Annotated in this window: 200 protein-coding genes, 1 tRNA gene, 2 pseudogenes and 2 riboswitches (1 of these 205 cut by a window edge); of the genes and pseudogenes, 85 read left to right on the top strand and 118 right to left on the bottom strand. The window is 68.6% G+C overall.

Going from position 1 to position 230,686, the window contains the following annotated elements; translation table 11 throughout:
* The 16 genes from W7U_RS03210 to argS form a co-directional block, all read right to left on the bottom strand.
* Window positions 1-412 carry the start of a F0F1 ATP synthase subunit B/delta gene (locus tag W7U_RS03210; RefSeq protein ID WP_008254814.1) on the bottom strand. Its footprint begins 929 nt before the window's first position, so the window shows 412 of its 1,341 coding nt (coding positions 1-412); the start codon lies at window positions 410-412; the stop codon falls past the left edge of the window.
* A gap of 7 nt (window positions 413-419) precedes the next feature.
* Window positions 420-953: a F0F1 ATP synthase subunit B gene (locus tag W7U_RS03205; RefSeq protein WP_008254811.1), complete on the bottom strand. Its 534-nt coding sequence runs from the start codon at window positions 951-953 to the stop codon at window positions 420-422.
* A gap of 9 nt (window positions 954-962) precedes the next feature.
* The gene (locus W7U_RS03200) at window positions 963-1,211 is read right to left on the bottom strand and encodes a F0F1 ATP synthase subunit C (protein WP_024636915.1); all 249 of its coding nucleotides are present in this window, start codon (window positions 1,209-1,211) and stop codon (window positions 963-965) included.
* Between the two features lie 84 nt (window positions 1,212-1,295).
* A complete protein-coding gene (gene atpB / locus W7U_RS03195; protein WP_008254800.1) occupies window positions 1,296-2,054 on the bottom strand; it encodes a F0F1 ATP synthase subunit A in 759 nt (252 codons plus the stop codon).
* Entirely contained in the window at window positions 2,047-2,541 is a 495-nt protein-coding gene (locus W7U_RS03190; RefSeq protein WP_008254797.1) for an ATP synthase subunit I, read from the bottom strand. The genes atpB and W7U_RS03190 overlap by 8 nt, the downstream gene beginning before the upstream one ends.
* A 216-nt stretch (window positions 2,542-2,757) precedes the next feature.
* Window positions 2,758-3,936 (bottom strand): UDP-N-acetylglucosamine--decaprenyl-phosphate N-acetylglucosaminephosphotransferase, encoded by a 1,179-nt coding sequence (gene rfe, locus W7U_RS03185; RefSeq protein ID WP_008254794.1) that lies wholly within the window; start codon window positions 3,934-3,936, stop codon window positions 2,758-2,760.
* 61 nt (window positions 3,937-3,997) lie between these two features.
* Complete coding sequence (locus W7U_RS03180; protein WP_008254793.1) at window positions 3,998-4,657, bottom strand: L-threonylcarbamoyladenylate synthase; 660 nt, start codon at window positions 4,655-4,657, stop codon at window positions 3,998-4,000.
* Window positions 4,658-4,705: 48 nt separating this feature from the next.
* Window positions 4,706-5,632 carry a peptide chain release factor N(5)-glutamine methyltransferase gene (gene prmC / locus W7U_RS03175; RefSeq protein WP_008254791.1) on the bottom strand — a complete coding sequence of 309 codons (927 nt, stop codon included), beginning with the start codon at window positions 5,630-5,632 and terminating at the stop codon, window positions 4,706-4,708.
* Between the two features lie 28 nt (window positions 5,633-5,660).
* Window positions 5,661-6,734, bottom strand: a complete 1,074-nt coding sequence (prfA, locus tag W7U_RS03170) for a peptide chain release factor 1 (RefSeq protein ID WP_008254789.1) — start codon at window positions 6,732-6,734, stop codon at window positions 5,661-5,663.
* Window positions 6,735-6,833: 99 nt separating this feature from the next.
* Entirely contained in the window at window positions 6,834-7,064 is a 231-nt protein-coding gene (rpmE, locus tag W7U_RS03165; protein ID WP_008254787.1) for a 50S ribosomal protein L31, read from the bottom strand.
* Between the two features lie 165 nt (window positions 7,065-7,229).
* A complete protein-coding gene (gene rho, locus W7U_RS03160) occupies window positions 7,230-9,098 on the bottom strand; it encodes a transcription termination factor Rho (protein ID WP_008254784.1) in 1,869 nt (622 codons plus the stop codon).
* A gap of 267 nt (window positions 9,099-9,365) precedes the next feature.
* Window positions 9,366-10,313, bottom strand: coding sequence for a homoserine kinase (gene thrB, locus W7U_RS03155; RefSeq protein ID WP_168160313.1), 948 nt, complete (start codon window positions 10,311-10,313; stop codon window positions 9,366-9,368).
* A 76-nt stretch (window positions 10,314-10,389) separates the two neighbouring features.
* Window positions 10,390-11,472, bottom strand: coding sequence for a threonine synthase (gene thrC / locus W7U_RS03150; RefSeq protein WP_008254781.1), 1,083 nt, complete (start codon window positions 11,470-11,472; stop codon window positions 10,390-10,392).
* A complete protein-coding gene (locus tag W7U_RS03145) occupies window positions 11,469-12,794 on the bottom strand; it encodes a homoserine dehydrogenase (RefSeq protein ID WP_008254778.1) in 1,326 nt (441 codons plus the stop codon). The genes thrC and W7U_RS03145 overlap by 4 nt, the downstream gene beginning before the upstream one ends.
* Window positions 12,795-12,798: 4 nt before the next feature.
* Complete coding sequence (lysA, locus tag W7U_RS03140) at window positions 12,799-14,217, bottom strand: diaminopimelate decarboxylase (RefSeq protein WP_008254777.1); 1,419 nt, start codon at window positions 14,215-14,217, stop codon at window positions 12,799-12,801.
* Window positions 14,214-15,866: an arginine--tRNA ligase gene (gene argS, locus W7U_RS03135; RefSeq protein WP_008254775.1), complete on the bottom strand. Its 1,653-nt coding sequence runs from the start codon at window positions 15,864-15,866 to the stop codon at window positions 14,214-14,216. Before argS ends, lysA begins: the two co-directional genes overlap by 4 nt.
* A 115-nt stretch (window positions 15,867-15,981) precedes the next feature.
* On the opposite strand from argS, the gene W7U_RS03130 reads away from it, so the two are divergent.
* Window positions 15,982-16,054: transfer RNA gene (locus W7U_RS03130), tRNA-Arg, on the top strand.
* Window positions 16,055-16,089: 35 nt separating this feature from the next.
* Here W7U_RS03130 and W7U_RS03125 read toward each other — a convergent pair.
* Complete coding sequence (locus W7U_RS03125; protein ID WP_008254773.1) at window positions 16,090-16,413, bottom strand: hypothetical protein; 324 nt, start codon at window positions 16,411-16,413, stop codon at window positions 16,090-16,092.
* Window positions 16,414-16,588: 175 nt separating this feature from the next.
* On the opposite strand from W7U_RS03125, the gene W7U_RS03120 reads away from it, so the two are divergent.
* Complete coding sequence (locus tag W7U_RS03120; protein ID WP_026071516.1) at window positions 16,589-17,272, top strand: hypothetical protein; 684 nt, start codon at window positions 16,589-16,591, stop codon at window positions 17,270-17,272.
* A 15-nt stretch (window positions 17,273-17,287) separates the two neighbouring features.
* Here the strand turns inward: W7U_RS03120 and W7U_RS03115 are convergent, their stop codons facing one another.
* Together W7U_RS03115 and W7U_RS03110 are read right to left on the bottom strand one after the other, a co-directional pair.
* Window positions 17,288-17,758: a hypothetical protein gene (locus W7U_RS03115; protein ID WP_008254770.1), complete on the bottom strand. Its 471-nt coding sequence runs from the start codon at window positions 17,756-17,758 to the stop codon at window positions 17,288-17,290.
* Between the two features lie 99 nt (window positions 17,759-17,857).
* Entirely contained in the window at window positions 17,858-18,337 is a 480-nt protein-coding gene (locus W7U_RS03110) for an NUDIX hydrolase (protein ID WP_225325500.1), read from the bottom strand.
* A gap of 119 nt (window positions 18,338-18,456) precedes the next feature.
* Between W7U_RS03110 and W7U_RS03105 the strand changes: the two genes are divergently transcribed.
* A complete protein-coding gene (locus W7U_RS03105; protein ID WP_008254766.1) occupies window positions 18,457-18,828 on the top strand; it encodes a nuclear transport factor 2 family protein in 372 nt (123 codons plus the stop codon).
* A 196-nt stretch (window positions 18,829-19,024) separates the two neighbouring features.
* Window positions 19,025-20,743: a potassium channel protein gene (locus W7U_RS03100; RefSeq protein ID WP_008254764.1), complete on the top strand. Its 1,719-nt coding sequence runs from the start codon at window positions 19,025-19,027 to the stop codon at window positions 20,741-20,743.
* Window positions 20,744-20,759: 16 nt separating this feature from the next.
* On the opposite strand, the gene W7U_RS03095 is transcribed toward W7U_RS03100, so the two are convergent.
* Window positions 20,760-21,626 (bottom strand): tetratricopeptide repeat protein, encoded by an 867-nt coding sequence (locus W7U_RS03095; protein ID WP_008254762.1) that lies wholly within the window; start codon window positions 21,624-21,626, stop codon window positions 20,760-20,762.
* Window positions 21,627-21,695: 69 nt separating this feature from the next.
* The gene (locus W7U_RS03090; protein WP_008254760.1) at window positions 21,696-22,574 is read right to left on the bottom strand and encodes an LLM class flavin-dependent oxidoreductase; all 879 of its coding nucleotides are present in this window, start codon (window positions 22,572-22,574) and stop codon (window positions 21,696-21,698) included.
* 66 nt (window positions 22,575-22,640) lie between these two features.
* Here W7U_RS03090 and W7U_RS03085 point away from each other — a divergent pair, with 66 nt between their 5' ends.
* On the top strand, window positions 22,641-23,054 hold the full coding sequence (locus tag W7U_RS03085; protein ID WP_008254757.1) for a VOC family protein: 414 nt from the start codon (window positions 22,641-22,643) through the stop codon (window positions 23,052-23,054).
* Window positions 23,055-23,097: 43 nt separating this feature from the next.
* Window positions 23,098-23,487, top strand: coding sequence for a VOC family protein (locus tag W7U_RS03080; RefSeq protein WP_008254755.1), 390 nt, complete (start codon window positions 23,098-23,100; stop codon window positions 23,485-23,487).
* Window positions 23,488-23,504: 17 nt separating this feature from the next.
* Here W7U_RS03080 and W7U_RS03075 read toward each other — a convergent pair whose 3' ends face one another.
* Genes W7U_RS03075 through cysD form a run of 3 tightly spaced genes read right to left on the bottom strand, consistent with a single transcriptional unit; the run spans window position 23,505 to window position 26,819 of the window.
* A complete protein-coding gene (locus W7U_RS03075) occupies window positions 23,505-23,990 on the bottom strand; it encodes an RrF2 family transcriptional regulator (RefSeq protein ID WP_008254753.1) in 486 nt (161 codons plus the stop codon).
* Between the two features lie 58 nt (window positions 23,991-24,048).
* Window positions 24,049-25,890: an adenylyl-sulfate kinase gene (cysC, locus tag W7U_RS03070; protein ID WP_008254752.1), complete on the bottom strand. Its 1,842-nt coding sequence runs from the start codon at window positions 25,888-25,890 to the stop codon at window positions 24,049-24,051.
* Window positions 25,890-26,819, bottom strand: a complete 930-nt coding sequence (cysD, locus tag W7U_RS03065; protein ID WP_008254750.1) for a sulfate adenylyltransferase subunit CysD — start codon at window positions 26,817-26,819, stop codon at window positions 25,890-25,892. Before cysD ends, cysC (W7U_RS03070) begins: the two co-directional genes overlap by 1 nt.
* 112 nt (window positions 26,820-26,931) lie before the next feature.
* On the opposite strand from cysD, the gene W7U_RS03060 reads away from it, so the two are divergent.
* On the top strand, window positions 26,932-27,372 hold the full coding sequence (locus tag W7U_RS03060; protein WP_008254748.1) for a PaaI family thioesterase: 441 nt from the start codon (window positions 26,932-26,934) through the stop codon (window positions 27,370-27,372).
* Window positions 27,373-27,446: 74 nt separating this feature from the next.
* Here the strand turns inward: W7U_RS03060 and W7U_RS03055 are convergent, their stop codons facing one another.
* On the bottom strand, window positions 27,447-27,938 hold the full coding sequence (locus tag W7U_RS03055; protein ID WP_008254746.1) for a carbonic anhydrase: 492 nt from the start codon (window positions 27,936-27,938) through the stop codon (window positions 27,447-27,449).
* A gap of 212 nt (window positions 27,939-28,150) precedes the next feature.
* Here W7U_RS03055 and W7U_RS03050 point away from each other — a divergent pair, with 212 nt between their 5' ends.
* The 4 genes from W7U_RS03050 (at window position 28,151) to W7U_RS03035 (ending at window position 33,606) form a co-directional block, all read left to right on the top strand.
* On the top strand, window positions 28,151-29,128 hold the full coding sequence (locus W7U_RS03050; protein ID WP_008254743.1) for an ABC transporter permease: 978 nt from the start codon (window positions 28,151-28,153) through the stop codon (window positions 29,126-29,128).
* Window positions 29,129-29,229: 101 nt separating this feature from the next.
* On the top strand, window positions 29,230-30,105 hold the full coding sequence (locus W7U_RS03045; protein WP_008254741.1) for an ABC transporter permease: 876 nt from the start codon (window positions 29,230-29,232) through the stop codon (window positions 30,103-30,105).
* Window positions 30,102-31,937: an ABC transporter ATP-binding protein gene (locus tag W7U_RS03040; protein WP_008254738.1), complete on the top strand. Its 1,836-nt coding sequence runs from the start codon at window positions 30,102-30,104 to the stop codon at window positions 31,935-31,937. The genes W7U_RS03045 and W7U_RS03040 overlap by 4 nt, the downstream gene beginning before the upstream one ends.
* Window positions 31,938-31,971: 34 nt before the next feature.
* Window positions 31,972-33,606 (top strand): ABC transporter family substrate-binding protein, encoded by a 1,635-nt coding sequence (locus W7U_RS03035; RefSeq protein ID WP_050989410.1) that lies wholly within the window; start codon window positions 31,972-31,974, stop codon window positions 33,604-33,606.
* Here the strand turns inward: W7U_RS03035 and W7U_RS03030 are convergent.
* The 3 genes from W7U_RS03030 to W7U_RS03020 form a co-directional block, all read right to left on the bottom strand.
* Window positions 33,593-34,837, bottom strand: coding sequence for an alpha/beta hydrolase (locus W7U_RS03030; protein WP_009955263.1), 1,245 nt, complete (start codon window positions 34,835-34,837; stop codon window positions 33,593-33,595). The genes W7U_RS03035 and W7U_RS03030 overlap by 14 nt on opposite strands.
* A gap of 95 nt (window positions 34,838-34,932) precedes the next feature.
* On the bottom strand, window positions 34,933-37,554 hold the full coding sequence (locus tag W7U_RS03025) for an ATP-binding protein (RefSeq protein WP_008254732.1): 2,622 nt from the start codon (window positions 37,552-37,554) through the stop codon (window positions 34,933-34,935).
* Entirely contained in the window at window positions 37,551-38,702 is a 1,152-nt protein-coding gene (locus W7U_RS03020) for an exonuclease SbcCD subunit D (protein ID WP_008254730.1), read from the bottom strand. The genes W7U_RS03025 and W7U_RS03020 overlap by 4 nt, the downstream gene beginning before the upstream one ends.
* 163 nt (window positions 38,703-38,865) lie before the next feature.
* Between W7U_RS03020 and W7U_RS03015 the strand changes: the two genes are divergently transcribed.
* Window positions 38,866-39,369, top strand: a complete 504-nt coding sequence (locus tag W7U_RS03015) for a histidine phosphatase family protein (protein WP_036428625.1) — start codon at window positions 38,866-38,868, stop codon at window positions 39,367-39,369.
* Between the two features lie 94 nt (window positions 39,370-39,463).
* Here the strand turns inward: W7U_RS03015 and W7U_RS03010 are convergent, their stop codons facing one another.
* Together W7U_RS03010 and W7U_RS03005 are read right to left on the bottom strand one after the other, a co-directional pair.
* Window positions 39,464-39,994 carry a DUF3558 domain-containing protein gene (locus W7U_RS03010; RefSeq protein WP_008254724.1) on the bottom strand — a complete coding sequence of 177 codons (531 nt, stop codon included), beginning with the start codon at window positions 39,992-39,994 and terminating at the stop codon, window positions 39,464-39,466.
* Window positions 39,995-40,002: 8 nt separating this feature from the next.
* A complete protein-coding gene (locus W7U_RS03005) occupies window positions 40,003-40,560 on the bottom strand; it encodes a DUF3558 domain-containing protein (protein ID WP_008254722.1) in 558 nt (185 codons plus the stop codon).
* A 181-nt stretch (window positions 40,561-40,741) separates the two neighbouring features.
* Between W7U_RS03005 and W7U_RS03000 the strand changes: the two genes are divergently transcribed.
* From W7U_RS03000 to W7U_RS02990, 3 genes are all read left to right on the top strand, one after another.
* Entirely contained in the window at window positions 40,742-42,508 is a 1,767-nt protein-coding gene (locus W7U_RS03000; protein ID WP_008254721.1) for an ABC transporter ATP-binding protein, read from the top strand.
* Window positions 42,505-44,421 (top strand): ABC transporter ATP-binding protein, encoded by a 1,917-nt coding sequence (locus W7U_RS02995; RefSeq protein ID WP_008254718.1) that lies wholly within the window; start codon window positions 42,505-42,507, stop codon window positions 44,419-44,421. Before W7U_RS03000 ends, W7U_RS02995 begins: the two co-directional genes overlap by 4 nt.
* 178 nt (window positions 44,422-44,599) lie before the next feature.
* Window positions 44,600-46,366 (top strand): serine/threonine-protein kinase PknH/PknJ, encoded by a 1,767-nt coding sequence (locus W7U_RS02990; RefSeq protein WP_008254716.1) that lies wholly within the window; start codon window positions 44,600-44,602, stop codon window positions 46,364-46,366.
* Window positions 46,367-46,409: 43 nt separating this feature from the next.
* Here the strand turns inward: W7U_RS02990 and W7U_RS02985 are convergent, their stop codons facing one another.
* Complete coding sequence (locus W7U_RS02985; protein ID WP_008254711.1) at window positions 46,410-46,982, bottom strand: hypothetical protein; 573 nt, start codon at window positions 46,980-46,982, stop codon at window positions 46,410-46,412.
* Between the two features lie 279 nt (window positions 46,983-47,261).
* Window positions 47,262-48,428, bottom strand: a complete 1,167-nt coding sequence (locus W7U_RS02980) for an adenylate/guanylate cyclase domain-containing protein (RefSeq protein ID WP_043955642.1) — start codon at window positions 48,426-48,428, stop codon at window positions 47,262-47,264.
* On the opposite strand from W7U_RS02980, the gene W7U_RS02975 reads away from it, so the two are divergent.
* Window positions 48,427-48,951: a DNA-deoxyinosine glycosylase gene (locus W7U_RS02975; protein WP_008254704.1), complete on the top strand. Its 525-nt coding sequence runs from the start codon at window positions 48,427-48,429 to the stop codon at window positions 48,949-48,951. The genes W7U_RS02980 and W7U_RS02975 overlap by 2 nt on opposite strands.
* A 78-nt stretch (window positions 48,952-49,029) precedes the next feature.
* Here W7U_RS02975 and W7U_RS02970 read toward each other — a convergent pair whose 3' ends face one another.
* On the bottom strand, window positions 49,030-50,418 hold the full coding sequence (locus tag W7U_RS02970) for an amidase (protein ID WP_008254701.1): 1,389 nt from the start codon (window positions 50,416-50,418) through the stop codon (window positions 49,030-49,032).
* A gap of 83 nt (window positions 50,419-50,501) precedes the next feature.
* On the opposite strand from W7U_RS02970, the gene W7U_RS02965 reads away from it, so the two are divergent.
* Together W7U_RS02965 and W7U_RS02960 are read left to right on the top strand one after the other, a co-directional pair.
* Entirely contained in the window at window positions 50,502-50,936 is a 435-nt protein-coding gene (locus W7U_RS02965) for an HIT family protein (protein ID WP_008254699.1), read from the top strand.
* Between the two features lie 220 nt (window positions 50,937-51,156).
* Window positions 51,157-55,023: a bifunctional diguanylate cyclase/phosphodiesterase gene (locus W7U_RS02960; RefSeq protein WP_036429165.1), complete on the top strand. Its 3,867-nt coding sequence runs from the start codon at window positions 51,157-51,159 to the stop codon at window positions 55,021-55,023.
* Between the two features lie 7 nt (window positions 55,024-55,030).
* Here W7U_RS02960 and W7U_RS02955 read toward each other — a convergent pair whose 3' ends face one another.
* From W7U_RS02955 to W7U_RS02945, 3 genes are read right to left on the bottom strand one after another with little or no spacing between them, the layout of a single operon-like run.
* Window positions 55,031-56,062, bottom strand: coding sequence for an LLM class flavin-dependent oxidoreductase (locus W7U_RS02955; RefSeq protein WP_008254695.1), 1,032 nt, complete (start codon window positions 56,060-56,062; stop codon window positions 55,031-55,033).
* Between the two features lie 47 nt (window positions 56,063-56,109).
* Window positions 56,110-57,240 (bottom strand): FAD-binding protein, encoded by a 1,131-nt coding sequence (locus tag W7U_RS02950; RefSeq protein ID WP_008254693.1) that lies wholly within the window; start codon window positions 57,238-57,240, stop codon window positions 56,110-56,112.
* Window positions 57,237-58,073, bottom strand: a complete 837-nt coding sequence (locus W7U_RS02945; RefSeq protein ID WP_014379570.1) for a uracil-DNA glycosylase — start codon at window positions 58,071-58,073, stop codon at window positions 57,237-57,239. Before W7U_RS02945 ends, W7U_RS02950 begins: the two co-directional genes overlap by 4 nt.
* A 65-nt stretch (window positions 58,074-58,138) precedes the next feature.
* Here W7U_RS02945 and W7U_RS02940 point away from each other — a divergent pair, with 65 nt between their 5' ends.
* The 3 genes from W7U_RS02940 (at window position 58,139) to W7U_RS02930 (ending at window position 61,443) form a co-directional block, all read left to right on the top strand.
* A complete protein-coding gene (locus tag W7U_RS02940) occupies window positions 58,139-59,506 on the top strand; it encodes an FAD-linked oxidase C-terminal domain-containing protein (protein ID WP_008254690.1) in 1,368 nt (455 codons plus the stop codon).
* Between the two features lie 114 nt (window positions 59,507-59,620).
* Window positions 59,621-60,862, top strand: coding sequence for a cytochrome P450 (locus W7U_RS02935; RefSeq protein ID WP_008254689.1), 1,242 nt, complete (start codon window positions 59,621-59,623; stop codon window positions 60,860-60,862).
* Window positions 60,862-61,443: a TetR/AcrR family transcriptional regulator gene (locus tag W7U_RS02930; protein ID WP_008254688.1), complete on the top strand. Its 582-nt coding sequence runs from the start codon at window positions 60,862-60,864 to the stop codon at window positions 61,441-61,443. Before W7U_RS02935 ends, W7U_RS02930 begins: the two co-directional genes overlap by 1 nt.
* A gap of 117 nt (window positions 61,444-61,560) precedes the next feature.
* Here W7U_RS02930 and W7U_RS02925 read toward each other — a convergent pair whose 3' ends face one another.
* A complete protein-coding gene (locus W7U_RS02925; RefSeq protein ID WP_008254687.1) occupies window positions 61,561-62,700 on the bottom strand; it encodes an acyltransferase in 1,140 nt (379 codons plus the stop codon).
* The gene (locus W7U_RS02920; protein WP_008254685.1) at window positions 62,697-64,400 is read right to left on the bottom strand and encodes a DEAD/DEAH box helicase; all 1,704 of its coding nucleotides are present in this window, start codon (window positions 64,398-64,400) and stop codon (window positions 62,697-62,699) included. The genes W7U_RS02925 and W7U_RS02920 overlap by 4 nt, the downstream gene beginning before the upstream one ends.
* A gap of 99 nt (window positions 64,401-64,499) precedes the next feature.
* Here W7U_RS02920 and W7U_RS02915 point away from each other — a divergent pair, with 99 nt between their 5' ends.
* Both W7U_RS02915 and W7U_RS02910 read left to right on the top strand, forming a co-directional pair.
* Window positions 64,500-65,102 (top strand): LppP/LprE family lipoprotein, encoded by a 603-nt coding sequence (locus W7U_RS02915; RefSeq protein ID WP_036429163.1) that lies wholly within the window; start codon window positions 64,500-64,502, stop codon window positions 65,100-65,102.
* 60 nt (window positions 65,103-65,162) lie between these two features.
* Complete coding sequence (locus W7U_RS02910) at window positions 65,163-68,585, top strand: TM0106 family RecB-like putative nuclease (protein WP_008254681.1); 3,423 nt, start codon at window positions 65,163-65,165, stop codon at window positions 68,583-68,585.
* A gap of 5 nt (window positions 68,586-68,590) precedes the next feature.
* Here the strand turns inward: W7U_RS02910 and W7U_RS02905 are convergent, their stop codons facing one another.
* Window positions 68,591-70,603, bottom strand: coding sequence for an MFS transporter (locus W7U_RS02905; protein ID WP_170320557.1), 2,013 nt, complete (start codon window positions 70,601-70,603; stop codon window positions 68,591-68,593).
* A gap of 273 nt (window positions 70,604-70,876) precedes the next feature.
* On the opposite strand from W7U_RS02905, the gene W7U_RS02900 reads away from it, so the two are divergent.
* From W7U_RS02900 to W7U_RS02885, 4 genes are all read left to right on the top strand, one after another.
* The gene (locus W7U_RS02900; protein ID WP_029385054.1) at window positions 70,877-71,656 is read left to right on the top strand and encodes a hypothetical protein; all 780 of its coding nucleotides are present in this window, start codon (window positions 70,877-70,879) and stop codon (window positions 71,654-71,656) included.
* A 292-nt stretch (window positions 71,657-71,948) separates the two neighbouring features.
* Window positions 71,949-75,671 carry a multifunctional oxoglutarate decarboxylase/oxoglutarate dehydrogenase thiamine pyrophosphate-binding subunit/dihydrolipoyllysine-residue succinyltransferase subunit gene (locus W7U_RS02895; protein ID WP_008254673.1) on the top strand — a complete coding sequence of 1,241 codons (3,723 nt, stop codon included), beginning with the start codon at window positions 71,949-71,951 and terminating at the stop codon, window positions 75,669-75,671.
* An 81-nt stretch (window positions 75,672-75,752) separates the two neighbouring features.
* On the top strand, window positions 75,753-76,580 hold the full coding sequence (locus W7U_RS02890) for an SDR family oxidoreductase (RefSeq protein WP_008254671.1): 828 nt from the start codon (window positions 75,753-75,755) through the stop codon (window positions 76,578-76,580).
* A gap of 111 nt (window positions 76,581-76,691) precedes the next feature.
* Window positions 76,692-77,543 carry an SDR family NAD(P)-dependent oxidoreductase gene (locus tag W7U_RS02885; protein ID WP_008254668.1) on the top strand — a complete coding sequence of 284 codons (852 nt, stop codon included), beginning with the start codon at window positions 76,692-76,694 and terminating at the stop codon, window positions 77,541-77,543.
* A gap of 5 nt (window positions 77,544-77,548) precedes the next feature.
* On the opposite strand, the gene W7U_RS02880 is transcribed toward W7U_RS02885, so the two are convergent.
* The 3 genes from W7U_RS02880 to W7U_RS02870 all read right to left on the bottom strand — a co-directional run bounded on the left by W7U_RS02880 (window position 77,549) and on the right by W7U_RS02870 (window position 80,670).
* A complete protein-coding gene (locus W7U_RS02880; RefSeq protein WP_008254666.1) occupies window positions 77,549-78,421 on the bottom strand; it encodes a glycine betaine ABC transporter substrate-binding protein in 873 nt (290 codons plus the stop codon).
* On the bottom strand, window positions 78,418-79,617 hold the full coding sequence (locus tag W7U_RS02875; protein ID WP_008254665.1) for an NADP-dependent malic enzyme: 1,200 nt from the start codon (window positions 79,615-79,617) through the stop codon (window positions 78,418-78,420). Before W7U_RS02875 ends, W7U_RS02880 begins: the two co-directional genes overlap by 4 nt.
* A 63-nt stretch (window positions 79,618-79,680) precedes the next feature.
* A complete protein-coding gene (locus tag W7U_RS02870; protein WP_008254662.1) occupies window positions 79,681-80,670 on the bottom strand; it encodes a malate dehydrogenase in 990 nt (329 codons plus the stop codon).
* Window positions 80,671-80,850: 180 nt separating this feature from the next.
* Between W7U_RS02870 and corA the strand changes: the two genes are divergently transcribed.
* Both corA and W7U_RS02860 read left to right on the top strand, forming a co-directional pair.
* Entirely contained in the window at window positions 80,851-81,945 is a 1,095-nt protein-coding gene (gene corA / locus W7U_RS02865; RefSeq protein ID WP_008254660.1) for a magnesium/cobalt transporter CorA, read from the top strand.
* A 136-nt stretch (window positions 81,946-82,081) separates the two neighbouring features.
* Window positions 82,082-82,975 carry a type IV toxin-antitoxin system AbiEi family antitoxin domain-containing protein gene (locus W7U_RS02860; protein ID WP_008254658.1) on the top strand — a complete coding sequence of 298 codons (894 nt, stop codon included), beginning with the start codon at window positions 82,082-82,084 and terminating at the stop codon, window positions 82,973-82,975.
* A gap of 82 nt (window positions 82,976-83,057) precedes the next feature.
* Here the strand turns inward: W7U_RS02860 and W7U_RS02855 are convergent, their stop codons facing one another.
* From W7U_RS02855 to W7U_RS02830, 6 genes are read right to left on the bottom strand one after another with little or no spacing between them, the layout of a single operon-like run.
* Window positions 83,058-83,651, bottom strand: coding sequence for a suppressor of fused domain protein (locus W7U_RS02855; protein WP_008254656.1), 594 nt, complete (start codon window positions 83,649-83,651; stop codon window positions 83,058-83,060).
* A complete protein-coding gene (ugpC, locus tag W7U_RS02850; RefSeq protein WP_008254654.1) occupies window positions 83,648-84,826 on the bottom strand; it encodes a sn-glycerol-3-phosphate ABC transporter ATP-binding protein UgpC in 1,179 nt (392 codons plus the stop codon). The genes W7U_RS02855 and ugpC overlap by 4 nt, the downstream gene beginning before the upstream one ends.
* Window positions 84,827-84,830: 4 nt before the next feature.
* On the bottom strand, window positions 84,831-85,670 hold the full coding sequence (locus tag W7U_RS02845) for a carbohydrate ABC transporter permease (protein ID WP_008254652.1): 840 nt from the start codon (window positions 85,668-85,670) through the stop codon (window positions 84,831-84,833).
* Window positions 85,660-86,544: a sugar ABC transporter permease gene (locus W7U_RS02840; RefSeq protein WP_036429161.1), complete on the bottom strand. Its 885-nt coding sequence runs from the start codon at window positions 86,542-86,544 to the stop codon at window positions 85,660-85,662. The genes W7U_RS02845 and W7U_RS02840 overlap by 11 nt, the downstream gene beginning before the upstream one ends.
* Before the next feature lie 50 nt (window positions 86,545-86,594).
* Complete coding sequence (locus W7U_RS02835; protein WP_008254648.1) at window positions 86,595-88,007, bottom strand: extracellular solute-binding protein; 1,413 nt, start codon at window positions 88,005-88,007, stop codon at window positions 86,595-86,597.
* Between the two features lie 23 nt (window positions 88,008-88,030).
* Window positions 88,031-88,558 carry a general stress protein gene (locus W7U_RS02830; protein ID WP_008254647.1) on the bottom strand — a complete coding sequence of 176 codons (528 nt, stop codon included), beginning with the start codon at window positions 88,556-88,558 and terminating at the stop codon, window positions 88,031-88,033.
* Between the two features lie 183 nt (window positions 88,559-88,741).
* Between W7U_RS02830 and W7U_RS02825 the strand changes: the two genes are divergently transcribed.
* The 5 genes from W7U_RS02825 (at window position 88,742) to W7U_RS02805 (ending at window position 93,923) form a co-directional block, all read left to right on the top strand.
* Window positions 88,742-89,320 carry a DUF4190 domain-containing protein gene (locus tag W7U_RS02825; protein WP_008254645.1) on the top strand — a complete coding sequence of 193 codons (579 nt, stop codon included), beginning with the start codon at window positions 88,742-88,744 and terminating at the stop codon, window positions 89,318-89,320.
* 60 nt (window positions 89,321-89,380) lie between these two features.
* Window positions 89,381-90,688, top strand: coding sequence for a CBS domain-containing protein (locus tag W7U_RS02820; RefSeq protein WP_008254643.1), 1,308 nt, complete (start codon window positions 89,381-89,383; stop codon window positions 90,686-90,688).
* Window positions 90,685-91,227 (top strand): DUF1003 domain-containing protein, encoded by a 543-nt coding sequence (locus W7U_RS02815; protein ID WP_008254638.1) that lies wholly within the window; start codon window positions 90,685-90,687, stop codon window positions 91,225-91,227. Before W7U_RS02820 ends, W7U_RS02815 begins: the two co-directional genes overlap by 4 nt.
* 104 nt (window positions 91,228-91,331) lie before the next feature.
* Window positions 91,332-92,657, top strand: a complete 1,326-nt coding sequence (locus W7U_RS02810) for a lytic murein transglycosylase (RefSeq protein ID WP_170320556.1) — start codon at window positions 91,332-91,334, stop codon at window positions 92,655-92,657.
* 111 nt (window positions 92,658-92,768) lie between these two features.
* Window positions 92,769-93,923, top strand: coding sequence for an Mrp/NBP35 family ATP-binding protein (locus W7U_RS02805; protein ID WP_008254633.1), 1,155 nt, complete (start codon window positions 92,769-92,771; stop codon window positions 93,921-93,923).
* Between the two features lie 7 nt (window positions 93,924-93,930).
* Here W7U_RS02805 and tatB read toward each other — a convergent pair whose 3' ends face one another.
* From tatB to sigE, 4 genes are all read right to left on the bottom strand, one after another.
* Window positions 93,931-94,350 (bottom strand): Sec-independent protein translocase protein TatB, encoded by a 420-nt coding sequence (gene tatB, locus W7U_RS02800; protein ID WP_008254630.1) that lies wholly within the window; start codon window positions 94,348-94,350, stop codon window positions 93,931-93,933.
* Complete coding sequence (locus W7U_RS02795; RefSeq protein ID WP_008254629.1) at window positions 94,351-95,865, bottom strand: trypsin-like peptidase domain-containing protein; 1,515 nt, start codon at window positions 95,863-95,865, stop codon at window positions 94,351-94,353. It lies immediately after the preceding gene.
* 154 nt (window positions 95,866-96,019) lie between these two features.
* Window positions 96,020-96,415 carry an anti-sigma E factor RseA gene (gene rseA, locus W7U_RS02790; protein WP_036429159.1) on the bottom strand — a complete coding sequence of 132 codons (396 nt, stop codon included), beginning with the start codon at window positions 96,413-96,415 and terminating at the stop codon, window positions 96,020-96,022.
* A gap of 142 nt (window positions 96,416-96,557) precedes the next feature.
* Window positions 96,558-97,313, bottom strand: a complete 756-nt coding sequence (gene sigE, locus W7U_RS02785) for an RNA polymerase sigma factor SigE (RefSeq protein WP_036428615.1) — start codon at window positions 97,311-97,313, stop codon at window positions 96,558-96,560.
* 201 nt (window positions 97,314-97,514) lie between these two features.
* On the opposite strand from sigE, the gene W7U_RS02780 reads away from it, so the two are divergent.
* The 5 genes from W7U_RS02780 to W7U_RS02760 all read left to right on the top strand — a co-directional run bounded on the left by W7U_RS02780 (window position 97,515) and on the right by W7U_RS02760 (window position 102,171).
* Window positions 97,515-98,183 (top strand): O-methyltransferase, encoded by a 669-nt coding sequence (locus W7U_RS02780; protein ID WP_008254624.1) that lies wholly within the window; start codon window positions 97,515-97,517, stop codon window positions 98,181-98,183.
* Window positions 98,184-98,255: 72 nt separating this feature from the next.
* Window positions 98,256-98,894, top strand: a complete 639-nt coding sequence (locus W7U_RS02775) for a TetR family transcriptional regulator (RefSeq protein WP_008254623.1) — start codon at window positions 98,256-98,258, stop codon at window positions 98,892-98,894.
* A complete protein-coding gene (locus W7U_RS02770; protein ID WP_008254621.1) occupies window positions 98,884-99,849 on the top strand; it encodes an ABC transporter ATP-binding protein in 966 nt (321 codons plus the stop codon). The genes W7U_RS02775 and W7U_RS02770 overlap by 11 nt, the downstream gene beginning before the upstream one ends.
* Window positions 99,846-101,489: an ABC transporter permease gene (locus W7U_RS02765; RefSeq protein ID WP_085976832.1), complete on the top strand. Its 1,644-nt coding sequence runs from the start codon at window positions 99,846-99,848 to the stop codon at window positions 101,487-101,489. The genes W7U_RS02770 and W7U_RS02765 overlap by 4 nt, the downstream gene beginning before the upstream one ends.
* Before the next feature lie 7 nt (window positions 101,490-101,496).
* Window positions 101,497-102,171 (top strand): isoprenylcysteine carboxylmethyltransferase family protein, encoded by a 675-nt coding sequence (locus tag W7U_RS02760; RefSeq protein ID WP_008254618.1) that lies wholly within the window; start codon window positions 101,497-101,499, stop codon window positions 102,169-102,171.
* Window positions 102,172-102,288: 117 nt separating this feature from the next.
* On the opposite strand, the gene glgC is transcribed toward W7U_RS02760, so the two are convergent.
* On the bottom strand, window positions 102,289-103,503 hold the full coding sequence (glgC, locus tag W7U_RS02755; RefSeq protein ID WP_008254617.1) for a glucose-1-phosphate adenylyltransferase: 1,215 nt from the start codon (window positions 103,501-103,503) through the stop codon (window positions 102,289-102,291).
* A gap of 154 nt (window positions 103,504-103,657) precedes the next feature.
* Between glgC and glgA the strand changes: the two genes are divergently transcribed.
* On the top strand, window positions 103,658-104,830 hold the full coding sequence (glgA, locus tag W7U_RS02750; RefSeq protein WP_008254614.1) for a glycogen synthase: 1,173 nt from the start codon (window positions 103,658-103,660) through the stop codon (window positions 104,828-104,830).
* 27 nt (window positions 104,831-104,857) lie between these two features.
* Here glgA and W7U_RS25190 read toward each other — a convergent pair whose 3' ends face one another.
* From W7U_RS25190 to W7U_RS02720, 7 genes are all read right to left on the bottom strand, one after another.
* On the bottom strand, window positions 104,858-105,031 hold the full coding sequence (locus W7U_RS25190; RefSeq protein ID WP_003878471.1) for a DUF3117 domain-containing protein: 174 nt from the start codon (window positions 105,029-105,031) through the stop codon (window positions 104,858-104,860).
* Window positions 105,032-105,197: 166 nt separating this feature from the next.
* Entirely contained in the window at window positions 105,198-105,779 is a 582-nt protein-coding gene (gene tag, locus W7U_RS02745; RefSeq protein ID WP_008254610.1) for a DNA-3-methyladenine glycosylase I, read from the bottom strand.
* A gap of 2 nt (window positions 105,780-105,781) precedes the next feature.
* A complete protein-coding gene (locus W7U_RS02740; RefSeq protein ID WP_008254608.1) occupies window positions 105,782-106,144 on the bottom strand; it encodes a DivIVA domain-containing protein in 363 nt (120 codons plus the stop codon).
* A 59-nt stretch (window positions 106,145-106,203) separates the two neighbouring features.
* Complete coding sequence (locus tag W7U_RS02735; protein ID WP_008254606.1) at window positions 106,204-107,202, bottom strand: glucosyl-3-phosphoglycerate synthase; 999 nt, start codon at window positions 107,200-107,202, stop codon at window positions 106,204-106,206.
* A complete protein-coding gene (gene folP, locus W7U_RS02730) occupies window positions 107,199-108,023 on the bottom strand; it encodes a dihydropteroate synthase (RefSeq protein ID WP_226057909.1) in 825 nt (274 codons plus the stop codon). Before folP ends, W7U_RS02735 begins: the two co-directional genes overlap by 4 nt.
* Before the next feature lie 178 nt (window positions 108,024-108,201).
* Window positions 108,202-109,980, bottom strand: a complete 1,779-nt coding sequence (gene fadD6, locus W7U_RS02725) for a long-chain-acyl-CoA synthetase FadD6 (protein ID WP_008254603.1) — start codon at window positions 109,978-109,980, stop codon at window positions 108,202-108,204.
* 75 nt (window positions 109,981-110,055) lie between these two features.
* Window positions 110,056-110,619: a TIGR00730 family Rossman fold protein gene (locus tag W7U_RS02720; protein WP_008254600.1), complete on the bottom strand. Its 564-nt coding sequence runs from the start codon at window positions 110,617-110,619 to the stop codon at window positions 110,056-110,058.
* A gap of 87 nt (window positions 110,620-110,706) precedes the next feature.
* On the opposite strand from W7U_RS02720, the gene W7U_RS02715 reads away from it, so the two are divergent.
* Window positions 110,707-112,824, top strand: coding sequence for an ATPase AAA (locus W7U_RS02715; protein WP_036428612.1), 2,118 nt, complete (start codon window positions 110,707-110,709; stop codon window positions 112,822-112,824).
* On the opposite strand, the gene dapE is transcribed toward W7U_RS02715, so the two are convergent.
* The 3 genes from dapE to W7U_RS02700 all read right to left on the bottom strand — a co-directional run bounded on the left by dapE (window position 112,821) and on the right by W7U_RS02700 (window position 116,057).
* Window positions 112,821-113,885: a succinyl-diaminopimelate desuccinylase gene (dapE, locus tag W7U_RS02710; RefSeq protein ID WP_008254596.1), complete on the bottom strand. Its 1,065-nt coding sequence runs from the start codon at window positions 113,883-113,885 to the stop codon at window positions 112,821-112,823. The genes W7U_RS02715 and dapE overlap by 4 nt on opposite strands.
* A gap of 161 nt (window positions 113,886-114,046) precedes the next feature.
* Window positions 114,047-115,207, bottom strand: a complete 1,161-nt coding sequence (locus W7U_RS02705; protein WP_008254594.1) for a PPE family protein — start codon at window positions 115,205-115,207, stop codon at window positions 114,047-114,049.
* 37 nt (window positions 115,208-115,244) lie between these two features.
* The gene (locus W7U_RS02700) at window positions 115,245-116,057 is read right to left on the bottom strand and encodes a PE domain-containing protein (RefSeq protein WP_008254590.1); all 813 of its coding nucleotides are present in this window, start codon (window positions 116,055-116,057) and stop codon (window positions 115,245-115,247) included.
* A gap of 307 nt (window positions 116,058-116,364) precedes the next feature.
* Between W7U_RS02700 and dapD the strand changes: the two genes are divergently transcribed.
* Window positions 116,365-117,318 carry a 2,3,4,5-tetrahydropyridine-2,6-dicarboxylate N-succinyltransferase gene (gene dapD, locus W7U_RS02695; RefSeq protein WP_085976842.1) on the top strand — a complete coding sequence of 318 codons (954 nt, stop codon included), beginning with the start codon at window positions 116,365-116,367 and terminating at the stop codon, window positions 117,316-117,318.
* Here the strand turns inward: dapD and W7U_RS02690 are convergent.
* From W7U_RS02690 to W7U_RS02675, 4 genes are all read right to left on the bottom strand, one after another.
* Window positions 117,315-118,580, bottom strand: a complete 1,266-nt coding sequence (locus W7U_RS02690) for an MFS transporter (RefSeq protein ID WP_008254586.1) — start codon at window positions 118,578-118,580, stop codon at window positions 117,315-117,317. The genes dapD and W7U_RS02690 overlap by 4 nt on opposite strands.
* 163 nt (window positions 118,581-118,743) lie before the next feature.
* Window positions 118,744-120,159 (bottom strand): acyl-CoA synthetase, encoded by a 1,416-nt coding sequence (locus tag W7U_RS02685; RefSeq protein WP_008254584.1) that lies wholly within the window; start codon window positions 120,157-120,159, stop codon window positions 118,744-118,746.
* A 29-nt stretch (window positions 120,160-120,188) separates the two neighbouring features.
* Window positions 120,189-121,097, bottom strand: coding sequence for an alpha/beta hydrolase (locus W7U_RS02680; RefSeq protein WP_008254583.1), 909 nt, complete (start codon window positions 121,095-121,097; stop codon window positions 120,189-120,191).
* 132 nt (window positions 121,098-121,229) lie between these two features.
* Window positions 121,230-122,690 carry an aldehyde dehydrogenase family protein gene (locus W7U_RS02675; RefSeq protein ID WP_008254580.1) on the bottom strand — a complete coding sequence of 487 codons (1,461 nt, stop codon included), beginning with the start codon at window positions 122,688-122,690 and terminating at the stop codon, window positions 121,230-121,232.
* A gap of 198 nt (window positions 122,691-122,888) precedes the next feature.
* On the opposite strand from W7U_RS02675, the gene W7U_RS02670 reads away from it, so the two are divergent.
* Genes W7U_RS02670 through W7U_RS02650 form a run of 5 tightly spaced genes read left to right on the top strand, consistent with a single transcriptional unit; the run spans window position 122,889 to window position 126,104 of the window.
* Window positions 122,889-123,434 carry a MaoC family dehydratase N-terminal domain-containing protein gene (locus W7U_RS02670; RefSeq protein WP_008254577.1) on the top strand — a complete coding sequence of 182 codons (546 nt, stop codon included), beginning with the start codon at window positions 122,889-122,891 and terminating at the stop codon, window positions 123,432-123,434.
* A complete protein-coding gene (locus W7U_RS02665) occupies window positions 123,434-123,853 on the top strand; it encodes a Zn-ribbon domain-containing OB-fold protein (RefSeq protein WP_008254575.1) in 420 nt (139 codons plus the stop codon). The genes W7U_RS02670 and W7U_RS02665 overlap by 1 nt, the downstream gene beginning before the upstream one ends.
* Window positions 123,850-124,299, top strand: coding sequence for a MaoC family dehydratase (locus tag W7U_RS02660; RefSeq protein WP_008254573.1), 450 nt, complete (start codon window positions 123,850-123,852; stop codon window positions 124,297-124,299). Before W7U_RS02665 ends, W7U_RS02660 begins: the two co-directional genes overlap by 4 nt.
* Entirely contained in the window at window positions 124,296-125,477 is a 1,182-nt protein-coding gene (locus W7U_RS02655; protein ID WP_008254570.1) for a lipid-transfer protein, read from the top strand. The genes W7U_RS02660 and W7U_RS02655 overlap by 4 nt, the downstream gene beginning before the upstream one ends.
* A 15-nt stretch (window positions 125,478-125,492) precedes the next feature.
* Complete coding sequence (locus W7U_RS02650; RefSeq protein ID WP_008254567.1) at window positions 125,493-126,104, top strand: TetR/AcrR family transcriptional regulator; 612 nt, start codon at window positions 125,493-125,495, stop codon at window positions 126,102-126,104.
* 116 nt (window positions 126,105-126,220) lie between these two features.
* Here W7U_RS02650 and W7U_RS02645 read toward each other — a convergent pair whose 3' ends face one another.
* Together W7U_RS02645 and pruA are read right to left on the bottom strand one after the other, a co-directional pair.
* On the bottom strand, window positions 126,221-127,180 hold the full coding sequence (locus W7U_RS02645) for a proline dehydrogenase family protein (protein WP_008254565.1): 960 nt from the start codon (window positions 127,178-127,180) through the stop codon (window positions 126,221-126,223).
* Window positions 127,180-128,811: an L-glutamate gamma-semialdehyde dehydrogenase gene (gene pruA, locus W7U_RS02640; protein WP_008254563.1), complete on the bottom strand. Its 1,632-nt coding sequence runs from the start codon at window positions 128,809-128,811 to the stop codon at window positions 127,180-127,182. Before pruA ends, W7U_RS02645 begins: the two co-directional genes overlap by 1 nt.
* A gap of 83 nt (window positions 128,812-128,894) precedes the next feature.
* Between pruA and W7U_RS02635 the strand changes: the two genes are divergently transcribed.
* The 4 genes from W7U_RS02635 (at window position 128,895) to W7U_RS02620 (ending at window position 135,074) form a co-directional block, all read left to right on the top strand.
* Window positions 128,895-130,535: a helix-turn-helix domain-containing protein gene (locus W7U_RS02635; RefSeq protein ID WP_008254561.1), complete on the top strand. Its 1,641-nt coding sequence runs from the start codon at window positions 128,895-128,897 to the stop codon at window positions 130,533-130,535.
* Window positions 130,536-130,545: 10 nt separating this feature from the next.
* Window positions 130,546-130,728: riboswitch (cobalamin riboswitch) on the top strand.
* Window positions 130,729-130,862: 134 nt separating this feature from the next.
* Window positions 130,863-132,539: a PPE family protein gene (locus tag W7U_RS02630; RefSeq protein WP_008254559.1), complete on the top strand. Its 1,677-nt coding sequence runs from the start codon at window positions 130,863-130,865 to the stop codon at window positions 132,537-132,539.
* 94 nt (window positions 132,540-132,633) lie between these two features.
* Window positions 132,634-134,370: a fatty-acid--AMP ligase FAAL21/FadD21 gene (gene fadD21, locus W7U_RS02625; protein WP_008254558.1), complete on the top strand. Its 1,737-nt coding sequence runs from the start codon at window positions 132,634-132,636 to the stop codon at window positions 134,368-134,370.
* Window positions 134,371-134,387: 17 nt separating this feature from the next.
* The gene (locus W7U_RS02620; RefSeq protein WP_008254555.1) at window positions 134,388-135,074 is read left to right on the top strand and encodes a GAP family protein; all 687 of its coding nucleotides are present in this window, start codon (window positions 134,388-134,390) and stop codon (window positions 135,072-135,074) included.
* Between the two features lie 25 nt (window positions 135,075-135,099).
* On the opposite strand, the gene W7U_RS02615 is transcribed toward W7U_RS02620, so the two are convergent.
* From W7U_RS02615 to cysC (W7U_RS02605), 3 genes are read right to left on the bottom strand one after another with little or no spacing between them, the layout of a single operon-like run.
* Window positions 135,100-135,417 (bottom strand): hypothetical protein, encoded by a 318-nt coding sequence (locus W7U_RS02615; RefSeq protein ID WP_008254554.1) that lies wholly within the window; start codon window positions 135,415-135,417, stop codon window positions 135,100-135,102.
* Complete coding sequence (gene sat / locus W7U_RS02610; protein WP_008254551.1) at window positions 135,414-136,673, bottom strand: sulfate adenylyltransferase; 1,260 nt, start codon at window positions 136,671-136,673, stop codon at window positions 135,414-135,416. Before sat ends, W7U_RS02615 begins: the two co-directional genes overlap by 4 nt.
* Complete coding sequence (cysC, locus tag W7U_RS02605) at window positions 136,670-137,365, bottom strand: adenylyl-sulfate kinase (RefSeq protein WP_008254549.1); 696 nt, start codon at window positions 137,363-137,365, stop codon at window positions 136,670-136,672. The genes sat and cysC (W7U_RS02605) overlap by 4 nt, the downstream gene beginning before the upstream one ends.
* A gap of 762 nt (window positions 137,366-138,127) precedes the next feature.
* Here cysC (W7U_RS02605) and W7U_RS02600 point away from each other — a divergent pair.
* Together W7U_RS02600 and W7U_RS02595 are read left to right on the top strand one after the other, a co-directional pair.
* Complete coding sequence (locus tag W7U_RS02600) at window positions 138,128-139,315, top strand: PPE family protein (RefSeq protein ID WP_008254546.1); 1,188 nt, start codon at window positions 138,128-138,130, stop codon at window positions 139,313-139,315.
* A gap of 74 nt (window positions 139,316-139,389) precedes the next feature.
* Window positions 139,390-140,547: a PPE family protein gene (locus tag W7U_RS02595; RefSeq protein WP_008254542.1), complete on the top strand. Its 1,158-nt coding sequence runs from the start codon at window positions 139,390-139,392 to the stop codon at window positions 140,545-140,547.
* 12 nt (window positions 140,548-140,559) lie between these two features.
* Here W7U_RS02595 and pks2 read toward each other — a convergent pair whose 3' ends face one another.
* The 4 genes from pks2 to fdxA all read right to left on the bottom strand — a co-directional run bounded on the left by pks2 (window position 140,560) and on the right by fdxA (window position 151,084).
* On the bottom strand, window positions 140,560-146,946 hold the full coding sequence (pks2, locus tag W7U_RS02590; protein ID WP_008254540.1) for a type I polyketide synthase: 6,387 nt from the start codon (window positions 146,944-146,946) through the stop codon (window positions 140,560-140,562).
* Between the two features lie 225 nt (window positions 146,947-147,171).
* On the bottom strand, window positions 147,172-149,535 hold the full coding sequence (locus tag W7U_RS02585) for an amino acid permease (RefSeq protein ID WP_008254538.1): 2,364 nt from the start codon (window positions 149,533-149,535) through the stop codon (window positions 147,172-147,174).
* A gap of 95 nt (window positions 149,536-149,630) precedes the next feature.
* Window positions 149,631-150,716 carry a succinyldiaminopimelate transaminase gene (gene dapC / locus W7U_RS02580; RefSeq protein WP_008254535.1) on the bottom strand — a complete coding sequence of 362 codons (1,086 nt, stop codon included), beginning with the start codon at window positions 150,714-150,716 and terminating at the stop codon, window positions 149,631-149,633.
* Between the two features lie 41 nt (window positions 150,717-150,757).
* Window positions 150,758-151,084 (bottom strand): ferredoxin, encoded by a 327-nt coding sequence (gene fdxA / locus W7U_RS02575; protein WP_007773662.1) that lies wholly within the window; start codon window positions 151,082-151,084, stop codon window positions 150,758-150,760.
* 373 nt (window positions 151,085-151,457) lie between these two features.
* Between fdxA and W7U_RS02570 the strand changes: the two genes are divergently transcribed.
* The gene (locus tag W7U_RS02570; RefSeq protein ID WP_008254522.1) at window positions 151,458-151,790 is read left to right on the top strand and encodes a hemophore-related protein; all 333 of its coding nucleotides are present in this window, start codon (window positions 151,458-151,460) and stop codon (window positions 151,788-151,790) included.
* Window positions 151,791-151,814: 24 nt separating this feature from the next.
* Here the strand turns inward: W7U_RS02570 and W7U_RS02565 are convergent, their stop codons facing one another.
* The 4 genes from W7U_RS02565 to mshB form a co-directional block, all read right to left on the bottom strand.
* The gene (locus tag W7U_RS02565; protein ID WP_014941440.1) at window positions 151,815-152,579 is read right to left on the bottom strand and encodes a maleylpyruvate isomerase N-terminal domain-containing protein; all 765 of its coding nucleotides are present in this window, start codon (window positions 152,577-152,579) and stop codon (window positions 151,815-151,817) included.
* Between the two features lie 38 nt (window positions 152,580-152,617).
* Window positions 152,618-155,209: a bifunctional FO biosynthesis protein CofGH gene (locus W7U_RS02560; RefSeq protein WP_162130208.1), complete on the bottom strand. Its 2,592-nt coding sequence runs from the start codon at window positions 155,207-155,209 to the stop codon at window positions 152,618-152,620.
* Window positions 155,210-155,377: 168 nt separating this feature from the next.
* Window positions 155,378-155,839 carry a hypothetical protein gene (locus tag W7U_RS02555; protein WP_008254516.1) on the bottom strand — a complete coding sequence of 154 codons (462 nt, stop codon included), beginning with the start codon at window positions 155,837-155,839 and terminating at the stop codon, window positions 155,378-155,380.
* Between the two features lie 92 nt (window positions 155,840-155,931).
* Window positions 155,932-156,846 (bottom strand): N-acetyl-1-D-myo-inositol-2-amino-2-deoxy-alpha-D-glucopyranoside deacetylase, encoded by a 915-nt coding sequence (gene mshB, locus W7U_RS02550; protein WP_008254515.1) that lies wholly within the window; start codon window positions 156,844-156,846, stop codon window positions 155,932-155,934.
* A 56-nt stretch (window positions 156,847-156,902) separates the two neighbouring features.
* Here mshB and W7U_RS02545 point away from each other — a divergent pair, with 56 nt between their 5' ends.
* Window positions 156,903-157,517, top strand: a complete 615-nt coding sequence (locus tag W7U_RS02545; protein ID WP_008254512.1) for a TetR/AcrR family transcriptional regulator — start codon at window positions 156,903-156,905, stop codon at window positions 157,515-157,517.
* A 6-nt stretch (window positions 157,518-157,523) separates the two neighbouring features.
* On the opposite strand, the gene W7U_RS02540 is transcribed toward W7U_RS02545, so the two are convergent.
* From W7U_RS02540 to W7U_RS02510, 7 genes are all read right to left on the bottom strand, one after another.
* Window positions 157,524-159,419, bottom strand: coding sequence for an ABC transporter family substrate-binding protein (locus W7U_RS02540; RefSeq protein WP_162143689.1), 1,896 nt, complete (start codon window positions 159,417-159,419; stop codon window positions 157,524-157,526).
* Window positions 159,420-159,464: 45 nt separating this feature from the next.
* On the bottom strand, window positions 159,465-161,354 hold the full coding sequence (gene typA / locus W7U_RS02535; RefSeq protein ID WP_008254509.1) for a translational GTPase TypA: 1,890 nt from the start codon (window positions 161,352-161,354) through the stop codon (window positions 159,465-159,467).
* A gap of 197 nt (window positions 161,355-161,551) precedes the next feature.
* Window positions 161,552-162,286, bottom strand: coding sequence for a respiratory nitrate reductase subunit gamma (narI, locus tag W7U_RS02530; RefSeq protein WP_008254506.1), 735 nt, complete (start codon window positions 162,284-162,286; stop codon window positions 161,552-161,554).
* Window positions 162,279-162,947, bottom strand: a complete 669-nt coding sequence (narJ, locus tag W7U_RS02525; protein WP_008254504.1) for a nitrate reductase molybdenum cofactor assembly chaperone — start codon at window positions 162,945-162,947, stop codon at window positions 162,279-162,281. Before narJ ends, narI begins: the two co-directional genes overlap by 8 nt.
* Window positions 162,944-164,563, bottom strand: a complete 1,620-nt coding sequence (gene narH, locus W7U_RS02520) for a nitrate reductase subunit beta (protein WP_008254502.1) — start codon at window positions 164,561-164,563, stop codon at window positions 162,944-162,946. The genes narJ and narH overlap by 4 nt, the downstream gene beginning before the upstream one ends.
* A gap of 25 nt (window positions 164,564-164,588) precedes the next feature.
* Window positions 164,589-168,287 carry a nitrate reductase subunit alpha gene (locus W7U_RS02515; protein WP_008254500.1) on the bottom strand — a complete coding sequence of 1,233 codons (3,699 nt, stop codon included), beginning with the start codon at window positions 168,285-168,287 and terminating at the stop codon, window positions 164,589-164,591.
* A 456-nt stretch (window positions 168,288-168,743) separates the two neighbouring features.
* Window positions 168,744-169,136 (bottom strand): (deoxy)nucleoside triphosphate pyrophosphohydrolase, encoded by a 393-nt coding sequence (locus W7U_RS02510; RefSeq protein WP_008254498.1) that lies wholly within the window; start codon window positions 169,134-169,136, stop codon window positions 168,744-168,746.
* 157 nt (window positions 169,137-169,293) lie between these two features.
* On the opposite strand from W7U_RS02510, the gene W7U_RS02505 reads away from it, so the two are divergent.
* Window positions 169,294-169,509, top strand: coding sequence for a hypothetical protein (locus W7U_RS02505; protein ID WP_008254496.1), 216 nt, complete (start codon window positions 169,294-169,296; stop codon window positions 169,507-169,509).
* Window positions 169,510-169,579: 70 nt separating this feature from the next.
* Window positions 169,580-169,864 (top strand): 4a-hydroxytetrahydrobiopterin dehydratase, encoded by a 285-nt coding sequence (locus W7U_RS02500; RefSeq protein ID WP_008254493.1) that lies wholly within the window; start codon window positions 169,580-169,582, stop codon window positions 169,862-169,864.
* On the opposite strand, the gene W7U_RS02495 is transcribed toward W7U_RS02500, so the two are convergent.
* Window positions 169,861-171,159 carry a mannosyltransferase gene (locus W7U_RS02495; RefSeq protein WP_036429156.1) on the bottom strand — a complete coding sequence of 433 codons (1,299 nt, stop codon included), beginning with the start codon at window positions 171,157-171,159 and terminating at the stop codon, window positions 169,861-169,863. The two genes, W7U_RS02500 and W7U_RS02495, sit on opposite strands and share 4 nt — an antisense overlap.
* Window positions 171,160-171,318: 159 nt before the next feature.
* Here W7U_RS02495 and W7U_RS02490 point away from each other — a divergent pair, with 159 nt between their 5' ends.
* Both W7U_RS02490 and W7U_RS02485 read left to right on the top strand, forming a co-directional pair.
* A complete protein-coding gene (locus W7U_RS02490) occupies window positions 171,319-172,074 on the top strand; it encodes a hypothetical protein (protein ID WP_008254489.1) in 756 nt (251 codons plus the stop codon).
* Window positions 172,075-172,121: 47 nt separating this feature from the next.
* Window positions 172,122-173,183, top strand: coding sequence for a hypothetical protein (locus W7U_RS02485; RefSeq protein WP_008254486.1), 1,062 nt, complete (start codon window positions 172,122-172,124; stop codon window positions 173,181-173,183).
* A gap of 72 nt (window positions 173,184-173,255) precedes the next feature.
* On the opposite strand, the gene W7U_RS25070 is transcribed toward W7U_RS02485, so the two are convergent.
* Together W7U_RS25070 and W7U_RS02480 are read right to left on the bottom strand one after the other, a co-directional pair.
* On the bottom strand, window positions 173,256-173,402 hold the full coding sequence (locus W7U_RS25070) for a hypothetical protein (protein ID WP_003875447.1): 147 nt from the start codon (window positions 173,400-173,402) through the stop codon (window positions 173,256-173,258).
* A gap of 28 nt (window positions 173,403-173,430) precedes the next feature.
* On the bottom strand, window positions 173,431-174,003 hold the full coding sequence (locus W7U_RS02480) for an HhH-GPD-type base excision DNA repair protein (protein WP_008254480.1): 573 nt from the start codon (window positions 174,001-174,003) through the stop codon (window positions 173,431-173,433).
* A 111-nt stretch (window positions 174,004-174,114) separates the two neighbouring features.
* On the opposite strand from W7U_RS02480, the gene W7U_RS02475 reads away from it, so the two are divergent.
* Window positions 174,115-174,648: a nuclear transport factor 2 family protein gene (locus W7U_RS02475; RefSeq protein ID WP_008254478.1), complete on the top strand. Its 534-nt coding sequence runs from the start codon at window positions 174,115-174,117 to the stop codon at window positions 174,646-174,648.
* Window positions 174,649-174,682: 34 nt separating this feature from the next.
* Here W7U_RS02475 and W7U_RS02470 read toward each other — a convergent pair whose 3' ends face one another.
* Together W7U_RS02470 and W7U_RS02465 are read right to left on the bottom strand one after the other, a co-directional pair.
* Window positions 174,683-174,907: a DUF5302 domain-containing protein gene (locus W7U_RS02470; protein WP_008254477.1), complete on the bottom strand. Its 225-nt coding sequence runs from the start codon at window positions 174,905-174,907 to the stop codon at window positions 174,683-174,685.
* Window positions 174,908-174,955: 48 nt separating this feature from the next.
* A complete protein-coding gene (locus W7U_RS02465; RefSeq protein ID WP_008254475.1) occupies window positions 174,956-175,399 on the bottom strand; it encodes a PPOX class F420-dependent oxidoreductase in 444 nt (147 codons plus the stop codon).
* A gap of 75 nt (window positions 175,400-175,474) precedes the next feature.
* On the opposite strand from W7U_RS02465, the gene W7U_RS02460 reads away from it, so the two are divergent.
* Entirely contained in the window at window positions 175,475-175,996 is a 522-nt protein-coding gene (locus W7U_RS02460) for a DUF1697 domain-containing protein (RefSeq protein WP_008254465.1), read from the top strand.
* A 50-nt stretch (window positions 175,997-176,046) separates the two neighbouring features.
* On the opposite strand, the gene W7U_RS02455 is transcribed toward W7U_RS02460, so the two are convergent.
* On the bottom strand, window positions 176,047-176,412 hold the full coding sequence (locus tag W7U_RS02455; protein ID WP_008254464.1) for a GntR family transcriptional regulator: 366 nt from the start codon (window positions 176,410-176,412) through the stop codon (window positions 176,047-176,049).
* 37 nt (window positions 176,413-176,449) lie between these two features.
* Here W7U_RS02455 and W7U_RS02450 point away from each other — a divergent pair, with 37 nt between their 5' ends.
* The gene (locus tag W7U_RS02450; protein WP_008254463.1) at window positions 176,450-177,163 is read left to right on the top strand and encodes an NAD-dependent deacylase; all 714 of its coding nucleotides are present in this window, start codon (window positions 176,450-176,452) and stop codon (window positions 177,161-177,163) included.
* Here the strand turns inward: W7U_RS02450 and W7U_RS02445 are convergent.
* Both W7U_RS02445 and W7U_RS02440 read right to left on the bottom strand, forming a co-directional pair.
* Window positions 177,160-177,792 carry a class I SAM-dependent methyltransferase gene (locus tag W7U_RS02445; RefSeq protein WP_008254462.1) on the bottom strand — a complete coding sequence of 211 codons (633 nt, stop codon included), beginning with the start codon at window positions 177,790-177,792 and terminating at the stop codon, window positions 177,160-177,162. The genes W7U_RS02450 and W7U_RS02445 overlap by 4 nt on opposite strands.
* 66 nt (window positions 177,793-177,858) lie before the next feature.
* Window positions 177,859-180,174: an MMPL family transporter gene (locus W7U_RS02440; RefSeq protein ID WP_008254461.1), complete on the bottom strand. Its 2,316-nt coding sequence runs from the start codon at window positions 180,172-180,174 to the stop codon at window positions 177,859-177,861.
* A 312-nt stretch (window positions 180,175-180,486) separates the two neighbouring features.
* On the opposite strand from W7U_RS02440, the gene W7U_RS26885 reads away from it, so the two are divergent.
* Window positions 180,487-180,609, top strand: coding sequence for a hypothetical protein (locus tag W7U_RS26885; RefSeq protein ID WP_003878506.1), 123 nt, complete (start codon window positions 180,487-180,489; stop codon window positions 180,607-180,609).
* A gap of 138 nt (window positions 180,610-180,747) precedes the next feature.
* On the opposite strand, the gene W7U_RS02435 is transcribed toward W7U_RS26885, so the two are convergent.
* Both W7U_RS02435 and W7U_RS02430 read right to left on the bottom strand, forming a co-directional pair.
* Entirely contained in the window at window positions 180,748-181,512 is a 765-nt protein-coding gene (locus W7U_RS02435) for a 3-hydroxyacyl-CoA dehydrogenase (protein ID WP_008254459.1), read from the bottom strand.
* A 49-nt stretch (window positions 181,513-181,561) separates the two neighbouring features.
* Window positions 181,562-182,644 (bottom strand): CaiB/BaiF CoA-transferase family protein, encoded by a 1,083-nt coding sequence (locus tag W7U_RS02430; RefSeq protein WP_008254458.1) that lies wholly within the window; start codon window positions 182,642-182,644, stop codon window positions 181,562-181,564.
* A gap of 120 nt (window positions 182,645-182,764) precedes the next feature.
* On the opposite strand from W7U_RS02430, the gene W7U_RS02425 reads away from it, so the two are divergent.
* Window positions 182,765-183,577: an enoyl-CoA hydratase gene (locus W7U_RS02425; RefSeq protein ID WP_008254457.1), complete on the top strand. Its 813-nt coding sequence runs from the start codon at window positions 182,765-182,767 to the stop codon at window positions 183,575-183,577.
* A gap of 93 nt (window positions 183,578-183,670) precedes the next feature.
* Window positions 183,671-185,029: an NAD(P)H-binding protein gene (locus W7U_RS02420; protein ID WP_008254456.1), complete on the top strand. Its 1,359-nt coding sequence runs from the start codon at window positions 183,671-183,673 to the stop codon at window positions 185,027-185,029.
* Window position 185,030: 1 nt separating this feature from the next.
* On the opposite strand, the gene W7U_RS02415 is transcribed toward W7U_RS02420, so the two are convergent.
* Window positions 185,031-185,753 (bottom strand): type II CAAX endopeptidase family protein, encoded by a 723-nt coding sequence (locus tag W7U_RS02415; RefSeq protein WP_008254455.1) that lies wholly within the window; start codon window positions 185,751-185,753, stop codon window positions 185,031-185,033.
* Window positions 185,750-186,898 carry an NAD(P)H-binding protein gene (locus W7U_RS02410; RefSeq protein ID WP_008254454.1) on the bottom strand — a complete coding sequence of 383 codons (1,149 nt, stop codon included), beginning with the start codon at window positions 186,896-186,898 and terminating at the stop codon, window positions 185,750-185,752. Before W7U_RS02410 ends, W7U_RS02415 begins: the two co-directional genes overlap by 4 nt.
* Window positions 186,899-186,989: 91 nt before the next feature.
* Here W7U_RS02410 and W7U_RS02405 point away from each other — a divergent pair, with 91 nt between their 5' ends.
* The 3 genes from W7U_RS02405 to W7U_RS02395 are packed head-to-tail and all read left to right on the top strand — an operon-like array spanning window position 186,990 to window position 189,606.
* Window positions 186,990-188,072: a stilbene synthase gene (locus tag W7U_RS02405; protein ID WP_050989409.1), complete on the top strand. Its 1,083-nt coding sequence runs from the start codon at window positions 186,990-186,992 to the stop codon at window positions 188,070-188,072.
* A 20-nt stretch (window positions 188,073-188,092) separates the two neighbouring features.
* Window positions 188,093-188,593, top strand: coding sequence for an isoprenylcysteine carboxyl methyltransferase family protein (locus W7U_RS02400; protein ID WP_008254452.1), 501 nt, complete (start codon window positions 188,093-188,095; stop codon window positions 188,591-188,593).
* Window positions 188,590-189,606, top strand: a complete 1,017-nt coding sequence (locus W7U_RS02395) for an NAD(P)/FAD-dependent oxidoreductase (protein WP_008254451.1) — start codon at window positions 188,590-188,592, stop codon at window positions 189,604-189,606. The genes W7U_RS02400 and W7U_RS02395 overlap by 4 nt, the downstream gene beginning before the upstream one ends.
* Window positions 189,607-189,715: 109 nt before the next feature.
* Here W7U_RS02395 and W7U_RS02390 read toward each other — a convergent pair whose 3' ends face one another.
* The 9 genes from W7U_RS02390 to W7U_RS02350 all read right to left on the bottom strand — a co-directional run bounded on the left by W7U_RS02390 (window position 189,716) and on the right by W7U_RS02350 (window position 200,640).
* Window positions 189,716-190,507 carry a crotonase/enoyl-CoA hydratase family protein gene (locus tag W7U_RS02390; RefSeq protein WP_008254450.1) on the bottom strand — a complete coding sequence of 264 codons (792 nt, stop codon included), beginning with the start codon at window positions 190,505-190,507 and terminating at the stop codon, window positions 189,716-189,718.
* Complete coding sequence (locus W7U_RS02385; protein WP_008254449.1) at window positions 190,504-191,652, bottom strand: thiolase family protein; 1,149 nt, start codon at window positions 191,650-191,652, stop codon at window positions 190,504-190,506. Before W7U_RS02385 ends, W7U_RS02390 begins: the two co-directional genes overlap by 4 nt.
* Window positions 191,653-191,877: 225 nt before the next feature.
* Window positions 191,878-193,362: an aldehyde dehydrogenase family protein gene (locus W7U_RS02380; RefSeq protein WP_008254448.1), complete on the bottom strand. Its 1,485-nt coding sequence runs from the start codon at window positions 193,360-193,362 to the stop codon at window positions 191,878-191,880.
* Window positions 193,363-193,453: 91 nt separating this feature from the next.
* Entirely contained in the window at window positions 193,454-194,668 is a 1,215-nt protein-coding gene (locus tag W7U_RS02375) for a cytochrome P450 (RefSeq protein WP_008254447.1), read from the bottom strand.
* On the bottom strand, window positions 194,668-195,657 hold the full coding sequence (locus W7U_RS02370) for an SDR family oxidoreductase (protein ID WP_008254445.1): 990 nt from the start codon (window positions 195,655-195,657) through the stop codon (window positions 194,668-194,670). Before W7U_RS02370 ends, W7U_RS02375 begins: the two co-directional genes overlap by 1 nt.
* Window positions 195,650-196,798, bottom strand: a complete 1,149-nt coding sequence (locus W7U_RS02365) for a spirocyclase AveC family protein (RefSeq protein ID WP_008254443.1) — start codon at window positions 196,796-196,798, stop codon at window positions 195,650-195,652. The genes W7U_RS02370 and W7U_RS02365 overlap by 8 nt, the downstream gene beginning before the upstream one ends.
* A gap of 5 nt (window positions 196,799-196,803) precedes the next feature.
* Window positions 196,804-197,922 (bottom strand): ABC transporter substrate-binding protein, encoded by a 1,119-nt coding sequence (locus W7U_RS02360; protein ID WP_008254441.1) that lies wholly within the window; start codon window positions 197,920-197,922, stop codon window positions 196,804-196,806.
* 86 nt (window positions 197,923-198,008) lie between these two features.
* Complete coding sequence (locus tag W7U_RS02355; protein WP_008254440.1) at window positions 198,009-198,869, bottom strand: CbbQ/NirQ/NorQ/GpvN family protein; 861 nt, start codon at window positions 198,867-198,869, stop codon at window positions 198,009-198,011.
* A 55-nt stretch (window positions 198,870-198,924) separates the two neighbouring features.
* Window positions 198,925-200,640 (bottom strand): VWA domain-containing protein, encoded by a 1,716-nt coding sequence (locus tag W7U_RS02350; protein ID WP_231504877.1) that lies wholly within the window; start codon window positions 200,638-200,640, stop codon window positions 198,925-198,927.
* Window positions 200,641-200,792: 152 nt separating this feature from the next.
* Here W7U_RS02350 and W7U_RS02345 point away from each other — a divergent pair, with 152 nt between their 5' ends.
* From W7U_RS02345 to metE, 9 genes and pseudogenes are all read left to right on the top strand, one after another.
* Entirely contained in the window at window positions 200,793-201,782 is a 990-nt protein-coding gene (locus W7U_RS02345; RefSeq protein WP_008254438.1) for an SDR family NAD(P)-dependent oxidoreductase, read from the top strand.
* A gap of 2 nt (window positions 201,783-201,784) precedes the next feature.
* Complete coding sequence (locus W7U_RS02340) at window positions 201,785-202,354, top strand: nuclear transport factor 2 family protein (RefSeq protein WP_008254437.1); 570 nt, start codon at window positions 201,785-201,787, stop codon at window positions 202,352-202,354.
* A 50-nt stretch (window positions 202,355-202,404) separates the two neighbouring features.
* Window positions 202,405-203,562 (top strand): acyl-CoA dehydrogenase family protein, encoded by a 1,158-nt coding sequence (locus W7U_RS02335; RefSeq protein ID WP_008254436.1) that lies wholly within the window; start codon window positions 202,405-202,407, stop codon window positions 203,560-203,562.
* Complete coding sequence (locus W7U_RS02330; RefSeq protein ID WP_008254435.1) at window positions 203,559-204,671, top strand: acyl-CoA dehydrogenase family protein; 1,113 nt, start codon at window positions 203,559-203,561, stop codon at window positions 204,669-204,671. Before W7U_RS02335 ends, W7U_RS02330 begins: the two co-directional genes overlap by 4 nt.
* Entirely contained in the window at window positions 204,671-205,318 is a 648-nt protein-coding gene (locus W7U_RS02325) for a nitroreductase family protein (RefSeq protein ID WP_008254433.1), read from the top strand. Before W7U_RS02330 ends, W7U_RS02325 begins: the two co-directional genes overlap by 1 nt.
* 137 nt (window positions 205,319-205,455) lie before the next feature.
* Entirely contained in the window at window positions 205,456-206,736 is a 1,281-nt protein-coding gene (locus W7U_RS02320; protein WP_008254431.1) for a TetR/AcrR family transcriptional regulator, read from the top strand.
* A gap of 96 nt (window positions 206,737-206,832) precedes the next feature.
* A complete protein-coding gene (locus tag W7U_RS02315) occupies window positions 206,833-207,675 on the top strand; it encodes an SDR family oxidoreductase (protein ID WP_008254428.1) in 843 nt (280 codons plus the stop codon).
* An 86-nt stretch (window positions 207,676-207,761) separates the two neighbouring features.
* Window positions 207,762-208,402: pseudogene (locus W7U_RS02310) on the top strand (SDR family oxidoreductase).
* A 47-nt stretch (window positions 208,403-208,449) separates the two neighbouring features.
* Window positions 208,450-208,696: riboswitch (cobalamin riboswitch) on the top strand.
* A gap of 150 nt (window positions 208,697-208,846) precedes the next feature.
* Window positions 208,847-211,117, top strand: a complete 2,271-nt coding sequence (metE, locus tag W7U_RS02305; RefSeq protein ID WP_008254423.1) for a 5-methyltetrahydropteroyltriglutamate--homocysteine S-methyltransferase — start codon at window positions 208,847-208,849, stop codon at window positions 211,115-211,117.
* Between the two features lie 66 nt (window positions 211,118-211,183).
* On the opposite strand, the gene W7U_RS02300 is transcribed toward metE, so the two are convergent.
* Together W7U_RS02300 and W7U_RS02295 are read right to left on the bottom strand one after the other, a co-directional pair.
* The gene (locus W7U_RS02300) at window positions 211,184-212,908 is read right to left on the bottom strand and encodes a DUF3556 domain-containing protein (RefSeq protein WP_008254420.1); all 1,725 of its coding nucleotides are present in this window, start codon (window positions 212,906-212,908) and stop codon (window positions 211,184-211,186) included.
* 52 nt (window positions 212,909-212,960) lie between these two features.
* The gene (locus W7U_RS02295) at window positions 212,961-213,683 is read right to left on the bottom strand and encodes a TrkA family potassium uptake protein (RefSeq protein ID WP_008254418.1); all 723 of its coding nucleotides are present in this window, start codon (window positions 213,681-213,683) and stop codon (window positions 212,961-212,963) included.
* 121 nt (window positions 213,684-213,804) lie between these two features.
* Here W7U_RS02295 and W7U_RS02290 point away from each other — a divergent pair, with 121 nt between their 5' ends.
* The gene (locus W7U_RS02290) at window positions 213,805-215,301 is read left to right on the top strand and encodes a potassium/proton antiporter (RefSeq protein ID WP_008254417.1); all 1,497 of its coding nucleotides are present in this window, start codon (window positions 213,805-213,807) and stop codon (window positions 215,299-215,301) included.
* Window positions 215,302-216,403: 1,102 nt separating this feature from the next.
* Window positions 216,404-217,783: an FAD-dependent oxidoreductase gene (locus W7U_RS02285; RefSeq protein WP_008254415.1), complete on the top strand. Its 1,380-nt coding sequence runs from the start codon at window positions 216,404-216,406 to the stop codon at window positions 217,781-217,783.
* Between the two features lie 61 nt (window positions 217,784-217,844).
* On the opposite strand, the gene W7U_RS02280 is transcribed toward W7U_RS02285, so the two are convergent.
* Window positions 217,845-218,366, bottom strand: a complete 522-nt coding sequence (locus tag W7U_RS02280; protein WP_008254413.1) for a DoxX family protein — start codon at window positions 218,364-218,366, stop codon at window positions 217,845-217,847.
* Window positions 218,367-218,570: 204 nt separating this feature from the next.
* On the opposite strand from W7U_RS02280, the pseudogene W7U_RS02275 reads away from it, so the two are divergent.
* A pseudogene (locus W7U_RS02275) lies at window positions 218,571-220,157 on the top strand (pyruvate, phosphate dikinase); the annotation flags it as partial.
* Entirely contained in the window at window positions 220,154-220,768 is a 615-nt protein-coding gene (locus W7U_RS02270; RefSeq protein ID WP_008254409.1) for a hypothetical protein, read from the top strand. The pseudogene W7U_RS02275 and the gene W7U_RS02270, both read left to right, overlap by 4 nt.
* Here the strand turns inward: W7U_RS02270 and W7U_RS02265 are convergent, their stop codons facing one another.
* The 3 genes from W7U_RS02265 to W7U_RS02255 form a co-directional block, all read right to left on the bottom strand.
* On the bottom strand, window positions 220,769-222,010 hold the full coding sequence (locus W7U_RS02265; RefSeq protein ID WP_008254407.1) for a WS/DGAT domain-containing protein: 1,242 nt from the start codon (window positions 222,008-222,010) through the stop codon (window positions 220,769-220,771).
* Window positions 222,011-222,014: 4 nt separating this feature from the next.
* Entirely contained in the window at window positions 222,015-222,917 is a 903-nt protein-coding gene (locus W7U_RS02260; RefSeq protein ID WP_008254405.1) for an alpha/beta fold hydrolase, read from the bottom strand.
* Between the two features lie 143 nt (window positions 222,918-223,060).
* Window positions 223,061-223,549 (bottom strand): VOC family protein, encoded by a 489-nt coding sequence (locus W7U_RS02255; protein WP_036429154.1) that lies wholly within the window; start codon window positions 223,547-223,549, stop codon window positions 223,061-223,063.
* Between the two features lie 120 nt (window positions 223,550-223,669).
* Between W7U_RS02255 and W7U_RS02250 the strand changes: the two genes are divergently transcribed.
* Window positions 223,670-224,533, top strand: coding sequence for an alpha/beta hydrolase (locus W7U_RS02250; protein ID WP_008254400.1), 864 nt, complete (start codon window positions 223,670-223,672; stop codon window positions 224,531-224,533).
* 9 nt (window positions 224,534-224,542) lie between these two features.
* Here the strand turns inward: W7U_RS02250 and gnd are convergent, their stop codons facing one another.
* Window positions 224,543-225,640, bottom strand: coding sequence for a phosphogluconate dehydrogenase (NAD(+)-dependent, decarboxylating) (gene gnd, locus W7U_RS02245; RefSeq protein WP_332481264.1), 1,098 nt, complete (start codon window positions 225,638-225,640; stop codon window positions 224,543-224,545).
* Entirely contained in the window at window positions 225,582-226,991 is a 1,410-nt protein-coding gene (locus tag W7U_RS02240) for a glucose-6-phosphate dehydrogenase (RefSeq protein ID WP_008254396.1), read from the bottom strand. Before W7U_RS02240 ends, gnd begins: the two co-directional genes overlap by 59 nt.
* A 122-nt stretch (window positions 226,992-227,113) precedes the next feature.
* Between W7U_RS02240 and W7U_RS02235 the strand changes: the two genes are divergently transcribed.
* Window positions 227,114-227,947, top strand: a complete 834-nt coding sequence (locus tag W7U_RS02235; protein WP_036428593.1) for an adenylate/guanylate cyclase domain-containing protein — start codon at window positions 227,114-227,116, stop codon at window positions 227,945-227,947.
* Here the strand turns inward: W7U_RS02235 and W7U_RS25180 are convergent.
* Window positions 227,899-228,108, bottom strand: coding sequence for a hypothetical protein (locus tag W7U_RS25180; RefSeq protein ID WP_072501223.1), 210 nt, complete (start codon window positions 228,106-228,108; stop codon window positions 227,899-227,901). The two genes, W7U_RS02235 and W7U_RS25180, sit on opposite strands and share 49 nt — an antisense overlap.
* 146 nt (window positions 228,109-228,254) lie before the next feature.
* Here W7U_RS25180 and W7U_RS02230 point away from each other — a divergent pair, with 146 nt between their 5' ends.
* Both W7U_RS02230 and W7U_RS02225 read left to right on the top strand, forming a co-directional pair.
* Window positions 228,255-228,938 carry a hypothetical protein gene (locus W7U_RS02230; protein ID WP_036429152.1) on the top strand — a complete coding sequence of 228 codons (684 nt, stop codon included), beginning with the start codon at window positions 228,255-228,257 and terminating at the stop codon, window positions 228,936-228,938.
* Between the two features lie 34 nt (window positions 228,939-228,972).
* Window positions 228,973-229,806 (top strand): SAM-dependent methyltransferase, encoded by an 834-nt coding sequence (locus tag W7U_RS02225; protein ID WP_008254390.1) that lies wholly within the window; start codon window positions 228,973-228,975, stop codon window positions 229,804-229,806.
* 37 nt (window positions 229,807-229,843) lie between these two features.
* Here W7U_RS02225 and W7U_RS02220 read toward each other — a convergent pair whose 3' ends face one another.
* Window positions 229,844-230,167, bottom strand: a complete 324-nt coding sequence (locus tag W7U_RS02220) for a putative quinol monooxygenase (RefSeq protein WP_008254389.1) — start codon at window positions 230,165-230,167, stop codon at window positions 229,844-229,846.
* Between the last annotated feature and the right edge of the window lie 519 nt (window positions 230,168-230,686).

The raw sequence follows: 230,686 nt of genomic DNA, 5'->3' as shown, positions 1-230,686 counted from the left end.
CGACGAAGTTACGCACCAGCTCGCCGGCCTGGCGCACCGCTTCGTGACCGAGTTCCAGGCGCAGCTGACGACTCAGCTGGGTACGCAGCAGGTCGACCTGGCGGCCGCCCTGCGACTTGATGCGTTCCGCCTCGACACCGGCCTGGGCCGACAACTGCTCGGTGATGCGCTTGGAGTCCGACTCCGCCTCTTCGACAACGCGTTTCGACTCTGCCTTGGCGTCCTCCACGGCCTTGCTGTGGGCGGTGGTCGACTCGGTCAACCGATCGCTCGCCGCGGCCGCGTCCTTCAATTGCTGGCGCACCGTGGCCTGCCGCGCGGCCATCAACCGACGCACCGGCGGCACGACATAACGCACCACCAGGAACACGATGGCCGCAAAGCCCACCAACTGGCCGATGAAAGTCGACATACTTCGATTACCGTCCGGATGTCTTGGTTGCGGATGTGGTCGCTGCAGCGGGGGCGACGTCGACGCCGAGGATGCGACTGGCCAACGTCGCCGCCATGGACGCCACGTTGGCACGCAGATCCAGTTCCACGGCGTCCCTTTCCCGCTTCAGTTGCTGGGCGGCCAGCTGCAACGTCGAGGACACCTCTTGCTCGGCCCGGGCCCGCGCCTCTTCCACGACCTTACGGCCCTCGGCGCGCGCGTTGTCGCGTAACGACGACGCCTGCACTCGGGCTTCGGTCATGGCTTCTTCGTAATCGGCCTGGGCGGCCTCGAACTGCTCGGCCGCCTTCTTGGTGTCGGCGGCCGTCTTGGCAACCATGGCGTCGCGTTCGCGCAACACCTTCATGACCGGCGGCACGACGAACGTGCCGATGACGGCCAGCACGATCAGGAAGATGGCCAGCACGAAGAAGAAGGTGCCGTTGGGAACGAGGAAGTTGTTGCCTCCCTCTGCCACCACCTGGCCGGACGCCAGAACGCTCAGGCTCGCGTCACCCATCACAGCGAACTAGGTGCCGACGGGTGTTGCGAAGACGAACAGCGCCATGAAGGCCAGGTTGATGAAGTAGGCCGCCTCAACCAGACCGACGGTGATGAAGAACGGCGTGAACAGCCGACCTTGCGCCTCGGGCTGCCGGGCGATCCCGGAAACCAGCGCGTTACCGGCGATACCGTCACCGATACCGGCACCGATCGCGCCGCCGCCCATGATGAGTCCACCGCCGATGAGTGCAGCGGCAGCGACTTGGGGGTCCAGAGCCATTCTTATCCTCCTTGATATCTGGTAGGGGTCTACCAGGCCTCTGTAATGGTGCGTGGGACAAAACAATTCATGGTGGCTTTAGTCATGGTGATCCTCGATCTCCATGGCTTGACTGAAGTACAAGATGGTCAGAATCGAGAAGATGAAGGCCTGGATCGCCCCGACGAACAGGTCGAAGGCCTTCCAGATCGCGTTGGGCGCCCACATGATGTACGGCGGGAACAGCGCGATCAGCGCGACCAGGATGCCGCCGGCGAAGATGTTGCCGAAAAGTCGCAGCGACAACGAGATTGGCTTGGCCAGCTCCTCGACGACGTTGATCGGCGCCAGGAACGCCACGTGGCCCTTGAGCACGGCGAGGGGGTGTCCGACGACGCCGCGGCGCCAGATGCCGGCCACGTGGTAGCAGACAAAGACGAAAAGGGCCAGCGCCAGAACGTAATTGATGTCCGCCGCCGCCGACTTCAGCAGCTCGGTGGTGTGCCCGGAGGCGTCGGTGTACTGCAGCGGGAGCACCGACAGCCAGTTGGAGATCAGGATGAACACAAAGATGGTGACGGCCAGCGGCAACACGAACGGCGCGATCCGCATGCCGACCGCGCTCTCGATCTGGTCGCGCATCTGGACCGTGATGGCTTCCCAGAACAACTGAACACCGCTGGGGACACCGGTCGAGGTGATCTTCGCCCGCAGGAAGAAGGCCAGCGCGAGCACGATCAGCGCGGCGATCCCCGTCGACATGATGGTGTCGGTGTTGACGGTCATGCCGAGCCAGGTGGCGTGGTTGTGTTCGCCGACCTCGATCGCACCTTCGGCCAGGAACGTCGTCTCAGGCATCGGTGGTGTTCCTTCCTTCCGTACCTTCCGATCCTGCGTTGACGCCGCCTCCGGCACCGTCCGCGGATTCCACCCAGTCGCCGGCGCGCAGCTTCTTCCACACCGGCAGCGCCGTCGATGCCACCAAGAGGATCTGGAAAAGCGCCAATCCGAACACCACGCCCAGGCCGGCGGGCCGGAAGACGTAGGCGATGATCAGCCCGATGACGGTGATGATGGCCAGCCGAGACGCCGAGTTGACGGCCATCGACCTTTTCAGCGGGTGATCCTTCGCGGTGATCGACTCAACGGAGCGACGCACCAGTACCGCATTGAGCAAACCCAGCAGCAGCCCGATCCCGAAGAAGACGCCAACCATCAGGTGACCGGACAGCCCGGCTGCGAGCACCGCCACCGCCGTGATGGCAATGCTGATCGCGAAGAGCCGAACCGGACGGAAAGCAACAGAGGGAAACACCAACGGCGCGTCCTGCGCTGGTGTCGTCACTGCAGCACCTCAATCCCAGGTTGGTGAAACGGGAACCCCTCGACCGACTGATCGGTGGTCCGCCGAGCGTATCGCACGTCACAGTTGAATCACCCAAGGGGTATCTCCCGAGGCCGGTCTTGAACCAGCCCGATCGGATGAGCCTCCGAGGGGCCGGTCGCCTGTGCGGCTTTTTGGGGTTCTACCTGGACCGTACCACACAACACGCCCCTACTACTACCCCTCGTCGTAGTAGTCGTCACCCCGGCGCAAGAGCGGGATCGCCGTCGCGACGCCGGCGACCACGATGGCGCCCAGCATCACCGCGGCGGTGTCGCGGGGGCGGAAAAAGATCGTGCTCGCCGCGCCGAACGCGACGATGCCGACCCACAGATAAATCAGCAACACCACGCGGCGGTGGGAATGGCCGATCTGCAGCAACCGGTGATGCAGATGCATCTTGTCGGGGCTGAACGCGCTGCGGCCCGCGCGGGTGCGGCGCACGATCGCCAGCAGCAAATCGAGCATCGGCACGAAGATGACGGCCGCGACCAGCAGGAACGGTGACAGCAGGGCGAACACGTCGCGGGCGCCGTAGGCGTTTTGCGAAACGGGGCCGGCCGCCGTCGTGGAGGCGGCGGCCAGCATCAAGCCGATCAGCATCGAGCCGGAGTCGCCCATGAAGATCTTGGCGCGATGAAAGTTGTGCGGCAGAAAGCCCAGACACGCCCCCGCGAGCACCACCGAGATCACCGCCGGCGGATAGAAGAGGACGTCGCCGCCGTGGTCGCGGAGCAGCCCGACCGAGAACATGCAGATCGCCAACGCGGTGATCAGGCCCAGCCCGGCGGCCAGACCGTCGAGCCCGTCGACGAAGTTCATCGCGTTGACCACCGATACGGTGAGCGCCAGCGTCAGCAGGATCGACGACGCCTGGTCGAGCACGATGGTGCCGACCCCGCCCATGGGGATGTACAGGACGCTCCAGGCCACACCCATGGTGACCAGCACGCTGGCCGCGGTGATCTGGCCGGCGAACTTGGTCAGGGCGTCCAGGCCCCACCGGTCGTCGATCAGCCCGATCCCCATGATGACCGCGCCGGCCACCAGGACCGCTGGCATGCCCGTGGAGTAGACGAACCCGCGGGTGAGCGCGGGAAGCTGGGAGGCCAGGAACACCGCGGTGACGACGCCGAGAAACATCGCCAGCCCGCCCATGCGCGGGGTGGGTGTGACATGTACGTCGCGCTCCCGAGGGTAGGCGACGGCGCCCAGCCGGGTCGCCAGCACGCGGACCGGTCCGGTGGCGAAATAGGTGATGATCGCCGCGGTGAGTCCCACCAGCGCCAGCTCGCGTAGCGGAACACCGGCGCCGCGGTCAGAAAGGGCGAGCAAACCACCGGCAAGGTTGGTCATGTCGCTGGACACCAACGAGACCGTAGTGCACAAACCTGGGAGCTCGCGACAACCGCTCCAGTCAGGCCTCGGCGGTCAGGCCCTCAGGATCGACACCGAGGACTTCGGCGATGCGCTCCGCGCTGACCGGGCCCGGCCGCAGGATGCGTGGCGTGGGTCCGGTCAGGTCCACGATCGTGGAGGCGGCGCCCTGCTCGGACGGACCCGCTTCCAGGTAGACGTCGACGAGATCGCCGAGTTGATCTCGCGCCTCACCGGCGTCCACGGCGGCCGTACGGCCGGAGATGTTGGCGCTCGAGACCGCCAGCGGTCCCACTTCACGCAGGAGTTCGATGGCGACCGGGTGCAGCGGCATCCGCAGCATCACGGTGCCGCGGGCATCGCCGAGGTCCCACTGCAACGACGGCGCCTGTGTGACCACCAGGCTGAGCGCGCCCGGCCAGAACGCGCGGATCAGGTCGCGGGCGCCGTCCGGCATGGTGTAGACGAGCCCCTCGATGGTGTGCCAGGAGCCGACCAGCACGCCCACCGGCATGTCGCGCCCACGCCCCTTCGCCGAGAGCAGCGCCGAGACCGCGGCGCTGTTGAACGCGTCGGCACCGATGCCGTACACCGTGTCGGTCGGCATGACCACGAGCCGCCCGCCCTTGAGAGCTCCTGCCGCCGCGGCGATTCCGAGCGCGCGCTGCTCGGGATCGGCGCAGTCAAAGACGTCGGTCATTGACGCCACTCCTCCTCATCGCTGCGCTCTGCATCGTCGCGACGCGCGTCATCGGCGCCACTCCTCCTCATCGCTGCGCTCTGCATCGTCGCGACGCGCGTCATTGGCGCCACTCCTCCTCGCCGTCACGAACCGCGGCCGGCCGGTCAAGTCCTGACGCGCCTGGACGTCCTCGAAAAGCCCGGTGCGAACGAACAATTCCATGGTCTCGCGCGAGGTGGTGTCGTCATGCTCGATGCCGATCAGCCCCCCGGGACGCAGCCAACGGCCGGCGAGGCGCACTATCGGAGCAATCACCGCCAGACCGTCCGGCCCGCCGAACACCGCCTGGTAGGGATCATGTTGGGCGACTTCAGGGTCCAGCACGGCGCCTTCGGGAACATAGGGCGGGTTGGCCACGATCAGGTCGACCCTTCCGTCCAGTTGCGGAAGCAGACCGGGTTCGGTGACGTCGGCCCGCACGATCTCGACCGCCGTGCCCTCAGCGTTACCGCGCGCGTACTCGAGGGCGGCGTCGGAGTTGTCGAGAGCGACGATTCGTGCCTCCTGCCCCAATTCGGCCCGGTGGTGGGCCAGCGCCACCGCCAAAGCGCCGGACCCGGTGCACAGGTCGACGATGACCGGCCGGGGCGCAAGTCGTTGCGCGCGGGCCCATTCCAGCAGGGCCTCGGTTTCGGGGCGGGGTATGAACACGCCGGGGCCGACGCGCAGCTGCACCGGACCGAATGCCGCCGTCCCCAGCAGATGCTGCAGCGGCACGCGTCGCGAACGGACGGCCACCGCGTCGCGGTACCGTCCGAGAAAGTCCTCGCCGGGCGATTCGAGCAACGCCAGGCGACCGCGGTCGATGCCCGCCAGGTGCGCGGCCAGCTGCTCGGCATCCCAACGCGCGGAGTCGATTCCCGCTTCGGCGAGGGTGGCCGTCGCATCGTCGATCGCGCGCCGCAGGCTGAGCTGGCGTGTCCCGCTCCTCATCGCTTCGCTCCGCGTCGCCGCTGGGACGTCATGCTTGTTGCAGCCGGCTTTGCTTGTCGGCCGCGGCCAGGGCATCGAACAACGCATCCAGGTCGCCGTCGAGCACTTGATCGAGATTGTGCGACTTGAAGTTGATGCGGTGGTCGGCGATCCGGTTCTCCGGGAAGTTGTAGGTGCGGATGCGCTCGCTGCGGTCCACCGTGCGGATCTGGCTGGCCCGGTCCGCCGACGCGTCCGCCAGCGCCTGTTCTTCGGCCAAGGACTGCAGGCGCGCCGCCAGAACCTGCAGCGCCCGCGCCTTGTTCTGTAGCTGCGAGCGCTCGTTTTGACAGGTGACCACGATTCCGGTGGGCAAGTGCGTGATCCGCACCGCGGAGTCGGTGGTGTTGACACCCTGGCCGCCCTTGCCCGACGAACGGTAGACGTCGATGCGCAGGTCCGACTCGTCGATCTGCACCTCGCCGATTTCTTCGGGTTCGGGATACACGAGCACACCCGCCGCCGAAGTGTGAACGCGGCCTTGGGATTCCGTCACCGGGACGCGTTGAACCCGGTGCACCCCGCCCTCGAACTTCATCCGCGACCAGACCCCGTCGGCCGAATCGCCCTTGCTGGCGATGGACAGCGTCGCGTCCTTGTAACCGCCGAGGTCCGAGGTGGTTTCGTCCAGCACGGTGACGGTCCAGCCGTGCCGCTCGGCGTAGCGAATGTACATCCGGGCCAGGTCGGCGGCGAACAGCGCCGACTCTTCCCCGCCCTCACCGGATTTGACCTCGAGCACGATGTCGTCGGCGTCGTGCGGGTCGCGCGGGGCCAGCATGTCGGTGAGCTGGGTGTCCAACTCGGCCACCCGGGATTCCAGATCGCTCGCCTCGGCGGCGAAGGAATCGTCGTCGGCGGCCAGTTCGCGCGCGGCCTCGAGGTCGTCACGGGCGGCCATCAGCTTGCGGTAGGTGCCGACGATCGGGGCCAGCCGCGCGAAGCGCCGTCCGGCCTTGCGGGCCTCGTCGGGGTTGCTGTGCAGTTCGGGGTCGGCCAGCCGTCGCTCGAGGTCGGCGTGCTCGGCCAGCAGCACGTCAATGGTCTGTACCGGCTTCGTCATGCCACACCTCCTGCCCCGTTGTCGCCCGTCACTGCCGCAAACGCAAACCGACGCCCGGCCTGTGCGACTGCACGCACAGTTCGGGCGTCGGTAACCGAGCTATTTGTCGGCAGCGGCTCCGGCCTTGCGCTTGCCGTAGCGCTTCTCGAAGCGGGCGACCCGGCCACCGCTGTCCAGGATCTTCTGCTTGCCGGTGTAGAAGGGGTGGCACTGCGAGCAGACCTCGACGGTGATGTGGCCACCCTCTTTGGTGCTGCGCGTCTGGAAGGTGTTGCCGCATCCGCAGAGCACGGTGGTCTCCGCGTAGGCGGGGTGAATGTCAGCTTTCATGGTGTCCTCTTCGATCGTTTCAGCGTCCGATTATGCCGGGTCAACCGTCATGCCCCAAAACAGCGGGATGGGCTTCGCCATTCCCGGGGCGGTCGCCGCGAACTTAAATCACGGCGCTGGCGCCCGGCGTGTCTTGTGCGTGGTTTAGCGGGAGCGACGGTCCCCCTAGTCGTTGTCCATCCCGGGCGTCGTCTTGGACACCTGGACCAGGAACTCGTAGTTGGTCTTCGTCTTGCGCAGCTGCGACATCAGCAGGTCGATGGCCTGGTGGGAATCCAGGCCCGACAGCACGCGGCGCAGCTTGTGCACGATGCCGAACTCGTCCGGCGACAGCAGCAGTTCGTCCTTACGGGTGCCGGAGGGGTTCACGTCGACCGCCGGGAAGACCCGGCGTTCGGAGATCTTGCGGTCCAGCTTGAGCTCGGCGTTACCGGTGCCCTTGAACTCCTCGAAGATGACCGTGTCACCGGTGGACCCCGTCTCGACCATCGCGGTGGCGATGATGGTCAGCGAGCCGCCCTCCTCGATGTTGCGCGCGGCGCCCAGGAAGCGCTTGGGCGGGTACAGCGCGGTGGAGTCGACACCACCGGACAGGATGCGGCCCGACGCCGGCGAGGCGTTGTTGTAGGCGCGCCCGAGGCGTGTGATCGAGTCCAGCAGCACGACGACGTCCTTGCCCTGCTCGACGAGCCGCTTGGCCCGCTCGATGGCCAGCTCGGCGGCCTGGGTGTGATCGGACGGCGGCCGGTCGAAGGTCGAGGAGATGACCTCACCCTTGACCGAACGCTGCATGTCGGTGACCTCCTCGGGCCGCTCGTCGACGAGCACGACCATGAGGTGGCATTCCGGGTTGTTCTTGGTGATCGCGTTGGCGATGTCCTGCAGGATCGTCGTCTTACCCGCCTTGGGCGGCGACACGATCAGCGCACGCTGGCCCTTCCCGATCGGCATGATCAGGTCGATGACCCGCGTGGTCAGCCGGTCGGGCGTGGTTTCCAGGCGAAGACGCTGGTTGGGATACAGCGGCGTCAGCTTGGAGAAATCGGGGCGCTTCTTGGCGTCCTCGACCGAGCCGCCGTTGACGCTGTCCAGGCGTACCAGCGGGTTGAACTTCTGCCGCTGGTTGGGCTGCTCGCCTTCCTTCGGCACGCGCACCGCGCCGGTGACGGCGTCACCGCGGCGCAGGCCGTTCTTGCGCACCATGTTCATCGACACGTAAACGTCATGGGGCCCGGCCAGGTAGCCGGAGGTGCGCACGAACGCGTAATTGTCGAGGACGTCAAGAATGCCGGCTACCGGCTGGACGACGTCGTCCTCGCGCAGTTCGGCGTCGCCGCCCTCTCCGGAGCGCTCGCCCCGGCGCCGGCGGTCGCGGAAGCGGCGTCCCCGCCGGCCGCCGCGTCCTTCGCCGTCGTCGTCCTGCTGGTTCGACCCGCCACGGCCCTGCTGGCCGCCGGAGCCCTGTTGATCCTCGCTCCCGCCACCCTGGCCGCGGTTCTCGTTCTGGTTGTCTTTGTCCTGCTTGCCTTCGCGGCCGTCGGTCTCGCCGGTGGCGCCGCCATCTCGGCCGCCGGCGCGCTCGCGATCGGCATCCTCGTTGGCGCGGTCGGTCGATCCCGCGTCGCGGGAAGCGCCGCGTCGTTCGCGGCGGGGCGCCTCGGTGGGGGCCGCGCCGTTCTGGCCTTCCTTGGCCGCCGGTGCGTCAGCGCCGTTGTCGTCCTTGGTGTCTTTGGTGTCGTCGTCTTTGGTGTCCGGCTTGCCGCTGTCCTCAGTGGACTTCGTGCCGTTGGCGGGCACGCCGTTGGCCTGTCCCCTGACTTCTTTGATCGCGGCGATCAGTTCGTTCTTACGCATTCCCGACGTCCCTTTGACGCCGACCTGGTTAGCCAGCGCGCGTAGCTCGGGCAGCACCATGGTGGACAGGGCGCCGGCCGAAGCGTTCGTCTTCGCGTCGGGAGTGTCGGTGGTCACGGCATTAGACAGTTGATTGGCGTCAGTGTTTTCGCCAGCCGTGAACAGGTCCGTATCAGTCACGGAGTTCCTTTCTTCCCCCAATGATCACGTCATACGGGGGGTTCGTTGCATTCAGCCAAATTGCCGAGTGCGCCCAATCATCGACTCTGCAACGGTGATCGCCTGGATCGGCGGAGTAAACGGCGAACCTCGTCCACAAGAAGAATTGGTGTTGTCCTAGCGGCAAGGCAGTATGGATGCAGATGCAGATGCTGCGATTGCTGGACGGCTCCGAGGATAGCCCCCATCCCTGCTGGAAGCAAGCAAACCCTCCGGCCACGCTGTTGATCAACCCGCGACGGTGACTCCCGGACTCCAGCGAACTCGTTCGCCGGTGGCCATCTTGATGAGGGCAAATCCGCTTGTGGCGGCGTACTCCACCGCCTCCGGGGGCAACCCCGCCGCCGTGGTCATCGCGATCACCGATGGACCGGCCCCGGACAGCGTCGCTGCCACGTTATGACGCCGCAGCAGCCGCAAATATTCCGCCGAGGCGGGCATGGCCGGTGCGCGCTGCGGCTGGTGGAGCACATCTTCGGTGGCCGCCATGAGCAGGTCCGGGCGTTCGGTCAGCGCGACCACCAGCAACGCGGTGCGGCTGACGTTGAAGCGTGCGTCGTCATGGCTGACCTGCGCCGGCAGCAGCACGCGGGTCTCGGCCGTCAGGGAGCGTTCCTCGGGAACGGCGCAGTACAGGTGGATGTCGGGGTGAAGCCGCAGCGGCACCGCCGCGTACCGCGGGTGATCACCGCTGCGGTCGACCCACGACACGACCGCACCGCCCAGCACGGCCGCCGCCGCGTTGTCGGGATGACCCTCGAAGTCCGAGGACAATTGAATCAGCTGGGTGTCGTCGAGCGTCTGCCAATCCGTCTGCGCGACAAGGCCGTTCGCGGCCGCAAGCCCGCCCACCACCGCCGCCGCTGACGAGCCCAGGCCGCGGGAATGGGGGATGGCGTTGCGGCACCGCACCACCAGCCCGGGGGCGCGGACCCCGACAGCTTGCAGGCCGCGCTCGAGGGCGCGCACCACCAGATGGTCGGCGTCCACCGGCAGTTGGCCGGCACCTTCCCCCTCTACCGTGACGACCAAGCCGGAAGAAGTTGTCTCCACGGTGATTTCGTCGCACAGACTCAACGCCAGACCGATGCTGTCGAAGCCCGGCCCGAGGTTTGCGCTGGAGGCCGAAACCACGGCGGTGGCTACCAGCCCGGCGGGCAGCATCGAGGTCACCAACGTGACCGCCGAGTGTGGGCGCTATGTACGTGGCCTGCCTGGAATTCGTCCATAGGCCCCACGCTCGGTGACCGCACTACGCCAGCCCCAGTTTTTCGACGACCAGGACCGGATCAACCGGCAGCGCGGTCACGGTGGGCATATCCCGTAGTGCCGTGTCGGGATCCTTGAGCCCGTTGCCCGTCACCGTGCACACGACCGTCGACCCGCGGGCCACCCAGCCGTCGTCGACGGCCTTGAGCAGACCCGCGATGCTGGCCGCCGAGGCGGGTTCGACGAAGACACCTTCGGACTCGGCCACCAGGTGGTAGGCGGCCAGGATCTCCTCGTCGGTGGCCGCCAGGAAGCGGCCGTTGGATTGGCGCTGCGCGTCGACCGCGGCCGTCCACGACGCGGGCGCGCCGATGCGGATCGCGGTCGCAATCGTTTCCGGGTTCTTGACCGGCGCACCGTTCACCAGGGGGGCCGCGCCGGCCGCCTGGGTGCCCAGCATCCGCGGCAGCTTTTCGATCAGGCCCTCGTGGTGATACTCGGTGTATCCCTTCCAGTACGCGGTGATGTTGCCCGCGTTGCCGACCGGAAGGGCGTGCACGTCCGGCGCTGCGCCGAGCGCGTCGACGATCTCGAACGCGGCCGTCTTCTGGCCCTCGATGCGCACCGGGTTGACCGAATTGACCAAGGAGATCGTCGGGAAGTCGGCGGCCATCTTTCGGGCCAGTTCCAGGCAGTCGTCGAAGTTGCCGTCGATCTGGATGATCTTGGCGCCGTGCATCACCGCCTGCGCCAGCTTGCCCATCGCGATCTTGCCCTGCGGGATCAGCACCGCGCAGGTGATCCCGGCGCGGGCGGCATAGGCCGCCGCCGACGCCGAGGTGTTGCCGGTCGAGGCGCACAACACGGCCTGTTGGCCGCGCGCCACCGCATCGGTGACCGCCATCGTCATCCCCCGGTCTTTGAAGGAGCCGGTGGGATTGAGGCCCTCGACCTTGAGATGGACTGTGCAGCCGGTCTTTTCCGACAGGCGGGTCGCCGCGATCAGCGGGGTGCCGCCCTCGAGCAGGGTGACCGGGGTCCAGTCGTCGCCCACCGGCAACCGGTCCCGGTAGGCCTCGATGAGCCCGGGCCAGGGCTGGTGGACGGCGGTGCGCGGCGCGCTCATAGGGTGGTCCCTTCCAGTCGCAGCACGCTCGTCACGCTCTGCACGGCATCGAGGTCGGCGAGCGCGTCGACGGTTTCGGACAGCGCGGCGTCCGTGGCGCGGTGGGTGACCACGACGATCCGTGCCCCCACCCGTCGTCCGCCCTCGTCCGCGACGCCCTCCTGCCGCACCTCGGCGATGCTGACCTCGCGTTTGGCGAATTCGGCTGCCACCGAGGACAACACGCCGGGCTTGTCCGCCACGTTCATGCTGACGTAGTAGCGCGTGGAGATCAAACCCATTGGGGCTACGGGGAGTTGGGCGTACTTGGATTCCCGCGGCCCGCGGCTGCCCAGCACGCGGTTGCGCGCGGCCATCACCAGGTCCCCGGCCACGGCGGACGCGGTCGGCGCGCCGCCGGCGCCCTGGCCGTAGAACATCAGCCTTCCGGAGGCCTTGGCCTCGACCACGACCGCGTTGAACGCCCCGTTGACCGTGGCCAGAGGATGCGACAGCGGCACCAAAGCCGGATAGACGCGGGCCGAGACCCGCTCCTGGCCATCGCCGTCCGTGATGCGCTCGCAGATGGACAGCAGCTTGATGGTGCAGCCCAGCGCACGGGCGGACTCGAAGTCGGCCGGCGTGACCTTGGTGATGCCCTCGCGATAGACGTCGTCGGCGATCACCCGCGTGTGGAACGCGATGGACGCCAGGATCGCGGCCTTGGCGGCGGCGTCGTATCCCTCGACGTCGGCGGTGGGGTCGGCCTCGGCGTAGCCGAGCGCGCTGGCCTCGGCCAGCGCGGTGTCGTAGTCGGCGCCGGTGCTGTCCATCGCGGACAGGATGTAGTTCGTGGTGCCGTTGACGATGCCCGCGACCCGCAACACCGTGTCGCCCGCAAGCGACTGGGTGAGCGGCCGGATGACGGGAATCGCGCCCGCCACCGCCGCCTCGAAATACAGGTCGACATGCGCGCTTTCGGCCGCCTGCGCCAGCTCGCCGGTGGAGATGGACAGCAGCGCCTTGTTCGCCGTGACGACCGATTTGCCGTGTTCGAGGGCGCACAGGATGGCCTTGCGGGACGGCTCGACCGGTCCCATGAGCTCCACGACGATGTCGACGTCATCGCGCGCGGCGAGCCCTTCGATGTCGTCGGTGAGCAGCTCGGCGGGAACGCCACGGTCGTCGGCGACGCGGCGCACTCCGACGCCGCGCAGCACCAGGGGCGCGCCGACGCGGGCCGCGAGGTCATCGGCGCTTTCCTCGATGATTCGGACGACTTCGCTGCCGACGTTGCCCAACCCGAGTACCGCTACACCGACCGGCTTTTCCTCACGCGGCACCAGTTCACCTCACTTCCAGACTCAGCAGATCGTCGACCGTCTCGCGGCGCAGGAGCAGGCGCGCGCGCCCGTCACGCACCGCGACGACGGCGGGACGGCAGACCATGTTGTACCGACTCGACAACGAATAGCAGTAGGCGCCGGTGGCGGCCACCCCGATCAGGTCGCCGGGATGCAGGTCGCCGGGCACCCACGTGTCGCGCACGACGATATCGCCGCTCTCGCAATGCTTTCCGACAACACGCGCCAGCTCCGCGGGCGCATCGCTGAGCCGGGAGACCAGCCTGGCGTCGTATTGGGCGTCATACAGGGCGGTGCGGATGTTGTCGCTCATGCCGCCGTCGACGCTGACATAGCGCCGGTGTGCCGTGGCACTGACGTCCACGTCCTTGACGGTGCCCACCTCGTAGAGGGTGATGGTGCCCGGTCCGGCGATGGCTCGTCCGGGCTCGACGACCAGCCGCGGTGTCGGCAGCCCGACAGCCTCCGACTCGTTCTTCACGATCGCGCTCAACTTGGCGGCCAGTTCGCCCATCGGCGGCGGGTCGTCCGCGGCCAGATACGAGATACCAAGTCCGCCACCGAGATCCACGGTCGAGATCTGCGCGGTCTTGTCGACGCCGAACTGCTCGACGGCCTCGTGCAGCAGGCCGAGGACACGGCGCGCGGCGAGTTCGAAGCCGGCGACGTCGAAGATCTGCGAACCGATGTGGCTGTGCAGACCGACCACCCGCAGGTGTTCGGCTTCGAATACCCGGCCGACGGCGGCCAACGCCGCGCCGCTGGCCACGGACAGTCCGAACTTCTGGTCCTCGTGTGCGGTCGAGATGAACTCATGGGTGTGTGCTTCGACACCGACCGTGAGACGGACGAAGACGTCCTGGACGATACCCGCCTCGCCCGCAATGGTATTCAGACGCTCGATCTCGGTCATCGAGTCCAAAACGACGTGGCCGACACCGGCTTTGACCGCCGCGGTCAATTCCGCGACTGACTTGTTGTTGCCGTGGAAGGTGATCCGCTCCGGCGGGAAGTTGGCGTGCAGCGCAACGGCCAGCTCGCCGCCGGTGCACACGTCGAGCGACAGGCCTTCCTCGTCGATCCAGCGCGCGATCTCGCTGCACAGAAAGGCTTTCGCGGCATAGTGCACGTTCTTGCCCCCACCGAACGCCGACGCGATCTCGCGGCAGCGGGACCGGAAATCGTCCTCGTCGACGACGAACAGCGGGGTGCCGTACTCCTGGGCGAGGTCGGTCACCGCTACCCCCGCGATGCTGGCGACTCCGCCTTCATCGCGAGTCGTGTTGCGGGGCCACACGTTTGGCGCCAACAGCAGCAGCTCCTCGGCGGATTGCGGCCGCGGCGGGCTGTCGGCGTGGCGGGTCTCTTCGGCGTGCCGAGGACCGGCGGGATGAACGTTCACATTCGCTCCGGGGCAGTGACGCCGAGTATCGCCAAGCCGTTGGCGATCACCTGGCGGGTCGCCTGGCACAGCGCCAGGCGCGCGGTGTGCAGATCGGTGGGCTGCTCGTCGCCCTGCGGCAGCACCCGGCAGGAGTCGTAGAACCGGTGGTAGTCGCCGGCGAGGTCTTCCAGGTAGCGGCAGATCCGGTGCGGTTCGCGCAGCGACGACGCCGTCGTGAGCACCCGCGGGAATTCGCCGAGGGTGCGCAACAGCGTCCCCTCCTTGTCGTGGTCGAGCAGCCCGAGGTTCCCGGTGTCGGGGATGAGACCGAGTTCGGCGGCGTTGCGGGCCAGCGCCGAGAGCCGGGCGTGCGCGTATTGCACGTAATAGACCGGGTTTTCGTTGGACGCCGACGACCACAGCGCGAGGTCGATGTCGATCGGGGTGTCCACCGAGGACCGGATCAGGCTGTAGCGGGCGGCGTCGACGCCGATCGCCTCGACGAGATCGTCGAGGGTGAGCACGGTTCCGGCGCGCTTGCTCATCCGGACCGGCTGGCCGTCGCGGACCAAGTTGACCATCTGGCCGATGAGCACCTCGACGGTGGCCGGGTCCTCGCCGAGGGCGGCGGCGACCGCCTTGAGGCGGGCGATGTACCCGTGGTGGTCGGCGCCGAGCATGTAGATGCACAGGTCGAAGCCGCGTTGCCGCTTGTCCAGGTAGTAGGCGATGTCCCCGGCGATGTAGGCGGGCTTCCCGTCGCTCTTGATCACGACGCGATCCTTGTCATCACCAAAGGCACTGGCGCGCAACCATGTTGCGCCGTCCTTCTCGTAGATGTTGCCGGTCTCGCGCAGCTTGGCGAGGGCCTCGTCGACCCGTCCGCTGGTGTGCATCGCGTCTTCGTGGGTGTAGACGTCGAAGTCGGTGCCGAATTCGTGCAACGACTCCTTGATGTGGGTGAACATCAGGTCGACGCCGATGGCGCGGAAGGTCTCGTGCATCTCGGGGGCGGGCAGGCTCAGCGCGTCGGGGGCCTTCTGCACGATCTGGGCGGCGATGTCGTTGATGTAGGCGCCCGCGTAGCCGTCTTCCGGGGTGGGTTCGCCCTTGGCCGCGGCGATCAGCGAGCTGGCGAAGCGGTCGATCTGGGCGCCGTGGTCGTTGAAATAGTATTCGCGCACCACGTCGGCGCCCTGGGTGGACAGCAGCCGGCCCAGCGCGTCGCCGACCGCGGCCCAGCGGGTTCCGCCGATGTGGATCGGCCCGGTCGGGTTGGCCGAGACGAACTCCAGGTTGATGTGGTGACCGGCCAGCGCGTCGGAATGGCCGTAGCGAGCGCCGCCGTCGATGACGTTGTTGACCACGACCGCCTGCGCCGACGCCTCGAGGCGCAGGTTGATGAAGCCCGGTCCGGCCACCTCCGCGGAAGCGACGCCGTCGGCCTGCGCGAGTGCCTCGGCGAGCCATCCGGCGAGCTCGCGGGGGTTGGCACCGACCTTTTTGCCCAGCTGCATCGCCAGGTTGCTGGCGTAATCGCCGTGCTCGGGATTGCGGGGCCGCTCGACGGTCACCGTCGCCGGCAGCATGGCAGCGTCCAGCCCGCGCTCGGCCAGCACCGCGGCGGCGGTGTTTTTGAGCAGCTCAGCGAGGTCAGCGGGGGTCACGAGCGTCCATCCTATTGGCTCGCATGCCCGCGCCCCGAATCCGTTGCGGTGGCGGGGCGGCCGCCTGGATGCGCTAGTCTGTCGGAGCCCAATGGTGCAACAACAAAGTTGTAGCGCCCCCGTAGCTCAGGGGATAGAGCGTCTGCCTCCGGAGCAGAAGGCCGCAGGTTCGAATCCTGCCGGGGGCACCGGTGTTACCGCAGGTCAGATGGTACTTTTGCGCTTAATCCGACGACTTGTCCGACTCATCGGAGTCCTCTGGCCCGTCGGAGTCCTCTGACTTCTCCGCCTTTTCGGACTCGTCGGACTCGTCGGACTCCTCGGCCTTGGCAGACTCCTCGCCCTCGCCGGACTCCTTGGCCTTATCGGAATACGTCGCCTCGTCGAGCTTGTCCGCATACTTCGTCAGCAGCCCCGCCAGGTCGCGCGCCTCCTCGGCGGCCAACGAATCCTCGAAAAGGCGCTCGTCGCTGTCCGAGATGCGCTCGACGTAGACCGCGGCGGCCTTGATTCCGACGTCCCATCGGCCCCCCTCGTGACGAACCATGTGCTGCCGCCTTTCGACCGGTGACTCGCTCTCGAACTTCTGCGCCGCGCGCTAGTGCGTTGTTTACCCACTTCTGCTGTAGGCCAGACGGTCACATTCGCTCGAACGACGCGTCGCACGCCCGTCTTCTGAAAACACCGCCACACAGGTCACAGGCGACATTAAGCTGCTGGCCGTGGGCGTGAGAGTGTTCGCCAAGGGCGCTGGCCGATGGCTGGCGGTCGCGGCGTCGCTCGTCGTCTCGGCCGCCATGATCCACGCCCAGGGCACCAAGCCGCGGTGTTGCGCCGAGACGCCGGCGGCGGCCCCCACCAGCGCCACCGCGGCGGCGGCCCCGCCACCCAGCCCACCGCACACCGCCAGTCCCGCGGAGGTGGAGGCGCTCACCGCCCTGGCACCACCCGCCCCCTCCGCCGGCCAGCAGTTCCAGCTCGCGTTGCCCCGCGGCGTCGCGTCCGAGGATCGGCTACAGGTCAAGACCATCTGGGCGGCCCGCGCGATCGGAGTGCTCTTTCCGCAGATCAAGACGATCTACGGGTATCGGGAGGACCCGCTGCCGTGGCATCCCAAGGGGTTGGCGATCGACGTGATGATCCCGAACTTCCACACCCCCGAGGGCATCGACCTCGGCAACCAGATCGCCGGGTATGCGCTGGCGAACGCCAAGCGCTGGGGCATCAATCACGTGATCTGGCGCCAGAAGATCTACCCGGGCGTCGGCGGGGGCAACTGGACGGCCGACCTGGGCTCGGAGACCGCCAACCATTACGACCACGTCCACATCGCCACCGACGGTGGCGGCTATCCGACCGGTCACGAGGTGTATTACATCGCCTCCATGACCAGCGCGCCGGATTGATCGGCGTCGCCTTCGTCAGGCCGTCCCGGCGGCAAACGCCGCCACCGGCATTTCGACCGTTCCGCGGCACGGGCCGCCGTTGATGTCGGTGTGCCAGACACCGCGCAACGATCCGTCCGCCTGCGGCGTGTAGAAGGCCCACGACCGCGCGGGCGCCCACACCTTCGGCGCGCCCTCGCCCATATAGCAATCCCACTGAAAGTCGAAGCGCTCCACCCATTTCGCCCCGTCCCAGGTGTAGCGCGACGGCTGGGGCAGGGTCGGATTCTTGGGCGTGGGCCCGTCGGTGGCGGTGGCCACACACCGGCCCGACGAGCATGCGGTGGTGAAGACGTAGTCGGCGCTGAACGTGGCTTCGGCCTGCGTCGCGGCGACGCTGGTGCCGGTTTTGCCGGCCGCATACCGCACCAGTGAGTATTTGCCGTTCCACGACGGCGACACCGCATGGGCGCAGACGGCGGGGGCGCCGGCGACCGAGGCAGTCACGGCTGCGAGGACCGCAACTACCCGAAGCCTCGGTCGCATCGGTCAATGGTGAGCGTCCGATGACGCGGTGTGATCTCGGCGAGGACACGATCACGGTTTTCAGCGCAACAGGAACAGTCCGTAGGCGGCGATCGACTGCGCGTCGGCGATGACGCCCTCGCGGATCATCCGCTCCACCTCGTCGCGGGCGAACCACGCGCTGCGCATGTCCTGTTCCTCGTGTTCGCGGTCGGCTTCGCCCTCGATGATGCCCGTGGCCAGAAACACCCAGCCGCGCTGACTGGTCATCCCCGGGGCCGCGTCGAGCTCGCCGAGCGCCTCGAACGTCGTTGCGCGCAATCCGGTTTCCTCGCGCAGCTCACGCGAGGCCAACTCGGCCGGGTCGGCGTCGGCCAGGTCCGGGGCGGTGCCTTGGGGAAACTCCCAACGCCGCTCCCCGATGGGGTAGCGAAACTGCTCGACCAACCGGAAGCGTCGCCCGTCATAGGGCATCACGAGCGCGTAGCCCGGCTTGTCGACGACGCCGTAGAGGCCGGTGCTGCCGTCCGGGCGGCGGATGTCATCCTCGCGCAGCACCATCCACGGATTCCGGTAGATCTCGCGGCTCGCGAGGCATTCGATGAACGTCACGCCGCCAGTATTGCCGTGCACACCGCACCCGAAGCGGTGGCGATGGCGAGGGAGTAGCGTCCGAATCCATGCCGTCCCCGCAAGCCATCACCGAGACCGTCAATCGCTACCTCGCGCTCGTCGCCACGGGCACCGCCGACGACATCGTGACCCTCTACGCCGCCGATGCCACCATCGAGGATCCGATCGGCGCCGACATTCGCCGCGGGCATGACGCCATCCGCGCGTTCTATGCGGGATTCCAAGACGCCAAGAAGGACACCGAACTCGCCGAATTGCGGGTCTCCGGCAGCGAAGCCGCCTTCTTCTGGCACCTCACGCTCGACGCCGGTGACAGCCGCACCCGAATCTCCCCCATCTCGACGATGTCGTTCGACGCGGACGCCAAAATCACGTCGATGCGCGCCTTCTGGTCACCGGCTGACGTCCAGGTGTTGTAGCCCGGTCGCCAATCCCGTTGGCATATGGCTTAACTCGGATTCGCACCCACGATCGCAGTGCCTTTGGCCGCGGCCCACCGCCCGCCCGCCCGCCCAATCAATTCGCGCTTGAGCACATGTCGCACTGGCGTCAACCGGCACGGTGCCCGATAGTCATAGCAACACGTGAGCGCCAATGTCATCAGAGGTGGGGTTTATGGGTGGCATCATCGTCAGCGGCGACGACGTGCTCGCGACCACGATCGCCACGGAACTGAACCGCGCGGGCGCCACAGTCGTCAAGCTGCCGAGCGAGGACCTCACCGGCGCGGACCTCACCCAAGCAAGCGCCATCGTCTGCGCCGGGCGTGACGACGCCAAGAATCTCGAAAACGCTTTATTGGCAAGGAAAACGAATCCGAATCTGCGCGTGGTCGCCCGGTTGGGCAACGACGTGCTGCGGGGAGCGGTGGCCGCCGACAACGGCCCCGGGGCCATCCTCGATGTCGCCGACCTCGCGGCGCCGTCGGTCGTCGAGGCGTGCCTGGCGAGCAACACCCACCCGGTCGAGGCGGCCGGCATCAACTTCGTCGTGTCGGGCGCCGAGGCGCCACGCGACGCGACCCTTCGAGAGATCTACGGCGACCTGGCACCGGTGGCCGTGATCCACGGCCAGGACGCCGCCACCCCCGGCGAGGTGGTGCCCTGTCCGGGCCGCGACCATCGGGTGCGCGCCGGTGATTGGACCGCCATGATCGGCAGCGCCGACGAACTGGCCGCCCGCGGCATCAAGACGCCCCGGCCGACCGCGACGCGCTCGCGCCGCTCGTGGGTGCGGCGGGCCTCGGACGCCGCACGCGCAATGCGCGACGACGTCAACCCCCTGCTCTTCCCCGCCATGCTGCTCGCGCTCACCCTGCTGCTCGCGTCGACGATCGTCGTGCACTTCTCCTACACGAAGCCGCGCCTGTCCTGGCTTGACGCAATGTATTTCACCGCGGAGACCATCACCACTGTGGGATACGGCGAATTCACCTTCGCCCAACAATCCGCGTGGCTACGCATCTTCGCCGTCGGCCTGATGTTCGCCGGCGTGACCACCACCGCGCTGCTCGTCGCCTTCGTGGCGGACTTGCTGTTGTCGCGCCGCGTCCTGCAATCGGCCGGCGTCCGGCGGGCGCGCCACCTGCGCGACCACATCATCGTGGTGGGGCTGGGGTCCTTCGGCAGCCGCGTCGTCGGCGATCTGACCGCGGCCGGATACGACGTCGCGGTGATCGAACGCGACGAGAACAACCGGTTCCTGTCGACCGCGGCCGAACTCGACGTGCCGGTGATCTTCGGGGACGCCACGCTGCGCCAGACGCTGGAGTCGGCCCGCGTCGACCGCGCCCGCGCCGTGGCCGTGCTGACTCAGGACGACATGGTCAACATCGAGATCGGCATCGTGCTGCGCGAGATGCTGGGTCCCCGGGTGATGCCCGAGGTCAACCGGCCCGACGTGCCGATCGTGCTGCGCATCTACGACCGCACCCTCGGCGACGCGGTGGCCAAGCGGTTCGGGTTCGAGAACGTCCGGTCGACGGTCGACCTGGCCGCCCCGTGGTTCATCGGTGCCGCGATGGGTTTGCAGGTGCTGGGCACGTTCTCGGTCGGGCAGCGATCCTTCATGGTCGGCGCCATGCACGTGGCGGCCGGCAGCGAACTCGACGGGCTGCGGATGTTCGAAATGTCCACCCAGACCCGGGTCATCGCCATCACCCGTCGGGACGCCCCGGTCGAGCTACACCCGCGCCGCGACGCCTGGCTTCGCGGCGGCGACACCGTCTACCTGGTCGGGCCGTACCGGGAGCTGCTGGAGACGCTGCGCAAGGGGCAGCCACCGCAGGAGCCTGCCGTCGACGACGAGCGCCCGGCGGACAAAGCGGCGACCTGACGCCCGCACATCCAGGTCAGGAGGCGGACCAGTCCACCGGGGTGTCGGGTTCGCCCGCGCGGGCGCGGTGCCGGGCACACCAGCCGGCCAATTCCTGGCGGGCCGCGATTGTCACCGGATGCTCGTCGCCGAGGACGCGGGATTCCTCCTCGACCAGCGCCTCCCATGCGGTGACCCCGTCCGTCACGCCGGCCCGGTTCGGGGCCCACAGCGTGAACATGTGCCGCGCCATGAGCAGATGAACGTGGTCGCTGCCCAGCTTGTCGCGCAGCTCGCCGATCAGCCACTCGAGTTCGGTGATCGCCGCGGGGATGTCACCGGCCCGCCCTCGCCAGATCGCCAGCATCAACCGCGTCCCGAGGGTGTCGGCGTGGTCGTCGCCGAGCACCCGCCGCCGCGCGGCGAGCACATGTTGGCCCTCGGTCATAGCTCCGGCGAAATCACCGGTCTCCCAACGCTTCTCGGCGACCCTCTCGCGGGCCATCAGCGTGCTCTCGTGGTCGGGCCCCAGAATCCGCTGTTCGTCGGCGACGAGCTGCGACCATTCGGACAGCGACGACACCGGCGCTTGTTGGCGACCGGCCAGCAGGTGGCGCGCGGTCAAGGTGCTCAGGTGATCGCGACCGAGCACCTCGACGAGATCGGGTATCAACTCCTTTAGGTCGGCGTAGACGGCGGCGTCCTCGCCCGCCCGCAGCTGCACGGTGGCCAGCGCCACCTTGAGCTCGAGGACGTTGGGATCGCGCTCCCCCAGCGTTGCCCGGCACAGGGTCACCAGCTCGTTCGCCTGCAGCGCGGCCCCGGCGAAATCGCCGTTGTTCGCGCACTGCGCCATCAGCCCGGTCATTTCGGCCAGCGGGGCGGGCAACTCCTGCTGCGTCATGTCGCTAATGAAAACCCCGCGGCGCCGATGCGGCAATTCACCCTGTGCCGCCGCTCGGCCCGAGCTGGACTACAGCCGCCCGGCGACCTCCGCGGCGCGGCGCAGCTGATCGACATCCGAGCTCGTCGGGATGAGCTGAACCTCGTCGGTGCCGATCTCCTCGAACCGGCGCAGCACGTCCAGCAGCTCGTCTTCGCTGCCGGCCCACCCGGTCATCGGCGCCATGGCGTCGACGTATTCGGCCGGTATCCAGTTCATGTAGCGACGTAGATGGCGGTGCACCTGGGCGCGGGACTCCTCGGGGGACCCGAAAGCGAACCAAAACGAGGTGATGAGGTGGGGTTTGGGCTTGCCGGCCCGCGCCCAGGCGTCTCGCGTGACGTCGAACAGCTCGTTCTGCTTGGCGACGTCGAGGTCCAGGGTGGTGCCCGCCAGCCCGTCGGCCCACGCCGCGGCGCTGCGGATGGTCTTCGGACCGATACTGCCGACGAACAGCGGTGGACCGCCGGGCTGCACCGGCGCCGGACCGACGGGCCGCACCGAGTCGGTGGTCTTCTCCCCCGCCCAGACGCGCTTCATCACCGCCACCCGTTCGGCCATGCCGCGCATGGTCTGTGTGGCGGGGTCGGCGCCGACGGCGTGGTAATCCTCGTGCCGGCCGCCCACCCCGATGCCGACGGTCAACCGGCCGCCGCTGAGCATGTCGCCGGTCGCCAGACCCTTGGCGAGCATGACCGGGTCGTGCAGTTGCGGCACGATCACCGTCGTCAGCAGCCGCACCCGATCGGTCCAGGCGGCCAGCGCGCCCAGCAGCGTCAGGTTGTCCGGATTGTCGAACGCGATGCGCTCACCCCAGCACAGTGACGAGAACGGCCCCTCGTCAATGGTGCGCGCCCAGGTCTCGAGCACCGTCGCATCCAGATCCGGTTCCATCACCGGCATCGTCATCGCTATCTGCACGACGGCGATTCTGGCATGTTTAACATGCGACCCATCAGTGGAACCATGGACCGAATGGACTTCACCAGCACTTCCATCGCGCATGTCCGACTGACCGTGACCGATATCGAGCGATCCCGGCAGTTCTACGAGAGCGTGTTCGGCTGGCCGGTGTTGCTGGAGGTCCCCGACAACGCCGACGAAGCCACCCGCAATCAGTTGAGCTTTTTGTTCGGCGGTGTCATCTACGACCTCGGCGGCACGCTGCTCGGCCTGCGGCCCGTCGCCGCGGGCCGCTTCGACGAGAATCGCGTCGGGCTGGACCACATCGCGTTCCGGCTCACCACTAGGGACGAATTGGATTCGGCGGCAGCGCATCTCGATGACCTTGGCGTCACTCACGAGCCGATCAAGGACATCGGGCCGTCTTACATACTGGAGTTCCGCGACCCCGACAACATCGCCCTGGAGCTGACCGCGCCGAAGTAGCGCGTTGTCGCGCGGGGCGTGCGGTGGTTGACTGGACAGAACTATGAGCATCAGTTTCAACCACACCATCGTCGCGTCGCGCGACAAACGAGAATCCGCCGAGTTTCTCACCGAGCTGTTCGGGCTGCCCAGCCCAAAGCCGTTCGGCCACTTCATGGTTGTCGAACTAGAGCACGGTGCCACCCTGGACTACGCGGATGCCCCCGACGGCGCGGACATCCCGCGTCAGCACTACGCCTTCTTGGTGTCCGAGCAGGAGTTCGACACGATCTACGACAAGATCCGGGCTCGTGGCATGCAGCACTGGGCCGATCCGGGCGCCACGCGTCCCGGCGAGATCAACCACAATGACGGCGGACGCGGGGTGTATTTCACCGACCCCTCCGGTCATGCCATGGAGATCCTCACCCGCCCCTACGGGTCGGGCGGCTGAGCCGTTGTGCACGTTGCCTAGTCGCCGGTGCGCGCCGAGCCGTGCCGCTGGCTCTCCTGTTTCCGATAGTCGTCGGCCAGTTGCGCCACATGCTTGGGCAGGCCGCCGGTCGCGACGTCGGCCAGGGTGGTTTGTTCCAGCACGGACCGCATGCTGGCGCGCAGCGCCCGCCAGACGTCGGTGAGCGCGGCGGTCGGTCCCGAATACGGCAGGTCCCCGAGTCCGATGTCGCGGACGCTGGCCAGTGGCCCATCGATGCAGCGCAGGACGTCGGCGATGCTGATGTCGCTGCCGGAGCGGGCCAATTCGTAGCCGCCCTCACGGCCACGATGGCTGCGCACGAGCCGGTCGGTGCGCAGGTTGGTCAGGATGTCGACGAGAAATTGCGGCGGGATGCCCTGGGCCTGGGCCAAGTCGTCGGTCTTCACCAGCGTCCCGTCGGACACCGTGGCGAGCTGGATCATCGCCCGCACGGCGTACTCCGCCTTCGCTGACATGCGCACTCTCAGGATTGTGCCATCCGGTGCGGGCATTTCGGCGCAGCCGGGCGGCACCGGCGTGCTACCCGCGCGATTCGAGCAGGTCGAGGACCCGCTGCGCCTGCTCCTCGATGGTGCCGTCCGGGGTGAGCCGCAGATCGGGATTCGCCGGCGGCTGATACGGACTGTCGATCCCGGTGAACTGGGTGATCTCACCGGCGCGCGCCTTCGCGTACAGCCCCTTGGGGTCACGCTTTTCGCATTCGTCGATGGGGGTGTCGCAGAAGACCTCGATGAACTCGAACCCGGCGTCGGCGTGCACCTTGCGGGCCAATTCGCGTTGTTCGGCCAGCGGGCTGATCGCCGGCACCAGCACGACGTTGCCGCAGTCGGCGAGCAGCGCCGCCACATGCGCGAGCCGGCGCAGGTTCTCGGCGCGGTCGGCCATGGAAAAGCCCAGGTCGGCGTTCAAACCGTGCCGCAGGTTGTCCCCATCGAGAACGTAAGCCAGAGACCCCTTTTCGAGCAGCTTTTGCTCGACCAGCATGGCCACCGACGACTTGCCGGAGCCGGACAGACCGGTGAACCACACCGTCTTGCCGCGGGGCCGGGCCTGCGCGATCGCCGAAGGCTTGTGCCGCACCGTGTTTGGGCTCGCCGCCTGCGCCGACGCGTCGCGCAACACCATGCCGGCGGCCACGGTGCCGTTGGTGTGCGGGTCGATGAGGATGAACGACCCGGTGCTCGGGTTCCGGGTGTACTCGTCGAGGAGCAGCGGAACCTGGGTGCGCAGCGAAATGCGGCCAAGCTCGTTGAGCTTCAACGCCGTCGCGGACTTGTCGCGGTGCAGCGTGTTGACGTCGAGGCGGTAGTCGAGCGCGGTCACCTTGGCGTGCGTGGTGCGGGTGGTGTGCTTGATGACGTAATCGCGGCCGGGCTCGAGCGCCGCGCCGTCGGCCATCCAGCACACCGTCGCGTCGAACTCCTGCGCGACCCGGGGCTGGTTGTGGGTGCGGGCGATCAGATCTCCCCGCGAGATGTCGATCTCGTCGGCGAGGGTGACGGACACGGCCATCGGCGGGAACGCTTCTTCCACCGGACCATTCGGGCCCTCGATCGCGGTGATGCGGGTGTGCTTGCCGACGGGCAGCACCACGACCTCGTCCCCGGCGCGCATGACGCCGCTGGCGACGGTGCCGGCGTAGCTGCGGTGGTCCTGATGTTCGCGGGTGTGCGGCCGGATGACGTACTGCACCGGGAACCGCACGTCAACCATATTGCGATCGCCGGCGATGTACACCTCTTCGAGGTGCGACAACAAGGCCGGCCCTTCATACCACGGCGTCTGGTCCGACTTCGTCACCACGTTGTCGCCGTGCAGCGCGGAGATCGGGATGGTGGCCACGTCGTGCACGTCCAACCGAGCGGCGAAGGCGTGGAACTCGTCGCGGATCGCCTCGAATTTCTCTTTGTCCCAACCGATCAGGTCCATCTTGTTGACCGCGAGCACGATGTGCTGGATGCCCAGCAGGGACGCCAGGAAAGCGTGCCGGCGTGACTGCTCCAACAGGCCGTGCCGCGCGTCGACGAGCACGATCACGAGCTGGGCGGTCGAGGCCCCGGTCACCATGTTGCGGGTGTACTGGATGTGGCCGGGGGTGTCGGCGATGATGAATTTCCGCTTGGGAGTGGCGAAGTAGCGGTAGGCGACGTCGATCGTGATGCCCTGCTCGCGTTCGGCCCGCAAGCCGTCGGTCACCAGCGCCAGGTCGGTGTAGTCGTGGCCGCGGTCCTTGGACGTCTGCTCCACCGCGGCCCACTGGTCCTCCATGACGGCCTTGGAGTCATACAGCAGGCGGCCGATCAGGGTGGACTTGCCGTCGTCGACGGAACCCGCGGTTGCGAGCCTCAGCAAGGTGGCCATCAGAAGTATCCCTGTCGTTTGCGGTCTTCCATGCCGGCCTCCGAGATCCGGTCGTCGGCCCTGGTCGCCCCGCGTTCGGTGAGCCGGGACACCGCGGTCTCGGCGATGACCTCGTCGACGGTGGCGGCTTGCGATTCCACGCATCCGGTGCACGTGACGTCCCCGACGGTGCGGAAGCGCACCGTCGCCTCGAACACCGGCTCGTCGGCGTTGGGCTGCATGTTCTTATCGACCGCCAACAACATGCCGTCACGGCGAAAGACCTTGCGCCGGTGCGCGTAATAGATCGACGGAAGGGCGATGTTCTCGGCGCCGATGTAGGACCAGATGTCGAACTCGGTCCAGTTGGACAGCGGGAAGACCCGGATGTGCTCACCCTTGTGATGCCGGCCGTTGTACAGGTTCCACAGCTCGGGCCGCTGCGCCTTCGGATCCCATTGACCGAACTCGTCGCGGAAGCTGAACACACGCTCCTTGGCGCGGGCCTTCTCCTCGTCGCGGCGCGCCCCGCCGAACGCCGCGTCGAACTTGTTCTCCCGGATGGCGCGAAGCAGGGTCACGGTCTGGATGGGGTTGCGCCCCTGACGTGGCTCGACCACCCGCCCGGCGTCGATGTCTTCCTGGACCGAGGCGACGACCAAGCGCACTCCGTGCTCGTTGACCAGCTCGTCGCGGGTCGCGATCACCTCGTCGAAGTTGTGTCCGGTGTCGACGTGCATCACCGGGAACGGCAACCGGCCCGGACGGAACGCCCGCAGCGCCAGATGCAGCATGACGATGGAGTCCTTGCCGCCCGAGAACAGCAGCACCGGCCGCTCGAACTCGGCGGCCACCTCCCGAATGATGTGGATCGCCTCTGCCTCCAGCGAGCGCAGGTGGCTCAATTCGTACTGTCCGACGGCGGGGGCCGCCTTCAGATCACTGGTCATAGCTTCCTTCACTCGCTAAAACCTGGCAGAACTGACCATATTTGGCATCTTAGCGATATATGAGACCAGCTGGCGCTGGACCTGTCAACCTGGGGTGCGAAAACATGGACGAATGACTTCTCACCCCGGACCTTCTCGCCCGCCCGCGCCCAGCGGCCGCGACGTCATCGCGCAGTTCATCCCCCAGTCCCCGTTCGTCGTCAAGCTGGGCATCGTCGCCGACCGGCTCGAGGAGGACGAGGTGCGGCTGCGGCTGCCCTGGGACCCGTCCAACGTGACGCTCGGCGACATGGTTCACGGTGGGGCCATCGCCACCCTCGCCGACCTCACCGTCATGGCGGCGGCGTGGTGCGGCGTCCCAGCCCCGCCGGAACTACGCGGCGTGACGGTGTCGATGGCGCTGGACTACATGGCCCCGGCTCGGGCCACCGACGTGATCGGCATCGGCCGGGTGCTGCGACGCGGCCGATCGCTGGTCAATTGCGAGGCCGAGATCGTCGACTCGGGGGGCACGCTGGTGGCCAAGGCCTTGGCGACCTACAAGGTCGGCTGAAGGGCCACCGAACGTGCACTGATGGCGGGGATCGGGCCGATTTTTCGCCGTGGCTACACGCTCGGCGCGCGCTTCTAGAGCGTGACCTCGTTGAGCTTGCCGGTGGCGACGTCGAAGAAGAAGCCACGCGCGGAGACGTGCTTGGTGACGAACGGACTGCCCTCGATGCGCCGCAGCGACTGCCGGACGTCCTCGGCGACATCCGGGAACGCCTCGGCCGCCCACGGCGGTTTGACCCCGGTCTCCTCCTGGATGGTGCGCTTGAAGTCGTCGTCGGTGAACGTGAGCATCCCGCAATCGGTGTGGTGAATCAGGATGATCTCTCGCGTCCCCAGTAGTCGTTGGCTGATGGCCAGCGAGCGGATGACGTCGTCGGTGACGACCCCTCCGGCGTTGCGGATGACGTGGGCCTCCCCCTCGTTGAGGCCGAGGAGGCGGTACACGTCGAGCCGCGCATCCATGCACGCGACGACCGCCACATGCTTGCCCGGCGGCATCGGCAGCGGCCCGTTGAAGGTCTTCGCATATTCGGCGTTGTTGCCCAGCAAGTCATCGGTAACCGTCACGCAAGCCTCCTCGACAGTGTCGCGGTCTGAGGCGTGCCGCAATCGCCGCACGGCTCGGTACCGCGGTGCATGTTAACAACCGATCACACGCGATTCACGCATGAGAATCAAGCAGATCTGAAGCTCACCGAACGCGCCCGGCGCTGCACGCGCGACGCCGTGCCGCCGGCTCGATAACCTGTCCCAATGCGACGCGTGCTGTGCGGACGGGTATGACCCGGTTTCTCGCCCGCCGCTTGCTCAACTACGTCGTGCTGCTGGCGCTGGCATCGTTTCTGACGTTCTGCCTGACGTCGGTGGCCTTCAAACCGCTGGACAGCCTGTTGCAGCGCAACCCGCGACCACCACAAGCCGTCATCGACGCCAAGGCCCACGCGCTCGGTCTCGACGAGGCGATCCCGATCCGCTACGCGCACTGGGCTTCACACGCCGTCCGCGGTGACTTCGGCAAGACCGTCACCGGGCAGTCCGTCGGGGAGTCACTGTGGCGCCGAGTCGGAGTGACGCTGCGCCTGCTGGTCATCGGGTCGCTGGTGGGCACCGTCGCGGGCATCGCGGCCGGGGCGTGGGGCGCGATTCGGCAGTATCGGCTCAGCGATCGCGTCGTCACCATGATGGCCCTGCTCGTGTTGAGCACCCCGACGTTCGTCATCGCCAACCTGCTGATCCTGGCCGCGCTGCGGGTGAACTGGGCCGTGGGTCTGCAGATTTTCGACTACACCGGGGAGACATCGCCGGGGGTGTCCGGCGGGGCCGGCGCGCACTTCTTCGACCGGTTGCGGCATTTGGTGTTGCCGTCGTTGACCCTGGCGCTGGCGGCCGCGGCGGGATACAGCCGCTATCAGCGCAACGCGATGCTCGACGTCCTGGGCCAGGACTTCATCCGCACCGCGCGGGCCAAGGGGCTGACCCGCCGGCGCGCGTTGGTCAAGCACGGGTTGCGCACCGCGCTGATCCCGTTGGCCACCCTGTTCGCCTACGGGGTGGCCGGGCTGGTCACCGGAGCGGTGTTCGTGGAGAAGATCTTCGGCTGGCACGGCATGGGCGAATGGCTGGTGCAGGGCATCGCGACGCAAGACACCAACATCGTCGCGGCCATCACCGTGTTCTCCGGCGCGGTGGTGTTGCTGGCCGGCCTGCTCTCCGACGTGTTTTACGCGGCTCTCGACCCGAGGGTCAGGGTGTCATGACCCGCGCCGCCGACGATGCAGAGCGAAGCGATGAGGCGGCGGGGCGTTCATGGACCTCCGCGGCGGATATCGATGGCGCCCACGGGTTTTCGAGTCACGACGTGGCGGACTTCACCTCGCGCCGCACGCTGGTGCTACGCAGGTTTGCGCGCAATCGGTTCGCGGTGGCGTCGCTGATCTTGTTGGTGCTGCTGTTCGTGGGCTGTTACACCCTGCCCGCGGTGCTTCCCTATTCCTACGAGGACCTCGATTTCACCGCGCTGCTGCAGCCGCCCAGCGCGCGCCACTGGCTGGGCACCAACGCGCTGGGACAAGATCTGCTGGCGCAGATCCTGCGGGGGATGCAGAAGTCGATGCTGATCGGTGTGTGCGTGGCGGTCATCTCCACCGGCATCGCCGCCACCGTCGGTTCGGTCTCGGGCTATTTCGGCGGTTGGCGCGACCGTGTGCTGATGTGGCTGGTCGACCTGCTGTTGGTGGTGCCCAGCTTCATCCTCATCGCCATCGTGACGCCGCGCACCAAGGACTCGGCGAACATCGTGATGCTCGTTCTGCTGCTGGCGGGATTCGGCTGGATGGTCAGTTCCCGCATGGTGCGGGGCATGACCATGAGTTTGCGCGAGCGCGAATTCATCCGTGCCGCACGGTATATGGGCGTATCCAGCCGCCGCATCATTGTCGGGCATGTGGTGCCCAACGTGGCGTCCATCCTGATCATCGACGCAGCGCTCAACGTCGCCTCGGCCATTCTGGCCGAAACCGGCTTGAGCTTCCTGGGTTTCGGCATCCAGCCACCGGATGTGTCGCTGGGCACCTTGATCGCCAATGGCACCCAGTCGGCGACCACGTTCCCGTGGGTGTTCCTCTTTCCCGCCGGGGTGCTGGTGCTGATCCTGGTGTGCGCCAACCTGACCGGCGACGGCCTGCGGGACGCGCTCGACCCGGGCAGCACCCCGGTGCGGGGCGGTGCGCGATGAGCCCCCTGCTCGAGGTGACCGACCTGGCCGTGACCTTCGCGACCGGCGGCGATCCGGTGACCGCGGTCCGCGGCGTCAGCTACCGCGTCGAACCGGGCGAAGTCGTCGCCATGGTCGGCGAATCCGGTTCGGGCAAGTCCGTTTCGGCGATGGCGGTCGTGGGCCTGTTGCCCGAGTACGCGCGGGTGCGCGGCTCGGTCCGGCTGCACGACACCGAGCTGCTGGGCCTGGACGACGACGCGATGTCGCGGTTCCGCGGCAAGACGGTCGGCATGGTGTTCCAGGATCCGATGTCGGCGCTGACACCGGTGTACACCGTCGGCGACCAGATCGCCGAGGCGATCGAGATCCACCAGCCGCGGGTGGGACGGCGGGCGGCCCGTCATCGCGCGGTCGAACTGCTCGAATTGGTGGGCATCGCCCAGCCGGAGCGACGCGCCCGCGCGTTTCCGCACGAGCTCTCCGGCGGTGAACGGCAACGGGTCGTCATCGCGATCGCGATCGCCAACGACCCCGACTTGTTGATCTGCGACGAGCCCACCACCGCACTCGATGTCACCGTGCAGGCGCAGATCCTCGAGGTCCTCAAAACCGCCCGCGACGTCACCGGGGCCGGGGTGCTGATCATCACGCACGACCTCGGTGTGGTCGCCGAGTTCGCCGACCGGGCGCTGGTGATGTACGCGGGGCGGGTCGTCGAATCCGCCGAGGTGCACGACCTTTACCGGGACCGCCGAATGCCCTACACCGTCGGGCTGTTGGGCTCGGTTCCGCGGCTGGACGCCGCACAGGGCACCCGGTTGGTGCCGATCCCCGGCGCACCGCCGTCGTTGGCCGGTCTGGATCCCGGCTGTCCGTTCGCCCCGCGCTGCCCGCTGGCCATCGACGAATGTCGGCTCGAGGAGCCGGAACTGCTTCCCGTCGGTGCCGACCATCGGGCGGCCTGCATCCGCACCGATCAGGTGGGCGGCCGCAGCGCCGCGGACATCTACGGCGTCAGCACCACGGCACAGTCGGTGAGACCCGATGACTCGTCGGTCGTCGTCCGGGTGCGTGACCTGACCAAGACCTACCGGCTGACCAAGGGCGTGCTGCGCCGCCGCGCCGGCGAGGTGCGCGCGGTCGACGGCGTCAGTTTCGAGCTGCGGCAGGGCCGTACCCTCGGCATCGTCGGCGAGTCCGGTTCGGGGAAATCGACCACGTTGCACGAGATCCTGGAACTCACCGGGCCCCAATCGGGATCGATCGAAGTGCTGGGCACCGATGTCACGACGCTGAGCCCGGCGAGCAGGCGGTCGCTGCGACGCGACATTCAGGTCGTGTTCCAAGACCCGGTCGCCTCGCTGGACCCGCGACTGCCGGTGTTCGAGCTTCTCGCCGAACCGCTGCGCGCCAACGGGGTCGACAAGGGCGGCACCAACGCGCGCGTCGCCGAGCTGCTCGAGATCGTGGGCCTGCGCCGCGCCGACGCGGTCCGCTACCCCGCCGAGTTCTCCGGCGGGCAGAAGCAGCGCATCGGCATCGCCCGTGCGCTGGCTCTGCAACCGAAGATCCTGGCGCTCGACGAACCCGTCTCCGCGCTCGACGTCTCCATCCAGGCCGGGATCATCAACCTGCTGCTCGACCTGCAAGCGCTCTTCGGCTTGTCCTATCTGTTCGTCTCCCACGATCTTTCGGTGATCAAGCACCTCGCCCACGAGGTGGTCGTGATGCGTTCCGGAACGGTCGTCGAGCGGGGCGACAGCCGGCAGGTCTTCGACAACCCGCAACACGAATACACCCGGCAGCTGCTGGACGCGGTGCCGCGACCCGATCCGGGCGCAGGTGGCTAGCGTCGGCATCCGGTTGGCGGCGGCGCTTTTCGCGATGGCGCTGGCGCTGTCGGGCTGCTCGCCGGCCATCAACCTGATTCCGGAAACGGGGCAAAACGCGCGGATCGGGACGTCCAGCGACATCAACCCGCGCGATCCGGCCACCCTGCGAGACGGCGGTGACCTGCGACTCGCGCTCACCGCCTTCCCGCCGAACTTCAACATTTTGCACATCGACGGCAATTCCGCCGAGGTCGCCGCGATGATGAAGGCCACCTTGCCGCGAGCCTTCGTCATCGGGCCGGACGGCTCGACGACGGTCGACACCAACTACTTCACCAGCATCGAACTGACCGGAACCGCACCGCAAGTGGTGACCTACACGATCAACCCCAAGGCGGTGTGGTCGGACGGCACCCCGATCACCTGGGAGGACATCGCCAGCCAGGTCCACGCGCTGAGTGGCGCCGACAAGAATTTCGAGATCGCCGGGCCCAGCGGCGCCGAGCGCGTCGCCTCGGTGACCCGCGGCGTCGACGACCGGCAGGCCGTCATGACCTTCGCCAAGCCGTACGCCGAGTGGCGCGGCATGTTCGCCGGCAACGGGATGCTGCTGCCCAAGAGCATGACGGCTACCCCCGAGGCGTTCAACAAGGGCCAGCTGGACGGGCCGGGCCCGTCGGCCGGCCCATTCATCGCCACCTCGTTGGATCGGACGACCCAGCGGATCGTGTTGAGCCGCAACCCGAAATGGTGGGGCCCGCGACCGCGCCTGGACAACATCACCTACTTGGTGCTCGACGACGCCGCGCGGCTGCCGGCCCTGCAGAACAACACGATCGACGCCACCGGGGTCGGCACCATCGATCAACTGACCATCGCGCAGCGCACCAAGGGAATCACCATCCGGCGCGCCCCCGCCCCGGCCTGGTCGCACATCACCTTCAACGGCGCCCCGGGGTCGATCCTGGCCGACAAGGCGTTGCGGGTCGCGGTGTCCAAGGGCATCGACCGCCAGACCATCGCCAAGGTCGTCCAGTACGGCCTCACCAGCGACCCGGTGGCGCTGGGCAATCACATCTACGTCGCGGGCCAGAAGGGCTACCAGGACAACAGCGCCGTGGTTCCCTACGACCCGGCCGCGGCCAAGCGCGAGCTCGACGCCCTGGGCTGGAAGCAGGTCGGCCAGTTCCGGGAGAAGGACGGTCGCCCGCTGGTCATTCGTGACCTGTTCTACGACGCCCAGGGCAGCCGACAGTTCGCCCAGATCACCCAGCACAGCCTCGCCCAAATCGGCGTCAAGCTCGAGCTTGTCGCCCGCGCGGGCAGCGGCTTTTTCACCAACTACATCAACGTCGGAGACTTCGACCTCGCCCAATTCGGTTGGCTCGGGGACGCTTTCCCGCTCTCATCGTTGACCCAGATCTATAAGTCCGACGGGGAAAGCAACTTCGGCAAGATCGGCAGCCCGCAGATCGACGCCGCCATCGAGCGGACCCTGGAAGAACTCGACCCCGACAGGGCGCGGGCGCTGGCCAACGACCTCGACCGGCTGATCTGGGCGGAGGGGTTCAGCCTGCCGCTCACCCAGTCGCCCGGGGACGTCGCGGTGCACAGCACGCTGGCCAACTTCGGCGCGGCCGGCCTCGGCGACCTGGACTACACCGCAATCGGATTCACGCGCAGCTGAGCCGGCGCAACAGCCGCGTGGGGACCGGCAGCGCGCCTTCGGCGGCGGCCGCCGTTTCGATCAACTTCCACAGCAGCCGCACCTCGGGGCGCGGCGGCAGCGCGTCCAGCGCCGACGCTTGGGCGGCAAGCCCTTTCAGGTCGCCGCGCCCCACCGCCTCGGCGGCGGCGAGCGCGACGGGCTCGCGGAAATCCAGCGCGCTGTGCGCCATGCTCGGCAGGCTCAAGAGCACCGCATCGGGCAGCAGCGACGCGACGCGCTCGGCCACCGCCGGCGGGGTGATGAGGTCACGGCCGCCGGAAATCACCGCGGTGGGCCAGTTGAAGTTCGGCATTTCCGTGGGCAGGTCATAGGGCTCGTCCTCGAAAGTCACTCGCTGCGTGCGCGCTTCGCTTTCGGCCACTGCGGGGTCCAGCGGCAGGCCGTCGGGTTCGGCGGCGTAGTCCAGCTCGCGAAACGCGATGCGGCTCACCAGATCTTCCTCGTAGCGGAACGGCAGATTGCTCAGGGTGGTGAACCGGGATAGCGTCCACCACAAGAGTTTCCGGCGCTGCAGTAACAGATCGAGTTGACGCTCGAGCAGGTCGGCGCCGCCGTAGCCGTAAATGGTCGCGACGACGTGTGTCGCCGCCGGGGTCATGACGCCGGCGTCGACCAGTTTGCGCATTTTCGGTGCCAAGGCGGCGGTTTCGGGGCTGTCGCCCCGAAGCAGCAGCCGGCGAATCGCCCGGCGCACGATGACGATGTCGTGCCGCGACAGCAGCGGCGAATCGAGCACCATCGCGTGCACGCGGTCGGGATGGCGCACACCCACTCCGGCCGCGATATAGGTGCCGTAGGACGCGCCATAGATGTCGGCCGAGTCGGCGTGGGCGTCGTCGAGCACCGCCGCCACGTCGTCGACGACCTGATTCACGGTCATGGACTGCGGCGGCAGGTCGGCACCCGAATCGTCGTGGCGCGACATCCCCACCCCGCGGTGTTCGATCATGATGACGTCGAGACCGGCCGCCGCCGCGCGCCTGCGCAGTCCCTTGTACATCTGCACCGACGCCACGCCCGGCCCGCCGGGGATGATGACCAGCGGGTGGCGGGACTTGCGGCCCGTGCGCACGTAGTACAGATCGAACTCGTCGGCGCTGTGCGGCGAGATCGGCCGGCGCACGGCGCGCACACCGGGCAATTCCGCCAGCTTCTGCTGCACCCGGCTCCGCTTCGCGTTCATCGTCATTCGTGTCGGACCGCCATGGTCCCATTCTGCAGGCAGCGCATCCCGGCACGCGCCGAGTCGTCACACCCGGCGGTATCGGCTGAGGTCAGCGGCCCTCAGGCGGTGAGGTCGATGCGATGCGCGCCCCGGACACCGTCGTAACGGTCGGGACTGCAGGTGAGCACGATCACCTGCCCGTGAGTGCCGACGCTGTCGAACAACTGACCCATTTTGGCCAGCCGGTCGGGGTCGGTGAAACCCAGTGCGTCGTCGACGACCACCGGCACGGCGTCCTCCTTGGCGACCAGGGCGGCACCGGCGAGCCGGGCCAGGATGCCCAGTTGCTCCTTGGCGCCGCCCGACAAGGATTCATAGGGCACCGTGATGCCGTTGAGCGTGCGGCTACGGATGCACAGGTCGCTGTCGATGTCGACCTCGAAACTCGGCCCGAACACGGGACGTCCGAGCCGCTGCAGCTCCGCGCGATAAGGCTCGACGTAGCGTCTGCGCGTGGTGTCGCGGTGACGCGTCATGACCGAGCGCAGCAGTTTCGCGGCCCGGGCCCGCGCGCCGATCTGACTGTGCTCCGTGGCGGCGTGCTCGCGCTCCGTTTCCGCGGCGTCCAGCTTGCCCTGGCGCCCCTCACTGCCGAACACCGAGAGTTCGATGGTGATCTCACGCAACGCGCGGGCGGCTTCTTCGTAGCGCTCCCGCAGCGACTCGGCTTCCTTTGTGGCCTCGGCCAATTCGGCGGCAACGGCATCGGGGGACGCGGCGGCCAAGGCGGCGGCGAGCTCGCCGACTCGTTGGTCCGCGGCCTGCGCGGCCCGCAACGCCGAGTCCGCCGACGCCGCGAGTTCCTCGTCGCTGACCGAGGCGCGCTCGGCGGCCAGCCGGCCCGCGGTCGCCTGCAGCTCGGCCCGCTGGGCTTCCAACGTGTTCTGCAGAACGGTTGCCCGGGTGGATAACTCGGCCAGCGCCGCGGCGGCGGTGGTGGCGGCCTGGCGGTGAGCCTCGCAGTCGGTCGACGCCGCCGCGTGACCCTGCTGGGCCGCGTCGAGTTCGGCGCGGGCGGCGCCGATGTCCGTGGCACCGGGCGCCGGCTCGGCCGGGTGCTGGGCCCGCAGCTGCGCCAGGCGCGAGCGCATCTCGTCGATCTGCTCGTCGCCGCACAGACCGGCCAGCGTGGCGCCGAGCTGATCGCGGGCGCTCACCAGCTCGCGGCGCCGCTGGTCGGCCGAGCGCGCGGCGGCGAGATCGGCCACCTCGGCGGCGGCCAGCGCCGCCGCCATTTCTTGTTGTGCCGCAGCATGTTTCGTGTGGATATCCAGCGTGGTCGCGCCGGGGGTGACCCGGGCGGTCAGGACGTCGGACACCTCGACCACGGTGGACCCGGCGGCGGTGATCGACCAGCTCTGCCCCGCCGACAACGAGATTCGCTCACCGCCGACCACCAGGTGAATGTCCGCGGCGGCGGTGAATTCGATCGCCGCCGACGTCGACGCCAACTGGTCCCCGATGCGATCGACCGCGGCGCAGGCGTCCTCGATTCGTCGCAGCAGTTCCTCGGTGACGGCGATCGTGCTGAGCTCGGCGCAGATTCGCTCACGATCCCGCTCGATGGCGTCGACCTTGGCCAGCCGGGTGCTCAACCGGTCGGCCTCCTCGAGGTCGGCGAGCCGGTCGACGCCGCGGCGCGCGGCGTCGACCCGGCACTGCAGGTCGGCCAGGACCTGCGTGGCCCGCTGGAGCGTGGCGTCGCACGCCTCGGCCTCGGCGCGCGCCGACGCGTGCGCGGACGCGGCTTGGTCCGCCTGGGCTTCCGTTTCGGCGACAGCGGCGGCGCGGGCGTCGATTTCGGCGAGCAGCTGCAAACGGCTGGTGTGGGCGGCGGTCGCCGCGGCGCTGGTGGCGTCCGCGGCCTCGGCGACCAACTGGGCTTCGCGCTGCTGCGCGGTGAGCTCGGCGATCCGGTCGGCGGCTTCCCGGGCGGCCGCCACGCGCGGGCCGGCGGCGATGCGCCGCTGGGAGAAGTCGGCCACCTGCTCGGTCAAAACGGCGTGGCGAGCGACCCGGTCGTCGACCTCGGCGACGGCGGCCGCGCACTCGGCGACCGCGGCCTCGGCGTCGGCGAGCCGGGCGATCGCGGCGGCCCACGGCCCCGTCGGACGCCCGGTCGGGGTGAAGTACCGCGCGTATTCGGTGTCGATCCGCTCGATCAGCAACGGCTCGGTGCCACAGAGCCCGCCGCTGTCGCCGGCGGCCACATCGAGCGCGCGTGACAGCGCGTCGCACCCGGACAAGTCCACCGCGGCGGTCGACGCCGACTGCAGCACACGCTGGGCATGCCAGAGGTCGCTGTCCACCGTCTCGGCCAGCATCGCCCGCACCCGTTCGTGGGCTTCGTCGCCGGTCAGCTGTTCGCGGCACGGCGTGATGATCGTCAGCTCCGTCTCGCACTTCTTGTGAAACCGCTTGCGATAGACGAAACGGTAGGGGCCGCAACTGATTTCGGCGGAGACCTCGGAGCCCACGTCGCTGTGGGTGGGTTTGACCTGCTTGACTTCCTTCTTCGTCGACCGATCCCGGGACTCCAGGAGCAGGTCCAGCGCCTCGATCATCGACGACTTGCCGATCTCGTTGGCGCCGCACACCACCACGACGCCGTGGTCGGGGAATTCGATCTCCCGGTGCGAGATGCCGCGGTAGTTCGTCAGGATCAACCGGTGCAGCTTCACGCCGCGCCCCGATCAGCGAGGCGCAGCAGCAGCGCCAGCGCCGCCTGGGCGTCGCCGGCGGTGGCGGAATCCTCCTCGCGCGCCGTCGCCATCAGCTCCTCGACCGCCGCGGCGGCGAATCCCCCGATCCCGAGATCGCTGAACTCGCCGTCGGCGGGGATCACCGCCAGGTCGGTGCGCCGTTCCCACAGGCCCAGCCAGGCGAACAACCGCGCGTATTTGTCCAGGCAGGCGTCCAGGGCGGCGCGGTCGGTGACCGTCAACGACCCGGTGAGCGCCAGGCGCACCACGGTTCGGTCCTTGTCGGTCATCAGGTCCAGGTTCACGTCGAGGTCGGCGATGTCGCGGCTCGTGTCGACCTGACGGTGCAGCGTGACGAAGCGCCAGCGTCCGACGTCTCGTGCGGTCACCGAGACCGCGCCCCGCGGGTCGGTTTCGTCGACGTCCACGACCAGGACGTGGCCCGGGTCGGATTCCACGTCATCGAAGTTGGTGACTTCCGGCGATCCGGAATACCAGACCCGGCCGCTGTCGCCGACCTGGGTCAGAGAGTGCTTGTCCCCCAGCGCCACATAGTGCACCGCGCCGCGGGACAGCGCGTCGTCGAGGGTGGCGAGCCGGATCAGCGAGGGCTTGTCCTTGTCGGGGTCCAGGACGTCGACCCCGCCGTGCGCGACGAGGATTCGGGTGCCCGCGGCCGCGGGCAGGCCGTCGAGGACGTCGGCGACCAGGTCGGTGGTCGGCACCTTCGACCGCCACGGCGCGGCGACGATCTCCAGGCCGGGGCGCACCTGATGCACGCCGGCACGGTCGAGCACCACGACGTTGTCGGGACGCTCGGCGGCGAACAGCGCGCTGGTGTACACCGATGAGGCGTCCAGGGGGTCGTGGTTGCCCGGAAGCAGATACACCGGAATTCCGATGGCGCGCATGGCTTCCAGGGACTGTCCGATGACCGTCGGCGGGAGCTGGTTGTGCTCGAAGACGTCGCCCGACACGACGACGAACTCGGCGCCCACCTCCGCGGCGAGCGCCCCCAGACCGGCAACCGCGTCGCGGCGGGCCGCCGAGTAGCGTGGCTGGGCGTCGCCGGCGAGGAAGTGCCGGGTCATGCCCAGTTGCCAGTCGGCGGTGTGCAGGAATCGCATGTGGGCGACCCCCTTTCGAACTGCGTGTTTACTCCGGGCATCGCGAGTTTAGGTCTGCGCACCGACAAGACGCGGGACCTCGATCGGCAGGTCTTGGCACTGCGCAAATTCCGGCGCAGCGGGCGTGGCCGGCGGGGCGCCACACTGATTAATCTGATCCTTCGTGACTGCCGAGCGCACCCTGCTGTTGATGCGGCATGCGAAGTCCGACTACCCGGCCGGGGTCGCCGACCACGATCGGCCGTTGGCGCCCCGCGGCGTCAGGCAAGCCGGGCTCGCCGGCGACTGGCTGCGCGCCCACGTGCCCCCCGTCGACGGGGTGCTGTGTTCCACGGCGACCAGGACCCGCGAGACACTGCGGAACACCCGCATCGCTGCGCCGGTGCGATACAGCGAACGTCTCTACGCCAGCACCCCGGGCACGCTGATCGACGAGATCAACACGGTGGACGACGGCATCGGCACGCTGCTCGTCATCGGACACGAGCCGACGATGTCGGCGCTTGCGCTGGGGCTGGGCCGCGCCGGCGGCACCGACGCCGCTGCGGGCGAACGCATTTCGGCCAAGTTCCCGACGTCGGCGATCGCGGTCCTCGCGGTGCCGTGCGCGTGGAAGGAACTGGAACTCGGGGGTGCGTCGCTGATCGACTTCGTCGTTCCGCGCTGAGCCCACAACGCTGCGGCGAACGTCGACTTGTTGGGCTCAAAACGCGAAATCGACGACAACAAGTCGACGTTCGGCGTGGTGGCGCAACCTCCGGCTAGGAGTTGGTGGCCAGCGTCAGTTCCATCAGCTTGATGGCCTGCCCGCACGCATCGATTCCCGGCGCCTGCGGGTTGACCCACCAACCGACCACCCCGGCCGCGTCGCTGGCCACGCCGCACGCGCCGTTGGGGTCGTCGGGACGCATCACGATCGAGTCGATCCCGGCGATGGGCCGCGACTCGATCTTGTACTTCAAGAACTCCGCGACCTTGCGCTCGTTGCTCAGGCTGCCCTGCTCGAACCAGAACCGGGTGATGTCGATCAGGCCGGCCGGGTTGGCCGCCTGCCACCGGCAGATCGCGCCGACGAACGTGCTCTGAATGTCGAGCGGGTCGGCCCCCACGGTCTTGGCCAGGATGTCGCTGGTCAACACCTCACATTCCTTGAGCAGGTTCGGGTACTGCTGCTGGGAGTTGTTGTTGCGGGGCACGTTGCCGCCCGCCTTGACCGCGTTGCCGCCGATCGACCTGGAGCAGCCCGTCAGCACCAGCAGCGCGGCCAGCAAAAGCACTGCGGCGGCGCGCATCGAGGCCCTCATTTCGAGTTCGCAATCGACTGACGAGCCAGCTCTTTCGCGATATCGCACGGCGGCGGGAACGGCTTCTGACTGAAACTGATCGACCACTCGATGAAGTCGTCCTGGAACTGAATGCCTACTTCGCACAGCGAGTCACCCAGGTTGGGCTCGTTGCCGACGGCGATGAAACCGCCGTGGCCGTTGATGTTGATGTCGTCGACGCTGGCACGTGAGAGCTCCTCGGTCTTGCGTTCGCGTCCGATCGGGCTGCCGCGATACCAGGAGAAGGAGAAGTGCGGCCCGAGGATGCCGCCCCCGGCGAGCCATTGACAGCCGACGGAGTTGCGGGCGGTGTTGATCAACCCGGTCACCCGGGTCAGCTCGGCCACCGTCTGGTCGCTGATGCCGCCGCACTGCGGGAACATCGGCCCGTGGTTGCCTTGCCCCTTCTGCGGCGTCGACGACGCCGTCGCCCCGGGTTTGTTGCCGCCGGAATCGGAGCAGGCGGCAACGGCGGGAATCAGGATCGTCAATGCTGACGCCACAAGAGCCAGCGCCCTCGCGCTACGCCGCACCGCTACCCTGCTTCCGTTCCGCCCGCTGCTCGTCCACACGATGCACTGTAGCGGCAGCCCAGCGGGTCAACCACCGACGCGCCTGAGCAGGTATTTCAATGTCGCCGACGAGTGCCCTGCGCGCGTTGACCGTCGCCGGTTGGCGGGGACGCCCGGGCCGCCGGTGTGCGACAGTTACCCCATGCTCCTGGCCCTGCTGCGCCAGTACATCCAGCCGTACCGCCGGCTGGTCGCGGTGCTGATGGTGCTGCAGCTGATCAGCAACCTCGCGTCGCTGTACCTGCCGACCGTCAACGCGGCCATCATCGACGAGGGCGTCGCCAAGGGCGACACCGCCGCGATCGTCCGGCTGGGCATCGTGATGCTCGGGGCCACCGGCTTGCAGGTGTTGTGCTCGGTCGGCGCGGTCTATTTCGGCTCCCGGACCGGCATGGGCTTCGGCCGCGACCTGCGCGCGGCGGTGTTCGAACACGTCCTCACCTTTTCCGAGCGCGAGAGCGCCCGATTCGGCGCGCCGACCTTGCTGACGCGCAGCACCAACGACGTGCGGCAAATCCAGTACCTGGTGCAGATCACGGCCACTGTGCTGGTGACGGCCCCGATCATGTGCCTCGGCGGAATCGTCATGGCCCTGCGCCAGGAGGCGGCGCTGACGTGGCTGTTGCTGGTCAGCGTGCCGGTCATGGCGGTGACCAACTACTGGGTGATGTCGCACATGCTGCCGCTGTTCCGCAGGATGCAGGGCCTGATCGACGGCATCAACCGCGTGATGCGCGACCAGCTGGCCGGCGTGCGGGTGGTCCGCGCGTTCGCCCGGGAAGGTTTCGAGCGCGACCGCTTCGCGCGCGCCAACGCCGCGCTGTCGAACACCGCATTGACCGCGGGCAACTGGCAGGCGTTGATGCTGCCGGTGACCACGCTGACCATCAACGTGTCCAGCGTCGCGCTGATCTGGTTCGGGGGGCTGCGCATCGATCGCGGCCAGATGCAGGTCGGCTCGTTGACCGCCTTCCTGGCGTACTTCACGCAGATCCTGATGGCCGTGCTGATGGCGACGATGACGCTGGTGGTGTTGCCGCGGGCGTCGGTGTGCGCCGAACGGATCACCGAGGTGCTCACCACCCGTCCCGCCGTCACCGACCCGCCCGGCCCGGCGTCTCCCCCGGGCAAAATCACCGGTGTGGTCCGCCTGGACGGCGCAACATTCACCTATCCCGGTGCCGATCGCCCAGTGCTACAAGATATTTCATTCATCGCCCGGCCCGGGACCACCACCGCGATCGTCGGCAGCACGGGATCGGGAAAGTCGACACTGATCTCCTTGATCTGCCGGCTCTACGACGTGACCGGCGGAACCGTCCTGGTCGACGACATCGACGTCCGCGATTACCACACCGAGCGGCTGTGGTCGGCGATCGGTCTGGTCCCCCAGCGCGGCTACCTCTTTTCCGGAACGATCACCGACAACCTGCGTTACGGCGCCGCCCCGGGGCACGACATCACCGGCGACGAGATGTGGGAAGCGTTGCGGGTGGCCGACGCCGACGGGTTCGTGCGCGCGCACCCAGACGGGCTGCAGATGCGGGTGGCCCAGGGCGGCATCAACTTTTCCGGCGGGCAGCGGCAACGACTCGCCATCGCCCGGGCGGTCATCCGCCGCCCCGCCGTCTATCTGTTCGACGACTCCTTCGGCGCCCTCGACGTGCACACCGACGCGCGGGTGCGCGCCGCCCTCAAGCCGATATCGAAGGAAGCCACCGTCATCGTTGTCACCCAACGGGTTTCGACTGCCGCCCAGGCCGACCAGGTGATCGTCGTCGACGGCGGAAGACTGGTCGGCGCCGGCACGCATGAGTCGCTGCTCGCCGACAGCGCCACCTACGCGGAATTCGCCGACTCACAAGCCGTGGGCGCCTTGCCGTCAGGGCACGTCGGGGGCGCGCAATGACCTCGTCGACCAGCACCGCGGCCCGCGCCGTGGCCCCGCCGCCGGCCGGGCGATCCCGCGATTTCTGGGGTTCGGCCGCCCGTTTGGTGAAACGACTTGCGCCGCAACGCGGACTGAGCATCGCGGTGATCACACTGGGCCTCGCGGGCACGGTGATCGGCGTGATCGTCCCGCGGATCCTCGGCCATGCCACCGATTTGCTGTTCAACGGCGTCATCGGGCGGCAGCTTCCCGCCGGCATCAGCAAGGCACAGGCCGTCTCGGCCGCTCGCGGCCGGGGCGAGAACACCTTCGCGGACTTGCTGTCCGGAATGAACGTGGTGCCGGGCCACGGCGTGGACTTCGGGGCGGTCACGCGGACGCTGACGCTGGCGCTGGCCCTCTATCTCGTTTCCTCGGTGCTGATTTGGGCGCAGGCCCGGCTGCTCAACCTCACCGTGCAGCGCACCATGGTGGCGTTGCGTTCCGACGTCGAGGACAAGATCCACCGGTTGCCGTTGTCGTACTTCGACGGGCGCCAGCGCGGCGAGCTGCTCAGCCGGGTGACCAACGACATCGACAACGTCCAGTCGTCCCTGTCGATGACGATCAGCCAGCTGCTGACTTCGGTCCTGACGGTGGTGGCGGTGTTGGCGATGATGCTGTCCATTTCGCCGCTGCTGGTGGGGATCACCGTGCTGACGGTGCCGCTGTCGCTGCTGGCGACACGGGCGATCGCACGGCGTTCCCAGCGGCTGTTCCTCGCCCAATGGGCGAGCATCGGGCGCCTCAACGCCCACATCGAGGAGACCTACAGCGGATTCACGGTGGTCAAGACGTTCGGCCACCAGGCCGCGGCCCGCGAGCAGTTTCGGGCCCTCAACGGCGACGTCTACCGGTCCAGTTTCGGCGCCCAGTTCTTCTCCGGGCTGGTGGCACCCGCGACCACGTTCATCGGCAACGTCGGCTACGTGGCCGTCGCCGTGGTGGGTGGCCTGCGGGTGGCCACCGGGCACATCACCCTGGGCAACATCCAGGCGTTCATTCAGTATGTGCGGCAATTCAATTCGCCCCTGAGCCAACTGGCCGGGATGTACAACACCCTGCAGTCGGGGGTGGCCAGCGCCGAACGCGTCTTCGCCCTGCTCGACGAGCCCGAAGAATCGCCGGATCCCCAGCCCGCGTCGCCCCCGCCCGCCGATGGCGCCCCACGCTCGAGCGGCCGCGTGGAATTCGCGCATGTCAGCTTCGCCTACCGGCCGGGCGTCCCGGTGATCGACGACCTGTCGCTGGTGGCCGAACCGGGTAGCACGGTGGCGATCGTCGGACCGACCGGGGCGGGCAAGACCACGCTGGTGAACCTGTTGATGCGGTTCTATGAGGTCGATTCCGGCCAGATCCTCCTCGACGGGGTGGACATCACCACGCTGGACCGGCATTCGCTGCGGTCGCGGATCGGCATGGTGCTGCAGGACACCTGGCTCTTTGACGGGACGATCGCGGAGAACATCGCCTACGGGCGCCCCGAGGCCGGCGACGACGAGGTGGTGGCGGCCGCCGAGGCAGCGCACGTCGACCCGTTCGTGCGGTCGCTGCCGGCCGGCTACCAAACCCGGGTCAGCGGCGACGGCGCCAACATCAGCGCCGGCGAAAAGCAACTCATCACCATCGCGCGCGCGTTCCTTGCCCGCCCGCAGCTGCTGATCCTGGATGAGGCGACCAGCTCGGTCGATACCCGCACCGAGGCCCTCATCCAGCGCGCCATGTGCGATCTGCGCCGGGATCGGACGAGTTTCATTATCGCGCATCGTCTTTCGACGATCCGCGACGCCGATCGGATCCTGGTGATCGAGGGGGGCCGGATCGTCGAACAAGGCAACCACGCGGAACTGCTGGCCCGGCGCGGCGCCTACTACGCCATGACCCGCGCATGACAACCGCAGCCGGCGCCGCGGCCACGAAAGGCTGGCCCGCCGATTGTCGGCGTTATCATGCGGCGCGACGGGTGGGCGCTTACCGTCATGATTGCTCGGTCACGGGTCGACGATCGGGCGTGCGTCCGCAACGTTGCCACGGGACGGCGGGCCGGGGGTCGGGTTGGAAGGATGAGCAATGAGCGACGAACAGGCCTCACGGGCGGGGTCGATGTTCGGCCCCTACCACCTGAAACGGCTGCTGGGCCGCGGTGGGATGGGTGAGGTCTACGAGGCCGAACACACCGTCAAAGAGTGGACCGTGGCGGTCAAACTTCTCTCCGAAAGCTTCAGCAGAGACCCCGTCTTCCGCGAGCGGATGAAACGCGAGGCCCGCACCGCCGGACGTTTGCAGGAACCCCATGTGGTGCCCGTGCACGACTACGGCGAAATCGACGGCCAGATCTTTTTGGAGATGCGCTTGGTCGAGGGCACCGACCTGGACAGCGTGCTGAAACGCTTCGGGCCGCTGACCCCGCCACGCGCGGTCGCCGTCATCACCCAGATCGCCTCCGCGCTCGATGCCGCCCACGCCGCCGGCGTCATGCACCGCGACGTCAAACCGCAAAACATCCTGGTCACCGCCGACGACTTCGCCTACCTCGTCGACTTCGGCATCGCCAGCGCCACCACCGACGAGAAACTCACCCAACTGGGCACCGCGGTCGGCACCTGGAAATACATGGCGCCCGAACGGTTTTCCGACGCCGAGGTCACCTACCGCGCCGACATCTACGCGTTGGCGTGCGTGTTGTTCGAGTGCCTGACCGGGGCGCCGCCCTACCGGGCCGACAGCGCCGGCATGCTGGTCTCCGCCCATATGATGGACCCCATACCCGCGCCCAGTCAGCGGCGCCCGGACATCCCCAAGGCCTTCGATGCGGTGATCGCCCGCGGCATGGCCAAAAGGCCCGAGGACCGCTACGCGAGCGCGGGCGACCTCGCGCTGGCCGCCAAGCAGGCGCTGAGCCACCCCGACCAAGACCGCGCCGCCACCATCTTGCGCCGCAGCCAGGAAGCCGCACTGCCCACGGCCGTCAACCCAGATCCCCGGCTGAGCACCGCGCCGCCTCCCCGGCCGTACCAGCCCGCGTTCAACACCCCGCCGCCGTCGCCGTCCGCGGCGCCGTATTACCAAGGCGCCAGCGCCAATTGGGGCGGCCCGCCGCCGCAGTTCGCCAATGCGACGCCGTGGGGTCAGCCCCCGCCCAGGCCCCGCCGCAACGTCTGGCTCATCGTCGCGGCCGTCGCCGTGGTGTTCGTTCTCCTCGGGAGCGGGTTGGGCATCTGGCTGGTCACGCGGCCCGATCCCGAACCGCCACCCCCCGCGCCGCTGGAGGCCGACCGTCTCAGCGCCCTGCTGCTCGGCCCGTCCGATATCAACACCGTGATGGGCTCGTCGACGATGCAGCCGGGCAAACCCATTACGTCGACGGACCATTCGGCGGTGACGGTGTCGACGCCCGACTGCCAGGGCGCGCTCTACACGACCCAAGACCCGGTATATGCGGGCACCGGTTACACCTCGGTGAGTGGACTGGTGTCCTCGGAGCCGGGCGACAACTACGACCACTGGGTGAACCAAGCGGTGGTGCTGTTTCCGTCCGCCGACAAGGCCAAGAGCTTCCTGGAGAACTCTGCGGAGAAGTGGAAGGGCTGCGCCGGCAAGACGGTCACGGTCACGAACAAGAGCAAGACCTATCGGTGGACGTTCGCTCAGGTTCAAGGGAGCCCGCCGAAGATCACGCTGATGGACACCCAGGAAGGCGCCGACGGTTGGGAGTGCCAGCGCGCACTGACCGTGGCCAACAACGTGATCGTCGACATCAACGCGTGCGGGTATCACATCAGCGACCAGGGCGCCCAGATCGCGGACAAGATCGCCGCCAGAATCGCCGACGAGTAGCCGGACGGTTACGCGCCAACGCCGTTAGGGCGTCACGGCATTGCTACGACTGCAGATCGGGACCCTGCGCACGCAGGTCGTCGACCGCCGTCATCGCGTCGCGCAATTTGGCCAGCCATTCCTCGGCATGTTCGCCGACCAGCTTCACCGACCACGCCAGGGCGTCGGCGCGCGACCGCGCGACGCCGGCATCCACCAACGTGTCGAGCACCTGGCGTTCGGGCTGCTTCAGCCGGGTCATCACAGGTACTGCGATGTGGGTGAACAGGATTCGCTCCGAGCCGACCTCGACCCCCCAGGAAACCTTGCGTCCGTAGCGATCCTGGGCTTCGTCGGCGATGTGCATTCTCTCGGATCGCGTCTCCTCGCGGAATCGCGACGCCCGTCCCGCCGCGCGGGCCTCACTCTCCCCGCTCTCGGCGCTCGCCGTGTCCGGGAGCCGTCCCATGACGGTGATCTCTTCGCGGTCGACGATCACCGTGGGGTCGCCGTCGAACCACTTCTCGGGAAGGCGTCCGGCGAACCATTCCGCGGCGTCGCCGGCGTCGGGTTGCTGGGCTTGCTGCCAGCCTCCGGGGCGACCGTACCGCCGCCCATGGGTGTGATGCGCTTTCATGATTACATGATTACACCGTTGCACGTATAACGGAACAGCGTTCGCCGGGGGCGAAAGACGGGCCGGTCGCCGAACACATCTCCACGCCTGAAAACCCATTGATCCGGGCTGTTGTGCGGCGTATTTTGGGTAGCGAAGCAGGCCCGGGAAGCGACCAATTCGAAGCGCCGGAACACGGGGTAGGAATCCGGCCGCGTAGGACACGCGTAAGACGGAGTCAGACGCCCCCTGGAGTCGCACCGGGCCTGCCCATATTGATGTCACCGCGGCCGGCGGCCGTCAGTCCTCGGCATCGCCGCGCCGGATGCGGAACAGTTTGACCTCGCCCTTGATGCCCTTGAGGTGGCGGGAGCCCGCGAACGATGCCGAAAACTCACCGCGCTCCCCGATGACCTCCCACACCGAATCCGCCGCCAGGACCGTGCCCGGGCGCGCCACGCTCGTGACACGGCTCGCCACGTTGACCGGACTGCCGAACCAATCGCCGGCACGGCTCACCGCCATGCCGGAGGCCACGCCCGCCCGCAGCCGAGGGAAGTCGTTGTCAGAGTCGACGGCTTCGACCAGTTTCAGGACGACGTCGAGCAACGGTTGCGGCTCGGGGCAGACGAACATCACCGCGTCGCCGATGGTCTTGATGAAACGCACCGGAGGAACGGTCATGTCGCGGGCGAGGATGGCCAGCCGGTTGGCCAGATGCCCCAGCTCTTCGGGCGTGACCGCCTCACCGATCCGGGTGAAGCCGACCAGGTCGGCGAAGGCGACGCTGATTTGGCGCGCGCCCGGCAGCGGCTTGCCAGCGGCGCGCTCGGCGGCGTTGACCGCTTCGGTCTCCATCATGTGGCGCAGCTGCATGAACAGCATGTGCTGGATCATCGGGCCCAGCATGGGCGCGATTTTGGTCACCAAAGCCTTTGAGGCTTGGGCGATTTCGAGCTCGCTGGCGCCCGGGCGCATGATCGCCGAAAGCGCCGAGTACCGCATGACCTCGGCGGTCCGCGACAGACCTTCGGCGAGCACCCGGACCACGAGAATCACGTGCTCGGGGTCCAGGCCCAGCTCGACGAACCGCTGGGTGAAGGCGGCGGCCTCGCCGTCGGCGCGCATGTGAACGGCCGCGTCGGGGTCGTCGACGCGGACCAGACCGATGGCGCGTTGCACACGCTGCAGCAGTCCCAGGTCGATGCCGTGGGTCTCGCTGATCTCCCGCGTCGACACGTACGTGCCGTCGTCGCCGATGATGTGGCGGGTGGCCAGCAACAGAGGCGGGTTGGTCGCCCGGATCTCCTCGGCGGTGATGCCCTGCTCGAAGAGCCACCGCACCAGTTCGGCCCGTTCCGTGCGCGCGGTTCCCTCGAGCCCTTCGAGCAGGTCGTCGATGGTGTGGTCGTCCCCGTCGTGCACGTCGCCAACGTACAACGCGGGCGCGGCATGATGTGAGGTGATGAGCACACCGTTGCTGCGGGGATTCCCGCCGGTCGTCGACGAGCGCGCCAGGACGCTGATTCTGGGGTCGTTTCCCAGTGCGCAATCACTGGTGGCGGACCAGTACTACGCCAATCCACGCAACGCGTTCTGGTCGATCACCGGTGAGCTTTTCGGCTTCGACGCCGCCGCGCCCTACGACAGGCGCCTGGCGGGACTGCAATCCCACGGAATTGCGCTTTGGGATGTTCTTCACACGTGCCGCCGCCGCGGCAGTTCCGACTCGGCCATCGATCCAACCAGCCTGACGGTCAACGATTTTGGCGCGTTCTTCGCCGACTACCCCGCCATCACGGCGGTGTACTTCAACGGCGCCAAGGCCGCCGAGCTCTACCGCCGGCGGGTGGTGTCGCCCGACGAGATCCAGTGCCACCGGCTGCCGTCGACCAGCCCGGCCCACGTGATGCGGCCGGGCGCCAAGCTCGCGGCGTGGGCGCCGATCGCGAGCGCGGCGCCGCCGGGCGAAGCGGGTCGGCGCGCGTAGATCAAGCCGATCGCGAGCGCGGCGCCGCCGGGCGCCAAGCTCGCGGCTTGGGCAGTGGTTGCGGAGGCCCGTCCGCTCTCATGACACCGGCGGCCGGCGAAGGGCCCACGGTCGAGCGGCTTCGATCTGCGCCGACAGCGACAACAACGTCGCTTCGTCATAAGGCCGGCCGACGAGTTGGACCGACATCGGCATCCCGTCTGCGTCGAGGTCCCAGGGAACCACCGCGGCGGGCTGCCCGGTCAGGTTCCAGACCTGTTGGTACGGAACGTATTGCCCCACCCTCAGCAGGGTCGACACGGCGCCGCGCCGTTGGTAGGCGCCGATACGGGATGGGCCCGTTGCCGTTCCGGGCGTGACGACGACGTCGACATCGTCGAAGATCGCCTGGATCCGCGACACCACGGCCCCCTCGGCCGCCCGCAGGGACTCCATCCGGCGGTCCGAGAAGAAAGAACCCAAGCGGGCCATGTTGCGGGTGCGCGGTTCCAGGCGTTCCGGATGGGCCAGGGCGTCGGCGTCGTCGCAGATGCCGCGCAGGTAGCGGGGCAGGTAGTTGGTGAGGATCGCCGAGGCCGGATATTCCGGGTCGGCCGTGATGACGTCATGCCCGAGGTCGCGAAGCAACGCGCCGGCCTGGTCGACCGCGGCCAACTCCCGCTTGCCGACCCGAACCGGCAGCGGGGTTGGGACCTTGGTGCTCAACGCAATTCGTAGCCGGCCGGGGCTGCGGGTCGCCGCGGTCACGAACTCCCCCTCGGGCCCGGGCACCGTCGAGGTCGCGTCCAGGAACACGGCCGCGTCGATCACCGTGCGGGTGATCGGGCCGTTGACGCTCAACCCGTACCAGGCGTCGTCGTGGGGTTCCAGCGATACCCGATCGCGCTGCGGCTTCAGGCCGAACACGCCGCACCAGGTCGCCGGGATGCGGATCGACCCGCCCCCGTCGGAGCCCAACGCCAGCGGGGCCAGCCCGGCCGCGACCGCGGCGGCGCTGCCGCCGCTGCTGCCGCCCGGCGTGCGCCTGGGATCCCAGGGATTGCGGGTAGCTCCGAAGGTCAGCGACTCGGTGTACGGCAGCATCATCAGCTCGGGCACATTGGTCTTGCCGACGATGACGGCGCCCGCGGCGCGCAACCGGCGCACCACCTCCGCGTCGGAGCTCACCGCGGGCCGGTGCCCGCCGCTGCCGAAGGTCGTCACCTCCCCGGCGACATCGACGTCGTCCTTGATCGCGACCGGCACGCCGAGCAGCGACAGCCGTTCGCCCGCGTCCAGGCGGTCCTGCGCCACGGCGGCCTCGTAGCGAGCTTTGTCGGCGAGCACCACGCGGTAGCACCGCAGCTGGCTGTCGAGCTGCGCGATCCGCTCCAGGTAGACCTCGAGCAACTCCGGCGCGGTCAGTTCACCGTCGGCCAGCATGCGCGCTTGCGCCGCCGCGCCGGCGAAGGCGAGATCGTCGTTCACTGCGGCAGCGTAACCCCGTAATTGGGCCGGGCCCTGGCTGGAGTCGGCGGGGCCGCGGGGCGGCAACAAGTACCGTGGGCGACATGTCCTGCGTGTTCTGTGCGGTCGTCGCCGGGGAAGCTCCGGCCATCCGGATCTACGAAGACGACGACTACCTGGCGATCCTCGACATCCGGCCGTTCACTCGTGGCCACACGCTGGTGCTGCCCAAGCGGCACAGCGTCGACCTCACCGACACCACGCCGGAGACGCTGGCCGGAATGGTCACCCTGGGCCAACGCATCGCCCGGGCCGCGCGCACGACGGAATTGGCCGACGCGACCAACATCGCCATCAACGACGGCAGCGCCGCCTTCCAGACGGTGTTCCACATCCACCTGCACGTCTTGCCGCGCCGCAACGGCGACAAGCTGTCGGTGGCCAAAGGAATGCTGCTGCGCCGCGACCCCGACCGCGACGCCACCGGCCAGATTCTGCGCGACGCACTGGCCCGTATCGACGCAAGTCAACCGGATTAGGCCCGTGGCGGCCGTCCTGTGGCGGCACCAGAAACGGCACCAACCTGGCAAAAGCCACACTTAGCGCGCGTCTGCAGCGGTTTAATGCCCTGTAACTCGTGGTGATGCTGTTGTTTCTTCACCACACAACAGGGGAGCTCAAGCGGTGACGAAACGGCGGGCGGTGAATCCGTGGCGGCGGTCGGGGGTGCCCGCGCCCGCCGGGTGGGTCCTCGTCTCCGTGTACGGCGTAGCCGGCGTGCTGATCGTGCTGTCGTCGTTCTGGGGATGGCGCGGCCCGTACGGGACCCACCCCATCAACGGGTTCGTCATCGCGATGTGCCTTGCCATCGCGGCGGCATACGCCGGGCGCGCGGCCCGCTTCAAGCCCCCGCGGCAACGATACGGATGGCTGGCGCTGGTGACGGCCCTGCTCGGCTGGGCGGCCGGCGAGGTCATCTGGGCGTTCTACGACGTCCGCCCGGAATTCGATCACGCCACCCACCCTGCGGCAACCGAGTTCGTCCTCCTGCTGTGGCCGGTCGGCGCGATGACGTCGTTGGTGCTGCTGTCCCAGTTGTCTCGCAAGAGCCCCCGGCGTCTGCTGCTCGACGGTCTCATCGTGGCGACGTCGCTGTTCGTCATCGCCTGGGTGTTCGTGGTCGAAGCGCAGCTGCAGGAGCATTCCGGCGCGCGGCTGGTGACCTCGGCGGAGGTCTTCGCCGACATCGTCCAGGTGACGACGGCGATCCTGATGCTGTCCCGGGCTCGTCCCGGCGACCGGCCGAGCCGCAGCCTGCTCGCCGCCGGCGTCGCGACCATCTGCATCGCCGACATGGCGCTGGTCTTCTATACCGGCATCGCCAGCTATCACACGGGCGGAGTCGGCGACCTGGTCCGAGTGGCGGGCCTGGCGTTACTGGCGCTCGCGGCCCTGGCCGCCGCGCACGAGCGTCCCGCACCCGCGCCGCCGGATGAGACCGAGTTCCGGGCCCGGCTGTGGCTGCCCTACTTGCCGCTGATCCTCGCCGCCGCGGCGGGCTGGGCGCACGCGGCGGGCCATTCGATACACGACCCCATGCTCGCCGCGCTCGGCATCCTGGTGGCCGCCGTCCTGGCCCGGCAATTCGTCGTCCTGGTCGACAACCAGAATCTGTTGTCGGAGGTCGCGCGCGAGGCGTTTCGCGACAATCTGACCGGTCTGGCCAATCGCGCCCTGTTCCTGCAGCGCCTGGAACAGGCCGTCGCGCGCCGGCATCCCAACGGCATGCCCATCGCGGTGCTGTGCCTGGACCTCGACAACTTCAAGTCGGTCAACGACGCCCTGGGCCATCCGGCCGGCGACGAGCTTTTGGTCAGGGTGGCCGGGCGGCTCACCGCGGCGTTGGGGGAAAGCGGGACCATCGCCCGGCTCGGCGGCGACGAATTCGCGGCGGTCATCGAGGCTTCCGTCCAAGAATCGCAGGCGGCCGCGCACCGGATCCTCGACGCGTTCACCGGGGCGATTCTGATCGACGGCATCCCGATCATGGTCCGGCCCAGCATCGGATTCACGGTGTGCACCGGCGCATCGGCCTGCACGGTCGACCAGCTGCTGAGGCACGCCGACCTCGCCATGTACGCCGCCAAACGCGAAGGCGGGCAATGCATCCGCAGCTTCATGCCCGACCTGCCGTTGCCGTACGCGTTCCCGGCGTCTCCCGATTCGGGGGAATCCGCCGTGGCGTCACCGGTCGATGGCGGCGGCGCCGCCGCGACGCCGCAGGCGTCACCGCCCGTTTCCGGCGTCGCGACACCGACCACGAACTCGCCCTCCGGCGATGTCGCCGACGATGCCCCTCGGCCACCGAGGGGTATCCGGGTGGGCTTCGCGGTGCTGGCAATCGGTGTGATCGCCTTCGCCGCGTCCAGCGTCGCGCATCCGGACGCGGGACACGGCGTGTTCTCCGCCACGACGCTGTATTCGGCGCTGACCGTGTTGGCCGCCGGTCTGGTTGTCCTTCGCGCGTACCGCGTCTCGGCGGACCGGTTGGCGTGGTCACTGATCGCCGCCGGGATGGCGTTCTCGGCCGCGGGCGACATCGTCTACGCGTTGTTCGTGCCCAACGGTCGCTCCCCGTCGGTGGCCGACCCGGTGTACCTGGCGTACTACCCGCTGGTGTACGCCGGGCTGCTGCTGCTCATGCGGGCACGGTTCAAGCGGTTGCCGATCCCGATTCAGCTCGACTCGCTGGTGTGCGCCCTGACGCTGGCGGCGGTGGCGGCGGCCGTGACGGAGGGCCCCATGCGGGCGGCGACGTTACGCACGCCCGCGACGGTGTGGATGGGATTGGTCTACCCCTGGATTGACCTGGTGCTCCTGGCCCTGGCCGCTGGCATGCTGCCAATACTCGGCTGGCGCAACGACTTTCGCTGGGTGCTGCTGATGACCGGACTGGTCGTGTTTGCGGTGGCGGACGTGGCGTACCTGTTCCAGACGACCGCGGGCTCCTATCGGGTCGGCACCTTGCTGGATGCCTGCTGGCCGGCGTCGTCGTTGCTCATCGCGATGGCCAGCTGGTCCCCCTCGTCGCCGACGGCGCCAGTGCCCAGACACCGATTCAGCCCGTATGTCACCCCGGTGACGACATCGGTTGTCGCGCTGGGAGTCATCGTCCTGGCGCATCATTCGCGGCCGGCGGCGACCCTGGCGGCGTTGAGCCTGGTCGTGGCGACCGCGCGATTCTCGCTCACCTTCCGGGACGTGAGCCTGTTGCACACGAACGCCAAGCACGCCATGACCGACGAGTTGACCGCGCTGCCCAACCGGCACTCGCTGGCCAGCGCCCTGACCGCGTTGCCCGCTACGGCGCCGGGGCCGACGTCGATTCCGGGCAGAGCGCGCGCGCGGCGGGCGCTGTTGCTGTTGAGCCTGAGCGATTTTCACGAGATCACCGACTCGATCGGTCGCCACTTCGGCGATGAGTTGCTGTGCCACATCGCAAACCGCTTGTCCGGCAGCGTCCGTCGCGACGACATGCTGGCGCGGGTCGGTGATGACCAATTCGCCGTGCTGCTCGCGGACGGGGCCAACCTGACCGCCGCCAGCGCCCAGGCGGGCCGGCTGCTGGAAGCGTTGAGTGAGCCGATCGCGTTGGATCCGATCACCGTTCAGGTCGAAGGCCGCATCGCCATCGCGCTGTGTCCCGACCACTGCGACCACCCGCAAGAGCTGCTGGGCCGCGCCGAAACCGCGATGGCGCACGCCGAATCCGCCCGCAGCAAGATCGCGGTCTACGACTCGTCTTTCGAGGTTTATCGGAACAACGACCCCAACCTCATCGAGGACCTGCGTACCGCACTGTTCGACACCGACGAACTGAAATTGCACTACCAACCCAAGATCGACGGGCGCGACGGCAGCGTTCACAGCGTCGAGGCGGTGCTGCGCTGGCAGCACCCCACCCGCGGAACGCTGCTGCCGGAAGAGGTCTTGCCCGTCGCCGAGCGCGCCGGACTGATGCGCAAGATCTCCAACCGCACCCTGAGCATGGCGCTGAAACAGGTCCGGTGCTGGCGTGAACAGGGCATCACGCTCACCGTCGCGGTGAACCTGTCGACGACCAACCTGCTCGACATCGAGCTCGTCGGCACCGTCGAGCGGCTGCTCGCGAATCATGACCTGCCCGCGGACGCGCTCATCCTCGAGATCACCGAGAGCGCGCTGGTGGATTCCGCGCGATCCCGCAACACCGTCGCGGCCTTGCAACGCTTGGGAATTCGCATATCGCTCGACGACTACGGCACCGGCTGGTCGTCATTGGCCCGGCTGCAAGAGGTTTCGGTCGACGAGCTCAAACTCGACCGGATTTTCGTAACCCGCCTGGATCACGACGCACGATCGGTCGCGATCGTGCGGTCCACGGTGGCGCTCGCCCACAACCTGGGCGCCGACCTCGTCGCCGAGGGTGTCGAGAACGAGGCCACCCTGGACGCGCTGCACCGGTACGGCTGCATGATCACCCAGGGTTACGTGCACACCGCGCCGTTGCCGCCGGACGAGTTGCGGAATTGGATCGCCAACCACACACCCGAACCCCACACCAGCCAGTCCCACCGGCGGGCGTGAGCGGGACTCAGAACAGCTCTTTGGCCAACAACTCCAGCGTCGCGACGCGCGCCGGTGCGGCGGCGGGGTCGGTGCCGCGGCGGGCCGAGGCCACCGGGTTCACCATCACCTCGTCGACGCCGAAGTGTTCGGCGAGCGCGCGGATCTGCTCGGCGGCCTCCGCCGGCGTCCCCAGGACGGCGCGTCGCAGACCACTGTCGACGATCGCCTGCTGCTGTCCGGTCAACGCGGCCACCGCCGCATCCTCCACCAGCGGCACCGGCCCGAGCGGCTGCCCGGTCCGCAGCCTGGCCATCATCTGCAGGTTGGGCAGCATCAACGCCGTTGCCTCCTGCTGGGTTTCGGCCACCGCGGCGTTGACCGTCAGAAACGTCCGCGGCTCAGCGGCAAACGCGCTGGGCGTGAATCGGGCGCGGTACACCTCGAGCGCCTCTTCGGTTCCCTTGCCGGAGAAGTGATGTGCGAACACGTACGGCAGCCCCTTGGCGGCGGCCAAATGCGCCGAATACATCGACGAACCCAGCAGCCACAGCCGCGGTTCGGTCGCGGCGGCCGGGGTGGCTTTGAGCGTGTAGTCGCCCGAGCGCAGCGGAACCCGCACGCCGCGCGCGCTCATCAGCGCCGCCACGTCGTCGAGGTATTCGGGGAAGTTCTCGATGTCCCGGCCGTCCTGCCCGCCCCGCAGCGCGTAGGAGGTCACGGGGTCGGATCCCGGCGCCCGGCCGATGCCGAGGTCGATGCGTCCGGGGGCGGCCGCTTCCAGCAGCGCGAACTGTTCGGCCACCGCGAGCGGCGCGTGGTTGGGCAGCATCACCCCACCCGAGCCGAGCCGTAGCTGCGAGGTCTGTGGTGCCAGATAGGCGAGGACCACCGGCGGGCTGGTGGCACCGACGGAAGGCATGTTGTGGTGCTCGGCGACCCAGTAGCGGGTAAAACCCAACCGATCCGCGGCCTGCGCCAGCTGCACGGTGGCCGCCAGGGCGTCGCCGGTCGTCTGGTCGGTGCGCACCGGGATGAGATCAAGGACGGAAAGACGCACGATGGCGTCAACGTGCGCGGGCCGGCAAACGTTCCCGAACCCCGGCCCTAGTAGTCCTTGAGGGTGATCGAGGAGACGATGCGGTCGAACACCTCCTGCGGTATCGGTGCGCCGCCGGGAATGTTGTCCACGACCAGCCATTGATTGCGCTGCACGTAGTCGGCGAATTCGCGGTGGTAGTTGGCGAATCCGCGCTCGTGGTCGGCGGTCCCGTCCGAGGTGGCGGACTTAAGCTCGCCGGCGAGGATGTAGGCGCCCAGCAGCGCGACGCTGGTGCCCTGTCCTGACAGCGGCGAGCAGCAGTACCCGGCGTCCCCGACCAGTACCACGCGGCCGTGCGACCAGCGGTCCATCTTGATCTGCGACATCTCGTCGAAGTAGAAGTCCGGTGCGGTCCGCATGTACTCCAGCAGTTGGGGGCGAACCCATCCTTCCCCGGCCATCCGCCGCTCCAGCTCGGCGAACTGGGCTTCGGTGTCGCGGTAGTCGATCCGCAGCTCCGGGTCCATGAAACCCAACATGGCCCGGGCCTCGGCGTTGTGACGCGCGCTGTAGATCCCCGCCATGGTGGAGTCGCCGTAGTGCCACATCTGCCAGTGGTCCAGGTCCAAGAAATTGGGCACGGTGAAGATCGCCGCGTGCGTGCCCAGCCGTTCGATGAAATCCTCCTCCGGCCCGAACACCAATCGCCGCACGTTGGAATGCAATCCGTCGGCGCCGACGACGAGGTCGAATTCCCGTGGTGCGGCACGCTCGAAGGTGACGCGAACGGCCGCACCATCGGCCTCCAACGCGGTGATGGTGTCGTCGAATAGGTAATCGGTCGTCCATTGGCTTGCGCCGTAAAGCAATTCGACCAAGTCGTCGCGCAGCAGTTCGATGTCGGGGCTGTCGATGCGCCCGCCGGTGGGTGTCGATTCGGTGTCGCGCGACAGTTCATTGCCGTCACGGTCGACCACGGAGGAGCCGCGGATTTGCGTCTTGCGCTTCTCGGCGGCGGCCAGCAGCCCCATGCGGTCGAGCACGGTCAGCGCCGGGCCGCGAACGTCGATCGCCTGGCCGCCCGGCCGCGGCCCGGTATGGCGCTCCACCACGGTCACCGAATGGCCGTGCCGCCCAAGCCAAAACGCGGCCGCCGTGCCCGCCACGCTGGCGCCGGAAACGAGAATCTCGCTCACTTGATCCCTGCCAGTTCTTTCGCGTCGCGGAAGATGTCGTCGAGCATTGCCGGTGTCAACCTACCGGTGAACATGTTTTGCTGGCTCGGGTGGTAGCAGCCGAGCAACCGCACCCCGGGGGCGAGGTCGGCAACGGCGCCGTGGCCGAACCGGGGCTTGGGTCTCGCGGCTCTACCGGAGGTGCCCGGCAGTCGCAGCGCGATCTGCCAGCCGAATCCGCCGAGGGCCACGACCACGCGGACGTGGTCGGCCACCAGCTGCCATTCGGCCTGCAGCCAGGGCCAGCAGGTGTCCCGCTCGGCGGGGGTCGGGGCGTTGGCCGGAGGCGCACACCGCACCGGCGCGACGATGCGAATCTGGTTGGTCCGCAACCCATCCGCGGCGTCGACGCTGGTCGGTTGGTTCACCAGGCCGGCCCGGTACAGCGCCGCGTACAACTGGTCGCCCGAGCGGTCGCCGGTGAACATCCGGCCGGTGCGGTTGGCGCCGTGGGCGGCGGGCGCCAGCCCGACGATGAGCAGCCGCGGCCGCGCCGCTCCCCAGCTGGGTACGGGCCGGCCCCAATACGGTTGGTCGGCGAAGGCCCGCCGTTTGACCCTCGCCACCTCCTCGCGCCAGTCGACCAGCCGCGGACAGGCCCGGCACACGCTGACCAGGGCGTCGAGCTCGGGGATCGAGGTGGCCTGTTCCGCGAGGGCGACGACCCGAGCGGCATCGGCCGCCACCGGGGTCTGCGGCGTGGCCGGGTCACCCGGCCATCCGGTGCCCGCGCCAACCGGAGAGTCGAACGGCTGGCCGGTACGCGGGTGGTCGAGCACATGAACATCCTGCATTCAGTGGCCACGTCGTGCAGACCCGGGCACCGTCCGGGGCCGCGACACGGGCTTACTATCGGGCCGTGAGCTCTGACGCCCTGGCCAGCCTGATCGCCGACCTGCCCGACGGGATGGTCGTCACCGATCCCACCGTGACCGAGGGCTATCGCCAAGACCGCGCGTTCGACCCGTCGGCCGGCAAACCGCTGGCCGTGGTGCGACCGCGGCGCACCGAAGAGGTGCAGACCGTGCTGCGCTGGGCCACCGCTAATCGGGTGCCCGTCGTGCCCCGGGGCGCCGGGAGCGGCCTGTCCGGCGGGGCGACCGCCCTGGACAACTGCATCGTGCTCTCGACCGAGAAGATGCGAGACATCTCGGTCGACCCGGTGACGCGGACCGCCGTATGCCAGCCCGGGCTGTTCAACGCCGAGGTGAAAAAGGCCGCAGCCGAACACGGCCTGTGGTATCCGCCGGATCCGTCCTCGTTCGAGATCTGCAGCATCGGCGGCAACATCGCCACCAACGCCGGGGGGCTGTGCTGCGTGAAGTACGGCGTCACCACCGACTATGTGCTGGGCATGCAGGTGGTGCTGGCCGACGGGACCGCGGTCCGGCTGGGCGGGCCGCGGCTCAAGGACGTCGCGGGCCTGTCGCTGACCAAACTCTTCGTCGGCAGCGAAGGCACGCTGGGCGTCGTCACGGAGGTGACGCTGCGGCTGGTACCCAAGCAGAACGCGTCCAGCGTCGTCGTCGCCACCTTCGCCTCGGTGCAGGACGCGGTCGACGCGGTGCTCGGGGTCACCGCCCGGCTTCGCCCCTCGATGCTGGAGTTCATGGACTCGGTGGCGATCAACGCCGTCGAGGACACCCTGCGCATGGACCTGGACCGCGGGGCGGCGGCCATGCTGGTGGCCGGGTCCGACGAGCGCGGCCGCGCCGGTAGCGAGGACGCCGAGATCATGGCCAAGGTCTTGGCGGAAAACGCTGCGACGGAAGTATTTTCGACCGACGATCCCGACGAGGGCGAAGCATTCGTCGTCGCGCGGCGGTTTTGCATCCCGGCCGTCGAAGCCAAGGGATCGCTGTTGCTCGAGGACGTCGGCGTGCCGCTTCCGGCGCTGGGCCGGCTGGTCACCGGGATCGCCGGCATCGCCGCCGAACGCGACCTGATGATCTCGGTGATCGCCCACGCCGGCGACGGCAACACCCACCCGTTGATCGTCTACGACCCCGCCGATGCCGACATGACCGAACGCGCCCACCTGGCATTCGGCGAGATCATGGACCTGGCCGTCGGTCTCGGCGGCACGATCACCGGCGAGCACGGGGTGGGCCGGTTGAAGCGGCCCTGGCTGGCTGGCTATCTCGGGCCCGAGGTGATGGACCTCAACCGGCGCATCAAGCAGGCGTTGGATCCGAAGGGCATCCTCAACCCCGGGTCGGGCATTTAGTTCTGGCTGCTGAGCGCCCGGCTGGCCGGGAAATCGATGTCGACTGCCCGGCTGGCCGAGCACTGGCGTCGCCGGGCGGTTGACATATCTCGGCTGCTGTCGTACGAATAAGACATGGCTGCTGTTATGTCTCAGAACGCACCGGTCGCCTTCCAGCTCGCGACCGCCGCCACCTGGTCGAACCCGTGGCCGATGTACCGCGCGCTGCGCGACCACGACCCCGTGCACCACGTCGTTCCGGCGAATTCTCCCGAGCATGACTACTACGTGTTGTCGCGGCACGCCGACGTGTGGGCGGCGGCCCGCGACCACGAAACCTTCTCCTCGGCAAAGGGCCTGACCGTCAACTATGACGATCTGGAACTGATTGGCCTGCAAGACAATCCACCGTTCGTGATGCAGGATCCACCGGTGCACACCCAGTTCCGCAAGCTGGTGTCGCGCGGGTTCACGCCGCGGCAGGTCGAGGCGGTGGAACCCAAGGTGCGGGAATTCGTCGTCGAGCGCATCGAGGGGTTGCGCGCGGCCGGCGGCGGTGACATCGTCACCGAGCTGTTCAAACCGCTGCCGTCGATGGTGGTCGCGCATTATCTCGGTGTGCCCGAAGAGGACTGGGTGCAGTTCGACGGCTGGACCCAGGCGATCGTCGCGGCCAACACCGCCGAGGGCGGCGTCGCGGGGGCACTGGAGACCGTCGGCGACGCGGTCGGGTCGATGATGGCCTACTTCACCGGCCTGATCGAACGTCGTCGCACCGACCCCGAGGACGACACGATCTCCCACCTGGTGACCGCGGGGGTGGGCGCCGACGGTGACGTCGCCGGCACGCTGTCGATCCTGGCGTTCACATTCACGATGGTGACCGGCGGCAACGACACCGTCACCGGCATGCTCGGCGGCTCGATGCCGCTGCTGCACGAGCGTCCCGATCAGCGAAAGTTGTTGGTGGACAACCCCGAATTGATCACCGACGCTGTCGAGGAGCTGCTGCGGATGACCTCACCGGTCCAGGGGTTGGCGCGCACGACCACCCGCGAGGTGACGATCGGCGACACCACCATTCCCGCCGGGCGCAGGGCGCTGCTGCTGTACGGGTCGGCCAACCGCGACGAACGCCAATACGGGCCCGACGCGGCCGAACTCGACGTGACCCGGTGCCCGCGCAACATTTTGACGTTCAGCCACGGCGCGCACCACTGCCTGGGCGCCGCCGCGGCCCGGATGCAGTCCCGGGTGGCGCTCACCGAGCTGCTGGCCCGATGCCCCGACTTCGAGGTCGACGAATCAGGGATCGCCTGGGCCGGGGGCAATTACGTGCGGCGGCCGCTGTCGGTGCCGATTCGAGTGGGGTCCTGATGCCGGGAAACGACTGGCTTTCCGCGCGGCGCAGCGAAGCGGCCGCCGACCGGATACTCGACGCGGCCGAGGAACTCTATACCCAGCGCGACTCGGATTCGATCGGCATGAACGAAATCGCCAGGGCCGCAGGGTGTTCCCGAGCGACGCTGTACCGGTATTTCGAGAATCGCGAGGCATTGCGCACCGCGTACGTGCACCGCGAGACCCACCGGCTCGGCCGCGCCATCCTCGCGCGCACCGGCGGCATCGAGGACCCGCACGAAAGACTGGTCGCGAGCATCCTGGTCACCTTGCAAATGGTGCGCGAGAGTCCCGCGCTGGCGTCGTGGTTCGCCACGACGCGCCCGCCAGTCGGCGGCGAGTTGGCGGGCCAGTCCGACGTGATCGCGGCCCTGGCGGCGGCGTTCCTGAACTCGTTGGGAGCCGATGATCCCGCGGTGGTGGAGCGCCGGGCGCGCTGGGTGGTCCGGGTGATCGTGTCGATGCTGCTGTTCCCGGGCCACGACGAAGCCGACGAGCGGGCGATGATCGAGGAATTCGTCGTGCCGATCGTGGCGCCGGTGTCCGCCCGCGGCTAGGGCCGCCGGATTCGTCGCGCTCCCGGGCCGGAAGCAATGTCCTCAGCGCCCGCCTCCAAGCAACGTCGGCTCGGCGCGCTGAGCAATGCGCTTGTCGCTGGGAGGCGGGCAAAGGCGCTAGTCGCGCACGCGCGTGAATCGGTGCAGCAGCCACGCCAACGGGATCGTCAGCGCCAGCGTCGCGACGAACAGATACAGCATCGGACCGGTGTACACGCGCGCGCCCACCACGTAGTCCATCGCGAATTCCATGGTGATCAGGTGGATCAGGAAGATCTCGTAGGAGATCTCCCCCAGCCATACCATGGGGCGGCTGGCCAACAGCCGCGAATACCATCCGTGATCACCCAGCGCCAATGGCGCCACCGCCAGTGCGGCGATCACCGCGTAAAAACAGGTCTTGAACAACGCCTCGCTCAGCGTCGCCGGGGAGGTGGTGGGCGCGCCGGCGATGGGCGTGGACGCGATGAAATAGCTGATGATCGCCAGCGGGATGGCCACAAACCCGTACGCGCGCACACCCATCTCCTGCAACACCGTGAGCATCATGCCGGCGAGGAACCAGGCCAGGTAGGTGGGCAGCCACAGCCGGGCGCCGTCGGGAAACCAGTGATCGGTGTGCACGAGAACCAACCACGCCGGGCTGATCAACGCCATCCCCGCCAGGGCGCCCAGCACCAGCTTCGGCTGCCATTGCCGCCGGCATATCAACACCAGCAGCAGGTAGGCCAGCAGCGGGAGGATGACGTAGAACGAGGCCTCCACGGCCAGGCTCCACATCTGGGTCAGCCCCTGGTGCAGATACTTGCCCAGGTAGCCGTTGCAGTAGATCTGGGTCAGCGTCAGGTTGCGCGCCAACCCCAGCCACGAGTGCCCGGGGTTGGGCCCCGCCTCGCGGAAGTGGTACAGCACGTAGGCGAACAACACCGTGACGACGTACGCGGGCATGATGCGCCGAACCCGGTGCCACGCATAGCGACTCAGCGACGGCGGCGGGCCGCCGGTTGCGGCGGACTTCACCCACGGACGGAACAGCAGGTAACCGGAGAGCACGAAGAAGATCGGCACCCCGATCTCCATCCGGGAACCGACCAGGCCCCAATAGCCGTGGGTGTATTTGCCGGTGGTGTAGGCCGCGTGGGTGCCGACGACGAGCAGCGCGGCGACGGCGCGGACGCCCGTCAGCGAGGCGACGCGGTCGACGCGCGAGGTCTGCTCGAGCCCGCCCTGGGCGTCCTGTTCTTCGGACAGCGTCATTCGCCGTGTTTCCTGCGCGGTTTCCCGCCGTCCCGGCCGCCGCGGGCCTTGGCTGAGGACCTGTCCGGCTGAAGGTTGATCAACACCCCCGAGATGCGGGTCTGCTCAAGCCTTTTGAACGTCGACTTGGGCAACTTGGCCGGCAGTTCCACCAACGAGAAGTCCGGGCCGATCGCGATGTGGCCGAAGTCGCTGCGATGCAGCCCTCCCTCGTTGGCGATGGCGCCCACGATGGCGCCCGGACCGATCTTGTGGCGCTTGCCCACCGCGATGCGATAGGTGGCGAACGGCCGTGTAGACCTTGGCTTTTCGGGGCGATCGCGGCGTTCGGTGCGCCGCTCGCGACGCTCGGGCGGAGGTTCGGGCGCCATCAGGAATTCCTCGCCGTCGCGGGATTGCAGGGCCAGCGCGGCGGCGATATCGGCCATCGGGGTGTCGTGCTCGCGTTCGTAGTCCTGGACCAGCTTGCGGAACAGGTCGATGCCGGGGGCCCCGAGCGCGGTGGTGATTGAATCGGCGAACTTGGCCACCCGTTGCGCGTTGACGTCCTCGACGGTGGGCAAGGCGGTTTCGGTGAGCGTTTGCCGCGTGGCCTTTTCGATCGCCTTGAGCAGGTGGCGCTCTCGCGGCGACACGAAGAGCAGCGCGGTGCCCGAACGTCCGGCCCTGCCGGTGCGCCCGATCCGGTGCACGTACGACTCGGTGTCGTGCGGGATGTCGTAGTTGAGCACGTGCGAGATCCGCTCCACGTCGAGTCCGCGCGCGGCCACGTCGGTGGCGACCAGGATGTCGATGCTGCCGTCCTTCAAGGCGGCGACGGTCCGCTCGCGCTGGCCCTGCGGGATGTCCCCGTTGATGGCTGCGGCGGAGAAACCTCGCGCCCTTAGCTTTTCGGCGACTTCCTCGGTGGCCTGTTTGGTTCTGACGAAGACGATCATCGCCTCGAACGGCTCGACCTCGAGGACCCGGGTCAGCGCGTCCATCTTGCGGGGACCGGCGACCTGGATGTAGCGCTGCGAAATGTTCTCGGCGGTCGCGGTTTTCGCCTTGGTACTGACCTCGAGCGGGTCGTGCAGGTACTTGGTGGTGAGCTTGCGGATCGCGGGCGGCATCGTCGCGGAGAACAGTGCCACCTGCTTGTATTCCGGGGTCTCCGACAGGATGCGATCGACCTCTTCGGCGAAGCCCATGGTGAGCATCTCGTCGGCCTCGTCGAGCACCAGGTAGTCGACGTGGGACAGGTCCAGCGTCCCCCGTTCGAGGTGGTCGATCACCCGGCCGGGCGTGCCGACCACCACGTGCGCCCCGCGCCGCAGCCCGGCCAACTGCACGCTGTAGGACGAGCCGCCGTAGATCGGCAGCACGTTGATCTTGGGCAGGTGGGCACCGTACCGGCTGAACGCCTCGGCGACCTGCAGGGCCAGTTCCCGGGTCGGGGCGAGCACCAGGGCTTGGGTGGCGGTGCTGGTGACGTCGATCTTGGAAAGGATGGGGATGGCGAACGCGGCGGTCTTGCCGGTGCCGGTCTGCGCCAGCCCGACCACGTCGGAGCCCGCCATCAGCGCCGGGATCGTCGCGGCCTGGATGCCGGTGGGTGATTCGTAGCCGACGTCGGCAACCGCCCGCAGCACCGAGGGGTGGATCTGCAGGTCGGCAAACGTCGTAGAGGCAGCCCCGGTCGAGCTGTCTGAGAGGGTCATCGCCCAAGAAGTCTAGTGGTGACCGGCTGTCCGGCGGTCCGCGTGATCATCAGCACAGCCGAGCGGGCCTCGGCCACGCCTGCCACACCCGCGGCGCCGATGACGGTACGGTGCGTCGATGTGTGGTCGCTACCGTGTCGTACCGAGCCACTGACCTGCTCGGCCGCTGTTGCATTGATCGCCGCCACGTTGACCGGCTGCGGTTCAGGAGATTCCACAGTCGCAAAGACACCGCAGGCAAGGACTTCTGAGACCCCGTCGATCACGGCCCCGGCCACGCCATTGCCGGCCGCCCAGCCCGGCAACGCGCCACCGGCCGATCCATGCGCGGTCAACCTCGCCTCGCCCACCATCGCGAAGGTGGTGTCCGAACTGCCACGCGACCCGCGCAGCCAGCAGCCGTGGAATCCCGAGCCGCTGGCCGGCAACTACAACCAGTGCGCGCAGCTGTCGGCGGTGATCATCAAGGCCAACACCAATGCGGTCAGCCCCACCACCCGCGCGGTGCTGTTCCACCTCGGCCAATTCATCCCGCAGGGCGTCCCCGACACCTACGGCTTCAGCGGCATCGACCCGGCGCAAACCACGGGCGACACGGTGGCGCTGACCTATCCGGGCGGGATCCAGGGCCTCAACACCCACGTGAAGTTTCATTGGAACGGCAACGCCGTCGAACTGATCGGCAATACGCCCGCGCATTGATCCCGGGCACGCCCGCCCGGCGCGACCATCGTGTCGGAGCCCTGTCCTACAGTGGCTCCAGTGTTCGTGACCGGCGACAGCATCGTTTACAGCGCGTCGGACCTTGCCGCCGCCGCCCGCTGCGAATTCGCGCTGCTGCGGGACTTCGACGCCAAACTCGGCCGCGGGCCGGCGACCGCGATCGAGGACGAACTGCTCACGCGGACAGCCACCCTCGGCGACGAGCATGAGCGGCGCGAGCTCGCCCGATTGCGCGAGCGATTCGGCGATGCCGTCGCGGTCATCGGCCGCCCGGCCTACACACCCGCCGGGCTGGCGGCGGCCACCGACGCGACGCTGCGCGCCGTCGCCGACCACGCCCCCGCGGTGTATCAGGCCGCGATGTTCGACGGCCGCTTCCTCGGATTCGCCGACTTTCTGGTCCGCGACGGCGAGCAGTATCGGGTTGTCGACACCAAGCTGGCCCACTCCGAAAAGGTGACCGCGCTGTTGCAACTGGCCGCCTACGCCGACGTGCTGGCGGCCTCGGGTGTGCCCGTCGCGCCCGAGGCCGAACTGCGGCTCGGCGACGGGACGGCCGTGCGGCACCGCGTCAGCGACCTGGTCCCGGTCTACCGATTGCAGCGGGTGCGGCTGCAGCGGCTGCTCGACGACCACCATGCGAGCGGCGCCGCGGTGCGGTGGGACGACGAAAGCGTGGCCGCCTGTTTTCATTGCCCGTCGTGCATCGAGCAGCTGCGCGCCGCCGACGACGTGCTGTTGGTCGCCGGCCTGCGGGTAAGCCAGCGGGACAAGCTGTTCAAGGCCGGCATCACCACCGTCACCGAACTTGCCGCCCACAGCGGGCCGGTTCCCGAGCTGGCCGCGGGTGTCGTCACCGCCTTGACCACCCAGGCGAAACTGCAAGTGCGCCAACGCGATACGGGCGTTCCGCAGGTCCAGGTCATCGACACGCAGCCGCTGGCGCTGCTCCCCGAGCCGGACCCCGGTGATTTGTTCTTCGACTTCGAAGGCGACCCGCTGTGGACCGCCGACGGCCGCGAGTGGGGCCTGGAATATCTGTTCGGCGTCTTGGAGGCCGGGCCTACGGGCCGGTTTCGCCCGCTGTGGGCGCACAACCGGGCAGACGAACGCAAGGCGCTGACCGATTTCTTGACGATGGTGGCCAAGCGCCGCAGGCGCCGCCCCAACATGCACATCTACCACTACGCGCCCTACGAGAAGACCGCGTTGCTGCGGCTCGCCGGGCGCTACGGCGTCGGCGAGGACGAGGTCGACGAACTGCTGCGCAGCGGCACGCTGGTCGACCTTTATCCGTTGGTGCGCAGGAGCATTCGCGTGGGCGCGGAGTCATTCAGCCTCAAGGCGCTCGAACCGCTCTACATGGGGTCCCGACTGCGCGCGGGCGACGTGACCACGGCGACCGGTTCGATCACCTCCTACGCGCGCTATTGCGAACTGCGCGCGGAGGGCCGCGGCGACGAGGCCGCCTCCGTGCTCAAGGAGATCGAGGACTACAACCACTACGACTGCCGGTCGACACAGGAACTGCGTAACTGGCTGATGTTGCGCGCCTATGAATCCGGTGTCGTACCGATCGGCGCCCAGCCCGTCGGCGACGGCAACACCGTCGAGGACCGCGACGAACTGGCGGTGACCCTGGCGGCGTTCACCGGGGCCGCCGGCATCGACGAGCGCACCCCGGAGCAGACGGCGGTGGCGCTGGTGGCCGCCGCGCACGGCTATCACCGTCGCGAGGACAAGCCCTTCTGGTGGGCGCATTTCGACCGGTTGAACTTCCCGGTCGACGAATGGGCGGACAACACCGACGTTTTCGTCGCCCACGAGGCGTCCGTCAGCGTCGACTGGCACACGCCGCCCCGCGCGCGCAAACCTCAGCGACGGCTCGAGCTGCGCGGCGAGTTGGCGCGCGGCGATCTCAAGAGCGACGTCTTTGCGCTGTACAAACCGCCGGCGCCGCCCGGCATGACCGACAGCCCGGACCGGCGGGCGGCCGGACGGGCCACGGTCGTCGAGGCCGACGACCCGGCGGTGCCCACCACGGTGGTCGTCCTCGAACGAGTCGGCGGCGACGGCAAGCCATTTCACCAGCTGCCCTTCGCGCTGACGCCGGGCCCGCCCATTCCGACCACGGCCCTGCGGGAGTCGATCCAGGCGACCGCGGCCGCGGTCGGCGCCGGGTTGCCGCGCCTGCCCGACAGCGCCATCGTCGACGTCCTGCTGCGCCGCGCGCCCCGCACGCGCAGCGGCGCTGCGCTGCCGCGCGGCGGCGGCACCTCGAACATCACAGCCGACATCACCGCCGCGCTGCTCGATCTGGATTCGTCGTACCTGGCGGTGCACGGGCCGCCCGGCACCGGCAAGACGCATACGGCCGCGCGGGTGATCCAGCACCTGGTCACCCAGCACCGCTGGCGCGTCGGTGTCGTCGCGCAATCGCACGCCACGGTGGAAAACCTGTTGGACTGCGTGATCGATGCCGGCCTGGATCCGCACCGCGTCGCGAAGAAGCGTTACGACCACCAGGCTCCGCGCTGGCAGGAGATCGACGGCGGCGCGTACGCGGCCTTCCTCGCCGATACGCCGGGCTGTGTGATCGGCGGCACCGCATGGGATTTCGCCAACGCCAACCGGATACCGCCGGGGAGTTTGGATCTTCTGGTGATCGACGAGGCCGGCCAATTCTGTCTGGCCAATACCATCGCCGTGGCCCCGGCCGCCGCGAACCTGCTGCTGCTCGGAGACCCTCAGCAGTTGCCGCAAGTCAGCCAGGGCACCCATCCCGAGCCGGTGGACACCTCGGCGCTGGACTGGCTGGTCGACGGACGGCGCACCCTGCCCGACGAACGTGGCTACTTCCTGGACCTCTCCTACCGGATGCACCCGGCCGTCTGCGCCGCGGTCTCGGCGCTGTCCTACGAGGGCAGGCTGCGCTCCCACGAATGCACCGCCGCCCGCCGCCTGGACGGGCATCGGCCGGGCGTGCAGCTGCTTTCGGTTGAGCACCAGGGCAATTCGACCGAAAGTCCCGAGGAGGCCGACGCGATCGCCGCCGAGATCGGGCGACTGCTCGGCGCGTCGTGGACCGATGAGCACGGCCGCCGGGCGTTGACGGCCGCCGATGTGCTGGTGCTGGCGCCCTACAACGCCCAGGTGGCACTGCTGCGTCGCCGGTTGAGCTCCGCCGGGCTCGGCGGGGTGCGGGTGGGGACCGTCGACAAGTTCCAGGGCGGACAGGCGCCCATGGTGTTCATCTCGATGACGGTGTCCTCCATGGACGTGGTACCGCGCGGAATCTCCTTCCTGCTCAACAGGAATCGACTCAACGTGGCGGTCAGCCGGGCCCAATATGCAGCGGTGATCGCGCGGTCGCCGTCGTTGACGGAGTACCTGCCCGCCACACCCGCGGGGCTGATCGATCTGGGCGCGTTCTTGGCGCTCACCCAACCCGATCTGCGCTGAGGCGCCTAATTGCCCGACGAGTGCCGGCCGTGACCGGTGGGATCGTCGTCGGGATCGGGGCGGTGGTGCTGGCCCCGCAGCGGGTCGCCGTCGGTGAAGTGGTGGCCCGACGGACCCCGGTGGGGGCGGCGCGGCGGTCGGGTGAGCCGGTCGACCGGCGGGCTGGGCTTGACCGAGCGCCGCACCGGCACCTGACGGAGGCGCTTTCCGCTGTCCAGATGAGACCCGTTGTGGGCAAATCCAATTGGCTGTGCCCGCGCAACCGGCTCGTCGAACACACGGTGCCACGAATCGTCCGGGCCCCGATGCCGCACCGCGGCGGGTGGCGGGGCCGCCGCATGAGCACGCTCCCCTGACGGCCGGTTGCCGCGCCCGACATCGGGTTCGCGCACGAGGACGAACTCGACGTATTCGTCGTCGTCGTAGTCGTCGTCGACGATGTCATCCTCGTCGGGCCCGAAGGGGTCGCCGCCCCGGCCGGTGCGGGACCAGGGCGCGAAGCCCACCAAGAACAGGGCGGCAATGATCCCGAACAACGCGATGAACGCCGGCAGCAGCACCGACTGCGACATCGCGGCGGCGAACGGTTCGCGCAGAAACCGCGGCAGCTGCAACGTGACGGCGTCCTCGTCGATGCCCCCACCGGCGGGCCGCCGCGGCATCTCGGCGGTGATCCGCCAGGTCATGAACGCGGCCATGCCGGCGCTGCCGAGCACCGCGCCGAGCTGGCGCACGGAGTTGTACACCGCAGAGCCCGCACCGGCCAGGTGCGCCGGCAGGTTGCGCGTCGCGGTCGCCGTCAGCGGCGACCACACGAACGCCATGCCGACGCCCATCGCGAAGAACGGCAAGACCAGCCGCCAGATCGGGGTCGTCGGCGACATGTCGAAGGTCAGCCAGGTCAGCGCGATCGCCAGCACCGAAAAGCCGAAGCCGAGCACCGGCCGGGGATGGTAGTTGTCGACGATCTTGCCGACGAACGGCGCGAACACCCCGTTGGCGATCGCCATCGGCGCGATCAGCAAGGCCGAGCGCGTCGGCGACAGCCCGCAGACGGCTTGGGCGTAGAACGTCAGCGGCAGCATCATGGCCGTCGCGGCGAACGAGACGATGGCCACCCCGACGTTGCACAGGCTGAAGTCGCGGTCACCGAAGATCACCAACGGGATCAGCGGCTCGTGGGGGTTCACCGACTGCCAGAACACGAACACCGTCATGAACCCGAAGCCCGCGACGATCAACGCCCAGATCCACGGCTCCCAATGCGCGGCCTGCCCCTGTTGCAGCCCGAACACGATCAAGAACATGCCCACCCCGGACAGCCCGACCCCGATCAGATCGAACCGGTGTGACTGGGTGGGCAGCACCGGGATCAGCCAGTACGCCAACGCCAGCCCGATCACGCCGACCGGGACGTTGACGAAGAAGATCCACTGCCAGCCCAGCCCGTCGACCAGCACACCGCCGGCCAGCGGGCCCACCAGGCTGGCGGCTCCCGCGGTGGCCCCCCACAGGCTCACCGCGATGCCGCGCCGCTGCGGCGGGAAGATCCGGGTGATCGTCGACAGGGTTTGCGGGGTGAGCACGCCGGCTCCGACACCTTGCGCGACGCGGGCCGCGATCAGCATGGCGGCGCTGCCCGACAGCCCGCACCACACCGAGGAGACGGTGAAGACCACCAGGCCGATCAGGTACAGGTTCTTGGGGCCGAACCGGTCGCCGAGGCGGCCCGCCACGAGCAGCACGACGGCGTAACCCAGCAGGTAGGCGCTGGTCACCCAGACCACGGTGTCGTAGCCGATGTGCAGGTTGGCCATGATGGTCGGGTTTGCGATCGCGACGATGGTCGAGTCGACCATGATCATGAAGAAGCCGATCATCATCGCCCAAAGCGGGTTCCAGGGATTCTGCGAGTGCGGCGAGCTGCGGGTGATGAAATCCCAACGATGGGCGGCCCGCGTCGGCCCGGAACCCGCACGCCGCTCACCCCCGGGCATGCGGGGCGCAGCCGTGGTCATCCACCCCACCTCGTTTCGCTCCCGACGATGCCGTTACGCCGCATCGGCCCGTCCGGTCGATCGGCCTGAACTCCCAGGTCATCGACCGCGCGCGCGGCGAACCGTTCACCACGACGACCGGCCGGCGGCACGGCCGTCGCAGACATCCAGCCTGCATTATTCCCGGCGGCGCAAGAGGGCCGGCAGCCACGGATCCGGTGGGCGTCGATAACGGCGTCAGGATTTGCCGCGGGCACGTTAGCCTGAAAGAACCCCATTTGCAGGAGAGACACTATGCGGGCCCGACGGAACAGGTCGCCGAAGCGGTTATTCACCATGGCCAACGCGGGAGAGGCGCCGACCGGCAAGAACGGTCGGCCCAAGATGTCCGCGCGGGCGTTGGCGCAGGTCATCGAGCGCAGCTCGCGGATACAGGGCCCCGCCGCCGAGGCCTATGTGACCCGGCTGCGCAACGCCGATCCCGATGCCAGCCCGGCCGAGATCCTGGCCAAGCTGCAGAAGCGCTACGTGGCCATGGTGACGGCCGGCGGTGTTGCGGTGGGAGCCGCGGCGACCGTCCCCGGAATCGGCACGTTGAGTGCCCTGTCCGCGGCGGCGGCGGAAACGGTGACGTTCCTCGAGGCCACCGCGTTCTTCGTGTTGGCGGTCGCGGTGGTCCACGACATTCCGGCCGATCACCGGGAACGGCGCCGCGCCCTGGTGCTGGCGGTGCTCGTCGGTGACAACAGCGAGCAAGCCGTCACGCAGTTGATCGGTCCGCGGCGCACCAACGGCGGCTGGATCTCCGAGAGCCTGGCCGCGCTTCCGCTGTCGTCGATGTCGGGACTGAACTCGCGGCTGCTCAAGTCGTGGGTCAGGAAGTACACGGTGCGGAGGGGCGCCCTGTTGTTCGGCAAACTGCTGCCGGTCGGGATCGGGGTCGTGGTGGGAGCGGTCGGCAATTACCTCGCCGGCAAGAAGATGGTCCGCAACGCCAACCGGGCGTTCGGCCCCCCACCCGGGCGCTGGCCCCGCGCGCTGCATCTGGTGCCCCCGATCCACGAAGCCGGCTAGCGGCGATCGCAAGCGCGGCCGGGGCGATCGCCAGCGCGGCGTAGCCGGGCGCAGCGGGTCGCCGCATAGTCCCAGCCGGGCGCGGCGGGTCGCCGCCGTCGGGCTAGCCCCCGCCCCGAGGCCCCCGGTCGCCCTGGCGGATTGGTGGCGAGAGGTTAGCCTTTATAGGGCGGCAGCAATGGGTACCGCCATGGATATGAGGTGCTCGGCGCGCCGGGCAGACGAGGGTGCAGGCACCGCGCGATAGCTGCGGTGGCCCTGTAGGACAAAGGGATTGAGGCGAACTGCGGTCGTGAGCAACATAAGTTCACCATTCGGTCAAAACGAATGGCTGGTCGAGGAGATGTACCGCAAGTTCCGCGATGACCCCTCGTCGGTGGATCCGAGCTGGCACGAGTTCCTCGTCGACTACAACCCCGAGCCGACGGGCGAGGCGGCGACGGCCACCCCGACCAGCGGCGATGGCCGGCCGGCCGCGGCCCCCGCCAAGCCGGCCCCGGCGGCCCCCGAAAGCCCCAAGCCCGCGCCCCCCGCCAGCACGGCGCCCCCCGTCAGCACGGCCGCCGGCAACGGGGTCCCGGCGCGCCCCGCGAAGGCCGCCGCCCCCCCGCCGGCCGAAGGCGACGAGTTGCAGACGCTGCGCGGCGCCGCGGCGGCCGTCGTCAAGAACATGTCGGCGTCGCTGGAGGTGCCGACGGCGACCAGCGTGCGCGCCGTTCCCGCCAAGCTGCTGATCGACAACCGGATCGTCATCAACAACCAACTCAAGCGCACGCGCGGCGGCAAGATCTCGTTCACCCACCTGCTCGGGTACGCGCTGGTGCAGGCGATCAAGAAGTTCCCGAACATGAATCGGCACTACGCCGAGGTCGACGGCAAACCCACCGCCGTCACCCCGGCGCACACCAACCTGGGCCTGGCGATCGACCTGCAGGGCAAGGACGGCAAGCGTTCCTTGGTGGTGGCCGGCATCAAGGGCTGCGAGACCATGCGGTTCGCGCAGTTCGTCACCGCCTACGAAGACATCGTGCGGCGGGCCCGCGACGGCAAGCTGACCGCCGAAGACTTTGCCGGCGTGACGATTTCGCTGACCAACCCGGGCACCATCGGCACCGTGCACTCGGTGCCGCGGCTGATGAACGGCCAGGGCGCCATCATCGGCGTCGGCGCCATGGAGTACCCCGCCGAGTTCCAGGGCGCCAGCGAGGAACGCATCGCCGAGCTGGGGATCGGCAAGCTGATCACGCTGACCTCGACCTATGACCACCGCATCATCCAGGGCGCGGAATCCGGCGACTTCTTGCGCACGATCCACGAGATGCTGCTCTCGGATGCGTTCTGGGACGAGATCTTCCGCGAGCTGGGCAACCCGTATCTGCCGGTGCGCTGGAGCACCGACAACCCGGACTCGATCGTCGACAAGACCGCCCGGGTTATGGAATTGATTGCGGCCTACCGCAATCGCGGCCACCTGATGGCCGACATCGACCCACTGCGCTTGGACGGCAGCCGGTTCCGCAGCCACCCCGACCTCGAGATCCTCAACCACGGCCTGACGCTGTGGGATCTCGATCGGGTGTTCAAAGTCAACGGCTTCGCCGGTTCCGAGTACAAGAAGCTGCGCGATGTGCTGGGCCTGCTGCGCGATGCCTACTGCCGGCACATCGGCGTGGAGTACACCCACATCCTCGATCCCGAGCAGCAGGAGTGGCTGCAACAGCGCGTCGAGACCAAGCACGTCAAACCGACGGTGGCCGAGCAGAAGTTCATCCTGAGCAAACTGAACGCGGCCGAGGCCTTCGAGACCTTCCTGCAGACCAAATACGTTGGGCAGAAACGGTTTTCACTCGAGGGGGCGGAAAGCATCATTCCGATGATGGACGCGGCGATCGACCAGTGCGCCGAGCACGGGCTCGACGAGGTGGTCATCGGGATGCCGCACCGTGGCCGGCTCAACGTGCTGGCCAACATCGTCGGCAAGCCGTACTCGCAGATCTTTTCGGAGTTCGAGGGCAACCTCAACCCCGCGCAGGCGCACGGCTCCGGCGACGTCAAATACCACCTGGGCGCCACCGGCGTTTACCTACAGATGTTCGGCGACAACGACATTCAGGTGTCGCTGACCGCCAACCCGTCGCACCTGGAAGCCGTCGACCCGGTGCTGGAGGGCCTGGTGCGCGCCAAGCAGGACCTGCTGGACCGGCGCGCCGAGGACCAGGGGGACGACAAGGCCTTCTCGGTGGTGCCGATGATGCTGCACGGCGACGCGGCGTTCGCCGGTCAGGGCGTGGTCGCCGAGACCCTCAACCTGACCCACCTGCCCGGTTACCGCGTCGGCGGCACCATCCACATCATCGCCAACAACCAGATTGGCTTCACCACCGCGCCGGAGTACTCACGGTCCAGCGAGTACTGCACCGACGTCGCGAAGATGATCGGGGCGCCGATCTTCCACGTCAACGGCGACGACCCGGAGGCGTGCGCGTGGGTGGCCAAGCTGGCAGTCGACTTCCGGCAGGAGTTCAAGAAGGACGTCGTCATCGACATGCTGTGCTACCGCAAGCGCGGGCACAACGAAGGCGATGACCCGTCGATGACCAACCCCGCCATGTACGACGTCGTCGACATCAAGCGCGGGGTCCGGAAGAGCTACACCGAGGCCCTGATCGGCCGCGGCGACATCTCGATGAAGGAAGCCGAGGACGCCCTGCGCGACTACCAGGGCCAGCTCGAGCGGGTGTTCAACGAGGTCCGCGAGCTGGAGAAGCACGGCGCGCTGCCCAGCGAATCGGTGGAGGCCGACCAGATGCTGCCCGCGGGCCTGTCCACCGCGGTGGACAAGGCGTTGCTGGCCCGCATCGGTGACGCGTTCCTGGCGCTACCCGAGGGCTTCACGGCGCACCCGCGGGTGCAGCCGGTCCTGGAGAAGCGCCGGGAGATGGCCTACGAGGGCAAGATCGACTGGGCCTTCGCCGAACTGCTGGCGCTCGGCTCGCTGGTGGCCGAGGGCAAGCTGGTGCGCCTATCGGGGCAAGACACCCGGCGCGGCACCTTCTCGCAGCGCCACTCGGTGATCATCGACCGCAACACCGGCGAGGAGTTCACGCCGCTGCAGCTGCTGGCGACCAACCCCGACGGCACCCCCACCGGCGGCAAGTTCCTGGTCTACGACTCCCCGCTGTCGGAATACGCGGCCGTCGGCTTCGAGTACGGCTACACCGTGGGCAACCCGGACGCGCTCGTCCTGTGGGAAGCCCAATTCGGGGACTTCGTCAACGGCGCGCAGTCGATCATCGACGAGTTCATCAGCTCCGGCGAGGCCAAGTGGGGCCAGCTGTCCAACGTGGTGCTGCTGCTGCCGCACGGCCACGAAGGCCAGGGCCCCGACCACACCTCCGGCCGCATCGAGCGCTTCCTGCAGCTGTGGGCAGAGGGTTCGATGACGATCGCGATGCCCTCCACGCCGTCCAACTATTTCCACTTGTTGCGCCGGCACGCCCTCGACGGGGTGCAGCGCCCGCTGATCGTGTTCACGCCCAAGTCGATGCTGCGCAACAAGGCGGTGGTCAGCGACGTCAAGGACTTCACCGAGATCAAGTTCCGCTCGGTGCTCGAAGAGCCGACCTACGAGGACGGCATCGGCGATCGCGGCAAGGTCAGCAGGGTCCTGCTGACCAGCGGCAAGCTCTACTACGAGTTGGTGGCCCGCAAGGCCAAGGACAACCGGGACGACGTGGCGATCGTGCGGATCGAGCAGCTCGCCCCGCTGCCGAAACGCCGGCTGGGCGAAACGCTGGACCGCTACCCGAGCGTCCAGGAGTACTTCTGGGTTCAGGAAGAGCCGGCCAACCAGGGCGCGTGGCCGCGCTTCGGCCTGGAATTGCCCGAGCTGCTGCCCGACAAGCTGACCGGGCTCAAGCGGATTTCCCGCCGGGCGATGTCGGCCCCGTCGTCGGGCTCGTCGAAGGTGCACGCCGTCGAGCAGCAGGAGATCATCGACACGGCCTTCGGCTGATTCGCCGTTCACACCCGAAGAAAGTGGGACCGCCGGTACCGGCTAGCCTCGACGCAAACGGGCCGACTAGGAAGGGTGCTCATGCAAGGATTCGCCGGCAAGGTCGCGGTGGTGACGGGCGCGGGTTCGGGTATCGGGCAGGCGCTGGCCGTCGAGTTGGGGCGCTCGGGGGCCAAGCTGGCCATCAGCGACGTCGACCTCGAAGGGCTGGCCCAGACCGAGGAGCAGCTGAAGGCGATCGGCGCCCAGGTCAAGGCGGATCGCCTCGACGTGACCGAACGCGAAGCGTTCCTGGCCTACGCCGACGCGGTCAAAGAGCACTTCGGCACGGTCAACCAGATCTACAACAACGCCGGGATCGCCTTCACCGGCGACGTCGAAGTCAGCCAGTTCAAGGACATCGAACGCGTGATGGACGTCGACTTCTGGGGCGTGGTCAACGGCACCAAGGCGTTCCTCCCGCACCTGATCGCGTCCGGCGACGGGCACGTCATCAACGTCTCCAGCGTGTTCGGGCTCTTCTCGGTGCCGGGGCAGGCGGCCTACAACTCGGCGAAGTTCGCCGTCCGCGGCTTCACCGAGGCGCTGCGCCAGGAGATGGTGGCCGCCGGCCACCCGGTCGCGGTGACCACGGTGCACCCGGGCGGCATCAAGACCGCGATCGCCCGCAACGCCACCACCGCCGAGGGCCTCGATCAGGCCGAGCTGGCCAAGTTATTCGACAAGCGGCTGGCCAAGACCACCCCGCAGCGCGCGGCCCAGATCATCCTCGACGCGGTGCGCAAGAAGAAGGCGCGGGTGCTCGTCGGCGCGGACGCCAAGGTGTTGGACATCTTGGTGCGCCTGACGGGTTCGGGGTATCAGCAGCTGTTCGGCCCCGTCATGGGCCGGCTGCTGCCCAAGCAGTGATCGATCTCTCAGTGTGACGGGCGCGCGCGTTCACCGTTTCGCCCTGCGCTAGCCACCATCACTGGTAACGATTAGCCTCAACGCGGTCAAGCCTGGTCGAGGGAGTGTTGCATGGATGGGTTCGCCGGCAAGGTCGCCGTGGTCACGGGCGCGGGCTCGGGCATCGGCCAGGCGCTGGCGGTCGAGCTCGGTCGCGCCGGCGCCAAGGTCGCGATCAGCGACGTGGACACCGCAGGGCTGGCGCAGGCCGCAGAGCAACTGGCGGCGATCGGCGCACCGGTCAAATCCGACCAGCTCGACGTGACCGAGCGCAGCGCCTTCCTCGCTTACGCCGACGCGGTCAACGAGCACTTCGGCGCGGTCAACCAGGTCTACAACAACGCCGGCATCACGTTCATCGGATCCATCGAGGACAGCCGGTTCAAGGACATCGAGCGCGTCATCGACGTCGACTACTGGGGCGTCGTCAACGGCACCAAGGCGTTCCTTCCGCACCTGATCGCCTCCGGGGACGGACACGTCATCAACATCTCGAGCGCGCTCGGCCTGTTTTCCGCGCCCGGCCAGGCGGCGTACGTCTCGGCCAAGTTCGCCGTCCGCGGCTTCACCGAGGCGCTGCACCAGGAGATGGCGCGCGCCGGTCACCCGGTGCGGGTGACGACAGTGCATCCGGGCGGCATCAAAACCGCGTTCGCCCGCAACGCCACCGGCGTCGAGGGGCTCGACCACGCCGAGTTGGCCAACCTGTTCGAGGAACAGCAGGCCAAGACCACCCCGCAGCGTGCGGCTCAGCTCATCCTCGAAGGGGTGCGCAAGAACAAGGCCCGGGTGCTGGTTGGGCCGGACGTCAAGGCGATGGACCTGGTCGTGCGGCTGACGGGTTCGCGGCCGGAGCTGCTGCTGGGCGGGCCGGTGATGAGCCGGCTTCAGCAGGTCGTGCACCGGCTGCTGCCCAAGCGCTGATTTGTTCAGCGGCCCAGCGGGTGCTCGGCTAACCAGCCGGCCGCCACCGCCTGCGGGTCGGCGCCGGCACGCACTTGCCGGCGCATGTCGACCAGGGCCGCGGTGTCGAGCACGCCGGCCACTTCGTTGATCGCCAACACTTGCCGTTCGCTGAGCGCGTTGCGCCGATACAGCGGCACCACGTTTTCGGCCCGGATCAGCGTGGGCTTGGTGTCGGCCAGCGCGACCAGGTCGGCGGGGACACCCGGGTCGGCGGTGGTCGTCCATGCCGCGGTCAGCCGTCCGGACGCGACCGCCGCGAACATCGTTGTGCCATCCGGGAATTCACGCGGATCCGGAAGGCGGCAGGGGCCGATGGCCGACGGCGCCCGGTGGCCGGCGACGGTCCCGAGGACGAGATCGGCGCAGTGCCGCGGCAGCGTGCTCAAGTCCGCGCTGACGTCGCTGCCGCCCCATGACTTGGCGGTGGCCCGGCTCACCAACAGCACGGGTTTGTCCTCGGCGGCCGTCGTGTAGTCGCCCGCCACGATGCCCTCGGGTAGGGCGGCGATCATCGCTCGGTAGACGTCTTTGTCGGACATCGCTGTGGCGCTTGGCTGCAGGCGTTGCAACACCCGGCCGGTGAAGGCGGGAACGACGGTGATTGCGCCCGAATCCAATTCGGCCTTCGGGTCGGTGGTCGGCTGGAACCGCGCGCCGAATCCGTAGGACCGCAAGGCGGCCACGTAGATGCCGGCCAGCAGCGCCGATTCGGCATCAGACCGGGACCCGACCACGACCTCCGCGCGGGCGCGAGGATCGCCGCCGGTGTCGGTCGCGCAACCGGAAACGGCGAGTATGGCGGCGAGCAGCGGTGCCGCCAGCCTGCCGATTTTCACCCCCCGGAGACGGAAATGTCGGCGGCGATCGCCACGGCCGCGGCAACCGCCTCCCCGACGCGCAGGTCCAGCGGGCTGGGGACGATCCGGTCGGGGGCAAGGTCGTCGCTGACGACGGAGAAGATCGCCTCGGCCGCGGCGACCATCATCTTCTCGGTGATCCGGCGGGCACCCGCCTCTAGCGCGCCGCGGAACACCCCTGGGAATGCCAGCACGTTGTTGATCTGGTTCGGGAAGTCGCTGCGGCCGGTGGCCACCACCGAGGCGTACTTGGCCGCGATCTGGGGGTGGATCTCCGGATCGGGGTTGGACAGTGCGAACACGATTCCGTTGGGTGCCATCGTGGCGATCATCTCTTCGGGGACCACGCCGCCCGACAGGCCGAGGAACACGTCCGCGCCGCGGAGGGCTTCCGCCGCGCTGCCGGTCAGGCCGTCGGGATTGGTGCGCCGCGCCAGGGCCGCCTTGACGTCGTTCATGTCGTCCCGAGCGGTGTGCAGGATTCCGCGCGAGTCGAGGACGGTGATGTCCGAAACACCCATCACCATAAGGAGATTGGTGCACGCGACACCGGCGGCCCCGGCCCCGGACACCACCACCTTCAGCGAGTTCATGTCCCGGCCGAGCAGCTTGCTGGCGCCCATGAGCGCGGCCAGCACCACGATGGCCGTGCCGTGCTGGTCGTCGTGCATCACCGGGCAGTCCAGGGCCTCGATGGCCCGGCGTTCGATCTCGAAGCAGCGCGGCGCGGAGATGTCCTCGAGGTTGACGGCGCCGAACGTCGGGCGCAGGCGCACCAGGGTTTCGACGATCTCGTCGGGATCCTTGGTGTCGAGCACGATCGGGATGGCGTTCAGCCCGCCGTACGCCTGAAACAGGGCGCACTTGCCCTCCATGACCGGCAGCGACGCCGCGGGCCCGATGTCGCCCAGGCCGAGCACCGCGCTGCCGTCGCTGACGACGGCCACCAGCCGGTTCGCCCAGGTGTAGCGGGCCGCCTGAGCGTGGTCGGCGGCGATCGCGCGGCTGACCTGCGCCACGCCGGGGGTGTAGGCGATCGACAGCGCGCGCTGGGTGTCCAGCGGGGACGTCAGGCTCACCGAAAGCTTGCCGCCTACGTGTGCCTCGAAGATCTCGGCATCGGTGATCGCACCATGCTCGGCCTGCGTCTGTATCGATTCAAGCAATTCGGACACGGGGTTCAGGGTAAGGCCTACCCATTAGTAGGCCTAATTGGTGATCTGGGTCATACTCCGGCGTTAGATCAGCTTGAGCTCGGTGACCGCGGTGCGCTCCTCCACCAGCTCGGCGGTGGTCTTGTCGATGCGCCCCTGGGAGAACTCGTCGATCTCCAGGCCCTGCACGATCGACCAGTTGCCGTCCTTGGTGGTCACCGGGAACGACGACACGATGCCTTCGGGCACGCCGTAGGAGCCGTCGGAGTAGACGGCCATCGACACCCAGTCGCCCTCCGGGCTGCCGAGCAGCCAGGAGCGGGCGGCGTCGACGGTGGCCGAGGCGGCCGACGCGGCCGAGGACGCGCCGCGGGCGTCGATGATGGCCGCGCCGCGCTTGGCGACGGTCGGGATGAAGTCGTTCTCGATCCAGGCCTGGTCGTTGACCACCTCGGCGGCATTCTTGCCGCCGATCTCGGCGTGGAAGATGTCGGGGTACTGGGTCGCGGAGTGGTTGCCCCAGATCGTCATCTTCTTGATGTCGGTGACCTTGGCGCCGGTCTTTCGGGCCAGCTGCGAGATAGCCCGGTTGTGGTCCAGCCGGGTCAGCGCCGAGAACCGCTCCTTGGGGATGTCGGGGGCGTTGCTCAGCGCGATCAGCGCGTTGGTGTTCGCCGGGTTGCCGGTCACGCCGATGCGGACGTCGTCGGCGGCAACCTCGTTGAGCGCCTTGCCCTGGGCGGTGAAGATCGCGCCGTTGGCCTCCAGCAGGTCGCTGCGCTCCATGCCCGGGCCGCGCGGCCGCGCCCCGACCAGCAGGGCCAGGTTGACGCCGTCGAAGATCTTGTTCGCGTCCGCGCCGATCTCGACGCCGGACAGCAGCGGGAAGGCGCAGTCGTCGAGCTCCATCACGACGCCCTCGAGCGCCTTGAGCGCGGGCTCGATCTCCAGGAGACGCAGCTCGATCGGGCGGTCGGGGCCCAGCAGCGAGCCACTGGCCAGGCGGAACAAGAGGCTGTAGCCGATCTGGCCGGCGGCGCCGGTGACGGCGACCTTGAGAGGACTTGCGCTCACGTCGATGTACTCCTTGTGGAGAAGGTCGTGCGGATTTGAGGTTTCGGCTCGAAACTAGCGCACCCTTTTTCGATCGCATTCTCCGGTCCGCTACCAGGGCTGATCGTCAGGCTTTGAACAGCCGGGACGCGTAGCATGGAGCACCGCCTGGTCGGGACCTGCGCTGCGAGGGAGGTGGATGTGTTCCAAGGATTCGACGCACTGCCCGAAGCGCTTCGGCCCCTCGCGCAGGAACCCGAACCGCAGCCGGGCGCGCGACCGGCCAAGGAGACGCTCGTCGACTGCGCCGTCTACGCCGACGGCCACCGGCTGCCCGGCAAGATCGGTTACGCCGCCTCCCTGGACAAGGTGCGCGAGATCGAAGCGCAGGGGCACGAAGGGTTCGTCTGGGTGGGCCTGCGCGAACCCAGCCAGGCCCAGATGCAGGAGGTGGCCGACGTCTTCGGCCTGCACCCGCTGGCCGTGGAAGACGCGGTGTGCGCCCATCAGCGGCCCAAGGTGGAGCGGTACGACGACACCCTGTTCCTCGTCCTCAAGACCGTCAATTACGTCCGGCACGAATCGGTTGTGCTGGCCCGTGAGATCGTCGAGACGGGCGAGATCATGGTCTTCGTCGGCCGCGACTTCGTGGTCACGGTCCGCCACGGTGAACACGGCGGACTGTCCGAGGTGCGCAAGCGGATGGACGGCGACCCCGAGCAGATGCGGCTGGGCCCCTTCGCGGTGATGCACGCGATCGCCGACCACGTGGTGGACCACTACCTCGAGGTGAGCAGTTTGATGTTGTCCGACATCGACAGCATCGAGGGTTTGGCCTTCGCGCCGGGCAGCAAGATCGACGTCGAGCCGATCTATCTGCTCAAACGCGAGGTCGTCGAGCTCCGCCGGTGCGTCAACCCGCTGTCGGCCGCGTTCCACCGGATCCAGGTGGAGAACAAGGACGTGATCTCCAAGGAGTTGCGGCGCTATCTGCGCGACGTCGCCGACCACCACTCCGAGGCCGCCGACCAGATCGCCAGCTACGACGACACCCTCAACTCGTTGATCCAGGCCGCGTTGGCTCGCGTCGGGATGCAGCAGAACAACGACATGCGCAAGATGGCGGCCTGGGCCGGCATCCTGGCGGTGCCCACCATGGTCGCCGCCATCTACGGGATGAACTTCCGTTTCATGCCCGAGCTGACTTGGACGTGGGGCTACCCGGGGGTGATGGCGGTGATGGTCGTCGTCTGCCTGGTCCTGTATTTCCAGTTCCGCAACCGCAACTGGCTCTGACGGTTCGCCGAGCAGACACAAAAGCACCTAGTTCTTGGGCGTGTTGGGTGCTTTTGCGTCTGGTGGTCGTATCCACAGTCGCAGAGCTGTCTACATCTCGTGGGCGCCTGACTACTTGGATGGCGCGCTTTGCCGCATGTTTACAGCTGTGGACATCGAACGCGTGCTCTTCGACGGTGGCGGGCTGGCGACGACCGCCCAGCTTTTGACTGTGGTGTCTCGCACACGCTTGGCCGGACTTATCAAGTCCGGCAAGCTTATTCGGGTATGTCACGGCGTCTATTCCGGCCATGAGCCCGATACAGCTGGCATGCTGTCCGCGCTTGACCTGGCGGTTGGGCAGCCGGTCGTGGCCTGTCTGGGTACCGCCGCCGGGCTGTACGGCTTCGACACCGAAAGCACCTATCGGCTCCATGTCCTCGATCCGGGCGTCAGGATGCGTCCGTCGCCGGGGGTCATGGTGCATCAGCGAATCGGTGCGCCGCTGCGACACGTCAACGGTCGCCTTGCGACGGCACCCGCATGGACGGCAATCGAAATAGCGCGAGCGCTACGGCCGTCGCGCGCTTTGGCGACGCTTGATGCCGCCCTGCACACAGGCGCTTGCACCGCAGTGGAATTGACCGCGGCATGCCGCAAGCAGCGGGGCCGTCGTGGGATCGTGAAGGTTCGCAAGTTAGTCGACTACGCCGACGGCCGCGCCGAATCGCCCATGGAAAGTGAAGCGCGGCTCCTTTTCATCGACAGCGGACTGCCCGCGCCAGAGCTGCAATACAACATCCTGGACCGCCACGGCAAACTATGGCGCGCCGACTTTGCCTGGCCAGACGCCATGGTCGTCGTCGAATACGACAGCGTGGAATGGCACGTAGGTCGCGACGCCCTATTGCACGACCGACTGAAAACGGCGCGACTACAGGAGTGCGGCTGGACATGTATTCCGATGACAGTTGACGACATCCGACGAGATCCGGTCGGCCTGATTGCGCGGATCAACAGTCATCTGACGACGCCCCGCATGGCGGGCTGAGCCCACGCAAACCCTCGCGAGCAGACACAAAAACACCCAATTATTCGGCGTGTCGGGTGCTTTTGCGTCTGCTCGGCAAGAATCAGTTGGGTTGTGCGGCGGGGCGATTCGTGTTCAGCACATCGACGCCGTCGTTATCCCACGCTTGCCGCATCGCCTCGGCGCCTTTCAACCGCACCCACGCCGCCTCGGTCGCGGTGATGGGGGTCGCCAACAGGAAGCGCACCGGGTCGCGGGGCGGTTCCAGCGGCAGATCCGCGATCTCGCTGCGGCCCAGCAACACCGCGGTGAACGGCACCTTCCGCGACGGCGACGCCCACAGCGGCGAGCCGAGGTCGATCAGCGCATCGGCACTCAGCACGGCGCCCTCGACGGCGGGAGTTGCCGCCAGTATCGCGATGCTGCGGGCGATGCCGGTGATCGGGCCGGGATCGCGCAACTGCAGGACGATTTCGGCCCGCGGCCCGCGCACCGGGTCGGCGATATCGAGGGTCGGTTCGGTCATGGGGTGGCGCGAGCAGCCCAGGGAGACGTAGTGCACCAGCCCGCTTGTCTCGCGGAATCGCAGCACGTCGATGGTTTCGGTGCCGAGGAATGTCACGCTCGCCGAATCGGGTTCGAGGTCGCCGAAGTGGGCGCGTACATGCGCACGGACCTGGTCCAACGGCTGCGTCACCGCGCGTCCGACGGCGCGATGGTCAGGTTGGCCCCGGAGTCGGCGTCGAAGACCACGAGCCGTGTCGTGTCGAACGCCAACTCGATCGACTGCCCGATGACCGCCTTGGATTCGGCGGGAACCCGTGCCACGAACTGGTTTTCGTGCGCGTCTCCCTCGGCGGCCAGATCGTCCAGTTGCGCCGAGTGCGCGGCCCATGCCGCGGTGGAGAAGTACACGTACTTGTCGGCGCCCAGCGATTCGACCAGGTCGACCTTCACCTCGAAGGTCAACGCCCTGATGCGCTGGTAACCGTCGATCAACGCGGCGTCGGACAGATGCTCGGGCCGCACGCCCACGATGACGTTGCCCGGCGTGGGGTGCTGGGCGATCACCTCTTGGACGTCCGGTGTCAGCATCACCTCCCCGAAGGGCAGCGTCAGCCCGATCGGCGTCAACGTGGCCGGGAAGAAATTCATCGCCGGCGAGCCGATGAAGCCCGCGACGAACAGGTTGGCCGGGTGCTCGTAAAGCTCATCGGGGGTGCCGATTTGCTGTGCGACGCCCGAATGCATCACCACCACCCGGTCGCCCAGCGTCATGGCCTCGGTCTGATCGTGGGTGACGTAAACGGTCGTCGTGCCCAGCCGCTTTTGCAGCCTGGCGATCTCGCCACGCATCTGGACGCGCAGTTTGGCATCCAGGTTGGACAGGGGCTCGTCCATCAGAAACGCCTTGGGATGGCGCACGATCGCGCGGCCCATCGCCACCCGCTGCCGCTGTCCCCCGGACAGCTGGGAGGGCTTGCGGTCCAGAAAGTCGGTCAGGTCAAGGGTTTTGGCGGTCTCGGCGACCTTTTGCGCGATCTCGGGCTTCGGCATCTTCGCCAGCGTCAACGGGAACGCGATGTTCTGCCGCACCGTCATGTGCGGGTACAGCGCATAGGACTGGAACACCATCGCGATGTCGCGGTCTTTGGGCGCCTTCTCGTTCACCCGTTCGCCGCCGATGCGCAGCTCACCCGAGGAGATATCTTCAAGCCCGGCAATCATGTTCAGCGTCGTGGTCTTACCGCAGCCCGACGGGCCGACCAGGATCAGAAATTCGCCGTCGGCGATGGTGATGTTCAGGTCGTGCACCGCCACGGCGCCGTCGGGATAACTCTTGCTGACATGGTCCAGCACAATCTCGGCCATCGCGTCATCCCTTCACGGCGCCGGAGGTCAACCCGGCGACGATTCGTCGTTGGAAGATTAGAACAAAAGCGATGATGGGAACGGTGATCACCACGGCGCCGGCCGCGATCGATCCGGTCGGCTCCTCGAACTGTGAACTGCCACTGAAGTTCACGATCGCCACCGGCGCGGTGATCGCCGCCTTGGTAGCGGTCAGGGTCAGCGCCAGCAGCAGATCGTTCCAGGCGAAGATGAACACCAGGATCGCGGCGGTCACCACGCCCGGCGCCGCCAGGGGGACGATCACCTTGCGGAACGCCTGCGCCGGGGAAGCGCCGTCCATTTTCGCCGCCTTCTCCAAATCCCAGGGGATCTCGCGGAAAAACGCCGACAACGTGTAGATCGCGAGCGGCAGCGCGAACGTGATGTAGGGCAGGATCAGGCCCGGCCAGGTGTCGAACAGGCCGACGAAGCGTTCGATGTTGAACAGCGGTGTGACCAACGAGATCGCGGGAAACATCGTGATCAGCAGCGTGGCGCCGACCAGCGCCCGCTTGCCCGGAAAATTCAGGCGCGCGATCGCGTAGCCGGCCATCGCCCCGAGCGTCACCGCGATCGCGGTGGTGATCAACCCGATCCCGACGGAGTTGATCAGCGCCGAGCTGAAGATGTCGCCGCGAAAGATGCCGCGATAGTTGTCCAGGGATACCGACGACGGAATCAGCTTGCCGTCCTTGACCGTTGACGTCGGCTTCAGCGAGAGGCTGAAGATCCACAACACCGGCAGCAGCGCGTACACCACGACCACCGTGTCGATGACGGCCCAGATCGTGGTGCGCCGCGCGTCCTGCCGGTCAGCGGCCATCGACGTCACCACCGGGCGCCGCCGCCCCGAAGACCTTGATGAACAGTAGGGCGATGAGGCCCACGCACACGAAGATCAGCACGCTGATCGCCGAGCCGAGCCCGACGTTGAACCCCTTGAACAGGTTGTCGTAGCCCAGGATCGACACCGAATCGGTGTTGTTGGCGCCGTTGGTCAAGACGTAGATGTTGTCGAAAATGCGGAACGCGTCCAGGGTTCGGAACAGCAGGGCGACCACCACGGCCGGCTTGATGATCGGCAGGATGACGCCGGTCAGCCGGCGCCAGGGGCCGGCGCCGTCGACCTGGGCGGCCTTCAGCAGCTCCTCTGGCACCAGTGCCAGCCCGGCCAACAGCAGCAGCGACATGAACGGCGTCGTCTTCCAGACCTCGGCGACCACGACGATCGCCAGCGACGGGATCTGCGAAGTCAGCGGTGCGCTGCCATGCGGCAGCAGGTTGGCCAGGTAGCCCGTCCCGGGCGTCCAGGCGTAGTACCAGCTGTACGACGCGACCACGGTGACGATGCCGTACGGGATCAGGATCGCGGTGCGCACCAAGCCTTTTCCGACGAGGGTGCGGTGCATCACCAGCGCCAGTGTCAGGCCCAGGACGAATTCGACGGTCACCGACACGACGGTGATGCCCAGCGTGACCGCCAGCGCGGTCCACCAATACCGATCGGTCAGGATCGTCACGTAATTGCCCAGCCCGATGAACGCGGTGTCGTCGGGGACGGCAAGGTTGTTGCGCTGCAGGCTCAACCACACGGCGTAACCGATCGGATAGGCCGTCACCGTCAGCATCAGAAGCGCCGCCGGGGCGACGAGCAACAAGGCCAAGCGCTGTTCGGAGAGCCGGTTTCGGGTCCGCAAACGCGGTGCGACGGAAGACGGCCGGGCGCGCGTTGCGGGGGCGGTGGCCGTCACGGCAACAGCCCCTTCCCGTCGATCGCCTTCTGCACCTCGGCGCTGAGTTCGTCGGCGGTTCGCTCCGGGTCGATCTCGGTGATCGGGCTCAGCGTCGCGGCCAATCGGATGGCCACCGCCTGGTAGACCGGCGTGGCCGGACGCACCGCGGCGTCGGTGAGTTGCCGCCGGATGATCGTGTACATCGGATACTTGGCCTGGAACTGCGGATCGGAATACAGCGACGTGCGCACCGGGGGTAGGCCGCCTGCGATCGACACGTACTTCTGATGTTGCAGGCTGCGCAGACAGCGGATGGCCTCGAACGCCTCGGCGCGGTGGCGGGTGGTGCTGGCCACCGCCAGGTTCGCCCCGCCGATGGTCACCTTGGCCGGATGACCCGGCGCCACACCGGGATACGGCGCGAAGCCGAAGACCTTCTGGCTGGCCTGATAGGCGATGCGGAATTGCTCGTCGCTGGGCACGAACGTCCCGACGTCGTTGATGCTCCCGGCCAGCCGCGGATCCTGGTTGAGCGGCAGAACGGGCACACCGCCTTTCACCGCGTTCTCCAGCATGGATGCCAGCGCATACGGCCAGTTGACCGCGAGTGCGGCCCGGCCCTGTTCGACCGCCAACCGCGCGGTGCCCTCGTCGGTGCGGGTGATCGACGGATCGGCCCCGGGCGCGGTCGCCACGGATTTGAGGGTCCGCAGCGCATCGACGGTGGCGGCCCGGTGCGCCGGCGTGTCGGTCAACGTGACGCGGCGGCCGTCCTCCGAGAGGACCTGGCCGCCCCCACTGGCCAGCAGCGTGTTGAACCAGACCACCAGGCCTTCGCCCTCATTGGCCTGCACGGCGATCCAGCTGGGCTGCCCCGCGGCGTGCAATCTGGTGGCCTCGCGCACCATCCCATCCCAGGTTCTCGGCGGCTGACGCACCAAATCGGGCCGATACCAAAGCAATTGGGTGTTCGTCGTGACGGGGGCCGCGAACAACTTGCCTTCCCAGCGCGCCGTCGACAGCGGGCCCGGCAGGACGTCGGCCGTCGCGTCGGGTTCGGCGCGCCCCGCGGGATCGTCGGACAGCGGTAGCGCCCAGCCCGCCTCGGCGAACTCGGCCGTCCACACCACATCGAGCGACATCACGTCCAGCGTGCGGTCGCGACCGGTCAGCCGCCGCGCCAGCTGCAAACGCTGCTCGCCGGGGGCTCTGGGCAGACTGATCTGTTGAATGGCGAAGCGGCCATCGAACTGCTTCGTGCAATCCTGAGCGACCGCGGTGAACGTCGCGCCGTCGGCGGCCGTGGTGTAGAAGCTGATTACCAGCCCGTGGGTTCCCGAAGCGCACGCGGGTACCGTCGCGGCGATGGTGAGCGTCGCCAGCGCGATCGCGCCTGCCCGGCGTACGCGCCCACGACGACTCACCACCGCTCACACCTCTCGCGGGCGCCTCAAATCGCCAAGCGCGCCAACAGGTCCCGCGCCTTCTCTGCGTTTTGCGGGTCACACAGCACGTCGTAACGCCCGGCCACCAACTGCATGGTCGAGCTGAAATCCCTTGTGCCACGGGCCATTGAGTACGGAACGGCCGAAGTGATCAGCCCAAAGAAGACACCCGCGACCAGGCCCGTGATCAGCGCACCCCACGGATTGGGACTGAAGAAACCCAGCACCAAGCCGATGAACAGGCCCAGCCACGCCCCGCTCAGCACGCCTCCGCCGAGCACCTTGGGCCACGTCAACCGGCCGGTGACCCGCTCCACCTGCATCAGGTCGACCCCGACGATCGTCACCTGCTGGACCGGGAACTGCTGCTCGGACAGATAGTCGACGGCGCGCTGCGCCTCGGCGTAGGTGGGATAGGAGCCGACCGGCCAGCCCCTGGGCGGTGTCGGCAGTCCGGGCGCGCCTCGTCCACGCCCCGTCGCGTTTCCTGGTGTCGCCCCGGGAACCTGCCCAGGCTGGTAAGGATTAGTCATCGCCGTTCATTGTCCTCCGCCTTGGGGATGGTTTCATCTCAGGCCCTCCCCAGCCTAACCACCGGCCTTCCGCCACCTGCGAAAACACGGCGCACGGGGTGGCGGGAACCGTCCCGGGCGCCCGTGGCGCGCTGACGTTTCGCACCCACGGCCACCGGCGGCGGATGGGTTAGGTTGAACACCATGACAGCTCCCGGCGGCGGCTTCGGCGAGGGCGGCCACGACGACAACACCGACTCGCCCCCCACCGGCGGCGAAGCCTCCGAGCCCGCCCCCTGGGAGTCCCCCGCCGCCGAGTCGGCGCCCCCGGCGTACCCGCCGCCGGGTCCCACCGACCACCCGCCCGGGTACCCGCCGTCGTATCCCCCGCCCGTCCCCCCGCCCCCTGGGTACGAACAACCGCCCGGCTACTTCGGACCGCCCTACCCGATGGCGCCGCCGCCGTACGGCGGCCCGCCCCCCTACGGGGCGCACGGATATCCGGGCTATTACCCGCCGCCGGACTACCAGGGCGGCTATCCCACTCAAGCCGCTGTGCCCGGCACCAACGCGCTGGCGATCGCCTCGCTCATCGCGTCGTTCACCGGCCTGTTGTGCGGGCTGGGCTCAATCGTCGCCATAGTGCTGGGCGCGATCGCCCTGGATCAGATCAAGCGGACCCGGCAGGAGGGCTTCGGCCTGGCGGTCGCCGGCATCGTCATCGGGATCGCCACGCTGGTGGTGATTTTGGTGGTCGTGCTCTTCACACTGCGCACGCATTAACGGCCTGACCGCCCCCGGCCGGTCTGCCATCGGGCCGGCGGCTGCCTAGGCTCTACTTCCATGGGATCGGTCAACAGGGTGTACATCGCGCGGCTCGCGCGAATGTTGGTGTTGGGTCCGCTCGGGGAATCCGTCGGTCGGATCCGCGACGTGGTGATCAGCATCAGCATCGTCCGCCAGCAGCCGCGGGTCCTGGGACTGGTCGTCGACCTCGCGACCCGGCGCAGCATCTTCATCCCGATCCTGCGGGTCGCGTCCATCGAGCCCAACGCCGTGACGCTGAGCACCGGCAACGTGTCCCTACGCCACTTCGTGCAGCGACCCGGGGAGGTGCTGGCGATCGGCCAGGTGCTGGACACTCAGGTCAAGGTCAACGACCCCGAACTGCCGGAGCTGGCCGGCCTCGACGTGGTGGTCACCGACCTGGGCATCGAACAGAACCGGACGCGCGACTGGATGGTGAGCCGGGTCGCCGTGCGCACCCACCGGCGGCTCGGACGGCGCGGTCCCGTGCACGTCGTGGACTGGCAGAGCGTGCAGGGTTTGACCCCGTCGGCCCTGGCCTTGCCGGGGCAGGGCGTGGCGCAGCTGCTGGGCCAGTTCGAAGGGCGCAAGCCGGTCGATGTGGCCGACGCGATCCGCGGGCTGCCGGCCAAGCGCCGCTACGAGGTGCTCAGGGCGCTCAACGACGACCGGCTGGCCGACATCCTGCAGGAGCTGCCGGAGCAGGATCAGGCCGAGGTGCTCTCGCAGCTGGGCACCGAGCGATCGGCCGACGTGCTCGAGGAGATGGATCCCGACGACGCCGCCGACCTGCTCGGCATGCTGAACCCCACCGACGCCGAGATGCTGCTGACCCGGATGGACCCCGACGAGTCCGCCCCCGTGCGCCGGCTGCTGACGCATTCGCCGGACACCGCGGGCGGCCTGATGACCTCCAATCCGGTGGTGCTCACCCCCGACACGTCGGTCGCGGAGGCGCTGGCACGGGTCCGCGATCCGGACCTGAGCACCGCCCTGTCGTCGATGGTTTTTGTCGCGCGGCCGCCAACGGCGACGCCGACGGGCCGCTATCTGGGCTGCGTGCACTTGCAGCGGCTGCTGCGCGAGGCGCCGGCCGAGCTGGTCGGCGGGATCGTCGACAGCGAGTTGCTCACGCTGACACCGGAGACTCCGCTGGTCGCCGTGACCCGCTACCTCGCCGCGTACAACCTGGTGTGCGGTCCCGTCGTCGACGACCAGAACCACCTGTTGGGCGCGGTCACGGTGGACGACCTGCTCGATCACCTGCTGCCGCACGACTGGCGCGTGGACATGCAGGAACTCGACACCGCCGGCCGGTTCGAAGGACTGGGAGGATCCTCGTGAGCAAATCCACGGCTCCGCGAGGGCTGTACACCCCGCGGACATCGCGCAGATACTCGCCGCGGCTGGACCCCGAGACCGTCGGGCAATTCACCGAGTCCATCGCGCGGTTCTTCGGCACCGGCCGCTACCTTTTGCTGCAGACGGTCGTGGTGTTCGTGTGGATCGCATTGAACCTGTTCGCGGTGACGGTGCGCTGGGACCCCTACCCGTTCATCCTGCTGAACCTGGCGTTCTCAACCCAGGCCGCCTACGCGGCCCCGCTGATCCTGCTGGCGCAGAACCGGCAGGAGAACCGCGACCGCGTCACGCTCGAAGAGGACCGCCGTCGCGCCGCCCAGACCAAGGCCGACACCGAGTACCTGGCCCGCGAACTGGCCGCGTTACGCCTGGCCGTCGGCGAGGTGGTGACGCGTGAATACCTGCGCCACGAGCTGGATGACCTGCGCGAAAGGCTGGCCAATCTGCAGCCCGGGACCCCGGACTCGGGGCCTCCGCGGCAGGGCGACAACTTGGAGCGCGCGGCTAAGAAATCCAGGTGAGAACCTCTTCAACCATTGCGCCACTCGTGTCACAAGAGTTATGTATGGTGATCTGGTTCACCGAGCTAACAGAAAGTACGCCCAGCTCACACTAGGACGGTCGAGTGCGCATAGGGGGAAGCCGGGGTGCGAGCCCGGCCGCCGCGACTGTGCGGCAGCGAGCACTTCGGAACACGCGCAAGCCGATATTCGGCGTCGCCATGATTACTCCATTGGTCTTCGCGGGCGCCGTCAGCGGGGCGGCTCCTGAACTTCCGGCGCACATGCCGCCGGTCCACGCCGCCGTCACTCCGGTGGCCGCGGTCTCGCCCTCCTTCCCGGACCTCTCCGGGCCCGCCGTCGTCCCAATCGACCGCAGCCCCACCGCCTTTCACGTCGCCGAGCCCGCGCTGTCCGCGCCGCCGCCGGCGATGATCGTCAATGCGCGTGGCGCACTGGGCATTCCGAGCATCGCATTGGCCGCCTACCGCAATGCGGAGCAGAAGATGGCCGTCGCCGCCCCGGGTTGCGGCGTCAGCTGGAATTTGCTGGCCGGCATCGGGCGCATCGAATCGGGCCACGCGGGCGGCGGTGCGGTGGATGCACGCGGGACCGCGATCAACCCGATCTACGGCCCGTCGCTGGACGGCACGCTGCCCGGCAACGAGGTCATCATCCAGAGCAGCGCCGGCAATCGCGTCACCTACGCCCGCGCGATGGGACCGATGCAGTTCTTGCCGGGGACCTGGGCGCGCTACGCCTCCGACGGCAAGGGCGACGGCGTGGCCGACCCGCAGAACCTGTTCGACTCGACGCTCGCGGCCGCCCGGTACTTGTGCAGCGGCGGGCTGAACCTGCGTGATCAGTCGCAGGTGCTGGCCGCGATTCTGCGCTACAACAACTCGATGCCCTACGCGCAGAACGTGCTGGGCTGGGCGGCGGCCTACGCCACGGGCGTCGTCCCGGTCGACCTGCCGCCGATGACCGGACCGCCGCCGCCGCTGGGCGACGCGCACCTCGAGCATCCCGAGGGGCTCGGACCCAACCTGCCGATGAACATCAACGGCCTGCCGATGGACGACCCGCTGGCGCGCGTGCCGCTGATCGACCTGAGCAGCCCGGCGATGGTCAGTCCGCCGCCGATGTTCCCCTGGATGTCTCCCACGCCTCAGCAGGCGCCGACCCAACTTCCCGGGTGCACCGTGATCTGCATCGGCACCCAAAGCGCGGCGCCCGCGGGGCCCCCGCCACCGTTCGCGCCGCCTGCGCCCTTCGCGCCGCCGCCGCCGTTCGCTCCGCCGCCCCCGGATGTCGTCACGCCCCCGGCACCGATCGCGCCGCCGGCACCCCCGGTTGCGCCGCAAGCCGCACCGTCGCCCAAGCCGGCCGCTCCCCCGGCGGCGCCGAACGCGTCAGCGCCGCTTAAGCCCACGCCGGGCCCGGCCAACTGACCCCGCGGCGATCGCAAGCGCGGCGAAGCCGGGCGCAGCGGGTCGCCGCCAAACGATCCTGAGCGGGTCGCCGCCCAACCGCTCCGTCGCGCACGCCTACACTCGGCGGTGATGTCCAGCCACGACTCTTCTGACGCAGCCGACCTGAGCGCGGCGATTCGCACCGCACTGGGGAAGGTGATCGACCCCGAACTGCGGCGCCCCATCACCGATCTCGGGATGGTCAAAAGCATCGACACCGAACCCGACGGCTCGGTTCACGTCGCGATCTATCTGACCACCGCCAGCTGTCCGAAGAAGAACGAGATCAGCGACCGGGTCAGCCAGGCGGTCTCCGACGTCCCGGGCACCGGCGCGGTGAAGGTCACCCTGGACGTGATGAGCGACGAACAGCGCACCGAGCTGCGCAAGCAGCTGCGCGGTGACGCCCGCGAGCCGATTATCCCGTTCGCACAACCGAATTCGCTGACGCGGGTCTATGCGGTGGCGTCCGGGAAGGGCGGGGTCGGCAAGTCCACCGTCACGGTCAACCTGGCCGCGGCGATGGCGGCCCGCGGCCTGTCCGTCGGGCTGCTGGACGCCGACATCCACGGCCATTCCATCCCCCGGATGATGGGCACCACCGACCGGCCCACCCAGGTCGAGTCGATGATCCTGCCGCCCATCGCGCACGAGGTGCGGGTCATCTCGATCGCTCAGTTCACCGAGGGCAACACTCCGGTGGTGTGGCGCGGACCGATGCTGCACCGCGCGCTACAGCAGTTCCTGGCCGACGTCTATTGGGGCGACCTGGACGTGCTGCTGCTCGATCTGCCGCCGGGGACCGGCGACATCGCCATCTCGGTGGCCCAGCTGATCCCCAACGCCGAGATCCTGGTGGTGACGACGCCGCAGCTGGCGGCGGCCGAGGTCGCCGAGCGGGCCGGCAGCATCGCGCTGCAGACGCGCCAACGCCTCGCCGGCGTCGTGGAGAACATGTCCGGGCTCACGCTGCCGGACGGCTCCACGCTGAAGGTGTTCGGTGAGGGCGGCGGCGAGCAGGTGGCCGAGCGGTTGTCGCGCGCGGTCGGCGCCGACGTGCCACTGCTGGGCCAGATCCCGCTGGATCCCGAGCTGGTGGCCGCGGGCGATTCCGGCGTTCCGCTGGTGCTCAGCGCGCCCGATTCGCCGGTGGGCAAGGCGCTGCGCGGGGTGGCCGACAGTCTGTCCTCACGTCGGCGCGGACTGGCCGGCGTATCGCTCGGGCTCGATCCCAAAGGCCGCTGAAACCGGTTCAGGTCGCGTCGGTGTCGAACGGCGTGCGGTCGCCCGTCTGCTGCTCCGCCCCAAGCGTCTGGCCGTTCGCCGGCGCGGCAGGCGCGGGAGGCGGCGTCTCCGGCGGGGCGCCGTTCACCGGCTTGTCGAAGTTTCCGGTCAGAAACGAGTCGTCGCCGTCCAACAGGTGCTTGGTGAGCGCGGCGCGGGGGGTCATGCCGCGCAGCTTCTGCAATTCGCTGAGCGGGCCGCGCAGGTCGTCGAACTCGGGCCCGAGGTCCTCGCGCAGCTGACTGGTCACACCGCTGAGGTAATCGCGCGCCTGACGCAGCGCGTTGGCCGACCACCGGATGGCGCCCGGGAGCCGTTCGGGGCCGAGGACCACCAACCCGACCACGACGAGGACGAGCATCTCTCCCCAGCCGACGTTGGCGAACATTTAGCCGCTATCCGGGTCCGGTTTCACCGTCAGGGTGACGTGGCGGCCATCGCGGACCACCTCGATCGGGGAATCCTGTCCGATGGTCAGCTGCCGCACCGCGACCACGAACTCGTCGGCGTCGGCCACCTTGCGGTTACCCACCTTGACGACGACGTCGTTTTCCAGGACGCCGCCCTTCTGCGCCGGGCTTCCCGCCTTCACGTTGGCGACCTGGGCGCCGGACGCGATCGCGTTGCTCACCGAGCGGGTGCTGACGCCCAGCGTCGGGTGCACGATCTTTCCGTCCCGGATCAAGGTCTGGGCGACTTCCTTGGCCTCGTTGATCGGGATCGCGAAGCCGAGCCCACTTGCGCTGTCCGACAACGACTTACCCGCGGTGTCGATGCCGATCACCTGGGAATCCATGTCGATCAGCGGGCCACCCGAGTTGCCGTGGTTGATCGACGCGTCGGTCTGCAGGGCGTCGATCACCGTGTCGGTGTCCGAGCCCTCCCCGGACAGCGGAACCGGCCGGTGCAGCGCGCTGATGATGCCGTGCGTCACGGTGCTGCGCAGCCCCAGCGGCGCACCCGCGGCGAGGACCTCGTCACCCACCCGCACCTTGTCGGAATCGCCCAGGCGCGCCACGCTCAGGTTGTCGACGTTGTCGACCTTGATCACCGCCAGGTCGGTCTTGGGGTCGCGCCCGACGAGGTTGGCCGGTACTTCCTTGCCGTCGTTGAACACCACGGTGGTCTTGAACTGGCTGGGGTTGTTCGCCGCCTCGGAGATGACGTGGTTGTTGGTGACGATGTAGCCGCGCCCGTCGATGACGACGCCGGAGCCCTGCATGCCCTCCTGGTCACTCTTGGACTCGATGGTCACCACGGAGTTCGCGGTCGCGGATGCCACCTTGGCGAAGCGCCCGGCCGGGCCTTCCCCGTTGCCGTTGGTCGACAGGGTCACCTTGGAGGTGGTGAACGCCTCGGCGACCTCGGCCGTCTTGCGGCCCACCACCCCGCCGACGAGGCCGATGACCAACGCGATGAGCGCCAACACGAGCAGCGCGAGGTAGGACACCCGGCCGCCGAACAGCACGTCGCGCACGCCCAGTTTGCCGCCGTAGCCCAGGGCGGAGCGCGACGTCGATGGCGCGACCGCCGGCGTTCCCAGGGCCGCCGCGGCCCCCGGGTCGCGCCAGGGGTCGTCCAACTCGTCGGGCTCCCCGCCGTTTTTCTCGGCGGCCAGCGCGCCCACGTCCACGGGGTGGCGTTGCAGCGAATCGGGGCTACCCTCCGGCCGGTGGAACGCCTCCTCGAGGACGGGGTCGGCCGGACGATCGCTCGGCCGGAATTCGGCCTGGTCCCGGTACTTCTGCGGGCGGACGCGCTCGGCCACGAACGACCCGCGCAACCCGTCGGGACGACTGAACTCCCGACGCGATGCGGGGTCGACCGGCGGACGCGAGACGGGGCGCGGCGCCAGGCGATTGCCGCTGTCATTGCTTCGGTCGAAGCCTTGGTCGGACGTCACGTTATCCCTTTTGGATCCTCTACTTGAGCGCTCGAGACGGGCCTTTACCGGCCTATATACGCGGCGCCGGCGTTGTCCGTGTCCACCCTAGTATCCACGGCGCGCCGTAGGGCGACATGAACGAGCGTGTGGGGCCAGTACGCAGCGGGTCCGACTATCGGCGCCTGCGCCGCTCGCGGGCCTCGCGGTCGGCGAAGGGGTCGGAGGCCTGCGCGGTCGAGTCGTCGCGCGAGTCGTAGGGAATGTCGGCCAGCATGCCGAGCAGCGTGCTGGGGATGCGGATGGGGTGGGAGTCGCGCAGCGCCGCGCGCGTCCGACTCTGATCGTCGACCTCGGCCGCGCACTGGGGGCACATCGACAGGTGATGCGCGGCCCGCAGGTGAGCGTTCATCCGCAACTCGCCGTCGACGAACGCGGCGATTGCCTCGACGGACAGGTGCTCGGTGGAACCGAACTGGCGGGGTGCGCCCACGGGCGCGTCGCTCTGGGAGGCGAACTGAGCGGGAAGCCAGGAGAACGCGCGGCGGAACACATGTCCTCGATCGGGCATTACCAGCTCCTTGCCACTCATTCTCATTGCCGCCTCCTCTCGAATGTAGCGCGAGCCGGTGCGCAATACCGCAGCTACGGGCGCAAAGCCGCTGAATATCTACCTGATCGCTCCGCTGCCGAGACAGGCGGGGCGACGCTGCCTACGCCGACTGGGCGCGCAGTTCCTGCCGACCGGAGTGGGCGGCCAGGTAGTCCCGCAAGGCTTGGCGTCCGCGGTGGATGCGGCTGCGGACGGTCCCGAGCTTCACGCCCAGGGTGGCACCGATCTCCTCGTAGGACAGGCCTTCGATGTCGCACAGGACGACGGCCGCGCGAAATTCCGGCGGCAGCGAATCGAGTGCGGCCTGCAAATCGGGCCCCAGCCGTGAATCGTGATAGATCTGCTCGGGGTTGGGCTCGTCGGCGGGCACCCGCTCGTAATCCTCGGGCAGCGCCTCCATCCGGATGCGCGCGCGTCGGCGCACCATGTCGAGGAAGAGGTTGGTGGTGATGCGGTGCAGCCACCCTTCGAACGTTCCCGGCTGATAGTTCTGCACGGACCGGAAGACCCTGATGAAGGTCTCCTGCGTGAGGTCCTCGGCGTCGTGCTGATTGCCGGAAAGCCGGTAGGCCAGCCGGTACACCCGGTCGGCGTGCTGGCGTACCAGCTCGTCCCACGACGGCATCGCCGCCTTGTCCCCGGTCGCGTCGAAAACCGCGGTCCCCTGCGGGGCATCCGAGGGCTCCACCCACTCGTCGGTGGGGCGCTCTTGCGCGTGCGACATGCTGGACGGACTGAGAAGAGTGGTGATGATCAATTCCTCCGAATCGGGTGCGCCACCCAGTGGCACTTCGTCATTGACGGCAACAGGCAGCTGCCATTCGGTATTCCCAGTCCAACGCGCTCCGCGATCCATACGGACACCGTCGCGTATCGGCGTATGTGCGGTATATGAACAATCTGAGCTGCGCCTGAGAAACCGTTTCGTGCCCTGCGTTGTGCAGGAGATATCCACCGCGCGGTGACCTTAAACGCGCCTGGCCTCTTGGGCGTGTCGCCAGCGTGCGGTTCAGGCGCGCCTGTCCGTTCGTGCGATGAATTGGAATACGCTGCGGGCATGGACGGCACCGACGCAGAAGCCCCTGGCCACACGGCGCCCAGCCGGGCCGAATCGCTGTTTGCCCACGCCGAGGGATCGATATCGGAGGACGCGCTGCTGGCCGCCGCCCGGGAGCGGGCCGTCGACATCGGGGCGGGCGCGGTGACGCCGGCCGTCGGGGCGTTGTTGAGCATGCTGACGAAGCTGAGCGGTGGCAAGGCCGTCGCCGAGGTGGGCACCGGCGCGGGTGTCAGCGGCTTGTGGTTGCTGTCGGGCATGAGCGACGACGGCGTCTTGACCACGATCGACATCGAGCCCGAATACCTGCGGCTGGCCAAGCAGGCGTTCACCGAGGCGGGCATCGGACCGTCGCGCAGCCGGCTGATCGGCGGCCGCGCCCAAGAGGTGCTCACCCGGCTCGCCGACGAGTCCTATGACCTGGTGTTCATCGACGCCGACCCGATCGATCAGCCGGACTACGTCGTCGAGGGCGTCCGGTTGCTGCGCCCGGGCGGCGTGATCGTGGTGCACCGGGCCGCGCTGGGCGGGCGGGCCGGCGATCCGGCCGCCCGCGACGCCGAGGTGGTGGCGGTGCGCGAGGCGGCCCGCCTCATCGCCGAGGACGAGCGGCTCACCCCGGCGCTGGTGCCGCTCGGCGACGGCATCCTGGCCGCCGTTCGCGACTGATTCGCACTTTTACGAATTCTTGACGCGGGTCGTCCTTGACCGCGGGCTGAACGCGTGTTTAGTGTACTGAACATGCGTTCAGCCGACCTGACGGCCGCCGCCCGGATCCGCGATGCGGCCATCGAGCAGTTCGGCGAGCACGGGTTCGGTGTCGGGCTTCGCGCCATCGCCGAAGCGGCGGGCGTGAGTGCCGCGCTGGTGATCCACCACTTCGGCTCCAAGGAGGGCCTGCGCAAGGCCTGCGAGGACTACATCGCCGAAAAGATCCGCAACACCAAGTCCGAGGCTATCCAGTCCAACGACCCGGCCACCTGGTTCGCCCAGTTGGCAGAGATCGAGGACTACGCACCACTGATGGCATACCTGGTGCGCAGCATGCAGACCGGCGGCGATCTGGCGAACATGATGTGGCGCAGGATGATTGACAACACGGAAGGGTACATGGAAGAGGGCGTGCGCGCCGGGACGATCAAACCCAGCCGCGATCCCCAGGCCCGGGCCAGGTATCTGGCGATCACCGGAGGCGGCGGATTCCTGCTCTACATCCAAATGCACGAAACACCAACGGATCTGCGCGCGGTGCTGCGCGACTACTCGCGCGACATGATCCTGCCCGCCCTCGAGGTCTATACCGAAGGGCTGCTGACCGACCGAACCATGTACGACGCGTTCCTGGCTGCCGAAGATCAAGGAGAATCCCATGGCACCTGAAAATTCAGTCGGCTCCGCCCCTATCGAAATCCGGGGCCTCACCAAGAAATTCGGCGCGGTGCGGGCGCTGGACGGCCTCGATCTCACTGTGCGGGAGGGGGAGGTCCACGGATTCCTCGGCCCTAACGGCGCCGGGAAGTCCACCACCATCCGCATCCTGCTGGGCCTGGTGAAGGCCGACAGCGGTAGCGTGCGGTTGCTGGGCGGTGATCCCTGGACCCAATCCGTTGCGCTGCATCGTCAAATCGCTTACGTTCCTGGTGATGTGACGCTGTGGCCGTCGCTGACAGGTGGAGAGACCATCGACCTGCTGGCCCGCATGCGCGGCGGCATCGACAAGCGGCGCCGCGCGGAGCTGATCGAGCGCTTCGATTTGGACCCGCACAAGAAGGCCCGCACGTATTCGAAGGGCAACCGCCAGAAGGTCTCCCTCATCTCGGCGTTCTCGTCCCATGCCAGGCTGCTGCTCCTGGACGAGCCCAGCAGTGGACTGGACCCGCTGATGGAGAACGTGTTTCAACAGTGCGTGGCGCAGGCCCGCGACCGGGGCACGACGGTGTTGTTGTCCAGCCACATCCTGGCCGAAACGGAAGCGTTGTGCGAACGCGTGACGATCATCCGGGCGGGCAAGACCATCGAAAGTGGTTCGCTGAGCTCCATGCGGCATCTGAGCCGCACCTCGATCAGGGCCGAAATGACCGGCGATCCGGGCGATCTCAGGCGGATCAAGGGCGTCGAGGACATCAGCGTCGAGGGTAATACGCTGCGCGCCCAGGTCGATAGCGAAAGCCTGGGTGAGCTCATCCGCGTGCTCGGTGACGCCGGCGTGAGCAGTCTCGTCAGCCAGCCGCCGACGCTCGAAGAGCTCTTCTTGCGCCACTATGACACGTCCGGAGACGCGTCCGGCGGCGACGGCCGGCACGGGCGCGATGCGCAAAAGGTGTCGTTGTCATGAGCGCGACCACACTGGACCGGCGTTACGCGTCGGCATCGCCTGCCCCCCAGCGCAGTTCGAACTTCTCCGGAACGCTTGCGATGTTGCGGCTCTACCTGCGCCGGGACCGGTTCTCGTTGCCGCTGTGGGTGTTTCTGCTGTCGGTGCCGCTGGCGACGGTGTACGTCGGCAGCATCGAAAAGATCTACCCCACCGAGGCCGCCCGTGCCGGGTTCGCCGCCTCCATCATGGCCAGCCCGGCCCAGCGTGCGCTGTATGGCCAGGTCTACAGCGACAGCCTTGGCGCCGTGGGGATTTGGAAGGCCGGAATGTTCCACGTGCTGATCGCGGTGGCCGTCATCCTCACCATGATCCGGCACACCCGCGCCGACGAGGAGAACGGACGGACCGAGTTGGTGGACTCGACCGCGATCGGCCGCTACGCCAGCCTGAGCGCGGCGCTGCTGCTGTCTTTCGGGGCCTCGCTCGGCACGGGCGCGATCGGCGCAGCCGGGCTGCTGAGCACCGACGTCCCGGCGGCCGGGTCGCTGGCGTTCGGTGCGGCGCTGGCCTGCTCCGGCCTGGTGTTCACCGCGGTCGCCGCGGTGACCGCGCAGTTGTCGCCCAGCGCCAGGCTCGCCCGCGGTGCCGCGTTCGCCGTCCTGGGAACCGCGTTCACGCTGCGCGCCGTCGGCGACGCCGGGTCGGGCACACTGTCGTGGCTGTCTCCGCTGGGGTGGTCGCTACTGGTCAAACCGTATGCGGGTGATCGCTGGTGGGTGCTGCTGCTGCACCTGGTCACCGCGTCCGCGTTGACCATGGTGGCGTATTGGCTGCTCGCCGGCCGTGACGTCGGCGCGGGGCTCATCGCGGAGCGGCCCGGTCCCGCGACCGCCGCGCCGGCGCTGAGCAACGCGTTCGGGCTGACGTGGCGTCTCGACCGGGCCGCGCTGCTGTTGTGGACGGTCGGACTGTGCCTGTACGGATTGCTGGTGGGCAGCGTGGTGCACGGCATCGGTGACGAGCTGGGCGACAGCGGTCCGGCCCGCGACATCGTCGCGCGGATGGGCGGCACCAGCGCCCTCGAGCAGGCCTTCATCGCCGTGGCTTTCGCCATGATGGGCATGGTGGCCGCCGCGTTCGCCGTTTCGCTCACGTTGCGGTTGCACCAGGAAGAATCCAGCCAGCGAGCCGAAACGGTGCTGGCCGGCGCGGTGTCGCGAACTCGTTGGCTCGCGAGCCATTTGGTGACCGCGCTGGGTGGATCCGCGCTCGCGATGCTGGCCTGCGGGGTAACCGCCGGAGTGGTCTACGGCATCGCGGCCGGCGATGTGGGCGGCAAACTCGCGATGGTCGTCGCAAGCGCGGCGGTCCAACTCCCGGCGGTCTGGCTGTTGTCGGCCGTGACGCTCTGTGTATTCGGCGTCGCGCCGCGGTTCACACCGGTGGCCTGGGGCGTGCTGATCGGTTTCATCGCTTTGTACCTGATCGGATCGTTGGCCCGGTTCCCGCAGTGGTTGCTCGACCTCGAACCGTTCGGGCACATCCCGAGAATTGGCGCCGATTTCACCGCCGTGCCCTTGCTATGGCTACTGGCCATCGACGTAGGGTTGGTAATTCTGGGCGCCCTGGCTTTTCGGCGCCGCGATCTACGCTGCTAGGAGCGAGATGAAAACCGGGATCCGCGTGACGACGACATCCCTCGGAGGCATTCTCTCGTGGGTGTTGATCCTGCTCTTGCCGGCGGGCACGCTGCACTACTGGCAGGCGTGGGTTTTCATCGCCGTGTTCACGGTGGCGACCATCGTGCCCACGGTCTACCTCAGCAGGGCCAACCCCGCGGCCCTGCAGCGGCGCATGCGTGCCGGCCCGCGGGCCGAACCCCGAACCTCGCAGAAGTTCATCATCACCGCCTCGTTCCTGGGTCTCTTCGCCACGATGGTGTTCAGCGCGCTCGATCATCGGTTCGGCTGGTCGTCGGTACCGGTCTGGCTGTCGCTGCTCGGCGATCTGCTGGTGGCGACCGGGCTCGGCATCGCCATGCTGGTGATCGTCCAGAACAGTTATGCCGGTGCCACGGTCACGGTGGAAGCGGACCAGACCTTGGTGTCCGGCGGCCTGTATCGATTCGTGCGCCATCCGATGTACGTCGGAAACGTGATCATGATGATCGGCATCCCCCTGGCGCTCGACTCGTATTGGGGGCTGCTCTTCGTCATCCCCGGCACCATCGTGCTCGCGCTGCGCATCTTCGACGAAGAGAAGCTCCTCTTCGACGAATTGCCCGGGTACCGCGAATACGCCGAGCGCGTGCGCTATCGGTTGGTTCCCTACCTCTGGTAGCCGGCGCACCGACGGTATTGGCCCGGCGTCGCCGCCACCAGGCGCGACGAACGGTGTTGCGGATCAACGACTTTCGTCGCGTCGGCGCCGAGGCACGGTTCGCGGTGCTTGACCGAGCTAGATCCAGACGCCCTTGCCCACCGCGACCACACCGCCGGCGCTGATCGCGAAGCGCTCGCGGTCCTTCTCCAGGTCCACCCCGACCATCTCGCCCGGCCCCACGACGACGTTCTTGTCCAGGATCGCGTGGCGCACCACCGCGCCACGGCCGACGCGAGCGCCGGGCATGATCACGCTGCCCTCCACGATCGCGCCGTCGTCGACCACAACGTTGGACGAAAGCACCGAGTTGCGCACCGAGGCCGCCGAGATGATGCTGCCGGCGCCCACCACCGACTCCTGCGCGGAACCGCCGTTGACGAACTTGGCCGGCGCCAGGTTCTCCGACTCGCCGCGGATCGGCCAGCGCTTGTTGTAGAGGTTGAACACCGGATGCACCGACACCAGGTCCATGTGTGCGTCGTAGAACGCGTCGAGCGTTCCGACGTCACGCCAGTAGGCCCGGTCACGGTCGGTCGCGCCGGGCACCTCGTTGTCGCTGAAGTCGTACACCGCGGCCATCCCGTCGTCGACCAGTCGCGGGATGATGTCACCACCCATGTCGTGATCGGAATGGTCGTCGTCGGCGTCCGCGCGGATCGCGTCGATGAGCACCTTGGTGGTGAAGATGTAATTGCCCATCGACACGAACGTCGTCTCGGGGTCGTCCGGGGTGCCGGGCGGATCCAGCGGCTTCTCCACGAATTGGCGGATGCGCCCGGACTCGTCGGAGTCGATACACCCGAACGCGGTGGCCTCGCTGCGCGGCACCCGGATGCCGGCGACGGTCGCGCCCGCCCCGCTGTCGATGTGGAACCGGACCATCTGCTCGGGATCCATCCGGTACACGTGGTCGGCGCCGAAAACCACTATGTAGTCGGGGTCTTCGTCGTAGATCAGATTGAGCGACTGGTAGATCGCGTCGGCCGAACCGGTGTACCAGCGCGGACCGAGCCGCTGCTGCGCGGGCACCGGGGTGATGTACTCACCGGCCAAGCCGGACAACCGCCAGTTCTGTGAAATGTGACGGTCCAGTGAATGCGACTTGTACTGCGTCAGAACGCAGATCCGCAAATAGCGGGCGTTGACGAGGTTGGACAGCACGAAGTCGATCAGCCGATAGGCGCCCCCGAAGGGAACCGCGGGCTTGGCGCGATCCGCGGTCAGCGGATACAGCCGCTTGCCCTCACCGCCGGCCAGGACGATGCCCAGCACGTGTGGTGCTTCCCTCATGGTGTCAAACCTATCGGCCGCCGCGAAACGCTGCCAGGGGGAAGGGGCTATTGCCCGCGTTCTGTGGGGCTGTCCGTCAAGGTATTTGGCTGCGGGCGCACCGAGGGCGCCGCCCGGCTCGCGGCCCTCCCCGTCGCGGAACTACCGTGCGGGTATGCGGGTGGCGATGATGACTCGGGAATACCCCCCAGAGGTCTACGGAGGGGCGGGCGTACACGTCACCGAACTCGTCAGCCAATTGCGCCGGCTGTGCGCGGTGGACGTGCATTGCATGGGGGCACCCCGGGCGGGCGCCCAGGGCGTGCAGGTGCACCAGCCCGACCCGCGGTTGCAGGGCGCCAACGCGGCGATGACGACGCTGTCCGCCGACCTGCTGATGGCCAACGCGGCGTCGGCGGCCACCGTAGTGCATTCACACACCTGGTACACCGGCATGGCCGGGCACCTGACCGCGCTGCTCTATGACGTCCCGCACGTGTTGACCGCGCATTCGCTCGAGCCGCTGCGCCCGTGGAAGGCCGAACAACTCGGCGGGGGCTACCGGATCTCGACCTGGGTCGAACACACCGCGGTGCTGGCCGCCGACGCGGTCATCGCGGTGAGCTCAGCGATGCGCGAGGACATCCTGCGCGTCTACCCCGCGCTGGATCCCGGAGCCGTGCACGTCATCCGCAACGGCGTCGACACCGACGTGTGGTGCCCGGCGGCCCCATCGCAGGGCGAGTCGATGCTGGCCGCACTGGGTGTCGATCCGGACCGTCCCCTGGTGGTGTTCGTGGGCCGCATCACCCGGCAGAAGGGCGTCGCGCACCTGGTGGCGGCCGCCCACCGGTTCAGCCCGGAGGCGCAGGTGCTGCTGTGCGCCGGGGCGCCCGACACCCCGGAGATCGCCGAGGAGATTCGGGATGCGGTCGCCGGCCTGGCCCGCGCACGCACCGGCGTCTTCTGGATCCGGGAAATGCTTCCCATCGGCGAGTTGCGCGAAATCTTATCGGCCGCAGCGGTTTTCGTGTGCCCGTCGGTGTATGAGCCGTTGGGCATCGTGAATCTGGAGGCGATGGCCTGCGGGGCCGCGGTGGTGGCCTCGGATGTGGGCGGGATCCCGGAGGTGGTCGCCGACGGGGTCACCGGGACTTTGGTGCATTACGACCCCGGCGATGTGGCGGGCTATCGGGCCGGACTGGCCGAGGCGGTCAACGAGCTCGTCGCCGACCGCGGAAAAGCGCAGCGCTACGGCAAGGCAGGACGCCAACGCTGCGTCGAGGAGTTCTCGTGGGCCCACGTCGCCGAGCAGACCCTGGAGATCTATCGGAAGGTGTGTGCGTAGCACCGCCGAATCGTTCGGCGGCAAGCCCTAGCTGGAGCTTGTGACGCCCTTGAGTTCGTCACCGAGGGCAGCGGCTTCGTCGGGCGTCAGCTCGACGACCAGTCGACCTCCACCTTCAAGTGGTACCCGCATCACGATGCCGCGCCCCTCCTTCGTTGCTTCAAGAGGACCGTCTCCGGTCCGGGGCTTCATCGCCGCCATCGAGTGCTCCCTCCAGGTTCGAGCTGGCCCGCCCGCGCGGACCTGGTCGGCACCGAGCACGCCCGGCCAGCGAACTTCAAGCCATGCCCGGCCACGAACTGACTTATCACCCCTCCATTGTTCCCTATCCAGGTCACCGCTCGTACAAAGACCCACAACTGTGTGCTCAGCGGGCGGTCGCGGGCACCCAGCAACCCCGGATATGGTCGTCGACCATGCCGGTTGCCTGCATCAACGCGTAGGCGGTGGTCGGACCGACGAAGCGGAACCCGCGCCTCTTGAGTTCACGGGCCATGGCCTTCGATTCGTCAGTGGCCGAGGGAATTTCGGATGCGTCGGCCGGGCGTGACCGCGGCGACGGCGCAAACGACCACAGCAGCTCCGCCAGGTCCGCCGGAGTACCCAGCTCCGCGGCCGCGCGCGCGTTGGCGATCGTCGCGTCAATCTTGGCGCGGTTGCGCACGATTCCCTGATCGGCCATCAGCCGCTGCACGTCGCCGTCGCCGTACTCGGCGACCGTCGTGATGTCGAACCCGGAGAACGCGCGCCGGAAATTCTCCCGCTTGCGCAGGATGATCAGCCACGACAGGCCGCTCTGAAAGGCCTCCAGGCTCATCCGTTCGAACAGGGCCACCCCGTCGTGCAGCGGGCGGCCCCATTCCTGGTCGTGGTAATCGCGGTACATCTCGAAGTCCGGCCCGGGCCGAATGGCCGCCCAGCTGCACCGAACCAGCTCGTCTTCACTCACATTCAGTCCTGACGATCCTCGCCCTCGCCGGGTTCCGCCGAATCGTCCTCGGTGTCCTGGTCGGCGGCGGGCGCGGCGTGCGCCTCCACGACCGAGGCCAGCTGGCCGCGCAGGGCCTCCAGCTCGCGGGCGAGGCGGTCCAGCACCCAGTCCACCTCGCTGGTCTTGTATCCGCGCAGCGTCTGGGTGAACTTGACGGCGTCGACGTCGGAGCCGGTCACCCCGTAGGCCGGCAGCACGGTCGCCGTCGTCCCCCGGGGCAGGGGCGGCAGCTGCTCGCCGCGACCGAACAACAGGCTGGCCGCGCCGAACAGGACGATCGCCACCAGCACCAGGACCACCAGGTACAGCAACACCAACGCCACGGGATCGATACTGCCCTATGCCGCCGACACGGCGATGCGCAGCGTGACGGCGTCGGCGGCTATCGGGGCCTGATCGCCTGCATCGGCGGCCGGTCCGCCAGCGACACCGGCGAGGTGTGCTGGGTGTAGCCCTCGCCGTCGGGCCCGTGGGCCACGAACTGGGTCAGGCCGACCCCGGAGTCGGGGATCCCGCAGCGCGACAGCAGGGTCGCGATGACCTGGCGGCTCATCGCGCCCAGCTCGGCCAGCGGTCGGTTGCGGTGCTCCCGCACGCCCAGGTTGACCTGGGCGATCGCGTCCAGCCCCAGCCGGTCGAAGGTGTCCACCAGCAGTCCGATCTCCACGCCGTAGCCCGGGGCGAACGGCACCGACGTCAGCAATTCGCGGGTGGCCGCGTATTCGCCACCCAGCGGCTGCAGCACAGCGCCCAGCTCGGGGCGCAGCGCCGCGAGCAACGGCCGGGCCACCAGCTCGGTGACCCGCCCGCCGCCGGTCGCGCCCGCGCTGCCGCCCACGTCGGCGACGTTGAGGGGCCGCCGGTAGAAGCTCTTGACCAGGTGAATGCCGCGGGAGGGTGGGCAGGTGAGCAGCGGGCCGACCAGCCACGGCACGAACATCGGGTGCGGGTTGATCAGGTCGGAGTCGACGAACACCACGATGTCGCCGCGGGTGGCCGCCAGCGACCGCCACAACGCCTCGCCCTTGCCGGGCCGTATCGGCACCTCGGGCAGCGCCTGCTCGCGACTGACCACGCGGGCGCCGGCGGCGACCGCCCGGATCTCGGTGTCGTCGGTGGAGCCGGAGTCCAACACGATCAGCTCGTCGACCAGCCCGTCGACCAGCGGTGAGATGCTGTCGATCACCGACTCGATGGTGTCTTCCTCGTCGAGGGCCGGCAGCACCACCGAAATGGTCCGCCCGGCCTTGGCCGCCTCCAGCTCGGCGACGGTCCAGCTCGGACGGTTCCAGCTGCGGTCGGCCAGCCAGGTGTCCCCCGGCCTCGCGGCGAGCAACCCGTCGCTGGCCAGATCGCCCGCGACCAGGTCCGACATCGTCATGCGAGCCCCCTCACCGTGCGGGCCGGCCGGCGCGTCCCCTGGATCGAGGCCACCATTTCCAGCACCCGGCGGGTGGCGGCGACCTCGTGCACGCGAAACATCCGCGCACCGGCGGCCGCGGCCAGCGCGGTGGCCGCCAACGTTCCCTCGAGCCGCTCGGTCAATTCCACACCCAGAGTCTCCCCGACGAAGTCCTTGTTACTCAAAGCCATCAGCACCGGCCACCCGGTATCGACGAGATCGCCGACGTGCCGCAACAGCAGCAGCCCGTGGAAGGTGTTTTTGCCGAAGTCGTGCGTCGGGTCGATGAGCACCCGGTCGCGGGCCACCCCGCACGCGACCGCCCGCTCGGCGGCGGCGGTGACCTGGGCGATCACGTCGTCGACGACGCCGCGCGTGGCGGTTCCGTAGTTCACCCGGAACGGGCGCGTGCGCGGCTGCGCGTTGCCGGTGTGCGAACAGACCAGACCCGCCCCGAACTCCGCGGCCACCTCCGGTAGGGCGGGGTCGACGCCTGCCCAGGTGTCGTTGATCAGGTCCGCCCCGGCCGCGCAGGCCACCTTGGCGACCTCCGAGCGCCAGGTATCGGCGCTGATCACGTGGTCGGGATAGGCGTCGCGCAACCATTCGATGAACGGCACCAGCCGGGCGATCTCGGTGTCGGCGTCGACCTCTTGGCCCGGGCCGGCCTTGACGCCACCCACGTCGATGACGTCGGCGCCGTCGGCCACGGCCCGGTGCACGGCCGCCCGGGCGGCCTCGTCGCTGAAGGTCGCGCCCCTGTCGTAGAACGAGTCCGGGGTGCGGTTGACGATCGCCATGATCAGCGCGCGATCGGCTGACACGGGACGGCCGCAGAACGACGATTGCACGCGTCTATGGTGCCTGGTCGCTGAACAGCGTGCAGTGCCAGGTCGCGAGCGTGACGGCACTGCGAAATCCGACTCGCCCTCTCGCAGTGTGGTTACGCTCGCGACCGACCGATCGGCGCGGCCGGCCCTACGGGCGTTTACCCTCGGCCACCTCGTCGGGGTACTCGTCGTAGAACGGCACGTAGCCCTCGTCGCGTCCGGCCAGCACGTAGAGCGGGTCCTCGACGTCGGGACCGTAGGCCTGCTCGCGCAACTCCACCTTGCGGCTTTTGAAGGTCGTGGTCTGCTCGATCGACTCGACCACGCGCACGAACAGCGGCAGCGCGTAGCCGGGCAGCTGCTCGTAGACGGCGCGGGCCAACGACTGCCCGTCGAACTCGGCGCCGTCGCGCAGCTTGACCGCGGCCATCCCGGCGCGACCGCCGGTGCGCGGCACCTCGACCCCGAAGACCGTGCAGTCCTCGACGGAGTCATCGGATGCCAGTGCGGCCTCGACCTGGGTGGTGGCCACGTTTTCGCCCTTCCAGCGGAAGGTGTCGCCCAGCCGGTCGACGAACGCGGCGTGTCCCATGCCCTGCGGGCTCATCACGTCGCCCGTGTTGAACCAACAGTCGCCCTCACGAAAAGCGTTGCGCACCAACTTTTTTTCGCTGGACTCCGGATCGGTGTAGCCGTCGAACGGCTGCAGCCGGTTGACCGGGCTGAGCAACAGGCCCGGCTCCCCGGCCGGCACCCGGCGCACGCGCCCGTCGTCGCCGCGCAGCGGGGCACCGGTGTCGGGGTCGTACTCGACGTAGGCCAACGGCATCGGGAAGACACCGGTGGAGCGGGGCACGTTGAAGACGTTGATGAACGCGGCGTTGCCCTCGCTGGAGGCGTAGAACTCGCAGACGCGCGCGATGCCGAACCGTTTCGTGAACTCGTCCCAGATCTCCGGGCGCAGGCCGTTCCCGGCGATCACCCTGACCTTGTGCGCTCGGTCCGTCGGCTTGGCCGGTTGGTTGAGCAGATACCGGCACACCTCGCCGATGTAGATGAACGCCGTCGCGTCGTTGGCGATGACCTCGTCCCAGAACTTCGACGCCGAGAACGACTTGCCGAGCGCCAGCGTCGCTCCCGACGTGATCACCGACGACAACGCGACCGTCAGCGCGTTGTTGTGGTACAGCGGCAGGCAGCAGTAGAGGGTGTCCGAGCTCTTGAGCCGCAACCCGATGCCGCCGAACGCCGCGAGCGCCTTCAGCCAGCGCAGGTGCGTCATGACGCTGGCCTTGGGGAAACCGGTTGTGCCCGAGGTGAAGATGTAGAACGCGGTGTCCCGGGCGTGCACGGCCGACGCCGACGCCGGGTTGGTGGCCGGGGCGCTCGCCGCGAACCGTTCGAGGTCTTCGACGGTCAGCGTCTGGGTGCCGCCCGAGCCCCCGCAGTCCGCCACGGCGCTGACCAGATCGGTCTCGGCGATGAGCACCTTGGCCTCCAGCAGGCCGAGGCTGTGCGCGAGGACCTCGCCGCGCTGGTGGTAGTTGAGCATGCCGGCGACCGCACCGCACTTGACCGCGGCCAGCATGGCCAGCACGGCGTTGGGCGAGTTGCGCAGCATGATGGCGACGACGTCGCCGTGGCCGACGCCGCGGGCGGCCAGCACCGCGGCGTACCGGTTGGCGGCCGCGTTGGCGTCGCGGTAGGTCAGTTGCTGGTCGCCGAAGCGCAAGAAGATCCGGTCGCCGTAGCGGGCGGCCCGGTCGGCGAACACCGTGCCGATCGATTTCTTGGACCCCGGCTGGGCCGCCAGCCCGGTCAGCACGCCGCGCGCGATCACCGGCAGGTCGGCCAGCACGGCCGGCACCCGAGATGCGATGTCGGTCAGTTTGACCGCCGTGCGCGCTCCCCCGTCACGATCGGACACGTGATCCCCTCGATTCGTTTGGAAAAAGTCAAGCTCGGCGGAAAGCCTAGTAGGGGCTGGGACCGGCCGGCGGGCTCAGCCGGGCGCGCACGCGTCCAGCGCCGCGCCCACCTTGTCGACCAGCACCAATCGGTCCATCGCCACCTGGGAGACGTAACCGGTGTCGAGCAAGCCGCACAACCACGTCCACAGCCCCTCGTAGTGGCCGACGGGGTCCAGCAGCACGATGGGTTTGTCGTGGAGACCGAGGTAGGCCGTCGTCCAGGTGTCGAGCAACTCGTCGAGGGTGCCGATGCCGCCCGGCAGCGCGATGAACGCGTCGGCGCGGTCTTCCATGATCTGCTTGCGCTCGTGCAGGGTGTCGCTGACGATCAGCTCGTCGGCGTCCGCGTCGGCGATCTCGCGCCGCATCAAGACCTGGGGGATGACGCCGACGGTCCGGCCCCCGCGGGCCCGCGCCGCGCTCGCCACCGCGCCCATCGCCGAAACGCGGCCACCGCCCCACACCAGCGTCCAGCCGCGCTCCGCGATCGACTCGCCGAGTTCTGCAGCGACACCGAGCAATTCGGGATGCTGCGGACCGGACGCGCAGTACACACACACCGCCCACTCGCGGGCTGAATCGCGTTCCCCGGGCATATCCGCCAAAGGTAGACCAATTGCGATCACCGCTCATATGTGGGGCTTTCGCCGTGCCGGCGGGCCCGCGCGCCATAAAATCCGGCAGTGCCGATTCGATGGAACGTCCCCCAACATGCGACGGCCTCAGAGCGGCTGGATGCGGCGTTGGCCGCGGGGGGCCGGGGAGCGGCGGTGTTGGGGCCCGACGGCGTCGGCAAATCCACCTTGGCCCGCGTGGCCGCCGAGCACTTCGCCGGTCAACATCCCGACACGCTCGTCCGCTGGGTCACCGGCACCCCGACCGAACGCGCGGTGCCCTTCGGGGCCTTCAGCCACCTGGTGCAGATCGCCGACATCGGCAAGCCGGCCGCGCTGCTGCGGGCCGCGCGCGCCTCGCTGGGCGGCGACGACCTGCTGCTCGTCGTCGACGATGCCCACCACCTGGACGTGCTGTCGGCCACGCTCGTCTACCAGCTGGCGCGGGCCGGGGCGGTGCGGCTGATCGTCACCGCCCGCGCCGACGCCTCCCCCGATGCGATCGCCGCGCTGTGGAGCGACGGCCTGCTCGACCGGATCGATATCGAGCCGCCCGGCGGGACGACGCCGCCCGCGGAGGTGGACGCCTTCCTCGCCGAGCTGCCCGCGCCGGCCCGGTCGGTGCTGGAGTATCTCGCCGTGTGCGAGCCGCTGTCGCTCGCCGACCTGACCGTGCTGGCCGGCGACGGCGCGGTGGCCGAGGCGGTCAAGTGGGGCGCCGCCGAGACCCGGGTGCGGGGCGGGGCCTCCGAGGACCCCGTCGTCTACACGGCCCACCCGCTGTTCGCCGAGCGGACGCTGGCCGCGCTCGACCCCGACGACGCGCGACAACGACGCACCGAGCTGGTCACGTTGCTGTCGCAGCGTCCATCCGAGCATCTCAGCGACCGGCTGCGGGTGATGTCGTTGGCGCTGGACAGCGACGCGCGCCGACGGCCCGCCGACGTCGTCGCCGCCGCGCAGCAGGCGCTGAGGCTGGGTGACATGGCGCTGGGCGAGCGGCTGGCCCGCTCGGCGCTCGAGCGCTCCGGCGGGCTGGCGGCGCGGCTCGCGCTCGCGCACGCGCTGGGATGGCAGGGCCGCGGCCGCGAGGCCGATGCGCTGTTGGCCGACGTCGACTCCGCCGGATTGACCGAAGCCGCCCTGATGGAGTGGGCGTTGCTGCGGGCGGCGAACCAGTTCTGGATGCTGAGCGAGCCGGAGCGTGCGACGGCGTTCTTGCGGACCGTTCGCAATCGCGTCGCGGATGCCGGGCCGCGGACCACGCTGGACGCGCTGAGCGCGACCTTCGCGATGAACGCGGGCAACGTCGGGCACGCGGTCAAGGTCGCCGAGGAGGTGCTGGCCTCGGCGTCGGCCGACGACCAGGCGGTGGCCTGGGCCGGCAGCGCGGCCGCGTTGTGCGCGGCGCGGCGGGGCCGGTTCGGTGACGTCGAGCCGTTGGCGCAGCGCGCCCTGGGAGCCGAACATCCCGGGCTGCTGCGCTTCACCATCGGGCTGGGCCAGACGACCACGTTGTTGATGGCGGGCAGGCTCGACGAGGCCCGCCAATTGGCCCGGCAGTTCACCGATTTCGCCGAACTGCAGCAGCCGGGCCGCGCGATCGGCGAGGTGCTGCTGGCGCATGTGCTGCTTGCCGGCGGCGAATTCGCTTCCGCGGCAGATATTTTGATCCCGGCGACCGCCACCCTGGAACGCACCGGCTATTCGTGGGGGCCGCTGTCGCTGACGCTGCTGGCCACCGCGCTGTCCCAGCTCGGAGATACCGCCGCCGCGGCAAAAGCGTTGAGCAGGGCCGAATCCCGGCACGGAACCAAGTCGGCATTGTTCGCCCCCGAGCTCGGGGTGGCGCGCGCGTGGCGGCTGGCGTTGCTGCGCGACTCGCACGGCGCGGTGGCCGCCGCGCGCGAGGCCGCCCGCGCGGCCGAGCGCGGCGGTCAGCGCGCCGTGGCGGTGCGCGTCTGGCACGAGGCCGTGCGGTTGGGCGACAGCCGGGCCGGCGATCCGTTGGCCCGGCTCTGCGACGAGATCGATTGTGTCGTGGGCAGAATCGCGTTGGCCCACGCCCGCGCGCTCACTGCGGGCGATGCCGAGGCGTTGCGGGCGGTGTCGGACGAGCTGACCTCGATCGGGATGCACGCGGCCGCCGCCGACGCTGCCGCGCAGGCTCGACGCTGCGGCGGCTAGCCGGCCAGGTAGCGGCGCAGCATGTCCACCGCCGCGGTGATGTTGGCGACCGCCACGCGTTCGTCGCGCCGGTGCGCCAAATTCGGGTCGCCGGGGCCGAAGTTGACCGCCGGTATACCCAGCGCGGCGAACCGCGCGACGTCGGTCCAGCCGTACTTGGCCCGCACGTTGCCGCCCGCCGCCTCGACCAACGCCTTGGCGGCGGGCTGGGACAGCCCGGGCATCGCCCCGGCCGCGGCGTCGGTCTGTTCGATGTGCACGTCCAGTCCGGCGAGCACGTCGTGCACGTGTTGCAGCGCGTCGGGCGCCGACCGGTCCGGGGCAAAGCGGAAGTTGACCGTCACCGCGGCCGCATCGGGAATGACGTTGCCCGCCACCCCGCCGTCGATGCGCACGGCCGACAAGCCCTCGCGGTACGTGCAGCCGTCGATGTCCACGCTGCGCGCCTGGTATGCGGCCAGCCGTTCGAGCACGGCACCCAGTTTGTGAATGGCGTTGTCCCCCAACCAGGATCGCGCCGAGTGGGCGCGGGTCCCGGTGGCGCTGACGACCACGCGCAGGGTGCCCTGGCAACCGGCTTCGATGTAGCCGCCCGTCGGTTCGCCCAGGATGGCCACGTCCGCGGCCAGCCAGTCCGGCAGTTCGCGTTCGATGCGGCCCAAACCGTTTGCCGCCGCATCGATTTCCTCGCAGTCGTACATCACCAGCGTCAGATCGTGCACGGGTTCGGCGACGGTGGCGGCGAGATGGAGGAACACGGCGTCCCCGGATTTCATGTCGGCGGTGCCGCAGCCGTGCAGCTCGCCGCCCTCGTGACGGCTGGGCAGGTTTCCGGCCACCGGGACGGTGTCCAGGTGGCCGGCCAGCAGCACCCGCGACGGCCGCTGGTGTCGGGTTCGCGCCAACACGGCGTTGCCGTTGCGGACGATCTCGAAGCCGGAGGTCTGAGCGCGCAGCGCGGCCTCGACCTCGTCGGCCAGGCGCGCCTCGTTCCTCGATTCGCTGGGGATGTCGACCAGCGCCGCGGTCAGCGCGATCGGATCCCCGCGTAAGTCCAGCACGGTCTCAGGGTAGTGGCGATCGCAAGCGCGGCGGAGCCGGGCGCGGCGGGTCGCCACCATCTGACCCAGTGGCGATCGCAAGCGCGGCGGAGCCGGGCGCGGCGGGTCGCCACCATCTGACCCAGTGGCGATCGCAAGCGCGGCGGAGCCGGGCGTAGCGGCTACACGAGCAACCGCGTGGGCATCACCGTCGGCTTGACCCCGTAACGCGGGCCCATGCCGTAGCCGCCGCGCCCGGCCGAGGCCACCGCCGGCATGCCCGTCGCCCACGTCGTGTGCGGCTCTTCGACCGGCGCGGTCCACCCCGAACCCACGGCCGTCGCGGCGGCAGGCGCAGGCGTGGCCGCGGACCACGCGGCGGGCGTCGACAAGCCGCCGACCGGTGAGGCCGACGCCATGCTCGCCAGCACCGGCGCGGCGCCGACGCCCGCGGTGCTCGCCGGGGCCGCCGCGCCCACCAACATGCCGCCGCCGATTGCACCCCCCACATCGCTGGCCGTGCCGGTGGCCGCCGCCACGTCGAGGGTGTGGTTGTAAAGGATGTTGGACACCATGGTGTTGAACACGTTCCAGGCCACCACGTCGAAACCGGCGTTGCCGACGTTGTTCACCACCGGGTTGCCCAAGAAGCTGTCCAGCCCGCTCAGTGCCGACGGCGGGTCGGCCAGCGGGGCCGCCAGTGCCCGAACCGCGTTGGGCGCGTTGGTGACGGTCTGCTGGAGGCCGCTCGTCTGCGCGCCCGTGGCCGCGGCCTGGGAAACGGCCGCGGCCTGCGCCCCAAGTCCGCCCGGGTTGTTCGTCGGCGCCGGCGAGGTCAGGGGGCTCAACTTGGCCGCGGCCGCCGACGCCGCCGCGTAGCCATACATCGCGGCGGCATCCTGGGACCACATTTCGCCGTACTGCGCCTCGGTGGCCGCGATGGCCGCGGTGTTCTGACCCAAGACGTTCGTTGCGATCAGGGCCGCGAGTTGGGCCCTGTTCGCCGCGATCAGCGGGGGCGGGACCGTCATCGCAAATGCCGCCTCGTAGGCCGCGGCCGACGCCATGGCCTGGGAGGCCGCCTGTTGCAGCTGGGCGGCGGTGGTGTGCATCCACGTGATGTATGGCTCGACCGCGGTGGCCATTGCGGACGAGGAGGGCCCGATCCACTCCTCGCCGGTCAGGTTAGAGATCGCCGACTGGCTGGCCGAGGCCGTCGTACTCAATTCGTCGGCGAGGCTGCTGAAGGCCGCCGCGGCGGCCATCATCGGCGCCGCCCCCGCCCCGGTGTACATGCGGAGGGAGTTGATCTCGGGGGGAAGTGCTCCAAAGTCGAAAGACATTGCGTCGCTCCTATTCTCGGTTGTGGTTCGTGGGGTGCTAGATGGCTGGCTTGGGCATGACGGTCGGCTTGACCCCGTAGCGCGGCGCGCCGAGGCCATATCCGCCGCGTCCGCTCGTGGCCATCGACGGCAGGCCGCCCGGCACGGTCGTCACCGGCGCGGCGTGGGGCGCGGCGCTGGTAAAGCCCGCACCGACCAATTGCGTCGGGGTGGCGTTCACCGACGGGACACCGCCGGCCGCCCAACTGGGCGGCACCGACAACGCGCCGATCGCGGGCCCGCGGCCCATGCTCGCCAGCACCGGCGCGGCACCCACGGCGGCGGGGGCCGCCGGCGCGGGCGCTGACGCCGAGGTGAGCCCGGGAGTGAAGTTGGGAATCCCCGAGGCGCCGACGACGGGAGCGAATTGCCCCTCCCCCAGGGTGATGAAGTCCGACGCGGCGGCACCGACGTTCTGGCCCCACCCGATCCCGGTCCCGAGGGTGGTGCTCCCCGGGGGCGGGGGGTCGGCGGCCGCAGTCGGTCCGGCGGCAAACGGCGACAGCGACGAGGCGGCGGTCGTCACCCGATTCGCGGTTTCGGTCTCGCCATAGGAACCGGCGCTGGTGTCCAGGTTGTTGACCATCGTCTGGTGGATCGCCTTCGCCTGGGCGCTGACCTGCTGATACCAGGCGCCGTAGGCGGAAAACTGCGCGGCCTGCAGCGCGGACACTTCGTCGGCCGCCGCCGGGGCGATGCTCGTGGTGGGCGCCGCGGCGGCGGCGTTTTGGGCGTCCATCGAGGAGCCGAGCGCTTCGAGCATGCTCGCCGCGGCCATCAGCGCCTCGGGCCGTGTGGTGACAAAGGACATGGTGTTCTCCTTCTCTAAACGAGCCGGCCCCTTGCGGACCCGCGCCGGTGGCTCCCCACCAGGCTCAGGACGTGACCAGCCGATCCCCGGGACCGAGGTACCCCGAAACGGCCGAGTTCACGCGGTTGACCTGGCAAGACGGTGGGCCTCGACACGCACAGCGCAGCGGCCGCGCGGCCAGGGCCTCCGAATCACGTTGCGCGGGCCAGCGTTTCACAGGCGGCGGTGCACTCCGTGTATTTCGCGGCGTCCGGTTCCGCGTTGCCGTGCAGGGTGGACGGACCTACGCAACCACCCAGGAAGTAACCTGACCGCCGTGACTGGAGCTGCAGGTATCGGGCTGGCAACGCTGGCCGCCGACGGATCGATCCTCGACACATGGTTTCCCGCACCGGAACTGAGCGGATCGGGCACGGGTGCCACGTCGCGACTCGCGCTGTCCGACGTTCCCCCCGAACTGACCGCATTGATCGGCCGGGACGACGACCGCGGCACCGAGACCGTCGCCGTGCGCACGGTGATCGGCTCGCTCGACGAGGCGGCCGCCGACGCCTACGACGCCTACCTGCGGCTGCATCTGCTGTCGCACCGGCTGGTGGCGCCGCACGGGCTGAACGCCGGCGGCTTGTTCGGGGTATTGACGAATGTGGTCTGGACTAATCGCGGGCCCTGCGCCGTCGACAGGTTCGAGGCCGTGCGGGCCCGCTTGCGCCGCCACGGACCGGTGACGGTCTACGGCGTCGACAAGTTCCCGCGGATGGTCGACTACGTGTTGCCGACCGGGGTGCGCATCGCCGACGCCGACCGGGTGCGCCTCGGCGCCCACCTGGCCCCGGGGACGACGGTGATGCACGAAGGCTTCGTCAACTACAACGCCGGCACGCTGGGAGCGTCGATGGTGGAGGGCCGCATCTCGGCCGGCGTGGTGGTGGGCGACGGCTCCGATGTCGGCGGTGGGGCCTCGATCATGGGCACGCTGTCCGGCGGTGGCACCGAGGTCATTTCGATCGGCAAGCGGTGCCTGCTCGGCGCCAACGCCGGCCTGGGCATCTCACTGGGCGACGACTGCGTCGTGGAAGCCGGCCTCTATGTCACGGCGGGCACCAAGGTCATCACACCCGAGGGCAAACAGATGAAGGCGCGGGAGTTCTCCGGCGGCAATAACCTGTTGTTCCGGCGCAATTCGCTGAGCGGGGCCGTGGAGGTGGTGGCCCGCGGCGGCCAGGGCATCGCCCTCAACGAGGACCTGCACGCCAACTAACCGACGCCGAGCGCCGTGCCGTTGGTTTCGGGCAGCAGGTAGGTGCACGCCAGGCTGACCGCTGTGAGGGCGGCCAGCATGAATCCGATCGCCCAGCTGCCGTATGTCGCCTGCAGGGTCCCGGCGATCAGCGGCGGCGACGCGCTACCGACGATGCCGGCGAGGTTTTGCGCCAGCGCCGTTCCGCTGTAGCGGTAGCGGGTGGCGAACAGTTCGGGGATGAACGCCGCCGTCGGGCCGGAGCCGATCGCCGCGGCCGTGCACATGCCGACGATCGCCACCGCGTACCCCAGGGGTTTGCCGGTGTTCAGCAGCGGCATCACCAGAAACGACCACAGCAGACAACAGCTCCACCCCACCAGCATGATGCGACGGCGCCCGAGCCGGTCGCACAGAGTGGCCGAGAGCGCCATGAACGCCATGCTCGCGACCCCGCACAGCGCGCCGACGAACCAGATGAAGTTGCGCGAATACCCCAGGTGGGAGTGCGCGTACATGGCCAGATAGGTGTGGGCCATGTAGATGAACCCCAACGCGCCGAGGATGCTGCCCGCGGCCAGCGCGATCTCACGGCGCTGCAAGCGCAGCAGCTCCGCGAGCGGGGTTTTGGGGATCAGCTGCCGCGCCTTTTCCTCCGCGAACACCGGGGTCTCCTCGATGTTCAGGCGCACATACAGCGCGAGCCCGACCAACACCGCGCTGAGCAAAAACGGCACCCGCCATCCCCACTGCAGGAACGCCGCACTGCCCTCGCCGATGGTGAGGTTGACCGCGAGAAAGGTCGCACTGCTCAGCACGGCCGCGATGCCGCCGCCCATCAAGGTGAACACGCCGTATCGGCCGCGCCGGTCGGCCGGGGCGTATTCGGCACTCAGCAACGCCGACCCCGCCCATTCGCCGCCTACGGCGAATCCTTGCAGCAGCCGAAGCGCGACCAAGATCAGCGGCGCGGCGGCACCGATCACCCCGGAGCTGGGGACCAGGCCCACGCACACCGTTGACACGCCCATGATCAGCAGCGTGGCGACCAGGGTCTTCTTGCGCCCCAGCCGATCCCCGAAGTATCCGAACACCGCCGCACCGAGGGGCCGGGACAAAAAAGCCGTCGCGAACGTCCCCATCGAGGCGATCGTGGCGCCGGAGGGGCTGAGGTGCGGGAAGAACACCATCGGGAACACCAGTGCCGCGGCGGTCCCGTAGATCATGAAGTCGTAGAACTCGATCGCCGAGCCCACGAGGCAGGCGATGGCGATCCGCCGCATCGGCGTGGGCGCCGTTACGACGGTCGCGGCGGCGCCGGCGGGGGGTACGTTCCGTCCTTGCACCGTTACGACGGTACCTGCCGCCGCTCGGACCGCGGGCGTAACGGGACTGCGAAGAATCGCGCTGAAATTCGCGGTGTGGGTAGGCTCGCGCGCAAGGCGCTCAGCCGTCGGACAGCAGCTCCTTTTTGAGGACCTTGCCCATGGCGTTGCGGGGCAGTGCGTCGACGACGCGCACCTCGCGTGGCCGCTTGTGTACCGAAAGTTGTTGCGCGACATAGTCGATCAGTTCGTCGCCGTTGGCGGATCCGACGATGTAGGCGATGATGCGCTGACCCAGGTCCGCGTCGGGCATCCCGACCACCGCGGCCTCCTGCACGCCCGGATGGCCGAGCAACACCGTCTCGATCTCGCCCGCACCGATGCGGTAGCCGCCGGACTTGATCAGGTCGACCGACTCGCGTCCCACGATGCGGTGCATCCCCCCGCCGTCGATGACGGCGACGTCACCGGTGCGATACCAGCCGTCGGCGTCGAACGCCTCGGCGGTGGCGTCCGGCCGGTTCAGGTAGCCGTCGAACATCATCGGACCGCGAACGTGGAGCTTTCCCACGGTTTCGCCGTCGTGCGGCACCGCGCCGCCGTCGTCGTCGAGCACCCGCGTCTGCACCCCGGCCAGCGGCAGGCCGACCCACCCCGGGCGCCGCTCGCCGTCGGCCCGCGTCGAAATGGTGATCAGCGATTCCGAGGCGCCGTAGCGTTCGACGGGCTGGTGTCCGGTGCGGGCGGCCAACCGGTCGAACACCGGAACCGGCAGCGGTGCGCTTCCGGAGACCAGCAGCCGCGCCGGGCCCAGCGCCCGGGCGGCCGCCTCGTCGGCCCCGACCCGCGACCACACGGTGGGCACGCCGAAAAACAGCGTGCCGCCGAAGTCGGTGCGGGCCGCGGCGTAGCCCTCCGGCGTCGGTTTCCCGGTGTGGATGAAGCGATTCCCGATCCGCAACGAGCCGAGCAGTCCCAGCACCAGGCCGTGCACGTGAAAGAGCGGCAAACCGTGCACCAGGATGTCGTCGGCCGTCCATTGCCAGGCTTGCGCCAGCGCGTCGAGGTCGGCAGCGATCGCGCGCCGGCTCAGCACCACCCCTTTGGGCAACCCGGTGGTGCCCGAGGTGTAGATGATCATCGCGGTGGCGTCCGGCGAGGGCTCGGGATAGCGGTGCCAGGAGCGGGCGTGCAGCCGCACCGGGATGTGCGGCAGTCCCCCGGTCTCGTCGGGCGCCGCCCCGAGCCAGGCTTGGGCTCCCGAGTCCGTGAGCATGTGGCGGCGTTCGGCGGCGCCGACGTCGGCGGGCACCGGGACGAAGGGCACACCCGCGATCAGGCAGCCGGTGACGGCCAGCACCGTCGCGGCGGTCGGGGCGGCCAGGATGGCGACGCGGCCCGCGCCGCCCACCCGTTCGGCCACCGACGTCGCGGCTCCGGCGAGGTCGCTGCGGCTGAGCACGGTGCCGTCGATGCGCACCGCGTCGGCGACATCGGTGGCGGTCAGGACCGAGGGATCAAGGGACGCCAGCAGCACGTCAGCAGGCTACCCGGCGCCGGACGAGGTCAGCCCCGCTCGTCCCAGATCTTCATCAGGGTGGACAGGATCTCCTCGCCGCGCCCCAGCCCGCCGAGGTGGCTTTCGCCCGGGAGCACGATCAGCTCGCAGTCGGGCAGCCTGGCCACGACGTGCTGGCCGTGGGCGAACGGCACGATGTGGTCGCTGTCGCCGTGCCACCAGCGCACCGGGACCTTGACCTCGTCGAGCCGAAATCCCCAGTCCCCGGTGAACAGGATGATGTCGTTGAAGGGGGCCGCCAGCTGCTTGCGGCTGCCGTTGAGCAGGTCGTCGAGGAACATGGCCCCGAACTCGGGCCGGGTCAGCAGGCGCCGGTCGCCCTCGGGCGATATCGCGGCATACAAATACAGCGCGGGGTTCGCGACCGGGCGGATCGCCCGGACCACCAGGCTCGCACCGATCCTCAGCGGGTCACCGCCCAGCCGCAGCAGGGGCGCCACCCGCTTGCCCAAGTTCATCAGGCCGCTGGTGATCCCCTCGTCGCCGAGGAAGGGCGCGACGCCGCCGAGGATGCCGGCGGCGACGACGCGCTCGGACAGCACCGCGCCCGAGGCGAGCGCGTACGGGCCGCCGCCGGACAGGCCGATGACGGCCATCTTGTCGATGCCGAGCGTGTCCGCGATGGTCCGCAGGTCCTCGGCGAACGCGCGGATGTTCTCGTACCGATGTGGTGTCGACGAGCCGATCCCGGGGCGGTCCAGGCCGATCAGCCGGATCTTGTGGTTCTCGGCGTACAGGCGGGCCTCGGTGGGGATCTGGCGGCGCGCGCCGGGAGTGCCGTGCAGCCAGAAGACCGCGCGGCCCTGCGGATCACCGAATTCGGCGAAGCCGATCTGGCGGTCTTCGCCGACGGCGACGTTTCCTTCGAGTTTGGGGCGGGCGATCTCGATGGCCATGTCAGCAGCTTGGCATGGGACGCACGGTTTACCAAAGGTGGACCGGGCCGGTGCCCGACGGGCTCAGCGCTAAGGCGCCAGGTCGGCGTCGGATTCCCCTCTGGCGCAGGGCATTTCGTGGAGCGGAGCCCGTCACGCGGGGACGCCGATGGCCATCGGCTCCATGTACTGGTGTAGCCCGCCGATTCCGCCGCCCTCGCGGCCCAGCCCGCTGAGTTTGAAGCCGCCGAATGGCGCGCCGCCCGGGCCGCAGCCGTTGACCGCGATCTGTCCGGTACGGATGCGGCGTGCGACGCCGACGGCGCGGTCGACGTCGCCGCCCCATACCGCCCCGGAGAGGCCGTATTGCGAATTGTTCGCGATGGCGACGGCGTCGTCGTCGTCGCGGTAGCGCAGCACCGTCAACACCGGACCGAACACTTCCTCTTGCGCGATGGTCGAATTCGGCTCGACGTCGGACAGAATCGTCGGTTCGAAGTAGAACCCGACGTCCAAGCCGGCCGGACGGCCGCCGCCGGTCACCAGCTTCGCCCCGTCGTCGAGAGCACCGGCGACGTGGGCCTCGACCCGGTCCCGCTGCGCCGCGCTGATCAGGGGGCCCATCTGCACGTCGGGATCGGCGGGATCGCCCACCTTGACCTCACGCGCCAGCGCGGCGAGCCGGTCGACGACGTCGTCGTGCAGCGAATCGGGCAGCAGCAGCCGGCTGTGCAGGATGCAGGCCTGCCCGGCGTGCAGCGAGCAGCAGTCGAACAGCATCTGCTGCAGCATCTCGTCGGTGACCTGCGCGTCGTCCAGGACGATGCTCGCGGACTTGCCGCCGAGCTCGAGCAGGATCCGCTTCATCGTGTCGCCGGCGGCGGACATGACCTGGCGGCCGACCACCGAGCTGCCGGTGAAGCTCACCATGTCGATCCGCGGATCGCTGGTCAGCAACCTGGCCGCCTCGACCCCGGAGGGGGTGACGACGTTGACCACGCCCGGCGGGATGTCGGTGTGTTCGTCGATGATCCGCGCGAGCGCCAGCCCGGCCAGCGGGGTCAGCGGCGAGGGCTTGAGCACGACGGTATTGCCTGCGGCCAGAGCATGATTCAGCTTCATCACGTTGAGGCAGTGCGGGAAGTTCCACGGGGTCAGCACCGACACGACACCCAGGGGTTCATGGCGCAGCAACGTGGTGCCGGCGCCCATCCCGGTGACCTCTTCGTCCTTCAACTGGGTGGCCAGCTGGGCGGCGTGCATCGACATGAAGCCGGCGCCGTCGATCTGCATGATGCGTTCGTTGGCAACGCAGCCCCACTCCACCTGGGACAGCGCGAAGAAGTCGTCGGCCTGTTTGCTCAGCGCCTCGCCCAACTGGTTGAGGCACCCGGCGCGCTCCTCGGCGCTCACGGTGCGCCAGGGTCCGCTGTCGAACGCGCGGCGCGCGGCGGCGATCGCCTCACCGACCTGGGCGACGCTGGCGTCGGGCGCGGTGGCGATCACGTCCTCAGTCGACGGAGAGATGTCGTCATAGCGGCCGTCCTGCGGCTCGACCCAGTCGCCATCGATGTAGAGCGGATAGGACTGAACAAGGGCGGGCGAATCGGCCATGTGCTTCCTCCGGTCATCTGATCACTTGGTGTACCCGTCCCAGCGGCCGCCGTCAATCGTCACTTGCACGAATTCCGGAGCTCCTCGTGCACTTTGCTGTTGTATTGACAGCATGCGACGGCGCAGAGTACACACATCTCGCGAGACAGATCGCATCAATCTGTCGGATCAAGGTGTTCTGCGAGAGGGGCTTGCTACGTGACCGACCCAGAATCCGTCAGCGCCAGGGTGCGGGCCCTCGTCGGGCAGCCGACCGGCGGCACCGGGAAGCCGTCGGTGGCGCCGGACCCGGTGAACCAGCCGATGATCCGGCACTGGGCGTACGCGATGGCCGACATGAACCCGGTGTACCTCGACCCGGAGTTCGCGGCCTCGTCCCGGTTCGGCGGCATCGTGTCGCCACCGGTGATGCTGCAGACGTGGACGATGCCATCGCCGATACTGGAGGGAATCGGCGAGCGTGGCGGGGCACCGATCGAGATCAAAAGCAACCCAACGGAATTCCTCGACGAGGCCGGCTACACCAGCACGGTGGCGACCAATTCGGAGTTCGAGATCGAGCGTTACCCTCGGCTGGGCGATGTGATCAGCGCGACGACGGTCTACGAATCGGTCTCCGACGAGAAGAAGACGGCGCTGGGCACCGGTTTCTTTCTGACGTGGCTGACCACCTACACCGACCAGAACGGCGAAGTGTTGGGGCGGCAGCGATTCCGGGTGCTGCGATTCAGGCCGGCGAACTGATGGCGGCCCGTCTGGCGCCGGCGATCACCCCGGACACCGAATTCTTCTGGAATGGATTGCGGGAGAACAAACTCCTGATTCAGCGGTGCGGCGGCTGCGGGCAGCTCCGCCACCCGCCCAGGCCAATGTGCCCGCACTGCCGTTCTCTCGAGTGGGACACGATCGAGGCCTGCGGCCTCGGCACGGTGTACAGCTACGTGATGCCACACGAACCCAAGTTCCCGTTCTTCGACTATCCCTACGTCGTCGCGCTGGTGGAACTCGAGGAAGGGGTGCGGCTGGTGTCCAACCTGACCGGCATCGATCCGTCCGACGTGACAACCGGTTTGGCGGTGGAAGTCTACTACCAGACGTTCGACGACGGCCTCGTGTTGCACCAATTCCGGTGCCGCGCAATCGATTCGGAAGGACAGGCATGACGACCACCGCGAACCGCACTTTGCAGTGGCGGGACATTTCGGTCGGTGACGAGGTCACGCCCCTGGAAATCCCGATCACCACCACGATGATCGTTGCCGGCGCGATCGCCACCCGTGACTTCATGCCCGTGCATCACGACCGTGACTACGCCAAGCAGCGGGGTTCGCCGAACTTGTTCATGAACATCCTGACCACCAACGGCTATTGCGTACGCTTCCTCACCGATTGGGCGGGGCCCGAGGCGATGGTCAAGAACCTGTCGATTCGCCTGGGCGTGCCGTGCTTTCCGGACGATCCGCTGCGGTTCACCGGCAGCGTCACCGGAAAGCGTGAAGGCTCGGGGGGCGAGAACTTTGTCGAGGTGACCTTCGCGGGGGCCAACAGCCTGGGCGACCACGTCTCCGGCACCGCGGTGCTCAGCCTGCTCGACGGGCCGGGCGCATGAGCCGGACGCGTCCGGGCAGCCTTCCCGGAAGCTGCGCCATCGTGGGGATCGGTCAGACGGAGTTCTCCAAGGAATCCGGGCGCAGCGAACTGCAATTGGCGTGCGAGGCCGTCAGCGCCGCGCTGGATGACGCCGGCCTGACCCCCGGCGACGTCGACGGCATGGTCACGTTCACCATGGATTCCAGCGACGAGATCGACATCGCACGCAACGTGGGCATCGGCGATCTGAGCTTCTTCTCCCGCGTGCACCACGGCGGGGGCGCCGCCGCCGGCACCGTGGTGCACGCGGCGATGGCGGTCGCCACGGGCGTGGCCGATGTCGTGGTGTGCTGGCGTGCCTTCAACGAACGCTCCGGGTTCCGGTTCGGCGGCAGTGGGCGCAGCATGGCCGAAACCCCGTTGTTCATGGCGCATTACGCGCCGTTCGGGCTGCTCACTCCCGCGGCCTGGGTCGCGATGCACGCCCAGCGGTACATGTCGACGTACGGCGTCACCAACTCCGACTTCGGCCGGATCGCCGTCGTCGACCGAAAGCATGCGGCGACAAACCCCGACGCCTGGTTCTACCAGCGCCCGATCACGTTGGAAGATCATCAGAATTCGCGCTGGATCGTCGAACCGGTGCTGCGGTTGCTGGACTGCTGCCAGGAGAGCGACGGCGGTGTCGCGCTCGTCGTCACCAGCGCCGAACGCGCCCGCGACCTGCGGCAGCCCCCGGCCATCATCACCGCGGCCGCGCAGGGCGCGGCCTACAACGGCGAGATGATGACGAGCTACTACCGCGACGACATCACCGGTCTGCCCGAGATGGGGGTGGTGGCCCGCCAGCTGTGGCGCGATTCGGGCCTCAAGCCGCAAGACATCCAAACCGCCTTCATCTACGACCACTTCACGCCGTTCGTGTTCACCCAGCTCGAGGAACTGGGCTTCTGCGGGCGCGGCGAGGCCAAGGACTTCGCCACCGTCGAGCGACTGTCGTTAGGCGGCGATCTTCCGATCAACACCAACGGCGGCCTGTTGGGTGAGGCGTACATCCACGGGATGAACGGCATCACCGAAGGGGTGCGCCAGGTCCGCGGCACCTCGCACAACCAGGTCGACAACGTCGAACACGTTCTGGTCACCTCCGGAACCGGCGTGCCCACCAGTGGGCTGATCCTCGCGCCGGCGGGCTGAGGGGACGTTGGTCTTGTGACGACTCAACCGGCCCAGGCCGCAGACACCCGCGAGCTCATCGTCGAATCGGCGTTCACGTGTTTCGGCAAGCAGGGATTGGACAAGGCGACGATCGTCGACATCGCCAAGCAAGCGAGGGTATCCCGCAGCACCATCTATGAGTACTTCAGCGACAAGGCCGCGATTGTCGAGGCGTGCGCCGAGCACGCGTCGCAGCAGTTCTACCGCGAGATGACCAAGGCGATGAGCCGCGGCAGCACGCTGGAGGACAAGCTCAGTCGCGCAGCGGTATTCGTCACCCAGGCGCGGCGGACCATTGCCTCCGAGAAGTATTTTGACGAGGATGCGATCAGCCTGTTGCTGACCAAGGACGCCCGCGTGCTGCTGCGCGAATGCGTCGAGTTCTTCGCCCCGTACCTGTCGGCCGCCAGGCTCACGGGCGAGGTGCGCAAGGATCTCGACGTCGAGGCGGCCGGCGAGTGGTTCGCACGGATCCTGTTCTCGCTCTTCAGCACTCCGTCGTCGACCCTGGACATGGACGATCCCGACGTGGCCGCGGAGTTCGTGCGCGCCCACGTGGTGCGCGGCTTCGCCAGCGACCGGCCGCGGCCCCGCCGCGCTCAGTGAAGCGGCTTTGCGTGTCAATCGTCGGCTTTGCGTGTGAATCCTGGGTTGGGATCATCGGCGTGTCGCCGCCGTAGGCTCACACTCGAAGCCGTGAGCGCACACTCAACGCGACCGGCTCAGCGCCCGACCAAAGCCCGCAAGAAGAACGTCAGGTTGGCGGGCCGCTCGGCCAGTCGCCGCATGAAGTACCCGTACCACTGCGTGCCGAACGGCAGATACACGCGCACGTGGTTACCGGCCCCGGTGAGGCGGCGCTGCTCGTCGTCGCGGATGCCGTACAGCATCTGGTATTCGAATTCGCCGGCGCCACGGCCCGATTCGCGGGCAATGGCGCTGGCCGCGTTGATCACAGCCGGGTCGTGGGAGGCCACCATCGGGTAGCCAGTCCCGGTCATCAGCACCCGCAGGCAGGCCAGGTACGCCTCCGTCACCTCGGCCCGCCCGCGATACGCCACCGACGCGGGCTCGTCGTAGGCGCCCTTGCACAGCCGGACCCGGGCCCCGGACGCCGCGAACTCCTCGCAGTCGCCCGGCGTGCGCCGCAGATATGCCTGCAAAGCCACGCCCAGCCAAGCGAACTCGGCCCGCAGATCGCGCACGATGGACAGCGTCGACTCGGTGGTGGTGTGGTTCTCCGCGTCCACCGTCACCCACACACCCGCGCGCCGGGCCGCATCGCAGATCGACCACGCGTTCTCCCGCGCGATCTTGTGCCCGTCGCGCCCCAGCGTCTGTCCCAGCGCGGACAACTTGATCGAGACCTCCAGCGGCCGCACCACGTCGCCCCCGGCATCGAGGTCGCCCAGACCGTCGATCAGCTCCAGGTAGACCTGCACCGCCGCGTCGGCGTCGTCGGTGCTCAGGACGTCCTCGCCCAGATAGTCGACGCTGACGAGCCGGCCCGACGAGCGCAGCGCCGCAACGCCATTCAGCGCGGATCCGATCGTCTCCCCGGGAACGAAGCGGCGCACCACACGACGGGTGACCGGCAACCGCTGGGCGGCGCGGCGCACCACGTCGCCTCGTGCCGCCGCCAGGATCGCCGGGCGCAGGGTGCTCGCGAAGACTCCGGGCATCACTCGGCGCCCATGTGCGGGTAGGTGTGCCGGGTGGCGGGGACGAACGTCTCCTTGATGGTGCGGGCCGACGTCCAGCGCAACAGGTTCAGCATCGATCCGGCCTTGTCGTTGGTGCCCGAGCCGCGCGAGCCCCCGAACGGCTGGCGCCCGACGACCGCGCCCGTCGGCTTGTCGTTGATGTAGAAGTTGCCGGCGGCAAACCGCAGCCGGTGCTGGGCCGTCAGCACGGCGTCCCGGTCGTCGGCGATCACCGCGCCGGTCAGCGCGTACCGGGAACCGCGGTCGACGACGTCGAGGATCCTGTCGTAATCGTCGTCGGGATAGACGTGCACCGACAGCAGCGGCCCGAAGTATTCGGTGGAAAACGACTCATCGGTCGGATCATCGGACAGCAAGACGGTGGGGCGTACGAAATAGCCTTCGCGGTCGTCATATTCGCCGCCGACGGCGATGGTCACGTGTGGCGCGCCCTTCGCCCGCTCGATGGCGTCGACGTTCTTGATGAAGGCGCGCCGGTCGATCAGCGCGCCGCCGAAGTTGGCGAGATCGGTGACGTCGCCGTAGCGCAGCGCGGCCGTCTCCCCCAAAAAGTCGTCACCCATGCGGCGCCACACCGACTGCGGGATGAAGGCCCGCGATGCCGCCGAGCATTTCTGCCCCTGGTAGTCGAAGGCCCCGCGAATCAGGGCCGTGCACAACACATCCGGGCGCGCGGACGCGTGCGCGACCACGAAGTCCTTGCCGCCGGTCTCGCCGACCAGGCGCGGATAGCTGTGGTAGTGGCCGATATTCGTGCCGACCTGATACCACAGCCGCTGGAAGGTGGCCGTCGACCCGGTGAAGTGGATGCCGGCCAGCCGCCGATCGGCCAGCGCCACATCGGAGACCGCGAAGCCGTCGCCGGCCACCAGATTGATCACCCCGGGCGGCAGGCCGGCGGCCTCGAGCAGCTGCATGGTCAGATAGGCCGACAACGTCTGGGTGATCGAGGGTTTCCAGATCACGGTGTTACCCATCAGCGCCGGGGCGGTCGGCAGGTTACCCGCGATGGAGGTGAAGTTGAACGGCGTGATCGCGTACACGAAGCCGTCGAGCGGGCGGTACTCGCTGCGGTTCCACTCCCCCGGCCCGCTGATCGGTTGCTGCGCCAGAATCTGTTGCGCGAACGCCACGTTGAAGCGCCAGAAGTCGATCTGCTCGCACGGCGAGTCGATCTCGGCCTGATAGGCGGACTTGGATTGGCCGAGCATCGTCGCGGCGGCGATTTTCTCCCGCCACGGCCCGGCCAGCAGGTCGGCGGCGCGCAGGAACACCGCCGCCCGCTCGTCGAACGGCATTGCCGCCCAGCCGCTTTTGGCGGCCATCGCGGCGTCGATCGCCGCCGTCGCGTCGGCGTGCACGGCGTTGGTCAGGGTGCCCAGCTTCGCGGCGTGCCGGTGCGGCTGGACGACATCGATGCGCTCACCCTCGCCCATCCGGTGATCGCCGCCGATGACGTGCGGCAGGTCGATCGGATGCTCGGCCAGCGCGGTCAGTTCGGCGCGCAGTCGGGTGCGTTCCGGGGAACGCGGCGCGTAGTCGTGGACCGGCTCGTTGGCCGGCATCGGGACCTGAGTGACGGCGTCCATGACGCCAGGATCCTCGCGGCGATCGCGCATGGAGTTAGCTGATCGAACAATACACGACTGGATTCATAGTAGAATCGGACAACATGGCCGGTGTGGGGCTGGGTCAGCTGTTGCTCGCGCTGGACGCGACCCTGGTCAGCCTCGCCGATGCCCCCCGTGGCCTGGACCTGCCGGTGGGTTCGGCCGCGCTGATCGACTCCGACGACGTGCGCCTGGGTCTCGCGGCCGCGGCGGGCGCCGCCGACGTCTTCTTCCTGTTGGGGGTCGCCGACGACGAGGCGATGCGATGGATGGGCAGGCAGTCGCGCGCGCGCGTGCCGGTGGCCATCTTCGTCAAAGAGCCCTCCCCCGCGCTGGTGAGCACGGCCGTCGCGGCGGGCGCGGCGGTGGTGGCCGTCGAGCCGCGCGCCCGGTGGGAACGCCTCTACCAATTGGTCAATCACGTCCTCGAGCATCACGGCGACCGCGCCGACGCGATGGACGACTCGGGCACCGACTTGTTCGGGCTGGCGCAGTCGCTCGCCGACCGCATCCACGGCATGGTCAGCATCGAGGACGCGCAATCCCATGTCTTGGCCTACTCGGCGTCCAACGACGAAGCCGACGAGTTGCGGCGCCTTTCCATCCTGGGCAGGGCCGGCCCGCCCGAACATCTGGAGTGGATCGGCCAATGGGGCATCTTCGATGCCCTGCGATCGGGCACCGAGGTGGTGCGCGTCGACGAGCGGCCCGAGCTGGGCCTGCGCCCGCGGCTGGCCCTCGGGATCCACCAGCCCGCGACCGACGCGCGGCGCCCGCGCGAATTCGCCGGAACCATCTGGGTGCAGCAGGGCTCACAACCGCTGGCCGACGACGCCGAGGAGATGTTGCGCGGCGCCGCCGTGCTGGCCGCCCGCATCATGTGGCGGCTGGCGGCCCGGCCCTCCACCCACGCCCGGCGGGTCCAGCAATTGCTGGGCCTGGCCGACGAACCCGTCGACGCCGCGATCATCGCCGGCGAACTCGGACTGGCCGCCGACACCACCGCAGCCCTGATCGGGTGGGACGCCGCCGACGCTTCGGCCGGCCAGGCGCGGCTCGCCGACATAATTGCGCTGAGCGCCAGCGCATTCCGCCGCGACGCCCAGGTGGCCTCGAACGGTTCACGAACGTACGTGCTGCTTCCCGTGGCCCGGACCCAGACGCAGCATCGGTCGGTCATCTCCTGGGTGCGGGGCACCATCGGCGCCATGCGCGCCGAGCTCGGGGTGCAGCTGCGGGCGGCCATCGCGGCTCCGGTCGCGGGCCTGGCCGGGGCCGCCGCGGCGCGCGTCGAGGTGGATCGCGTGCTGGACAGCGCTGAGCGCCATCCCATTTCGTTCGGGCAGGTGACTTCGCTGGCCGAAGCGCGCACCACCGTCCTGGTCGACGAGATCGTGACCCTGGTCGGCAGCGACGAGCGCCTGATCGATCCGCGGATCGTGCAGCTGGGCGAAGACGATCCGGTGCTCGCGGAAACGCTGCGGACCTACCTGGACGCCTTCGGCGACATCGCCGCGGCCGCACAGGCATTGCGGGTGCATCCGAATACGGTTCGCTACCGCGTGCGGCGAATCGAGAAGCTGCTGTCGACCTCGCTGGCCGACCCCGAGGTCCGGCTGCTGTTCTCGCTGGGACTGCGGATCCTGGAACGGCGCCGACACACGGGCACGCCGGTCCGCGCCGACCGCCTTGGGACGATTTGACGACATTTGCTCGGAGGGGATGCAAGAATGTCACCCCGTAAGGTGATGACGACGCAGGAAGCCGGTGCGAATCCGGCGCGGTCCCGCCACTGTCATCGGGGAGCGAACCTCAACGGCCACGGCTGAAAAGCTGGAAGGCGAGGCGAGCGGCGATCCGAGAGCCAGGACACTCGCGTCATCGCGTACTGCGACCCGGGGCGGGTGTACCCCGAGAGAGCTGTCAACGTCCATGTTTCGTCCGGCATGGGTGGCCTTCAATGCCGCCGTCACAGCGGCGCGGTGCCGCCGCGCCCACTCCCGTCACACCGATCCGCGCGGCGGCGAGCGATGACCGCCCCGATCTGGATGGCCTCCCCTCCCGAGGTGCATTCGACGCTGCTCAGCAGCGGACCGGGGCCGGGCCCGCTGCTGGCGTCCGCGGCGACCTGGAGCTCGCTGAGCGTGGAATATGCCGAAACGGCCAACGAGCTGACCGCGCTGCTGGACGCCGTGCAGGCCGGCAGCTGGGACGGTCCGAGCGCCGCGGAGTACGCGGCCGCGCACGCGCCGTATCTCGCCTGGCTGGCGCAGGCCAGCGCCGACAGCGCGACCATGGCCGCCCAGCAGGACCTCGCCGCCACCGCCTACACCGTGGCCCTCGCGGCCATGCCGACGATGCCCGAGCTGGCCGCCAATCACGCCGCCCACGCCGTCTTGACGGCGACGAATTTCTTTGGCATCAACACGATTCCGATCGCGGTGAACGAAGCCGACTACGCGCGGATGTGGGTTCAGGCGGCCACGGTGATGAGCACGTACGAGGGCGTGGCGACCGCCGCGGTGGCCACCGCGCCGCCGGCCGAGCCGGCTCCCGAGGTCATGAAGGCCACCGCGCCGGCCGCCACGGCGGAGCAGTCGTCGTCGTATCCCCCCGACACGCAGGACCAGTGGATGGACTGGCTGGAGAAGACCGGGTTCGTCGACTTCTACAACCGGTTCATCCAGCCGTTGATCGACCAGCTGATGAACAATCCGTTCTTCCAGTCCATGTTCTCCGGTTTCGACCCGTGGCTGCCTTCACTGGGCAACCCGTTGAGCTTTTTGAACCCGTTCAACATCGCGTTCGCGCTGGGCTACCCGATGGACTTCGGTTCGTACTTCGCCTATCTCGGGCAGATGTTCAGCTTCGTCGCGGCGGACCTGGCGGCGGCATTCGCCTCGGGCAACCCCGCGACGATCGCGTGGACCATCCTGTTCACCACCATCGAAGTGATCGGCACGGTCATCACCGACACCATCGCGCTGATCAAGACGTTGCTCGAGCAGATGATCGTGCTGATTCCGCTCATCGTGCCGCTGCTGACCGTCGCCGTGGTCCCGCTGGTCGTCCCCACCCTGATCGGAGGCTTGGCGGGCCTGACGGGCCTGGCCGGGCTGCACGCCATCCCGATCGTGCCGATCATCCCGGCCCCGGCACTCGTCCCCGTGGCACTGGCACCCACCCCGCCGCCCACGCCGACCCCGGCGCCATCTCCGGCGCCCACGCCGGCCTCCACACCCGCCGCGGCTCCCGCGTCGCCCGCGCCCGGCGCCCCGCCGCCCACACCGGCGGGACCGCCGGTCGCGGCGATGCAAGGCCTGGGCTACATGGTCGGTGGCCTGGCCGCGGACGCGCGCCGGGCCGCGAGCACCAGCGCCCGCGCCCGAAGGGCGGCGGCGGCCGACGCCGCCGAGGCCGAAGCCGTGGCCCTGCCGGAGGAAGACGCGACGAAGAAGCGCCGGCAACGGGTCAAGGTCTCCCAGCTCGGCCGGGGCTACGAATACATGGATCTCGAGCCCGAGCCGGCGACGACGGCCTCGGACCGGCCCGCGCCGACGATGGGGTTCGCCGGAACCGTCCCCACGAAGACCGCCGCCGCGCCGGCGGGATTGAGCGCACTCGTCGTCGACGAGTTCGACGACGGCCCCCGCACGCCGATGATGCCGGGAACCTGGGACACTGGCGCGACGGGTTCGAAAACGTAAGGCGCATAGGCCGTTTGGCCCGCCACGGTTTCTCGCGGCCCGGGCCTCGCACGACCGTCATACGCGAAAGGGCCGAGGCGGTAACCTGGCCCGCATGCAACATACGTCCGTCGTCTCCCTGTTGCGGGAACGCGCCGGTCTGCAGCCCGACGAGTTAGCCTTTCTCTATACCGATTACGAGCAGGACTGGGCGGGCGTCACCGAATCGCTGACGTGGGCGCAGCTGTATCGGCGGACCCTGCACGTTGCGCACGAGGTCACGCGGACCGCCAGCAGCGGGGAGCGGGCCGTGATCCTTGCCCCCCAAGGCCTCCCCTACATCGTGGCGTTCCTCGGCGCGATACAGGCCGGGCTGATCGCGGTACCGCTGATGGTTCCGCAGCCGGGCACGCACGACGAGCGGGTCAGTGCCGTCCTGGCCGACACCGGGCCGGCCGTCGTTCTCACCACCTCCACGGCCGCCGCGGCCGTGGACGAATATCTGCAGCGGCCGCACGGTGCGACCCCGGCCGTCATCGAGGTCGACTCCCTGAGCCTCGACGATCCGAATCCGCCGGGCATCCGCGTCAGCGACGCCCCGAGCATCGCGTACCTGCAGTACACGTCGGGCTCCACCCGCCTTCCGGCCGGAGTCATGGTCTCGCACCGGAACCTGCACGTGAATTTCCAGCAGCTGATGGCCGCCTACTTCCCGGATTTCAACGGCGTGGCCCCCCGCGACAGCGTGTGCGTGTCGTGGCTGCCCTTCTACCACGACATGGGCCTGATGCAAGGCGTCATCGCTCCGATCCTCGGCGGTTACCCCGGTGTGCTGACGAGCCCGGTCGCGTTCCTGCAGCGGCCCGCACGGTGGATCCAGGCGATGGCCCAGGCCGTTCCGGTCTTCTCGGCCGCACCGAACTTCGCCTTCGAACTCGCGGCGCGCAAGTCGACGGACGCGGACCTGGCCGGGCTCGACCTGGGCAACATCATCAGCATCGTCAGCGGCGCCGAACGAATTCATCCCGCCACGCTCGACCGGTTCTGTAAACGGTTCGCCCCGTACAACTTTCGCGAAGACATGATGCAACCCTCCTACGGCCTGGCGGAGGCGACCGTCTACGTGGCCAGCCGTGCGCAGGCCGGCGCCCCGAAAGTCGTTCACTTCGACCCGGAGAAGCTGGCGCAGGGCAACGCCCAGCCGTCCTCCACACGGACCGGCTCGCCGCTGCTGAGCTACGGCGTGCCACAATCACCGACGGTACGAATCGTGGACCCCGACACCGGCACGCTGTGCCCGCACGGAACGGTCGGCGAAATCTGGGTCCACGGCGACAACGTGGCCGACGGCTATTGGCAAAAGCCGGAGGAAACGCAGCGCACCTTCGGCGCCGTCCTGGCCGACCCGTCGCCGGGCACCCCCGAGGGCCCGTGGCTGCGCACCGGTGATCTCGGCTTTCTCTGCGACGGCGAGTTGTTCATCGTGGGCAGGATGAAGGATTTGCTGATCGTCTACGGGCGCAACCACTATCCGGAGGACATCGAGTCGACCGTGCAGGCGATCACCGGCGGCCGCGTCGCGGCGATCGCGGTGCCGGTGGACGAGACCGAGAAATTGGTGACCATCATCGAACTGAAGAACCGCGGCGAGTCCGGCGAGCGCGGGCAGCGCGGCCTCGACGCCCTCAAGAACGATGTGACCGCGGCGATTTCGGACTCGCACGGGCTCAACGTGGCCGACCTGGTGCTGGTGGCGCCCGGATCGATTCCCACCACGACGAGCGGCAAGATCCGGCGGGCCGCGTGCGTCGAGCGGTACCGACGGCAACAGTTCACCCGGCTGGACGCCTGACCGGTCCGGTATCTGCGATGTTGTTCACCATCGGTGTGATGGCCCTTGCCGTGAGCCTGGAGCCGTTCCGGATCGGCATGACGGTGCTGATGCTCAATCGCCCCAAGCCGCTGCTGCAATTGCTCGCATTTGTGGCCGGCGGGTTCGCGATGGGGTTGACGGTGGGTGCGACCGTCTTGTTCGTCCTCCGGCGCGTACTGCTGCGCTCGACATACTTCACCTTGCCCCGCGTGCAGATCCTCATCGGCGCACTGGCATTGGCGGCCGCCGCGGGACTGGCGGTGAAGATCGTCGCGGACCGGCGGCGGGGATCCCGGGGCGTTCCTCCCGACCGCGACCGCGCCGGGCCCGCCTGGCTGACGACTCGGCTCCGACGACTGCTCGACGGACGTTCCCTGTGGGTCGCCGCCGCCGCGGGCCTCGGCATCGCGCTGCCGTCGGTGGATTACCTGGCCGCCCTGGCGGTCATCCTGGCGTCCGGAGCGCCGGTCATGACGCAATTGGGTGCGCTGCTGATGTTCAACGTCATCGCGTTCTCACTTGTCGAGATTCCATTGGTCGCTTACCTGTTGGCGCCGACGGCGACGCGCGCGGCGATGACCGCGCTGCAGGACTGGATACGGTCGCGGCGTCGCATCGAGGTCGCCGCGCTGCTCGTCGCGGTCGGGCTCGTCCTGCTGGCGGCGGGCTTGGCCGATCTCTGACAGCGGCGGCGGCACTACCGTCGGCTCAGGGCTTCGTTTCCTCGAGGAAGCGGCCCATCACATCCGGACCGGTGGAATGCATCGCGATCGACAGCTCCAACAGCCTGTCCTTGGCCTGCTTGGGCAGCAGCTCAATGGAGCGGGTGGTGGCGGAATCGTACTTGGATCCCGGATAGCGTTGCAGGACAATATTTTTCTGCTCTTCGGTGGTGTATATCTCCAGCAGCTTCATGCCTGCGAAAGCCTCGTTGGCCAGGTCGGCCATCCCGGCGTTCGCCAGCGCCTCCAGCCGCTCCTCGTTGATCCAGACGTTGACCTTGAAGTGTTTGTCGTCGCTGCTCACGAACCCTCCAATTGGTTGAGCGTGAAGACCGGCAGCCTGTCCCGCAAGTACTCCTCGGTGACGAACGGCGAACCCTGACCGTGCTTTGCGGCGCACTCCATCACGACCTCGAACACCTCGTGGCGCATCACCTTCTGCGTCGGCTTGACTTCGTCGGTCAGGATGCTTCGGATCAGGCTGCCGCTGAAGCTTTGCGCTTGTGAATCATGGCCGCACAGGGCGGAGTTGGTGACCTCCAGGCACACCGGGCAATACCAGTTCTCCCGCAGGAACACCGGCTTGATGCCCAGCTGGTCGCGGTACTGCTTGAGGATGTTCTGGGAATCGTACGGGTGGTAGAAATCGCCCACACCCGCGTGGTCTCGCCCGAACATGTGATGCGTGCAGCCCAGGTTCGTCCGCAGGATCGCGTGGAATATCGCCTCGCGTGGCCCCGCATACCGCATGTCCCAGAGGGTGAAGGACACCATGTGCACGTTCTCGCGAAAATATCCGCTGGTGCGTAGGGCGTTCTGCGCCAACAGTATTGCCTCGTCGATGTAATCGCCCACCCGCTTCTGGCCGATGATCGCGTTCACCAGCACGCCGGTGTTCAGATTGTCGACGGGCTGATCCTCGTTCGCGGCCAGCCACGCCTGTTTCATCAACGCCTCGTGCCCGGTGTGCGGAACGTTCCTGGTCTGGTGGGCGACCACCCGCTGCCAATGCCGCTCGGCCAACGCGTCCTGGTGCTGCTTGGGGGTGAGCCAGAAGCCTGCGAAGGGCTCGTTGAAAACGGGTTCGTTGATCAGCGTGACATCCCCGCCGATGAACCGGTTTTCGTAGCCCATGGTCTTCTTCACCCCGGGGTGTCGGGGATCGGTTGTGCCGTAGGTTTTTTCGGCCATGCGCTCGAGGTCGTATTCGTAGATCTCGGTGACGTCGAAGACGGCCATGGGGGCCCCGAGATAGTCGAGAACGACGCTGGCGCCTTCCTTGATATCGAATTCCGCGATGTCGTCGGCGGACATGTCGAAGACGATCGGAATGCTCCACAACGTTCCGTCCGGCAGCGCGAAGTTGTCCAGGGTCCCGTCGACCTCTTGGCGGCCCATGAAGCCGGTCAGTGGGGTGAAGAAACCGTAGGAAAGGCTGATGACTTCGTGCGCGGTGGCCTTCGAGATCGGCACGCGCGCCAACCCCTCGATCCGGCCGCTCGCGTCGTCCGTGGCCACCCGCTCCACGATCGGCTTCCCGTTGTGACCCGTGTAGCTCATGCCGTGACCTCGCTGCTCTCCAGGTCGTCGTGAACTCGGTGCAAGGCCCGGATGATGCCCGCCCTCTCGAGGTGGGCGATCACCTCGTCGGCCAGCGTGTCCGCGTCCTTCGTTCCGCCCTCGAGGCGCAGCTCCGGGCGCGCCGGGGCTTCGTAGGGGTCGTCGATCCCGGTGAATCCCTTGATTTCACCGGCCCGGGCCTTCTTGTAGAGACCCTTGGGATCGCGCTGCTCGCACACCTCGATCGGGGTGTCGATGAAGATCTCCTGGAAATCGCCGTCACCCAGCGTGGCCCGGATCGCGTCCCGATCACGCACGTAAGGGCTGATGAAGGCCGTCAAAGCGATGACGCCGGCCTCGCAGAACAGCTTGGCGACCGCGCCGATGCGGCGGATGTTCTCCTCACGGTCCTCGGCGGTAAATCCCAGCCCGAACCGCTTGGCGAACTCGGGCCCATGGCGTTCCTCGAGCAGCTCCGGACCGGCGTTGAGCCCGTAGCGGACGTTGTCGCCGTCCAGGAGATAGCTCCGGATGCCCCGCTCGTAGAGCTTTTGTTCGACGATGTTGGCGACCGTGCTCTTGCCGCTGCCGCTCAGCCCGGTGAACCAGATGACGCAACCCTGGTGGCCGTTGAGTTCCTCGCGCTCGCCGCGGCTGATCTTGTGTTCGTGCCAGGTGATGTTGTTCGGCATTTCTCGATCCTGTTCGCAACGAAGTCGATGCGCAGCTACGGCGCCGCCGCCACACACCTTCACCATATTGCTTATCAACCAAACCCGATCAGAACCAGCCTACAAGTAAAGATGGTCAACTTACGGAGTTTTTGGCGGCGGGGATCGCGCCCCCGCGGTCCCCGCACGGGGTTCGGCCAGCAAACGAAATCCCCAGGGTTCGAGCGACGCCGGCCGGCGCGGTCTTCGCCGTGACGCCGGGAGGTGACCCGTGTTTGCTACAACGCCGGCCCGGGACGCAATTAACTGACGAGCGCGTCGACACTCGGCCCGCTGGTGACCCCGGCTGTCGATCGCTTGTGCGTCAACCGCTTCTGGCCGTCGAATGCGGGTCGTTGGGTTTTACTCAAGCAGAGAAAAATTTGCTTTCACGCCGCCCCGGGCGCCAAAGGGCCAGGACGCCAGACGCGCAAGCCCGTCATAACCGCGCGTGAGCCTCGATCGTCGACAATCCGGCGAACATGCCGCAACGTCGCCGGCAAATTTGCAGCAGACGAGGCGACGCCGAGGCGGCCGTAAACACCAAGTAAATTTCATTTAACATTCCGATGATCAAGTCCCTTGACTCGCTTGCCATTGCCTGCTCGTCGACGCGCCTGGGCCGCAACGCACGAGGCCGTCGTCGCCCGCGAGAGCTAGCGACGGTCCCGGGTTCACCGCCAGTCGGCTCTGCCGCCTGGTGGCGGAATGCTCCCGGGGCCGACCGACGAAGAGGAAGTACCAATGCTCGATTTCGGGGCCCTGCCACCAGAAATCAACTCGACCAGAATGTATGCCGGCCCCGGCTCGGCGCCGATGGTCGCCGCGGCGGCCGCCTGGGACGTGCTGGCCAACGGGCTGGAGACCGCGTCGCGCGGGTACTCCGCGGTGATCGCCCAGCTGGAAGGTGAGAGCTGGACCGGCAGCGCCGCGGCCGCGATGGCCACCGCGGCGGCCCCGTACGTGGCATGGCTGGCGGCCGCGGGGGCCCAGGCCGAACAGGCGGCCAGCCAGGCGCGGGCCGCGGCGGCCGCCTACGAGGCGGCCTTCGGCGCGACGGTGCCGCCCGCGCTGGTCACGGCCAACCGCACCCTCCTGGCGCAACTGGTCGCGAGCAACCTCCTGGGACAGAACACCGCGATGATCGGGGCGACCGAGGGCGCCTACGAACAGATGTGGGCCCAGGATGCCGCCGCCATGTACGGCTACGCCGCCTCGTCGTCGGGCGCGACGACGCTGACGCAGTTCCACGAGCCCCCGCGGACCACCAACGCCGACGGCCAGCCCGGGCAAGCCGCAGCGGTCGCCCAGGCCACGAACGGCTCGGCCGCGTCGCAATCTCATGCCGCGTTGTCCCGGACGATGTCGACCGTGCCGCAGAAGTTGCAAAACCTCTCCGAAACGCCACCTTCTGGCGGCACTTCGACCGGCTCCGCGCTCGACGCCGTCGACGATTTCAACACGCTGACGGCGCCGGTGAACCTCGGCGACGCCATGAGCCGCACCGTCACGTCGGCGGGCACCTTCGGCACCGGGGCCTTCCGCGCCAACCTGCAGGCGGCGAGCGAAGCCGCCAAAGCCGCCGTCGCCCCCGCCGCGGCGGCGAGCGTCTCGACCGGCACGGCGGGCGTCGCCGGGCCGACCCTCGCGAGCACGGGCAGCGCGAGCGCGGTGGGCCGGCTGTCGGTCCCGCAGAGCTGGGCGGCGACGAACCCGACGATCGCCACCGTCGCCGAGTCGCATTGGCTGTCGGATGCCGAGCTCGACGGTGGGCCGTCATGGCACGAAGGGCCGGCGACCAACATGTGGGGCGGGGCTCCGGCGGCGGGCGCGGGCGCCTCCTCGGCGCTGCTGTCGCGGCCCTCGGTCAACAACGTCTTACGGGTGGCCCCACGCCAATTCAAGATGCCGCGTCCTTCCGCGGGCGGATAGCCACCCACTCCCACCCTTCAGTGCGGGCACCACCCGCAGCGACCGTGTGTGCGCTCGTTCAGAAAGGATCGCCGATGCTTGATTTCGGGGCGCTGCCGCCCGAGATCAATTCGGCCAGAATGTATGCCGGACCGGGCTCGGCCCCGATGTCGGCCGCCGCCTCGGCGTGGGACGCGCTGGCGGCGCAACTGGAGTCCCACGCCGCCGGCTACTCCGCCACGCTTTCGGAACTGCGTGGACGCGCGTGGTCCGGCGATGCTGCCACGGCAATGGCCGCCGCGGTCGAACCGTATGTGGCGTGGGCGTCCACCACGGCGGCCCAGGCCGGCCAGACCGCCGCGCAGGCACGCGCAGCCGCCGCCGCCTATGAGGCGGCCTTCGCCGCAACGGTGCCGCCACATGTGGTGGCCGCCAACCGATTTGCGCTCCTCACCCTGATCGCGACCAACTTCTTCGGACAGAATGCCGCGGCGATCGCGGCCACCGAGACCGCCTACGCCGAGATGTGGGCGCAGGATGCCACCGCCATGTACGGCTACGCCGCAACGTCGTCGGCAGCCACCGCTTTCACGCCGTTCACCGAGCCGCCCCGCACCACAAATGCGCACGGCCAATCGGCCCAGGCCGCCGCGGTCAACGAAGCCGCGGGCACGGCCGCGGGTCAGGCCCGCGCGGCGCTGGCGTCGGGCGTGGTCACGAACGCTTCCTCGGCCGGCCTTGGCGAGGCGCCCGCGGCCGGATCCGGTCTGTCCCTTATCGGTTCGGTCGACGACTTCAACACACTCATCACCACACCGGGACAGACGTTTCTGGCCGGGGCCCGCACACTGCTGGGATGGGGGCAATTGGGTTACGGGCTAGACCTTTCCGATATCCAGGCCGCCAAGGCCGCCGAGGGCGGGGTGCCCATCGTGCCGGACATCCCCGCGCCCGCGGTGCCGCAAATCGCGGGCGTCCGCGGTCCCGTGCTGGGTGGCCTGGGCCGGGCGGCACTGGTGGGCAAGCTATCCGTCCCGCAGACCTGGACGGTCGTGAATCCCCCGCCCACCGCCGGTATCGGACTCAAACCGTTGCCGGACACCATGTTTCGAGCAGCGTCGGCGTCCGCGGCGAACCCTTCCAACGTCCCGGGACCCCTGCCCGCGACACGCACCGCGGGGCAGGCCGGTGTCCCGGTGTTGCGCAACGGACGTCGCATCTTCAAGATGCCGCGCCCGGCGTACGGCGGGTAGCGACACCGCGAGTCAGGACGCCGACGGCGCCGCTTCCAGACCCGCCAGCTCCTCGCACAGGTGGTCCGCCAAACCGCGGACGGTGGTGATCTTGGTGGGGCTGATGCGCACGCCCGTCTCGGTTTCGATGCGGGTCCGCAGCTCGAGATTTCCCAGCGAATCCAGGCCGTAGTCGGATAGCGGGCGATCCGGATCGATTGTGCGCCGCAGCAAGAGGCTGATTTGGCCGGATACCAGCCGCCGGATCGCGGACGGCCATTCCTCGCGCGGCAACGCCTGCAGCTCGGCGAGGAACTTGCCCGTGTCCGGATTGCCCTGCCCCACCGACCCGAACGCCTCGGCGAAGCGGCTTCGTTGCGCGAAGGAGGTCAGCCACGGCGTGCCCATGATCGGCGCGTAGCCCGAGTAGGGGCGGTCGTAGCGCAGCAGCGTCTCGAATGCGCGAAAGCCCTCGGCCGGCTTGATCGCCATCCCGGCGCCGTCGGCGAGGGACGTCGCGCGGCCGACCTCTGACCATGCCCCCCACGCGATCGCGGTGCTCGGCAGGCCCTGAGCGCGGCGCCAATAGGCGAACGCGTCCAGCCAGCTGTTGGCCGCGGCGTAGGCGCCCTGCCCCGGCGAACCCACCAGCGCGGCGGCCGACGAGAAGGAACAGAACCAATCCAGCGGTTCGCCCGCGGTCGCTTGATGAAGGTTCCACGCGCCGTGCACCTTTGGCGCCCAGCACCGGTCGATGAGCTCATCGGTGACGTTCGTCAGCGTGGCGTCCTCGACGACGGCCGCCGCGTGCAGCAGCCCGCGCACCGGTAGCCCGGTGGCCGTCGCGCACGCCACCAGCCGTTCGGCGGTCCGCGGCTCGGCGATGTCACCGCACTCCACCGCGATATCCGCCCCGGCGGCGCGGAGGCGCTCGATGGCTTGGCGCGCTTGCTCGTTGGGTTGGGAGCGGGAGTTGAGCACGATCCGGCCGCAGCCCGCTGCGCCGCCGCGCGAAGCCATCTCCCCGGCCAGGAACAGGCCCAGGCCACCGATCCCGCCCGTGATGATGTAGGCGCCGTCGGTGCGGAACGGCCGGACCCTTTCCGGGGGCACCGTCGCCACGCTGGTGCCCGCGCGCGGCACGTCGAGCACCACCTTGCCGGTGTGCCCGGCGGAGGCGACCAGGCGCACCGCGGCGGCGGTGTCGTGGATCGGATAGCGGGTGCAGCGCGGCAACGGCAATTCGCCGGCCGCGGTGCGCTGGTACACCGTGGTCAGCAGGCGCCGAACGGTGTGCGGGTGGCTGACGGTCAGCAGCGCCAGGTCGACGGCGAACAGCGAGAGGTTGCGGCGGAACGGGAACAGCCCCAGACGGCTGTCGCCGTAGATGTCGCGCTTGCCCAGTTCGATGAAGCGGCCACCCAAGGCCAGCAGTTCGATGCCCGCCCGCTGCGCGGCGCCGGGCAGCGAATTGAGCACCACGTCGACCCCGTATCCGTCGGTGTCGCGGCGAATCTGGTCGGCGAATTCCGTGCTGCGCGAGTCGTAGACGTGTTCGATGCCCATGGTGCGCAACAGTTCTCGCCGCTGCGGGCTGCCCGCGGTCGCGAAGATCTCACAACCGACGGCCCGGGCGATCGCGATGGCCGCCTGCCCGACGCCGCCGGTGCCGGAGTGGATCAGCACCTTGTCCGTCGGGGCGATCCGGGCCAGGTCGTGCAGGCCGTACCACGCGGTCGCCGACGCGGTCGCCACCGCGGCGGCGTCTTCCAGCGGCACCCCGGCGGGCAGTGTCACCGCGTGCCGCGCGTCGGCGATGACGAAGGTGCCCCAGCAGCCGTGCCGGGACACCCCGCCGACGCGGTCGCCGACCTCGTGCTCGGTGACGCCCGGCCCGACGGCGGTGACCACGCCGGCGAAGTCGCCGCCTAATTGCTGCCGGTAGCCCTCGAACGTCGGATAGCGCCCGAACGCCACGAGCACGTCGGCGAAGTTGATGGTCGACGAGGTGACCGCCACCTCGATCTCGCCGGGTCCGGGCGGAACCCGGTCGAACGCGGTGAATTCCAGCGATTCCAGGTCGCCGGGGGTGCGGATCTCTAGCCGCATGCCGTCACGCTCGTGGTCGACGACGGTGGTGCGCCGTTCGGCCGCACGCAGCGGACCGGGCCGCAGCCGGGCGGTGTACCAGTGACCGTCGCGCCAGGCGGTCTCGTCCTCTTCGGAGCCGCTCTTCAGTTGCAGCACAAGCTTTTCCGGGCCGGTGGCGTCGTCGACGTCGATCTGGGTGGCGCTCAGATGCGGGTGCTCCGAATCGATCACCCGCATCAGTCCGCGCAGGCCGCCCTGCGCCAGGTTCGGCGCGTCGCCGGCTGTGACGCTCGCCGCGTTACGGGTCACCACGAACAACCGCGGCGATTCCCCGGGAAGATCCGAGAGTTCGCGGGCGATGGTCACCAGGTGCGACACGTAGTCGCGGCCGCGCCGGCGGCCCTGGGGGTCGTCCGGGTGGTCGCCGGGGGCCGCGGTCACCACGACGACGCCGGCCAGCCCCTTGAGGGGCCCGTGGCCGTCGGGGGCGGTCCGGCCGCCACCGGTCAGCAGCGAACGCAACTGTGCGGTGTCCACCGATCCGACGGGTGCCGTCGCGCATTGCGCCCCATCGGTATTCAGGGCTTCGGCGAGTTGTGCGGCCAGGCGGTCGTGGCCTTCGGCGGCGTCGGACGTGCTGAGCAGCAGCCAGGATCCGCGCTCGCTGTGCGCCGGCTCGGGCAGTTCGCGGGGCTCCCATTCGATGGTCAACAACCGCTCGTTGAGCAGCCGGTGGGCGTGTTCGCGTTCCGACGTGCCGCCGGCCAGCCGTAGCCCCTCGACGGTCAGCAGCACCGTCCCGGATTGGTCCAGCACGTCGATGTCGGCCTCGCACTCGCCGGGGCGCGAGGAGGTGACCCGGGTGAGGCAGTATTGCGCGTTGCGCGTCGAGTGGTGGTTGCGCAGCCGGCGCACCCCCACCGGCAACAGCAGAGCGCCGTCGCCGGCCTGTTGCACCTCCGGTGCGACGACCACGGACTGGAAGCAGGCGTCGAGCAGCGCCGGGTGCGAGCAGTAGGCCGACTGCTGCGAGCGGATCGCCCCCGGCAGCGCGACTTCCGCGAGCACCGTCGTGGTGTCCGCGTCGCCGACCAGCACCGCGGACAGACCCGAGAACGCGGGCCCGTACTGAATGCCGATGGCGTCGAAGGCCTTCCGCAACTCGGCGCCCTCCATGCGGGTCGGGTGATTGGCGATCAGCGTGTCCAGGTCGTGTGGGGGCGGCTCGGGTCCCGCATCGTCGGCGGCGACGCGCAGGACGGCGGTGGCGCGGCGGAGGCGTTCGCCTTCTTCGTGCGTGTCCACCGTGAAGTCGAGGGCCCCGGGCGCGGAGATCGTGGCGGTTGAAGAAGCCCACGTGTGGTCGGCCAGCAACAGCGTCCGCTCGAACGTGACGTCGCGCACCTCGGCGCGTTCGCCGAGCGCCGCGGCGGCGGCCGCGAGCGCCATTTCGCAGTAGGCAGCGCCGGGAAACGCTGCCACTCCGTGGATTTGGTGGTCGGCGAGCCACGGGTGGGCGTCGGTGCCGACCTCCCCTTGCCACACGTGGCGCTCGGGCTCCTCGCGCAGATGCACGTGCGCACCGAGCAGCGGGTGGACGGCCCGCAGCGAGGCTCCGTGCGCCCGCTCCACCGACTCGCGGCTCAGCAACAGCCGGCGATGCGTCCACGTCGGCAGCGGTGCGTCCACCAAACGCCCACTGGGGTATTGGACGGAGAAGTCCACCAGCGCGCCGGCGCTGTGCACGTTGGCGACCAAACCGCGCAAGCCAACTGGGAGCTGTCCCCCGCAAGCGGGTGGTGCCTCCGGCTCGCTTCTGCGCATGGCCGCGAGCGCGGCGATGGGCATGTCCAGGCTGGCGGCGTTCTGCTCGACAGCGTGGGTGAGCAGCGGATGCGGCGACAGCTCACCAAAGACGCGGAAGCCGTCTTTGAGGGCGGCTTGCACGGCGGCCGCGAATCGCACGGTGTGCCTCAGGTTTTCGGCCCAGTAGCCGGCGCTGAAGGACGGCCGTTCGCGTGGGTCCCACAGGGTGGCGGAGTAGTACGCGACCTCGGGGGCCGCCGGCCGCAGGTCCGCGAGCGCCTCGACCAGCTCGTCGAGGATCGGCTCCACCTGCGGTGAATGCGAGGCGACGTCCACCGCCACCTCGCGTGCCAGCACATCCTGCTCCTGCCATGCCGCGACCAGGTCGCGGATGGCCTGGGCCTCGCCGCCGACGACGGTCGACGTCGGCGAGGCGACCACCGAGAGCACGACGTCGGAGATTCCGCGGATGGACAGTTCCGAAAGCACTTGCTGGCCCGGCAGTTCCACCAATGCCATGGCGCCGCTGCCGGCGACCCGCCCCATCAGCCGCGAGCGGCGGCAGATCACCTTGACGCCGTCGTCGAGCGATAACCCGCCGGCGACCACGGCCGCCGCGGCTTCGCCGAGCGAATGGCCGATGACGGCGCCGGGGCGCACCCCGTAGGACTTCATCGTCTCGGCGAGCGCGACCTGCATGGCGAAGATCGTCGGCTGGACCCTGTCGATGCCGGTCACCGCCTGCGGCGCCGTCATGGCCTGGGTGACCGAAAACCCCGATTCGCCGGCGATCAACGGCTCGATGGCGGCGATCGTGGCGGCGAACACCGGTTCGGTGGCCAGCAGTTCGACGCCCATCCGCGGCCATTGCGAGCCCTGCCCGGAGAACACCCAGACCGGCCCGCGGTCGTCGTGGCCCACGGCCGGTTCGTACGGAAAATCGTTGCCGGCGACCGCGCGTAACCTCGCGCTCAACTCGTCAAAGGTGTTCGCGCACACCACCGTCCGTACCGGCCGGTGCGCGCGGCGGCGCGACAGCGTGTAGCCCAGATCCCGCAGGGCGGCGCCGCTGTCGCGGTCGGGACCGGCGCTGCGCTGCTCGTCGACCCAACTCGCGAGCCGGGCGGCCGTGACGCGCAGCTGCTCGGCCGACGTGGACGACAGCGCAAACAGCTGTGGCCCAACGGATCCGGGCGTGTCCGGATCATCGGGTGCCCCTGTCGGGGCGCCGGCTGGCGCCTGCTCCACGATGGCGTGCACGTTGGTGCCCGACATTCCATAGGACGACACCGCGGCGCGGCGCGGGTGAGCGGAGCCGGTGGGCCACGGCGTATTCGACTGCGGCACAAACAGGTCCGTCTCGATCCCGGCCATCTCATCGGGAAGCCGGGTGAAGTGCAGATTCCGCGGCACCACGCCGTGCTGCAGCGCGAGAATCGCCTTCATCAACCCCAGTGGCCCGGACGTCGACTGCATGTGGCCGAAGTTGGTCTTCACCGACCCCAGCACACAGGGCCCGTCGGTTCCGTACACGGCTGCCAGGCTGGAGAATTCGATCGGGTCGCCGACCGGGGTGCCGGTGCCGTGCGCCTCGACGTAGCCGATTGTCCTCGGGTCGATGTCCGCGACGCCCAACGCCTTTCGGTAAACGGCGATCTGGGCCGTTTCCGAGGGCGCCGCGATGTTCACGGTGCGGCCGTCCTGGTTGGCGGCCGTGCCGCGCAGCACCGCCAGGATGCGGTCGCCGTCGCGTTGCGCGTCGTCGAGCGGCTTGAGTAGCAGCATGACGCAGCCCTCGCCGGAGACGAAGCCGTCGGCCCGCACGTCGAAGGCGTGGCAACGGCCGGTCGGGGAGAGCATGCCTTGCAGCGAACCCGAAACGGACTTGCGTGGTTCCAGGGTCACCACCACGCCACCGGCCAGGGCGAGGTCACTTTCGCCGCCGGCCAGGCTGCCGCATGCCTGGTGGACGGCCATCAACCCCGACGAGCACGCCGTGTCCACCGTGACCGCCGGACCGTGCAACCCCAGCGCGTAGGCGACCCGTCCGGACGCGAAGCTGTTGCTGGTGCCGGTGAACCCGTATGGTCCTTCGGCGGCGCCGCAATCGGCGGACAGGAGTTCGTAGTCGCCGTGTGTCAGGCCGACGAACACGCCGGTCTGCGTCTGGGCCAGGGACCCCGGGGCGAGGCCGGCGTGCTCGACGGCATCCCACGACGTTTCCAGCAGCAGGCGGTGTTGCGGGTCGACCGCGATGGCCTCACGCTCGGTCATCCCGAAGAAGTCGCAGTCGAAGCCCCCGACGTCGTCGAGGAACGCCCCCCACCGGGTCACCGAGCGGCCGGGCACACCGGGCTCGGGGTCGTAGTAGCGGTCCGCGTCCCACCGGTCGGCGGGGATCTCGCCGACGAAATCGTCACCGCGCAGCAACGCTTCCCAAAGGCCCTGCGGGGAATCGATCCCGCCGGGAAGTCGGCAGGCCATCCCGATGACGGCCACCGGTGTGGCGTTCGCGGCACGCAAAGCGCAGTCCCCTCTTCCCATCCGACCACCCGTGAGCATCGGGCGCACCATCGCTTCTCACGCGGTCGGGCGTAATTGTGCAGGCGTCAGTTTACCCACCGGAGCCACGTCAGTTAGCGGGATTAAACAATTTCGTCCGCGGCGCCAGGGGGCCGCCGCGGCGGGCGGGAGCGTCGGGACAGAACGTTCGAAATACCTTGCTGTGCAGTGCGTTTCACACCGGCGCTAAGACTGGTCGGCTTGTTCGGGGGCCCCGGACTCGGCCTCCTTCGCCGGATCCTCGATGACCTGATAGGTCGGATCGACCATCGACAGGGAACGCTGGCCGGCCTGCCGGGCCTTGCCGCTGATCCGCAACAGTTGACCGGGCTGGATGTCGGCGCCCCCGCGCCCGGGGCGGAAGGTCACGGTGATCTCCCCGCTGCTGTCCCCGACGACGATCTCTCGCCGGGTTCGCCCGCGTTCGGCGACGTCTTCGACCTCGCTGACGCGTCCTTCGATGGTGGCGCGCTGCCCGGAGATCAGGCCGGCCACCATGATCACCGACGACGGCCGTTCGGGGTGTTCGTAGGCGTCGACCTTCTCGTCCTCGTCCTGAGAGACCCAGGCCTGGATCTTGTCGATCTCCTGCGCGATACGCTGTTCGAACGAGTCCGGGTAGGCCTCCCTGATCCGCGATTCCACGTCATAAGGCACGATCGTCGCCGCGGCGTCGGGGATGAGGCTGACGGCCTGGGCGACCTTGTCCGCGGTCCGGTCGTGCAACAGCCGCCCCAGCAGCGGCGCGAATGTCCGGCGCGGCAGGAGGACCGTCACGTTGGTGTCCGGATGCTCGTCGCGCGCCTTGGCGACCAGCAGCTGCGCCGACCTGCTGATCCGCCGGTCGGGGCAGTCCACGATCCGCAGTGGAGTGTCGAGACCGAAGTGGTCCCAACGGTTTCGCAGTTGCGTGGCGTGGGCGGGGTCGACCATGAAGTGCACGGCAACCAGTTCGTCGGCCCGCAGTCCCCGGCCGTAGCGCAACGCTTCGATCACCGCCAGGTCGACCGAGTCGACGAACACCAGCACCTTGTGCCGCGCGTACTTCACCAGTTCCGGGCGATCGGTGCGGAACATCTCGAGAATGGCGGCCTCGGCGCGGTATTCGCGGTTCAGCCGCGTCAGGACGAACACCAGCAGCGGAAACACGACGACCACCAGCCAGGCGCCCTCGGTGAACTTCGCCACCGCGAAGATGCCCACCACGATCGTCGACAGGATCGCCGCGGACAGGTTGATCGCCAGCCGGTGCCGCCATCCCGGTTCGCGATGCGTCATGTGGTGTTTGGTCATGCCGTAGCCGGCCATCGAGAATCCGGTGAACACGCCGATCGCGTAGAAGGGCACCAGCGCGTTGACCGAGCCGCCGGTCACCACCAGCAGCGCCACCGACAGCGTCGTGAGCGTGATGATCCCGTTCGAAAACACCAGGCGGTGACCGCGTTTCGTCAGCTGCCGTGGCAGGAAACGGTCTTCGGCGACGAAGCTGGCCAGGGCCGGGAAGCCGTTGAAGCTGGTGTTCGCGCCGGTGAACAAGATGGCCGCCGTCGAGGCCTGGACCAGGACGTAGAACACGTCACCGACCATGCCGTTGCCGTAGACGGCACGACCGATTTGCGACAACACCGACGGATATTCGGTCAAATACGGGGTGGCGTGGGTGACGTGGGCCAGGTAGGCGACCCCGGCGAGCAGGAAGCCCAGTATGCAGGCCATCGCGGTGAGCACCCGACGGGCGTTGCGGCCCTGGGGCTTTCGGAAGTAGTCGACCGTGTTAGAGATGGCCTCGACGCCGGTCAGCGACGAACCCCCGTTGGCGAATGCGCGCAACAACACCAGAATCGTCGCGCCCAGCACCAAGCCGTTGCCCTGATGAACCGGCACGGCCCCTGCCGTGTGCGCCGGGTCGTAGACCGGTAAACCCCCGCCGATTACGCGGACGACTCCGACCAGGATGGTCAGCGCGACCATGGCGATGAACGAGTAGGTCGCCACCGCGAACGGCATTCCCGCTTCCCGCAATCCACGCAGGTTCGCGTAGCAGATGATGAGCACCACGCCGACCGTGATCGCCAGGCTGTAGGGACCCAACGCGGGGATCGCCGAGACCACCGCGACCGTCCCCGCCGCCGATTGCACCGCGACGGTCACCACGTAGTCGATCAGCAGGGCCGCCGCGGCGATCTGAGCGACGCGGGGGCCGAAGTTGTCGCGCGCCACGATGTAGGAGCCGCCGGCCCGGGTGTAGGCCATCACCACCTGCCGGTACGAGGCGGCCACCAGCACGAGGATGAGCAGGATGACGCCGGTGATCGGAAGCAACAGGAGGAACGCCGCCAACCCGGCTTGCGGCAACAGTTCGATCAGGATCTGCTCGGGACCGTAGGCGACCGATGACACCGCGTCGGGCGAAAGCGCCCCCAGCGCAACGCCATTGGACAACTTCTCCGACGCGATGTCCTCGGTGATCAGTGGCTTTCCCAGGAACACACGCCTGGCGACGTCCCCGACCGAGAGCGGGATGCGCAGCTTGCCGGTCGAACTGCTCACAAGCACCGTCCTTACCCGAGGTTCAAGAACGTGAAACGCCTCCGAAGCATTGTGCACGTTCGGACCGCCCGCGGCGGCGCGCGCACGGCGGACGGTCAGGCGAGTCGGCGCACCGCGGCAGCGATCCGCTCGTCGCTGGCCGTCAGCGCAACGCGCACATGCTGTGCGCCGCGCGGGCCGTAGAACTCCCCGGGGGCCACCAAGATGCCGCGCTGCGCCAGCCAGGCGACGCTGTCGTGACAGGACTCGCCGCGGGTGACCCAGAGATAGAGGCCGGCTTCGGAATAGTCGACCGCGAAGCCGGCCGCGCGCAGGGCCGGCAACAGGGCGGCCCGGCGCCGCTCGTAGCGCTGCCGCTGTTGCAGCTCGTGCCCGTCGTCCTGCAGGGCGGCCACCATGGCGGCCTGCACCGGCCTCGGCACCATCATCCCGGCGTGCTTGCGCACGGTGAGCAGCTCGGCGACGAGGTCGGAATCACCGGCGACGAAGCCGGCGCGGTACCCGGCCAGCGACGAGCTCTTCGACAGGGAATGGATCGCCAGCAGCCCGGTGTGGTCGCCGTCGCAGACCGACGGATGCAGGATCGACAGCGGTTGGGCGTCCCAGCCCAAGCCGAGGTAGCACTCGTCGGAGGCCACCAGGCAACCCCGGTCGCGGGCCCATCCGACGACTTTGCGCAGGTGGTCGACGCCCAGGACCCGCCCGGTCGGGTTGCTCGGCGAGTTCAGGTAGTACAGCGCCGGCGATTGCGGGCCCAGCTGGGTGAGCGAATCCGCGCGCAGCACCCGCGCCCCGGCCAGCCGCGCACCGACGTCATAGGTCGGGTATGCCAGCTCGGGCACCACGATCATGTCCGCGGAGCCCAGGCCCAACAAGGTCGGCAGCCAGGCGATGAGCTCCTTGCTGCCGATCACGGGCAGCACGTCGGCCTCGGCCAGCCCGGTCACACCGAACCGCCGGGCCAGGGCTGCGACCGCCGCTTCGCGCAGCCGGGCGGTGCCCGCGGTGGCCGGATACCCCGACGCCGCGCCGGCCCCGGCCAGCGCCTCCTGGATGACCGGGGCGACCGGGTCGACCGGGGTGCCGACGGAGAGGTCGACGATCCCGTCGGGGTGGGCGCTGGCCCGCGCTTTCGCGTCGGCCAGCGTGTCCCAGGGGAATTCCGGCAGGGACGCCGACACGGCGGGCCGCCGCTTTTTGAGCTGGTGTGGCACCGGGTCGCTCAGTCGCCTTCGCCCTGCGGTGGCAGGTCCTTGACCACCTGCGGGTCGTTCTCGGTCATGCCGACCTTGGCGGCGCCGCCGGGCGATCCCAGCTCGGCGAAGAAGTCGGCGTTGATCTGCGTGTACTGGCTCCACTGGTCCGGCACGTCGTCTTCGTAGTAGATCGCTTCGACGGGGCAGACCGGCTCGCACGCGCCGCAGTCGACGCATTCGTCGGGGTGGATGTAGAGCATCCGGGCGCCTTCGTAGATGCAGTCGACCGGGCACTCCTCGATACAGGCCTTGTCCTTGATGTCGACACAGGGTTCGGCGATCGTGTACGTCACAGACGTCTCCTCCATGTACTACTCAATGTGGGCTGCTGTTCAGCTCGCACCGGCGCGTCCGTCCTCTTCCGGTGAAGCTTTCGGTTACTGATACTAGACGTTGCAGATACAGGTCAACCATTTGGCGCGCCTGTCGGAATACCGATTTAAGACTGACAGTCTCGGGGCCCGCACGCGGCCCCCGTTTCGCCAAGGGCGAACACTACGACCAACGCGCTGACCTGCGCAGAGTCTCGGCCCCGGGGTAGGCTTCGGTATCTGTTGCGTTGCAAGCACGCTCGCGGGGCCTGGTAATCTCATCGGAAGGACGGCAACCGCTGGGCAGATTTTCTCGCCGTAAGAGCGGTGCATTAACTGGGGAAGGTGTCCACACATGAGGGTGTCGTTGAGCAAATTGGGCGTTGCGGTTGGCAGCGCGGCAGTGGCGTTGACCGCCGCGGCCGGGATCGCTTCCGCCGACCCCACGGACGCGATCATCAACACCACCTGTAACTACGGACAGGTGATTGCGGCGCTCAACGCGACCGACCCGGCAGCTGCCCAGCAGTTGAACTCGTCGCCCGTGGCGCAGTCCTACATCCGCAACTTCCTGGCAGCGCCGCCGCCCAAGCGCGAGCAGATGGCCCAGCAGATCCAGGCCATGCCGGCGGCGCAGAAGTACTACAACACGATCAACCAGGTCGCGGTCACCTGTAACAACTACTGAGCCGATCGCTTCGCACGAAGCGGTTCAGTAGCCGCCGAGCAGGCGGCGCACGCGTCCCAATGTTTCCGGTCCGACGCGGCTGCGAATGCGTGACGGGTCGGCGGGCCTGCGCCCCCACAGCAGCAGCACCCGCGCGGCCGCATCGGTATCCAGGGTCGCCGGGCCGTCCGGCTCGGCGAACCCGATGGTGACCTGATCCGCGCCGGCCGTCAGAACGATGTCGTCGGTGCCCTCGGCCCGCAGCCGGGCGTCGATCCGCTCGCCGACCTCCAGCTGTCTGGCGCCTTTGGCCAGCAGCGGCTTGCCAACGGCGAGCACGCTGTGCGTCGTCATCCACGGTTCGGCCAGCCTCGCCTGGGCCGCGGGCTCGTCGCCGGTGATGTCCCAGCTGTGCAGGACGAGCTCTTCGCGCATGTGCTCGGCGAACCACGGCACCTTCATGGTGCGGCCGGTCCAGGCGACGTCGGTGTCGGCGGGCACCCCTTCGGCCGCCTCCGCGACGTCACCGAGGGCGGCCATCCGGTCCAGCAGCGCGTCCCACAGGTCCGCGTCGTTCAAGGCGCGCAACGGGCCCTCGCGCTCCTCGAACCCGCGGGTGGCCACCGGCTGGCCGGCGAGGTGGCCGCCGAGCACCCGGGCGAGTTCCTCGGCGTTTCCGGCCTGATGGACGACGATGTCGCGCACCGTCCAGGCCTCACACCAGGTTCCGGCGTCCGGGCCGTGCCGTTGCACGGCATCCGCGAATGGCCGCCACTCCGGGAACCGGTCGTCGTCAACTCGTCGCGTCACGGTGTCGGGTATACCCGTCGCGCCCGCCCGGCAAGCGGTCAGGCGGCCAACGGTGTGTAGTCGGTGGTGCGCTGGCGCGCCGGTCGCCCGATGCCCTCGGCGATCGCGGTCAGCTCGGCGACCGTCTTGGCCGACCCGTGTTCCGAACCGGCCATGCGCGAGATGGTTTCCTCCATCAGCGTGCCGCCCAGGTCGTTGGCGCCGCCGTTGAGCATCACCTGCGTGCGCTCGACACCGAGCTTGACCCAGCTGGTCTGGATCTGGGAGATGCGGCCGTGCAACATGATTCGCGCCAGCGCGTGTACGGCTCGGTTGTCGCGATGGGTGGGTCCGGGCCGGGCCGCGCCGGCCAGATACAGCGGCGAACTCTGGTGCACGAACGGTAGCGGCACGAACTCGGTGAAACCGCCGGTGCGGTCCTGGATGTCGCGCAGCACGTTGAGATGGCCCACCCAGTGGCGCGGGCTGTCGACGTGGCCGTACATCATCGTCGATGACGACCGCAGCCCGACCTCGTGCGCGGTGGTGACGATCTCGATCCACATCGACGTCGGCAACTTGCCCTTGGTCAGCACCCAGCGCACCTCGTCGTCCAGGATTTCGGCGGCGGTGCCCGGGATGGTGTCCAGGCCCGCCTCGCGCAGGCTGGTCAGCCAGTCGCGAACGCTCAACCCGCTCTTGGTCACACCGTTGGCGATCTCCATCGGAGAGAACGCGTGCACGTGCATCGACGGCACCCGCGCCTTGACGGCCCGGACCAGGTCGGCGTAGCCGGTGACCGGCAGCTCGGGGTCGATGCCGCCCTGCATGCACACCTCGGTGGCGCCCTCGACGTGCGCCTCCCAGGCGCGGTCGGCGACCTCGTCGGTGGACAGCGAATACGCGTCGGCGTCGCCCTTGCGCTGCGCGAACGCGCAGAACCGGCAGCCGGTGTAGCAGATGTTGGTGAAGTTGATGTTGCGGTTGACCACGAACGTCACGTCGTCACCGACGGTGTCGCGGCGTAACGAATCCGCCAGTGCGGCAACCGCTTCCAGCGCGGGACCGTCGGCGGTGGCCAGTGACAGGTATTCGTTGTCGCTGCACCCGGCGGGGTCGCGTTCCGCGGAGCGCAGCGCGGCAAGCACGTCGGTGTCCAGGCGTTCTGGCGCTGTGGCGCCCTGCGCGGCCAGCTCGTGGACGTGCGCCCGGATCGATTCCCAGTCGCCGAACGCGCTGTCGATATCGCTGCGGGTTTCGGTGTTGCGGCCCTCGCTGTCGATCGCCGCGTTGAGGTCGACCCGGCCCACCGAACCGACGTCGTCGGGCTCCTGCCACGGCAACCCGACCGGGTTGACGTCACGGGCCAGGCCGGTCGCCGGGTCGGCCAGCGCCGCCACGTGTCCGGACACCCGCGGGTCGATCCAGGCCGCGCCGCCCTGCACGTATTTGGGTTGCGCGGTCAGCCGCTGGACCAGCTCGTAACCGGCTTCGGCGGTGACGGCGGCCAATTCGTCCAGGGCCGGCCACGGCCGCTCCGGGTTGACGTGGTCGGGCGTCAGCGGCGAGACACCGCCCCAGTCGTCGACTCCGGCGCCGACCAGCGCCAGGCACTCCTCGCGCGAGACCAGGTTCGGCGGCGCCTGGATACGCATCCCCGGGCCGAGCACCAGCCGCGCCACCGCCACCGTCGCCAGGTAATCCTCGATGCCGGCGTCGGGGACCGCGGCCATGGCGGTGTGTTCCTTGGCCCGGAAGTTCTGCACGATCACCTCTTGCACATGGCCGAACTCCTTGTGCGACTTGCGGATCGCGTGCAAGGTGTCGGCGCGTTCGGCGAGTGTCTCGCCGATGCCGACCAGCAGGCCGGTGGTGAACGGAATCGACAGCCGGCCCGCATCGGTCAAGGCGCGCAACCGGACCGCCGGATCTTTGTCCGGGCTGCCGTAGTGCGCAAGCCCTTTCGTCTCGAACAGCCGCCGCGAGGTCGTCTCGAGCATCATGCCCATCGACGGCGCCACCGGCTTGAGGCGGGCCATTTCCGACCAACTCATCACGCCGGGGTTCAAGTGCGGCAACAACCCGGTTTCCTCGAGCACCCGGATCGCCATCGCCCGCACGTAGGACAGCGTCGAATCGTAGCCCCGTTGACCGAGCCACTCACGCGCCTCCGGCCACCGATCCTCCGGCCGATCCCCCAGCGTGAATAGCGCTTCCTTGCAACCGAGTTCGCCGCCGCGGCGGGCGATGTCGAGGATCTCGTCGGGTTCGAGGTACATGCCGGCGCCCTGGGCGCGCAGCTTGCCGGGCACGGTGACGAAGGTGCAGTAATGACAGGTGTCGCGGCACAGATGGGTGACCGGGATAAAGACCTTGCGGGAGTACGTGATCGGCAGCCCGCCGCCGGGGCCGCGCCGTCCGGCCGACTCCAGGCCCGCGTCGCGCACCCGCGCCGCACTCGCGCACAGGTCGGCCAGATCCGCGCCGCGCGCGGTCATCGCGAGCGCCGCCTCGTCGACGTTGAGTGCAACGCCATCTCGGGCCCGCCGCAATACCCGTCGCAGCGCCGACGCGTCGGCCCTCGACGCACTGGCCTTCGCCGGAATCGGTGGATCAGGCAAAGCGGTAGGCTCCTCGCCCGGAGTCAACAGCACCTTGGTGTAACTTCCCCACGATCGATTTTCATCCGTGCGTCCCAACATGTGAATTCGTGACACCCATGGCGGGTCCCGTATGGGCAACAGTCAACAGTAGACCCACGCCCGTAGGCGCAAGCGGGCGACATCCCGGCCGAAATGTCCACTCGCCACAGGCCGAGATCAACCGCCGCGGCCGCGCCGCCACAGCACCCAGACCGGCGGCACGACGCCGAGCACCAACAGCAGCAGGGCCCCGTAGGCCATCAGGCCGCGACCACCCAGGATGACGTCGTCGGCCGGTCCGCCCATGCTGATCACCGCCACCGTCAGCAACCACGTCCACAGCGGCAGCGCCGCCAACCGGGGTGACCGGGTCCACCGCCCCGCGGCCCACACCAGGGCCGCGTTGACCAGCCCGGAAATCAATCCGCTGAGGGGAAACGGAACCGTCCCGATATAGAAAGGCAGCAGCAGGGCCCCGGCTAGTGCGGACAGAACCCCATCGACCGCCAGGAGGGACAGGACAACGAAACGGATCGCGGGGTCTGTGGCGCCGCCGTCCTCGACGGACGCGACGCGAGGCTGGGTGTCGGTCAGGTCGGAACGCTGTCGATGTTGGAGAGTATCGAGCCGATAACCCACTGCAGGCTGTCGAGCCGGTCCTGCCAGTGCTGCTGATTAGGGTCCAGGTCGGGGTCCATGCGAATTCCTTCCGTGGCTGCCTGTTTGGCAGCCTACCGCGTACGGGTCGCGGTCAGATCGAGCCCTGCGAGCAGATCCGTCTCCCAGCCACGCCCGTCGCGCTCCCCCGCGTCGCCGGCGGCCAGGACGTAGTGCTCCTCCCCCACGATCGGCAGGGCCACGTTGTTGGACAGGGCGCAGGCGCGACCGGTGGGCCCGACCACCACTTGGGTGGCGTGCGCCGCGAGCGCCGCCCGCTTGGCGGCCAGCGCATCCTCATCGGTCTCGACGACGGCGTCGATGTCGCCGTCGTCGTATCCGAACGTGAACTCCTCTTCGGACGGGAGCGACCACTCCGGCCGCAGATCCTCGGGCGTCAGCGCGGCCAGGCCGGCCTCGAACGCCCGGGTGGAAAAGACCGACCAGTAGAACTTCGGCACGGCCCACGGCTCGCCGGGAAACGTGGCAGCGCCGCCCGACGAGCCGGCCGCCGCTACGGCCGCCGTCGTCACCGTGTGCGCGTGCACGTGATCGGGATGGCCATAGCCGCCGGCCGGGTCGTAGGTGACGACGACGTGGGGGCGCTGCTCGCGGATCAGGGCCACCAGCGCGCCGACGGTCTCGCGCTCGTCGGCGTCGATGAATCGTTGCCGGTGCCGCGTGGGGGTGCCGCGCATGCCCGAATCGCGCCACCGGCCCGCGCCGCCGAGATAGCGGGGTCCACCGACCCCGAGCGCCCGCAACGCGGCGGTCAATTCGCCAATCCGGTAGCCGCCGAGCTGGTCGGCGCGATCGACGGCGAGTTCGGCCCACCGATCGCCGATCACCTCGCCCTCCTCGCCGAGCGTGCAGGTGACCACGCGGACGTCGGCGCCGCGGGCGGCGTAGTGGGCGATGGTGGCGCCGGTGCCGAGGCTTTCGTCGTCGGGATGTGCGTGGACGAACAGCAGCCGCGGCGTCTCAGGCATGGTCGGCACCCTACCGACAAGCAGCAGATAGGAACGCGCACGGCTACTATCAAGAAATGCCTCAGCTCACGGACGCAGACCGGACCGGCAGCCGGAGCCGCCGGCGAGGCGAGGTCCTCGAACGCGCCCTCTACGAGGCCACCCTGGCCGAACTGACCGAAGTCGGGTACGGGAGCCTGACCATGGAGGGGATCGCGGCGCGCGCCCACACCGGCAAGGCCGCGCTCTACCGGCGCTGGGACACCAAGTGCGAGCTGGTGCACGCCGCTTTGGTTTTCGCGCTGCCACCGGTGCCCGAGCTGCGGTCCGGCCGCTCGGCCCGGGAGAACCTGCTGGCGATGTTCACCGCCCAGCGTGACCTGCTGGCCGGAAAGACCGCCTTCCCCAGTTTGGACGTCATCCATCAGCTCCTGCACGAACCCGAGATGCGGGCCATCTTCGCCGATGCCGTGGTGCGCCCGCGCCTGCAAATCGTCGAATCGATCCTGCAGGCCGCCGTGGACGACGGCGACCTCGATCCGACGGCCATCACGCCGCTGACCGCCCGGATCGGCTCGGCGCTGATCAACCAGCACTTCCTGCTGAACGGGTCGCCGCCGAACCGGCGCGAGCTGGCCCTCATCGTCGACACCGTGATCCCGCCGCGGGCGTCGCGCCCGCCCGCCGACTGAGGGCGGTTACGGCCCGGTCTTGATCCACTGGCCGGCGTCGCCGACGATGCCGACCGGAACCGCTCCGGACAGGCTGACGTTCTGCACGCTCGGTCCGGCCGCGACGATCGTGGTGTCCTGCAGGATCGGCAGCACCGTGGACATGTTCCACAGCCGCGGTTCGACGGCGGTGATGACGTCGTTGATGCTCTTGGTGCCGTTGAGGGCGGCGTCGATGTTCGACTGGACGCTGCGATCGCAGATGCCGGTGAGGTTCGACGGCGCCTGCACCAGGGCGTTGGGATCCGCGGGGCGGCTGGGTGGGGGCGCCGACGTCGGTGTCGCGGTCGTGGTGCCTGGCCCGGTCGACGGCGGGGGCCCGGCGGGAGCGGACGAGACCGGCGTCGTCTCGCCGGTGGACGGGACCTGGGTCGATTGCAGCGCGGGACAGCCGTAGCGGGAGGCGAGCCGGGTGGCCAGGTTGCCGCCGGCCTGATGCCAGCCGACGATCGCGTCCACGCGGCCGTCGTTCAGCGCGTCGCGGTAGAGGGTGACGGGGTCCAGCGCCAGCACGGTCGCGGCGATGCCGACGTTGCGCAACTGGTCGGCGGCGGTGTTGGCGACCGCCACCGAGGTCGGGTCGTTGGCCGCCACCCCGATCGCCAGCGACAGCTGTTGGCCGTCCTTGCTGATCCGGCCGCGGATGACCTCGGGCGGCCCGGTGTTCGCCGGGGTCGGCGCGGGGGAAGCCGACGTGTTGGGTTCGACCCGGTATCCGGCCCCCTGCAGCAGGCTCAGCGCGGCCGCCGTCGTCATCGCCGGCGGCGCGGTCGGCTCGTAGCCGGGGTCGCTCGGCGCGCGGATCTGGGCCTGATCCAGCGTGACCGTGTTGTCGCTGCCCGCGCCGACGGCGGCGAGCAGGTCGACGTCGAGCAACCCCAGGATCGCCTTACGGACTTGCGTGTCAGACAGTTTGGGCTCGTTGGCCCGCAGCGTGAGCTGCATGACCCGCGGCGTCACGATCCGGGCCGTGCGGACGTCGGGAATGGCGGACAGCTGCGCGAAGGCCGCCGAGCCGCCATGGACCTGGGCCACCTGGGTGTCGCCGTTGCGCACGGAGTCGGCCAGGGCGGCGGGCGCCCCCGCGCGCCGGAAGAGGATGAGCGCGGGTTTGGCCGGCGGCCCCCAGTAACGGTCGTTGCGGGCGACCAGGATCTCGTCGCGCTGCGGGTCGATGCTCTCCACCCGGAACTGCCCGCCCGTGACCGGAAGGGCCCGGGCCAGCCCGGCCGCGAATCCGCCGGGCACGTCCTTGACGATGTGCGCCGGAAGGATGTTGCTGAACAACTCCTTCCACGCCGGATACGGCTGGGCGAAGGTCACCACCGCCTGCTTGCCGCCCTCCAGCGACTGCACGCCGGTGATGAGGTCATACCCGGCCGGGTCGACGACCCCGGGCTGGCTGACCATCTGGCGCCACAGGTACCAGAAGTCGTCGGCGGCAATCGGGGCGTTGTCGGTCCACTGCGCCTCCGGCCGGATCTTGTAGGTCACCGTGAACGGGTTCTGGCTGGTCACGTCGGCGGACACCAACAGCGTCGGGTCCATCTCCCAGCGCGAGCCCGTGGGCGCGGCGGTGTCCGGAACCGGCCGAAAGGCGCTGGGCAACACCAACGCGCTGATCGCCGCGTTCACCGGGGACAGGTCGGACAGCAGGTGCGGATTGAAGCCCGCGCCGATCGAGTCGATGCCCATGATGATCTCGCTGACCCGGGGCGGCGGCGGCACCGAGTTGTGCGGCGTGTCGGTGCTCTGCGGCGCCGGCGGCGGATTGACCGTGCACGCCGAAACCACCAGCCCGACCAACGAGACGAGGCCGCCGAGCACCATGATCAAGCGGCGGACGCGTCTCGGCACGCTGATCAGGGTAGCGAGCAGCCGCGCGGCGGCCCGGCCGACCACCGAAGGTCAGCTCCGGGCCTTGGCGCGCGACCGGCTGCGCGCTCGGGCGGTGGCGTCCAGCTCGACCTTGCGCACCCGCACGATCTCCGGGGTCACCTCGACGCATTCGTCTTGCGCGCAGAATTCCATGGCCTGTTCGAGGTCGAGCTCGAGCGGCTTGGCCAACGTCTCGATGACATCGGCGGTGGACGACCGCATGTTGGTCAGCTTCTTCTCGCGGGTGACGTTGATGTCGAGATCCTCTGCGCGCGGATTGATTCCGACGACCATGCCCTCGTAGGTGTCCTGGCCGGGCTCGACGAAGAACTGGCCCCGGTCGGCGAGCTGGATCATCGCGAACGGCGTGATGGTGCCCGCGCGGTCGGACACCAGCGACCCGGTGTGGCGGGCCCGGATCTCCCCCGCCCAGGGGCGGTACCCGTCGAACACGGCGTTGGCGATGCCGGTGCCGCGGGTCAGCGTGAGGAAGTCGGTGCGGAAGCCGATCAGCCCGCGGCTGGGCACGATGAAGTCCATCCGGACCCAGCCCGCCGCGTGGTTGGTCATCTCCTCCATGCGGCCCTTGCGGGCGGCCATCAGCTGGGTGATGGCGCCGACGAACTCGTCGGGGCAGTCGATCGTCATCGCCTCGAAGGGCTCGTGCAGCTTGCCGTCGATCGTGCGCGTCACCACCTGCGGCTTGCCGACCGTGAGTTCGAAGCCCTCCCGGCGCATCTGCTCGACCAGCACGGCCAGGGCGAGCTCGCCGCGGCCCTGCACCTCCCAGGCGTCGGGCCGGTCGATGTCGACGACGCGGATCGACACGTTGCCGACCAGCTCGGCGTCCAGCCGGCCGCGGACCATGCGCGCGGTCAGCTTGTGGCCGGAGACCTTGCCCGCCAGCGGCGAGGTGTTGGTGCCGATCGTCACCGAGATCGCGGGCTCGTCGACGGTGATGCGCGGCAGCGCGTGGGCGTGGTCGGGATCGGCCAGGGTGTCGCCGATCATGATCTCGGGAATCCCGGCCACCGCGACGATGTCGCCGGCGACGGCCTCGTCGGTGGCGCTGCGCTCGACGCCTTCGGTCGCCAGCAGCTCGGTGATCTTGGCGCTGGTGATGACGGGCAGCCCGTCGACCTCGCGCATCCAGGCGACCTGCTGGCCCTTGCGCAGCTTGCCGTTGTAGATGCGGATCAGGGCGAGCCGGCCGAGGAACGCCGACGCGTCGAGGTTGGTGACCAGCGCCTGCAGCGGGGCCTCGGGGTCGCCCGACGGCGCCGGGATGTGTTCCATCAGCACGTCGAAGAGCGGGTCGAGGTTCTCGCCGGCGGGCACCTCGCCGTCGGCGGGCTGCTCGGTGCTGGCGATGCCCGCGCGCCCCGACGCGTACAGCGTCGGCAGGCCCAGGGCGTGCTCGGCCGCCGCGGCGGCCTCGTCGTCCAGGTCCGACGCGACGTCGAGCAGCAGGTCGTGGCTGGCGTCGACGACCTCGGCGATGCGCGCGTCGGGCCGGTCGGTCTTGTTGACGACCAGGATCACCGGCAGGTGGGCGGCCAACGCCTTGCGCAGCACGAACCGCGTCTGCGGCAACGGGCCCTCGGACGCGTCGACGAGCAGCAACACCCCGTCCACCATAGACAGCCCGCGCTCGACTTCCCCGCCGAAATCGGCGTGGCCGGGGGTGTCGATCACGTTGATCACCGTGACGCTGCCGTCCGGGTGATGACGGTGTACCGCGGTGTTCTTGGCCAGGATGGTGATGCCCTTTTCCTTCTCGAGGTCACCGCTGTCCATGATGCGTTCCTGGGTGTCGTCACCGCGGTGGTGCAGCGCGCCCGACTGCCGCAGCATCGCGTCAACCAGGGTGGTCTTGCCGTGGTCGACGTGGGCGACGATGGCGACGTTGCGAAATGACACGTCGGAGATTGTGGCAGCGGGGGCCTTTCAAAGCGAACTGGCAGGTCGCCGGCCGGCGGCGTTTGAGTGTGCGTCAGCGGCGTTGAGTGTGCGCTTGCGGCGCGACGGATCGGCGTGTCGCCGGCGTGGCTTCACAACCAGCGCCGACGTTGCACACCGAACGGCGAGGCGGGGCCTGCGCGCGCCTTGGCCGTCGGCTACCAGCCCCGGCGGCGCGGCGCCGTGCCCACCAGTTGTTGGCCCTTGCCGGTCGCCTCGCGGCTGCGATAGACGATGTAGGGCCGGAACAGGTAGACGACCGGGGCACTGAACACGTGCACCAGCCGGGTGAACGGCCACAGCGTGAACAGCACCATGCCGATCAACGCGTGCAGCTGGTAGTCCAGCGGCGCGTTGATCATCACCTCGCCGTGCGGCTGCAGTATCCAGATCCGGCGGAACCACAAACCGACCGTGTAGCGGTAGTGGAATTCGCCGCCGTGCGGGCCGGTGCCGATCAGGTCGCAGTACAGGCCCACCACGATCGCCAGCACCAGCACCAGATACATCACCTTGTCGCTGCGGGTGGTGGCCATGGACACGGCGGGGCGGGTGAACCGCCGGTAGACGAGTAGCCCGATCCCGACGAGCGTCGCGACGCCGGCGATCGAGCCGGCGATGACCGCCTGCATGTGGTAGACGTGGTCGCTCATCTTCATCAGCTGCGTGACCTTCGGCGGGATGAACAGCCCCACCACGTGTCCGGCGAAGACCGCCAGGATGCCGAAATGGAAGATGGGGCTGGCGATGCTGAGCAGTCGCGACTCGTAGATCTGCGAGGACCGTGAGGTCCAGCCGAACTTGTCGTAGCGGTAGCGCCACCAGGTCCCGACGATCAGGACCGACAGCGTGACGTACGGGGCGATATCCCAGAACAGGACGTTGCTAAACACCTGGCGTTCCTTTGCGGGGTGGCACGGTCAAGGTAAACGGTTGCAGCCCAACGGCTTCGGCGGGCGGGCCGGCCTGCGCCAGTCGCTCGGCGCGGCGCACCTCCTGATCGGTGGCCGCCGGCAGGGTCTCGCAGATCGCCGCCACGACCGGCTCGTACGGTGACTCGGCGTCGGCCAGGGCGCCGCGCAGCACGTCGATCGGCACGCGGTGCTGGGTCAGCAGCCGCCGTCCGGCCTCCGGGTCGACGGTGGCGGCGAATTCGAGCACCACGGCCAGATGATCGGGCGCCTCGCCGCTCGGTGGCTGCGCACCCGCCTCGCGGTAGGCGGTGGCGAACGCCAGCATCTCCCGTCCGCGGTTGCGGGTGTCCCCCGCGGTCCAGTACGTCAGATACATGGTGGCGCGCCGGCGCATATCGAACGTCGCGACGTAGTCCATCGCCGCGGCCATCGGCTCACGGGCACGCAGCGCCGCGACCGTCTGCCCGAGGAGCGTCGCCGCGGGACCGCTGATGTGGCCGAGGATTTCGTCGACGGCGTCCAGGCGTTCGGTGAACCCGTCGTCCGGATAGGCCAGCAGCAGCGACGCCGCCTGCCACACCAGGCGGTCCTGCATCGCCCGGCCGGTGGAACGCTCCCGGAGCGCGGACAGCAACCTCACCGCTTCTGCTCCTCGGGGAACATTCCCGCGGGCACCTGGCCGCCGTCCCAATTGAGCAGGTTCACCCGCGGCCGGGCGTGAGCGGGTTCTGCTTCCGCGGAGCCGCCGCGCTGGAGCGCGTGGAAGGTTTCCACCGACACCGGTATCGGTTCGGATTCGTACATGCCCGGGCCGCCCTCGCCCGTCAACGAACAGCCCATCTCCTCGAGCTCGCGGGCCTGCGGGGCGAACGCCGTCGGAATCACGTAGCGCTCTTCGTATTTCGCGATGGCGAGCAGCCGGTACATCTCGTAGATCTGCTCTTCGGTCATGCCGACCGAATGCGGGATGTGCGGCTGGGTGTCGCGGCCGAGGTTGATGTCGCGCATGTAGGAGCGCATCGCCGCCAGCCGCCGCAGCACCCCTTCCACGACGGCGGTGTCGCCGGCGGTGAACAGTTCGGCGAGATATTGCATCGGGATGCGCAGCGCGTCCAGCGCGCCGAACAGGTTGCCGATGTCCTCCCCGTCGTGCCCGTCACGGCTGACCGCGTCGACCACCGGCGACAGCGGCGGGATGTACCAAACCATCGGCATGGTGCGGTATTCCGGGTGCAGCGGCAACGCCACCTGGTAGGTGTGGATCAGCGCGTAGATCGGGGAACGCTGCGCGGCCTCGATCCACTCGTCGGGGATGCCCTCGGCCCGGGCACCGGCGATGACGTTCGGATCGTTAGGGTCCAGCAGGATCTCGCACTGCGCCCGATAGAGATCGGTGTCTTTTTCCACCGACGCCGCTTCCAGCACCCGGTCGGCGTCGTAGAGCACCACCCCGAGGTAGCGCAGCCGGCCCACGCAGGTCTCCGAGCAGATCGTCGGCAGGCCGACCTCCATGCGCGGATAGCACAGCGTGCACTTCTCGGCTTTGCCCGTCTTGTGGTTGAAATAGACCTTCTTGTAAGGACATCCGGACACGCACATCCGCCAGCCGCGGCAGCGGTCCTGGTCCACCAGCACGATGCCGTCCTCGCTGCGCTTGTACATCGCGCCCGACGGGCACGACGCCACACAGGAGGGGTTGAGGCAGTGCTCGCAGATCCGGGGCAGGTAGAACATGAAGGTCTCTTCGAGCTTGAGCTTGATCTCCTCGTTGACCTTCTTCAGGATCGGGTCCCCGGCCAGGATCTCCGACGAGCCGGCCAGGTTGTCATCCCAGTTCGGCCCCCACGAAACCTTCATCGGCTCACCGCTGATCGCGCTTCGGGGCGCGGCGGTCGGGAACGTGTCACCCGCGGGAGCCGTGGTCAGGTTCTCGTAGTCGTAGGTCCACGGTTCGTAGTAGTCGCCGATGACGGGCAGCTTCGGGTTGGCGAAGATGCGCAGCAGCTTCTGGATGCGGCCGCCGTCGCGCAGCCGCAGCCGGCCCTTCTTGTCGCGAATCCAGCCGCCCCGCCAGCGCTCCTGGTCCTCGTAGGTGCGCGGATAGCCTTGGCCGGGACGGGTTTCGACGTTGTTGAACCACACGTATTCGGTGCCGGACCGGTTGGTCCACGCCTGCTTGCAGGTCACCGAGCAGGTGTGGCAACCGATGCACTTGTCGAGGTTCATCACCATCGCCAACTGCGCCATGACCTTCATCAGATGTCTCGCTTCGCTCGGGCTATCAATACGCCACCTCCTGGCTGCGGCGCCGCACGACGGTCACCTCGTCGCGCTGGTTGCCGGTCGGTCCCAGGTAGTTGAACGCGAAGGCGTGCTGGCCGTAGCCGCCGGCCAGGTGGCTGGGCTTGATCCGCACCCGGGTGAGCGCGTTGTGGTTGCCGCCCCGCTTGTTGTTGGTTTCGGTGCGCGGGGTGTCGACGGTGCGCTCCTGGACGTGGTAGACGTACACCACCCCGTCGGGCATCCGGTGCGAGACGATCGCCCGGCACACGTAGATGCCGTTGACGTTCACCGCCTCGACCCAATCGTTATCGCGCACTTGGATTTTCGCTGCGTCGCCGGGGCTCATCCACATTGTCGGGCCGCCGCGGGACAACGAGAGCATGTAGAGGTTGTCCTGGTAGGTGGAGTGGAAGGACCACTTCGAGTGCGGCGTCAGGTATCGCACCGTGAGCCCGATTCCGTCCTCGGTCGGCCCGAGTGTCGGTGCGCCGAACAAGCGCGCCATGTCCAGCGGCGGGCGGAAGACCGGCAGGTGCTCGCCGAGTTCCTCGACCCAGTCGTGGGCGAGATAGAAATGCATCCGCCCGGTCAGGGTGTGGAACGGCTTGAGGTTTTCGATGTTGATGGTGAACGGTGCGTAGCGGCGACCGCCCGTTTCGCTGCCCGACCATTCCGGGCTGGTGACCACGGGCACGGGCCGCGCCTGGGTGTCGGCGTAACTGATGCGCTTGTCCTCGCTGCCCTCGGCCAGGTGCACCAGCCGCTGTCCCGTGCGCTTTTCCAGCTCGTGGAAACCCTCGACCGCCAGGCGCCCGTTGGTCGTCCCCGACAGCAGCAGCAGCACGTCGGCCATCCGGGCGGCGGTGGTCACGGCCGGACGGCCCGCTGCCACACCGGATTTGAGCACCCCGAACTTGGCGGCGAGCTCCTCGACCTCCCGGAACGGGTGCACGGTGATGCCCTTGGTAGTCAGCCCGAACTTGTCGACCAGCGGACCCAGCGTCAGCCACTTGTCGTAGATGGCACCGTAGTCACGTTCCACCACGGTGAGCTTGCCCATGGTGCGGCCCGGCACCGGCGTCGCACCGGTGTGCAGCCAGTCGGATTCGGTGCCATCGGGATAGGCCATCGCGTCGGGTGTGTCGTGCTGCAGCGCGCTGAGCACCACGTCGGTGCGGGTGCCCAGATGCTCCTTGGCCATGGCGCTGAACGCGCGGGCGATGGCGCCGAAAGCGTCGAAGTCCGAACGTGTTTCCCAGGGCGGGTCGGTCGCGGCGCTGAACGCGTGCACGTAGGGGTGCATGTCGGTGCTGGAGATGTCGGACTTTTCGTACCAGGTCGCCGCCGGCAGCACGACATCCGAAACCAGGGTCGTCGACGTCATCCGGAAGTCGATCGACATCATCAGGTCGAGCTTGCCCTCGGGGATGTCCCCCTCGCACGTCACGTCGACGGGCCGCGCCCCGTCCTCGGGCGGCAGCGCCGATGCGTTGGAGTCGGTTCCCAGCAGGTGGCGCAGGAAGTATTCGCCCCCCTTGCCCGACGACCCGATCAGGTTGGCGCGCCACACGGTGAGCACCCGGGGCCAGTTGACGGGGTTGTCGGGATCGGTCACCGCGAGTTTGAGTTCGCGCTGGCCGAGCTGCTCGGCGACGTAGTCGGCGACGTCGCGACCCGCGGCGCGCGCCTCGTCGGCGACGTCCAGACTGGACCGGTCGAACTGCGGGTAGTACGGGCTCCATCCCATGGCCACCGACGACGCCAGCAGGTCCATGGTGTGCTTGCCCGCGAAGCGGCCCCGGCCCACCGGGCTGGACAGCTTGTCCGCGCCGTAACCGTCATAGCGCCATTGGTCGGTGTGCGCGTACCAGTACGAGGCGCCGGGCACCTGGCGCGGCGGGCGCACCCAGTCGGTGGCCATCGCCATCGTGTGGAATCCGGTGAGCGGGCGCACTTTTTCCTGGCCCACATAATGGGCCCAGCCGCCCCCGTTGCGGCCCATCGACCCGGTCAGCATCAGCAGCGCCAGCACCGCGCGGTAGATCGCGTCGGCGTGGAACCAGTGGCAGATGCCCCCGCCCATGATGATCATGGAGCGGCCGCCGGATTCCTCGGCGCTGTGGGCGAATTCCCGCGCGACGCGGATGGCTTGGGCGGCCGACACACCGGTGATCGCTTCCTGCCATGCCGGGGTGTTCTGCTGCGTCGCGTCGTCATAGCCGGTGGGCCATTCGCCGGGCAACCCCGCGCGGGCGACGCCATACTGCGCGAGCATCAGGTCGAAGACGGTGCACACCATGTGCTTGCCGATGCGGCGCACCGGGACGCCGCGCGCCACGGTGGTGCCCTCGCCGTCGACGGTGTCGAAGCTGGGCATGTGCACCAGCGCGGTGCTGCCCTCCCCGTTGGAGCGGTGCGCGTCGCGCACGCTGAGCGCCGGCACCAGGTCACCGAGGTCCAGGTTCCACTTGCCGACACCGGATTCGCCGTACCGAAATCCCAGCGAACCGTGTGGCACCACAACGGAATTGGTCGTTTCGTCCAGCACCGCGGGCTTGAGTGCCGCGTTCTCAACCGCCTCGCCCAGGTCCGCCGCCGTCAGGTTCTTGCCCGGCACCAGCATGTCGCCGCGTTCTTCCAGCTTGATCAGGAACGGCAGATCGGTGTAGCGACGCGAATAGTCGACGAAGAACGGAACCTGCTTTCGCACATAGCATTCCGAGAGAATGACGTGCCCCATCGCCATGGCCAGCGCCCCGTCGGTGCCGGCCGCGCACGGCATCCACTCGTCGGCGAACTTGGTGTTGTCGGCGTAGTCGGGGCTGACGGTGACGACCTTGGTGCCGCGGTAACGCGCCTCGGCCATCCAGTGCGCGTCGGGGGTCCGGGTGATCGGCACGTTGGAGCCCCACATCATCAAATACGCTGCGTCCCACCAATCTCCGGATTCGGGGACGTCGGTCTGGTCGCCGAACACCTGCGGTGAGGCCACCGGGAGGTCGGCGTACCAGTCGTAGAACGACGTCATGGGAGCGCCGATCAGCTCGAAGAATCGCGAGCCGGCGGCATACGACACCATCGACATCGCCGGGATCGGGGAAAATCCGGCGACCCGATCCGGGCCGTAGGTCTTGATGGTGTGCACGTGGGCGGCGGCGATCAGCTCGGTGGCCTCGGCCCAGGTGACGCGGACCAGTCCGCCCTTTCCGCGCGCCCGCTGATAGCGCCGGCGGCGTTCGGGGTCGGCCTGGATGTCGGCCCACGCCAGCACGGGATCACCCAGGCGCGCCTTGGCCTCCCGGTACATCTCGACCAGCACGCCGCGGGCGTAGGGATAGCGCACCCGGGTGGGCGAGTAGCTGTACCAGGAGAACGACGCACCGCGGGGGCAACCGCGCGGCTCGTACTCGGGGCGGTCCGGACCCACCGACGGATAGTCGGTCTGCTGGGTTTCCCAGGTGATGATCCCGTCTTTGACGTAGATCTTCCAGGAGCAGGACCCGGTGCAGTTCACGCCGTGCGTGGAGCGAACCACCTTGTCGTGGCTCCACCGGTCGCGGTAGAACACGTCGGCCTCGCGGCCGCCCCGCCGCGTCACGGTGCGCAGGTCGGCCGAGATCTCGCCCGGCGTGAAGAACCGCCCGCTGCGCTCCAAGAGCTCTTCGAGCACTCCACCAATGTGCGGTGTGGCAGTCAAGAAGTACTCCTCCTCGTCGGTAGCGTCGCGCCGCGTAGCCCGGCCCTGTGCGTGGCCCCAGTTGAGTTGTGTTCGGCGATCAGCCCCGTGAGCCGCCCGTCCGCACCAGCTCGGATCGGCTCAGCCATCGACATTTCGGGCCCGCGGGCTGGGCGGCGATACCGCACCAGCATAGGTCGATGTGCGCGGGGCGATCACCTTCGCCGCGCGCGCTGAGTCTGCGAGAAACAGGGTCATGAGCATCGGTTTTCGCGCACGCGAAGGCCTCCCGGTCGGGCACCGAGCCGGGACGGCAAAGGTCTGGACAGCCATCTGGCTAGTTATCGGCACGCACATCCAGGGCAGATTCGTGTGGCGTTATTACAAGTCATTTTGTTGCCTTCAGTTCACTGTGGCGACCTGCAACGCGGCTGTACATCAGCTGCGGGAAGTCTGTGGACTTGTTGCCAGGGCCGTTCACAGGGCGCCGGCCAGGGCCGGAAGCCAGCCCCGGTCGGCCGGCACCCAGTCGAGATCGTGCAGCTCAGCGGCGGTGATCCAGCGCAGGGCCCGGTGCTCACGCGCGTCCGGACGGCCGCCGAGCAAATGCACCCGGTAGGCGCGCAGTGTGATCCCGCCGTCCACCGCGATGTCCGCGCCGAGCCGCTCGCCCACCGCGACGTCGCCCGCCGCCAAGCCGAGCTCCTCGGCCAGCTCGCGGGCCAGCGCGTCGCGCTCGGTCTCACCGGGCGCGACCTTGCCCCCGGGCAGCTCCCAGCGCCCGGCCAGCTCCGGCGGGCGTACCCGCTGTGCCACCAAGACGCGCGCGTCGCGGATGAGGGCGCCCGCGACGACGATCTGGGTCGGCATGGCCAGTGACGGTATACCGTCGCGTCCTGGCTGTGTTATCGCGCGGCCACCACGGCGGGCACCGAGGTTGGCGCACTCATTCCCGGCGCGCTGTGAAGGCCGGCGTTGTCTGGGTATGCACTAGGTCGGCCGATCGCACTCAGTGAGGAGAAGCGCCATGCCCAACGTGTTCATCGAACCGCGACCAAAGGGCCGCGACGGAGACCCGATCACGCACTACGTCGTCGAGGACCACGGCGACAGCGAGCTCCACCAGAGCCAAACCCAGCAGGAGGCCATCGACTGGGCGAAGCAGCAGGGCCATTCACCCCTCGTCGCCCGCGTCCGCCATCTCAGCGACAAACAGAAGCCCGACCAGTGGCGGGGAGTCTAGGTCCTGACGTCCCGGATCTCCGTAACATTCTCGGTAGCAAGGATTTTGGACAACAGAACGGTGACGAGTCATGGCTGTGTTAACGGATGAGCAAGTAGACGCCGCATTGCCCGATCTGGACGGATGGGAGCGTGCCGACGGCGCCCTGCGCCGCTCGATCAAATTCGGAAGCTTCCTGGCCGGCATCGATGCGGTGCGCCGCGTCGCCGAGCACGCGGAAAGCAAGGACCACCACCCGGACATCGATATTCGCTGGCGGACAGTGACTTTCGCTCTCGTCACCCACTCCGAGGGTGGCATCACCCAAAACGATGTCGACATGGCCCGCGACATCAACGGGATCGTCGACAGCTAGCCGGCGGGCCGTACCCCGGGCGCGGCGTCTCGGCCGCGGTTGCCGGTGGCCGCGATCCAGATCAGCGTCGCCACCGCCGCCACGGTGTAGATCAGCCCGGCCCAGGCCAGATACCACGGGCGGCCGATCTGCCAGATGGTCGGTTGAGCGAAGCTCAGCAACCACGGCACGCCGATCAGGGTGAGCGCCAACCACCCCCAGCCGGCGATTCGCGCCCCGCGCAGCGTGCGCCCCGCGCCGTGGATCGCCCAGATCATCAACGGCAACAGCCACACCCAGTGGTGGGTCCAGGAGATCGGCGACAGCAGCAGCCCGAACAGTTCGACCACGATCAGCCTGCCCAGCTGATCGGCGGCGTCCAGCGCGCGCCAGGCCAGGACGGCCAGCACCGCGGTGACGACGAGCGCGACCACCAGCGGCGGCCCGAATCCGACGTCGTGGCCCAGGATCCGTGAGATGGCGCCGCGCCACGATTGATTGAACGAGGTGGCGATGGGACCCACCCGGTGAGCGTCGCCCAGTAGTTCGGTGAAGTAGTAGCGGGTCTGGTCGCCGACGACCACGACCGAAATCCCAACGGTGGCAACGAAAACGACCGCCGAGAACACCGCCGCGCCCCACCGCCGGGCGCCGGCCAGATAGACCCCGGAGATGGCGGGGGTCAACTTGATTCCGGCGGCCGCTCCGACCAACAATCCCGACAGCCACCATCGCGTGGTGTAGACCGCCCACAGCACCGCGGTCATGAGCAGAACATTGACCTGGCCGTAGTCGAATGTGCTGCGCAGCGGCTCAATCCAGATCGTGATCGCCGTCCACGCCATCGCCAGTCGGTGGCCGCGGGGACCGGCTGGCGTGGCCGTCAGGCGCTGGCTGATCCGGATCGCGCCGTACAGGGCGGCCATGGTCGCGATCTGCCACAGGAATGCGACGAGCCCGAACGGCAGCAGGTGCAGCGGATAGAAGACGACGGCCGCGAAGGGTGGGTAGGTGAACGGCAGCGGGAAGTCCGGTGTCTGGTCGGCGTAGACGTAGCCGTACAGGGTGCCGGGATGGTCGATCGCGGCGGCTCCGCCGAGGTAGACGTGCAGGTCGACGAAGTTCGCGCCGTTGGGGGCCAGGTACGTCCAGGCCAGCCGCGCCGCGACGCTCGCGATGAGCAGGATCGGCGCGGCCACGACAAGGCGATTCGCCAACCGCTGGGTGATGGGCGCCGCCCGGGCGGCCGAGATGGTGTCTATCCGCCCGACTCTAGCGATCGGACCATGCGGCGCTGCCCCCTCGGTCCCCGAGATCCATGCACATCTATGCAGTGCGCGCCATTTCGCGCGTTCGGTCACCGCTCCCACTCGTATCCGTAACGAATAAATAAATGCCACACGTGTCACTTGAGTCCCATCTGCATCAAAGTAGCTTCAGCGCCGGGACCTGTAATCGATCAATCAGGGAGAGTCATGCCAACCATCTGGACTTACTTGCGTGCAGCCGCCGTCCTGGCCGGTTCGTCCGCAGCACTATTGACGGGCGGTATCGCCCACGCCGACCCCGTGCCGGCTCCGGCGGTGCCGAACATTCCGCAGCAGCTGATCAGCTCGGCGGCCAACGCACCGCAAATCCTGCAGAACCTCGCGACCGCACTCGGCGCCACGCCGCCCGCGGCGCCCGCCACACCGGGCATCAGCTTCCCGGGTGTTCCCGCGGCCGCCTCGCCGGCATCGGCGACCACGGCGGGCATCCCGTCGATCCCCGGCCTGACGCCGGCGGCCCCCGCCGCTCCCGCGTCATCTCCGGCGGCGGTGCCGTCCATTCCGGGGCTGGCGCAGTCGGCGACGCCCGCCGCGCCGGCGTCGCCCTCTGCGGCGAGCGGCATTCCGGGGATGATTCAGGGCTTGACCGGCGCGCAGCCGGCGGCCGCGAGTCCGGCCGCGCCGGCCTCCTCGTCGATCCCGGGCCTGCCCGCGATCCCGGGGCTGTCGGCGCCGAGCGCGCCGGCCACGCCGCCCGCACCGCAAATCCCGCAGGCGCAGGTCAACATGCCGGCGATGCCCGCGGGCCTTCCGGTCAACGTCCCCCCGCAGGTGCGGCTTCCGCAGGATCTGCCGGCGCTGGCCTCGGGCCAGACCCCGGCGGCACCAGCCGCTCCGGCCGCACCCGCGCCGGCCGCCAGCCCGGCCGGACCGGCAGCGCCGCTGCTCGCCGCCCTGCCTTGAGCAGCGTCGTCATCGGCCTAACCCACCACTGAGAACCGGAGGACACCGTGGCAACCACTTGGAATCTGTCCAAAGGTTTGGCCGCTGTCGTCACGGCATCGGTTGCCGCGCTCGGGCTTTGCCCGAGCGCGGCAGCCGACCCGGCGGCGCCGCAGCCGACACCACAATCCAGCGCGGCCCAACAGCTGCCGGGGCTGCCTGCCCTGTCGCAGCTCAGCCCGCTCATCCAGCAGGCGGCCGGCGACCCGCAGCAGGCTACACAGCTGCTCATGGCCGCGGCGCAAGCCTTCGCCCACAGCCCGACCGCTCCCAGCGAGTCCAAAAACGTGGCGGCGGCGGTGAATCAGTTCGTCCAAGAGCCCACCGCCCCGGTGCAACACGTTCCGGCGACCGGGGTGGAACCCGGTGTGCAGGCGCACCTGCCGGCGGGGATCAACCCGGTGCACGCGGCGGGTCCCGCGCCCCAGCCGGCACCCGAGGCGCACCTGCCGGCCGGCGTCGACCCGGCGCACGCGGCCGGGCCCGCACCCGCCGCCGCGCCGGCGCCCGCGCCCGCTCAGCCCGCGAATGTGCCCGTCGCGGCGCCGATTCCGGCGCCACCCGCGCCCGCCGCCGCGCCCCCGGCACCGGAGGCCGCCCCGGCGCCTGCACCCGCGCCGGACGCCGCCCCGACCGCGGCCGCCCCGGGATTCGGCGCCGACACGCCGCCCACGCAGGACTTCATGTATCCGTCGATCGGCACCAACTGCCTGGCCGATGGCAGCAGCGCCATCGCCACCGCGCTGTCGGTCGCGGGACCGGCCAAGATTCCGCTTCCCGGCCCGGGGCCCGGCCAGACCGCCTACGTGTTCACCGCGGTCGGCACGCCCGGACCCGCCGAGGTGCAGAAGCTGCCGTTGAACGTCACCTGGGTGAACCTGACCACCGGCAAGTCCGGCACCGTCGCCCTCACGCCGCGACCGGACATCAACCCGGACGGGCCGACGACGCTGAGCGCGATCGCCGACACGGGCTCGGGCAGCATCATGTCGACGATCTTCGGTCAGGTCACGACCAAGGAAAAGCAGTGCCAGTTCATGCCGACGATCGGCTCGACGGTGGTGCCGTAACACACCAGCGCCGTCACCGTTTCGCCACCTGCGAACGCGCGTGTCCCCGCACCGGGGTCACGCGCGTTCGCTTTAGTACGCCATGAACAGGATCGCGTCGCGGTCGTACTCGAGGCCGGGATGAACGCTGGCGAGATGAGCCTGGGTCAGTTCGACCAGCTCGTCCTCGTCCTTGCCGACAATGGCCTCGCCGCACGGACACGTTATGTGTGTCTTCACGTTGCTGCCCTTCCCTTCTGTGCACCGACTACTTCGCCGCTTTGGCTGCCGCCTTCATCTGCTTCTTGTAGGCACGCACCGCGCCCATCGACTCGGCGTCGACGATATCGGCGACGGAGATGTGCGTGCCCGCCTTGCCGAACTCGCCGGCGGCCGCGCGCCAGCCCTTCGGCGTCACGCCGTACTGCTTGCCCAGCAGCGCCAGAAAGATCTGCGCCTTGGCCGCACCGAAACCGGGCAGCCCCTTGATGCGCCGCAGCAGCTCCTCGCCGTCGGGGTCACCCGAGGTCCACAAGCCCGCGGCGTCACCGTCGTAGCGGTCCACGATGATCTGGGCCAGGGTCTGGATACGTTTGGCCATCGATCCCGGAAAACGGTGTATCGCAGGTCGTTCCGAGCACAGCGCGGCGAACTTGTCCGGGTCGTACTCGGCGATCTCGTGAGCGCCGAAACTGCCCATGCGGTCCGCGATCTTCTTCGGTCCCGAAAAGGCGGTCTCGAACGGCACCTGCTGATCGAGGACCATCCCGATGAGCAGGGCCAACGGATCCTCGTCCAGCAGCGCGTCGGCCTCGGGATCTTGAGCCAGCCAAAGTTTCACCGTCAACGACCTTCCTTTCGGTGAACACCCTACGACCGAGACCGGTTGGTGCGACAGCAACCACCGAAACCGCGCCTACGATCAGCACCCTAACCGTCGAGTTATCGTGACGTGGTGGTGGATGAGGCCCGATTGGAGCTGATGCTGGCCCGCGACGAACTGCACGCGCTCGTCACGTCCTACTGCCGCGCCGTCGACCGCGCCGACTACGAAGGCCTGCGGGAGATGTATCACCCCGACGCGACCGACTCGCACGGGGAGTTCTCGACCGGGGGCGTCGAACAGTTCATCGCGCAGTTGCAGGCCGCGCAGCCGTATGTGCGTGTCTCCCAACACAACATCACCACGACGAACTTCGTGGTCGCGGGTGAAAAGGCCCACGGTGAGGTCTACTGCCTGGTGTTTCACACCTTCGCCGGTCCCGACCACGACGTCGACGTCATCATCGGCGGCCGGTACCTGGACGAGTACACCAGGCACGACGGCCGTTGGAAGTTCAGCCGCCGCACCATCGTGGCGGACTGGGCCTACCAGAACGACCCGTCCCGACTGGACTTCGGACATCCCAGCACCCGAGGAAGCCTGCGCGGCAAACCGGGGCGAGACGACCCCTCGATCGGCCTGTTCTGCCCGCCCAGCGGCTAGGCGAATCGGGCCGTCTCCCAACGAGTCTCGGGGATCAGCCGCTCTTGCGGCGGAACTCGCGCCGGTTACCCGCCGCGCCGTGCGCCCGGGACTGCTTGCCGGCGCCGTCCTTGTGGTCGGATCCGGTCGAGGATTTCGCCATCTTGCGGTCGAGCGCTTCGCGGAACTTGCGCTTGGTGTCCTCGTCCGACCCGGGCGATTCAGAAGCCCCCGAAGACTTGGACGACTGTGAACCCTGCCGAGCATTCGATGCGGCCATACGGGCAGCTTAGCCCCGGTTTGACGGGCGGGCGCGCAGGCGGCGCGGCTACCGCATGCCGGGCGGCATGCCGTACAGGTGCGAGATCGGCAACGTCAGCAGCACCCGCCGATCGGTGACCATCGCCTGCCGGTATTCGTCCCAATCCGGATGTTCGCCGGCGATGTTGCGGTACAAGGCAATCAACGCCTCCACGGTGCTGTCGCCGGGCGCGGCCGCCGGGGGGGTCAGTTCGGCGGTGCCCTCGGCGACGGCGTACGACCAGCCGTCGTCGGCGTCGACCAGGATCGACGCCCGCGGGTCCCGGCGCAGGTTGCGCGTTTTGGCGCGCGGCTCGGTGATCGACACCTGGATCGCCATGCTGCGCGGGTCGAAGTGGTAGCTCACGTTCGACAGCTGCGGTCGCCCGTCGCGCTTGATGGTGGCCAGCACCCCGAGGGAATGTCCGCTTATCAAGGCCAGCAGCTTGTCGTCGAAGACTTGGCGTCCCATGACGAAAGCCTACGTCGCGCGCCGCCCGGGCGGCCCGGGATGGTCGTCCCCCGGCCGGGCTGGTGGAATCGGGGCATGACCAAGTACGCGGCGTTTCTGCGTGGCGTGAACGTCGGGGGCGTCAATCTGAAGATGGCCGAGGTGGCGGCCGCGCTCACCGACGCGGGCTTCACCGAGGTGCGAACCGTGTTGGCCAGCGGCAACGTCGTGCTGGAGTCGTCGGCCGGCGTGGCAGCGGTGCGCAGGAAGGCCGAGGCGGCGTTGCGCGAACGGTTCGGCTACGACGCCTGGGTGCTCGCCTATGACATCGGCACCGTGCGCGAGGTGGTCGACGCCTATCCGTTCGAGCGCGACGCCGACGGCTACCAGTCCTACGTCACGTTCGTCGCCGATAAGGCGGTGCTCGACGAGCTCGCCGCGCTGGGTCAGGAGGCCGGCCCGGCCGAGCGGATCAGCCGCGGTGACGGCGTCCTCTACTGGCAGGTCCCCAAGGGCGGCACCCTGGACAGCACCATCGGCAAGACGATGGGCAAGGCGCGCTACAAGTCGTCGACCACGACGCGCAACCTGCGCACGCTCGTCAAGGTGCTGCGCTGAGCGGTACTACCGCATGGGCTGCGCGCCAACGCTTTTCGAAGCTTTACCGCTTACTCGTCGGGCACCGATTCGATGTAGCGCAGGGCATCGGCTTTGTCCAACCCGAGTCCGCGGGCTACCCGGACGTACTCGCGTGCGGCGGCGGCCATAGCGGCGTCGGTCGGGTCGTAGCGGGCGACGAATGTGCCGAAGCGGCCGCGGGTTTCGATGATGGCGGCGGTCTCCAGCTCGCGGTAGGCGCGAGCCACGGTGTTGACCGCGACCCCGAGCTGGCCGGCCAGGTCCCGCACGGTGGGCAGGCGCGTGCCCGGCGGCAGCGCGCCCTCGCGGACCCCGTCGATCACCTGCGTCCTGAGCTGGTCGAACAACGGCTTGCCCGCCTTCACGTCGACCCGCAACCAGTCACCCAGCTCCACCCGTTCAGTATCCCCCACCTCCGGCTATCTTGGTGGGATGCGCGTAGCGGTGCTCAGCGGCGCGGGGATCTCCGCGGAAAGCGGTGTGCCGACGTTCCGCGACGACAAGAACGGGTTGTGGGCCCGCTTCGATCCCTACGAGCTGTCCAGCACGCAAGGGTGGCGCGACAACCCCCAGCGCGTCTGGGGCTGGTACCTGTGGCGGCATTACCTGGTCGCCGACGTGCAACCCAATGCGGGCCATCGCGCCATCGCCGCCTGGCAGGACGACGCCCGGGTCACCGTCATCACCCAGAACGTCGACGACCTGCACGAGCGCGCCGGCAGCGGTTCCGTCCACCACCTGCACGGGAGCCTGTTCGAATTCCGTTGTGCGCGTTGCGCTGAGCCATACAGCGGCGCGCTCCCGCACATGCCCGAACCGGCGCTCGAGGTGGAGCCCCCGGTGTGTCAGTGCGGCGGCCTGATCCGGCCCGACATCGTGTGGTTCGGTGAACAGTTGCCCGACGAGCCGTGGCAGCGCGCCGTCGAGGCGACCGAGTCCGCCGACGTGATGGTGGTGGTCGGGACGTCGGCGATCGTCTATCCGGCGGCCGGGCTCGCGGAGCTGGCGCTGGCGCGCGGCGCCGCCGTCATCGAGGTCAATCCCGAAGTCACGCCGCTGTCGGCCAACGCCACCCTCAGCATCCGCGAGTCGGCGAGCCAGGCGTTGCCGGGACTGCTGCAGCGGCTGCCCGCCCTGCTGAACTAGGCGGGCCGGCGCGCGCGGCCCAGCAGGAGTTCGGACACCGGCATCGGCGCCCAGGCCGGCAGGGTCCACTCCCGCCGCGAGGTGTCGACTTCGAATCCCGCGTCGAGGATCGAGCGTTCGGTGTCGCGATGGGTGTGGCAGTTGCCAAACAGCCGGGGCCACAACGTCGCATCGACGAAACGCTGAAAGCGGCCCCGCGCGCCGGCACTGGCGATGTGCTCGAGGTAGCGCAGTTCCCCACCGGGTCGCAGCAACGAGTACAGGCGCCGCAGCACGGCGCCCGGGTCACGCACCGAGCACAACACCAGCGAGCACACCACCGCGTCGAACGGCTCACCGGCGCTGAGGCTTTCGGCCGTCTCGCCGGAAACGATCACCCGGGCGGGCGCCGCGTCGGCGGCGGCGCGGGCCCGCGCCGCCAGCCGCGGTTCGGGCTCCACCGCGATGACCTCGTCGACCGACGCCGGATAGTGCGGAAAGTTCGTCCCGATCCCCGCGCCGACTTCCAACACCCGGCCGGACAACCCGGCCAGGTTCTCCCGCCGCAGGACCCGGATCGCCTCGGCTTCATGGTTGGCGACGAAAGGCCAGACGCGCGCGAAGAAGGGATTGTCGACCGCCGTTGTCATACGTGTGTGAACCTTCCGACTCGGATGACGCCCAGAATAGGGTTCGGCGCCGGGACAGGCCGGACGTTAACCGATATTGGGCACCGGCTCCGCGAGCGCCGCCCCGGCGACGGGCTCGGGCGTGGGCGGGCGGGGCGCGAGGTCGACGCCTTCGCTGATCCCGAACCGATCGTGCAGCCACGCCAGGGGCCGGGGCGCCCACCAGTTCCAGCGGCCCATCACGTGCATGAAGGCCGGGACGACCACCATCCGCACCAGGGTGGCGTCGGCGAAGACGGCCAGCACCAGGCCCAGGCCGAACATCCGCATGAACGAGACGTGCGCGGCGATCAGCGCGGCGAACGACATCGACATCACCAACGCGGCCGCGGTGATGACCCGACCGGTACGGGCGACGCCGAGGGCCACGCTCTCGTCGTTGGCGGCGTGGGCCTGCTTCGGGGTGGGCCGGGCGGGCCGGGCGGCGCCGGACGCCAGCCAGTATTCGCGGATCCGGGAGAGCAGGAAGACCTCGTAATCCATCGACAGCCCGAAGGCGATGCAGAACAGCAGCACCGGCATGTTGGCGACCAGCGTCCCGCTCGGCGTGGTGCCGAGCGCACCGAGATGGCCGTCCTGGAAGATCCACACCAGCGCGCCGAACGCCGCGGTCAACGACAGGAAGTTGCACGCGAGCGCCTTGATCGGCAGCAGCACGCTGCCGGTGAGCAGGAACAGCAGCACGAATGTGATCGCGGCCATCAGCCCGAGGACGAGCGGAAGCCGTTCGGTCACGGCGTCGACGCTGTCGCGGTTGACCTGCGCCACCCCGCCCATCTCGACGGCCCGCCCGGCCGGTCCGGGGACGTCGTGCAACCGTGCGAGCTGGGCGTCGTTCGCCGCGGAGAACAGCGGCGCCGTGCTGCTGACGGTCAGGAAGGCGCTGCCCTGGGCCAGCCCGGTCGCCCCGGCGGGTGGCCCCACCCGGTTTCCGCCCGTGAAGGTGCCCCCGGGCGCGGACACGGCCGCCACGTCGGGCACGCGCGAGAGCGCGGCGGCGTAGCTGTCGAAATCCCCGGGATTCAGGCCGGAGGCATCGGGGACGACGACGGGCACCGACGTCGCGGAATCGTCGGCGAAGTCGTTGCGCAACCGGTCGCCGACCTGGTGCGCCGACGCCGAGCGCGGCAGCACCCGGTCGTCGGGGAACCCCCACTTCACCGAGAAGAACGGCAGCCCGAGCAGCAGGAGCAGGCCGACGACGGCCAGGCCGACCGGCGCCCAGCGGCGCATCACGAACTTGCTCGACCGATACCAGAACAGTTGCTCGACGGGCTTTGGCGCCGGCTCGGGTCGCCGCAGCATCCGCCGCAAGAACCGGCGCACATTGAACGCGTCCAGCCGGTCGCCCAACAGCACCATCGCGGCGGGGGTGATCACGATCGAGGCGGTGGCGACGAAGGCGACCGTGGCCACCCCGGCGTAGGCGAACGACTTGAGGAAGTACATCGGGAAGGCCACCGTCGCCGACATCGACAGCGCCACGGTGACCGCGGAGAACAGCACCGTGCGGCCGGAGGTGGCCATCGTTCGGATCAGCGCCTGGTCGCGGTCGTGGCCCTCGGCCAGTTCGTCGCGGTAGCGGCTGACGATGAGCAGCGTGTAGTCGATGGCCAGCGCCAGGCCCAGGGCGGTGCTGAGGTTGAGGGCGAAGATCGACACCTCGGTGGTGAAGGTGATCAGGCGCAACACCGACATCGAGCCGACGACGGCCAGCGCACCCAACGCCATCGGCAACGCGGCGGCCAGCAGCCCACCGAACACCCAGATCAGCACCACGAAGCTCAGCGGCAGCGCGATCATCTCCATCACCAGCAGGTCGTCCTGGTTCTGCTTGTTGATCTGGGCGTACTGCATGGCCGCGCCGCCGGCGCGGACGGTCACCCCGTCGCGGTCGTGGACGAACTGGTCCGACAGGGTCTGCGCGTTGTTCTGGACGAAGTTTTCGCCGCCTTTGAGGTTGACCACGATGAGGCCCGACTTGCCGTCGCGGCTCACGAGATCGGCTGGGGCCGCGCCGGTCCACGGCGAGGACACGTTGTAGACCAGCGGGGACCCTTGGAGTTCGTGGACGAGGTCGGTGCCAACCGTGCGGGCCTGTTCGCTGTTGGTGCCGCCGGGGGCCGTCACCAGGATCAGCATCTGCTGACCGCTCTGCCCGAACTTGTCGGTCAACACGGCGATGGCGCGGGCGGACTCCGAGTCCGGATCCTGGAAGCCGCCGGGAGACAAGCTCTTGGCGACGGGAACGCCGAAGACGGCCGCGGCGATGAAAACCAGCACCCCGATCGCGATGATCCGGCGCGGCGCCGCGATAGCGACTCGGGCGATTTTCTGCAGCATTGTGAGCCCTTCCGCTGCCGGTGCCCCGTTGCGCTGGCGGCTGGCTAGTCCGCGACAACGTAACAAACGCTAATGTCCACGCGTCGAACAGTGTTGTCCTTAAGCACGCAGGCGGGCGGGTGGACCGTTCAATGCCGCATTTTTTAAACCGGTAGAACGGTAAGAGTCCGGCCAGAAAAATGTGTCGCAAATAAGCAGCTCAGGGCGCAAATCCCTGCGGAAATGGCGGCCACCCTACCCGCGGGTAAATTGCCACCATTTTCCGAATCGTGACTCAAAGTTTCCTTAAGGGTGGCCCATACGCTCAGTGTCATGTGGATCGACGACACAAGTGCCGACGTCATCAAGGTCGACTTCGAGGCCCTCTACCACGGCGACGTGCTGGTGGAAGGCGAGACCTCGGAGCAGTTCGACGAACTGCAAGCGGCGAGCTGAGGCAGACCATGAGCATGCTCGCACGGCTGTTAATGGCCGAACCCTCCGTCAGTCGGTGGTTCCGCAAGTAACCATCGATCGTGGTCATCACGAAAGCCCCCCGCCGACGCGGGGGGCTTTCGTTTTGTCCTTACGTCCCTAGCGGGGCGCCATGCGAATGGCGCCATCCAGGCGGATGACCTCGCCGTTGAGCATCGGGTTCTCGACGATGTGCACGGCCAGCGCGCCGTACTCGTCGGGGTCGCCCAGCCGGGCCGGGTGCGGCACCTGCTTGCCCAGCGATTTCTGCGCCTCCTCGGGCAGCGAACCCAAAAGCGGGGTCTTGAAGAGCCCGGGCGCGATGGTCACCACGCGGATGAGCTCGCGCGAGAGGTCGCGGGCGATCGGCAGCGTCATGCCGACCACGCCGCCCTTGGATGCCGAGTAGGCGGCCTGGCCGATCTGGCCCTCGAACGCCGCGACGGAGGCGGTGTTGATGATGACGCCGCGCTCTGGGCTCGTTTCGGGCCCAATGGGTTCGGTCTTGGCGATGCGCTCGGCGGCCAGTCGCAGCACGTTGAAGGTGCCGATCAGGTTGACGCCGATGACCTTCTTGAACCCGTCCAGCGGGAACGGGCCGTCCTTGGACAGCGTCTTGATGGCGTTGCCGATGCCGGCGCAGTTGACGTTGATGCGCAGCGCGCCCATCGACTCCGCGGCGTCCAAGGCCTTGCCGACGGCGGCCTCGTCGGTGACGTCGGCCTCGACGAAGCGGGCGCGCTCGCCCAGCTCGCGGACGGCGTCCTCGCCACGCAGGTCGATCACCACCACCTGGGCGCCGCGGTCGAGCAGCCGCTTGGTGGTGGCCAGGCCCAGCCCTGAGGCGCCCCCGGTGACGACGGCGACGGCGTCTTTGATCTCCATGCGAGTCCTTCCCTGATTTCCTGGATTCCAGCCAACTGGTTGGTTGGGACTATACCCAGTCGTTGAGTACCGCTTCGGCGTCGGCCACCGGCGTCGCGGGGCGCGGTGTCTCGGGCGCCGTGCGGGAGAACCTTGGCGCCGGCCGCGGCTGCAGGCCGCCGTCGACCTCGTAGAAGGTGTCCCGCTCGGTGATGTGCGGCTCGGTCTGCACCTCGCCGAAGGCCAGCACCGGCGTCACGCACGCGTCGGAGTCGGCGAACACCTTGGCCCAGTGGTCGCGGTCCTGGCTGGCGAATTTCTCGGTCAGCACCGCCCGCAGTTCCGGCCAGCGGCCGACGTCGTTCTGCCCGGGCAGGTCCGCGCCGTCCAGCCCCAGCCCGGCGAGCATCGCGGCGTAGAACTGCGGCTCGATGGCGCCGACCGCGACGTAGCGGCCGTCGGCGCATTCGTAGGTGTCGTAGTAGGGGGCGCCGCCGTCGAGCAGGTTGGTGCCGCGCGCGTCGGTCCACATGCCCGACGAGCGCATCTGCCACATCATCTGGACCAGCACGCTCGAGCCGTCCACCATCGCCGCGTCGACGACCTGACCCTTGCCGGAGCTCTGCCGCTCCCACAGCGCCGACAGGATGCCCAGCAGCAGGAACATCGAGCCGCCGCCGAAGTCACCGACGAGGTTCAGCGGCGGGACGGGCCGTTCGTTCACCCGGCCGATGGAGTGCAGGATGCCGTTGAGCGAGATGTAGTTGATGTCGTGGCCGGCCTGCTGGCTACGCGGGCCGGTCTGTCCCCAGCCGGTCATCCGGGCGTAGACCAGGCGGTCGTTGACCTTCGCGCAGTCTTCGGGGCCCAGGCCGAGCCGTTCGGTGACGCCCGGGCGGTAGCCCTCGATCAGGACGTCGGCCTTGGCGATCAGTTTGAGGACGTGACCGCGGCCTTCGTCGGACTTCAGATCGGCGGTCACCACGCGGCGGTTGCGCATCATGGCGTCCTTGGCGACACCCCCGGGGCCCGAGGAGGGACGATCGATGCGCACCACGTCGGCACCCAGATCCCCCAGGATCATCGCGGCGTGTGGGCCCGGCCCGATGCCGGCCAACTCGACGACTCGCAACCCTTTCAACGGTCCAGCCATGATCCACCGACCTTTCGTCCGCTCTGACGACTCCGACCGTTCGTGCTCAAACAACCGGTCGTTCGACATCTTCGCAGCCGTGCCCGTGGCCCGCGCAGCCCGGTCACTTATGGTGAGCCCATGCCTTCATCCGCGATCGCCACCCTCGCCCCCGTCGCCGGCCTCGACGTCACGCTGTCCGGCGGCGTGTTCTCGGTGACCATCAACCGGCCCGACAGCCTGAATTCCCTGACCATTCCGGTGATCACCGGGATCGCCGACGCGATGGAGTATGCGGCGACCGACCCCGAGGTCAAGGTGGTGCGGCTCGGCGGCGCCGGACGCGGCTTCAGCTCCGGTGCGGGCATCAGCGCCGACGACGTGTCCGACGGGGGCGGCGTCCCGCCGGACGAGATCATCCTCGAGATCAACCGGCTGGTGCGCGCGATCGCCGCGCTGCCCCACCCGGTGGTCGCGGTCGTCCAGGGCCCCGCCGCCGGGGTGGGCGTTTCCATCGCCCTGGCCTGTGACGTCGTATTGGCTTCGGAGAGCGCGTTTTTCATGCTCGCCTTCACCAAGATCGGATTGATGCCCGACGGCGGCGCGTCGGCGTTGATCGCGGCCGCGATCGGGCGGATCCGGGCCATGCAGATGGCCTTGCTGCCCGAACGGTTGACCGCCGCCGACGCGCTGTCCTGGGGGCTGGTCAGCGCGGTCTATCCGGCCGACGACTTCGAGGCCGAGGTGGACAAGGTGATCGCGCGGTTGTTGGGCGGGCCGGCCGTCGCCTTCGCCAAGACCAAGCTGGCGATCAACGCGGCCACGCTCACCGAACTGGATCCGGCGCTGCAGCGGGAGTTCGACGGGCAGTCGGTGCTGCTGAAGTCCCCCGACTTCGTCGAGGGCGCCACGGCCTTCCAACAGCGCCGCACGCCCAACTTCACCGACCGCTGACGGCCGTCGCGCCCACCCGGCGCGACGCTTGAGCCCGCGCCGATGCGGTAATCCCCCTCGTCAGGAGAACGACGGCTGACGAGCGGAGAATCGATGCCCGAACAGGTGCGGTGCCTGGTGACCGGAGCGACCGGCTACATCGGCGGGCGCCTGGTGCCCCGGCTGCTGGACGGGGGACATCACGTTCGGGCCTTGGCGCGCAACCCGGACAAGCTGAGCGAGGTGCCGTGGCGGCAAGGGGCGGAGGTCGCGCGCGGCGACCTCGGTGACGTCGATTCGCTGATCGCCGCCTGCGACGGGATCGACGTGGTGTACTACCTGGTCCACTCGATGGGAACGTCGAAGGACTTCGCCGCCGAGGAGACCCGCGCCGCCCGCAATGTCGTGACGGCCGCGCGGCGCACCGGGGTGCGCCGGATCGTCTACCTCAGTGGCTTGCATCCCGAAAACGCTGATCTCTCACCGCATCTCGCGTCGCGCAAGGCCGTCGGCGAGGCCCTCATCGACTCCGGCGTCGAGACCGTGGTGCTGCAGGCCGGGGTGGTCATCGGGTCGGGGTCGGCGTCGTTCGAGATGATCCGGCACCTCACCGACCGGTTGCCGGTGATGACCACACCGAAGTGGGTGCACAACCGGACCCAGCCGATCGCGGTGCGCGACGTGCTGCACTACCTGGCCGCCGCGGCGACCACCCCGGTCCCGAAGTCGCGGACCTGGGACATCGGTGGCCCCGACGTGTTGGAGTACGGCGACATGATGCGCGTCTACGCCGAGGTCGCCGGGCTGGGCAACCGCTACCTGTTCGTGCTGCCGTTTCTGACCCCGGCGATCGCCAGCCTGTGGGTGGGTCTGGTGACCCCGATCCCGTCCGGCCTGGCCCGGCCGCTGGTCGAGTCGCTGGAATGCGATGCGGTGACCCGTGATTCCGATATCGACGACATCATCGCCCCGCCACCGGACGGGCTCACCGGATACCGCCGCGCGGTCGAGTTGGCGCTGCGACGGGCCGCCCGCGGCCTCCCCGACGCCAGCTGGTCCTCGCTGCGGTCCGAGCCGGCCGAGCCGTTGCCCAGCGACCCCGACTGGGCCGGCGAGATCGTCTACACCGACGTGCGGACCGCGACCGCCGACGCTGCCCCCGGCGACGCATGGTCGGCGGCCCGCGCCGCGGCAACCGCCCCCCGGTGGCACCGACGCCTACCGCTTAACGGCTGGACGGTCGAGGAAAGCGATCCCGGCGTCGGCCTGCGGCTGCACTCCACGCCGAGTCGAGTGGGCCGGGCCTGGCTGGAGATCACGACGCGGCCGCACGACGACCGTGGCAGCCGGTACACGCAACGGCTGATCTTCGTGCCGCGCGGCGTCCTCGGCCGGATGTACCGGCTCACGGTGTGGCCGTTGCGCGTCGCGGCGCTGCGGGGCCTGGCGCGCGACGTCGTCACGCCGGGGTGACTCAGACCCCGAACATCGGCGGCAGGACCAGCACCATGATCAGCCCCCAGCCGACGTGGGTCAGCACCGGCGCCAGCACGCCGCCGCTGGCCCGGCGCTCCAGCGCGCACACCGTGCCCAGGATGATCGCGGCGAATCCCAGCATGGGGTTGCCGCTGGCCATGGTGGCGGCGGTGTAGAGCAGCGTGGAGATCAGCACCGGGTGATAGCGGCCCAGCGCGGTGTAGAGCGCGCCGCGGAAGAACAGCTCCTCGGCGACGCCGTTGATGACGGTGATCAGCACGACCAGCAGGAAGGACCCCTGATGGGCGAAGAGCAGCACCCGGGTGATCAGGTCGGAGACGGCGGGGATCTCTCGGGCGATCAGCCCACCCACCACGAACGCGCCACCGACGAGCAGGCCGACGGTCGTCCCGGTGATGACCGGCCGCTGGTTGCGGCCCCGCCAGCAGATGCCGCCCAGGTGCAGCGGGCCGGAGACCAACGCGCCCGCGGTCCACACCGCCGCGAGCGCCAGCGTCAGCCAGTAGAAGCTGGCCTCCCCCGGATGGCGCCGCAACGAGTACCCCAGCACCGCCGCGCCGACCACCAGCGTGATCGCGACGACGACGCGGCGCCGCCGCACGACGGACGGCGATTCATGATGGGGCACAGCAACATTGGTGATCGCGCGCCGCAACTCGGCGAAGACGCTGCTGTGGTAGGGGGCCGTTGACTGGCTCATGCGGGACGCACCTTCGGGGTCAGGGCGATCAAAATGTCGAGGCCGGTGCGAAGCGCTCCGGCAACCGGACCGGGGACCCTGTTCACCAGCCCCAGGGTCGGCCGCGCGATGGACGGTGTGACGCGCTGGGCGAGTTGGCGGAGGCGCCGCGCGTCGCCACCGGCCCAGGCGGCGTCGGTGTTGGCGAGGTCGTGCGGGTCGGCCAGGGCGTTGACCGGGCGCGGCCGCTGATTGGAGAGGCCGCGCAGCGCCAGCGCGATGGCGTCGTCGATCCCGAGCAGGCCGCCGGGCGGATCGGGTACCCGGTCGCGCAGGTCGCTGACCGACGCCACCATCGGGTGGTCCAGCGACTCGACCAGGTCCCCGGCCAGGCCCGGGGGCACCGGCAGGGCGACGCCGGTGATCAGCGAGGCCAGCCCGGTGTCGACCCTGCCGACCGGCAAGCCGGTGTGCCAGCGCCCCGAGATGCGGGCGTAGGTCTTCAGCAGCCGCCGGTAGGAGGTGGTCTCGGGCCCCGAGATGTCGTAGGCCCCCGCGGGCACCCGGTCACGATCGGCCGCGGCGACGAGATAGTGCAGGACGTCGCGGATGGAGATCGGGTCGATCGGGTTGTCCATCCAGCTCGGGATCGGGATGACCGGAAAACGGTCCCCCACGTAGCGCATCATCTCGAACGACGTCGATCCGGCGCCGATGATCATCGCCGCGCCCAGCCACACCAGCTCCGGGCCACCCGCGACGGTGAGCGCCTCGGCCACCTCGGCCCGGCTGGTCAGGTGCTCGGATAACGCCTCGTCGGCGGGCACGAAGCCGCCCAGGTAGACGATGCGGCGCACCCCCGCGTCGCGGGCCGCGGTCGCGAGGTTGCCGGCCGCGGATTTGTCCGCGTCGCGAAATCCGGGCTGACCGATGGCGTGCACCAGGTAATACACCACGTCGATGGGGTCGCACCCGGCGAAGGCCGCTCGCAGCGACTCCGGGTCGGCGGCGTCGAGGGTGACCGGGGCGATGTCGTCGAACCAGCCGAAACGCTTGAGCCGCACCGGGTTTCGCGACGCGGCCACCACCTGGTGCTGGTTTTCCAGCAGCGCCGTGACCAGCCGTGATCCCACATAGCCGGTGGCACCGGTGACCAGAACCCGCATACCCCGACCCTAGCCCGACGAGCTGGCCCGTGGCCCGCGCGACGCAAAGACGAATTTGAACCGGTGCGGCACCGGCACCGTGACCGGGGGCATGAAGAAGTTCACTGGGGGCGCCGCGGATACCGCGGTGAAATATCCGTCCATCGCCGGCGTGGCGGTCAGATTCCCGCCCAATCGCTACACCCAACACGAGGCCATCCGCGCGCTGACCGACATCGCCGGCCCCGATTTCCGCCGTTTCGGCGGCAGCAGCGGGGTCGAGTTCCGCAACACCGCTTTGCGGCTGCCGCACTACCGCGAGCTGAGCGGCTTCACCGAGGCCAACGACGCCTACCTCGACGTCGCGCTCGACCTCGGCGAGCAGGCGCTGGTGGCGGCCCTGGACGAGGCCAAGGTCAAGCCGTCGGAGCTCGACATCGTGTTTTCCACGACGGTCACCGGGCTCGCCGTGCCGACGCTGGAGGCGCGCTTGGCGACGCGGGTCGGGCTGCGGCCCGACGTCAAACGCGTCCCGCTGTTCGGGCTGGGCTGCGTGGCCGGCGCGGCGGGGGTGGCGCGCATGCACGACTATCTGCGCGCCTTCCCCGACCACACGGCCGCGCTGCTCGCGGTCGAACTGTGCTCGCTGACCATCCAGCGCGACGACACGTCCGTCGCCAACCTGGTCGCCACCAGCCTCTTCGGCGACGGCGCGGCCGTGGTGATCAGCGAGGGCGCCCAACGCACCGGCGCCGAACACACCGGCCCCCGGGTGCTGGCCACCCGCAGCCGGATCTATCCCGACACCGAAGACGTCATGGGCTGGAAGATCGGCGGCGACGGATTCCGCATCGTGCTGTCCGCCGACATCGCCACCATCGCCGAGAAATACCTGGGCGACGACGTCCGCGATTTCCTCGCCGACCACGGTTTGCGCCCCCGCGACGTGACGACCTGGGTCTGCCACCCGGGCGGCCCCCGGGTGATCGAAGCCGTCGAGCACGTGTTGGACCTGCCCGCGGACGCCCTGGACCGCACCCGAAAGTCGTTGCGCGAGAACGGCAATCTGTCATCGGTCTCGGTGCTCGACGTGCTCGCGGCCAACATGGCCGATCCACCGGCGCCGGGCTCGATCGGCCTGATGATCGCGATGGGGCCGGCGTTCTGCTCCGAACTGGTGCTGCTGGCCTGGTAGCGCTGGTAAAGACTGTAGCCATGTATTACCTGCTGGTGCTGGCCGTCGGGGTCGAGCGCGTCGCCGAGCTGGTGGTGTCCACCCGCAACGCGCGATGGTCGTTTACCCAGGGCGCCAAAGAGTTTGGCCGATCGCACTATCCGGTGATGGTGGTCATCCACACCGGGCTGCTGGTCGGTTGCCTCGTCGAACCGTGGGCGCTGCACCGGCCGTTCATTCCGTGGCTGGGCTGGCCGATGCTGGCCGTGGTGGCGGGAAGCCAGGCGCTGCGCTGGTGGTGCATCACGACGCTGGGGCGGCGGTGGAACACCCGGGTGATCGTGCTGCCGCAGGCCCCGCTGGTGCGACGGGGTCCCTACCGCTGGCTGCACCATCCGAACTATGTTGCAGTGGTGGCTGAGGGGTTGGCGTTGCCGCTGGTGCACACGGCGTGGCTGACCGCGGCCATCTTCACGCTGGCCAACGCCGGGCTGCTCGGGGTGCGGCTGCGGGTGGAGAACTCGGCTCTGGGTTACACATGAGCGATTACGACGCGGACCTGCTGATCGTCGGCGGCGGCCCCGGCGGCCTGGCCACGGCGTTACACGCTCGACGCCTTGGACTTTCGGTGATCGTGGCCGAGCCGCGCGAGACCCCCATCGACAAGGCGTGCGGCGAGGGGCTGATGCCCGGCGGCCTGGCCGAGCTCACCGCGCTGGGCGTCGACCCGGCCGGCATGCCGTTCCACGGCATCGCCTACGTGAGCGAACGACGGCGGGCCCAGGCGCGGTTTCGCGGCGGGCCGGGGCGCGGCGTGCGACGCACCACGCTGCACGCGGCGCTGGCCGCGCGCGCCAAAGAGCAAGACACCGACTGGATCCGAGCGCGGGTGACCGGTGTCCGGCAGGACGCGCACGGCGTCTCGGCCGCCGGGGTGCGCGCGAAATGGTTGGTGGCGGCCGACGGCCTGCATTCACAGGTCCGGCGCGACGTCGGCATCGCGGCGACGGCGGGAACGCCGCGACGCTACGGCGTGCGTTGGCACTACCGGGTGCCGGCGTGGACCGACTTCGTCGAGGTGCACTGGTCGCGCTGGGGCGAGGCGTACGTGACGCCGGTCGAGCCCGACCTGGTCGGCGTGGCGATCCTGTCCCGTGGGCGGCCCGACCTGGCCTGGTTTCCGCGGCTGGCCCGGCAGTTGGAGGGCGCGAGCCGCGGGCAGCCGCGCGGTTGCGGCCCGCTGCGCCAGGTGGTCTCGCGGCGCGTCGCGGGCCGCGTCCTGCTGGTGGGCGACGCCGCCGGTTACGAGGACGCCCTGACCGGCGAGGGCATCAGTCTCGCCCTCAAGCAAGCCGCCGCGGCCGTCGAGGCCATCGCCGCCGAAGCGCCAGCGTCCTACGAGAAGGCCTGGCACCGGATCACCCGCGACTACCGGCTGCTCACCCGCGGGCTGGTGCTGGCCAGCACGCCGCCCGCGGTGCGCCGCGCCGTCGTGCCGGCGTGCACGCTGCTACCGGGGGTATTTCGCCGCGGGGTGAACGTCCTGGCGCACTAACGCGCACTAACGCGCGTGGGCGCGCGTATGAGCGCGAGCAGACGCAAAAGCACCCAAAATGGCTGATTTCGGGTGCTTTTCGCGTGCTTTTGCGTCTGCTCGCCAGTCGTTAGCGCGCCTTCCAGACCGGCTCCCGCTTCTCGGCGAACGCCAGCGGCCCCTCCTTGGCGTCCTCGGACTTGAGCAAAACCCGCATCTCGCGCACGGTGCGGTCCCAACCCGGCTCGTCGCCGACGACGACCCCGTCGTCGACGCCGTAGGCGACGCGCTTGCTGGCCTGCACCGACAGCGGCGCGTTGACGGTGACCCGCGCGGCCAGCGCCAGCGCGGCGTCCAGCACCGAGCCCGCCGCGGCGACCTCGTTGATCAGCCCCCACTCGCAGGCGGCGGCCGCGCTCAGCGGCTCGCCGGTCAGCAGCAGCTGCATCGCCACCTTGCGCGGCAGCTGCTGCGCGATGCGGAACACGCCACCGGCGGCGGCGATCAGCCCACGCTTGACCTCCGGGAGCCCGAACTGGGCCCGCTCGTCGGCCACCACCAGGTCACTGGCCAACGCCAGTTCGGTGCCGCCACCCAGGGCGGTCCCGTTCACCGCCGCGATGGTGGGCTTGTCGATGAAGTGATGGACGTAGCCGGCGAAGCCCCACTCGGGATGATCGGGGTGATAGAGGTTTTCGCGGCGGGCGATCGCCTTGAGGTCGGCACCGGCGCAGAACGACTTGTCGCCCGCGCCGGTGAGCACCACCGCCCGCACCTCGGGATCGTGTTGCGCCGCTTCCAGTGCGTCCCCGACGCCGATGCTGACCGCGGCGTTGACCGCGTTGCGGGCCTCCGGCCGGTTGATGGTTATCACCATCACGTTGCCCCGGCGTTCGGCCAGGGCGCCCGGCTCCTGGGTCACAACAGTTCCACGATGGTGGCGTTGGCCTGGCCGCCACCCTCGCACATGGTCTGCAGACCGTAGCGAATTCCCTTGTCCCGCATGTGATACAGCAGGGTGGTCATGATCCGGGCGCCGGATCCGCCGAGCGGGTGACCCAGCGCGATGGCGCCGCCGTTGGGGTTGAGCTTCTTCTCGTCGGCGCCGATGTCCTTGAGCCACGCCAGCGGGACGGGCGCGAACGCCTCGTTGACCTCGTAGGCGCCGATGTCGTCGATGGACAGGCCGGATTTCTTCAGCACCTTCTGCGTCGCCGGGATGGGGGCGGTCAGCATGATCACCGGGTCGGCCCCGGCGAGCGACGCGGTGTGCACCTTGGCGATCGGCTTGAGCCCCAGCTCCTTGGCCTTCTCGGCGGACATGAACAGCAGCGCCGCCGAACCGTCGGAGATCTGCGACGAGTTGCCGGCGTGGATCACGCCGTCTTCCTTGAACGCCGGCTTCAGCGAGGCCATCTTCTCCATCGGCGTGCCGCGGCGGATGCCCTCGTCCTTGAGGACCACATTGCCGTCCTGATCCTTGATGCCCACGATCTGGTCATCGAAGGCACCGGAATCCTGTGCGGCCGCGGCCTTTTCGTGCGAGGCCAACGAGAATTCGTCGAGCGCCGTGCGGTCGAAGCCCCACTTCTCGGCGATCATTTCCGCCCCGATGCCCTGGTTGGGGATCTGGCCCTGGTAGCGGTCCAGGAAGGCCTGCGAGTACGGCCGCCCGCCGTTGGCCAGCGACGCCCCCATCGGGGTGCGCGACATCGACTCGACGCCGCCGGCGACGACGACGTCGTAGTGTCCGGCGATCACCCCGGCGGCCGCGAAGTGGATCGACTGCTGGCTCGACCCGCACTGACGGTCGACGGTCACGCCGGGGACGGTCTCGGGCCAACCGGCGGTCAGCAGCGCGGTGCGGCCGATGTCGAGGGCCTGCTCCCCGGCCTGCATGACGCAGCCCCAGATGACGTCGTCGACGATGCCGGGGTCGACGCCGGCCTTGTCCACCAGGCCGTTGAGCACCTGCGCGGACAGATCCGCCGGGTGCACCCCGGACAATCCGCCGTTGCGCTTCCCGATCGGTGAACGCACTGCCTCGACGATGACGGCTTCAGCCATGGTCTTGTCTCCTTTGACACGTGGACTTCGAAAAACGAGTGAGTCTTGCCTCGATTGTCAACCAAGGGGTTGGGAGGGCGAGGGCCGGGGTGCTTCTCACGCGTATCGAGCCGAGGTGACCGATTGCGTGGCCGAATGCGCCAGCACGGGTGCCGGCGCATTCGGCAGTCACGTAATGGACGCTGTCACAGCCGCTTTGGTTGGCGCGACCGAGTCGCGCCGCCCTCAGCCGGCGGGGTAGGCGACCGACTTGATCTCGGTGTACTGGTCGAACCCGGCGACACCGTTCTGGCGTCCCACGCCGCTTTCCTTGTAGCCACCGAACGGGGTGTCGGCGCCGTACGGGGCGCCGCCGTTGACGCCCATGAAGCCGGCCTTGATGCGGCGGGTCACCGACAGCGCACGCTCGAGGGAGCCCGCAAACACGTTGCCGGCCAACCCGTACACGCTGTCGTTGGCGATGCGGATCGCGTCCTCCTCGTCGTCGAACGGGATGACGGAGAGCACCGGGCCGAAGATCTCCTCCTGCGCGATCGTCATGGAGTTGTCGACGTTGGTGAAAAGCGTTGGGCGGACGAAATATCCCTTGTCGAATCCGGTCGGGGCGTCGGGACCGCCGACCAGCGCGGTGGCACCTTCTTCCACACCCTTCTTGATGTAGCCCGTCACCCGGTCGAGCTGCCGCTGCGAGATCACGGGCCCGCAAAGGGTTCCGGGGTCCTGCGGATCGCCGCAGGTGACGTTCTCGTAGATGTTCTTGAGGATCTCCACGCCCTCGTCGTAGCGGGACCGCGGCAGCAGCAGCCGGGTCGGGTTGGCGCAACCCTGACCGGCGTGCATGCACGGCGCGATGCCGACCATGCAGGCCGTCCCGAAGTCGGCGTCCTCCAGCACGATGGTGGCCGACTTGCCGCCGAGCTCGAGGAACAGCCGCTTCATGGTGGCGGCACCCTTTTCCATGATCCGCTTGCCGACGACCGTCGAACCGGTGAAGGAGATCAGGTCGACCTTCGGTGACAGCGTGAGTTCCTCGCCCACGAAGTGGTCGGACGCGGTGACGACGTTGACCACACCGGCGGGGATGTCGGTCTTCTCGGCGATCAACCGGCCGAGCCGGGTGGCGTTGAACGGCGTGTTCGGCGCCGGCTTGAGCACCACCGTGTTGCCGGTGCCCAGCGCCTGGCCGAGCTTGTTGAGGGTGACTTCGAACGGGAAGTTCCACGGCACGATCGCACCGACCACACCCACCGGCTCCCGCCAGACCTTGCGGGTGGTCAGCGTGCCGGTGAGGCTGATGACCTTGTCGCCCAGGTCGGTCTCCCACGCATACTCGTCGATCAACCGGGCGGGATACTTCAGCCCGTCTTCCAGCGGGGCGTCCAGCTGGGGGCCGAACGTGATGGCCCGGGGCGAGCCGACCTCGAGGATGAGCTCCTCGCGCAGTTCTTCCTTCTCCGATTCGATCGCCTCGTGCAGCTGCAACAGGCAGCGCTTGCGCAGTTCGCGGTTGGTCGACCAGTCGGTCTCGTCGAAGGCGCGGCGGGCGGCGTCGATCGCCCGGTGCATGTCCTCCTTGGAAGCGTCCGCGACCTCGCCGAGCGACTCCTCGGTCGCCGGGTTGATGTTGGTGAAGGTGCCGGCCTGCCCGTCGACGAGCTTGCCGTCGATCATCATCTTCGGCTCGAAGCGGACCTTTACAGCCTCAGTCATATCTGTCACTCTCTTCTGGGTCGTTGAGGGGCTACGGAGAGCCTTACCGGAAACTAGCCGATTGGCAAGGTGCAACCGGTCGCGGGGCCGCTTATTGCGGGTCGAACAGCACCGGCACCGACGTCGGCGACCGGAAGACCTGTCCACGGATATGGGGGTCGTCCGCGTCGGGGTCCAGCCGAAGGTTCGGCAGCCGGTCGAGCAAAAGGTTGATGGCGGTGCGCATCTCCAGCCGGGCCAGGTGCATGCCGAGGCAGACGTGCACGCCGTGCCCCCAGCCCAGGTGGCTCTTCGGTGAGCGGAAGATGTCGAACGTGTCCGGTTCGGGGTAGCGGTCTTCCTGCCGATTGGCCGCGCCCAGCATCGGCATCACCGTCGAGCCGGCCGGTATCGGCACCCCGCCGAGTTCGGTGTCGCGGGTGGCCACCCGGGTGATGGTCAGCAGGGGCGGTTCCCACCGCACGCCTTCCTCGATGGCCTGCGGCAGCAGCGACCGGTCGGCGCGGATGGCATCGAGCTGCGCGGGGTCGGACAGCAGCGCCAACAGCAGGCTGCCGAGCGACCGGTAGGTCGTCTCGACGCCAGCGGGCAGCAGCAGGCGCAGGAACGAATAGATCTCCTCGTCCTCGAGTTTCTCGCCGTCGATCTCCGCCTGGGCCAGCCCGCTGATCAGATCGTCCTTGGGCTCGGCGCGGCGGGACGCGAGGATCGGCGCGAAGTAGTCGCACAGCGCCGCCGATGCGGCGAGTCCGCGTTCCGGATTCAGGATCCAGCTCAGCAGCGAGATGGACCAGCGCTGAAACTGCGGGTAGTCCTCCTGCGGCAGGCCCAGCAGGCCGGCGATGATCTGACTGGGATAGTCGAAGGTGAATTCCTTGACCAGGTCGGCCTTGCCGTTGGCCGCGAACTTGTCGATCAGGCTGTTGCCCACGCGCCCGACCAGTTCGTCTTCCCACCGCGCCAAGGCCTTCTGCGAGAAGGCCTTTGACACCAGCGATCGCAGCCGGCCGTGCACCGGCTCGTCCATGCCGAGCATGACCCGCTCCCCCAGCACGGGGCCGAACGCGGCGATGACGGCCGACGAGGAGAACGTCTCGTTGTCGCGCAGCATCTGCTGGGCTTCCTCGTGGCGGTAGACGATGAAGACGGGCTTGGATTCCTCATGCGGCATGCCCGACGCGTCGAGGCGTTGAATGGGTTCCTCGCGGCGCAGCCGGGCCAATTCGGTGTACGGGTCACGCACGTCGCCCGACACCGCGTCGTCGAACGCGCCGAAGTCTTCCAGGTCGTCGAAAAGTTGCTCCATCAGTTCCCCTCACTCCCCTGTTGACGCCGCCCCGCCAGCGCCGCGAGGCGCTGCAGCACGGGCTGCGGAAGAACGCGTGCGGCGAGCACCATCGCCTTTTGGGCCCACGTCAGCGGCCACGCCCCGCCCCGCATCGACCCCTGTCTCGGTATGCCCAGCACGGTCCGCGACATGTGGTGCATGCCCGAGGCGGGCAGGATCCTGTTGGCCGCCAGCAGGATCGACGCGTCCGGGCCGATGCCGCGGCGGCGAAACGGCGCGCGGTCCTCGAGCGCCTTGAGCAGGCCGTCGGTGAAGCGCTCCGGTGGCCGGGCCATTTTCATCGCGAAGCGACCGCGACTGTTCATGGTGTTGTGCAGCCGGGCGTACGGGCCTTCGAAGTTGCGATCGTCGGTGGTGCCGGCGTCGGTGATGATCTCGGTGTCATACGTGCCGGCGACCACCACGGTGACCCCGAGTCCGAAGGGCGCGATCTCGCACGCCATCGATTCCCCCCACCGCTCCAGCGCCCCCTTGGCCGCCGAGTACGGTGCGGTGGCGGGCTGGCCGCGCACTCCAGCGGCGCTGGAAATCAACACAATTCGACCCGTACCGGCCGCTCGCATCTTCGGCAGCAGGGCCTGGGTGAGCGCGACGGGCCCCAGGACGCTGGTGGCGAACATGCGCTGCCACAACGCCATGTCGGTCTCCTCCACCATTCCGGCGGCGGAGATGCCCGCGTTGTGCACCAGCGCATACGGTGCACCCACAGCCTCTTCGATGGCCTTGGCCGCCGCGGCGATCGACGCGTTGTCCGTCAGGTCGAGCTGCACACCGATCAACCGCTCGTCCTCGGTGGCGCCGGTGACACGACGCAGCAGCGGCATTCCCTCATCGGGTGTGCGCATGGCCGCGACGACGCGCCACCCCTCCCGATACAACCGCACCGCCGAGGCGAACCCCAACCCGCGCGACGCGCCGGTGATGACGACCGTGCGCCGCTCAGCCATGGTTGCTCGGCGCCGGTGTCGCGCACGGGCCTTCGCCCGGTGGCGGGGGCTGCACATCGGGCCGGCCGTGGGGTTGACCGCTCATCCAGGTCGACCAGATGCCGACGGAGTACGGTCCGCGCGCGCCCGCCTTCTCGTAGAAGCCTTGCGGGTCATACACTTTGGCTTCCGGATACGGCCATGGGCAGGCGACGGCGGTGGCCGCCTTGGAGGCCTTGATGACGGCGAACCACCCCCCGTAGGCGAAGTAGGAAATGTTGATGATGACGAACATCACCAGGAAGGTGCCGAGCACTGGGCGCGTGGGAAACAGCCTGGCCTTCGCGGACAGCTTCTCCGCCACCGATTTTCCGGTGTCGTCGCGATAGCAGAGGATCGCCGCGGGCACCATCACGAAGGTCACCGAGAACGACTCCCAGATCAGCGGGAACTGGAATGTCGTGCCGGTGAACACCGATCCCCACGGGATCACCTGCGAGTAGATGTACATGCCGGTGTGGACCAGCTGGATCTCCAGCCACGCGTCGAAGATGAAGCCGATCACACAGGTCAACGCGCCCAGGCTGACCAACGGGTGCCGGGAGACGAACGACTGGGGACCGTACTTGGCCTGCAGCTTGCGCAGGATCCAGACCGCTGGGAAGTAGGGGCCGAAATAGAAAGTAACGTAACCGAATACGACGAACGGCTCGACGGTCGGCGACAACGACACCAGGGGCCACGACTCCGGCCAATGGATGAGGTCGGGGTTGTACACCGCGAACGGCGCCCAGTTCATGATCGGGTCCTGCCAGACGATCAGCGTGGTGCACAAGAACATCAGCATCGCGGGGCTGCCCGGATTGCGGCGCCACCCCCGGATGAACACCACCAGCAGCACGATCAGCATGATCACGGTGGAGATCTGCAGGAACGCGATGTAGTCCAGCCCGAAGATGAACTTCACCGGGCGCGGCCGCCCCTGCACGTTGGGGTTAGCGACCCGCGGGTCGAGCGCCACGCGGCAGTTCGCGATGAACACCAGCACGAAGGCGGCCAGCGCGGCGCCGGAGATCCACCCGCCCCAGCCGCGCTTGCCGGTTCGCGGCGGGGAGGCCGGTTCCTGCTGGGCGGCAGGCGGTGTGGTCTGCTCGGTCGACATCGTCGTCAGCCTTCCTCGCCGAAGCGATCAACCAGATGCGAGTTGACGCCGTCGGCGTCGAGCGTCCGGGCCACCAGATACCCGGCGCCCATCCACGCCCGCCGCGTCCACTTGCCGAAGGAGACCCGGGTTCCCGGCGCCCCGGAGGCGGCGGGCATCATCTTCACCCGCTCCAGCGCCTCCTTGACCCCGCGCGGGCTGAGCGGGTGCGCGTCGGTGAACGCGCGCACCAGGGTCGCGGCGACGTCGCGATTCACCACGGTCACGCAGAACTCCGGGCGGCTGCCGTTGTACTTCCTCGCGTAGCTGTCGAGGAACTCCTGGCCGATCCGGTTCGCCTCGTCGTATTGGTCGACACCGATCCAGCCCATGAACGCGTTCCACATGATCGGGTTCACCCAGGCGTTCTGCCACGCGGTGGTGGTGAAACGGGGTGGGTCCCAGTTAAGGGCCTCGAGCGCCGGGTTGATGAAGACGATGCCGAATCCGAATCCCAGGTGCACGATCGCCTCGGCCTTCGCCTCGTGCAGCGTCTGCACCGCAGCGTTGATGTCCTGGGCCGTCTGGGCGATCGCGACTTCCGCCACGATCCGAATCCCCTTGCGCCGACAGGCACTTCGCAGGTTCTTCAGGTAGCTCTCCCCGATGAGGCTCTGCTCGACCAGCACGCCGACCTCGGCGAGACCGCGTTTGGCGATCAGGTCGGCCAGGAAGATGGGTTCGTCGGTCATCGATCCCTGGGGGAACGCGAAGGTCCACTCGCCTAGCCAGTCGTCGGTGCCGGTCACGCTGATCGCGGGCACCTTGAACCGCTCCTCGATCGCTTCGCGCAACGGCACACAGTTGTCGGTGATGTTGGGGCCGAAGACCACCAGGCAGCCCTCGTCGACCAGTTCCCCGTAGGCATCGATCACCGCCTTGACCGAACCCTTGGGCAGGCCCTCGACCTCGCGATAGATCATCTGCACCGGACGGTCCATCAGGCCCTGGGCGACGGCCTCCTCGAAGATGAGGTCGAAGGTCTGGGTGAACGACGCGAACAGATCCTCGGGAAACCCCGGTGGCAGCGTGAAATCCATCAGGTAGCCGACCTTGATCGGCTCAGCGCTGCTTTCGTAGGACATCTGACCTCCCGGGTGACGAACTCGCGCGCGCCCCAACACCGAAAACCTAATATTTGTTCAGACCCTAGCGGGGGCGGTAGGTAGCGTCAATCATCGGGTCCGTCGGGCGCGCAGAGGTAGATGTCGATCATCTCGCCCAGGGCCTTGCCCACCGCGACGTCGTCGGTGAGCGGCCCCGCGATGGCGGCCCGGGCCGCCTCTTTCATGCTCAGCCCCTCCGCCACCAACCGGCCCGCGGCGATCAGCACGCGCGTCGACGCGACCTCACGCAGCCCGCCCGTCTCCAGCCGGCGAATCGCCTGACCGAACCGGACCAGTTCGGCCGCGGTGGCGGCGTCCACGCCGGCCTCGTGCGCGACGATCCCCTGTTCGACATCGGCTGCGGGGAAGTCGAATTCGATCGCGACCATGCGCTGGCGTGTCGAATCCTTGAGGTCCTTGAGTACGCTCTGATACCCGGGGTTGTACGACACCACCAGGCCGAATCCGGGGGCGGCGTCCAGTGTGACGCCGAGTCGCTCGATGGGCAGCTGTCGCCGATGGTCGGCGAGCGGGTGCAGCACCACGGTGGTGTCCTGCCGGGCCTCCACCACCTCGTCGAGGTAGCAGATCGCACCCTCACGCACGGCCCGGGTCAGCGGGCCGTCCACCCAGACGGTCTCGTCACCGCGCAGCAGATACCGGCCGACCAGGTCCGCGGTCGTCAGGTCGTCGTGACAGGCCACGGTGATCAGCGGCCGGCCCAGGTCATAGGCCATCGCCTCGACGAATCGCGTCTTTCCGCAGCCCGTCGGCCCCTTGAGGACCAGCGAGAGGCCCTGGCGGTACGCCGCCTTGAAGACGGCCTCTTCGCTGCCGACCGCCTGGTAATAGGGCCGCACTTCTCCCTTTTCGTCCCCCTCGGACGGACCGCGGTTGAAGTACGCAAGCCCGGACTCGTTGGCCATAGCTTCCCTTCAGATCGTCCGGCGATTGCAGCCTAACCGGAACAGATGTTTGTTTTCAAGTGTCGTGGCTAGCGGCGCCGGTGCGCTGTCGCACCAACTGTGTTCTGGGACTTGACATCACCGACACCCGGCGACGCACCTCGGCCGAGCGCAGCGCGGACCGGAACAACGGTCCGACGACACCGGCCAGCTGATCGGGGCGCGCGATCGTCGCGTGCGCAGCGCTGCCGAACACCCGGCGCAGCGATGGCACGTCGGTCCCCGCGCCGACGGTCAGGCACACGCAGCCGGTCCCCCGCCGGCGCGCCTCGGTCAGCGCACGGCGCGCGTCCGCGGCGCCGTAGGCGCGCTCGTATCCGTGGTCGTAGGCGAGGCCGTCGGACACCACCACCAGCAGCCGGCGCGACGTCCCCCCGCGACCCTCCAGGACCGCCGAACCGTGCCGGATCGCCGCGCCGAGCCGCGAGTACGCGCCGGGTTCCAGGCCGTTGAGCCGCCGGAGAACCAGGGCGTTCAGCTGGTCGTCGAACCGCTTCACGGGCACCATGCTCACCGCCCGCCGGCCCTGCGAGTAGTAGGCGTAGAGCGAGACGCGGTCGCCCAGGTCGTGCAGGGCCACGGTGAGGTTGGCGACCGCGGCGCGCTGTTGCTCGTGGACCGTCCGCCCGACCGTTCCCGGTTCGCCCGCCGACCCCGACACGTCGAGCAGCAGCAGCACCGACAGGTCACGCCGGCGCCGCAGGCTGTCCAGGTACACCGCCTCGTCGGGCACCGCGCCGGCCCGCACTTCGACCCGGGCTTCGACGGCGGCATCGATGTCGATGTCGTCGCCTTGCGACTGCCGGTGCCGGCGGTGCAACCCCATGCCGAGCCGCGAAAGTGGCCGGCGCACACCGATTGCGTCGTCGATGGCCTGTGTCGCGGACGCTTTGATCGTCGGCTCGACCTCACGCACGGTGCACCACGCGTGCCGGTAGCTCTTGCGCGCCACATCCCATTCCGGATACCGCACGCCGTCCGCGACGGGGTCCTGCTCGTTCCCCTCGTCGCCGGGGGCCGAGGCCAGCGACGCCACGGCGTAGGCGCCGCGCTTGGTGGAGTTGGTGCGATGCGTCGGGCTGTCCGCGCCGGGCGGACCCCCGCCGCTCCCGGTCTTGCGCGCCGAGGAGAGCATCTTTTTCAGCCATTTGCCGATGAAGCCGCCCCCGCCCACCGGGCTGGTGAACAAGTCCGGGTCGTCGGAATCGTCGACCTCACCGTCGTCGAGCTCCTCGAGTTCCGGCTTCTGGCTGCGCGAACTTCGCGGAACGTGTTGGGGCTCAGCCTGATTCTGTTGCGTGGCCACCCTTGAGGCCGCCACCACCTTCCCCGCACGGATCACGCCGAATTCCGGTGCCGGGTCCTGAATGGCTCCCCGCGCGGAGGCGATGCGCAGCGACGCGGCGGGCGAGTCACTGCGGCCGGCGACGCCGCGATCACCTACCGACGCCAGGACGCCCGGCAGCACGTCGGCGTTACTCATCAGTGCGCGATGACCCTCCACCGCCAGATAGCGTCTGGCCAGTCGCGGGTGGCGTACCAGGGGCCGCACCACGTCGGGATCCAGACTGCCGGCCGCGATCATCGAGGCCTGCACCGCAACCGATGCGAGCCGCGCGCGGTCTGGCGCGACCGGGTCGACGTAGATCGTCTGGCCGTCCGTCCACGGCGATTCACCCGGCTGCAATTCGGCGACGGCCACCGCCCGCCCCGCCAGCGCCGAGGCGAGCATGCCGAGCCCGTGCACCCGGTCGCCACGCCCGTCGTCCGCCACGCCCGACCTCCGAACCGATCGTTGACCAAATATCTGTTCCACCGTAAAGTCCGCCGTGGGCGCAGTCAATCGCGTCACGCGCGCGGACACGAGTTAGTCGGGAGCACATCATGATTGACTTCACCGGCCAGGTAGCGGTGGTCACCGGCGCCGGCCGCGGGCTCGGTCGGCTGTACGCGCTCGACCTGGCCCGCCGCGGCGCCGCGGTGGTGGTCAACGACCTGGGCGGCGGAATGCGCGGCCTTGCACACGAAGCCGCAGACTCGAGCGTGGCCGACGAGGTGGTCGACGAGATCACGACAGCGGGGGGCCGGGCGATCGCCTCGTACGATTCCGTGGACACCCCCGCCGGCGGCCAGGCGATCGTCGACGCGGCCGTGGATGCCTTCGGGCGCCTGGACGCGGTGATCAGCAACGCCGGCATCTTCGGCAGCGTGCCCTTTGAGGATCTGTCGCACGACGACTGGACGCGCATGCTGCGCGTGCATCTCGACGGCGGCTTTCATCTGTCCCAGCCCGCGTATCGCGTGATGAAGAAGAACAGGGGCGGCCGCTTCGTGTTCATCTCGTCGTCCGCCGGGCTCTTCGGGCAGCCGATGGAGGCGCACTACGCCGCGGCCAAGGCCGGGCTGGTGGGGTTGACGAACGTCATCGCGATCGAAGGCGAGGCGCACGGGATCCTCGCCAATTCCGTGCTGCCGACCGGCTTCTCGCGCATGGTCACCGAAACCGTCGGCGACGAGAAATTCCTCGCCGAATCCGGCTTCATGCAGGCCATCAGGCCCGAACTCGTCGTGCCCCTGGTGACGTTTCTCGCCAGCACCGCCTGCACCTTCACCCACCGCAACTACTCGGCCTCCGCCGGCCGCTACGCGCGGGTGTTCGTCGGCCTTGCCGAGGGATGGCTCGCCGACGCCGGCGGCCGCCCCACCGCCGAGGACATCGAGCAACATCTCGCGCAGATCTCGTCGACGGAGAAGTTCAGCGTGCCCGCCTCGATCGTCGACGAGGTGCTCGAAGTGTGCGAGCGGCGCGGCGTCAGCCCGATGCCGGGCGGGACCGACATCGAATTCCCCGCACCCCAACAGCACGGGAGCTGATCGTGGAGGACGAATTGCGCCAACAGGTCCGGTGGCTGGCCGACCGCGCGGCGATCTACGACTGCATGCAGCGCTACGCCCGCGGGATCGACCGGCAGGATCGTGGGCTGCTGCGGTCGGCCTACCACGACGGCGCCGTCGACGACCACGTCGGATTCGTGGGCGAGGTGGACGATTTCATCGACTGGGCGCTGGCCTATCACGGTAGCCAGACGCGGTACCAGCACTATCTGCTCAACCACACCGCCGACATCGACGGCGACGAAGCCCACGCCGAGACCTACTACCTGTTCGTCGGGACCGACCGCGAACCGGCAAACCACATGACGGTCTCCGGCGGTCGTTATGTCGACCGGCTGCAGCGGCGCGACGGGCGGTGGGCCATCGTCGATCGGGTCTGTCTGGTGGAGTTCATCGACGAATCGCAGTCGCTGCTCACCGACGCAGCCATCGCGATGGTCCCGGGTGCGCGCACGCCCCGCCACGACGCGAGCGATGCCTCCTACGATCGCCCGCTGGCCGCGTCGCGCGCGCCGGACGTCGTCATTGACCAAGCATCGGCTCAACCGTAGAGTCCGGCTTGGTCGCAAGGGACGCATAAGAGGCCAAAGAAAAAGGCAACGTGGACTTTTCATACCCGGCGGATGTGGAACGGTTCCGCCTCGAGCTGCGTGGCTGGCTGGCGGAAAACCTGACCGACGAGCTGGTGGCCGCGCGCCGGCCCACCGGGCGCGACGACGCCGCGTTCGAGAAGCTGCGCGTGTGGAACGCGACGATGGCCGACGCGGGATGGGCCGCGGTGTCGTGGCCGCGTGAGTACGGCGGGCGCGGCGCGACGGTGCTCGAGCAACTGGTCTACACCGAGGAAACCACCCGCGCCCGAGCGCCCGTGCCGCTCAACGTCATTGGGCTGAACAACATCGCGCCGGCGATCATGCAATACGGCACCGAGTCCCAGAAGCGCACCCTGCTCCCGCGCATGATGCGCGCCGACGACATCTGGTGTCAGGGCATGTCGGAACCCGAGGCGGGCTCGGACCTCGCGGCGTTGCGCACCCGCGCCGTGCGTGACGGCGACGACTTCATCGTCAACGGCCAGAAGATCTGGACGTCGCTGGGACATCGGGCCGACTGGTGCCAGCTCTACGTGCGCACCGATGCCGACGCTCCCAAGCACAAGGGGATCTCCTGCCTGATCGTCGACATGACCCTGCCCGGCATCGAGGCACGCCCGCTGGTCACGCTCAACGGCGACGCCGACTTCGCCGAGGTGTTCTTTCACGACGTGCGGGTGCCGGCGGACGCCTTGCTCGGGCCACTCAACGCGGGCTGGCAGGTGGCCACCACCACGCTCAGCCACGAGCGTGCCGGGGCCGCCCGGTTGTACGCCGAAATGCAGGTGCGGCTCGAAGAGCTGGTGGACGATCTCGCCGCGGCGGACACCGGCGCGCTGGACGACCCGGTCACACTGCGGCGCCTCGGCGAAATCGCCGTCCGCATCAAGTATCTCGAAGTCCTGTGTCAACGATCGATCTCGGCCACGATGCACGGCGGTTCGGAAAAAACAGCATTGGGGTCGGCCAGCCTCGCCAAGACCGTGTGGGGCGAGATCGGACAGGACCTGGCCGCCCTGGCCTATGACACACTGGGCGGCCGCGACGCCGGTGCCCCGTGGGGGGACTACCGCCTGACGTCGCGCGCGCTGACCATCGCGGGCGGCACCAGCCAGATCAACAAGAACATCACCGCCCAACGGGTACTGGGGCTGCCGCGAAAATGAACCTCGAACTCAGCGACGAGCAGGCAGCGCTGCGCGACACCACGCGGCACTTCCTCGCCGAAAAGGCCTCCGTCTCCGACCACGTGCGCCCGCTACTCGACGACCCGACCGGCACCGATGAGTCGGTGTGGCGCGGCCTGGCCGGTCTCGGCGTCACCGGTCTGCTGGTGCCGGAGGACTGCGGCGGCTCCGGCATGACGATGGTCGAGGCCGGCATCGTCGCCGAAGAGCTGGGGGCCGCACTGCATCCGGGACCGTGGTTGTCGACCGCGGTGGCCGCCCCACGGGCGCTGAACCTGTTGGGCGCCAACGACACCGCCGCAGAACTGCTGCGCGGTATCGCGGACGGCACCACGATCACCGCCGTCTGCTTCCTGGACCTCGGCAACGCGTCCGTCACCGCCAGCCGCCGCGACGACGGTGTGGCCCTCCGCGGCGAGGCCACCGGCGTACCCGATGCCGCCGCCGCCGACGAGCTGCTCGTGCTCGCCGACGCTGCCGGCGACACCGGGCTTTTCGCGGTGCGAAACGGCTCGCCCGGGGTGTCAATTGCGGCCCAGCCCGGCATCGACCCGACCCGCAAGCAGTTTCGCGTCTCGTTCGACGCCGCCCCCGCCCGGCGCCTGGCCCCGGTGTCTGCGCACCAGATCGCCGCGGTGATCGACGACGTGCTGATCGCGTCCGCCGCCGACGCGCTCGGCGCCGCGCGCGCAGTCATGGACCTCGCCGTCGGATACGCAAAAGCCCGAACGCAATTCGGTCAACCGATCGGCTCGTTCCAGGCGATCCAGCACCTGTGCGTCGACATGTACGAGACCGTCGAGCTGGCCCGCAGCGGGGTGATCCACGCCCTGTGGGCCAGCGACACGCACCCCGGCGCCGACGGCGGCGAGCGGCATCTTGCCGCGCTGCGGGCCAAGGCGTTCGCCGGGCGGCTGGCGACCGTGGCCGACACCGCCATCCAGGTGTTCGGCGGGATCGGCTACACCTGGGAACACGACGCTCACCTCTATCTCAAGCGCTTGCTGGGCTGGAGCGCGTTTCTTGGCGGGCCCGACCGGTACCTCACCGAAATCGGTGCGCGCCTTGCGAAGAGAGGACGTCACTGATGGAGATCGACTATCTGCTCACCGCAACCCCGTCGGCGCGAAAGTCGCTCGACCTGGACGCCGACGTCGATCTCGGCGACATCCGCGAGTGCCTGCGGATCGGCCTTCAGGCCGCGAACGGGTCCAACGCGCAGTCATGGCGCTGGCTGGTGATCGCCGACCCGGCGCTGCGCGCCAAGATCGCCGAGCTGTATCGCGAGGCCTACCTGCGGCGGGTCGGCGGGCAGCTGCTTGCCGATCTCATGCCGGCGGGAACACCCGAGAGCCGGGTCATGTCGTCCACGGAGTGGCTCGTGGAGAACATGGCGCGCGTGCCGCTGCTGGTGATCCCCTGCTATGAGGCCTACGTGCCGCGCATCGATGGTGACGAATCGTTCCACCTGGCAACGCTGTACGGTTCGATCTTCCCGCCGGTGTGGAATTTTCAGCTGGCCCTGCACACCCGCGGATACGGCACCTGCATCACGACCCTGCACCTGCACCACGAGGAGGAAGTCCGAAAGTTGCTCGGGATTCCGCAAACCTACGTTCAGGGCTGCCTGCTGCCGGTGGGCCGCCTGCGCGCGGGCCGCACCTTCCGGCCGGCCCCGCGGCGCCCGGTCGAGGACGTGGTCGCGCGCGACCGCTGGGATGGCCCGGCGCTCTAGAATGGGGTTTTCGCCGCTTGTGCAGCGCATTCATCGGGGCCCGTCTGATAGCCTCTAACAAAGATTTGGTTCGGCACGAGAGGACGAATGCGCATGCTCGCCACCCCGCACTCGTCCCGGCTCCCACACCGCTGATCATGGCGAAAGCCGAGTCACTGCGGTCCGGCGGAACCACCGATTCCCCGACGCGCCGCGCCGAGATCCTTGCCACGGCGGCATCACTGATCGCGTCCTCCGGATTGCGGACCTCGCTACAGGAAATCGCCGATGCCGCAGGCATTCTTCCCGGCAGCCTGTATCACCACTTCGAGTCCAAAGAGGCGATCCTCGTCGAGCTGATCCGGCGCTATCAAGACGATCTGGAACGGATCGGCCGGTCCGCGCAGGCGAAGCTGGACGAACCGGACTCCCGTCCGGTCGCCGAACAGATCATCGAACTCGGAGCGGCGATCGCCAACTGCGCCGTCGAACACCGCGCCGCCCTGCAAATGTCCTTCTACGAGGGGCCGAGCACGGATCCTGAGCTGATCAAGCTGACGCAGCAGCGGCCCGTCGCGATTCAGGAGGCGATGCTGCAAACGCTGCGCGCCGGCCGCTGGAGCGGCTACATCAAACCCGACATCGACCTGCCCACGCTGGCCGACCGCATCTGCCAAACCATGCTGCAGGTCGGCCTCGACGTCATGCGCCACAAATCTCCCGGGGATCAGGTGGCCGGCCTGCTGTGCCGAATCATCCTGCAGGGGTTGGCAACTCGCTCCCCGGCCGACGCCGCGCTGGACCGCTCGAAGGCCTTCGCCGCCGCCGACGACGTCATCGCCACCTGGTCCGACGACAGCGACGCCGACCCCAGCGACAAGGCGGCACTCGTGCGTGCGGTGGCGCGAACGGAATTCGGACGCAGGGGTTATGAGGTCACCACCATCAGGGACATCGCGTCGGCCGCCGGGCTTGGCACCGGGACCGTGTACCGGGTGATCGGATCCAAGGACGAGCTGCTCGCCTCGATCATGGAGTCCTTCGGCAAGAAGGTGGAGGCGGGCTGGGTCAACGTCCTGCGCTCGGATGCCACCCCGATCGAAAAGCTGGACGCGCTGAGTTGGGTCAACGTCAACGCGCTCGACCGGTTTTCCGACGAGTTCAGGATCCAACTCGCCTGGATGCGTCAATCACCCCCGGACACGCCCAACCCGGGCTGGCTGTACGCCACGCGGCTGCGGCAAATGAAAACGCTGCTTTCCGAGGGGATCCGGTCCGGGGAGATCGGCGTCGACGCGCCGTCCACCGCGATGTTGGCACGCTGCGTGGTCGGCCTGCAGTGGATACCGGAGAACATCCTCCGAGACGTCGGCAAACGCGCGGGACTGGTGCACGCCCGCGACACCGTGCTGCGCGGCGTCGCCGTGCGCGGCAAGTAAACCGCAATAACCCGACCCGGTATTGAACCAAATAACTGTTACCCATACAGTTGAGCAGTTAGAACCGCGTTGGCATTATCCGAGAAGGGGATTTCCATGACCATTGTCGATCGGTTGCGCTACGACGGCAAGCGCGCTCTGGTGGTCGGCGGCGCGACTGGCATGGGCGCCGCCGCGGCCAAGTCAGCGGCCGAACTGGGCGCCGAAGTGATCGTGATGGACTACGCGCCGGTGGACTACAAGGTCGCCCAGTCCGTCCAGGTGGACCTGCGCGACCCCGCGTCCATCGATTCCGCCCTCGAGCAGGTCGACGGCCCCATCCACGCGGTGTTCTCCGCCGCCGGCGTCGCCGACGGAACGATCGACCTGATGAAGATCAACTTCATCGGCCACCGCCACCTGATCGACCGCCTGCTGGAAAAGGACCAACTGCCCAACGGCTCGGCCATCTGCTTCATCTCCTCGGTCGCGGGCATGGGCTGGGAGAACGACCTGGACCTGATGCTGGAATTCCTGGCCACCCCGGACTTCGCGGCGGCCGAGGCGTGGTGCCAGGCGCACGAGGCCGAAGGGATCAACCACTACGGCACCAGCAAAAAGGTGATCAACACCTACGTGGCGACCCAGGGCTACCCGTTGGCGAAGAAGGGCATTCGCATCAACGCGATCTGCCCCGGCCCGACCGACACCCCGCTGGCCCAGGCCAACGCCGACCTGTGGCTGTCCTTCGCCCAGGACTACCGCGACGAGACCGGCTCCAAGGTGCACACCCCCGAGCAGATGGGCGACGTGATGGCCTTCCTCAACAGCGAGGCGGCCTGCGGCGTCAGCGGGATCACCCTGCTGGTGGACTCGGGCCACACCATGGCCTCGATGACCGGTGCCTACGCGCCGGGCAAGCCGATCATCGACATCATCATGGGCAAGGTGAAGCTCTAACCTTTCTCCCGCGAGACCGAACCGCCTACCGCTCTACCCGGCGTTCGCGTCGGGAGTTCCAGACTCGCGGGAAGTAGCGTGGGGGCATGGCTCGCATCGCCCTCATCGGCGGCCACGGCAAGGTCGCCCTGCAACTGGCCCAGATCCTGACCGAACGCGGCGACGATGTGAGCTCGGTCTTCCGCAACCCGGACCACGCCAGCGATGTCGCCGCCACCGGCGCCAAACCCGTGACGGCCGACATCGAGCGGCTCGACACCGACGCCCTGGCCGGCCTGCTGGCCGGGCATGACGCGGTGGTGTTCTCCGCCGGGGCCGGCGGCGGCAACCCGGCACGGACCTATGCCGTCGACCGCGACGCGGCCATCCGGGTGATCGACGCCGCGGCCCAGGCGGGCGTCACGCGGTTCGTGATGGTGTCCTACTTCGGCGCCGGCCCGGATCATGGTGTGCCACAAGACGACCCGTTCTTCGCCTACGCGGAGGCCAAGGCGGCCGCGGACGCCCACCTGCGCGCCAGCGACTTGGACTGGACGGTCCTGGGCCGGGCCGGCTCACCCTCGAGCCGGCGACCGGGCGCATCGCGCTGGACAAGGGCAAGGGCTCGGTTTCGCGCGCCGACGTCGCGCAGGTGGCCGCCGCCGCGCTGGCGGACGACTCCACGATCGGTCGCACCATCGAGTTCAACAACGGCGACGTCCCGATCGCCCAGGCACTGGCTCGCTGACCCTGTCACCAGCGGAGTAAGCTGCGCTACGCAGCTGGTCTGCCGTCACCGCACAACGCGGCGTCGGCATCGAGCGAGACATGTTAGACATGCTTCGCAAGAGGGAACCCGGTGGGAGTCCGGGACTGTCCCGCAGCGGTATGCAGGAACGACCGCCGTCACGAGCACTGGTCTGGCGAAAAGACTGGGAAGCGACGGCCATTAGGAACTGCCCGGCTCCTCAGCGGCCGGGCGTGAGCACCCCCCGGTGCGCGCCTGCGAGTCCGAAGACCTGCCAGCTGTGCCGGACGCGCCGCGTCCGGCGGGCTCATCGCCTCGTGGAATGGGCGTTTGACCGTAACCGTTAGTGGTAAGTGCCTGAAAGAAAATCGGGCACGCACCGCGAGACGGTTCGGCCTCGCGTCCGCCGGCGGTGACCAGACCGTTGATAAAAGGACGAAAAACGTGACCACTCAACCATTCACCGCCACGGTTACCGGCTCGCCGCGCATCGGCCCGAAACGCGAACTCAAGCGCGCCACCGAGGGCTACTGGGCCGGCCGCACCAGCAGATCGGAACTGGAATCCGTCGCCGCGACACTGCGCCGCGACACCTGGGCGAGCCTGGCGGCCGCGGGCCTGGACTCGGTGCCCGTGAACACCTTCTCCTACTACGACCAGATGCTGGACACCGCGGTGATGCTCGACGCGCTGCCGGCCCGGGCCACGCAGGTCTCCGACGACCTCGACCGCTACTTCGCCGCCGCGCGCGGCAATTCCGACGTCGCGCCGCTGGAAATGACCAAGTGGTTCGACACCAACTACCACTACATCGTTCCCGAGATCGCCCCCACCACGAAGTTCGCGCTGAACCCCGACAAGGTGCTCTCGGAGCTGAAAGAGGCTTTGGCACAGGGCATTCCCGCGCGGCCGGTCGTCATCGGGCCGATCACCTTCCTGCTGCTCAGCAAAGGCATCGACGGCGCGGGCGCACCCATCGAACGACTCGAGGAACTGGTGGGAATCTATTCCGAACTGCTGTCGCTGCTCGCCGACAACGGCGCGCAGTGGGTGCAGCTCGACGAGCCGGCGCTGGTGACCGACGCCTCCCCCGACGCGCCCGCGTTGGCCGAGGCCGTCTACAACAAGCTCGGCGCGGTGAGCAACCGGCCGTCGATCTACGTCGCCACCTACTTCGGCGACCCCGGCGCGGCGTTGGCCGGTCTGGCCCGCACGCCCGTCGAGGCGATCGGCGTCGATCTGGTCTACGGTCCCGACACGGCCGTCGCTGCGGTACCCGAACTAGCCGACAAGGTACTGGTGGCCGGCGTCGTCGACGGACGCAACATCTGGCGCACCGACCTGCAGGCGGCGCTGGACAAACTGGCGAGCCTGCTGGGTTCGGCTGCCGCGGTTGCCGTCTCGACGTCCTGCTCGACGCTGCACGTCCCGTATTCGTTGGAGCCGGAAACCGGACTCGACGAGGCGCTGCGCAGCTGGCTGGCCTTCGGACAGGAGAAGGTCGGCGAGGTGGTGGCGCTCGCCCGCGCACTGCGCGAGGGGCGCGAGGCGGTCGCCGACGAGATCGCGGCGTCGAACGCCGCGGTGGCCTCCCGCAAGAGCGATCCGCGCCTGCACAACGACCGCATCCGTGCCCGCATCGACTCGATCGTGGCCTCCGGCACACACCGCGGTGACGCGGCGAGGCGCCGGGCCAGCCAGGACGAGCGGCTGCAGCTGCCGCCGCTGCCGACGACGACGATCGGATCGTTTCCGCAGACCGCTCAGATCCGCAAGGCCCGCGCGGCGCTGGTCGCCGGCGAGATCGACGCGGCCGAGTACGAAAAGCGGATGAAGCAGGAGATCGCCGACGTCATCAAGCTGCAGGAGAACCTCGGGATCGACGTGCTGGTGCACGGCGAGCCCGAGCGCAACGACATGGTGCAGTACTTCGCCGAGCAGCTGGAGGGCTTTTTCGCCACCAAGAACGGCTGGGTGCAGTCCTACGGCAGCCGCTGCGTGCGCCCGCCGATCCTCTACGGCGACGTGATCCGCCAGCACCCGATGACGGTGGAGTGGGCCAAGTACGCGCAGTCGCTGACAGACAAGCCGGTGAAGGGCATGCTGACGGGTCCGGTCACGATCCTGGCGTGGTCGTTCGTGCGCGACGACCAGCCGCTGGCCGACACCGCCAACCAGGTGGCGCTCGCGATTCGCGACGAGACCGTGGACCTGCAGTCCGCCGGTATCGCGGTGATCCAGGTCGACGAGCCGGCGCTGCGTGAGCTGCTGCCGCTGCGTCGCGTCGACCAGGACGACTACTTGCGTTGGGCCGTAGGGGCTTTCCGGTTGGCCACGTCGGGTGTCGCGGACTCCACGCAGATCCACACCCACCTGTGCTACTCGGAATTCGGTGATGTGATCGGCGCGATCGCCGATCTGGATGCCGACGTGACGTCGATCGAGGCGGCACGCTCACACATGGAGGTGCTCGACGACCTCAACGCGATCGGCTTCTCCAACAGCGTCGGACCGGGCGTCTACGACATCCACTCGCCCCGGGTGCCGAGCACCGAGGAGATGGCGGAGTCGCTGCGCGCGGCGCTGCGAGCCGTTCCGGCCGAACGGCTTTGGGTCAACCCGGACTGCGGACTGAAGACCCGCAACTCCGACGAGGTGACCGCGTCGCTGAAGAACATGGTCGCCGCCGCGCAGGAAGTGCGCGCGGGGGTCTGAGGCCTCGCGGGCGTAACGCCACGGCGGTTTCCGGCGGGAAATGTCGCCGTGGCGTTACAACCGCGCCTACCCCGACACCACCTCGACGGGAACGTCGTCGGCCCAGGGCTGGCGGGTGACCATGTCGGCGACCCGGACGATGCCGCGCTCGAACTCACCGGTCGCGGCGTCGACCAACCGATACGCCTGCGTCTGCTTGTGAATCGGTTGCGCGTCAAGCAGAACCACGCGGACCTCACCCGGTTCGAAGTGGCAGCGCTCCTGCAGCGCGCTGATCAGCTGCTCGTTGTGCATGTGGCCGTCGCCGAAGTTCCAGCCGATCGCGGTGCTGCAGATCCGCTCGCCGTCGGTGAGGACGTAGTCGTCCTCGTTCTGGCCGGCCATGGCGCGGTGCGCCAGCGTGAACAGCGCCCGGCCGTGAGTGTTGAAGCCGCGGAACGCATATCCCATGTAGAGCGGGATCTGCGCCGCCTCCGGGCTGCCGTAGAACCGTTCCAGCTGGGCCTGCGGCATGCTGGCGATCGCCACGATGCCCCTGCCGATCTTGTCGTTGGCGGACGGCTTGATGCACCACAGCGTGGTGTCCCAGTTGCCCGCGTAGTACCGCATCCCGGGCAGAAACGAGATCTTGCGCGGAAACATGTTGCCCAGCAGAACGATTCCCGCGATCACGACAAACAGGATCGCCACCACCACCGGGTGCTTGAGGTCCGCGAGACCGAGCTGGGTGTGGGCGACGAACAGCGACAGCACCCCGAAGATCATGAAGACATTCCACTCCAGTGGCACGCCCATCGGGATCGAGACCAGGATGCCGAGGTGGAAGCACACCATGACGACGGCGGCCACCGTGACGGGCCAGCCGCCGTGACAGAAGAACAGCGGCAGCGGCACCAGCATCTCGATGGCGGTGCTCAGGTGCGCCAGCCACCGCGACAGCCACCCCGGCCGCAGGTCGTCCGGGAACTTCTCGAAGAAGCGCCTTTTCAGCCAGCGCGGCCGCACCAGCGGATTGTTCGACATCATCGTGGAGATCACGAACGGAAAGTGTTTGTTGAGTTTGGATGTCGCGGCGCCCATCCAGATCACCAGGAACACCACCTTGGAGCCGATGATCATGTCGGGCGCGGCGAACAGGAACGTCACCGCCATCGTCGCGTAGACCTCGCCACGCGCGGCCAGGAAGATCACCTTGTCGCGCAGGCCGAGCACCGCGAGCAGCAGCAGGATCAGCACGACCTTCCATGCGGGCAGCAGCCCGATGGTCGTGCCCAGTTCGGGGATCGGCCCGGTGCCGTCGGCGAACAGCGCCGCGAACGTCACCAGAAGGAACAGCGCATACAGGGCCACGTCGATCGGTTTGCGCTTCGTGCCCTTGGTCAGTGGCACGCGGTCCGGCCAGGGTGGCAGCCGGATGGTGCCGAAGCGCATCCAGTACAGGACCGAACCCATCGGCGGGAAGAACCGGTTGTTCAGCGGGCCGAAGCCGCAGCCCAATCCGATCACCTCGAACAGCATCGTGTAGAGCACGACCTTCTCGAACACGATCGGCTCCGACCACCACGACGCGACCTGTGTGAACCCGCCGAGGCCGCGGGTGGCCGAGGCGAACACCCACGCGCCGAGGATGTAGAGCAGGATTTTGACGACGTAGAACAGGTGCAGCGCGACCGGCGTGCCGAAGCCGACTTCGGCCCAGTGCTTGGCCATCGGGCGGATCTTGTCGCTGCGGCTGCCCTTGTTCCATTCGGCCATGTCGAGCTGCGGTAGCTCGGGCTTCAGAAATCCCATGGTTCCACAGACTAGAACGTGTTCTAGGTAGGTGGCACGCGTTGGGCCCGAACTAGGCGGGCAAGTTTCTCACCGGGTCGGCCCGTATTTCACGCCGGCGCGCCGCCCGGGCCGGGGCGCCCTGGACGATGAGGGCGCGGACCTGATTCTCGGCGGCACTGCCTGCGACGAACAACATTTCGTCGCCGGCCTCGAGCACGTCGTCGGGCTGCGGCAAGATGACGCTGCCGGCGCGCAGCACGGTGATCAACGCGGCGTTGTCGGGCAGCGGCAGGTCACTAATCCGGCGGCCGACAAGCGGGTTGTCCACCGGCAGTGTCAGTTTCGACAGGCCGACCTGACCGCGCGCGAGCCCCATCAGCTGCACGAGGTGGCCGACGTCGATGGCCCCCTCGACCCCGGCCACCATGGCGCGGGGCGTGGAGACCGCCACGTCGATGCCCCACGCCTCGGTGAACAGCCACTCGTTTCTCAAATCGTTGACGCGCGCCACCACTCGAGCGACCCCGAACTCGGCCTTGGCCAACAACGCCGCCGCGAGGTTCACCTTGTCGTCGCCGGTTGCCGCGATGACGACATCGCACAGCTGCAGTCCCGACTCTTGGAGCGACGCCAGCTCGCACGCGTCGGCGAGTAACCACTCCGCGTCGGGCACCGTCTGCGGTACGTAATGGTCGACGTTGCGCTCGATCAGCAAGACCCGGTGACCGGCCTCGAGTAGCTCGAGTGCGACCGAACGACCGACCGCGCCCGCGCCGGCGATCCCGATGCGCACTATCCACTCTCCTGACGGCTGGTCGGCGTGTACCCCAGCTAGTCATTAGTGTTACTAGTGATTCACTTGCACACAACCCGACTTCGCTGGCCTGAGCCGCGACCGAACGGCGATGAACAACATGACCTTGCAGCAGCTATACGTGACGCTGCTGGTCGGGGGCCTCGTGCTGCTGGCCAGCATCGTCGCCACCCGGGCGGCCGCCAAAGTGGGGTTGCCCAGCCTACTGCTGTTCCTCGCGGTCGGTGTCGCCCTCGGCAACGACGGGCTGGGGCTGGAATTCAACGACGTCCAGCTCGCCAGCGACCTCGGCACGACGGCGCTGGCCGTCATTCTGGTCGAAGGCGGATTGACGACGCGGTTCGCCGACATCCGCAAGCTGCTGGCACCCGCGGGTGTGCTGGCCACCCTCGGGGTGGGCATCAGCATGGTGATCACCGCCGCGGGCGCGCACCTGCTGCTCGGCATCAACTGGCAGCTCTCGTTGTTGCTCGGGGCGATCGTTTCGCCCACCGATGCCGCCGCGGTGTTCTCGGTCCTGCGCGTCCTACCGCTGCCCAGGCGCCTCGCCGGTCTTCTTGAGGCCGAGTCCGGATTCAACGACGCGCCCGCCGCGATTCTCGTGCTCATGTTCAGCACGAGCCCCCTGACGCTGGCGCCGGGAACCGCCGCGACTGGCGTGGTGTACGAGCTGGTCGTGGGCGTCGCGGTCGGCCTGTTCAGCGGCGTGCTGGGCGCCTTCGCGATGCGACGGGCGGCGCTGCCGGCCTCCGGCCTCTATCCGTTGGCGACATTCGCGCTGGGCATGGTGGCGTTCGCCGCGGCCGCCAGCGCCCACGCCAGCGGGTTCATCGCCGCGTATCTGTCGGCGGTGATATTGGCGAACTCCGGGTTGCCCCATCGCTCGGCCACCCGGTCCTTCGCGGAGGGGCTCGGCTGGCTGGCCCAGATCGGGCTGTTCGTGCTCCTCGGCCTGTTGGTGAGCCCGAGCCAATTGGGCAGCGAACTGATCCCGGCGATCGTCGTGGGCGGGGTGTTGCTGTTGCTCGGTCGGCCGCTCTCGGTCTTGATCTCCCTGGCCCCGTTTCGGGTGCCGTGGCGCGAGCAGGTGTTCCTCTCGTGGGCCGGGTTGCGCGGCGCGGTCCCCATTGTGCTGGCGACGTTTCCCATCGTCGAAGGGGTCGGGGACAGCTACCGGCTGCTCAACATCGTGTTCATTTTGGTCGTGGTGTTCACCCTGATCCAGGGCCCCGGATTGAGCCTGCTGGCGCACAGGATCGGGCTGATCTCGCGTGAAGCCACGAGGGAGATCCAGGTGGAAGCGGCGCCGCTGGACGTGTTGGAGGCCGAACTGTTGACGATGACGGTGTCGCCACCGTCGCGGCTGCACAACGTCTCGGTGCTCGAGTTGCGGCTACCGGACCCGGCCGTCATCACGCTCATCATCCGTAAGGGCCGCACCTTCGTCCCCCAGCCCCATACCCGCATCCAGGCCGGCGATGAGCTGCTGATCGTCACGACACCCAAGACGCGCGCCCCCACCGAGCGCAGGCTCCGCGCGGTGAGTCGCCGCGGCAAACTGGCGTACTGGTTCGACGAGTACGGCGAACCGGACTGATCTGCCGCCTGTATGGCCACGGTCGGCACATATGAGATCGGCCAGAGTTTCGCCCAGCGCCCAGCGCGCCGTCGCTAGAATTGAATCATTGTGTGGTTCAACGACGGAACCAGACCGCGACGGTCGCGCCCGGTCATTGCGATCGCCGCCATGGTGGTGTTGTTAGCCGCGGTCGTCGGATCCAGCCCGTCGCGCTCGGAGTCAGCGGGGTCCGGGCCTCCCGCGTCCGCGGCCCCGCATCCGGTGGTCGCCGCTATTGGCCACGACGACCACCCGGCTCCTGACCAGGGTTTGTCCGCCGAGTACCACAAGCCTCCCGCGACCGTGGCCGGACCTCATGGCCGGCAGGCGAATTCGCCGCGCTGGACGCCGGCGCCGCCGTGGTCACCGTCGCCGGCCTCATCCATGTCGAGTTGGCGAGCCGACGCCGTCAACTCGTGTGCACCCGGCACTTCCCTTGGCGCCCAAGATCTTTTGACCCGGCTCTGCGTCTCCAGACGCTGATCGGCCAGGACCGGCCGTCATGCCATGCCCGATGGCCGCTCAGGCGCATCGACGTTAACTCCTGCTGCTCACGCGCCACCGCACACCTGTCTCAATCGGCGGGTGTCCGCGCGGGACCTTCTATTTCAGGGAGAAATTTTGTCTACATTCTTGGTCGCGAAGACCCTCACAATTCTCGGTGGTGCCGCGCTGCTTGTCTCGGCGGTCGGATGCGACGACGGCGTCGTCGCGAGGTCAGCGAGCCCGCCGATCACCATGACGGCGGCTTCGTTCGGCGGGGTGCCGGCGCAACCGCTTCCGGCTTCGCCCGAAAGCCGCGCTGGCGGTGCGGGATTCACTGGCTGCATCATCGGCCTCAACTGCGGTTGCTTCCCTCGTCAAGGCAAGTGTGGACGGCAGCGGTCGCCACGGGTGGTACCTCCGCCCCCGCCGCCGGGCGAGTTCGGCAACAACGGTCCCGCCGACGACCGCCATGTGCCCGTGGTTCCGTGAGCCGCCGACCGCACCGTCGGCTCAGAAATCCGGGTGAACTCGCTGTCGCGGACGCCGCCGTCGGTGTAGTTTGCTGCTGGGGCGGGACTACGGTGAGGAGCCGGTCATGTCCGACGTCGATTATTGCGTGGTCGGAGCGGGATTCGCGGGCCTGACGGCCGCCTTGCGGCTCAAGCGGGCCGGCCGATCGGTGGCCTTGCTGGAGGCGCGCGACCGGGTCGGTGGGCGCACCTTCACCGAGACCCGCCCGGACGGGACGTGGATCGACCGCGGCGGCGCGTGGATCGGCCCGGGCCAGGACCGGATCTACGCGCTGATGAACGAGTTCGGCGTGCCGGAGTACAAGCAGCACAACGACGGCGACGCGATGATGATCGTCGGCGGCAAGAAGCACCGCTACGGCGGCACCATCCCCTGGACGATGAGCCCGTGGGCCGTCACCAACCTGGGCCTCGCCCTGATGTCGTTCGAGAGAATGTGCAAAGCGCTCCCGCGCGAAGCCCCTTGGGAGGCAACGCAAGCCGTCGCGTGGGACCGGATCAGCCTGGGCGAGTGGATCGAGAAGCACACGCTGTCCAAGGCGGCCCGGGAAATGCTGGACATGGCCCTGTCCGGCCTGTACACCTCGGCGGGATCCGAGACGTCGTTGCTGTGGGCGCTGCTGCAGACGGGATCGGCCGGCGGCCCGACGTTCGCCATTTCCGGCAAGGGCGGCTCCCAGGACGCCCGCCCGGTCGGCGGCATGGGCGCCATCTACCGACGGATCGCCGCCGAGCTCGGTGATGCGGTGCACCTGTCGCGGCCGGTCCGGCAGGTCGCGCAGGACGCCGACGGCGTCACCGTCAGCGCGGAGGGCATGACGGTGCGGGCGCGGCGGGTGATCGTGGCGATCCCGCTGGCGATCGCCACGTCGATCGCCTACGAACCGGCCCTGCCGGTGGATCGGGCGTTTCTGCACCAGCGCATGCCGAGCGGCGCGGTCGTCAAGATCTCGGTCGTCTACGACGAGCCCTTCTGGCGGGCCGACGGGCTGTCCGGCCAGTCGGCCGCGCCGGGATGCCCGGCGACGCTGACCATCGACGCCTGCACCGACACGGGCAACCCGGGGGTCATGTGCGTCATCAGCGAGGGGCCCGCGGCGCGACGGCTCGGCAGGCTCGGCGCGGCGGAACGCCAAGCGGTCATCATCGGCGAGCTGGTCGACCGCTTCGGGAGCAAGGCGAACGATTACCGCGAATTCCACGAACAGAACTGGACGGTGGAGCGCTATTCCGGCGGCGGCATGATCAGCCACGCGCCCACCGGCGTGCTGACCGAATTCGGTTACACCCTGCGCGAACCCTGCGGCCGCATCCACTGGGCCGGCACCGAGAGCTCGGCCGTCATGTGCGGGTGGGTCGACGGCGCGATCCGCTCCGGGGAGCGCGCCGCGGCCGAGGTGACCGCGGCCGACACGGCGACCGTGGCGGCCTCGAGCGTCGACTAGTTGCGCGCGTCGCCGGCGTGTCGGCCCGACAACTCGACGTTCGGCGCGGGGGGCGCCGTGGCTAGCCGGCTTGCTTGGCCGGCGGCCGATAGAAGATGACCAGCTGGCCGATGGCACCGGCCAGGCCGAGCACCACCGAGATCAGCAGGCCGTGCCAGCCGTCCATCCAGTTCTTCCCGAAGACCAGGTAGTCCAGGCTGTACTTCCCGGCGCCCAGCGTGGCCACGACGACCGCGCTGACGGCGAGCACCAGGTTGTATTCCCAGCCCTCCTTGACGATGAAGAAGCCGTTGGCGCGGTGCACGGTCCAGGCCGCGACCAGCATCAGCGAGACGAAGCCCGCGGCCGGGATGGGGGTGAGCAAACCCGCCGCCAGGCCCAGGCCAGCGGCCATTTCCGTGGTCGCCGCCACCGTGGCGTGAAACTTTCCGGGTTTCATGCCGATGCTCTCGAACCACCGTGCGGTGCCCGGGATGCGGCCGCCGCCGAAGAACTTGTTGTAGCCATGCGCGGCCAACGTCACGCCCAACACCAGCCGCAGGATCAGTACTCCGACGTCATGGAACGTGTCATATGAAGTCATAACTGTAAACCTAGATCATGGGGCGGGTGGCAAGACAAGAGCCGCCGAGCAGCTACGGCGCTTTATCCGCTGGTACGTGTGGGAACATAGCGGGCGTTCCGACGTCGGCATCGGTAGCTAAGTCCACAAAGGGGGTGCACCACGGCTCGCACCGCATCAGGTAGCGGCGCCCACCGCCATGCGTCGAGCGGGGCCACGCGTGCCGAGCATCCCGTGGTGTTACTGGACGGCGCATCGAACCACCCGCGCGAACTGCTGGGCAACAAGGGCCACGGCATCCAGACGATGCGCCGCCACCAGCTGCCGGTGCCGCCCGCCTTCTGCATCACCACCGCGGTGGGGCTGCGGTACCTCGCCGACCCCGCGGCGACGATGGACGCCATCTGGGACGACGTGCTCGACCGGATGGGCTGGCTGGAGACCCAGACCTCGCGCACGTTCGGACGGGGACCGAATCCCCTGCTGGTCAGCGTGCGCTCGGGCGCCACCCAGTCCATGCCGGGCATGATGGACACCATCTTGGACCTGGGCATCAACGACGACGTCGAGCAGGCGTTGGCGGCGGGCGACCCGACGTTCGCCCGCGACACCCGCCGGCGGTTCTGCGACATGTACCGCCGCATCGTGGGCGGCGGTGAGCAGCACGACGTTCCGTCCGACCCGTACGCTCAATTGCGCGCCGGCGTGGAGGCCGTGTTCGCCTCGTGGAACTCGCCCCGCGCGGTCGCCTACCGCACCCACTACGGTTTCGGTGATCAGCACGGCACCGCCGTGGTCGTCCAGGCCATGGTGTTCGGGAATTACGGCCCCAATTCCGGTGCCGGGGCATTCATTTCACGCAATCCGATAACCGGCGACAACGAGCCGTTCGGCGAGTGGCTCCCCGGCGGCCAGGGCGACGACGTGGTGTCGGGATCGGTTGAGGTGCAACCGATCACCGCGCTGCGCGACGAGCAGGCGGCCGTCTACGACGAGCTGGTCGCCGCCGCCGGCACCCTCGAGCGGCTGGATGCCGACGTCCAAGAGATCGAGTTCACCGTCGAAAGCGGCAAACTGTGGTTGCTGCAGACCCGGGCGGCGGAGCGGTCGGCGCAGGCCGCGGTGCGCACGGCGCTGCAGCTGCGGCACGAGGGACTCATCGACGACGCGGAAACACTGCGGCGGGTGACCCCGGCCCACGTGCAGACCCTACTGCTTCCCGCGCTTCAGCCCGAAATACGCTTGGCGGCGCCGCTTTTGGCCAAGGGGCTGCCGGCCTGCCCGGGCGTGGCGTCGGGCACGGCATACACCGACGTCGACGAGGCGCTGCGTGCCGCCGACCGTGGCGAACGAGTGATCCTGGTGCGCGATCACACCCGGCCCGAAGACGTGTCGGGGATGCTGGCGGCGCAGGGCGTCGTCACCGAGGTGGGTGGCGCCGCCAGTCATGCGGCGGTGGTCAGCCGCGAATTGGGCCGGGTGGCGGTGGTGGGCTGCGGCCAGGGCGTGGCGGCGTCGCTGGCAGGCAGACAGATCACCGTCGATGGCGCCGAAGGTGAAGTGCGCGAAGGCCTTTTGGCCTTGTCCGCGTGGTCGGAAGACGATTCGCCGGAGCTGCGCGAGCTGGCCGACATCGCGCGACGCGTCAGCCCGCTGCGCGCCCACGTCACCGGAGACCATCCGCGGCTGGACGACAACTCCGAGGCCGCCGTGCGTGCCGCCATCGACCGCGGACACACCGACGTGGTCTCGGCCACCCCGTTGATCGTCATGCTGACCGCGCTGCGGCTGGCCGCGGGGGCGGCGCCATGACCGAACTGGATGTGCTGCAAGGGGTCCGGCTCAAGGGCCGGGTGAGCAGAACCGATCTGGCCGCGACATTGGGGGCCGATCCCGGCGACATCACTACCATCGTCGAGCAACTGACCGCGGCGGGCCTGCTGGCCGAGGGCGCAACCGTGCAGATCACCCGCGCCGGCAGCGACCGGTTGGCGACGCTGCTGGCCGAGGAGCGCGAGGGCATCGATGCGGGCGCGATGGCCGCCGTGTACCACGACTTTCGCGCCGTCAACGCCGACTTCAAGCGCCTCGTGACGGATTGGCAGCTCAGGGGAGGCCCCGGCGGCGTTCCCAACACCCACGACGACGCCGAGTACGACGCCGCCGTGCTCGCCCGCCTCGACGACGTGCACGCCCGCGCCGTGCCGATCGTCGAGGCCGCCGCGGCCCAACTGCCCCGGCTCAATGCCTACGCGACGAAACTTGCTGCGGCATTGGACAAAATCAAGGCCGGGGAGACCTCCTGGCTGGCCAGGCCGCTGGTCGACTCCTACCACACGGTGTGGTTCGAGCTGCACGAAGAACTCATCGTCGCCGTCGGCCTGACCCGCGAGGAAGCGGCCAGATCCGGCGACGCGCAATAGCTAAAGGGCCTCGTCGAGCAGCGCCGTGTAGGCGTCGATATCGGGAATGGCCGAGGCCGCCGCGTGCACGCTGATCGCGATGGTGTCGCCGATGCCGTGCACGCCGTGCGTCAGACCCATCATCGGCGACAGCGCCGGATATCCGGCCGTCAGCACCACCGGGGCGCCGCCGAAACTCAGGTCGGCGGCGCCGCGGTAAACGCTGGACACCACGGTGTTGCCGGCCACCTGCGTCGGACGCTGGTCGAGGTCGAACTGGTTGATCCCCCAACGCAACAGCGGTGCGGGCACCGCGGCGAAGGCCCGGTCGGCGGTCCGCGTGGCCGGATGCTCGAACCGGCGCCGGCCATCGGCCAACTCGGCCGCGATCCGCCGCAGCCGCGCATCCAGATCAAGCTGTGGGTACAGCCCGACGACCACGTTCCCGAAGTGGTTATTGGCATGAGGCACACCGGGTTTGGCCATCGGGACTTCGGCCCCTAACGTCTCGGATCCCGGTCCCAGCAGTCGATACAGCGCGGTCGACACGGCGGCGAGAGCCCCGACGGTCACCGTGGGCCCGCGAAGCTGCGCGCGGGGACGCACCAGCGTGCGCACCGAGCGCGCGCCGTTCGGGCGGGCATTCGTCGGCAACAGCGGGCGGGGCCCGGCACCAGGCGTCAGCACGCCCGCGCGGATATCGCGGACCCGGCGGCGGTCGGCGCGGGCCGCCTGCACGGCCCGCCACGGCAGGAACCCCGCCGGCAACCGTCGCACCTCGGGCACCGGAACGTCCCGGCCGAACAGCCAGGCCGCCATCGCCGCACCGCGACCCCCGTCTGCCAGCGCATGCGCGAGCTGCACGACCGCGACCGCGCCCGGGCCGTCGACGCCCGGGATGCCGTCCACCGGCGTGAACAGGTGCACCCGCCACGGCATCCGGCGAACGTCCAGCTGGCTGTCGGCGAGGCCGGCGACCGCCGCCAGGCACGCACCCCAGCCGCGCTCGACGAGCTCGTGGCGCACGATCTGCTCCGACACCACCCGAGCGGGAACCCACTGCGGATACCTCAGTAAGGACCGGTCGTGGACCCGCACCGACAGGGCGGGGCAACCATTCGCCCGGCGGCGAACCTGTTCGACGGCACGGCCGAGGTCGGCGGGCTCGCCGGCGAAGGCGTACAGCAGGAACTCGTCGCTGGGGATTTTCGCCGACATCCAGTAGAACTGCGCATCGACGGCCGCCATCCGGCGCGCAGTCATCGCGTCAGCCGGGTGGGCCAACGAACGCAAGCACCCGCTCGGCCACCTTCTCGGGCTGTTCGAGCTGCAGGAAATGCCCGGCGTGATCGATGATGGCCACGTCGCTTCCGGGTGGCAGCACTTTTTCCGTCCAGTGCGCGAAAGCCGGAGTCATGCAACCGTCGTCGAGGCCGTGCAGATACAAGCTCGGCAGGATGGGCGCCTCGGTCCAGCGCTCGTTCAGCTCGGCGTACCGCTGCGGGGGCTTGGTGTTGCGCAGGGTGGCCCGGTAGGTCCCCAGGGCCGCGCGCCAACTTTCCGGTGTGCCGATCGCGGCGTCGACGTGCCGCAGATCCTCGTCGGCACCGCGATAGCCCGGCGACCATCGCCGCCACAGCAGCGGCAAGATCCAGCGCGCGGAACGCTCTGGCAGCAAAGGCAATTGGAAATAAAACATGTACCAGCTGCGCAACAACTGGCGCGGCAGCTGACGGGCCAGCCGGCCCCGCTCGCTCACCTGCCCCCGGAACGCGGCCGAGACCGGCACCGACATGATCACGGCTTTGGTGAACGGGCTGTTGGGCATCGCGGCCAGGCCGGTGGCCGCCAGCGCACCCCAGTCGTGACCGATCACCACGTCGCGGTCGGTTCCTCCCGCGGCCGCCCGCACGCGCAGGGCGTCGTCCATGATCGCCCCGACGTGATAGCTGCCGTCCTCGGGAATCGACGAGGGCGCGTATCCGCGCATGAACGGCGCGATGACCCGCCAGCCCGCCGCCGCGAGGAGCGGGGCCATCTTGCGCCAGCCGTAGGCCGTGTCGGGAAAGCCGTGCAGGCATAGGGCGATCGGACCGTCGGCGGGTCCCCAGGTCAGCGCCTTGAGATCCCCGGGCGGCCCCGGCACGTCGATCCACCGCGGCTCGGTCATCTCGCGTTGTCCGCCATATCCACTCCTGTTCGGCGCGTCCGCACGGACAAACCTAACCCGTGGGACTCCGCGATGCACCGACCGGCGCGGGATATTCGTCAAATATGGCCCGCCTCAGGGGGTTTCGCGGTCAGAGTGAGTCATCACCGCGCGGGGTCGCCGGACGCCTCCGCGGCCCGTTCCAGCTCGGCGATGATGATCTTGCGCATGCCGTACATCGCCCGGGTGGCGGCCGCCGCCCGGGCGCGATCGGGATCGCCGATCAATTCGTAGAGCCGATCGGGGACGATTTGCCAGCTCAGGCCGAAGCGGTCCTTGAGCCAGCCGCATTGCGATTCCTCGCCGCCGTCGGTCAACCGGTCCCAGTAGTAGTCGACCTCGTCCTGGTCCTTGCATCCGACCGTGAAGGAGACCGCCTCGCTGTACTGGAAGTGCGGACCGCCGTTGATCCCGATGAACCGGGCGCCGTCGAGCACGAAGCTGCCGGACAGGACGGTGCCGGGCTGCCCCGGTCCGGCGTCGGTGGTCCGGTTGAGCCCCTCGATGTGGGAGTTCGGGAACACCGAGGTGTAGAAGCCGGCGGCTTCCTCCAGGTTGTCGTCGAACCATAACGACGGGGTGATCGATGGCATGTGCATGGCCTCCTGGGTCGCTCGTGGGGGTTCGACAGACAGACCCCCGCGAACACGGAAAGTCATCGCGTCGTCGACCCGCGCAAGAGTGCTTATGCGACCTATGTAACGTCAGGACGCATGAGCACCGTCAGCAGCAGCCCCCAGACGGTTGAGTTTGCCGGCGCCAAAGGCATCACCCTGATCGCCGACGAATGGAATCGGGGCACCGATGCCGCCGGCCGGCCGAGCATTCTGATGCTGCACGGGGGCGGCCAGAACCGGTTTTCCTGGAAGAACACCGGCCAGCGGCTGGCCGACGAGGGTTTGCATGTGGTGGCCCTGGACTCCCGCGGGCACGGTGACAGCGATCGCTCACCCGATGCCGACTACGAGATCGAGACGTTGACGACCGACGTCCTGCGGGTGCTGGACGCGATCGGGCGGCCGGTGACCATCATCGGGGCGAGCATGGGCGGGTTGACCGGCATCCTCGCCGCGCACCGGGCCGGCCCGGCGAAGGTGACCCGCCTGGTGCTGGTCGACGTCGTACCCCGCTTCGAGAAGGGCGGCAGCGCCCGCATCCGCGATTTCATGTTCAGCGGCCTCGAGGGGTTCGAGTCGCTGGAGGAAGCGGCCGACGCCGTCGCCGCCTACCTGCCCTACCGCAGCAAGCCCCGCAGCCCCGAGGGGCTGAAGAAGAACCTGCGCCTGCGCGACGGCCGCTGGTACTGGCACTGGGACCCGGCGTTCATGACCAAGCCCGGCGACGATCCCGAACTGCGCACCGAGAGCTTCGAACAGGCCGCCAAGAACCTGAGGATTCCCGTCCTGCTGATCCGTGGCAAGCTCTCCGACGTGGTGAGCCCCGAGGGCGTTCGGCACTTCCTGGCCACCGTGCCGCGCGCGGAGTTCGTCGAGCTGTCCAACGCCGGGCACACCGCGGCCGGCGACGACAACGACGCGTTCAGCGACGCCGTGGTGAAATTCGTCCAACGCCACTGACCGGTTCGGTCAGTTCGCCGGCTTCTCCGCGTGCCCGCCGAATTGCTTACGCATCGCCGAAAGCGCCTTGTTGGCGAAGTCGTCGAGCGAACGCGACGCGAAGCGCGACTGCAACGCGGTAGTCAGCACCGGCGAGGGGACTCCCTCGTCGATCGCGGCGATGGACGTCCACCGTCCCTCTCCGGAGTCCGAGACGCGCCCGGAGAATTCCTTCAGCTCCGGGGATTCGTGCAGGGCGATCGCCGTCAGGTCCAAGAGCCAGGACCCGATGACGCTGCCGCGCCGCCACACCTCGGCGACCTCGGGGATGTCGAAGTCGTACTGGTAGAACTCCGGGTTCGACAGCGGCGCCGTTTCCGCGTCACCTTCCTGGACGTGCTTGCCGATGTCGGCGTTGCGCAAAATGTTCAGCCCCTCGGCGAGCGAGGCCATCATGCCGTACTCGATGCCGTTGTGCACCATCTTCACGAAGTGCCCGGCGCCGGCCGGCCCGCAATGCAAGTACCCCTGCTCCGACGTCGCGACCTCGCCGTCGCGGCCCGGTGTGCGCGGGGCCGCGTCGACGCCCGGCGCGACGGTGGCGAAGATCGGCTCGGCGCGCGCGAACGCTTCGTCGTCGCCGCCGACCATCAGGCAGTACCCACGTTCGCGGCCCCACACCCCGCCGCTGGTGCCGCAGTCCAGGAAGTGAATGCCCTTCTCCGACAGCGTCTTTGCGTGGCTGATGTCGTCGCGGTAGTAGGAGTTCCCGCCGTCGATGACGATGTCGCCGGACTCGAGGGTCTTGGCCAGTTCGTCGATCACTCCGGTGGTGATCGTCCCGGCCGGCACCATCACCCATACGACGCGCGGCGCGGTCATCTTCTCGGCGAGCTCTTGCAGCGAGGACACCCCGGTGGTCTTGTCCTCCCCCGCCATCGCCTCCACCGCGTCGGGGTTGTGGTCGTACACCACGCATTCATGTCCTCCCGCGACCACGCGTCGGACGATGTTGGCGCCCATCCGGCCGAGGCCGATCATCCCAAGCTGCATGCTGTCCCTGGTCTCCTTACTGTTTCGTGGCCGTGCTGCGCGGCAGCCACGGCTCCTGCCAGGCGTGGTGGCCACGCACCAGCGCTTCGGCGGCCTCCGGCCCCCAGGAGCCTTGGTCGTAGTGGTGGATTCGACCCGGCTTGTCCAGCAACGGCTGCACGATCCGCCACGTCTCTTCGATGGCGTCCTCGCGGGCGAACAGCTGGCGATCTCCGTTGAACGCGGCGTAGAGCAGCCGTTCGTAGGGGCGTACCGGCTCGCCGAGATCCTCGGCGAACGACGAGTCCAGGTGAACGTCGTGCCACGAATCGCCGACCTGAGCGGACAGCTGCAGCCGCATCCCGGGGTCGGGGTCGATGCGCAGCACGATCTGGTTGGGATCGGGTGGGCGACGGTTGGGCAGGAACGAAAACCCGGGAACATGGTGCAGGAACATCCGGACCTCGGTGACCTTTTCCGGCAGCGCCTTGCCGGCGCGCAGGAAGATCGGCACGCCGGCCCAGCGCCAGTTGTCGATCTCGGTGCGCAGCGCGACGTAGGTCTCGGTGGTGGAATCCTTTGCCACGCCGGCGACTTCGGTATAACCGCGGTACTGCCCACGCACGCAGCGCTCCGGGTCCAGCGCGGGCATGGCCCGGAAAACCTCGGCCTTCTTGTCGTTGAGGTCGTCGTCGCCGGCGCCCACCGGAGGCTCCATGGCGACCAGCGCGAGCACCTGCAGCAGATGGTTTTGCACGACGTCGCGCAGCGCTCCCACCGCGTCGTAGAACTTGCCGCGGTCCTCGATCCCGAAGTCCTCGGCCATGGTGATGTGGATCTCGGAGATGCTCTCGCGGTCCCACAGCTTCGCCAGGCCGTTGTTGGCGAAGCGCAGGTACTGCAGTTCTTCGACGGGTTGTTTGCCCAAAAAGTGGTCCACGCGCAGGATTTGGTCTTCGTCGAGCACCGCGCGCAGCCGGGCGTTGAGGTCGCGCGCCGATTCCAGGTCGTGGCCGAACGGCTTCTCGATCGCCACCCGCGCCCGCTCCAGCAGGTCGGCCTTCGCCAGGTTCTCCACGATGGGCGCGAACAGCGCCGGCGGCATCTCGAGGTAGTAGAGCGGATGCGCGTCCGAATCGATCTTCTTGGCGAGCTGCTTGTAGAGATCGGCATCGGTGACGTCGCCGTGCAAGTAGGAGATCCGGCCGGCCAGCCGGTCGAACACCGCGTCGTCAAACTTCTCGCCCGATTTCTCGATGGCGTCGCGCGCGCGGTCCAGCAGCTGCTCGGTGGTGATGTCGTCGCTGGCCACGCCGATGATCGGGTGGTGCAGCTCGTCGCGGCGCTCGAGGCGATACAGGGCGCGAAACGTCATCTTGCGCGCCAGGTCGCCGGTGATTCCGAAGATCACCAGCAGGTCGGATGAATCACCGTCGCCGTCGGCCAAAACCGCTCCTCCCGAAAGTCACCTGATGGGACGCCCCTGAGATCACTACCCGCGGCCGGCGGACTCAACCCTAGACACTGCTCACAGGGCCGACAACCTAGCCGGACCGCGGCCTTGCAAGGATGACCGGCATGGGTGACGCGCTGCATGTCTCGGTCTACATTCTGGCCGGGTTTGCTGCGATCGAGGCCATCGGGTTGGTGGTGCTGTGGCAGCTGCTGGCGCGCAGTCAGCGCGAGCTCGACGAGCTGCGCCAGCGAAACGACGCCCGCAGCTGGTTGCTGTCGGGCGGCCGCGAAGCCGTGAAGACGGTGTGGAACACCGCCAACCTGGTGCGCAAGGAGGGCTTCGGGGCGGCAGTGCGCAGCTCGATCGAAGACCTCGCGGACTGGGCCGAGGTCGAACGGCCCGACCTCGCGCGGGTCACGCCGGACGGCCGGGTGGTGATCCTGTTCTCCGACATCGAGGAGTCCACCGCGCTGAACGAGCGCATCGGGGACCGGGCGTGGGTCAAACTGATCAGCTCGCACGACAAGCTGGTCTCGGATCTGGTGCAGCGGCGGTCCGGGCACGTGGTGAAGAGTCAGGGCGACGGATTCATGATCGCCTTCGCGCGCGCCGAAGAGGCGGTGCGCTGCGGGATCGACCTGCAACGCGCGTTGCGCAGGGACGCAAACCGCAAGCGGCACGAGGAGATTCGCGTTCGGATCGGCATCCATATGGGACGGTCGGTGCGCCGCGGCGATGACTTGTTCGGCCGCAATGTCGCCATGGCGGCGCGGGTCGCGGCACAAGCCGCCGGTGGCGAGATCTTGGTGAGTCAGCCGGTGCGGGACGCGCTTTCGGAGTCCGAGGGCATCCGTTTCGACGGCGGCCGCGACGTCGAGCTGAAGGGTTTTTCGGGCAGCTATCGGTTGTTCGCCGTTGAGCCCTCCTCCGATCCCGGCCCGGACTGAAGGCCTCCCCCTTCGTAGTCGGCCAACCGCTGATGCAGCCGATTGCGGACCTCGTCGGCGGTGTAGGCGCGTCGCTTGCGCTGATCGCGAGCCACCAGCACGCCCCCGGCGACGACGCCGGCGGCACCGGCCAGTCCCAGCCACTTCCACACACTGCGCATGAGACCAGGCTATGCGTAGTCCCCGTCGTCGCGCGCTGGTTGTGATTGACTGGTGTGCCCGCGAGGCACGGCACCGCGACGCGCAGGCGGGCTCAGGAGACGAGGAGATCGGCGAAAGCCGCAGCGGCGAACGGGCTTACACAACCATGCTCACCTTGAACCAAGCGCTCGAGGAAACCCGCACGGGCGATCTTTGGCTGTTTCGCGGCGGTTCGGGACCCGACCGTGCCATCCAGACCTTGACGAACGCCCCGGTGAACCACGTAGGCATGACGGTGGCCATCGACGACTTGCCGCCGCTGATCTGGCACGCCGAACTGGGCGACAAGCTCGCCGACCTGTGGACCGGGACGAACCACCGGGGCGTGCAACTCAACGATCTGCAGCAGTCCGTCTTGCAGTGGACCCAGCGCTACCACCAGCGGTGCTGGCTGCGCCAGCTGACGCCGCCGGCCAACCGCGAGCAAGAGAACAAGCTGCTGCGCGTCATCGCCCGCATGGACGGCACCGCGTTTCCGACCACCATGCGCCTGACCGGCCGGTGGTTGCGCGGCCGCCTGCCGAACGCGTACGACTGGGCGCGCGGAATCCCGTTCGTGGACAGGAAGGTTCGAGAGTCGACGCTGCGGCGCAAGGAGCGCCAGCGCCTCGGCCTGGAGGCCGCCTACTGCGCGGAAACGGTGGCCATCACCTACGAGGAAATGGGTTTGATGGCCACGGAGAAGTACTCGAACTGGTTTGACCCCGGCTCGTTCTGGAGCGGTGACAGCCTGCCGCTCACACCGGGATACGCGCTGGGCGACGAAATCGAGATCGTAGTGGCCGGCTAGCTTGGGGGGAAGGGTGTCTGACCACGTACCACGTGTGCCCGTTGACGGTGTCGCACTGACGGCCATCGGCGTCGCCGTCATTCGCGCTCGCGAGTCCAGGCGGCCCGATCGGCTATATGACGACCCGCTCGCGCATCATTTCGTCGGTGCGGCGCGCCCGGGCTTCACCGCAGAGCGTTGGGCACAACTGGAATCGCTGGCGGACCAGTTCTTCGACGGCCGCACCGTTGGGGTGCGGTTGGTCGATGATCGCCTTCGCGAAGCGGTGGAGGCAGGCATCAATCAAATCGTGTTGTTGGGCGCGGGATTGGACACGCGGGCATTCCGGATGGGATGGCACCGGCGAGTCGCGGTCTTCGAGATCGACTTAGCCGAGCTGTTTGCGTTCAAAGAGCCGGTTTTGCAGGAGGCCGGGGCGGTGCCCGATTGCCAGCGACATGTCGTAGCCGCCGATCTGCGCGGCGACTGGATTACGCCACTGTGCGAGAACGGCTTTCGTGAGGACGAACCGACATATTGGGTTGACGAAGGCACGCTCGGTTTCCTGACGCAAGAGTGGAACCAGCACGTTGTGCGGACTCTGACGGGATTGTCCGCGCGAGGCAGTCTCTTCGGTGTCGGCCGTTTTATCAGCGACCCCGATGATGCCCGGTACCGGGATCTGCGAACCCTCGTTGCCGGGGAGGCAACCGTCCCCGCGACGGCGACCAACCCGGTCGGCGGAGCTGAGTTCGACACCGAGCGTTGGCTCAACGGCCTCGGGTGGGACACCGAGTTCCGCAGCTGGAACGATCAGGTCGCGCCGTTCGACCGGGACGTCACCGTCGCTGATTCTCGGGTCGGCACTATCGCGGCGCGGCGACGTTGATGGTCCAAGGCCGGCCGCCGACGTCCGTGGCCGGCGGCTAGCCGATCGCCATCTCGCCCATCTCGGACCAGCCGGTGGCATCGAGCGTCTGGTTGATGATCTTCGGCGTCGACTTCAACGCCTGCGGAAGTTCGTGCATGGCCCGTTTGAAGTGATCGCTGTTGACGTGGACACCGCCCGCCTCATCGTCGCGGAACGCCTCCACCAGGACGTACTCCGCCGGGTTGTCCAGGCTGCGCGACCACTCGAACCACAGGTTGCCTTCCTCGGCGCGAGTCGCCGCCGTGAACGCGGCGACGAGTTCAGGCCACCGGTCGGTCCAGTCGGGTTTGGTTTCGAACTTGACGACGATGAAGATCATTGCGGCCCCCGCCTCGGTTCGCCGATTTCGGTGTGCCCGCACCGCGGGCAGCGCCAGCATATCTGGCGGCGGGCACTGCCGCGGCGGGGTGTCGGGCGCGTTTCCGGTCAGCGAAGGCGGCAGCAAAGTGTTCTCACGAGTCACAGGCAACCCATGAGAAACTTTCGCCGCGGCGCGCACTTCCGCCACTTTTCCGAAGGCAGTGTCGTAGCTCACACACGACTCGGTGATCGTGTCATTTCACTATTGTGCCGGCCCGCCGGGATGGCCGCCGCCAATCGTCGGAAAGAACCGATAAAAGGCCGACGGCACCTATTTCATTTGTTATGAATCCGCAATTACCGCGCTGTCGGACAAATACAATTAAAGTGCCGGCGGGGCGTCCATCGGCGGCGCCGGAGCGTCGATCAAAACGGCGGGCTGTTCGGGCGGGGGCGCGGGCGCGTCCGCCGGCGGAGGGGCGTCGGGCGGAGGCGGCAAAGCGTCCGCCGGCGGAGGGGCGTCCGGCGGCGGCAACGC

This window comes from Mycobacterium sp. H4Y (assembly GCF_000364405.1).
Classification (GTDB): Bacteria; Actinomycetota; Actinomycetes; order Mycobacteriales; family Mycobacteriaceae; genus Mycobacterium; species Mycobacterium intracellulare.
This window is presented reverse-complemented; position numbering and strand designations above follow the sequence as displayed.

Excerpts from the sequence above, each read along its gene's own strand:
- W7U_RS02930 (WP_008254688.1), top strand. The coding sequence starts at position 60,862 with ATGCCGGGAAACGACTGGCTTTCCGCGCGGCGCAGCGAAGCGGCCGCC.
- W7U_RS02440 (WP_008254461.1), bottom strand. The coding sequence starts at position 180,174 with ATGCTGCAGAAAATCGCCCGAGTCGCTATCGCGGCGCCGCGCCGGATC.
- W7U_RS02995 (WP_008254718.1), top strand. The coding sequence starts at position 42,505 with ATGACCTCGTCGACCAGCACCGCGGCCCGCGCCGTGGCCCCGCCGCCG.
- W7U_RS02645 (WP_008254565.1), bottom strand. The coding sequence starts at position 127,180 with ATGCCCGGAGTCTTCGCGAGCACCCTGCGCCCGGCGATCCTGGCGGCG.
- W7U_RS03180 (WP_008254793.1), bottom strand. The coding sequence starts at position 4,657 with ATGACCGACGTCTTTGACTGCGCCGATCCCGAGCAGCGCGCGCTCGGA.
- W7U_RS02620 (WP_008254555.1), top strand. The coding sequence starts at position 134,388 with ATGTTGTTCACCATCGGTGTGATGGCCCTTGCCGTGAGCCTGGAGCCG.
- W7U_RS02735 (WP_008254606.1), bottom strand. The coding sequence starts at position 107,202 with ATGACGATGTCGGACCTGGTCGCGGGCGATCTGGCCAGCGACGGGTTG.
- sat (WP_008254551.1), bottom strand. The coding sequence starts at position 136,673 with ATGAGCTACACGGGTCACAACGGGAAGCCGATCGTGGAGCGGGTGGCC.
- W7U_RS03035 (WP_050989410.1), top strand. The coding sequence starts at position 31,972 with ATGGCGCTGGCGCTGTCGGGCTGCTCGCCGGCCATCAACCTGATTCCG.
- W7U_RS03000 (WP_008254721.1), top strand. The coding sequence starts at position 40,742 with ATGCTCCTGGCCCTGCTGCGCCAGTACATCCAGCCGTACCGCCGGCTG.
- W7U_RS03040 (WP_008254738.1), top strand. The coding sequence starts at position 30,102 with ATGAGCCCCCTGCTCGAGGTGACCGACCTGGCCGTGACCTTCGCGACC.
- W7U_RS02350 (WP_231504877.1), bottom strand. The coding sequence starts at position 200,640 with ATGCTCGCCTCGGCGCTGGCGGGGCGGGCGGTGGCCGTCGCCGAATTG.
- tatB (WP_008254630.1), bottom strand. The coding sequence starts at position 94,350 with ATGTTCGCCAACGTCGGCTGGGGAGAGATGCTCGTCCTCGTCGTGGTC.
- W7U_RS02230 (WP_036429152.1), top strand. The coding sequence starts at position 228,255 with ATGCTCACCTTGAACCAAGCGCTCGAGGAAACCCGCACGGGCGATCTT.
- W7U_RS02905 (WP_170320557.1), bottom strand. The coding sequence starts at position 70,603 with ATGACCACGGCTGCGCCCCGCATGCCCGGGGGTGAGCGGCGTGCGGGT.
- W7U_RS26885 (WP_003878506.1), top strand. The coding sequence starts at position 180,487 with ATGTGGATCGACGACACAAGTGCCGACGTCATCAAGGTCGACTTCGAG.
- rfe (WP_008254794.1), bottom strand. The coding sequence starts at position 3,936 with ATGACCAACCTTGCCGGTGGTTTGCTCGCCCTTTCTGACCGCGGCGCC.
- W7U_RS02915 (WP_036429163.1), top strand. The coding sequence starts at position 64,500 with ATGACGGTACGGTGCGTCGATGTGTGGTCGCTACCGTGTCGTACCGAG.
- W7U_RS02825 (WP_008254645.1), top strand. The coding sequence starts at position 88,742 with ATGACAGCTCCCGGCGGCGGCTTCGGCGAGGGCGGCCACGACGACAAC.
- W7U_RS02975 (WP_008254704.1), top strand. The coding sequence starts at position 48,427 with ATGAGCACACCGTTGCTGCGGGGATTCCCGCCGGTCGTCGACGAGCGC.
- W7U_RS02845 (WP_008254652.1), bottom strand. The coding sequence starts at position 85,670 with ATGGCCGCTGACCGGCAGGACGCGCGGCGCACCACGATCTGGGCCGTC.
- W7U_RS02290 (WP_008254417.1), top strand. The coding sequence starts at position 213,805 with ATGACCTTGCAGCAGCTATACGTGACGCTGCTGGTCGGGGGCCTCGTG.
- W7U_RS02545 (WP_008254512.1), top strand. The coding sequence starts at position 156,903 with ATGCCTCAGCTCACGGACGCAGACCGGACCGGCAGCCGGAGCCGCCGG.
- prmC (WP_008254791.1), bottom strand. The coding sequence starts at position 5,632 with ATGAGGAGCGGGACACGCCAGCTCAGCCTGCGGCGCGCGATCGACGAT.
- W7U_RS03085 (WP_008254757.1), top strand. The coding sequence starts at position 22,641 with ATGGACTTCACCAGCACTTCCATCGCGCATGTCCGACTGACCGTGACC.
- W7U_RS02470 (WP_008254477.1), bottom strand. The coding sequence starts at position 174,907 with ATGGCCGCATCGAATGCTCGGCAGGGTTCACAGTCGTCCAAGTCTTCG.
- thrC (WP_008254781.1), bottom strand. The coding sequence starts at position 11,472 with ATGAGCGCGCCGCGCACCGCCGTCCACCAGCCCTGGCCCGGGCTCATC.
- W7U_RS02325 (WP_008254433.1), top strand. The coding sequence starts at position 204,671 with ATGGAGATCGACTATCTGCTCACCGCAACCCCGTCGGCGCGAAAGTCG.
- W7U_RS02770 (WP_008254621.1), top strand. The coding sequence starts at position 98,884 with ATGGCACCTGAAAATTCAGTCGGCTCCGCCCCTATCGAAATCCGGGGC.
- W7U_RS02235 (WP_036428593.1), top strand. The coding sequence starts at position 227,114 with ATGACCGGCATGGGTGACGCGCTGCATGTCTCGGTCTACATTCTGGCC.
- W7U_RS03080 (WP_008254755.1), top strand. The coding sequence starts at position 23,098 with ATGAGCATCAGTTTCAACCACACCATCGTCGCGTCGCGCGACAAACGA.
- W7U_RS02435 (WP_008254459.1), bottom strand. The coding sequence starts at position 181,512 with ATGGAGATCAAAGACGCCGTCGCCGTCGTCACCGGGGGCGCCTCAGGG.
- atpB (WP_008254800.1), bottom strand. The coding sequence starts at position 2,054 with ATGCCTGAGACGACGTTCCTGGCCGAAGGTGCGATCGAGGTCGGCGAA.
- cysD (WP_008254750.1), bottom strand. The coding sequence starts at position 26,819 with ATGACCAGTGATCTGAAGGCGGCCCCCGCCGTCGGACAGTACGAATTG.
- W7U_RS02445 (WP_008254462.1), bottom strand. The coding sequence starts at position 177,792 with ATGACAACGGCGGTCGACAATCCCTTCTTCGCGCGCGTCTGGCCTTTC.
- W7U_RS02380 (WP_008254448.1), bottom strand. The coding sequence starts at position 193,362 with ATGACTGAGGCTGTAAAGGTCCGCTTCGAGCCGAAGATGATGATCGAC.
- W7U_RS03090 (WP_008254760.1), bottom strand. The coding sequence starts at position 22,574 with ATGACGATGCCGGTGATGGAACCGGATCTGGATGCGACGGTGCTCGAG.
- W7U_RS02860 (WP_008254658.1), top strand. The coding sequence starts at position 82,082 with ATGTTTACAGCTGTGGACATCGAACGCGTGCTCTTCGACGGTGGCGGG.
- glgA (WP_008254614.1), top strand. The coding sequence starts at position 103,658 with ATGCGGGTGGCGATGATGACTCGGGAATACCCCCCAGAGGTCTACGGA.
- W7U_RS02365 (WP_008254443.1), bottom strand. The coding sequence starts at position 196,798 with ATGTCGACCGAGCAGACCACACCGCCTGCCGCCCAGCAGGAACCGGCC.
- W7U_RS02330 (WP_008254435.1), top strand. The coding sequence starts at position 203,559 with ATGAACCTCGAACTCAGCGACGAGCAGGCAGCGCTGCGCGACACCACG.
- W7U_RS02320 (WP_008254431.1), top strand. The coding sequence starts at position 205,456 with ATGGCGAAAGCCGAGTCACTGCGGTCCGGCGGAACCACCGATTCCCCG.
- W7U_RS02765 (WP_085976832.1), top strand. The coding sequence starts at position 99,846 with ATGAGCGCGACCACACTGGACCGGCGTTACGCGTCGGCATCGCCTGCC.
- W7U_RS02510 (WP_008254498.1), bottom strand. The coding sequence starts at position 169,136 with ATGCCGACCCAGATCGTCGTCGCGGGCGCCCTCATCCGCGACGCGCGC.
- W7U_RS03100 (WP_008254764.1), top strand. The coding sequence starts at position 19,025 with ATGGGTGGCATCATCGTCAGCGGCGACGACGTGCTCGCGACCACGATC.
- W7U_RS02415 (WP_008254455.1), bottom strand. The coding sequence starts at position 185,753 with ATGAGCCAGTCAACGGCCCCCTACCACAGCAGCGTCTTCGCCGAGTTG.
- W7U_RS03010 (WP_008254724.1), bottom strand. The coding sequence starts at position 39,994 with ATGCGCGCCGCCGCAGTGCTTTTGCTGGCCGCGCTGCTGGTGCTGACG.
- W7U_RS02465 (WP_008254475.1), bottom strand. The coding sequence starts at position 175,399 with ATGGGACGCCAAGTCTTCGACGACAAGCTGCTGGCCTTGATAAGCGGA.
- ugpC (WP_008254654.1), bottom strand. The coding sequence starts at position 84,826 with ATGGCCGAGATTGTGCTGGACCATGTCAGCAAGAGTTATCCCGACGGC.
- W7U_RS02780 (WP_008254624.1), top strand. The coding sequence starts at position 97,515 with ATGGACGGCACCGACGCAGAAGCCCCTGGCCACACGGCGCCCAGCCGG.
- prfA (WP_008254789.1), bottom strand. The coding sequence starts at position 6,734 with ATGACGAAGCCGGTACAGACCATTGACGTGCTGCTGGCCGAGCACGCC.
- W7U_RS02255 (WP_036429154.1), bottom strand. The coding sequence starts at position 223,549 with ATGCCATCGATCACCCCGTCGTTATGGTTCGACGACAACCTGGAGGAA.
- W7U_RS02830 (WP_008254647.1), bottom strand. The coding sequence starts at position 88,558 with ATGACTAATCCTTACCAGCCTGGGCAGGTTCCCGGGGCGACACCAGGA.
- W7U_RS02505 (WP_008254496.1), top strand. The coding sequence starts at position 169,294 with ATGCCCAACGTGTTCATCGAACCGCGACCAAAGGGCCGCGACGGAGAC.
- W7U_RS02370 (WP_008254445.1), bottom strand. The coding sequence starts at position 195,657 with ATGGCTGAGCGGCGCACGGTCGTCATCACCGGCGCGTCGCGCGGGTTG.
- W7U_RS02945 (WP_014379570.1), bottom strand. The coding sequence starts at position 58,073 with ATGCAGGATGTTCATGTGCTCGACCACCCGCGTACCGGCCAGCCGTTC.
- W7U_RS02400 (WP_008254452.1), top strand. The coding sequence starts at position 188,093 with ATGTATTACCTGCTGGTGCTGGCCGTCGGGGTCGAGCGCGTCGCCGAG.
- W7U_RS02675 (WP_008254580.1), bottom strand. The coding sequence starts at position 122,690 with ATGGCCGATTCGCCCGCCCTTGTTCAGTCCTATCCGCTCTACATCGAT.
- pruA (WP_008254563.1), bottom strand. The coding sequence starts at position 128,811 with ATGGACGCCGTCACTCAGGTCCCGATGCCGGCCAACGAGCCGGTCCAC.
- W7U_RS25180 (WP_072501223.1), bottom strand. The coding sequence starts at position 228,108 with ATGCGCAGTGTGTGGAAGTGGCTGGGACTGGCCGGTGCCGCCGGCGTC.
- W7U_RS02385 (WP_008254449.1), bottom strand. The coding sequence starts at position 191,652 with ATGGCTGAAGCCGTCATCGTCGAGGCAGTGCGTTCACCGATCGGGAAG.
- cysC (WP_008254752.1), bottom strand. The coding sequence starts at position 25,890 with ATGGCCACCTTGCTGAGGCTCGCAACCGCGGGTTCCGTCGACGACGGC.
- W7U_RS02355 (WP_008254440.1), bottom strand. The coding sequence starts at position 198,869 with ATGGCCAACGAGTCCGGGCTTGCGTACTTCAACCGCGGTCCGTCCGAG.
- W7U_RS03060 (WP_008254748.1), top strand. The coding sequence starts at position 26,932 with ATGACTTCTCACCCCGGACCTTCTCGCCCGCCCGCGCCCAGCGGCCGC.
- W7U_RS03205 (WP_008254811.1), bottom strand. The coding sequence starts at position 953 with ATGGGTGACGCGAGCCTGAGCGTTCTGGCGTCCGGCCAGGTGGTGGCA.
- rseA (WP_036429159.1), bottom strand. The coding sequence starts at position 96,415 with ATGCCCGATCGAGGACATGTGTTCCGCCGCGCGTTCTCCTGGCTTCCC.
- cysC (WP_008254549.1), bottom strand. The coding sequence starts at position 137,365 with ATGCCGAACAACATCACCTGGCACGAACACAAGATCAGCCGCGGCGAG.
- W7U_RS02280 (WP_008254413.1), bottom strand. The coding sequence starts at position 218,366 with ATGACTTCATATGACACGTTCCATGACGTCGGAGTACTGATCCTGCGG.
- W7U_RS03095 (WP_008254762.1), bottom strand. The coding sequence starts at position 21,626 with ATGACGCAGCAGGAGTTGCCCGCCCCGCTGGCCGAAATGACCGGGCTG.
- W7U_RS02490 (WP_008254489.1), top strand. The coding sequence starts at position 171,319 with ATGCCAACCATCTGGACTTACTTGCGTGCAGCCGCCGTCCTGGCCGGT.
- W7U_RS25190 (WP_003878471.1), bottom strand. The coding sequence starts at position 105,031 with ATGGCGGCGATGAAGCCCCGGACCGGAGACGGTCCTCTTGAAGCAACG.
- W7U_RS02410 (WP_008254454.1), bottom strand. The coding sequence starts at position 186,898 with ATGCGGGTTCTGGTCACCGGTGCCACCGGCTATGTGGGATCACGGCTG.
- folP (WP_226057909.1), bottom strand. The coding sequence starts at position 108,023 with ATGGCGATCGTCAACCGCACCCCGGACTCGTTCTACGACAGGGGCGCG.
- mshB (WP_008254515.1), bottom strand. The coding sequence starts at position 156,846 with ATGCCTGAGACGCCGCGGCTGCTGTTCGTCCACGCACATCCCGACGAC.
- sigE (WP_036428615.1), bottom strand. The coding sequence starts at position 97,313 with ATGGATCGCGGAGCGCGTTGGACTGGGAATACCGAATGGCAGCTGCCT.
- W7U_RS02920 (WP_008254685.1), bottom strand. The coding sequence starts at position 64,400 with ATGACCCTCTCAGACAGCTCGACCGGGGCTGCCTCTACGACGTTTGCC.
- W7U_RS02360 (WP_008254441.1), bottom strand. The coding sequence starts at position 197,922 with ATGTCCTACGAAAGCAGCGCTGAGCCGATCAAGGTCGGCTACCTGATG.
- W7U_RS03105 (WP_008254766.1), top strand. The coding sequence starts at position 18,457 with ATGCCGTCCCCGCAAGCCATCACCGAGACCGTCAATCGCTACCTCGCG.
- W7U_RS02655 (WP_008254570.1), top strand. The coding sequence starts at position 124,296 with ATGAGCCGGACGCGTCCGGGCAGCCTTCCCGGAAGCTGCGCCATCGTG.
- W7U_RS02635 (WP_008254561.1), top strand. The coding sequence starts at position 128,895 with ATGGCCGGTGTGGGGCTGGGTCAGCTGTTGCTCGCGCTGGACGCGACC.
- W7U_RS02375 (WP_008254447.1), bottom strand. The coding sequence starts at position 194,668 with ATGGAGCAACTTTTCGACGACCTGGAAGACTTCGGCGCGTTCGACGAC.
- W7U_RS02700 (WP_008254590.1), bottom strand. The coding sequence starts at position 116,057 with ATGTCCTTTGTCACCACACGGCCCGAGGCGCTGATGGCCGCGGCGAGC.
- W7U_RS02660 (WP_008254573.1), top strand. The coding sequence starts at position 123,850 with ATGACGACCACCGCGAACCGCACTTTGCAGTGGCGGGACATTTCGGTC.
- W7U_RS02595 (WP_008254542.1), top strand. The coding sequence starts at position 139,390 with ATGCTTGATTTCGGGGCGCTGCCGCCCGAGATCAATTCGGCCAGAATG.
- W7U_RS03110 (WP_225325500.1), bottom strand. The coding sequence starts at position 18,337 with ATGGTGCTGCGCGAGGATGACATCCGCCGCCCGGACGGCAGCACCGGC.
- W7U_RS02345 (WP_008254438.1), top strand. The coding sequence starts at position 200,793 with ATGATTGACTTCACCGGCCAGGTAGCGGTGGTCACCGGCGCCGGCCGC.
- W7U_RS02285 (WP_008254415.1), top strand. The coding sequence starts at position 216,404 with ATGTCCGACGTCGATTATTGCGTGGTCGGAGCGGGATTCGCGGGCCTG.
- glgC (WP_008254617.1), bottom strand. The coding sequence starts at position 103,503 with ATGAGGGAAGCACCACACGTGCTGGGCATCGTCCTGGCCGGCGGTGAG.
- W7U_RS02900 (WP_029385054.1), top strand. The coding sequence starts at position 70,877 with ATGCGGGCCCGACGGAACAGGTCGCCGAAGCGGTTATTCACCATGGCC.
- W7U_RS03125 (WP_008254773.1), bottom strand. The coding sequence starts at position 16,413 with ATGGTTCGTCACGAGGGGGGCCGATGGGACGTCGGAATCAAGGCCGCC.
- W7U_RS02405 (WP_050989409.1), top strand. The coding sequence starts at position 186,990 with ATGAAGAAGTTCACTGGGGGCGCCGCGGATACCGCGGTGAAATATCCG.
- W7U_RS02315 (WP_008254428.1), top strand. The coding sequence starts at position 206,833 with ATGACCATTGTCGATCGGTTGCGCTACGACGGCAAGCGCGCTCTGGTG.
- narH (WP_008254502.1), bottom strand. The coding sequence starts at position 164,563 with ATGAAGGTCATGGCGCAGTTGGCGATGGTGATGAACCTCGACAAGTGC.
- rpmE (WP_008254787.1), bottom strand. The coding sequence starts at position 7,064 with ATGAAAGCTGACATTCACCCCGCCTACGCGGAGACCACCGTGCTCTGC.
- W7U_RS02425 (WP_008254457.1), top strand. The coding sequence starts at position 182,765 with ATGCCTTCATCCGCGATCGCCACCCTCGCCCCCGTCGCCGGCCTCGAC.
- W7U_RS03050 (WP_008254743.1), top strand. The coding sequence starts at position 28,151 with ATGACCCGGTTTCTCGCCCGCCGCTTGCTCAACTACGTCGTGCTGCTG.
- W7U_RS02965 (WP_008254699.1), top strand. The coding sequence starts at position 50,502 with ATGTCCTGCGTGTTCTGTGCGGTCGTCGCCGGGGAAGCTCCGGCCATC.
- W7U_RS02430 (WP_008254458.1), bottom strand. The coding sequence starts at position 182,644 with ATGGCTGGACCGTTGAAAGGGTTGCGAGTCGTCGAGTTGGCCGGCATC.
- fadD21 (WP_008254558.1), top strand. The coding sequence starts at position 132,634 with ATGCAACATACGTCCGTCGTCTCCCTGTTGCGGGAACGCGCCGGTCTG.
- W7U_RS02260 (WP_008254405.1), bottom strand. The coding sequence starts at position 222,917 with ATGACCGAGCCGCGGTGGATCGACGTGCCGGGGCCGCCCGGGGATCTC.
- W7U_RS03030 (WP_009955263.1), bottom strand. The coding sequence starts at position 34,837 with ATGACGATGAACGCGAAGCGGAGCCGGGTGCAGCAGAAGCTGGCGGAA.
- W7U_RS02420 (WP_008254456.1), top strand. The coding sequence starts at position 183,671 with ATGCCCGAACAGGTGCGGTGCCTGGTGACCGGAGCGACCGGCTACATC.
- W7U_RS02220 (WP_008254389.1), bottom strand. The coding sequence starts at position 230,167 with ATGATCTTCATCGTCGTCAAGTTCGAAACCAAACCCGACTGGACCGAC.
- W7U_RS02500 (WP_008254493.1), top strand. The coding sequence starts at position 169,580 with ATGGCTGTGTTAACGGATGAGCAAGTAGACGCCGCATTGCCCGATCTG.
- W7U_RS02775 (WP_008254623.1), top strand. The coding sequence starts at position 98,256 with ATGCGTTCAGCCGACCTGACGGCCGCCGCCCGGATCCGCGATGCGGCC.
- W7U_RS02925 (WP_008254687.1), bottom strand. The coding sequence starts at position 62,700 with ATGACGCTGTCCGAAGAACAGGACGCCCAGGGCGGGCTCGAGCAGACC.
- W7U_RS02805 (WP_008254633.1), top strand. The coding sequence starts at position 92,769 with ATGTCCAGCCACGACTCTTCTGACGCAGCCGACCTGAGCGCGGCGATT.
- W7U_RS02720 (WP_008254600.1), bottom strand. The coding sequence starts at position 110,619 with ATGCCCGGGGAACGCGATTCAGCCCGCGAGTGGGCGGTGTGTGTGTAC.
- W7U_RS02270 (WP_008254409.1), top strand. The coding sequence starts at position 220,154 with ATGACCGAACTGGATGTGCTGCAAGGGGTCCGGCTCAAGGGCCGGGTG.
- W7U_RS02985 (WP_008254711.1), bottom strand. The coding sequence starts at position 46,982 with ATGAAAGCGCATCACACCCATGGGCGGCGGTACGGTCGCCCCGGAGGC.
- W7U_RS02885 (WP_008254668.1), top strand. The coding sequence starts at position 76,692 with ATGGATGGGTTCGCCGGCAAGGTCGCCGTGGTCACGGGCGCGGGCTCG.
- W7U_RS02265 (WP_008254407.1), bottom strand. The coding sequence starts at position 222,010 with ATGACTGCGCGCCGGATGGCGGCCGTCGATGCGCAGTTCTACTGGATG.
- W7U_RS02665 (WP_008254575.1), top strand. The coding sequence starts at position 123,434 with ATGGCGGCCCGTCTGGCGCCGGCGATCACCCCGGACACCGAATTCTTC.
- W7U_RS02460 (WP_008254465.1), top strand. The coding sequence starts at position 175,475 with ATGACCAAGTACGCGGCGTTTCTGCGTGGCGTGAACGTCGGGGGCGTC.
- W7U_RS02450 (WP_008254463.1), top strand. The coding sequence starts at position 176,450 with ATGCGCGTAGCGGTGCTCAGCGGCGCGGGGATCTCCGCGGAAAGCGGT.
- W7U_RS02890 (WP_008254671.1), top strand. The coding sequence starts at position 75,753 with ATGCAAGGATTCGCCGGCAAGGTCGCGGTGGTGACGGGCGCGGGTTCG.
- W7U_RS02760 (WP_008254618.1), top strand. The coding sequence starts at position 101,497 with ATGAAAACCGGGATCCGCGTGACGACGACATCCCTCGGAGGCATTCTC.
- W7U_RS02705 (WP_008254594.1), bottom strand. The coding sequence starts at position 115,207 with ATGTCTTTCGACTTTGGAGCACTTCCCCCCGAGATCAACTCCCTCCGC.
- W7U_RS02300 (WP_008254420.1), bottom strand. The coding sequence starts at position 212,908 with ATGGGATTTCTGAAGCCCGAGCTACCGCAGCTCGACATGGCCGAATGG.
- W7U_RS02250 (WP_008254400.1), top strand. The coding sequence starts at position 223,670 with ATGAGCACCGTCAGCAGCAGCCCCCAGACGGTTGAGTTTGCCGGCGCC.
- W7U_RS02395 (WP_008254451.1), top strand. The coding sequence starts at position 188,590 with ATGAGCGATTACGACGCGGACCTGCTGATCGTCGGCGGCGGCCCCGGC.
- W7U_RS02690 (WP_008254586.1), bottom strand. The coding sequence starts at position 118,580 with ATGCGGCGGATCGCCATCGCCTGCCTCGTGGGCTCGGCGATCGAGTTC.
- W7U_RS03020 (WP_008254730.1), bottom strand. The coding sequence starts at position 38,702 with ATGCGATTCCTGCACACCGCCGACTGGCAACTGGGCATGACCCGGCAC.
- W7U_RS02935 (WP_008254689.1), top strand. The coding sequence starts at position 59,621 with ATGGCTGCTGTTATGTCTCAGAACGCACCGGTCGCCTTCCAGCTCGCG.
- W7U_RS02990 (WP_008254716.1), top strand. The coding sequence starts at position 44,600 with ATGAGCGACGAACAGGCCTCACGGGCGGGGTCGATGTTCGGCCCCTAC.
- W7U_RS02570 (WP_008254522.1), top strand. The coding sequence starts at position 151,458 with ATGAGGGTGTCGTTGAGCAAATTGGGCGTTGCGGTTGGCAGCGCGGCA.
- W7U_RS02680 (WP_008254583.1), bottom strand. The coding sequence starts at position 121,097 with ATGGCCATCGAGATCGCCCGCCCCAAACTCGAAGGAAACGTCGCCGTC.
- W7U_RS02630 (WP_008254559.1), top strand. The coding sequence starts at position 130,863 with ATGACCGCCCCGATCTGGATGGCCTCCCCTCCCGAGGTGCATTCGACG.
- W7U_RS02820 (WP_008254643.1), top strand. The coding sequence starts at position 89,381 with ATGGGATCGGTCAACAGGGTGTACATCGCGCGGCTCGCGCGAATGTTG.
- W7U_RS02600 (WP_008254546.1), top strand. The coding sequence starts at position 138,128 with ATGCTCGATTTCGGGGCCCTGCCACCAGAAATCAACTCGACCAGAATG.